Annotated in this window: 215 protein-coding genes, 10 tRNA genes, 3 rRNA genes, 3 pseudogenes and 1 other annotated feature (2 of these 232 only partly in view); of the genes and pseudogenes, 123 read left to right on the plus strand and 108 right to left on the minus strand. The window is 61.9% G+C overall.

Features of this window, described 5'->3' with window-relative positions; genetic code table 11:
- Nucleotides 1-174: the beginning of a DUF2125 domain-containing protein gene (locus tag ABEB22_RS08985; RefSeq protein WP_406870121.1), read on the minus strand. The gene continues 888 nt to the left of window position 1, outside the view; 174 of the gene's 1062 nt are visible here — the first part of the coding sequence; it begins with the start codon at nucleotides 172-174; its stop codon lies beyond the left edge, outside the window.
- 63 nt (nucleotides 175-237) lie between these two features.
- Between ABEB22_RS08985 and ABEB22_RS08990 the strand changes: the two genes are divergently transcribed.
- The 4 genes and pseudogenes from ABEB22_RS08990 to ABEB22_RS09005 form a co-directional block, all read left to right on the plus strand.
- Entirely contained in the window at nucleotides 238-777 is a 540-nt protein-coding gene (locus ABEB22_RS08990) for a gamma-glutamylcyclotransferase (RefSeq protein ID WP_339113231.1), read from the plus strand.
- Between the two features lie 79 nt (nucleotides 778-856).
- On the plus strand, nucleotides 857-2029 hold the full coding sequence (locus ABEB22_RS08995) for a biopolymer transporter ExbB (RefSeq protein WP_339113230.1): 1173 nt from the start codon (nucleotides 857-859) through the stop codon (nucleotides 2027-2029).
- A 1-nt stretch (nucleotide 2030) separates the two neighbouring features.
- Entirely contained in the window at nucleotides 2031-3413 is a 1383-nt protein-coding gene (locus ABEB22_RS09000) for a peptidoglycan -binding protein (protein WP_339113229.1), read from the plus strand.
- A 193-nt stretch (nucleotides 3414-3606) separates the two neighbouring features.
- Nucleotides 3607-4620: pseudogene (locus ABEB22_RS09005) on the plus strand (IS3 family transposase); the annotation flags it as partial.
- 383 nt (nucleotides 4621-5003) lie between these two features.
- On the opposite strand, the gene clpA reads toward ABEB22_RS09005, so the two are convergent.
- Nucleotides 5004-7337 (minus strand): ATP-dependent Clp protease ATP-binding subunit ClpA, encoded by a 2334-nt coding sequence (gene clpA / locus ABEB22_RS09010; RefSeq protein WP_339113228.1) that lies wholly within the window; start codon nucleotides 7335-7337, stop codon nucleotides 5004-5006.
- 487 nt (nucleotides 7338-7824) lie between these two features.
- On the opposite strand from clpA, the gene ABEB22_RS09015 reads away from it, so the two are divergent.
- Entirely contained in the window at nucleotides 7825-9189 is a 1365-nt protein-coding gene (locus ABEB22_RS09015) for a chloride channel protein (RefSeq protein ID WP_339113227.1), read from the plus strand.
- On the opposite strand, the gene gloB is transcribed toward ABEB22_RS09015, so the two are convergent.
- Nucleotides 9180-9950: a hydroxyacylglutathione hydrolase gene (gene gloB, locus ABEB22_RS09020; protein ID WP_406870122.1), complete on the minus strand. Its 771-nt coding sequence runs from the start codon at nucleotides 9948-9950 to the stop codon at nucleotides 9180-9182. The genes ABEB22_RS09015 and gloB overlap by 10 nt on opposite strands.
- Before the next feature lie 62 nt (nucleotides 9951-10012).
- Between gloB and ABEB22_RS09025 the strand changes: the two genes are divergently transcribed.
- The 7 genes from ABEB22_RS09025 to ABEB22_RS09055 all read left to right on the plus strand — a co-directional run bounded on the left by ABEB22_RS09025 (nucleotide 10013) and on the right by ABEB22_RS09055 (nucleotide 16424).
- Entirely contained in the window at nucleotides 10013-10828 is an 816-nt protein-coding gene (locus ABEB22_RS09025) for a methyltransferase domain-containing protein (protein ID WP_406870123.1), read from the plus strand.
- A gap of 309 nt (nucleotides 10829-11137) precedes the next feature.
- Nucleotides 11138-11698: a F0F1 ATP synthase subunit delta gene (locus ABEB22_RS09030; RefSeq protein WP_406871141.1), complete on the plus strand. Its 561-nt coding sequence runs from the start codon at nucleotides 11138-11140 to the stop codon at nucleotides 11696-11698.
- Complete coding sequence (gene atpA / locus ABEB22_RS09035; RefSeq protein WP_339113223.1) at nucleotides 11698-13227, plus strand: F0F1 ATP synthase subunit alpha; 1530 nt, start codon at nucleotides 11698-11700, stop codon at nucleotides 13225-13227. Before ABEB22_RS09030 ends, atpA begins: the two co-directional genes overlap by 1 nt.
- Nucleotides 13228-13248: 21 nt before the next feature.
- Nucleotides 13249-14127, plus strand: coding sequence for a F0F1 ATP synthase subunit gamma (locus ABEB22_RS09040; protein ID WP_350937077.1), 879 nt, complete (start codon nucleotides 13249-13251; stop codon nucleotides 14125-14127).
- 22 nt (nucleotides 14128-14149) lie between these two features.
- Nucleotides 14150-15568 (plus strand): F0F1 ATP synthase subunit beta, encoded by a 1419-nt coding sequence (gene atpD, locus ABEB22_RS09045; RefSeq protein WP_350937074.1) that lies wholly within the window; start codon nucleotides 14150-14152, stop codon nucleotides 15566-15568.
- A gap of 11 nt (nucleotides 15569-15579) precedes the next feature.
- Nucleotides 15580-15978 carry a F0F1 ATP synthase subunit epsilon gene (locus ABEB22_RS09050; protein WP_339113220.1) on the plus strand — a complete coding sequence of 133 codons (399 nt, stop codon included), beginning with the start codon at nucleotides 15580-15582 and terminating at the stop codon, nucleotides 15976-15978.
- A gap of 95 nt (nucleotides 15979-16073) precedes the next feature.
- Entirely contained in the window at nucleotides 16074-16424 is a 351-nt protein-coding gene (locus tag ABEB22_RS09055) for an H-type lectin domain-containing protein (protein ID WP_339113219.1), read from the plus strand.
- An 11-nt stretch (nucleotides 16425-16435) separates the two neighbouring features.
- On the opposite strand, the gene ABEB22_RS09060 is transcribed toward ABEB22_RS09055, so the two are convergent.
- The 3 genes from ABEB22_RS09060 to groES form a co-directional block, all read right to left on the minus strand.
- Nucleotides 16436-17668 carry an EAL domain-containing protein gene (locus ABEB22_RS09060; protein ID WP_406870124.1) on the minus strand — a complete coding sequence of 411 codons (1233 nt, stop codon included), beginning with the start codon at nucleotides 17666-17668 and terminating at the stop codon, nucleotides 16436-16438.
- A gap of 257 nt (nucleotides 17669-17925) precedes the next feature.
- Nucleotides 17926-19575, minus strand: coding sequence for a chaperonin GroEL (gene groL / locus ABEB22_RS09065; RefSeq protein ID WP_339113217.1), 1650 nt, complete (start codon nucleotides 19573-19575; stop codon nucleotides 17926-17928).
- A 56-nt stretch (nucleotides 19576-19631) separates the two neighbouring features.
- Nucleotides 19632-19919 carry a co-chaperone GroES gene (gene groES / locus ABEB22_RS09070; RefSeq protein ID WP_339109315.1) on the minus strand — a complete coding sequence of 96 codons (288 nt, stop codon included), beginning with the start codon at nucleotides 19917-19919 and terminating at the stop codon, nucleotides 19632-19634.
- A gap of 264 nt (nucleotides 19920-20183) precedes the next feature.
- On the opposite strand from groES, the gene ABEB22_RS09075 reads away from it, so the two are divergent.
- Both ABEB22_RS09075 and ABEB22_RS09080 read left to right on the plus strand, forming a co-directional pair.
- On the plus strand, nucleotides 20184-21206 hold the full coding sequence (locus tag ABEB22_RS09075; RefSeq protein ID WP_339113216.1) for a TraB/GumN family protein: 1023 nt from the start codon (nucleotides 20184-20186) through the stop codon (nucleotides 21204-21206).
- 75 nt (nucleotides 21207-21281) lie between these two features.
- Nucleotides 21282-22202 (plus strand): manganese-dependent inorganic pyrophosphatase, encoded by a 921-nt coding sequence (locus ABEB22_RS09080; protein WP_406870125.1) that lies wholly within the window; start codon nucleotides 21282-21284, stop codon nucleotides 22200-22202.
- Nucleotides 22203-22247: 45 nt separating this feature from the next.
- On the opposite strand, the gene ABEB22_RS09085 is transcribed toward ABEB22_RS09080, so the two are convergent.
- Nucleotides 22248-23366 (minus strand): alpha-D-ribose 1-methylphosphonate 5-triphosphate diphosphatase, encoded by a 1119-nt coding sequence (locus ABEB22_RS09085; RefSeq protein ID WP_406870126.1) that lies wholly within the window; start codon nucleotides 23364-23366, stop codon nucleotides 22248-22250.
- A 70-nt stretch (nucleotides 23367-23436) separates the two neighbouring features.
- Complete coding sequence (locus tag ABEB22_RS09090) at nucleotides 23437-24294, minus strand: LysR family transcriptional regulator ArgP (RefSeq protein WP_406870127.1); 858 nt, start codon at nucleotides 24292-24294, stop codon at nucleotides 23437-23439.
- Nucleotides 24295-24379: 85 nt separating this feature from the next.
- Here ABEB22_RS09090 and ABEB22_RS09095 point away from each other — a divergent pair, with 85 nt between their 5' ends.
- Both ABEB22_RS09095 and ABEB22_RS09100 read left to right on the plus strand, forming a co-directional pair.
- The gene (locus tag ABEB22_RS09095; protein ID WP_406870128.1) at nucleotides 24380-24985 is read left to right on the plus strand and encodes a LysE/ArgO family amino acid transporter; all 606 of its coding nucleotides are present in this window, start codon (nucleotides 24380-24382) and stop codon (nucleotides 24983-24985) included.
- Between the two features lie 51 nt (nucleotides 24986-25036).
- Complete coding sequence (locus ABEB22_RS09100; RefSeq protein ID WP_406870129.1) at nucleotides 25037-25951, plus strand: DMT family transporter; 915 nt, start codon at nucleotides 25037-25039, stop codon at nucleotides 25949-25951.
- A 45-nt stretch (nucleotides 25952-25996) separates the two neighbouring features.
- Here the strand turns inward: ABEB22_RS09100 and choV are convergent, their stop codons facing one another.
- From choV to choX, 3 genes are all read right to left on the minus strand, one after another.
- Nucleotides 25997-27016, minus strand: a complete 1020-nt coding sequence (choV, locus tag ABEB22_RS09105) for a choline ABC transporter ATP-binding protein (RefSeq protein WP_339113210.1) — start codon at nucleotides 27014-27016, stop codon at nucleotides 25997-25999.
- 1 nt (nucleotide 27017) lies between these two features.
- Nucleotides 27018-27860, minus strand: coding sequence for a choline ABC transporter permease subunit (gene choW, locus ABEB22_RS09110; RefSeq protein ID WP_339113209.1), 843 nt, complete (start codon nucleotides 27858-27860; stop codon nucleotides 27018-27020).
- Nucleotides 27861-27945: 85 nt separating this feature from the next.
- Entirely contained in the window at nucleotides 27946-28878 is a 933-nt protein-coding gene (choX, locus tag ABEB22_RS09115; RefSeq protein WP_406870130.1) for a choline ABC transporter substrate-binding protein, read from the minus strand.
- Between the two features lie 101 nt (nucleotides 28879-28979).
- Here choX and betI point away from each other — a divergent pair, with 101 nt between their 5' ends.
- From betI to ABEB22_RS09140, 5 genes are all read left to right on the plus strand, one after another.
- The gene (betI, locus tag ABEB22_RS09120; protein ID WP_339113207.1) at nucleotides 28980-29561 is read left to right on the plus strand and encodes a transcriptional regulator BetI; all 582 of its coding nucleotides are present in this window, start codon (nucleotides 28980-28982) and stop codon (nucleotides 29559-29561) included.
- Nucleotides 29558-31003, plus strand: a complete 1446-nt coding sequence (gene betB, locus ABEB22_RS09125) for a betaine-aldehyde dehydrogenase (RefSeq protein ID WP_406870131.1) — start codon at nucleotides 29558-29560, stop codon at nucleotides 31001-31003. Before betI ends, betB begins: the two co-directional genes overlap by 4 nt.
- A gap of 118 nt (nucleotides 31004-31121) precedes the next feature.
- Nucleotides 31122-32789: a choline dehydrogenase gene (betA, locus tag ABEB22_RS09130; RefSeq protein ID WP_339113205.1), complete on the plus strand. Its 1668-nt coding sequence runs from the start codon at nucleotides 31122-31124 to the stop codon at nucleotides 32787-32789.
- A 50-nt stretch (nucleotides 32790-32839) separates the two neighbouring features.
- On the plus strand, nucleotides 32840-33517 hold the full coding sequence (locus ABEB22_RS09135; protein ID WP_339113204.1) for a thermonuclease family protein: 678 nt from the start codon (nucleotides 32840-32842) through the stop codon (nucleotides 33515-33517).
- 81 nt (nucleotides 33518-33598) lie between these two features.
- Nucleotides 33599-33850, plus strand: a complete 252-nt coding sequence (locus ABEB22_RS09140) for a DUF465 domain-containing protein (RefSeq protein WP_339113203.1) — start codon at nucleotides 33599-33601, stop codon at nucleotides 33848-33850.
- A gap of 57 nt (nucleotides 33851-33907) precedes the next feature.
- Here the strand turns inward: ABEB22_RS09140 and ABEB22_RS09145 are convergent, their stop codons facing one another.
- Nucleotides 33908-35299 (minus strand): short-chain fatty acyl-CoA regulator family protein, encoded by a 1392-nt coding sequence (locus ABEB22_RS09145; RefSeq protein ID WP_339113202.1) that lies wholly within the window; start codon nucleotides 35297-35299, stop codon nucleotides 33908-33910.
- A gap of 105 nt (nucleotides 35300-35404) precedes the next feature.
- Here ABEB22_RS09145 and ABEB22_RS09150 point away from each other — a divergent pair, with 105 nt between their 5' ends.
- From ABEB22_RS09150 to ABEB22_RS09180, 7 genes are all read left to right on the plus strand, one after another.
- Complete coding sequence (locus tag ABEB22_RS09150) at nucleotides 35405-36001, plus strand: hypothetical protein (protein WP_406870132.1); 597 nt, start codon at nucleotides 35405-35407, stop codon at nucleotides 35999-36001.
- A gap of 270 nt (nucleotides 36002-36271) precedes the next feature.
- The gene (locus ABEB22_RS09155; RefSeq protein WP_339113200.1) at nucleotides 36272-37804 is read left to right on the plus strand and encodes an acyl-CoA carboxylase subunit beta; all 1533 of its coding nucleotides are present in this window, start codon (nucleotides 36272-36274) and stop codon (nucleotides 37802-37804) included.
- 63 nt (nucleotides 37805-37867) lie between these two features.
- A complete protein-coding gene (locus ABEB22_RS09160; protein WP_339113199.1) occupies nucleotides 37868-38245 on the plus strand; it encodes a DUF6497 family protein in 378 nt (125 codons plus the stop codon).
- 196 nt (nucleotides 38246-38441) lie between these two features.
- Nucleotides 38442-38570, plus strand: coding sequence for a hypothetical protein (locus ABEB22_RS09165; RefSeq protein WP_339113198.1), 129 nt, complete (start codon nucleotides 38442-38444; stop codon nucleotides 38568-38570).
- 231 nt (nucleotides 38571-38801) lie between these two features.
- Nucleotides 38802-39194, plus strand: coding sequence for a hypothetical protein (locus tag ABEB22_RS09170; protein WP_339113197.1), 393 nt, complete (start codon nucleotides 38802-38804; stop codon nucleotides 39192-39194).
- Between the two features lie 376 nt (nucleotides 39195-39570).
- Complete coding sequence (locus ABEB22_RS09175) at nucleotides 39571-39816, plus strand: hypothetical protein (RefSeq protein ID WP_339113196.1); 246 nt, start codon at nucleotides 39571-39573, stop codon at nucleotides 39814-39816.
- Nucleotides 39817-39997: 181 nt separating this feature from the next.
- A complete protein-coding gene (locus tag ABEB22_RS09180) occupies nucleotides 39998-42001 on the plus strand; it encodes an acetyl-CoA carboxylase biotin carboxylase subunit (protein WP_406870133.1) in 2004 nt (667 codons plus the stop codon).
- A gap of 13 nt (nucleotides 42002-42014) precedes the next feature.
- Here the strand turns inward: ABEB22_RS09180 and ABEB22_RS09185 are convergent, their stop codons facing one another.
- Nucleotides 42015-42386: a DUF4174 domain-containing protein gene (locus ABEB22_RS09185; protein ID WP_406870134.1), complete on the minus strand. Its 372-nt coding sequence runs from the start codon at nucleotides 42384-42386 to the stop codon at nucleotides 42015-42017.
- A gap of 385 nt (nucleotides 42387-42771) precedes the next feature.
- Between ABEB22_RS09185 and ABEB22_RS09190 the strand changes: the two genes are divergently transcribed.
- Nucleotides 42772-43617: a hypothetical protein gene (locus tag ABEB22_RS09190; protein WP_339113193.1), complete on the plus strand. Its 846-nt coding sequence runs from the start codon at nucleotides 42772-42774 to the stop codon at nucleotides 43615-43617.
- The gene (gene scpA, locus ABEB22_RS09195; protein ID WP_406870135.1) at nucleotides 43574-45718 is read left to right on the plus strand and encodes a methylmalonyl-CoA mutase; all 2145 of its coding nucleotides are present in this window, start codon (nucleotides 43574-43576) and stop codon (nucleotides 45716-45718) included. The genes ABEB22_RS09190 and scpA overlap by 44 nt, the downstream gene beginning before the upstream one ends.
- A 10-nt stretch (nucleotides 45719-45728) precedes the next feature.
- Here the strand turns inward: scpA and ABEB22_RS09200 are convergent, their stop codons facing one another.
- The 4 genes from ABEB22_RS09200 to gatC are packed head-to-tail and all read right to left on the minus strand — an operon-like array spanning nucleotide 45729 to nucleotide 48903.
- Nucleotides 45729-46418, minus strand: coding sequence for an N-acetylmuramoyl-L-alanine amidase (locus ABEB22_RS09200; protein ID WP_406870136.1), 690 nt, complete (start codon nucleotides 46416-46418; stop codon nucleotides 45729-45731).
- Entirely contained in the window at nucleotides 46418-47128 is a 711-nt protein-coding gene (locus ABEB22_RS09205; protein WP_406870137.1) for a hypothetical protein, read from the minus strand. The genes ABEB22_RS09200 and ABEB22_RS09205 overlap by 1 nt, the downstream gene beginning before the upstream one ends.
- Before the next feature lie 12 nt (nucleotides 47129-47140).
- On the minus strand, nucleotides 47141-48619 hold the full coding sequence (gene gatA / locus ABEB22_RS09210; protein WP_350937028.1) for an Asp-tRNA(Asn)/Glu-tRNA(Gln) amidotransferase subunit GatA: 1479 nt from the start codon (nucleotides 48617-48619) through the stop codon (nucleotides 47141-47143).
- Entirely contained in the window at nucleotides 48616-48903 is a 288-nt protein-coding gene (gatC, locus tag ABEB22_RS09215) for an Asp-tRNA(Asn)/Glu-tRNA(Gln) amidotransferase subunit GatC (RefSeq protein WP_339113188.1), read from the minus strand. Before gatC ends, gatA begins: the two co-directional genes overlap by 4 nt.
- A gap of 157 nt (nucleotides 48904-49060) precedes the next feature.
- On the opposite strand from gatC, the gene ABEB22_RS09220 reads away from it, so the two are divergent.
- Nucleotides 49061-49753 carry a metal-dependent hydrolase gene (locus tag ABEB22_RS09220; protein WP_339113187.1) on the plus strand — a complete coding sequence of 231 codons (693 nt, stop codon included), beginning with the start codon at nucleotides 49061-49063 and terminating at the stop codon, nucleotides 49751-49753.
- Between the two features lie 83 nt (nucleotides 49754-49836).
- Here ABEB22_RS09220 and rpoH read toward each other — a convergent pair whose 3' ends face one another.
- Nucleotides 49837-50733 carry an RNA polymerase sigma factor RpoH gene (gene rpoH / locus ABEB22_RS09225; RefSeq protein WP_339113186.1) on the minus strand — a complete coding sequence of 299 codons (897 nt, stop codon included), beginning with the start codon at nucleotides 50731-50733 and terminating at the stop codon, nucleotides 49837-49839.
- Nucleotides 50734-50931: 198 nt separating this feature from the next.
- Nucleotides 50932-51963, minus strand: a complete 1032-nt coding sequence (locus ABEB22_RS09230; RefSeq protein WP_406870138.1) for an RluA family pseudouridine synthase — start codon at nucleotides 51961-51963, stop codon at nucleotides 50932-50934.
- On the opposite strand from ABEB22_RS09230, the gene ABEB22_RS09235 reads away from it, so the two are divergent.
- Nucleotides 51962-52273: a DUF6476 family protein gene (locus tag ABEB22_RS09235; protein ID WP_350937022.1), complete on the plus strand. Its 312-nt coding sequence runs from the start codon at nucleotides 51962-51964 to the stop codon at nucleotides 52271-52273. The genes ABEB22_RS09230 and ABEB22_RS09235 overlap by 2 nt on opposite strands.
- On the plus strand, nucleotides 52270-52689 hold the full coding sequence (locus ABEB22_RS09240; RefSeq protein WP_406870139.1) for an NUDIX hydrolase: 420 nt from the start codon (nucleotides 52270-52272) through the stop codon (nucleotides 52687-52689). Before ABEB22_RS09235 ends, ABEB22_RS09240 begins: the two co-directional genes overlap by 4 nt.
- A 59-nt stretch (nucleotides 52690-52748) precedes the next feature.
- Here the strand turns inward: ABEB22_RS09240 and ABEB22_RS09245 are convergent, their stop codons facing one another.
- Nucleotides 52749-52991, minus strand: a complete 243-nt coding sequence (locus ABEB22_RS09245; RefSeq protein ID WP_339113182.1) for an accessory factor UbiK family protein — start codon at nucleotides 52989-52991, stop codon at nucleotides 52749-52751.
- Nucleotides 52992-53228: 237 nt separating this feature from the next.
- Here ABEB22_RS09245 and lgt point away from each other — a divergent pair, with 237 nt between their 5' ends.
- The 3 genes from lgt to pgeF all read left to right on the plus strand — a co-directional run bounded on the left by lgt (nucleotide 53229) and on the right by pgeF (nucleotide 56049).
- The gene (lgt, locus tag ABEB22_RS09250; protein WP_406870140.1) at nucleotides 53229-54131 is read left to right on the plus strand and encodes a prolipoprotein diacylglyceryl transferase; all 903 of its coding nucleotides are present in this window, start codon (nucleotides 53229-53231) and stop codon (nucleotides 54129-54131) included.
- Between the two features lie 50 nt (nucleotides 54132-54181).
- Nucleotides 54182-55207, plus strand: coding sequence for a class I SAM-dependent methyltransferase (locus ABEB22_RS09255; RefSeq protein WP_406871142.1), 1026 nt, complete (start codon nucleotides 54182-54184; stop codon nucleotides 55205-55207).
- Nucleotides 55208-55275: 68 nt separating this feature from the next.
- Nucleotides 55276-56049 (plus strand): peptidoglycan editing factor PgeF, encoded by a 774-nt coding sequence (gene pgeF / locus ABEB22_RS09260; protein ID WP_339113180.1) that lies wholly within the window; start codon nucleotides 55276-55278, stop codon nucleotides 56047-56049.
- A 50-nt stretch (nucleotides 56050-56099) separates the two neighbouring features.
- On the opposite strand, the gene ABEB22_RS09265 is transcribed toward pgeF, so the two are convergent.
- Complete coding sequence (locus ABEB22_RS09265) at nucleotides 56100-57926, minus strand: M3 family oligoendopeptidase (protein WP_339114529.1); 1827 nt, start codon at nucleotides 57924-57926, stop codon at nucleotides 56100-56102.
- A 390-nt stretch (nucleotides 57927-58316) separates the two neighbouring features.
- Between ABEB22_RS09265 and ABEB22_RS09270 the strand changes: the two genes are divergently transcribed.
- From ABEB22_RS09270 to ABEB22_RS09285, 4 genes are all read left to right on the plus strand, one after another.
- Nucleotides 58317-59729: a circularly permuted type 2 ATP-grasp protein gene (locus ABEB22_RS09270; protein ID WP_339113179.1), complete on the plus strand. Its 1413-nt coding sequence runs from the start codon at nucleotides 58317-58319 to the stop codon at nucleotides 59727-59729.
- Nucleotides 59730-59793: 64 nt separating this feature from the next.
- Complete coding sequence (locus ABEB22_RS09275) at nucleotides 59794-60750, plus strand: alpha-E domain-containing protein (protein ID WP_339113178.1); 957 nt, start codon at nucleotides 59794-59796, stop codon at nucleotides 60748-60750.
- On the plus strand, nucleotides 60747-61559 hold the full coding sequence (locus tag ABEB22_RS09280) for a transglutaminase domain-containing protein (protein WP_406870141.1): 813 nt from the start codon (nucleotides 60747-60749) through the stop codon (nucleotides 61557-61559). Before ABEB22_RS09275 ends, ABEB22_RS09280 begins: the two co-directional genes overlap by 4 nt.
- A 44-nt stretch (nucleotides 61560-61603) precedes the next feature.
- Nucleotides 61604-62329 (plus strand): peptidase, encoded by a 726-nt coding sequence (locus tag ABEB22_RS09285; RefSeq protein WP_339113176.1) that lies wholly within the window; start codon nucleotides 61604-61606, stop codon nucleotides 62327-62329.
- Here the strand turns inward: ABEB22_RS09285 and ABEB22_RS09290 are convergent.
- Nucleotides 62326-63264 (minus strand): alpha/beta fold hydrolase, encoded by a 939-nt coding sequence (locus ABEB22_RS09290; protein WP_406870142.1) that lies wholly within the window; start codon nucleotides 63262-63264, stop codon nucleotides 62326-62328. The genes ABEB22_RS09285 and ABEB22_RS09290 overlap by 4 nt on opposite strands.
- Nucleotides 63261-63557: an SCP2 sterol-binding domain-containing protein gene (locus ABEB22_RS09295; RefSeq protein WP_339113174.1), complete on the minus strand. Its 297-nt coding sequence runs from the start codon at nucleotides 63555-63557 to the stop codon at nucleotides 63261-63263. Before ABEB22_RS09295 ends, ABEB22_RS09290 begins: the two co-directional genes overlap by 4 nt.
- A gap of 64 nt (nucleotides 63558-63621) precedes the next feature.
- On the opposite strand from ABEB22_RS09295, the gene ABEB22_RS09300 reads away from it, so the two are divergent.
- The 5 genes from ABEB22_RS09300 to ABEB22_RS09320 all read left to right on the plus strand — a co-directional run bounded on the left by ABEB22_RS09300 (nucleotide 63622) and on the right by ABEB22_RS09320 (nucleotide 68642).
- Complete coding sequence (locus tag ABEB22_RS09300; RefSeq protein ID WP_406870143.1) at nucleotides 63622-64230, plus strand: tetratricopeptide repeat protein; 609 nt, start codon at nucleotides 63622-63624, stop codon at nucleotides 64228-64230.
- A 25-nt stretch (nucleotides 64231-64255) separates the two neighbouring features.
- Nucleotides 64256-67024: a helicase-related protein gene (locus ABEB22_RS09305; protein WP_406870144.1), complete on the plus strand. Its 2769-nt coding sequence runs from the start codon at nucleotides 64256-64258 to the stop codon at nucleotides 67022-67024.
- 5 nt (nucleotides 67025-67029) lie between these two features.
- Entirely contained in the window at nucleotides 67030-67341 is a 312-nt protein-coding gene (locus ABEB22_RS09310; protein ID WP_339113171.1) for an RNA-binding S4 domain-containing protein, read from the plus strand.
- Nucleotides 67342-67450: 109 nt separating this feature from the next.
- Entirely contained in the window at nucleotides 67451-67792 is a 342-nt protein-coding gene (gene fdxA / locus ABEB22_RS09315; protein ID WP_339113170.1) for a ferredoxin FdxA, read from the plus strand.
- Between the two features lie 340 nt (nucleotides 67793-68132).
- Nucleotides 68133-68642, plus strand: a complete 510-nt coding sequence (locus tag ABEB22_RS09320) for a CarD family transcriptional regulator (RefSeq protein WP_339113169.1) — start codon at nucleotides 68133-68135, stop codon at nucleotides 68640-68642.
- 67 nt (nucleotides 68643-68709) lie between these two features.
- Here the strand turns inward: ABEB22_RS09320 and ABEB22_RS09325 are convergent, their stop codons facing one another.
- The 4 genes from ABEB22_RS09325 to ABEB22_RS09340 all read right to left on the minus strand — a co-directional run bounded on the left by ABEB22_RS09325 (nucleotide 68710) and on the right by ABEB22_RS09340 (nucleotide 75330).
- A complete protein-coding gene (locus ABEB22_RS09325; protein WP_339113168.1) occupies nucleotides 68710-70608 on the minus strand; it encodes a monovalent cation:proton antiporter-2 (CPA2) family protein in 1899 nt (632 codons plus the stop codon).
- Between the two features lie 165 nt (nucleotides 70609-70773).
- Nucleotides 70774-73914, minus strand: coding sequence for a hypothetical protein (locus tag ABEB22_RS09330; protein ID WP_406870145.1), 3141 nt, complete (start codon nucleotides 73912-73914; stop codon nucleotides 70774-70776).
- 216 nt (nucleotides 73915-74130) lie between these two features.
- A complete protein-coding gene (locus tag ABEB22_RS09335; protein WP_339113166.1) occupies nucleotides 74131-75117 on the minus strand; it encodes a hypothetical protein in 987 nt (328 codons plus the stop codon).
- Nucleotides 75118-75246: 129 nt separating this feature from the next.
- Nucleotides 75247-75330: transfer RNA gene (locus ABEB22_RS09340), tRNA-Tyr, on the minus strand.
- 138 nt (nucleotides 75331-75468) lie between these two features.
- Here ABEB22_RS09340 and rlmB point away from each other — a divergent pair.
- From rlmB to ABEB22_RS09355, 3 genes are all read left to right on the plus strand, one after another.
- Nucleotides 75469-76266 (plus strand): 23S rRNA (guanosine(2251)-2'-O)-methyltransferase RlmB, encoded by a 798-nt coding sequence (gene rlmB, locus ABEB22_RS09345; protein ID WP_339113165.1) that lies wholly within the window; start codon nucleotides 75469-75471, stop codon nucleotides 76264-76266.
- Between the two features lie 234 nt (nucleotides 76267-76500).
- Nucleotides 76501-76923, plus strand: coding sequence for a CoA-binding protein (locus ABEB22_RS09350; RefSeq protein ID WP_339113164.1), 423 nt, complete (start codon nucleotides 76501-76503; stop codon nucleotides 76921-76923).
- 149 nt (nucleotides 76924-77072) lie between these two features.
- The gene (locus tag ABEB22_RS09355; RefSeq protein WP_406870146.1) at nucleotides 77073-77651 is read left to right on the plus strand and encodes a cupin domain-containing protein; all 579 of its coding nucleotides are present in this window, start codon (nucleotides 77073-77075) and stop codon (nucleotides 77649-77651) included.
- A gap of 72 nt (nucleotides 77652-77723) precedes the next feature.
- On the opposite strand, the gene ABEB22_RS09360 is transcribed toward ABEB22_RS09355, so the two are convergent.
- From ABEB22_RS09360 to ABEB22_RS09435, 16 genes are all read right to left on the minus strand, one after another.
- Complete coding sequence (locus ABEB22_RS09360; RefSeq protein WP_350936997.1) at nucleotides 77724-79028, minus strand: TRAP transporter large permease; 1305 nt, start codon at nucleotides 79026-79028, stop codon at nucleotides 77724-77726.
- Nucleotides 79025-79675, minus strand: a complete 651-nt coding sequence (locus ABEB22_RS09365; RefSeq protein WP_406870147.1) for a TRAP transporter small permease — start codon at nucleotides 79673-79675, stop codon at nucleotides 79025-79027. Before ABEB22_RS09365 ends, ABEB22_RS09360 begins: the two co-directional genes overlap by 4 nt.
- Before the next feature lie 69 nt (nucleotides 79676-79744).
- Nucleotides 79745-80743: a TRAP transporter substrate-binding protein DctP gene (dctP, locus tag ABEB22_RS09370; RefSeq protein ID WP_339113160.1), complete on the minus strand. Its 999-nt coding sequence runs from the start codon at nucleotides 80741-80743 to the stop codon at nucleotides 79745-79747.
- Nucleotides 80744-81033: 290 nt separating this feature from the next.
- Complete coding sequence (locus ABEB22_RS09375) at nucleotides 81034-81864, minus strand: ABC transporter permease subunit (protein ID WP_339113159.1); 831 nt, start codon at nucleotides 81862-81864, stop codon at nucleotides 81034-81036.
- The gene (locus tag ABEB22_RS09380) at nucleotides 81861-82742 is read right to left on the minus strand and encodes an ABC transporter permease subunit (protein WP_339113158.1); all 882 of its coding nucleotides are present in this window, start codon (nucleotides 82740-82742) and stop codon (nucleotides 81861-81863) included. The genes ABEB22_RS09375 and ABEB22_RS09380 overlap by 4 nt, the downstream gene beginning before the upstream one ends.
- Before the next feature lie 39 nt (nucleotides 82743-82781).
- The gene (locus ABEB22_RS09385) at nucleotides 82782-83501 is read right to left on the minus strand and encodes a transporter substrate-binding domain-containing protein (RefSeq protein WP_339113157.1); all 720 of its coding nucleotides are present in this window, start codon (nucleotides 83499-83501) and stop codon (nucleotides 82782-82784) included.
- A gap of 44 nt (nucleotides 83502-83545) precedes the next feature.
- The gene (locus tag ABEB22_RS09390; RefSeq protein WP_406870148.1) at nucleotides 83546-84340 is read right to left on the minus strand and encodes an ABC transporter ATP-binding protein; all 795 of its coding nucleotides are present in this window, start codon (nucleotides 84338-84340) and stop codon (nucleotides 83546-83548) included.
- A gap of 128 nt (nucleotides 84341-84468) precedes the next feature.
- Nucleotides 84469-84963, minus strand: a complete 495-nt coding sequence (locus ABEB22_RS09395) for a TerB family tellurite resistance protein (RefSeq protein WP_339113155.1) — start codon at nucleotides 84961-84963, stop codon at nucleotides 84469-84471.
- Between the two features lie 53 nt (nucleotides 84964-85016).
- A complete protein-coding gene (locus ABEB22_RS09400; protein ID WP_339113154.1) occupies nucleotides 85017-85331 on the minus strand; it encodes a phosphoribosyl-ATP diphosphatase in 315 nt (104 codons plus the stop codon).
- A complete protein-coding gene (gene hisF, locus ABEB22_RS09405; RefSeq protein ID WP_339113153.1) occupies nucleotides 85328-86089 on the minus strand; it encodes an imidazole glycerol phosphate synthase subunit HisF in 762 nt (253 codons plus the stop codon). Before hisF ends, ABEB22_RS09400 begins: the two co-directional genes overlap by 4 nt.
- 110 nt (nucleotides 86090-86199) lie before the next feature.
- Nucleotides 86200-86919 (minus strand): 1-(5-phosphoribosyl)-5-[(5-phosphoribosylamino)methylideneamino]imidazole-4-carboxamide isomerase, encoded by a 720-nt coding sequence (hisA, locus tag ABEB22_RS09410; protein ID WP_339113152.1) that lies wholly within the window; start codon nucleotides 86917-86919, stop codon nucleotides 86200-86202.
- A 15-nt stretch (nucleotides 86920-86934) separates the two neighbouring features.
- Nucleotides 86935-87573, minus strand: a complete 639-nt coding sequence (gene hisH, locus ABEB22_RS09415) for an imidazole glycerol phosphate synthase subunit HisH (protein ID WP_406870149.1) — start codon at nucleotides 87571-87573, stop codon at nucleotides 86935-86937.
- Nucleotides 87573-88160 (minus strand): imidazoleglycerol-phosphate dehydratase HisB, encoded by a 588-nt coding sequence (hisB, locus tag ABEB22_RS09420; RefSeq protein WP_339113150.1) that lies wholly within the window; start codon nucleotides 88158-88160, stop codon nucleotides 87573-87575. The genes hisH and hisB overlap by 1 nt, the downstream gene beginning before the upstream one ends.
- A gap of 129 nt (nucleotides 88161-88289) precedes the next feature.
- Nucleotides 88290-88364 (minus strand) — tRNA-Gly (locus ABEB22_RS09425).
- A gap of 20 nt (nucleotides 88365-88384) precedes the next feature.
- Nucleotides 88385-88459 (minus strand) — tRNA-Gly (locus ABEB22_RS09430).
- Nucleotides 88460-88502: 43 nt separating this feature from the next.
- Nucleotides 88503-88577: transfer RNA gene (locus ABEB22_RS09435), tRNA-Gly, on the minus strand.
- A 332-nt stretch (nucleotides 88578-88909) separates the two neighbouring features.
- On the opposite strand from ABEB22_RS09435, the gene ABEB22_RS09440 reads away from it, so the two are divergent.
- A complete protein-coding gene (locus ABEB22_RS09440) occupies nucleotides 88910-89107 on the plus strand; it encodes a CsbD family protein (RefSeq protein WP_339113149.1) in 198 nt (65 codons plus the stop codon).
- Between the two features lie 63 nt (nucleotides 89108-89170).
- On the opposite strand, the gene ABEB22_RS09445 is transcribed toward ABEB22_RS09440, so the two are convergent.
- Nucleotides 89171-92605 carry a pyruvate carboxylase gene (locus ABEB22_RS09445; RefSeq protein ID WP_406870150.1) on the minus strand — a complete coding sequence of 1145 codons (3435 nt, stop codon included), beginning with the start codon at nucleotides 92603-92605 and terminating at the stop codon, nucleotides 89171-89173.
- Between the two features lie 228 nt (nucleotides 92606-92833).
- Here ABEB22_RS09445 and ABEB22_RS09450 point away from each other — a divergent pair, with 228 nt between their 5' ends.
- Entirely contained in the window at nucleotides 92834-94282 is a 1449-nt protein-coding gene (locus ABEB22_RS09450) for a TrkH family potassium uptake protein (protein ID WP_339113147.1), read from the plus strand.
- Nucleotides 94283-94369: 87 nt separating this feature from the next.
- On the opposite strand, the gene ileS is transcribed toward ABEB22_RS09450, so the two are convergent.
- Nucleotides 94370-97273 carry an isoleucine--tRNA ligase gene (gene ileS / locus ABEB22_RS09455; protein WP_406870151.1) on the minus strand — a complete coding sequence of 968 codons (2904 nt, stop codon included), beginning with the start codon at nucleotides 97271-97273 and terminating at the stop codon, nucleotides 94370-94372.
- A gap of 343 nt (nucleotides 97274-97616) precedes the next feature.
- Nucleotides 97617-98639: a ketol-acid reductoisomerase gene (ilvC, locus tag ABEB22_RS09460; protein WP_339113145.1), complete on the minus strand. Its 1023-nt coding sequence runs from the start codon at nucleotides 98637-98639 to the stop codon at nucleotides 97617-97619.
- A 126-nt stretch (nucleotides 98640-98765) separates the two neighbouring features.
- Between ilvC and ABEB22_RS09465 the strand changes: the two genes are divergently transcribed.
- The 9 genes from ABEB22_RS09465 to ureC all read left to right on the plus strand — a co-directional run bounded on the left by ABEB22_RS09465 (nucleotide 98766) and on the right by ureC (nucleotide 104248).
- A complete protein-coding gene (locus ABEB22_RS09465; RefSeq protein ID WP_339113144.1) occupies nucleotides 98766-99224 on the plus strand; it encodes an Lrp/AsnC family transcriptional regulator in 459 nt (152 codons plus the stop codon).
- Complete coding sequence (locus tag ABEB22_RS09470) at nucleotides 99221-99679, plus strand: Lrp/AsnC family transcriptional regulator (RefSeq protein ID WP_350936973.1); 459 nt, start codon at nucleotides 99221-99223, stop codon at nucleotides 99677-99679. Before ABEB22_RS09465 ends, ABEB22_RS09470 begins: the two co-directional genes overlap by 4 nt.
- Before the next feature lie 131 nt (nucleotides 99680-99810).
- A complete protein-coding gene (locus tag ABEB22_RS09475) occupies nucleotides 99811-100614 on the plus strand; it encodes an urease accessory protein UreD (protein ID WP_406871143.1) in 804 nt (267 codons plus the stop codon).
- Between the two features lie 13 nt (nucleotides 100615-100627).
- Nucleotides 100628-100930 carry an urease subunit gamma gene (locus ABEB22_RS09480; protein ID WP_406870152.1) on the plus strand — a complete coding sequence of 101 codons (303 nt, stop codon included), beginning with the start codon at nucleotides 100628-100630 and terminating at the stop codon, nucleotides 100928-100930.
- A 15-nt stretch (nucleotides 100931-100945) separates the two neighbouring features.
- Nucleotides 100946-101506 carry a HupE/UreJ family protein gene (locus ABEB22_RS09485; RefSeq protein ID WP_339113142.1) on the plus strand — a complete coding sequence of 187 codons (561 nt, stop codon included), beginning with the start codon at nucleotides 100946-100948 and terminating at the stop codon, nucleotides 101504-101506.
- Nucleotides 101507-101510: 4 nt separating this feature from the next.
- Nucleotides 101511-101816: an urease subunit beta gene (locus tag ABEB22_RS09490; RefSeq protein ID WP_350936969.1), complete on the plus strand. Its 306-nt coding sequence runs from the start codon at nucleotides 101511-101513 to the stop codon at nucleotides 101814-101816.
- A 20-nt stretch (nucleotides 101817-101836) separates the two neighbouring features.
- Nucleotides 101837-102151: a hypothetical protein gene (locus ABEB22_RS09495; RefSeq protein ID WP_406870153.1), complete on the plus strand. Its 315-nt coding sequence runs from the start codon at nucleotides 101837-101839 to the stop codon at nucleotides 102149-102151.
- Nucleotides 102148-102528 (plus strand): lysozyme inhibitor LprI family protein, encoded by a 381-nt coding sequence (locus ABEB22_RS09500; protein WP_406870154.1) that lies wholly within the window; start codon nucleotides 102148-102150, stop codon nucleotides 102526-102528. The genes ABEB22_RS09495 and ABEB22_RS09500 overlap by 4 nt, the downstream gene beginning before the upstream one ends.
- A gap of 13 nt (nucleotides 102529-102541) precedes the next feature.
- Entirely contained in the window at nucleotides 102542-104248 is a 1707-nt protein-coding gene (gene ureC, locus ABEB22_RS09505; RefSeq protein WP_406870155.1) for an urease subunit alpha, read from the plus strand.
- 19 nt (nucleotides 104249-104267) lie between these two features.
- Here the strand turns inward: ureC and ABEB22_RS09510 are convergent, their stop codons facing one another.
- The gene (locus tag ABEB22_RS09510; protein ID WP_350936961.1) at nucleotides 104268-104630 is read right to left on the minus strand and encodes a hypothetical protein; all 363 of its coding nucleotides are present in this window, start codon (nucleotides 104628-104630) and stop codon (nucleotides 104268-104270) included.
- A 76-nt stretch (nucleotides 104631-104706) separates the two neighbouring features.
- Between ABEB22_RS09510 and ABEB22_RS09515 the strand changes: the two genes are divergently transcribed.
- Genes ABEB22_RS09515 through ureG form a run of 3 tightly spaced genes read left to right on the plus strand, consistent with a single transcriptional unit; the run spans nucleotide 104707 to nucleotide 106535 of the window.
- The gene (locus ABEB22_RS09515) at nucleotides 104707-105252 is read left to right on the plus strand and encodes an urease accessory protein UreE (protein WP_350936958.1); all 546 of its coding nucleotides are present in this window, start codon (nucleotides 104707-104709) and stop codon (nucleotides 105250-105252) included.
- A 6-nt stretch (nucleotides 105253-105258) separates the two neighbouring features.
- Complete coding sequence (locus ABEB22_RS09520) at nucleotides 105259-105897, plus strand: urease accessory UreF family protein (RefSeq protein ID WP_350936956.1); 639 nt, start codon at nucleotides 105259-105261, stop codon at nucleotides 105895-105897.
- A 14-nt stretch (nucleotides 105898-105911) separates the two neighbouring features.
- Nucleotides 105912-106535, plus strand: coding sequence for an urease accessory protein UreG (ureG, locus tag ABEB22_RS09525; RefSeq protein WP_339113134.1), 624 nt, complete (start codon nucleotides 105912-105914; stop codon nucleotides 106533-106535).
- On the opposite strand, the gene ABEB22_RS09530 is transcribed toward ureG, so the two are convergent.
- Complete coding sequence (locus tag ABEB22_RS09530; RefSeq protein WP_406870156.1) at nucleotides 106536-107741, minus strand: UbiH/UbiF family hydroxylase; 1206 nt, start codon at nucleotides 107739-107741, stop codon at nucleotides 106536-106538.
- Between the two features lie 52 nt (nucleotides 107742-107793).
- Nucleotides 107794-108489 (minus strand): pyrimidine 5'-nucleotidase, encoded by a 696-nt coding sequence (locus ABEB22_RS09535; protein ID WP_339113132.1) that lies wholly within the window; start codon nucleotides 108487-108489, stop codon nucleotides 107794-107796.
- Nucleotides 108490-108598: 109 nt separating this feature from the next.
- Here ABEB22_RS09535 and ABEB22_RS09540 point away from each other — a divergent pair, with 109 nt between their 5' ends.
- Nucleotides 108599-109237, plus strand: coding sequence for a GntR family transcriptional regulator (locus tag ABEB22_RS09540; RefSeq protein WP_339113131.1), 639 nt, complete (start codon nucleotides 108599-108601; stop codon nucleotides 109235-109237).
- Between the two features lie 6 nt (nucleotides 109238-109243).
- Here the strand turns inward: ABEB22_RS09540 and ABEB22_RS09545 are convergent, their stop codons facing one another.
- Both ABEB22_RS09545 and carA read right to left on the minus strand, forming a co-directional pair.
- Nucleotides 109244-111244: a glycosyltransferase family 2 protein gene (locus ABEB22_RS09545; protein WP_406870157.1), complete on the minus strand. Its 2001-nt coding sequence runs from the start codon at nucleotides 111242-111244 to the stop codon at nucleotides 109244-109246.
- A gap of 130 nt (nucleotides 111245-111374) precedes the next feature.
- Nucleotides 111375-112526 carry a glutamine-hydrolyzing carbamoyl-phosphate synthase small subunit gene (carA, locus tag ABEB22_RS09550; RefSeq protein WP_350936949.1) on the minus strand — a complete coding sequence of 384 codons (1152 nt, stop codon included), beginning with the start codon at nucleotides 112524-112526 and terminating at the stop codon, nucleotides 111375-111377.
- 168 nt (nucleotides 112527-112694) lie between these two features.
- Here carA and ABEB22_RS09555 point away from each other — a divergent pair, with 168 nt between their 5' ends.
- From ABEB22_RS09555 to ABEB22_RS09565, 3 genes are all read left to right on the plus strand, one after another.
- Entirely contained in the window at nucleotides 112695-113156 is a 462-nt protein-coding gene (locus ABEB22_RS09555) for a GatB/YqeY domain-containing protein (protein ID WP_339113128.1), read from the plus strand.
- Between the two features lie 166 nt (nucleotides 113157-113322).
- Nucleotides 113323-113496 (plus strand): DUF3008 family protein, encoded by a 174-nt coding sequence (locus ABEB22_RS09560; protein ID WP_339113127.1) that lies wholly within the window; start codon nucleotides 113323-113325, stop codon nucleotides 113494-113496.
- 98 nt (nucleotides 113497-113594) lie between these two features.
- On the plus strand, nucleotides 113595-113996 hold the full coding sequence (locus ABEB22_RS09565) for a hypothetical protein (protein WP_339113126.1): 402 nt from the start codon (nucleotides 113595-113597) through the stop codon (nucleotides 113994-113996).
- Between the two features lie 7 nt (nucleotides 113997-114003).
- Here ABEB22_RS09565 and ABEB22_RS09570 read toward each other — a convergent pair whose 3' ends face one another.
- The 3 genes from ABEB22_RS09570 to lipB form a co-directional block, all read right to left on the minus strand.
- Nucleotides 114004-115533: a cbb3-type cytochrome c oxidase subunit I gene (locus tag ABEB22_RS09570; RefSeq protein WP_406870158.1), complete on the minus strand. Its 1530-nt coding sequence runs from the start codon at nucleotides 115531-115533 to the stop codon at nucleotides 114004-114006.
- Nucleotides 115534-115639: 106 nt separating this feature from the next.
- The gene (locus ABEB22_RS09575; protein ID WP_406870159.1) at nucleotides 115640-116062 is read right to left on the minus strand and encodes a c-type cytochrome; all 423 of its coding nucleotides are present in this window, start codon (nucleotides 116060-116062) and stop codon (nucleotides 115640-115642) included.
- Between the two features lie 93 nt (nucleotides 116063-116155).
- Nucleotides 116156-116824 carry a lipoyl(octanoyl) transferase LipB gene (lipB, locus tag ABEB22_RS09580; protein ID WP_406870160.1) on the minus strand — a complete coding sequence of 223 codons (669 nt, stop codon included), beginning with the start codon at nucleotides 116822-116824 and terminating at the stop codon, nucleotides 116156-116158.
- A gap of 176 nt (nucleotides 116825-117000) precedes the next feature.
- Between lipB and ABEB22_RS09585 the strand changes: the two genes are divergently transcribed.
- Nucleotides 117001-117087, plus strand: a tRNA-Leu gene (locus ABEB22_RS09585).
- A gap of 141 nt (nucleotides 117088-117228) precedes the next feature.
- On the opposite strand, the gene ABEB22_RS09590 is transcribed toward ABEB22_RS09585, so the two are convergent.
- Complete coding sequence (locus ABEB22_RS09590) at nucleotides 117229-119034, minus strand: aminopeptidase P family protein (RefSeq protein ID WP_406870161.1); 1806 nt, start codon at nucleotides 119032-119034, stop codon at nucleotides 117229-117231.
- Entirely contained in the window at nucleotides 119034-120908 is a 1875-nt protein-coding gene (cobT, locus tag ABEB22_RS09595; protein ID WP_350936925.1) for a cobaltochelatase subunit CobT, read from the minus strand. Before cobT ends, ABEB22_RS09590 begins: the two co-directional genes overlap by 1 nt.
- Nucleotides 120909-121106: 198 nt before the next feature.
- Between cobT and ABEB22_RS09600 the strand changes: the two genes are divergently transcribed.
- The gene (locus ABEB22_RS09600) at nucleotides 121107-121685 is read left to right on the plus strand and encodes an NADPH-dependent FMN reductase (protein WP_406870162.1); all 579 of its coding nucleotides are present in this window, start codon (nucleotides 121107-121109) and stop codon (nucleotides 121683-121685) included.
- A gap of 61 nt (nucleotides 121686-121746) precedes the next feature.
- Here ABEB22_RS09600 and ABEB22_RS09605 read toward each other — a convergent pair whose 3' ends face one another.
- Both ABEB22_RS09605 and cobS read right to left on the minus strand, forming a co-directional pair.
- The gene (locus ABEB22_RS09605; RefSeq protein WP_339113119.1) at nucleotides 121747-122034 is read right to left on the minus strand and encodes a hypothetical protein; all 288 of its coding nucleotides are present in this window, start codon (nucleotides 122032-122034) and stop codon (nucleotides 121747-121749) included.
- Between the two features lie 104 nt (nucleotides 122035-122138).
- Nucleotides 122139-123110 (minus strand): cobaltochelatase subunit CobS, encoded by a 972-nt coding sequence (gene cobS, locus ABEB22_RS09610; RefSeq protein WP_339113118.1) that lies wholly within the window; start codon nucleotides 123108-123110, stop codon nucleotides 122139-122141.
- Nucleotides 123111-123319: 209 nt separating this feature from the next.
- Here cobS and ABEB22_RS09615 point away from each other — a divergent pair, with 209 nt between their 5' ends.
- The 3 genes from ABEB22_RS09615 (at nucleotide 123320) to ABEB22_RS09625 (ending at nucleotide 125242) form a co-directional block, all read left to right on the plus strand.
- Nucleotides 123320-124297, plus strand: coding sequence for a DUF808 domain-containing protein (locus tag ABEB22_RS09615; RefSeq protein WP_339113117.1), 978 nt, complete (start codon nucleotides 123320-123322; stop codon nucleotides 124295-124297).
- The gene (locus ABEB22_RS09620) at nucleotides 124294-124686 is read left to right on the plus strand and encodes a VOC family protein (RefSeq protein ID WP_406870163.1); all 393 of its coding nucleotides are present in this window, start codon (nucleotides 124294-124296) and stop codon (nucleotides 124684-124686) included. The genes ABEB22_RS09615 and ABEB22_RS09620 overlap by 4 nt, the downstream gene beginning before the upstream one ends.
- An 85-nt stretch (nucleotides 124687-124771) precedes the next feature.
- Nucleotides 124772-125242, plus strand: a complete 471-nt coding sequence (locus tag ABEB22_RS09625; RefSeq protein WP_406870164.1) for a DUF1203 domain-containing protein — start codon at nucleotides 124772-124774, stop codon at nucleotides 125240-125242.
- 69 nt (nucleotides 125243-125311) lie between these two features.
- Here the strand turns inward: ABEB22_RS09625 and ABEB22_RS09630 are convergent, their stop codons facing one another.
- From ABEB22_RS09630 to ABEB22_RS09655, 6 genes are all read right to left on the minus strand, one after another.
- Nucleotides 125312-126922: a glucan biosynthesis protein gene (locus tag ABEB22_RS09630; protein WP_406870165.1), complete on the minus strand. Its 1611-nt coding sequence runs from the start codon at nucleotides 126920-126922 to the stop codon at nucleotides 125312-125314.
- A gap of 106 nt (nucleotides 126923-127028) precedes the next feature.
- On the minus strand, nucleotides 127029-127919 hold the full coding sequence (locus tag ABEB22_RS09635) for a LysR substrate-binding domain-containing protein (protein WP_406870166.1): 891 nt from the start codon (nucleotides 127917-127919) through the stop codon (nucleotides 127029-127031).
- A gap of 16 nt (nucleotides 127920-127935) precedes the next feature.
- Entirely contained in the window at nucleotides 127936-128931 is a 996-nt protein-coding gene (locus ABEB22_RS09640) for a YeiH family protein (RefSeq protein ID WP_406870167.1), read from the minus strand.
- Between the two features lie 159 nt (nucleotides 128932-129090).
- Entirely contained in the window at nucleotides 129091-129426 is a 336-nt protein-coding gene (arsC, locus tag ABEB22_RS09645) for an arsenate reductase (glutaredoxin) (protein WP_339113111.1), read from the minus strand.
- Nucleotides 129417-130475, minus strand: coding sequence for a quinone-dependent dihydroorotate dehydrogenase (locus ABEB22_RS09650; protein ID WP_339113110.1), 1059 nt, complete (start codon nucleotides 130473-130475; stop codon nucleotides 129417-129419). The genes arsC and ABEB22_RS09650 overlap by 10 nt, the downstream gene beginning before the upstream one ends.
- Complete coding sequence (locus ABEB22_RS09655) at nucleotides 130476-130811, minus strand: DUF952 domain-containing protein (RefSeq protein WP_350936906.1); 336 nt, start codon at nucleotides 130809-130811, stop codon at nucleotides 130476-130478. It lies immediately after the preceding gene.
- A gap of 147 nt (nucleotides 130812-130958) precedes the next feature.
- On the opposite strand from ABEB22_RS09655, the gene ABEB22_RS09660 reads away from it, so the two are divergent.
- The 3 genes from ABEB22_RS09660 to ABEB22_RS09670 all read left to right on the plus strand — a co-directional run bounded on the left by ABEB22_RS09660 (nucleotide 130959) and on the right by ABEB22_RS09670 (nucleotide 134366).
- Nucleotides 130959-132551, plus strand: a complete 1593-nt coding sequence (locus ABEB22_RS09660) for a bifunctional metallophosphatase/5'-nucleotidase (RefSeq protein ID WP_339113108.1) — start codon at nucleotides 130959-130961, stop codon at nucleotides 132549-132551.
- A gap of 67 nt (nucleotides 132552-132618) precedes the next feature.
- Nucleotides 132619-133872, plus strand: a complete 1254-nt coding sequence (locus ABEB22_RS09665; protein WP_406870168.1) for a glycerate kinase — start codon at nucleotides 132619-132621, stop codon at nucleotides 133870-133872.
- 71 nt (nucleotides 133873-133943) lie between these two features.
- Nucleotides 133944-134366: an OsmC family peroxiredoxin gene (locus ABEB22_RS09670; RefSeq protein WP_406870169.1), complete on the plus strand. Its 423-nt coding sequence runs from the start codon at nucleotides 133944-133946 to the stop codon at nucleotides 134364-134366.
- 74 nt (nucleotides 134367-134440) lie between these two features.
- Here ABEB22_RS09670 and ABEB22_RS09675 read toward each other — a convergent pair whose 3' ends face one another.
- Nucleotides 134441-134935 carry a DUF6869 domain-containing protein gene (locus tag ABEB22_RS09675; protein WP_350936899.1) on the minus strand — a complete coding sequence of 165 codons (495 nt, stop codon included), beginning with the start codon at nucleotides 134933-134935 and terminating at the stop codon, nucleotides 134441-134443.
- A 115-nt stretch (nucleotides 134936-135050) separates the two neighbouring features.
- Entirely contained in the window at nucleotides 135051-136658 is a 1608-nt protein-coding gene (locus tag ABEB22_RS09680) for a peptide chain release factor 3 (protein ID WP_339113105.1), read from the minus strand.
- Between the two features lie 120 nt (nucleotides 136659-136778).
- Between ABEB22_RS09680 and ABEB22_RS09685 the strand changes: the two genes are divergently transcribed.
- A complete protein-coding gene (locus ABEB22_RS09685) occupies nucleotides 136779-137033 on the plus strand; it encodes a Rho termination factor N-terminal domain-containing protein (RefSeq protein WP_406870170.1) in 255 nt (84 codons plus the stop codon).
- 12 nt (nucleotides 137034-137045) lie between these two features.
- Here ABEB22_RS09685 and ABEB22_RS09690 read toward each other — a convergent pair whose 3' ends face one another.
- Nucleotides 137046-138041, minus strand: a complete 996-nt coding sequence (locus tag ABEB22_RS09690) for a Hint domain-containing protein (RefSeq protein WP_406870171.1) — start codon at nucleotides 138039-138041, stop codon at nucleotides 137046-137048.
- Nucleotides 138042-138187: 146 nt separating this feature from the next.
- Here ABEB22_RS09690 and ABEB22_RS09695 point away from each other — a divergent pair, with 146 nt between their 5' ends.
- Both ABEB22_RS09695 and ABEB22_RS09700 read left to right on the plus strand, forming a co-directional pair.
- Nucleotides 138188-138967 carry an SDR family oxidoreductase gene (locus ABEB22_RS09695; RefSeq protein WP_406870172.1) on the plus strand — a complete coding sequence of 260 codons (780 nt, stop codon included), beginning with the start codon at nucleotides 138188-138190 and terminating at the stop codon, nucleotides 138965-138967.
- Between the two features lie 103 nt (nucleotides 138968-139070).
- Entirely contained in the window at nucleotides 139071-140177 is a 1107-nt protein-coding gene (locus ABEB22_RS09700; protein WP_406870173.1) for an ABC transporter ATP-binding protein, read from the plus strand.
- Between the two features lie 10 nt (nucleotides 140178-140187).
- Here ABEB22_RS09700 and ABEB22_RS09705 read toward each other — a convergent pair whose 3' ends face one another.
- The 3 genes from ABEB22_RS09705 to ccmI are packed head-to-tail and all read right to left on the minus strand — an operon-like array spanning nucleotide 140188 to nucleotide 142359.
- Nucleotides 140188-140367 carry a DUF1289 domain-containing protein gene (locus ABEB22_RS09705; protein ID WP_339113100.1) on the minus strand — a complete coding sequence of 60 codons (180 nt, stop codon included), beginning with the start codon at nucleotides 140365-140367 and terminating at the stop codon, nucleotides 140188-140190.
- 1 nt (nucleotide 140368) lies between these two features.
- A complete protein-coding gene (ruvX, locus tag ABEB22_RS09710) occupies nucleotides 140369-140839 on the minus strand; it encodes a Holliday junction resolvase RuvX (RefSeq protein WP_339113099.1) in 471 nt (156 codons plus the stop codon).
- Nucleotides 140836-142359, minus strand: coding sequence for a c-type cytochrome biogenesis protein CcmI (gene ccmI, locus ABEB22_RS09715; RefSeq protein WP_406870174.1), 1524 nt, complete (start codon nucleotides 142357-142359; stop codon nucleotides 140836-140838). The genes ruvX and ccmI overlap by 4 nt, the downstream gene beginning before the upstream one ends.
- Nucleotides 142360-142659: 300 nt before the next feature.
- Here ccmI and ABEB22_RS09720 point away from each other — a divergent pair, with 300 nt between their 5' ends.
- The 6 genes from ABEB22_RS09720 (at nucleotide 142660) to ABEB22_RS09745 (ending at nucleotide 148705) form a co-directional block, all read left to right on the plus strand.
- Nucleotides 142660-143907, plus strand: a complete 1248-nt coding sequence (locus ABEB22_RS09720) for a sarcosine oxidase subunit beta family protein (protein WP_406870175.1) — start codon at nucleotides 142660-142662, stop codon at nucleotides 143905-143907.
- A gap of 124 nt (nucleotides 143908-144031) precedes the next feature.
- On the plus strand, nucleotides 144032-144193 hold the full coding sequence (locus ABEB22_RS09725; RefSeq protein ID WP_339106941.1) for a DUF1071 domain-containing protein: 162 nt from the start codon (nucleotides 144032-144034) through the stop codon (nucleotides 144191-144193).
- Nucleotides 144194-144238: 45 nt separating this feature from the next.
- Complete coding sequence (locus tag ABEB22_RS09730) at nucleotides 144239-144565, plus strand: sarcosine oxidase subunit delta (RefSeq protein WP_339113096.1); 327 nt, start codon at nucleotides 144239-144241, stop codon at nucleotides 144563-144565.
- On the plus strand, nucleotides 144562-147513 hold the full coding sequence (locus ABEB22_RS09735) for a sarcosine oxidase subunit alpha family protein (RefSeq protein WP_406870176.1): 2952 nt from the start codon (nucleotides 144562-144564) through the stop codon (nucleotides 147511-147513). The genes ABEB22_RS09730 and ABEB22_RS09735 overlap by 4 nt, the downstream gene beginning before the upstream one ends.
- 4 nt (nucleotides 147514-147517) lie before the next feature.
- Entirely contained in the window at nucleotides 147518-148066 is a 549-nt protein-coding gene (locus ABEB22_RS09740) for a sarcosine oxidase subunit gamma family protein (protein WP_339113094.1), read from the plus strand.
- A 153-nt stretch (nucleotides 148067-148219) separates the two neighbouring features.
- Complete coding sequence (locus tag ABEB22_RS09745) at nucleotides 148220-148705, plus strand: cytochrome b (protein WP_406870177.1); 486 nt, start codon at nucleotides 148220-148222, stop codon at nucleotides 148703-148705.
- Between the two features lie 161 nt (nucleotides 148706-148866).
- Here the strand turns inward: ABEB22_RS09745 and ABEB22_RS09750 are convergent, their stop codons facing one another.
- On the minus strand, nucleotides 148867-149418 hold the full coding sequence (locus ABEB22_RS09750) for an NAD(P)H-dependent oxidoreductase (protein ID WP_350936878.1): 552 nt from the start codon (nucleotides 149416-149418) through the stop codon (nucleotides 148867-148869).
- Between the two features lie 269 nt (nucleotides 149419-149687).
- Between ABEB22_RS09750 and ABEB22_RS09755 the strand changes: the two genes are divergently transcribed.
- The 3 genes from ABEB22_RS09755 to rarD all read left to right on the plus strand — a co-directional run bounded on the left by ABEB22_RS09755 (nucleotide 149688) and on the right by rarD (nucleotide 151969).
- Nucleotides 149688-150287: a superoxide dismutase gene (locus ABEB22_RS09755; protein ID WP_339113091.1), complete on the plus strand. Its 600-nt coding sequence runs from the start codon at nucleotides 149688-149690 to the stop codon at nucleotides 150285-150287.
- 151 nt (nucleotides 150288-150438) lie between these two features.
- Nucleotides 150439-150906: a host attachment protein gene (locus ABEB22_RS09760; RefSeq protein ID WP_406870178.1), complete on the plus strand. Its 468-nt coding sequence runs from the start codon at nucleotides 150439-150441 to the stop codon at nucleotides 150904-150906.
- A 157-nt stretch (nucleotides 150907-151063) separates the two neighbouring features.
- Nucleotides 151064-151969 carry an EamA family transporter RarD gene (rarD, locus tag ABEB22_RS09765; protein ID WP_406870179.1) on the plus strand — a complete coding sequence of 302 codons (906 nt, stop codon included), beginning with the start codon at nucleotides 151064-151066 and terminating at the stop codon, nucleotides 151967-151969.
- Nucleotides 151970-151978: 9 nt separating this feature from the next.
- Here the strand turns inward: rarD and ABEB22_RS09770 are convergent, their stop codons facing one another.
- The gene (locus ABEB22_RS09770; RefSeq protein ID WP_406870180.1) at nucleotides 151979-152539 is read right to left on the minus strand and encodes a TIGR00730 family Rossman fold protein; all 561 of its coding nucleotides are present in this window, start codon (nucleotides 152537-152539) and stop codon (nucleotides 151979-151981) included.
- A 142-nt stretch (nucleotides 152540-152681) separates the two neighbouring features.
- On the opposite strand from ABEB22_RS09770, the gene ABEB22_RS09775 reads away from it, so the two are divergent.
- The 6 genes from ABEB22_RS09775 (at nucleotide 152682) to ABEB22_RS09800 (ending at nucleotide 161316) form a co-directional block, all read left to right on the plus strand.
- A complete protein-coding gene (locus ABEB22_RS09775) occupies nucleotides 152682-153818 on the plus strand; it encodes a LysM peptidoglycan-binding domain-containing protein (protein WP_406870181.1) in 1137 nt (378 codons plus the stop codon).
- Nucleotides 153819-153914: 96 nt separating this feature from the next.
- Nucleotides 153915-155756 (plus strand): ABCB family ABC transporter ATP-binding protein/permease, encoded by a 1842-nt coding sequence (locus ABEB22_RS09780; protein WP_406870182.1) that lies wholly within the window; start codon nucleotides 153915-153917, stop codon nucleotides 155754-155756.
- A gap of 128 nt (nucleotides 155757-155884) precedes the next feature.
- Complete coding sequence (locus tag ABEB22_RS09785; RefSeq protein WP_339113085.1) at nucleotides 155885-156529, plus strand: tetratricopeptide repeat protein; 645 nt, start codon at nucleotides 155885-155887, stop codon at nucleotides 156527-156529.
- A gap of 63 nt (nucleotides 156530-156592) precedes the next feature.
- A complete protein-coding gene (locus ABEB22_RS09790) occupies nucleotides 156593-157903 on the plus strand; it encodes a PQQ-binding-like beta-propeller repeat protein (RefSeq protein WP_339113084.1) in 1311 nt (436 codons plus the stop codon).
- Nucleotides 157904-158052: 149 nt separating this feature from the next.
- The gene (gene der, locus ABEB22_RS09795) at nucleotides 158053-159567 is read left to right on the plus strand and encodes a ribosome biogenesis GTPase Der (protein WP_339113083.1); all 1515 of its coding nucleotides are present in this window, start codon (nucleotides 158053-158055) and stop codon (nucleotides 159565-159567) included.
- A gap of 177 nt (nucleotides 159568-159744) precedes the next feature.
- A complete protein-coding gene (locus ABEB22_RS09800) occupies nucleotides 159745-161316 on the plus strand; it encodes a hypothetical protein (RefSeq protein ID WP_406870183.1) in 1572 nt (523 codons plus the stop codon).
- Nucleotides 161317-161360: 44 nt separating this feature from the next.
- Here the strand turns inward: ABEB22_RS09800 and ABEB22_RS09805 are convergent, their stop codons facing one another.
- The 6 genes from ABEB22_RS09805 to ABEB22_RS09830 all read right to left on the minus strand — a co-directional run bounded on the left by ABEB22_RS09805 (nucleotide 161361) and on the right by ABEB22_RS09830 (nucleotide 165614).
- Complete coding sequence (locus ABEB22_RS09805; protein ID WP_406870184.1) at nucleotides 161361-162107, minus strand: hypothetical protein; 747 nt, start codon at nucleotides 162105-162107, stop codon at nucleotides 161361-161363.
- A 66-nt stretch (nucleotides 162108-162173) separates the two neighbouring features.
- Complete coding sequence (locus ABEB22_RS09810; protein ID WP_406870185.1) at nucleotides 162174-162368, minus strand: hypothetical protein; 195 nt, start codon at nucleotides 162366-162368, stop codon at nucleotides 162174-162176.
- 119 nt (nucleotides 162369-162487) lie between these two features.
- Nucleotides 162488-163777: a serine--tRNA ligase gene (gene serS / locus ABEB22_RS09815; RefSeq protein WP_339113079.1), complete on the minus strand. Its 1290-nt coding sequence runs from the start codon at nucleotides 163775-163777 to the stop codon at nucleotides 162488-162490.
- 111 nt (nucleotides 163778-163888) lie between these two features.
- Nucleotides 163889-164227 (minus strand): metalloregulator ArsR/SmtB family transcription factor, encoded by a 339-nt coding sequence (locus ABEB22_RS09820; protein ID WP_339113078.1) that lies wholly within the window; start codon nucleotides 164225-164227, stop codon nucleotides 163889-163891.
- Nucleotides 164228-164361: 134 nt separating this feature from the next.
- The gene (locus ABEB22_RS09825; protein WP_339113077.1) at nucleotides 164362-164940 is read right to left on the minus strand and encodes a TIGR02281 family clan AA aspartic protease; all 579 of its coding nucleotides are present in this window, start codon (nucleotides 164938-164940) and stop codon (nucleotides 164362-164364) included.
- A gap of 35 nt (nucleotides 164941-164975) precedes the next feature.
- The gene (locus ABEB22_RS09830; protein ID WP_406870186.1) at nucleotides 164976-165614 is read right to left on the minus strand and encodes a MarC family protein; all 639 of its coding nucleotides are present in this window, start codon (nucleotides 165612-165614) and stop codon (nucleotides 164976-164978) included.
- A 244-nt stretch (nucleotides 165615-165858) separates the two neighbouring features.
- Between ABEB22_RS09830 and tatA the strand changes: the two genes are divergently transcribed.
- From tatA to ABEB22_RS09850, 4 genes are all read left to right on the plus strand, one after another.
- A complete protein-coding gene (gene tatA, locus ABEB22_RS09835; protein WP_339113075.1) occupies nucleotides 165859-166086 on the plus strand; it encodes a twin-arginine translocase TatA/TatE family subunit in 228 nt (75 codons plus the stop codon).
- 28 nt (nucleotides 166087-166114) lie between these two features.
- A complete protein-coding gene (gene tatB / locus ABEB22_RS09840; RefSeq protein WP_339113074.1) occupies nucleotides 166115-166612 on the plus strand; it encodes a Sec-independent protein translocase protein TatB in 498 nt (165 codons plus the stop codon).
- Entirely contained in the window at nucleotides 166609-167472 is an 864-nt protein-coding gene (gene tatC / locus ABEB22_RS09845) for a twin-arginine translocase subunit TatC (protein ID WP_406870187.1), read from the plus strand. Before tatB ends, tatC begins: the two co-directional genes overlap by 4 nt.
- 299 nt (nucleotides 167473-167771) lie before the next feature.
- Nucleotides 167772-168569 carry an ATP-binding protein gene (locus tag ABEB22_RS09850; RefSeq protein ID WP_339114526.1) on the plus strand — a complete coding sequence of 266 codons (798 nt, stop codon included), beginning with the start codon at nucleotides 167772-167774 and terminating at the stop codon, nucleotides 168567-168569.
- A gap of 53 nt (nucleotides 168570-168622) precedes the next feature.
- Here the strand turns inward: ABEB22_RS09850 and ABEB22_RS09855 are convergent, their stop codons facing one another.
- Nucleotides 168623-168781: a hypothetical protein gene (locus ABEB22_RS09855; protein WP_406870188.1), complete on the minus strand. Its 159-nt coding sequence runs from the start codon at nucleotides 168779-168781 to the stop codon at nucleotides 168623-168625.
- Nucleotides 168782-168982: 201 nt separating this feature from the next.
- The gene (locus tag ABEB22_RS09860) at nucleotides 168983-171124 is read right to left on the minus strand and encodes a bifunctional lysylphosphatidylglycerol flippase/synthetase MprF (protein ID WP_406870189.1); all 2142 of its coding nucleotides are present in this window, start codon (nucleotides 171122-171124) and stop codon (nucleotides 168983-168985) included.
- 283 nt (nucleotides 171125-171407) lie between these two features.
- On the opposite strand from ABEB22_RS09860, the gene purC reads away from it, so the two are divergent.
- From purC to ABEB22_RS09885, 5 genes are all read left to right on the plus strand, one after another.
- Nucleotides 171408-172169, plus strand: coding sequence for a phosphoribosylaminoimidazolesuccinocarboxamide synthase (gene purC / locus ABEB22_RS09865; RefSeq protein WP_339113070.1), 762 nt, complete (start codon nucleotides 171408-171410; stop codon nucleotides 172167-172169).
- Nucleotides 172170-172290: 121 nt separating this feature from the next.
- The gene (gene purS, locus ABEB22_RS09870; RefSeq protein WP_339113069.1) at nucleotides 172291-172530 is read left to right on the plus strand and encodes a phosphoribosylformylglycinamidine synthase subunit PurS; all 240 of its coding nucleotides are present in this window, start codon (nucleotides 172291-172293) and stop codon (nucleotides 172528-172530) included.
- Nucleotides 172531-172600: 70 nt separating this feature from the next.
- Nucleotides 172601-173269, plus strand: a complete 669-nt coding sequence (purQ, locus tag ABEB22_RS09875; protein WP_339113068.1) for a phosphoribosylformylglycinamidine synthase subunit PurQ — start codon at nucleotides 172601-172603, stop codon at nucleotides 173267-173269.
- A 115-nt stretch (nucleotides 173270-173384) separates the two neighbouring features.
- Nucleotides 173385-175097 (plus strand): ATP-binding protein, encoded by a 1713-nt coding sequence (locus ABEB22_RS09880; RefSeq protein ID WP_406870190.1) that lies wholly within the window; start codon nucleotides 173385-173387, stop codon nucleotides 175095-175097.
- Nucleotides 175098-175121: 24 nt separating this feature from the next.
- Nucleotides 175122-176450, plus strand: a complete 1329-nt coding sequence (locus ABEB22_RS09885) for a sigma-54 dependent transcriptional regulator (RefSeq protein ID WP_350936848.1) — start codon at nucleotides 175122-175124, stop codon at nucleotides 176448-176450.
- Between the two features lie 144 nt (nucleotides 176451-176594).
- Here ABEB22_RS09885 and ABEB22_RS09890 read toward each other — a convergent pair whose 3' ends face one another.
- The 4 genes from ABEB22_RS09890 to ABEB22_RS09905 form a co-directional block, all read right to left on the minus strand.
- On the minus strand, nucleotides 176595-179222 hold the full coding sequence (locus ABEB22_RS09890; protein ID WP_339113065.1) for a ribonuclease E/G: 2628 nt from the start codon (nucleotides 179220-179222) through the stop codon (nucleotides 176595-176597).
- A gap of 556 nt (nucleotides 179223-179778) precedes the next feature.
- Nucleotides 179779-180273, minus strand: coding sequence for a 30S ribosomal protein S9 (gene rpsI / locus ABEB22_RS09895; RefSeq protein ID WP_406870191.1), 495 nt, complete (start codon nucleotides 180271-180273; stop codon nucleotides 179779-179781).
- 2 nt (nucleotides 180274-180275) lie between these two features.
- Entirely contained in the window at nucleotides 180276-180737 is a 462-nt protein-coding gene (rplM, locus tag ABEB22_RS09900) for a 50S ribosomal protein L13 (protein WP_339113063.1), read from the minus strand.
- Between the two features lie 187 nt (nucleotides 180738-180924).
- Nucleotides 180925-181683, minus strand: coding sequence for a cytochrome c biogenesis protein CcdA (locus tag ABEB22_RS09905; RefSeq protein WP_350936842.1), 759 nt, complete (start codon nucleotides 181681-181683; stop codon nucleotides 180925-180927).
- A gap of 121 nt (nucleotides 181684-181804) precedes the next feature.
- Between ABEB22_RS09905 and ABEB22_RS09910 the strand changes: the two genes are divergently transcribed.
- From ABEB22_RS09910 to ABEB22_RS09955, 10 genes are all read left to right on the plus strand, one after another.
- Entirely contained in the window at nucleotides 181805-182035 is a 231-nt protein-coding gene (locus ABEB22_RS09910) for a sulfurtransferase TusA family protein (protein ID WP_339113061.1), read from the plus strand.
- Between the two features lie 132 nt (nucleotides 182036-182167).
- Nucleotides 182168-183073 carry a methyltransferase domain-containing protein gene (locus ABEB22_RS09915; protein ID WP_339113060.1) on the plus strand — a complete coding sequence of 302 codons (906 nt, stop codon included), beginning with the start codon at nucleotides 182168-182170 and terminating at the stop codon, nucleotides 183071-183073.
- Between the two features lie 161 nt (nucleotides 183074-183234).
- Complete coding sequence (locus ABEB22_RS09920; RefSeq protein WP_339113059.1) at nucleotides 183235-183933, plus strand: phosphatidylserine decarboxylase; 699 nt, start codon at nucleotides 183235-183237, stop codon at nucleotides 183931-183933.
- Between the two features lie 10 nt (nucleotides 183934-183943).
- A complete protein-coding gene (gene pssA, locus ABEB22_RS09925; RefSeq protein ID WP_339113058.1) occupies nucleotides 183944-184666 on the plus strand; it encodes a CDP-diacylglycerol--serine O-phosphatidyltransferase in 723 nt (240 codons plus the stop codon).
- Between the two features lie 678 nt (nucleotides 184667-185344).
- Nucleotides 185345-186812: ribosomal RNA gene (locus tag ABEB22_RS09930) — 16S ribosomal RNA — on the plus strand.
- 143 nt (nucleotides 186813-186955) lie between these two features.
- Nucleotides 186956-187032, plus strand: a tRNA-Ile gene (locus ABEB22_RS09935).
- Nucleotides 187033-187047: 15 nt separating this feature from the next.
- Nucleotides 187048-187123, plus strand: a tRNA-Ala gene (locus tag ABEB22_RS09940).
- Between the two features lie 290 nt (nucleotides 187124-187413).
- Nucleotides 187414-190244, plus strand: a 23S ribosomal RNA gene (locus tag ABEB22_RS09945).
- Between the two features lie 78 nt (nucleotides 190245-190322).
- A 5S ribosomal RNA gene (gene rrf, locus ABEB22_RS09950) occupies nucleotides 190323-190437 on the plus strand.
- Together the 16S, 23S and 5S rRNA genes with 3 tRNA genes alongside form the textbook arrangement of a ribosomal RNA operon.
- 58 nt (nucleotides 190438-190495) lie before the next feature.
- Nucleotides 190496-190572 (plus strand) — tRNA-Met (locus ABEB22_RS09955).
- A gap of 71 nt (nucleotides 190573-190643) precedes the next feature.
- Here ABEB22_RS09955 and ABEB22_RS09960 read toward each other — a convergent pair.
- The 3 genes and pseudogenes from ABEB22_RS09960 to ABEB22_RS09970 all read right to left on the minus strand — a co-directional run.
- Nucleotides 190644-191144: pseudogene (locus tag ABEB22_RS09960) on the minus strand (tetraacyldisaccharide 4'-kinase); the annotation flags it as partial.
- Nucleotides 191145-192080: pseudogene (locus ABEB22_RS09965) on the minus strand (IS3 family transposase); the annotation flags it as partial.
- Nucleotides 191656-191772, minus strand: a sequence feature (AL1L pseudoknot). (Overlaps the previous pseudogene by 117 nt.)
- Nucleotides 192081-192158: 78 nt before the next feature.
- Nucleotides 192159-192234 (minus strand) — tRNA-Ile (locus tag ABEB22_RS09970).
- 137 nt (nucleotides 192235-192371) lie between these two features.
- Between ABEB22_RS09970 and purM the strand changes: the two genes are divergently transcribed.
- From purM to ABEB22_RS10000, 6 genes are all read left to right on the plus strand, one after another.
- Nucleotides 192372-193430, plus strand: coding sequence for a phosphoribosylformylglycinamidine cyclo-ligase (purM, locus tag ABEB22_RS09975; RefSeq protein ID WP_350937378.1), 1059 nt, complete (start codon nucleotides 192372-192374; stop codon nucleotides 193428-193430).
- The gene (gene purN / locus ABEB22_RS09980; RefSeq protein WP_350937380.1) at nucleotides 193427-194014 is read left to right on the plus strand and encodes a phosphoribosylglycinamide formyltransferase; all 588 of its coding nucleotides are present in this window, start codon (nucleotides 193427-193429) and stop codon (nucleotides 194012-194014) included. Before purM ends, purN begins: the two co-directional genes overlap by 4 nt.
- Nucleotides 194015-194211: 197 nt before the next feature.
- Nucleotides 194212-195321 (plus strand): NADH:flavin oxidoreductase, encoded by a 1110-nt coding sequence (locus ABEB22_RS09985; RefSeq protein WP_350937383.1) that lies wholly within the window; start codon nucleotides 194212-194214, stop codon nucleotides 195319-195321.
- 75 nt (nucleotides 195322-195396) lie between these two features.
- Nucleotides 195397-195470, plus strand: a tRNA-Gly gene (locus ABEB22_RS09990).
- Nucleotides 195471-195677: 207 nt separating this feature from the next.
- Nucleotides 195678-196394: a hypothetical protein gene (locus ABEB22_RS09995; RefSeq protein WP_339113054.1), complete on the plus strand. Its 717-nt coding sequence runs from the start codon at nucleotides 195678-195680 to the stop codon at nucleotides 196392-196394.
- A gap of 82 nt (nucleotides 196395-196476) precedes the next feature.
- Complete coding sequence (locus tag ABEB22_RS10000) at nucleotides 196477-196824, plus strand: RidA family protein (protein ID WP_339113053.1); 348 nt, start codon at nucleotides 196477-196479, stop codon at nucleotides 196822-196824.
- Nucleotides 196825-196846: 22 nt separating this feature from the next.
- On the opposite strand, the gene ABEB22_RS10005 is transcribed toward ABEB22_RS10000, so the two are convergent.
- Nucleotides 196847-197275: a SufE family protein gene (locus tag ABEB22_RS10005; protein ID WP_339113052.1), complete on the minus strand. Its 429-nt coding sequence runs from the start codon at nucleotides 197273-197275 to the stop codon at nucleotides 196847-196849.
- A gap of 123 nt (nucleotides 197276-197398) precedes the next feature.
- Between ABEB22_RS10005 and ABEB22_RS10010 the strand changes: the two genes are divergently transcribed.
- Both ABEB22_RS10010 and ABEB22_RS10015 read left to right on the plus strand, forming a co-directional pair.
- Nucleotides 197399-197893: a hypothetical protein gene (locus ABEB22_RS10010; RefSeq protein WP_339113051.1), complete on the plus strand. Its 495-nt coding sequence runs from the start codon at nucleotides 197399-197401 to the stop codon at nucleotides 197891-197893.
- Between the two features lie 57 nt (nucleotides 197894-197950).
- On the plus strand, nucleotides 197951-198556 hold the full coding sequence (locus ABEB22_RS10015) for a LysE family translocator (protein ID WP_339113050.1): 606 nt from the start codon (nucleotides 197951-197953) through the stop codon (nucleotides 198554-198556).
- Nucleotides 198557-198612: 56 nt separating this feature from the next.
- Here ABEB22_RS10015 and rnd read toward each other — a convergent pair whose 3' ends face one another.
- The 3 genes from rnd to dksA all read right to left on the minus strand — a co-directional run bounded on the left by rnd (nucleotide 198613) and on the right by dksA (nucleotide 201659).
- Complete coding sequence (gene rnd, locus ABEB22_RS10020) at nucleotides 198613-199776, minus strand: ribonuclease D (RefSeq protein ID WP_350937387.1); 1164 nt, start codon at nucleotides 199774-199776, stop codon at nucleotides 198613-198615.
- Between the two features lie 123 nt (nucleotides 199777-199899).
- The gene (locus ABEB22_RS10025; RefSeq protein WP_406870192.1) at nucleotides 199900-201078 is read right to left on the minus strand and encodes an FAD-dependent monooxygenase; all 1179 of its coding nucleotides are present in this window, start codon (nucleotides 201076-201078) and stop codon (nucleotides 199900-199902) included.
- Between the two features lie 158 nt (nucleotides 201079-201236).
- Entirely contained in the window at nucleotides 201237-201659 is a 423-nt protein-coding gene (gene dksA / locus ABEB22_RS10030) for an RNA polymerase-binding protein DksA (RefSeq protein WP_339113047.1), read from the minus strand.
- A 230-nt stretch (nucleotides 201660-201889) separates the two neighbouring features.
- Here dksA and ABEB22_RS10035 point away from each other — a divergent pair, with 230 nt between their 5' ends.
- The gene (locus ABEB22_RS10035; protein ID WP_350937391.1) at nucleotides 201890-202729 is read left to right on the plus strand and encodes a MoxR family ATPase; all 840 of its coding nucleotides are present in this window, start codon (nucleotides 201890-201892) and stop codon (nucleotides 202727-202729) included.
- 38 nt (nucleotides 202730-202767) lie between these two features.
- Here ABEB22_RS10035 and ABEB22_RS10040 read toward each other — a convergent pair whose 3' ends face one another.
- The 6 genes from ABEB22_RS10040 to gltX form a co-directional block, all read right to left on the minus strand.
- Complete coding sequence (locus ABEB22_RS10040) at nucleotides 202768-203967, minus strand: peptidoglycan DD-metalloendopeptidase family protein (RefSeq protein WP_406870193.1); 1200 nt, start codon at nucleotides 203965-203967, stop codon at nucleotides 202768-202770.
- Between the two features lie 89 nt (nucleotides 203968-204056).
- Nucleotides 204057-204707: a protein-L-isoaspartate(D-aspartate) O-methyltransferase gene (locus tag ABEB22_RS10045; protein WP_339113045.1), complete on the minus strand. Its 651-nt coding sequence runs from the start codon at nucleotides 204705-204707 to the stop codon at nucleotides 204057-204059.
- A complete protein-coding gene (gene surE, locus ABEB22_RS10050; RefSeq protein ID WP_406870194.1) occupies nucleotides 204704-205489 on the minus strand; it encodes a 5'/3'-nucleotidase SurE in 786 nt (261 codons plus the stop codon). The genes ABEB22_RS10045 and surE overlap by 4 nt, the downstream gene beginning before the upstream one ends.
- 222 nt (nucleotides 205490-205711) lie before the next feature.
- Complete coding sequence (locus ABEB22_RS10055; RefSeq protein ID WP_350937396.1) at nucleotides 205712-206374, minus strand: SDR family NAD(P)-dependent oxidoreductase; 663 nt, start codon at nucleotides 206372-206374, stop codon at nucleotides 205712-205714.
- A gap of 172 nt (nucleotides 206375-206546) precedes the next feature.
- Nucleotides 206547-207836: a citrate synthase gene (locus ABEB22_RS10060; protein ID WP_339113042.1), complete on the minus strand. Its 1290-nt coding sequence runs from the start codon at nucleotides 207834-207836 to the stop codon at nucleotides 206547-206549.
- A gap of 75 nt (nucleotides 207837-207911) precedes the next feature.
- On the minus strand, nucleotides 207912-209312 hold the full coding sequence (gene gltX / locus ABEB22_RS10065; RefSeq protein ID WP_406870195.1) for a glutamate--tRNA ligase: 1401 nt from the start codon (nucleotides 209310-209312) through the stop codon (nucleotides 207912-207914).
- A gap of 198 nt (nucleotides 209313-209510) precedes the next feature.
- Between gltX and ABEB22_RS10070 the strand changes: the two genes are divergently transcribed.
- Nucleotides 209511-211613: a ComEC/Rec2 family competence protein gene (locus ABEB22_RS10070; RefSeq protein ID WP_406870196.1), complete on the plus strand. Its 2103-nt coding sequence runs from the start codon at nucleotides 209511-209513 to the stop codon at nucleotides 211611-211613.
- On the opposite strand, the gene lexA is transcribed toward ABEB22_RS10070, so the two are convergent.
- From lexA to ABEB22_RS10100, 6 genes are all read right to left on the minus strand, one after another.
- Nucleotides 211607-212302: a transcriptional repressor LexA gene (gene lexA, locus ABEB22_RS10075; protein ID WP_339113039.1), complete on the minus strand. Its 696-nt coding sequence runs from the start codon at nucleotides 212300-212302 to the stop codon at nucleotides 211607-211609. The two genes, ABEB22_RS10070 and lexA, sit on opposite strands and share 7 nt — an antisense overlap.
- Nucleotides 212303-212400: 98 nt before the next feature.
- Nucleotides 212401-213585 (minus strand): gephyrin-like molybdotransferase Glp, encoded by a 1185-nt coding sequence (gene glp, locus ABEB22_RS10080; protein ID WP_406871144.1) that lies wholly within the window; start codon nucleotides 213583-213585, stop codon nucleotides 212401-212403.
- 2 nt (nucleotides 213586-213587) lie between these two features.
- On the minus strand, nucleotides 213588-214064 hold the full coding sequence (gene moaC, locus ABEB22_RS10085) for a cyclic pyranopterin monophosphate synthase MoaC (protein ID WP_350937405.1): 477 nt from the start codon (nucleotides 214062-214064) through the stop codon (nucleotides 213588-213590).
- Complete coding sequence (gene trpC / locus ABEB22_RS10090; RefSeq protein ID WP_406870197.1) at nucleotides 214061-214855, minus strand: indole-3-glycerol phosphate synthase TrpC; 795 nt, start codon at nucleotides 214853-214855, stop codon at nucleotides 214061-214063. Before trpC ends, moaC begins: the two co-directional genes overlap by 4 nt.
- Nucleotides 214852-215874: an anthranilate phosphoribosyltransferase gene (gene trpD, locus ABEB22_RS10095; RefSeq protein ID WP_339113036.1), complete on the minus strand. Its 1023-nt coding sequence runs from the start codon at nucleotides 215872-215874 to the stop codon at nucleotides 214852-214854. The genes trpC and trpD overlap by 4 nt, the downstream gene beginning before the upstream one ends.
- 3 nt (nucleotides 215875-215877) lie before the next feature.
- Nucleotides 215878-216477 carry an aminodeoxychorismate/anthranilate synthase component II gene (locus ABEB22_RS10100; RefSeq protein ID WP_339113035.1) on the minus strand — a complete coding sequence of 200 codons (600 nt, stop codon included), beginning with the start codon at nucleotides 216475-216477 and terminating at the stop codon, nucleotides 215878-215880.
- A gap of 101 nt (nucleotides 216478-216578) precedes the next feature.
- Between ABEB22_RS10100 and ABEB22_RS10105 the strand changes: the two genes are divergently transcribed.
- Nucleotides 216579-218198 (plus strand): divergent polysaccharide deacetylase family protein, encoded by a 1620-nt coding sequence (locus ABEB22_RS10105; RefSeq protein ID WP_406870198.1) that lies wholly within the window; start codon nucleotides 216579-216581, stop codon nucleotides 218196-218198.
- A 43-nt stretch (nucleotides 218199-218241) separates the two neighbouring features.
- Here ABEB22_RS10105 and trpE read toward each other — a convergent pair whose 3' ends face one another.
- From trpE to ABEB22_RS10120, 3 genes are all read right to left on the minus strand, one after another.
- A complete protein-coding gene (gene trpE, locus ABEB22_RS10110; RefSeq protein ID WP_350937413.1) occupies nucleotides 218242-219747 on the minus strand; it encodes an anthranilate synthase component I in 1506 nt (501 codons plus the stop codon).
- A 35-nt stretch (nucleotides 219748-219782) separates the two neighbouring features.
- A complete protein-coding gene (locus tag ABEB22_RS10115; protein WP_406870199.1) occupies nucleotides 219783-221639 on the minus strand; it encodes a SurA N-terminal domain-containing protein in 1857 nt (618 codons plus the stop codon).
- Nucleotides 221640-221762: 123 nt separating this feature from the next.
- Nucleotides 221763-222944, minus strand: coding sequence for an aminotransferase (locus ABEB22_RS10120; protein WP_406870200.1), 1182 nt, complete (start codon nucleotides 222942-222944; stop codon nucleotides 221763-221765).
- Nucleotides 222945-223209: 265 nt separating this feature from the next.
- Here ABEB22_RS10120 and ABEB22_RS10125 point away from each other — a divergent pair, with 265 nt between their 5' ends.
- Nucleotides 223210-223671: a DUF4174 domain-containing protein gene (locus ABEB22_RS10125; RefSeq protein ID WP_406870201.1), complete on the plus strand. Its 462-nt coding sequence runs from the start codon at nucleotides 223210-223212 to the stop codon at nucleotides 223669-223671.
- Between the two features lie 40 nt (nucleotides 223672-223711).
- Here the strand turns inward: ABEB22_RS10125 and gpt are convergent, their stop codons facing one another.
- Together gpt and ABEB22_RS10135 are read right to left on the minus strand one after the other, a co-directional pair.
- On the minus strand, nucleotides 223712-224218 hold the full coding sequence (gpt, locus tag ABEB22_RS10130) for a xanthine phosphoribosyltransferase (protein ID WP_339113029.1): 507 nt from the start codon (nucleotides 224216-224218) through the stop codon (nucleotides 223712-223714).
- A gap of 12 nt (nucleotides 224219-224230) precedes the next feature.
- Nucleotides 224231-224489, minus strand: partial view of a LysE family translocator gene (locus ABEB22_RS10135; protein WP_406870202.1) — the final stretch only. It continues 353 nt past the right edge of the window; only the last 259 of its 612 coding nucleotides appear in the window; the start codon falls outside the window, past its right edge — the gene reads right to left on this strand; the stop codon is at nucleotides 224231-224233.

The raw sequence follows: 224489 nt of genomic DNA on the forward strand, positions 1-224489 counted from the left end.
GGTGAAACGGGTCGGGAAACCACCTACGGCCACCGCCTGCGCAGAGCCCCATCCGGCCGCCTCGGCCGCGGCAATCAGCGCTTTGGCCCGTGTTTCGATCTCGCGCGATACCAGCATCCAGTAGGCACCGAAGACCACGCACAGAATGATGATGAGACCTACCAGTTTGCGCATTATACACCTCTTCACAGCTCGTCGTATTTTCTCTATTCGGCCAAAGACGAAAGGACCAGAGGCATGAACAAAACGTTATGGGTCTTCGGATATGGCTCGCTCATCTGGAAACCGGGATTCGAGGTGGCGGAACAGTCCCTTGGTCGGCTCAAGGGCTGGCACCGTTCGTTTTGCATGACCTCCATCCATTATCGCGGCACCGAGGAAAATCCGGGGCTGGTGCTGGCGCTTGATGCACAGGAAAACGCCGTCTGTGCCGGTGTGGCGTTGCGCGCGAAAGCCGGCGAGGAAGCGGACGTGCTGGCCTATCTGCGTGATCGGGAGCTGGTCTCGAGCGCCTATGAGGAGCGGATCCTGCCGGTGGCGCTCGCCGACGGGCGGGTGGTCGAGGCGGTGACCTATGTGGTGGACCCCGCCAATCCCCAATATTGCCACCATACGCTCGAGGAACAGGCGCGGATCATTGCCCGATCCTGTGGCCGGATGGGCCCGAATTGCGACTACCTCTACAATACGGCGCAGCATCTGGGCACACTCGGCATCGCCGATCCCGATCTCGACTGGTTGGCCGCAAGAGTGCGCCATCTGACGGGATGCGCCTGATCTCCTGATAGCCCTTGGACAAATGCGCGCGGGCGGCTAGGGTCAACGCCAAGTTAACAGGTAAATCGGGCCCCTCCCCATGTCCAAGCTGAAACTCGAAGCGCAATTCTCTCAACCGGTCCGGCAGATCTTCATGATGCTGGTGGTTCTGGGGCTGGTGGCCGCAGGGGCCGTCTTCGCCTATGCGCGGATCTTCCCGATCTTCCTGTCGAACCCGTGGCTGAACGGGGTGATCCTGATCACCTTCGTGCTCGGGGTTCTGGCCTGTTTCTGGCAGGTGGTGCAGCTGATCAAGGCGGTCAGCTGGCTCGAGAGCTTTGCCGCTGACCGTCCAGGGCGTCCCAATGTGCGTGCGCCGGTAATGCTGGCGCCGCTGGCGGCTCTTTTGGGAGCACGCCAGCGTGCCGATATCTCGACCTCTGCAGGCCGCTCGATCCTCGAATCGGTGGCCGAGCGGATCGATGAGGGCCGCGATATCACCCGCTATGTTACGGGGCTTCTGATTTTTCTCGGGCTCTTGGGTACGTTTTACGGGCTGGCCACGACGGTGCCCGCCGTGGTCGATACGATCCGCGCGCTGGCTCCGCAGGACGGTCAGTCGGGGCTGAGTGTCTTCGACAATCTGATGACCGGTCTCGAGGGGCAGCTGGGGGGGATGGGCACGGCGTTCTCGTCCTCGCTCCTCGGGCTTGCGGGCTCGCTGATTGTTGGACTTCTGGAGCTGTTCGTGACCCATGGCCAGAACCGGTTCTACCGCGAGCTGGAGGAATGGATCAGCTCGATCAGCCGCCTCAGCTTTGCCGGAGGCGACGGCGAGGAATCGGCCGTGATCGAGGTTCTCGATCATATGGCTGAGCAGATGAACCAGCTCAACGGGCTCTTTGCCTCGAGCGAGGGCTCGCGCCGTCAGGTGGATGTGCGTCTGGGCCAGCTCGCGCATGTGATGGAAGGGCTCTCCGAGCGCCTTGATACGGAGATCGCCGCGCGCGCCGCACAGGCCGAGAGCCTGCAGCGCATGGCCGATGGTCAGGACAGGCTGGTGATGGCGCTCGAGACGATGGCTGCCTATTATGCCTCTGATCTCTCTGCCGAAAATGACGCCGAGATGCGGATGCGTCTGCGCTCGATGGATGGGCAGATGGCGCGGATTCTCGAGGAGATGTCGGCGGGCCGCCAGGAGAGCATGGCCGAGCTGCGCCATGATTTCGCCGCGATGACGCGCGCGATTCTCGCCCGCCCGCGGGAGAGCTGAGATGGCTCTGGCGCGGCGCGGGCGGCAACGCTTTTCTACCAATATCTGGCCCGGTTTCGTAGATGCGATGACCGCGCTTCTTCTGGTCGTGATCTTTGTGCTCTCGATTTTCATGGTGGTGCAATCGGTGCTGCGCCAGCAGGTCGACACTCAGGAAAACGAGCTGGCCTCGCTTAATGATACGGTCGATGGTCTGGCTCAGGCGCTCTCGCTCTCGCGCCAGAAAGTTGGATCGCTCGAAACCCGCCTGACCGATGCCGAGACGGCGGCCCAGCGTCAGGCGACCCTGATCGCCAATCTGACGGGGCAGCTGAAGGAGCGGCAATCCGATCTGGATGCCGCAGGGGAGAAAATCACTGCCTTCGAGGCGCAGGTCGCCCAGCTTCTGGCCGCCCAGCAGGCGCAGGCCGACGCATCTGACGAGAAGCTTCGTGTCTCGCAGGCGACGATCGATGATCTGCGCGCCAAGCTGCAATCCTCGGGCGACGAGATCTCTGCCATGACGCTGGCTTTGGAAGAGGCCCGCAAACAAGCCGAGGACACGCTGACCAAGCTGGCGGCGGCACAGGCCGCGCGGGAGGATCTACAGGGCAGGCTCGACCAACAGCTGACCGAAGCCGAGCGTCAGGCAGCGCTAAAGGCTGTGGCGGATAAGGCTCTGGCAGATCAGAAGTCGATTTCGACAGAGGCCGCCCGCAAGGTCGAGTTATTGAACCAGCAGATCGCTGCGCTTCGCGGGCAGCTCGGCCAGTTGCAAGCAGTGCTCGATGACAGCCAGAGCCGGTCTGTCGCATCCAGAAGCCAGATCGAATCTCTGGGAACTCAACTGAACTCCGCGCTGGCCCAGCTTGCCGCAGAGCAGAAAAGGCGTGCCGCGCTGGAAGAGGCGGCCCGCAAGAAGGCCGAAGCTGAGGCACAAGATCTGGCAAGTTATCGCTCGGAATTCTTCGGGCGTCTGTCGAAGATTCTGCAAGGGCGCGAAGGCGTGAAGGTCGTCGGCGACCGCTTCGTCTTCTCCTCAGAGGTGTTGTTCCCGCAAGGCTCGGCCACGCTGTCGGATGCCGGCAAGGCGCAGATCAAGCAGGTCACCGCGCTTCTTGACGAGCTTGCGTCCGAAATCCCACCTCAGCTCGACTGGATTATCCGTGTGGATGGCCATACCGATGACGTGCCGCTCTCGGGCAACGGACAGTTCCGCGACAACTGGGAGCTCAGTCAGGCCCGCGCGCTCTCGGTGGTGCGCTACATGATCGACGATCTGAAATTCCCGCCCGAGCGGCTTGCAGCGACCGGTTTTGGCCAATACCGTCCGGTGGCAGAGGGCGATAGTGCCGAGGCCCGCGCTGCGAACCGCCGGATCGAGCTGAAACTGACCGAGCGCTAAGGGGGCGATGAGCCTGCCTGCCTGATCCGGCCTGTGGCGCCGATGCGTCTCTATAGGATCATCGCGAGTAGAACCCGTGAGGTAGACGGGTAACCGCTTGGCGCAGGGGGAAGTCGTTGAGGTGGCCCGCGAAACCCGGAGAGTCTGGCTCGAGCTTGCCGTCAACGACGACGAGGAGGAACGGCATGGCTGGATAACGGAAGAACTATGGGGGCTTGCGTTCAAGGTGAAAGTGGCACTCGGGGCGATCCGCGATGAGGCAACGATCTCCGATCTGGTGGCTAAGTACGGCGTGCATCAGACGGTAATCAACGCATGGAAGCGCCAAGCGCATATCGGGGATCTTCTCGGGAAAGGCCGCAGCGAGCGAGGGCGAGATCGAGAAGCTGCATGCGAAGATCGGCCAGCTCGTGGTAGAGCGGGATTTTTGAGCGCGAGGCGAGCCGTTGTGGCGCCACCGCTTCGAGCGCCGCTGGCGACGGCGAGGGTATAGTTGTGGCGGGACATGATCGCTCCCCGACATCCCGAGCTGTCGATCCTGCGGCAATGCGCCTTGCTCGGGCTCAGCCGCTTGGCGTTTTACAGCCCGAGCAGACCCGAGCCGCCGCTGAACCTAGCCTTGATGAAGCTTGCCGACGCGCAGTTCATGGAGAGGTCGTTTTATGGTAGCCGCCAGATGGGGCGGCATCTGCGTGGTGAAGGATATTGCGTTGGGCGCAAGCGAGTCCGAAGGCTCATGGCCAGGATGGATCTGCGGGCTGTTTATCAAAGGCCCAGGACCTCGCGGCCATCTCTGGAGATCCGTAAGTGTATGTATTTTATATGGATTTACCAGACACGCGGCCCGATCAGGTCTGGCAGGCTGACATCGCCTACATCGTGATGCAGCGCGGGTTCCGTTACCTGGTCGCCATTATGGATAGGGCGACGCGCCGGGTTCTGTCGTGGCGTCTGTCGAATACCATGGACGTGGAGTTCTGTATCCAGGCCTTGGAGGAAACCGCCACGGCATGGAAAGCCCGAGATATTCAACACGGACTAAAGCCGTCCGTTCACAAGCCCACGCTTCACGAAGATCCTCGCAGACGCAACTATGAAGATATCGGCGGACGGGCGAGGCAGATGGATGGATAACGTGATGATCGCGCGGCTTTTGCGGTCGCTGAACTACGAATGCGTCTATCTGAACGCGTTTGAGACCGGCACAGGAAAGTGGATGATATCCTAGAACACCAAGAGGCCATCAAGGTCTCGATTTGAAGGCTGCAGCATGACCTATAGGCAACCTCAGCGCCGCCGAAAAACGGTCCGGGAAATGGGGCGGCCCTTCCTTAAACCCGCAGATCAGGGAGGCAGATCGCCGATAGTTCCATGGGCGTAGAGCCTATGGATCGTTGAAACTGACTTTGGTCTGGCAGTCATCGGCTGTTTGCGGATGGGGCAATCAAGGCAGCTGGAGGACGGATCTCGAATTGGAATAGGGAAGGGCTTACGTACCGGTCGGTTCGTTCGCACCCATCAGGGTAGCCCTCAAAACGGTTTCGGCCCCGCAGCGCGGGGCCGAAACGAAAAGATACGCGAGGGCGCGGCTCACTCGGCCGTTAGAAGCGGCGGCTTGGAACCGGAGATGCGCGGCTTGCCGGGCTCTTCGGCTTCAATGACAATCTCGTCGTCCTTCACCGAGACCTTCGCAAGACCACCTTTGGTCAGCTTGCCGAAGAGCAGCTCTTCCGCCAGCGGTTTCTTGATGTGCTCTTGGATCACGCGACCCAGCGGGCGGGCGCCCATACGCTCGTCATAGCCTTTCTCGGCCAGCCAGTTGGCGGCTTCCGGCGTCAACTCGATATGGACGTTGCGGTCGATCAGCTGGGCCTCGAGTTGCAGCACGAACTTGTCGACCACCTGAATGATCGTCTCGCGCGGCAGAGGCGCGAAGCTGACCACGGCATCCAGACGGTTGCGGAATTCCGGCGTGAAGGTCCGCTCGATGGCGGCGGTATCTTCGCCCTCGCGCCGATCCCGACCGAAGCCGATGGCGGCTTTCGCCATATCCGATGCACCTGCGTTCGAGGTCATGATCAGGATAACATTGCGGAAATCGACCTGACGACCGTTATGATCGGTCAGCTTCCCGTTATCCATCACCTGCAGCAGGATGTTATAGACATCAGGGTGCGCTTTCTCGATCTCGTCCAGCAGCAAGACGCAATGCGGATGCTGGTCGACGCCATCGGTCAGAAGGCCACCCTGATCGAAGCCGACATAGCCCGGAGGTGCGCCGATCAGACGCGAGACTGCGTGTTTCTCCATATATTCCGACATGTCGAAACGCAGCATCTCGACGCCGAGCGAGCTGGCAAGCTGTTTGGCAACCTCGGTCTTACCTACACCGGTCGGACCGGCAAAGAGGTAGTTACCGATCGGCTTCTCGGGCTCGCGCAATCCGGCCCGCGCCAGCTTGATCGAAGCCGAAAGAACCTCGATTGCCTTGTCCTGACCGAAGACCACACGTTTGAGCGTTTTCTCCAGATCGCGCAGCACTTCGGCATCGTCTTTCGACACGCTTTTCGGGGGAATGCGCGCGATTTTGGCCACGACGCTCTCGATCTCTTTGGGAGAGATCGTTTTGCGGCGCTTGCTATCGGGCAGCAGGTGTTGCGCAGCCCCGGCCTCGTCGATCACGTCAATCGCCTTGTCGGGCAGTTTGCGGTCATGGATGTAACGGGCCGACAGTTCCACTGCAGTCTTGATGGCCTCGTTGGTGAAGCGGATGTCGTGGTGCTCCTCGAAATAGGGTTTTAGCCCCATGAGAATCTTGACCGCATCGGCGGTCGAGGGCTCATTTACATCGATTTTCTGGAACCGGCGCGACAGGGCGCGGTCCTTCTCGAAATGCTGGCGGAACTCCTTATAGGTGGTGGAGCCCATGCAGCGCAGCTTGCCGCCGGCCAGCGCCGGTTTCAGCAGGTTGGAGGCATCCATTGCACCGCCGGAAGTCGCACCCGCGCCAATGACCGTATGGATCTCGTCGATGAAGAGGATCGCATCGGGATGTTCTTCGAGTTCCTTCACGACCGCCTTCAAACGCTCTTCGAAATCACCGCGGTAGCGCGTGCCCGCCAGAAGGGCGCCCATATCGAGCGAGTAGATCGTCGAACCTTTCAGGATATCGGGCGTCTCGCCGCGGGTGATCTTCAGGGCAAGGCCTTCCGCGATCGCGGTTTTCCCCACACCGGGATCGCCCACCAGAAGCGGGTTGTTCTTGCGACGGCGGCAGAGGACCTGCACGCAGCGTTCGACTTCCTCATGACGACCGATCAGCGGATCGATGTCGCCTTTCTTGGATTTCTTGTTCAGGTCGACGCAATATTTTGCCAGAGCCGACTCCTTGCCCTCGCGCTCGGATTGATGCGCGGTGGTATCGGCTTTGGGCGTTTCTTCCTCCTCGGCACCGGTCACCGAGCGGTTCTCGCCGAATTCGGGGTCTTTCGCCACGCCATGCGCGATGAAGTTGACCGCGTCATACCGGGTCATCTCCTGCTCTTGCAGGAAGAAGGCCGCATTCGACTCGCGCTCGGCGAAAATCGCGACAAGCACATTGGCGCCGGTCACTTCGGAGCGGCCGGAGGATTGGACATGGATGGCCGCGCGCTGGATCACGCGCTGGAAAGCAGCAGTGGGCACCGCTTCGGAGCCTTCGACCTCTGTGATCAGGGTCGACAGGTCATCATCGATGAAGTCGGTTAGGGTTTGACGAAGTTCGTCCAGATCGACCGAGCAGGCTCGCATGACGCGGTTCGCGTCAGGTTCGTCGATCAGCGCCAGCAGCAGGTGCTCAAGCGTCGCCAGTTCGTGCCGGCGCGCGTTGGCCAGTGCCAGCGCACCATGGATTGCTTGTTCTAAAGTAGTCGAGAACGAAGGCATGTGGTGCTCCTTTCCTATGTTGGCGAGCGCGTCAGAACGACTCTCTCACCAACCTGGCCTCATACTATTAAACTTCGGTGGAAATTCGCGCTCTTCAAGACCCTTGATGCAAATTCCGGATAAGTTTCAGGCTCTGCTGGAAAAGTGAACAGAAGGTAACCAAAACGGCCTTTACCGAAGCTGGGCTGCCAAAATGGGGTATCGCGTCCATGAAATCAACAGGCTGTAAAAGATTTGACGTAAAATTTCGACAATTTTTGATTAAAAAACAGGCGGTGCGGGAGAGGGCTGATTCACCGCGTTCAGGGCTGGCCTCGGACAATGTCCGACGGTGGGGCAGGGCACCTTGCCAATAATAAGCATGATTGCGACAATTCGCCCGCATTTTTCATGACAAGAGGGTTGAAACATATGACCTCGGGGCACTAGGGAGGCATGTCAGCCCGAAGGTTTGGATATGCGCAGATATAAAATTTCCCGAAACGCTATGCTGCGTCGGTCCCGTGCGATGGTGTCATCGCGCAGACTGTGGAAATCGCGCCTCATCTTCTGGCTCGGTGCGATTGCGATCGGGGTGATTTCGGTCGGTTTCGCCACTGCCGCTGACTATGCGCAGGAATTGTTCCGCCATATCACGGTGGGCTCGGGGCGCAGTTGGCTACCCCTGATCATCACGCCTCTGGGGTTTCTGCTCTGCGCCTATCTGTCGCTCACCCTGTTCCCCGGAACCTCGGGTTCTGGTATTCCCCAGGCCATTGCCGCGCAATCGCTGACCGAGCCGGGAGAGCGCACGGCACTGTTGTCGCTCAAAATTGTCTTCGGGAAGATTTTCCTGACGGTGCTGGGGCTGTTCTCGGGAGGCTCGATCGGGCGCGAAGGGCCGACCGTGCAGATCGGCTCGGCGATCATGCTGCAATCGGCGAGCATCGGCGGGATGGCGCATTCGCGGGGGCTGATCCTCGCAGGCTCCGCCGCTGGAATTGCCGCAGCGTTCAACACTCCGCTGGCGGGGATCGTGTTCGCCATCGAGGAAATGAGCCGCAGCTACCAGTCGCGCACGAACGGGATCGTGCTCTCGGCGGTGATCATCGCGGGCGTCGCCTCGCTCAGCCTCCTTGGCAACTATACCTATTTCGGCATCTCGGACTCCATCGGCGAACTGCCGCGCGATCTGGGGCTCGTGGTCGTCTGCGGCGTCACGGGAGGGCTTTTTGGGGCGCTTTTCTCGCGGCTGGTAATCAATCTCACACGCCGGATCCGGCGCTGGAAAGCCAATGGCAACGGGTTCCGCCGCTCCCTCTGGCAAGCGCTCGCCTGCGGTATCATCACGGCCATCATCGGTTTCGCCTTTGCGGGGGCGACCTTTGGCACGGGGTATGGCGAGGCGCGCAGCGCCATCGAGGGCGAGGCGTTGCCGGTCACCTTCTTCTTCGGCAAACTGATCGTCACGGTCGCGGCCACTGTTTCGGGCATTCCGGGCGGGCTCTTTGCGCCATCATTGGCTGTAGGAGCTGGCCTTGGGTCCTCTATCGCATTGATTATGGGCACCAATATCGGCCTGTCGTCGATCCTCGGGATGGCCGGATATTTTGCGGGTGTGGTGCAATCACCGATGACCGCCTTTGTCATCATAATCGAGATGACGGGTAGCCACAGCAATATCGTGCCGGTCATGGCCGCCTCGATGATCGGCTACGGCACGGCCCGTTTTGTCTCGCCCGAGCCGCTTTACGGGACGCTGGCGCGGTTCTTTATTGCCGATGCGATCCGTCTGCGCCGTGCCAAGGCGCAAGCGGCGCGGGGGGATGATGCCGATCCCGCACCGGATGCGGCCGAAAGATCTCAGAACTGATCTTTCGCCTGACGCGCTTTGGTGAACACATCGAGTGCCGAGGCGGTCGAAGGCAGACCCAGAGCGGCACAGAGGTCGGGGTCGTCCGCCCGCAGGAACGGGTTCGTTGCCTTTTCCAGTGCCAAGGTCGAGGGCACTGTCGGTTCACCCCGTCCGCGCCGCGCCATCGTATCGCGCATCCGCGATTTCAGTGCCGGATTGGCGGGCTCGAGATTGAGCGCGAACCGGCCGTTGGACTCGGTATATTCATGGCCCGAGCAGACGATGATCCCCTCGGGCAGCGCCGCGATCCGGCGCAGGCTTTCGAGCATCTGGGCTGGCGAGCCCTCGAACAGGCGTCCACAGCCCCATGCCATCAGGCTGTCACCGGTAAAGACCATCCCCGATTGCGGAAAGTAGAAAGCCACATGGCCGACCGTATGGCCCGATACATCGATCACCTGCACGTCGTCCGACCCGATCCGGATCTGGTTGCCGGGCTCGACCACCACATCCAGCGGCGGCAGACGATGGCGATCGGCCGCCGCACCGATAACCTTGGCGCCGGTGCGGGCACGGATCTCGGCCACGCCCGCGATATGGTCGTCATGATGGTGGGTCAGCAGGATGCCGTCGAGTTTGAGATCCTGCGCCTTGAGCGCTTCCATGATCGGTCCCGCTTCCGGCGCATCGATCAGAGTTACGGCTCCGGTTGCGGTGTCCTCGGCGATATAGGCGTAATTGTCGCTCAGGCAGGGAACGACGGTAAGTTCGATGGTCATGGTGTTTTCGAGAACCTTCACTATGTTTAGGGCAGGCTAAGCCGAATGGGACCCGAGCTGCAATGCATGTAGATGTGCTTGATTTGCGAAATTTCTATTACCGCACACAGTTGGGGCGCGTCGCACAACGCGCGCTACGGGACCGTGTGCTGTCGCTCTGGCCTGCGGAAGGGGCGGGGGCCACAGGGCGGACGGTCGCGGGTTTCGGGTTTGCGGCGCCCCTGTTGCGACCCTATCTGGCCAACTCCCGCCGGGTGATCTCGCTCATGCCTGCACCGCAAGGCGTGATGCCATGGCCTGCGGGCGAGCCGAATGTCTCGGTGCTGACCGAAGAGGTGCAATGGCCGCTCGAGACGGGATTGGTGGACCGGCTGGTAGTGATGCATGCCATCGAGCAATCCGATAACGCGGGCGAATTGCTGGAGGAATGCTGGCGTGTGCTGGGACCGGGAGGACGGGCGCTTCTGATCGTGCCGAACCGCGCGGGGCTCTGGGCACCGCGCGAGACAACGCCGTTCGGTTTTGGGAAACCCTATACGCTGTCGCAACTTGATGCTCTGGCGCGCCGCAACGGGTTCGTCCCCGAACGTCATACCGCAACGCTCTATATTCCTCCCTCGCACCGGCGGTTCTGGTTGCGCTCGGCGCAGATGTGGGAAGGGGTCGGGCAGAAGATTTCGGGGCTGCTGGCGGCGGGGGTTGTCATGCTGGAAGTGTCGAAACAGGTGACACAGCCGCGCCGGCCGGGTCTTGGAGCACGGGTGCGCAAGCCACTGTCGATTCTGGAAGGGGCCACGAAGCCGGCAACCGAGCCGTCTTGGCGTGCAACGCATGGGCGCGACACAAATGTAACACCCAGAACCTTTCGGGAAATCTAGATGCTGGGGCATATTGCCGCAGATTCGTAACGCGCTACGCGCGGAATCCCCTGTTTTACGGGCAGCAGACAAGCCCATTGGCATAATCTGGAAGAAGATAGCGCGAGAAGCCTAAAAAACAGTCAAAAACTGTCGGCTATGTTCACGGGTTAGTGCGCAAGAAGGTTGCGGGGTGGGGATCGCTCTGTTACATCCTGACACCGAAACGAGGGCGAGCGTGGGCGCGCCCTGAGGAGATCTCCATATTTTCCTTCCGTTCCTTCAGGAGCGGGAGGCTGCATGTGGAGGATTAACATCGGAAGGGTGGCCGTGTCCGAACCAGCTTCAATTTCCGCAGGCATCGCCGACCGTTATGCAACGGCGGTTTTTGAAATTTCCAAAGACTCCGGTCAGCTCGATGCGCTGAAGGGCGAGATCGATGCTCTGGAGGTCGCGCTGTCTGAGAGCGCCGATCTGCAGGGGCTGATCAAGAGCCCGCTCTACTCGAGCGAAGAGCAGGAAGCCTCCATCGAGGCGATTGCAAAGGCCATGGGCCTGAGCGCAACGATGACCCACACGCTGGGCCTTCTGGCGCAAAAGCGCCGTCTGTATCTGCTGCCGATGCTCCTGAGTGCCTTGAGCGCGAAGATCGCGGAAGAAAAAGGCGAGGTCACCGCACACGTGACTTCCGCAACCGAACTGTCCCAAGAGCAGCAGGCCAAACTGGCCGATGCGCTTGCGGCAAAGACGGGTAAAACCGTTCAACTGAACATTGCAGTCGATGAGACCCTCATCGGTGGCATGATCGTCAAGCTGGGCTCGCGCATGGTCGATACCTCGATCCGCTCGAAGCTCGCTTCCCTCCAGACTAGCATGAAAGAGGTTGGATAATGGGTATCCAGGCATCTGAGATCTCTGCGATCCTCAAGGAGCAGATCAAGAATTTCGGGCAGGATGCCCAGGTCGCCGAAGTCGGCCGCGTGCTCTCCGTCGGTGACGGTATCGCGCGCGTCTACGGTCTGGACAATGTCCAGGCGGGCGAGATGGTCGAATTCCCGGGCGGCATCCGCGGCATGGCGCTCAACCTCGAAGCCGACAATGTCGGTATCGTTATCTTCGGCTCCGACCGGGACATCAAAGAAGGCGACACCGTCAAGCGCACCAACTCGATCGTTGACGTGCCCGCCGGTGACGCGCTCCTGGGTCGTGTGGTTGACGCACTTGGTAACCCGCTTGACGGCAAGGGCCCGATCGAGGCGACCGAGCGCCGTGTGGCCGACGTCAAGGCACCGGGCATCATTCCGCGTAAATCGGTGCACGAGCCGATGGCAACCGGCATCAAGTCGGTTGACGCGATGATCCCGATCGGCCGTGGCCAGCGCGAGCTGATCATTGGTGACCGTCAGACCGGCAAGACCGCAATCGCGCTCGACACCATCCTGAACCAGAAAGTCTACAATGACGCAGACCCGGCGAATGCGCTGCACTGCTTCTATGTGGCTATCGGTCAGAAACGTTCGACCGTTGCCCAGCTGGTGAAGAAGCTCGAAGAGTCGGGCGCTATGGCCTACACCACCGTGATCGCGGCAACCGCCTCCGATCCGGCACCGATGCAGTATCTGGCCCCCTATGCGGCAACCGCAATGGCCGAATACTACCGCGACAATGGTAAGCATGCGCTGATCATCTATGATGACCTCACCAAGCAGGCTGTAGCCTACCGTCAGATGTCGCTTCTTCTGCGTCGTCCGCCGGGGCGTGAAGCCTTCCCGGGCGACGTGTTCTATCTCCACTCGCGCCTGCTGGAACGTTCGGCCAAGCTGAACGAAGAGTTCGGCCTCGGTTCGCTGACCGCTCTGCCGGTTATCGAAACCCAAGGCGGTGACGTGGGTGCGTTCATCCCGACCAACGTGATCTCGATCACCGATGGTCAGATCTTCCTTGAAACCGACCTGTTCTACCAAGGCATCCGCCCTGCAGTGAACACCGGTCTGTCGGTTTCGCGTGTGGGTTCGTCGGCTCAGACCAACTCGATGAAATCGGTGGCTGGTGCCGTGAAGTTGGAACTCGCGCAATACCGCGAGATGGCCGCCTTCGCCCAGTTCGGCTCCGACCTCGACGCCGCGACCCAGAAGCTTCTGAACCGTGGTGCACGTCTGACCGAGCTGATGAAACAGCCGCAATATTCGCCGCTGACCAATGCCGAGATCGTTGCTGTGATCTTCGCAGGGACCCACGGGTTCCTCGACAAGGTCGACGTGAAGGAAGTGACCCGCTGGGAAGCCGGTCTGATCACCTTCCTGCGCTCGTCCAAGAAAGACGTGCTTGACTGGATCACCAACGAAGATCCCAAGATCAAGGGCGAAGCAGCTGACAAGCTGAAAGCAGCAATCGAAGCATACGCAAAGACGTTCGCGTAAGCGGCCCGGAAGGATAGGGATATGCCCAGCCTTAAGGACCTCAAAAACCGGATCGCGAGCGTCAAGAACACTCGTAAGATCACGAAGGCGATGCAGATGGTCGCGGCAGCAAAATTGCGCCGCGCCCAAGACGCAGCCGAAAACGCGCGGCCCTTCGCCGAGCGTATGAACGCTGTAATGTCATCGCTGGCCGCCTCGGTGGGCGGCTCTGATAGCGCGCCCCGGCTTCTGGCCGGGACGGGTTCCGAGCAGGTGCATCTTCTCGTGGTGATGACGGCGGAGCGCGGCCTTTGCGGCGGCTTCAACGTCAATATCGCGAAGAAGGCAAAGCAAGCTGCCGCAAAACTCAAGGCCGAAGGCAAGACGGTGAAAATCATCACCGTCGGCAAAAAAGGCCGCGATTCGATGCGCCGCGAGCTTGGTGACCTGTTCATCGATCACGTCGATCTGTCGGGGGTGAAGAACCTTCGTTATGTCGATGCGCAATCCATTGCGAAGAACGTTCTGGCCCGCTTCGATGCAGGCGAGTTCGATGTTGCGACGATTTTCTATTCGCGCTTCCAGTCGGTGATCAGCCAGATCCCGACCGCGCAGCAGATCATCCCTGCGACCTTCGACGCACCGGAAGAGGCAGCTGGTGCCTCGGCAGTCTATGACTACGAGCCCAGCGAAGAAGCGATCCTGCATGACCTGCTGCCGCGTGGTGTGGCAACGCAGATCTTCACGGCGCTTCTGGAAAACGCTGCCTCGGAGCAAGGCGCACGGATGTCCGCAATGGACAACGCAACGCGCAACGCCGGCGATATGATCGACGACCTGACCGTGGAATTCAACCGTTCCCGCCAGGCCGCAATCACCACCGAGCTTACGGAAATTATTTCGGGCGCCGAGGCGCTCTGACCGAACCGGAGAAAACACACAAATGGCAAAGCATGGCAAAGTGACGCAGGTCATCGGCGCCGTCGTGGACGTTCAGTTCGAAGACGGCCTGCCCGAGATCCTCAACGCACTCGAGACCACCAACAACGGCAACCGCCTCGTGCTGGAGGTTGCCCAGCACCTCGGTCAAGGCACCGTCCGCACCATTGCGATGGATTCGACCGAAGGTCTGGTCCGTGGCGCGGCCGTGACCGATATCGGCGCTCCGATCTCGGTGCCGGTCGGTCCGGCGACCCTCGGTCGCATCATGAACGTCATCGGCGAGCCCGTTGACGAACAGGGCCCCGTGGCCAAGGACGAAGTCCGCGCGATCCACCAGCCCGCGCCGGACTTCGCCGAGCAATCCACCGAAAGCTCGGTCCTCGTGACCGGCATCAAGGTGATCGACCTTCTCGCGCCCTATGCAAAAGGCGGTAAGATCGGTCTGTTCGGCGGCGCAGGTGTTGGTAAAACCGTTCTGATCATGGAACTGATCAACAACATCGCAAAAGTGCACTCGGGTTACTCCGTGTTCGCTGGTGTTGGTGAACGGACCCGTGAAGGGAACGACCTTTATCACGAAATGATCGAATCCGGCGTTATCATCCCCGATAACCTTGCGGAATCGAAAGTGGCACTGGTCTACGGCCAGATGAACGAGCCTCCGGGGGCCCGTGCACGTATCGCTCTGACCGGTCTGACGATCGCAGAGCAGTTCCGCGACACCTCGGGTTCGGACGTTCTGTTCTTCGTGGACAACATCTTCCGCTTCACCCAAGCAGGTTCGGAAGTGTCCGCACTTCTGGGTCGTATTCCTTCGGCAGTGGGCTACCAGCCGACGCTCGCCACGGATATGGGTGCGATGCAGGAACGCATCACCTCGACGAAGAAGGGCTCGATCACCTCGATCCAGGCCGTCTACGTTCCGGCGGACGACCTTACCGACCCGGCACCGGCGACCACCTTCGCCCACCTCGACGCAACCACCGTTCTGTCGCGTGCGATCTCCGAACTGGGTATCTACCCGGCCGTGGACCCGCTCGACAGCTCCTCGCGCATGATGGATCCGCAGATCCTCGGCGAAGAGCACTATAACGTGGCTCGCGAAGTCCAGAACATCCTGCAACGCTACAAATCGCTGCAGGACATCATCGCGATCCTCGGCATGGACGAACTGTCGGAAGAAGATAAGATCACCGTGCAACGCGCGCGTAAGATCCAGCGCTTCCTCTCGCAGCCGTTCGATGTGGCAAAAGTCTTCACCGGCTCCGACGGTGTTCAGGTTCCGCTGGAAGATACGATCGCGTCCTTCAAGGCCGTTGTCGCTGGCGAATATGACCACCTGCCGGAAGCAGCCTTCTACATGGTTGGCGGCATCGAGGAAGTGAAAGCCAAAGCCGAGAAACTCGCGGCTAACGCGTAAGGAGGCGGCTGATGGCCAATACGATGCAAGCCGATCTCGTGGCCCCCGAACGGAAGCTCGCTTCCGTTCAAGCCACGCAGGTTCTCGTCCCCGGTGCCGAGGGCGACATGACGGTGATGCCGGGCCATGCGCCTACCATCACCTCGTTGCGCCCCGGCAAGCTGACGATCGTGTCCGAGAAGGGCGAGGAAAGCTATGCCGTAACAGGCGGCTTTGCCGAGATCTCCGAAGAGGGGATCTCCGTTCTGGCCGAGCGCGCCCTTCCTGCCTCCGAGTTCACGGCAGAGATTGCCGCCGAACTGGTGGCGGAAGCGCGTAAGGCCAATGACGAAGCCAGCCCGTCGGTGGCCGAAATGACCGCGAAAATGCTCGCGGACATGGAGGCTCTCGGGTCGCATATGCTCGGCTGAGACAGCAACCTTTTCAGAAAAAGCCCCGCAATGTTGTGGGGCTTTTTTTTACTTAATGGGTCCAGAGTAGTAGTGTTTGCAGACGGAGCGCCTTGATGCTGAAGATAGATGCACAGATTGTTGGCATTAGCCAAGGAACACTCGTGCTCTTTTCCGATTATCAGGATGGTGGCCAGATGTGGACGGGCACCGGCCCGCGCGAGCTGCGCCGCATCGTCACGTTCGACGAGCCCTATGCAGCCGTGCCCAAGGTGCAGGTCACGCTATCCATGTGGGATATTGACCAGCAACATAATCCGCGGATGGATATCTCCGCCGATATGATTACCACGGAAGGCTTCGTCATCGTGTTCCGCACATGGGGAGATTCCAAGATCGCGCGCGTGCGTTCGGACTGGCTGGCTATCGGTCCTGTGCGCCATGACGACGACTGGGACGTGTATTAAAAGATTACGCCCTAATGCAGGAGGGGGAGGGGGGCCGGACGGCCCAGATGGAAGCCCTGACCCAGCTCGACACCCAGCTCCATCAGGATCGCGCGCTCGGTCTCTCGCTCGATGCCTTCGGCAATCAGTTCACAGCCGATATCCTTGGCAAACCGCAGAAGGGCGCGCACCATCGCGCGGTTCTCGCGATGCGCCTCGAGACCCGCAACCACGACACGGTCCAGCTTGATGAGATCGGGTTTGAGGGCGAGGATATGTGCTAGGCCCGCATTGCCCTGACCGACATCATCCAGCGCGATCTTGACGCCGATCTCGCGGAGCGCCGAGAGGCGATGCTCGAGCCTGCTGAAATCCTGTATGACAGCCTGTTCCGAAATCTCGATCGCAAGGCCACGCTGCCGATCACTCTTCAGGTAGCTCTCGAGCCGTGCCTGTAGGGAAGGGGCCAGAAGGCTGTCAGGGGAGTGGTTGAGGAAGACGAGCGAGCGGCACTGCATGCGCTCTGCCTCGTCAAGAATGCTGTTGGTGGCGTTCAGCTCCAGCTTGGGCCCCATTCCATATTGGGTAGCCAGCCTGAACATGTCCTGCGGGCTGTAGTGCGGCATATCTGTAAAGCGCGACAGCCCCTCGAAGCCATAGGTCCTGCCCGAGGCAAAATGGAGGATGGGTTGGAATACGGGCCGGATGCTCGGGGCGCTGAGCATGCGAGCAAGGTCTTCCCCGATCGGTTCGACAAAGCCCGATATCTTCGCCTGAAGCCGCAGGTTGGTCGAGATCATATCGGCCATCGTGCGGAATATGCGGATTTCCTGATCGCTGAGCGGCGCGCGCTCTTTCATCGAGAAGCAGCAGATCGTTCCGAAGGGTAGTCCTGGATGGATGGTGATCGGCACCGACATGTGCAGGCCGATCTGGAAATTCTCGTCCTCGCGGAGGCGACGGACGGTCTGCATGACCGGATCATTCCCCTGAATGACCTGAGGCAGGATGTCATTGCAGACCCAGTAGCACAATGTCCGGTCGAGCTTCATGCAGTTATCGGGGATCAGCGGCGTCAGAAAGGGCGACGCTTCATCGACGGCGAGGAACCAAAGCTGCCCGTCCTCTATTTCGGAAACGAAGATCGTTTCCATGCCAAGAAAGTCACGCAAGGCCGAGAGCGATTCCTTGAGGGATTCGATGACGGCATTCCGCAGATCGGCATGTTTGGGTCGGCTCAGGGCCGAAGAGAAATCAGCATTCATTTCAGACCCGCTTCCGAGGCCACCACAGACTATTTACGCACAAAACTTAGTTAATGATTCGTATTCGAGGAAGTTTCGGCGAGCAACCGCTGATTGTGAAAAATCAGGTTGTATTATCCGAAATTCTGATTGCGTTGCATAATAGTTCACCCCGTGGACATTTGTTCATCTTTCGTTGCTGTCCGGGGCATCGCGCAAAGAAAAAGGGTGCCTGAAGGCACCCTTTCCCGAAGCTTCCACAAATGGAAGGGGGCTGATTACATCATGCCGCCCATGCCACCCATGCCGCCCATGCCGCCCATATCCGGCGCGCCTGCGCCTTCTTTAGCGGGCTTGTCGGCAACCATCGCCTCGGTGGTGATCAGCAGGCCTGCGATCGAGGCTGCGTCTTCCAGCGCGGTGCGGGTCACTTTGGCGGGGTCGATGACGCCAAATGCGAACATGTCGCCATATTCTTCGGTCTGCGCGTTGAAGCCGAACTTCAGATCGGTCGATTCACGGATCTTGCCAGCGACAACCGCGCCGTCAACACCTGCGTTTTCCGCGATCTGGCGCAGCGGCGCTTCCAGCGCGCGGCGCACGATGGCGATACCTGCGTTCACGTCGCTATTGGCGCCAGTCAGGCCTTCAAGCGCTTTCGCACCCTGAACCAGAGCAACACCACCACCCACAACGATGCCCTCTTGGACAGCGGCGCGGGTTGCGTTCAGCGCGTCATCAACGCGGTCTTTACGCTCTTTCACTTCGACTTCGGTCAGGCCGCCCACGCGGATGACAGCAACACCGCCTGCCAGTTTGGCAACGCGCTCTTGCAGCTTCTCGCGGTCGTAATCCGAGGTGGTTTCCTCGATCTGGGTGCGGATCTGCGAAACGCGTGCTTCGATCTCGGCCTTGTCGCCAGCACCGTCCACGATGGTGGTGTTGTCTTTGGTGATCGAGACTTTTTTCGCGGTGCCCAGCATGTCCATGCCGACGCTTTCCAGCTTCATGCCCAGATCTTCCGAGATCACCTGACCGCCGGTCAGGATCGCGATGTCCTGCAGCATGGCCTTACGGCGATCGCCGAAGCCCGGTGCCTTGACCGCAGCAATTTTCAGGCCGCCGCGCAGTTTGTTGACAACGAGGGTCGCCAGCGCTTCGCCTTCAACGTCTTCCGCGATGATCAGCAGCGGCTTTTGCGACTGGATCACTTGCTCGAGAAGCGGGACCATCGGCTGCAGCGACGAGAGTTTTTTCTCGTGGAGCAGGATGAGGCAGTCTTCGAGCTCTGCGGTCATCTTGTCGTGGTTGGTGGCGAAGTAGGGCGAGAGGTAGCCGCGGTCGAACTGCATGCCTTCGACGACTTCGACTTCGGTCTCCATGCCTTTGTTTTCTTCGACAGTGATCACGCCGTCATTGCCGACGCGCTGCATCGCTTCCGCGATCTGCGTGCCGATCGAGGCTTCGCCGTTTGCCGAGATGGTGCCGACCTGAGCCACTTCGTTGGTGTCGTTGACCGGACGCGAAGCCGCTTTGATCGCTTCGACAACCTTGGTGGTGGCCAGATCGATGCCGCGCTTCAGGTCCATCGGGTTCATGCCCGCTGCGACCGATTTCATGCCTTCGCGAACGATGGCTTGAGCGAGAACGGTTGCGGTGGTGGTGCCGTCGCCGGCTTCGTCATTGGTGCGGGAAGCGACTTCCTTCACCATTTGCGCGCCCATGTTCTCGAACTTGTCTTCGAGTTCGATCTCTTTCGCGACCGAGACACCGTCTTTGGTGATGCGCGGTGCGCCGAAGGATTTGTCGAGAACGACGTTACGGCCTTTGGGGCCCAGCGTCACTTTGACTGCGTCTGCGAGGATGTTGACACCCTTGAGCATGCGGTTGCGTGCGTCGGTGCCGAATTTTACGTCCTTGGCTGCCATATCTTTGGCTCCTTGACTGGAATTTCTTGAAATCAGGGATCAGGTAAGCGGGTGGCTTACGCGATGATGCCCATGATGTCGGATTCTTTCATGATCAGATACTCGACGCCTTCCAGCGTGATCTCGGTGCCCGACCATTTGCCGAACAGAACGCGATCGCCTGCTTTGACGGAGGGTGCGATCAGCTCGCCCGAATCTTTACGTGCGCCTTCGCCCACCGAAACGATTTCGCCTTCTGCCGGCTTCTCTTTCGCGCTGTCGGGGATGATCAGGCCGCCCTTGGTCTTTTCTTCGCTCTCGACGCGCTTGACCAGAACACGGTCATGAAGCGGTTTGAATGCCATCTGGGTCACTCCCAAAACTGAGTTGTTGCTTTTAGCACTCGTTGTTGCTGAGTGCTAACGATGCCGGAGTTAGGCATTGCCCCCCCTTCGTGTCAACACCCCGCCCCAGATTTTTTGCGACAAATTTCATAACGCCTGACATGTGCCTCGACAGGGGCGGATTTTGCGATTTTCGCCGCGCTCGCCCAGATCGGTTCCTATTGGGGGGATGGCATTGAGGGGCGCGCGCGCTAGAGTGGGGAAGGTCATCACGGGAGGGGTCGGATGCTGCGCAAACACCTGAAGTCACGTCTGTTGCAGGCGGTGCTGGTTCTGGGCGGAGTTCTTGCGCCCATAGCCGCGGAGGCGGCCTGTACGGGGCGTAATCTCTTTGATGCGATGCCCCGCGCCACGCGGATGGCGCTCACCGAGAAGGCCCGTCAGACGGCTTACGGGCAGGGTGTTGTCTGGCGCGCGACCAAGGGCACGCAGTCCATCATTCTGGTCGGAACCAACCATGTGCCCGATCCGCGCCATCTGGCACTGCAACAGGCTCTTCTGCCCGAATTCGACAAGATCTCCGCGTTGCTGGTCGAAGCGGGGCCGGATGAGGAAGCCGCGCTTCAGAAGGCGATGGGTGAGCGGTCCGATCTGATGTTCATGGCGGACAAGACGCTGCCCGATATGATGTCGCAGCGTGATTGGCAGGCGTTGCGACAGCTTGGGGCCGATCGCGGTATTCCCGCGCCGCTGCTGGCCAAGATGCAGCCCTCCTTCGTGATGATTACCCTGTCGATGCCGCGCTGTATGCTTGGCAGTCTGCAGGCGGGGCAGGGCGGGGTGGACAAGCGTATGATGGCCGAGGCGCAGGCCCGCAACGTGCCAATCATGCCGCTCGAACCCTTTGACACGCTGTTCACCCTGATGGAGGGCGTCCCGCAAGAGGACGAGATCGCCATGCTGAAATCGGCGATGGAGGCGACGGAGGATGGCGATGCCACGATGGCGACCATGGCCGATCTCTATGCCCGCGGCGAGATCCAGCTGATCTGGGAGTTCGAACGTCAGCAGGCGCTTGATCGCGGGGAGGATCCGGCCGCGGTGACCCACCAGCTGGCGATCACCCATGATCTTCTGATCACCACCCGCAACCGCAACTGGATGCCCGTCATTGAGAAGGCGGCAGCCAAAGGGCCGATCATGGTGGCGGCAGGGGCGCTGCACATGGTGGGCGGGGACGGCCTTCTGACGCTGCTTGCGCAGGAAGGCTGGCAGATTTCGCCGGTGATGCGGAAGCTGACCTTCTGAGCGGCGGCGCTAGGTGACAATCCCGCGCGCAGCGTCTAAGACATTGTCCAAAGTCATTCAAATCCGAGGAATCCGATGACCACCAAGGTTTTTGGCCATAAATCGCCCGACACCGACTCGACCGGTTCGCCCATTATCTGGGCGTGGTATCTCAACGAAGTGAAGGGCATCGACGCCAAGCCCTGCCTTCTGGGCGAGCCCAACACCGAAGCCGCCTTCGTGCTCGAGCATTTCGGTCTGGACAAGCCCGAGATCATCTCGGGCGTCGAGGCCGGCGAGAAGGTCGTCATCGTCGACACCAACAACCCCGCCGAACTGCCCGCTGATATCAACGCCGCCGATATCACCGCGATCATCGATCACCACAAGCTGGTCGGCGGTCTGGAAACCAAAGGTCCGATCGATATCACGATCCGTCCGCTGGCCTGCACGGCAACCATCATGCATGATCTGATCGGCGAGGATCTGGCCAAGGCGCCTGCGGGGATCAAGGGCGCAATGCTGGCCTGCATCCTGTCGGATACGCTCGAATTCCGCTCGCCCACCACGACCGATCATGACCGCGCCGTCTGCGAGAAGCTGGCCGCCGATCTCGGTATCTCGATCAATGATCTGGCGACCAAGATGTTCGAGGCGAAATCCGATGTGTCGGAATTCTCCGAAGCCGAGCTGCTGCGTATGGATTCCAAGGAATATACCGTGGGCTCGACCGGTCTGCGCGTCTCGGTTCTGGAAACCACCGCACCGAAGGTTCTTCTGGACCGCAAGGATGCGCTGATGGCGACGATGCCCGCAGTGGCCAAGGAAGACGACGCCGATGAGGTTCTGCTGTTCATCATCGATATCCTCAACGAGGAAGCCACGCTCTTGGTGCCCAATGACACCGTAAAGCAGATCGCCGAAGCGTCCTTCGGGTGCTCGGTATCGGGCGATACCGTCGTGTTACCGGGCATCATGTCGCGCAAGAAACAGATCATCCCGAACCTCAAGGCCTGAGGCCCGCGGGAAACACTCAGAAGGTCGGGGATTTCCCCGACCTTTTCAGTTCAGCCGCTCCGCCAGCTCGCCCGACAGGAATACCGGACGTCCGGCCGCAAAACAGCCCATCACCCGCCGGCGCTCGGGGCACAGGATCACTACATCGCCGCGCAGGCCCATCTCCAGCCGGCCACGATCCTCGAGCCCCATCACCCGTGCAGGCCCTGCCGAGACCAATCGCCATGCCTGGGCCAGATCGCAGATGCCCCGCTCGATCAGCGCGAAGACCGCACCGATCATCGCCGGATAGTGGTAATCCGAGGCCAGCGCATCCACTAGACCTTCGGCTACCAGATCGGAGGCACTGACCGAGCCGCGGTTATGCGAGCCGCCCCGTAGCACATTGGGCGCGCCCATAATCACCGCCTGATCCTGCGCCTTGCTGGCTGCAGCATGCGACACGGGAAATTCCGAGATCCGGACTCCGCGACCCGCCCAGATGTCGCGCAGATCCGCGTCATCATCATGCGACCCGAAACGCAAGGTGGGTAGGGCGCGCAGGATGGCGCGCACGAAGCTGTCGACCTCTGGGTCGCGGGTTTTGAGGGCCAGCATCATCTCGTGATGTGCCTCGGGGGAGCGCCCCGCCTTGAGCGCCGAGCCATTCAGCCGTGGCGGCTTCCGTCCGGTTTCCAGCGCCTTATGCGGCAGATGGTCGTTGAACACGAGATAATCGATCCCCGTCTCGCGGATCAGGTCGCAAACGGGCCCGAGATCGTGGGTCATATGGGTCTCGAGCCTGAGCTGCATCCGCATATCGAGGCGCAGGTCGGCGGCCTGCAGGGCTCGTGCCAGACGGGTGGCAAATTCGGGGCCACGCATGCCGCCCTCCCAAGACCAGAATTGCGCAAGCCACGCCGTAGTGATGCCACAGGCGGCCAGCTCGCCTTCGACAAAGTCCAGATTGGCGCCCAGATCCGCCACCATGCCGCGACGCGGAGCCAGATGGCGCTCGAAGGCATCACCATGCAGATCGACAATGCCCGGCAGCACCCAGAAGCCCGTCGCATCCAGATGGCGGGCGCCGGGGCCCGTACCGATCACCCCGTGCTCGAGCGTCAATCTACCCTCTGCCAGCCCATCCTGCGTCAGAACCTCCCCACCGGTAATCTGCCAGCCCATTGCCTATCTCCTTCTCGCCCGCGATCTCCCGCGCGGGCTTTCCCTAACGCGCCCGGAGGGCCTGCACCAGCTAAACCATCGGGCTCAGCGCGCCCCGTGCCGCATGGCGCAGCGCCTGTGACAGCGGCGCCAGCGCGTCTTTGAGGTTACGCAGCGATTGCCAGTAAAGCGCGACCTCCATCGGTTTCTCGTCCAGCACGACAAGCGCGCCGGAGGCCAGATGGTCGCGCACCAATGCTTCGGGATGGAGCGCCCAGCCCATCCCCAGACATCCCGCCCGCACAAAATCATGCGTCGATCCGATGTGATGCGCGGGCAGGGGGCGGGTCGTCGCGTGACGCTCGCGCGCCCAGAGCGCCTGTAGCCCGTCCTTGGCCGAAAAGACCAGCGCGGGGGCCGTTTCCAGCGCCTGTGCCGTGACGCCCTGCGGGAAATGGCGGGCGATGAAACCGGGCGTTGCACAGGCGATATAGCGCATCCTGCCCAAGGGGCTCAGATCGCAGCCCGCCACCGCAACCGGATTGGTGGTGACCGCCGCCATCACCTCGCCGCGCCTAAGCCAGCCTTCGGATTGCGTTTCATCCTCGATCACCAGATCGAAAAGCGCGCCGAGGCCCGCCAGCGCCGGAAGCGCCCAGCTGGCAAGGCTGTCGGCATTGATGGCCACCCGCAGCCGCGCCACGCCTTGCCCGGTAAGCCCCTGTTCCAGCAGCCGGACCTGCGCCAGATGATGCGCCAGCCGCAGACCCTCGGCGGTGCCGGTGCAGGGCTGGCCGCGGATCACCAGAACCGCGCCCATCCGGTCCTCCAGCGATCTGATCCGCTGCGAGACCGCTGATGGCGTGACGCGCAGCGCCTGTGCCGCGGCCTCGAAACTGCCGGTCTCGATGACCATGGCCAGCGCCTGAAGGGCGGGATAGTCCAGCATTAGCCTGCCTTAATTAGATGTAATTCAATTCAGTATGTCTGAAGCACCGCCTATGCGATAGAGCGCAAAACGGAAAGGACGGACTATGGATGCGGCATTTGCAGGGTTCCGGATCGGGCTGGGGTTGATCGTGGCGATCGGGGCGCAGAACGCCTATGTGCTGCGGCAGGGGCTCAGGGGCGAGCATGTCTTTGCGGTGGCGCTGTTCTGTGCCGTCTCGGATGCGGCGCTGATCGCGCTTGGCGTGTCGGGCTTCGGGGCGCTGACCTCTGGGCTGCCATGGCTTGCGCCGCTCCTGCGCTGGGGGGGCGTGGTATTCCTGACCTATTATGCCCTGCGCGCTTTCGGGTCCGCATGGCGGGGCGGGGCGCATCTGAACCCGGCCTACGGTCCGGCCGAGCCCCTGCCAAAGGTTCTGGGGGTGATGGTGGTGCTCACATGGGCCAATCCGCATGTCTGGATCGATACGGTTCTGCTGCTGGGGGCAGTGTCGGCGCAGTTTCCCGCGCAGGGCCTGCAGTTCGGCTTCGGCGCGGTGGTGGCCTCGTTCAGCTTCTTCTTTGCGCTGGCCTATGGGGCGCGCCTGTTCGCGCCGGTTTTCGCCAAGCCGCGGGCGTGGCAGATCCTCGATCTTGGCGTCGGCTGTCTCTTGCTGTCGGTGGCATGGCGCTTGGCTGTGATGGAAATGTAAGCATACATGTGAACGCTTGTGTTCCCCAAGGGCTGTGCCAAAACTCGCGCCATGGAACACAAGACCCAAATCGCGGGCAATGCGCCCACAATCGCCATACTGTGGATGCTGGCCATGACGCTGTGCTTCACCATGGTCAATATCATCGTGCATTATCTGGGGGCCGAACTGCCTGCCGCGCAATCGGGGTTCATCCGCTATGCGTGGGGGATCGTGTTCATGGCGCCGGTGCTGTGGCGGATCCTGCGCAAGGGCTACCCGGCCAGGACATGGGGGCTTTTCGGGCTGCGCGGGGCTTTTAACGCGGCGGGGGTGCTGCTGTGGTTCTACGCGATGGCGCGGATCCCGATCGCCGATGTCACCGCCATCGGATATCTCAACCCGATCGTGGTCACGCTCGGCGCGGCGCTTCTGCTGGGCGAGGGGATCGCATGGCGGCGGATACTTGCGATCGTCGTGGCGCTGGTCGGCGCTCTGATCATCCTGCGTCCGGGTCTGCGCGAGATCACGCCGGGCCATTATTCGCAGCTGGCGGCGGCGGTGATGTTCGGCGGCTCCTACCTTTTGGCCAAGCGCCTGACGGGCATCGCCGCGCCGACCGAGATCGTCGGGATGCTGACGCTGGTTGTGGCGGTCTGCCTCGCGCCATTGGCGATTGCGCAATGGCAGCCGGTCACGCTCAAGGAAGCGGGGCTTCTGGGGCTGGTGGCGGTGCTGGCAACGTTGGCCCATTATGCCATGACACGGGCCTTTGCGGCGGCCCCCATCAGTGCGACCCAGCCGGTGGTCTTCCTGCAGCTGGTCTGGGCGTCGGCTGCGGGCTGGTTCATCTTCGGCGAGGCGGTCGACCCCTATGTGATCGCTGGCGGGGCGATCATCGTGTCGTCGGTCAGCTATATGGCGTGGCGCGAGGCGCGGCTGAAGCGGCGTGTGACGCCCTTGGCCGGTGCCACCAAGCAGATCTGAAAAACGCGCCCCTCGGGGCGCGTTCTCGTTTGTCGGTGCTATGGCTTATGCCGCTGATCCCTGTGGGTCGATCAGCTTGCCGATCACCCCTTCGCGGGTGATCTTGCGCCCGTCGTCAAGCGCGACGACAGGATGCGTGCGCAGGAGCTGCATCACGTCCTTGACCGGTGCATGCGCGGCCAGAACCGGTCCCTCGGCGGGGCCATCCTCGGCCAGATCCTCGGCGGTCAGCACGCCCATCGGGTTCATATGCGCGACGAAATCCTGCACATATTCGTCGATCGGGTTGGCGATGATCTCGCGGGCGGTGCCCACCTGAACGATACGCCCGCCTTCCATCAGCGCGATGCGGTTGCCGATCTTGAAGGCCTCGTCGAGATCGTGGCTCACGAAGATGATCGTGCGTTTCAGCTTGGCCTGCAGCTCCAGAAGCTCGTCCTGCAGCTTGGCGCGGATCAGCGGGTCGAGCGCGGAAAAGGGCTCGTCCATCAGCAGGATCGGTGCGTCAGTGGCAAAGGCACGCGCCAGACCCACACGCTGCTGCATGCCGCCCGACAGCTCGCCCACACGGACATCCGCCCATTGCGCAAGACCCACCAGCTCCAGCTGGTGCTCGACCTTCGCACGACGTTCCGCCTTGGACATGCCGCCAAGCTCCAGACCGAGGCCCACATTCTCGCGCACCGAGCGCCAGGGAAGCAGGCCGAATTGCTGGAAGACCATCGCGATATGGTGGCGGCGGACATTGAGAAGGTCCTTGCCCTTGGCATGGCTGACATCCACACGGCCTTTGGGCGTGTTCACCAGAACCGAGCCGCGGCAGACGGGGTTGAGCGCATTGACCGCGCGCAGGAGCGTCGATTTGCCCGAGCCCGAGAGCCCCATCAGCACGAGGATCTCGCCCTCGGCCACTTTGAGCGAGCAGTTATGCACACCCAGCACCTGGCCGGTGGCGTCCTTCACCTCGGCGCGGGTTTTTCCTTCGTCCATCAAGGGCAGGGCCGACAGGGGAGCTTCGCCGAAGACGATGGAAACATTGTCGAATTCGATTGCAGGTTTCGCCATCTTACTTCTCCTTACGCACTTCGAGCATCAGGCGAAGCACGGTCGCCAGCGCCACGATGACAAAGCCCGATTCAAAGCCCAGATCGGGTTTCATGCGGTTGAGCCCGTTCATCACCGGCGTGCCGAGGCCACCCGCGCCCACGAGCGTGGCGATCACCACCATCGACAGCGAGAGCATGATGGTCTGGTTGAGGCCCACCATGATCTGCGGGAAGGCGGCAGGAAGCTCGACCTTCCACAGCTTCTGGAACGAGGTCGCACCGAAGGCTTCGGCGGCTTCGGTCAGCGCGGTGGGGGTCGAGGAGATGCCCAGATAGGTGAGGCGGATGGAGGCGGGCAGCGAGAAGATCACTGTCGCGATCAGGCCGGGCACCATGCCGAGGCCGAAGAAGATCACGGCGGGGATCAGATAGACGAAGGTCGGCAGCGTCTGCATCAGATCGAGCACGGGCTCCATGCCGGAATAGATCCAGCGTTTGCGCGCGGCCAGAATGCCCAGAGGCACGCCGATGCCCATACAGACGATACAGCTGACAAGGATCAGCGACAGCGTCTCGGTCGTGTCTTTCCAGTAATCCTGATTGAGGATGAACAACATCCCCAGTGCAACGATCAGGCATTTCTTCCAGCTGCGCTGCAGGCCCCATGTCAGCGCCACGAAGACGAGGATCAGCACCAGCGGCGGAGGCGTCTGCAAGAGCCACAGCACCGCGTCGATCAGGTTTTCCATCACCATCGACAGCCAGTCGAAGAAGCCTGCCGCATTGTCCTTGAGCCAGTCGACCACCGTTTCGGCGGCGTCACCTACGGGGATCTTCCAGTCGATCCCTGAGAACCATTCCATAATGAGTGTACTCCGTCATTCCCTGGTTCTTGCTCCGGCCTCCCGGAGCAAGGTGGAGCGGCAGATATTCTACCGCTCTCTGTTATTACTTGTTCATCGCAGCCTGAAAGGCGGTGAAAGCGTCCTTGCCGTCACGGGTGGTCACGCCCTCGAGCCACGGCGCGACCGCGTCCTGATGCGCTTCCAGCCAGTTTGTGGCCGCGTCTTCGGGGTCCTCGCCCTCATCGAGAATGGCCCCCATCAGTGTATTTTCCGCATCGAGCGAGAATTCGAGGTTCTGCAGCAATTTCCCGACATTGGGGCAGGCATCGACATAGCCTGCGGTGGTATTGGTGCGCACTTCCGCGCCACCGTAATCCGGCCCGAACCAGTCATCGCCGCCCGAAAGATAGGTCAGCGTGTAATTGGCATTCATCGGATGCGGTGCCCAGCCCAGAAAAACGATGGGCTTATCACGGTTGGTTGCACGACCAACTTGCGCCAGCATCCCCTGTTCTGAACTTTCGACTACGTTAAAATCGGCAAGATTGAACGCGTTTGCGTCAATCATGTCTTCAATAAGCCGGTTTCCGTCATTGCCCGGCTCGATGCCATAGATCTGATTTCCCAGCTCGTCGGCATGTTTGGCGATATCGGAGAAATCCTTGATGCCGAGCGCGGCGCCGGCGGCATTGGTGGCCAGCGTATATTTCGCACCGGTGAGATTCGTGCGCACGGTATCGACGGTGCCTGCCTCCACATAGGGGGCGATATCGGCCTGCATGGTGGGCATCCAGTTGCCCAAGAATACATCAACATCGCCATTTGCAAGGGCGGTATAGGTGACGGGGACGGAAAGAACGCGGGTTTCGGTCCGGTAGCCCAGCGTTTCGAGTAGTTTGGTCGTTACAGCGGTTGTCGCGGTGATATCGGTCCAGCCGACATCGGAAAATACCACTTCGTCGCATCCTTTCGCCTGCGCCGAAACCGCAAAGGTCATCGAGGCAGCAGTCGCGATAAGAAGGGAACGATAGGTCATAAGCACTCCAGATTTTTTCTAAGATTTTTCTTGATTGACGAGTCAATAAACTATCTTGTAGCCAAGGAATGCAAGTAATTTCTGAGTCAGGAATAGAGCTAATGCCCAAAGTCGGCGCGCAACCGATTAGAAAAGCAGCGTTGATCGACGCCACCATCGCCTGTGTCGGCGAGGCCCGTTCGCTGGAGGTAACGGTGGCGCAGATCGCCAAACGTGCAGGGATGTCCTCGGCGCTGGCGCATCACTATTTCGGATCGAAAGACCAGATCTTTCTGGCCGCGATGCAGCATATCCTGAGCACCTACGGGCAGGAGGTGCGCGACGCGCTGCGCGGAAAAACCGATCCGGAAGAACGGCTTCGGGCGATCGTGCGGGGCAATTTTGCCGAAGGCAGCTTCCAGACTGAAGCGATCTCGGCATGGCTGAACTTCTATGTTCTGGCGCAGAAAAACGAGAATGCACGCAGGCTGCTGGCCATCTACCAGCGCCGTCTGCAATCGAATCTTCTCTACGCGTTGCGGCCTCTGGTGGGCCGCCACGCGATGGCTGTGGCCGAGGGGCTGGGGGCGTTGATCGACGGCGTCTATATTCGTGCCGCTCTGGTCGACGGGCCTGCCGACCCCAAACGCGCGGTCGGAATCATCATGGAATATCTGGATCGAGAGTTGGAGGGTCACCGGTGAAGGCACAACCCAAAGCAAGCCACTTTGTTGATGGCGACTATATCGAGGATACCGCAGGCGAGGTGATCGAGGTCACCTATGCCTATACGGGCGAGGTTATCGCGAAACTTCATGCCGCAACGTCTGCGGTCATGGAAAAGGTTATTACGTCTGCCGTGCGCGCGCAGAAGGAATGGGCCGCACTGGCACCGGCCGAGCGCGGGCGCATCCTCAACCGCGCCGTGGCAATCATCCGCGCGCGCAATGACGAGCTGGCCGCATTGGAGACGCTCGATACCGGCAAGCCGCTGCAGGAAACGCTGGTGGCGGACTGGCCGTCGGGGGCGGATTCGCTCGAGTATTTCGCGGGTCTTGCGGCGACGCTGACCGGCGAGACCATGCCGCTGGGCGGGGATTTCGCCTATACGCTGCGCGAGCCTCTGGGCGTTTGCGGCGGGATCGGTGCGTGGAACTACCCCAGCCAGATCGCCTGCTGGAAAGCCGCGCCCGCACTCTCGACCGGCAATGCGATGGTGTTCAAGCCCTCCGAGGTGACGCCGCTCGGCGCGCTGAAACTGGCCGAGATCTTCATCGAGGCGGGTGTGCCTGCGGGCGTCTATAACGTCGTGCAGGGCTTTGGTGCCGTGGGCGCACAGCTCGCCACCGATCCGCGCATCGCCAAGGTCTCGCTGACGGGCTCGGTGCCGACAGGGGCCAAGGTCTATGCCGCAGCCGCGCCGCATATGAAACATGTGACGATGGAACTGGGCGGTAAATCGCCCCTGATCGTGTTCGAGGATGCCTCGATCAAGGACGCGGTTGGCGCTGCGATGCTGGGGAATTTCTATTCCTCGGGGCAGATCTGCTCGAACGGCACCCGCGTTTTCGTGCATAAGTCGATCAAGGAGCAGTTCCTCAAGGAGCTGGCCGAGCGCACCGCCAAGATCCGTATGGGCGATCCGATGGATATGGCGACCGATTTCGGCCCGCTGATCACCAAGCGCCAATACGAGCAGGTGGCGGGCTATCTCGAGAAAGCCAAGGCCGAAGGCGCGCGGCTGGTCTGTGGCGGCACTGCGCTCGACGGCCAATTCGTCGAGCCGACCGTCTTTGCCGATGTGAAGGACGATATGTCCATCGCCTGCGAGGAGATCTTCGGCCCCGTCATGTCGGTGCTCGATTTCGAGACCGAGGACGAGGTCGTGGCACGGGCCAATGACACGCAATTCGGTCTGGCGGCGGGTGTCTTTACCCGTGATCTGGCGCGCGCCCATCGCGTGGTCGCCAATCTGGAAGCCGGCACCACATGGATCAATGCCTATAACCTGACGCCGGTGGAGATGCCCTTCGGTCCGGTGAAAGCTTCCGGTTTCGGGCGCGAGAATTCGCGCCATGCGATCGAGGCCTATACGCAGGTCAAAGGCGTCTATGTCGGCCTGAATCCTGTCGACAGCCCTTGGTAACAATTGAAGCGGGGGGCGTGCGCGCCCCCCTGAACCGGCGTCCTGTTTTCCCCCGTGCGTGACGGCCTGAAAGGCAATGGTCCCCGAGTGATGGCCCGAGTGATGGAGCGATTGGAATATGAGCGTAGAAGCTGATTATGTTGTGATTGGTGCAGGCTCCGGCGGCACGGCTTTGGCCTACCGTCTGGCCGAGGCCGGAAAGCGCGTGGTGATCATCGAGCATGGGGGGTCGGATGCCGGCCCCTTCATCCAGATGCCGGGCGCTCTGTCCTATCCGATGAATATGGGCATGTATGACTGGGGCTTCCAGTCCGAACCCGAGCCGGGTCTGGGCGGGCGCGTGCTGGCGACCCCGCGCGGCAAGGTGATCGGCGGGTCGTCCTCGATCAACGGGATGGTCTATGTGCGTGGCCATGCAGGGGATTACGAGCACTGGGCCGAGCAAGGCGCCGAGGGCTGGAGCTATGCCGATGTGCTGCCCTATTTCAAACGGCAGGAAACATGGCATGGCGCCGGAGATGGCGGTGACCGTGACTGGCGCGGCACGTCCGGTCCGTTGCATGTCAGCCGTGGCCCGCGCAAGAACCCTCTCTTCGATGCCTTCGTGCAGGCGGGGCAGGAGGCGGGCTATGCCTATACCGCCGATTACAACGGCGAGCGTCAGGAAGGCTTCGGCCCGATGGAGGCCACCATCTATAAAGGCCGTCGCTGGTCCGTGGCCAATGCCTATCTGCGCCCCGGCCAGAAGGCGTTCGGGGACCGTCTGGCTGTGGTCAAGGCGCTTGCGTTGCGGGTGGTCTTTGACGGCAAGCGTGCGATCGGTGTCGAGGTCGAGAAGGCGGGCAAGAAGCAGGTCATTTCTGCCCGCGCCGAGGTGATCGTGGCAGCAAGCTCGATCAATACGCCCAAGATCCTGATGCTCTCGGGCGTGGGGCCTGCGGCCCATCTGCGCGAGCATGGGATCGAGGTTCTGGCCGACCGTCCCGGTGTGGGCGGCAACCTGCAGGACCATCTCGAGGTCTATTTCCAATATGCCGCGAAGGAGCCGATCACGCTCTACAAATACTGGAATATCTTCGGCAAGGCTTGGGTGGGGGCGCAATGGCTCTTTACCAAGACCGGTCTGGGCGCGTCGAACCAGTTCGAGGCCTGCGGGTTTATCCGTTCGGACAAGGGCGTGCGCTATCCTGATATCCAGTATCACTTCCTGCCGCTGGCCGTGCGTTATGACGGCAAGGCTTCGGCCGAGGGGCATGGCTTCCAGGTCCATGTCGGGCCGATGCGGGCGGCCTCGCGCGGCCGTGTCTCGCTGCGTTCAGGCGATGTGCGCGACAAGCCAAGGATCTTCTTCAATTATATGAGCGAGGATCAGGACTGGGTGGATTGGCGCAAGACCCTGCGTCTGACGCGCGAGATCTTCGATCAGCCCTCGATGGCCCGCCATGTGGCGCGCGAGATCCAGCCGGGCTCGGATGTGACCTCGGATGAGGCGCTGGATGATTTCGTGCGCGAGCATGCCGAGAGCGCCTATCATCCCTGTGGCACTGCGCGTATGGGCCGTGCCGATGACATCAATGCGGTGGTCGATCCCGATGGCCGTGTGATCGGGGTCGAGGGGCTGCGCGTGGCCGATAGTTCGATCTTCCCGCGCGTGACCAACGGCAACCTGAACGGTCCGTCAATCATGGTGGGCGAGAAGATCGCCGACCATATCCTTGGCCGCCGTTTGCCTGCCGAGAATAGCGAGCCGTGGTTCCACCCCGACTGGGAGAACTCCCAGCGTTAATCCGCCGCTAGCCCCTTGGGTTAACTGCGATATCTCTGGACAATACCGGCATGCCCCGCGATATGTGGGGCATGTTTCGTTTTGTTTATGTTCTGCTGATCGCTTTGATCGCCTGCGCCCCGCCCGTGCTGGCCGAAACCGTGTCCGGCAAGGCGCGTGTCGTCGATGGCGATACGCTGGAGATCAACCATCGCAAGATCCGTATCTCCGGGATCGACGCGCCCGAAAGCAGCCAGAACTGCACCCGAGCGGATGGTCGTGGCTGGGCGTGTGGACGCGAGGCGACAGGTCTCATGCGTAAACTCGCCGCAGGCAAAGTGGCCTGCACGGGCGGCAGTTCGGATCGCTATGGCCGGTTGATTGCGGTCTGCAAGGCCAAAGGGCAGGATATCGGCGCGCAGATGGTCGTGCAGGGCTATGCGATGGCCTATCAGACCTATTCCAAAGCCTATGTCTCGCAGGAGAAATCCGCGATGATCGCCAAGCGCGGCCTCTGGGCTGGGACATTCCAGACCCCCGCCGAATACCGCGCGCATAAGAACGACGCCCCCGACAGCAGGGCCTCGGCAGGCTGCACGATCAAGGGCAATATCTCGAAAAACGGCAAGCTCTACCACATGCCGGGCTCGGCCTCCTATGCCGCCACCAAGATCAGCACGGCCAAGGGGGAGCGATGGTTCTGCAGCGAGGCCGAGGCCCGGAAGGCCGGTTGGGTCCGCGCGCATTGACACCGCCTTGATCCGTATCAAAGAGCGTCACCCGCGCCTTTGGTATCATGACCTCGCAAACCAGAAAGGCGGAGGTCCGGAATGACTGAACATCTTCATACCCTGAGTGTCGAATTCCCCGCATATCGTGTCCAGCTGCGCGAGTTGAAGGCGGCCGATCCGCATGCCGCGCGTCTGATGGAGGAATACGAGGCCATCAACGAGCAGGTCCAGCGCGCGATGGAGGGAGTGCAGCCAATAGAAGCGCTGGCCGAGGTGGATCTGCGCAAGAAACGCGCGATGCTCAAGGACCAGATCGCACGGGCTCTGGCGCAGGAAGTGACAGCGGCCTGAGGTGTCCACCATCGAGATCCTGAAGCCTCCGGTCCTCGGGCCGGAGGCTTCGTCATGTCAGGCGATATCGTAGGGCAGGAGGCCCCGCCGGTCGAGATCGACGGTCAGCTTGCGCTCGAGCGGCGGTACCGAGCGTTGGTGGCAATTGCGGCGCTCGCAGATGCGGCAGGAGATGCCGATCGGCTCATAGGCGCGGGGATTGCCCAGCTCCATATCATCGGCATAGACCACATCCTTGGCATGGCTGACCTCGCAGCCCAGACAGAGCGAATAGCGCCGCACGGGGGCATGGAAGCTGCCACCCTGCTTGGACACGTCCTTCGCGATACACAGATAACGCGCGCCGTCCGGCGTCTCCGCCAGCTGGCGCAGGAAGCGGGTGGGGGTTTCAAACGCCTGATGCGCGATCCAGAGCGGGCAGGAGCCCCCGAACCGCGCGAATTGCAGCCGTGTGGCCGAGTGGCGCTTGGTAATGGTGCCTGCCTGATCGAGGCGCATGAAGAAGAAGGGGAGCCCCTTGGCGCCGGGTCGCTGGAGCGTGGAAAGCCTATGGGCGACCTGCTCGATGGAGGCACCGAACAGCTCGGCGAGGATTTCCAGATCGTGGCGGTTGTCCTGCGCGGATTCCAGAAACTCGACATAGGGCATCACGGCCGCGCCCGCGAAATAGTTGGCCAGCCCGATCTTGGCGATGGAACGTGCGGTTTCCGACTGGAAGCGCGCCAGATCCAGAGTGGCCTCCAGAAGCTCGTTCTGGGTGATCAGCGCCACCTGATGCATCAGCTGGAAGGCCTGAGTGGATTTCTTGGCATGGCGGGCAATGGTGATGATGCGCCCGTCGCGCTCGCGCACGCCCGAGATATCGGCGAATTGCACGCGGATGCCACGGGCCTCCAGCGCCTCGATCGCCCGCGGGATCGGCTCGGCGCGTGTGCCATCGGGGCGAGCGAAATGTTCGGCTGCACGGTCGACCGCATCGATGTAATTGTCGCAGTAATGGAAGAAATCGCGCACCTCTTCCCAAGGGCTCTGCACGGTGCTGGCATCCTGACCGAGAGCGGCATTCAGCGAGGCGAGTTTCTCGTGGGTGCGGCGATAGGCGCTGTGGAGTTCGAGGAAGGATCGCGCCAGTGCCGGTGCATTGGAGGCCGCAAGCCGCAGATCGGCCATCGGTGTCGAGGCGTCGGCGAAGATCGGGTCGGCCAGAGCCTCGGTCATGTCCGAGACCAGACGTTCGGCATCGCCTGCAGAAAGCTCGGTCACATCCAGCCCGAATTCGGAGGCGAGCGCCAGCACCACCTGTGCCGAGACGGGGCGATGGTTGTTTTCCATCTGGTTGAGATAGGGCAGGGACACGCCCAGCCTGTCGGCAAAGACCTTCTGGGTCAGGCTCAGACGGGTGCGGGTCTCGCGCAGTTTGATGCCTGCATAGAGTTTGGGTGTCGCCATGCCTGATCTCCTTTGCAAACCCGCTGATACATATGCAAACCCCGTTTGGTCAATTGCCTTTGCGTGCGGTTTCGGTTTAGCTGCCGCCAGTTTTCGGGGGTGGATATGCGTCAATTCGGTCTGGTTGTGCTGATGGCCTGCGGGCTTGGGTCCGGTCTGGCAGGCTGTGCGCCCGAGCCTCTGACGCAGGCCGATCTGGCGCAGATGGCGCATCCTTCCGCACAGATCCGTGCGCAAGTGGAGGCGCTGACGCCCGCCGCGATGGCGGAGCTGGACCCGATGGAGGCGCGTATCCTCTCCGAGGGGCGTCCGCTGAACGCGGTCGAGACGGGTTATGCGCTAAAGGCCGGTGTGCATCACCCCGAGCGGGTGCGTGTTCTCGCATGGCAGGGGAGGTTCCCCGCGCCGAAGGATAAGGCCCTTGCCAGGGTCTATAAGCCCGGAAACGCGCTGGCGATCACCTTCGGCTACGGGATCGCGGCGCGTCAGGAGGACCCGTATCTGATCGCGCATGAGCTGGTACATGTGGCGCAATACGAGCGTCTTGGCGGGCGCGAGGCCTTCACGCGCGAATATCTGACGCAGGAGCTTGTGCTCGGGGGCTACGCGACCCCGCTGGAGCGCGAGGCTTTCAAACGCGGCCACCGGATCGCGCCGGTGCCGGCGGGGGCAACCCGCCGCTGGATCGAGTCACTGGATTAAGTATTTCGCATTTGCGGCGAAAGCGGTGTTGATTTTGGGCCGCTGACCTATTGCGCGCTTGACCCGCGCCGCGCTCCGCGTAAGGCTGGCCAGTAGAATGTGCCGGCGACCATCGGCTTGTTGCGTGACGAATAGCCTTATTTCCTTCGGTTTATTAGCAGATTATGCAATTAGCAACGCAGGCTTTGCCAATAGTTTGCAAATTTTCCGAATTCCGCTTTGATATTACCCTGCGCCTGCATACTGTCGGGGCAAGGAGAGGGGAGTTTCATGAGAGATATTCTGCAAGAGCTTGAGGACCGTCGTGCACAGGCCCGTCTGGGCGGAGGGGAGCGCCGCATTGCCGCGCAGCACAAGAAGGGCAAGCTGACGGCGCGCGAGCGGATCGAGCTGTTGCTCGATGAGGGCTCCTTTGAAGAATTCGACATGTTCAAGACCCATCGCTGCGTGGATTTCGACATGCAGGCCGACAAACCCTATGGCGATGGGGTGGTGACCGGCTGGGGCACGATCAATGGCCGTATGGTTTATGTGTTCTCGCAGGATTTCACCGTCTTCGGTGGCTCGCTTTCCGAGACTCATGCCGAGAAGATCTGCAAGATCATGGACATGGCGATGCAGAATGGCGCGCCGGTGATCGGGCTGAACGACTCGGGCGGGGCGCGGATCCAGGAGGGTGTGGCCTCGCTTGCGGGCTATGCCGATGTGTTCCAGCGCAATGTCGAGGCGTCTGGCGTGATCCCGCAGATCTCGGTGATCATGGGGCCCTGTGCGGGCGGCGCGGTCTACAGCCCCGCGATGACCGACTTCATCTTCATGGTGAAGGACAGCTCCTATATGTTCGTGACCGGCCCCGATGTGGTGAAGACGGTCACCAACGAGGTGGTGACCGCAGAAGAGCTGGGCGGCGCGCTGACACATACCAAGAAATCCTCGGTGGCGGATGGGGCCTTCGAGAATGATGTCGAAGCACTTTACGAGGTCCGCCGTCTGGTGGATTTCCTGCCGCTGTCAAACCGTGAGAAAGCGCCCGTGCGGCCCTTCTTCGATGACGTGGCGCGGGTTGAGGACAGCCTCGACACGCTGATCCCCGCCAATCCGAACATGCCCTATGATATGAAAGAGCTGATCACCAAGGTTGCGGATGAAGGCGATTTTTACGAGATCCAGCGCGATTTCGCGGGCAATATCATCACTGGTTTCATCCGGCTCGAAGGGCAGACCGTGGGGGTGGTGGCCAACCAGCCGACAGTGCTGGCAGGATGTCTCGATATCGACAGCTCGCGCAAGGCCGCGCGCTTCGTGCGCTTCTGCGACTGTTTCGAGATTCCGATCCTGACCTTTGTCGATGTGCCCGGCTTCCTGCCGGGGACGGCGCAGGAATATAACGGAGTTATCAAACACGGGGCAAAACTCCTGTTCGCCTATGGCGAGGCGACGGTGCCCAAGGTCACGGTGATTACCCGCAAGGCCTATGGCGGCGCCTATGACGTGATGAGCTCGAAACATCTGAAGGGCGATTTCAACTACGCATGGCCCACGGCAGAGATTGCGGTGATGGGCGCCAAAGGAGCGGTGGAAATCCTCTACCGGTCCGAGCTGGGCGAGCCCGAGAAGATCGCCGCGCGGGTGAAAAACTACGAGGACCGCTTCGCCAATCCATTCGTTGCGGCCGAGAAGGGGTTCATAGACGAGGTGATCCAGCCCCGCTCGACGCGCCGCCGTGTGGCGCGGGCCTTTGCGTCGCTGCGCTCCAAGAAACGCAGTATGCCGATGAAGAAGCACGATAATATTCCGCTGTAAGAGGTCAGGATGAGGGTTTGGGGGTGTCTGCCCATAACGCTGTGCCGGAGGGTGTTGGCTCTGGTGGCTGTTATTGGTGCGGGGCAGGTCGCGGCGGCGGATATGCCGGCGTCGGGGGTGGCGGTCGCTGTTCCCTCGGGGCGCCATGTCGAATGGCTGACCAGCCAGACCGATGCCAGCGGACCCGAGGGGCTGACGATCCGGCATTTCTTCCTCATGCGCGATCTGACCGAGGATGACGACACCGCGATGGGGGATATGCTGGCGCTGTGCGAGAGCTTCGCGCTTCCACATCTGTCCGCTGTCGGACCGCAGCCCCAACAGATTGTGATCTCGCTTGCCGACCGTCCCGTGGTGTTCGGCACATCCGACCCCGAAGCCACGCAACTTATTGCAGGATATGCGATTTCCGGCGAGCGCTGCGAAGAAGAGATGTTCTGATGCGCCATCGGCGGGAAAATGATAATGGGAATGTGATGGCTCTGTGCAAGCCTTTAGAATCTGCTAGGATCTGCGTGAGCCGTACCGGCTTGGGGTCGTTGGCCACAGGGGGTTTCACCTGTGTCTTAACGGCGTCCTTCCCAATCATGCTCACCCCGTTCGGGATGCGTTCCCAGGGTGTGAAAAGGAGAAGAACATGTCGACCAAACTCATTCTCGCGCTTGGCCTCGTTGGTTTCATGGCTGCCTGCGCGCCCAAGCCCGCTCCGGCGCCGATGCCGGCCGAGCCGGTCACCGCAGAGCCGGTTTACCACAGCAAGCTCTGACCTTATTCGCGGGCAGGGGGCATCCCCTGCCTGCACCCCCGAAAAACCTTTGATCCGCTCCCAACTTATGGCCGATTGCGCTAATCTGGGACGGACAGCGCCTTCAGAAGTGTTTATGAGGACTATGCCAGCGCAGACGCGTCTGGCCATGATCCCGCATCCGGCATGGGGCATCCCCTGCCGCGTGACGAACACTAGACCGGAGACCGCTCCGGAGAAGAGAGGCGCCAAATGCTGAAACACCGTGGTTTCCCCGGGCGTTTGCCCAGCACCGATTACCAATTCGTCATCCGCCGTGCCAACAAAAAGGGCGCGACGAAGATCATCCGCCGTGAGCGGTTCAAGGACCGTGCGGCGATGGACCGTAAGGCCGATGAAGGCTTCATGGCCGCTTTGTGGAATTATTTCGGCGAGGAGCCTTTCGAGCGCGGAAATCTGGATGCGGGCCGCATCAGCTGGCTGTTCGGCCGTGAGGTCGTGGCCGCGGAAGATCCGTTCGATCCCGAGTCCTATGAGGCGCTTCTGAAGATCGACCGGCGTCGGGCCGAAAGTTCCTTCCCCGAGGTCTTCGCCGATCCCGGCGCGTTCGACTGGGACGAGAATGACGAGGACGATTGGGACTGATGCGACACGGGTCTGATAGAAAACGGCAATTTCTTGCTGCTGCCTCCGCGTCGGGGGTTGCAAGAGACGCCCATCGCGCGCAGGTTGATTTCTATCAGCCCGGAGCTATCTGGACTGATGCCTCTCTCGAGAGGAAACTCCCTGTTGGAACTTGCCGACCTGACCTCATGGTGCATCCTGCCCATGTCAGGTCGGATTTTTTCCGCAGCGTCAGCGTGTCTTCCTCCGGTTTTTCTAAGCGGATTTTTTCTCAGCTTCGGCAAGGCTTTGCCGAGGGGCGCGCGCCTGCGCGCAGCTGTGCACGAATCCGCTTTTCTTCTTCGTATTCCGCACTAGGTTCACATCGGAACACAGTTTTTCACGGAGTAGAAATCCTATGCGTAAATCGGCAATTCTCGTCGCGATCCTCGGCGCAACCGCAGCACTCGCAGGCTGCCAGTCGGGTAACGGTTATGGCAATGGCGGCTTCCTCAACAGCGATGGTGGCCGCGCGCTCGTGGGCGCAGGTGCAGGCGCGCTCGTTGCCGACGCGACCGACAATAACGTTGTTGCAGGTGCCGCACTTGGCGCGGGCGCAGGTGCGCTCTGCGACGACGCGGGTGTCTGCTCGCGCAGCTACTGAGTTTCGCGACACGGACGCTCGCCGTCCGTGCCGTAGGACTATTCGGGAAACGCCATCGGTGCCATGCGCTCCGGTGGCGTTTTTCGTGCCGGATGACAGAAGGAACAGAGTGGGATGGAGGGAAGGCCGCGGCTGACCTTCGGGCCCGCGGGCTTGCCTTCCCCCCGAGGGAGGAAAGCCGATGTTCAAGAAGATCCTGATTGCCAACCGTGGCGAGATCGCCTGTCGCGTGATGAAGACCGCACGCGAGATGGGCATCCAGACGGTGGCCGTCTATTCGGATGCCGATGCGCAGGCGTTGCATGTGCAAATGGCCGATGAGGCGGTGCATATCGGCCCGCCACCCGCCAACCAGTCCTATATCGTGATCGACAGGATCATGGAGGCGATCGCCAAGACCGGCGCCGAGGCCGTGCATCCGGGCTATGGCTTCCTGTCGGAGAACTCCAAGTTTGCCGAGGCACTGGAGGCGGCTGGCGTGGCCTTTATCGGCCCGCCGGTGAAGGCGATCGAGGCGATGGGCGACAAGATTACCTCGAAAAAGATCGCGCAGGAGGCGGGGGTCAATACGGTTCCGGGCTATATGGGACTGATCGGGGATGCCGAGGAGGCGGTGAGGATCTCGGAAGAGATCGGCTATCCGGTGATGATCAAGGCCTCTGCCGGTGGCGGTGGCAAGGGGATGCGGATCGCGTGGAACGCGCAGGAGGCCCGAGAGGGGTTCCAGTCCTCCAAGAACGAGGCGGCCAGTTCTTTCGGCGATGACCGGATCTTTATCGAGAAATTCGTCACCCAGCCGCGCCATATCGAGATCCAGGTGCTCTGTGATGCGCATGGCAATGGTATCTGGCTGAACGAGCGCGAGTGCTCGATCCAGCGGCGGAACCAGAAGGTGATCGAGGAGGCGCCCTCGCCCTTCCTCGATGCCGAGACCCGCAGGGCTATGGGCGAGCAATCCGTCGCTCTGGCCAAGGCGGTGGGCTATACTTCGGCTGGGACGGTCGAGTTTATTGTCGATGGTGACAAGAACTTCTATTTCCTCGAGATGAATACCCGCCTGCAGGTCGAACATCCGGTGACCGAGCTGATCACCGGTATCGATCTGGTCGAGCAGATGATCCGCGTGGCCAATGGCGAGCCTTTGTCGATCCGCCAAGATGATATGAAGATCAATGGCTGGGCGATGGAGAGCCGGCTTTATGCCGAGGATCCTTATCGCAACTTCCTGCCCTCTATCGGCCGGTTGACGCGGTACCGTCCGCCGGTTCAGGGGCAGACCGCCTCTGGCGGGATCGTGCGCAACGATACCGGCGTCTACGAGGGTGGCGAGATCTCGATGTTCTACGACCCGATGATCGCCAAGCTTTGCACATGGGGCCCGACCCGCGCCGATGCGATCGAGGAGATGCGCGTGGCGCTCGACCGGTTCGAGGTGGAAGGCATCGGGCATAACCTGCCGTTCTGCGCCGCCGTGATGGACCATGAGCGATTCATCTCGGGCAATATCACCACCGCCTTCATTGCCGAGGAATATCCCGAAGGGTTCGAGGGGGTGACGCTCGGGGCGGATATGCTCAAGCAGGTGGCGGCCTCGGTTGCGGCGATGGAGCGGGTCGCCGAGATCCGGCGCACGCGGATTTCCGGAACGCTGGGCAATCACGAGCGCAAGGTGGGCGATGACTGGGTGGTGACGCTTCAGGGCGAGACCTATCGCGTGACGATCCATGCCGATCGTGCGGGGGCCGATGTCGGCTTCGACGATGGCACCACGCTGCGTGTCAGCTCGGACTGGACGCCCGGGGACCAGCTGGCCGAGCTGCTGGTGGACGGGGCGCCTCTGGTGCTGAAGGTCGGCAAGGTCTCGATGGGCTATCGTATCCGGCTGCGTGGCGCGGATCTGAAGGTTCTGGTGCAGACGCCCCGTCAGCACGAACTCTATCAGCTGATGCCCGAGAAGCTGCCGCCCGACACCTCGAAACTGCTTCTGTGCCCGATGCCGGGACTGGTCGTGAAGATCAATGTCGCGGCGGGCGAGGAAGTGCAGGAAGGTCAGGCGCTGGCCACCGTCGAGGCGATGAAGATGGAGAATATCCTGCGCGCGGAGCGCCGCGGCGTGGTGAAATCGGTCAATGCCGAAGCGGGTGCCTCGCTAAAGGTGGATGACGTGATCATGGAGTTCGAATGAGCGCCACGGTCGATCATAGAATGCCTGCGAGGCGCGGGGGGCTCTCCGCGCTGAGGGCGCCGCGGCGGATCTGCTCGCGGCGCAGCGGCATCTTGTCGATCGACCGGATCACCTCGCGCCCCGTCCATGGTAGCGGCTTGCGCAGCGCCACTGTGCCGTCTTTGGCGAGGATCACCAGCGCGAACCCCGTGGGGCGCAGCTTGCGGCGGATCTCGCTGGGCGTGGCGGGGTCGGTATCGGTGATCACCACCACATCTCGGGCCGCAAGTTCGGGCCAGCGGTCTTCCAGCTCGGCGATCTGGTCGGCAAACGCGGGGTCTGCGGGGCTGTCGGCAAAGACCACGACGGGGCGTTTCTGCCAGACGAAATCATTCAAATTCGCCATATCTGCGGGGATCGGAGCGAAAGGGGCTACTGGCTGGGCCTGCGCCAGACGTGGTTCATCCTTCGGTTGCGCCGGATCCTGCGCAAGAGCGCTGTGTATTGGAAAGGCAAGAAAAAATGCCGCTAACCAGAATGGTGCCATTGTCGTCATTCCGGCGACAGATTGTTTAGCGACCCGTCGGCCCCTGATTTCGTTATTAAAACTCAATTCAAATCCTCCCGTTAAGCAGTTTTCCAGAGATCGCGGCGCATACTCGGCCTCGGGGCCTGTCCCCGCGTGGAGTCGCGGCACATTGCCAGACGCGCTTTCTGGAAAGAGCTTTCTCTTGGACGTTATACTACATTTAGGGGTCCACCGCACGGCCACAACCTCGTTTCAGAACTGGATGCTTGCGAATTCGGGCATCCTGTCGCGTCAGGGGGTGGCTTTCTGGGGACCGGAGCGCACGCGGGCGGGGCTGTTCTCGGGCTTGATCAAGCGCGCCGATCTGGTCTCGGCGCAGGATATCCTCTCGGCGCGGCGCTCGGCCACGCGGATCCGGATGGAGATCGACAGGATCGAGGATCAGGGCTTCCACACCCTGATCATCAGCGAGGAGAACCTGATCGGGTCGATCCCGCATTGCCTGAGCCACGGGATGCTCTACCCCGATGCGCGCGGACGGCTGGAACGGGTGGCAATGGTGCTCGGCCCGCATCTGACGGGCGTCGCAATGGGGATCCGGCGCTATGATGCGTGGTGGGCCTCGATGCTGGCGGTCGAGCGGGTGCGTGGCGGCGAGGCGGCAACGCCCCAGCGGCTGCGGATGCTGGCGCAGAACGGGCGTGGCTGGCCCTGTGTGATCGATGCGGTCGAGGGCGCTTTCGGGGTGCGCCCTCAGGTCTGGACACATGAGGCGATGGCGGGCCGTCACGAGATTCTTCTGCGACGGTTGGCGCCGAAACTCAGTCTGACGCCGGGCCTCACAGTTGCGGTCGAGCGCGCGAATGCCGCCGCCGCCGTTCAGGGGCAATTGGGCCGGGGCTATATGCCGTTCAGCATTATGCAGCGGGGTCAGATGACCGCGCGTTATCAGGCAGAGCTGGAAACCCTGCGCCGTGGTCGTAGGGATCTGGCAATCATGGAAACGGGAGGTGCCGCGCCGGGAGGATATTCGGCCATGCCTCTCACGGAGGAAGGATGGGTCGATGACCAGCAAAACCGAGGCCGACAAGCAAGCGGAATGGGCTGAACTCGCGGCGAAGGAGCTGCGCGGCAAGCCTCTGGACAGTCTCGACTGGGAGACGCTGGAGGGCATCCGTGTGAAGCCGCTCTATACGGCGGCCGATACCGAAGGGCTGGACCATCTGGGCACGATGCCCGGGATCGCGCCCTATACCCGTGGCCCCAAGGCCACCATGTATGCGGGCCGCCCCTGGACAATCCGGCAATATGCGGGCTTCTCCACGGCCGAGGAATCGAATGCCTTCTATCGCCGTGCGCTGGCGGCGGGCCAGCAGGGGATCTCGGTCGCCTTCGATCTGGCGACCCATCGCGGCTATGACAGTGACCATCCCCGAGTGGTGGGCGATGTCGGCAAGGCCGGTGTGGCGATCGACTCGGTCGAGGATATGAAGATCCTGTTCGATGGCATTCCGCTGGATAAGGTCTCGGTCTCGATGACGATGAATGGCGCGGTCATCCCGATTCTGGCGAATTTCATCGTGGTGGGGCAGGAGCAGGGCCATGACAAGGCCGTGCTTTCGGGCACGATCCAGAACGATATTCTCAAGGAATTCATGGTGCGGAATACCTATATCTATCCGCCCGAACCCTCGATGCGGATCATCGCGGATATTATCGAGTATACCGCGAACGAGATGCCGAAGTTCAATTCGATATCGATTTCCGGCTATCATATGCAGGAGGCAGGCGCGAATCTCGTGCAGGAGTTGGCCTATACGCTGGCCGACGGACGCGAATATGTGCGCACGGCCATTGCCGCCGGTATGGATGTGGATAAATTCGCCGGTCGTTTGTCCTTCTTCTTCGCGATCGGGATGAATTTCTTCATGGAGGCGGCCAAGCTGCGCGCGGCCCGCACGCTCTGGTCGCGGATCATGGCGGAATTTTCGCCCCAGAACCCGCAATCGAGCATCCTGCGCACCCATTGCCAGACCTCGGGCGTGTCTTTGCAGGAGCAGGACCCCTATAACAACGTCATCCGCACCGCCTATGAGGCAATGGCGGCGGCCTTGGGGGGCACACAATCGCTCCATACCAATGCCCTCGACGAGGCGATCGCGCTGCCCACCGATTTCTCGGCGCGGATTGCGCGCAATACCCAGCTGATCTTGCAGGAAGAAACCGGCATCACCAATGTGATCGATCCGCTTGCGGGCAGCTATTATGTCGAGAGCCTGACGGCCAACCTGATCGAGGAGGCATGGAAGCTGATCGAGGAGGTCGAGGCGATGGGCGGCATGACCAAGGCCGTGGCCTCGGGCATGCCCAAGCTGCGGATCGAGGAGACGGCGGCCAGACGTCAGGCGCTGATCGACCGTGGTCAGGATGTCATTGTGGGGGTCAACAAATACCGTCTGGCGCAGGAAGAGCCGATCGATATTCTCGATATCGACAACGTCAAGGTGCGCGAGAGCCAGATCGCGCGGCTGACGCAGATGCGGGCGAGCCGCGACGAGGCGGCCTGTCAAGCGGCGCTGGCCGAACTGTCCCGCCGCGCGAAAGAGGGTGGCAACCTGCTCGAGGCCGCGGTCGAGGCCGCGCGGGCGCGGGCCTCGGTGGGGGAGATCTCGATGGCGATGGAGAAGGAATTCGGGCGTCACCGCGCCGAGGTGAAGACCCTCGCGGGGGTTTATGGGTCGGCCTATGAGGGGGATGAGGGCTTTGCCCAGATCCAGCGTGACGTGGAGGCCTTTGCCGAGGCCGAGGGCCGCCGTCCGCGGATGCTGGTGGTGAAGATGGGGCAGGACGGCCACGACCGCGGTGCCAAGGTCATCGCCACGGCTTTCGCCGATATCGGCTTCGACGTGGATGTGGGGCCGCTGTTCCAGACGCCGGAAGAGGCGGCGCAGGATGCGGTGGATAATGATGTCCATGTGGTGGGGATCTCGTCGCAGGCAGCCGGTCACAAGACGCTTGCGCCCCAGCTGATCGAGGCGTTGAAAGCCAAGGATGCCGGGGACATCATCGTGATCTGCGGCGGCGTCATCCCGCAGCAGGATTATGACTTCTTGAAAAAGGCGGGGGTCAAGGCGATCTTCGGTCCGGGCACCAACATCCCGACCGCCGCCAAGGAGATCCTGCAGATCCTCGAGGCGCAGCGCGGCTAGGGGCGCCGCGCTAGCAGGCTCGCCACTGGTCGCCATCCTGCCCGTAATCGCGGGCGAGGGCGGCGATCAGGCCCATATCGGTGCTGTCGAGCGGTCCGTCATGGAAGGGGCGGAAACGCAGACGGACAGCAGGCAGGATACGATCGTGATCGGGCGAGGTATAGCCGAAGAGCTGCGCCAGCGTCAGGAATTGCGCCATATCCGGTGCCAGACCGTCTACCGGTTGCGAGGGCATGACCGCCAGCCCCTGTCGGGCCAGACGTGCCCAGTCAAATCGCGGACCGGGATCGAATTTGCGGGCGGGTGCCATGTCGGAATGGGCAATCACATTCTGCGGCGGGATCTGCCATTGGCGCAAGATACGGGCCAGCAGCCCTTCGAGCGCCGCCATCTGTGCATGGGCAAACGGCCGTGTACCGGGATTGTCGAGCTCGATCCCGATGGAGCGGGAGTTCAGATCGCTACACTCGCCCCAGTGTCCGACACCGGCATGCCATGCGCGGCGCGCCTCGTCGACCAGCTGCATCATCGTGCCATCATTGCCGATGAGCCAATGGGCGGAGACCTCGGCTGCCGGATCGCACAGGCGCTCCCGGGCCGTGTCCATGTCTTTCATGGCTGTGAAATGCAGGACGACATGGTCAGGCCGCGCACCTTCCCGTCGCTCTCCATGGTTGGGCGAGGGGAAGGGCTCTGTCATCAGTTACGGGCGGCCTGGAACGGGCGCGGATCCCAGCCACAGGCGAACCCGTCGCCATCGGGATCCAGATTGCCCGGATCCTTCTCGGGACCGCCATTAGCCAGGAAGGCGATCTGCGCCTTGTCGGGCGAGACATATTTCGCGCAGGCCTTTGTCGTGGAATTGAACTTGATCCCGCCGCGCGTATAGACCGACTGGCCCGGCTGGTTATTGACCGAGAGCGCATAGGCGGCAAGGTTGGGGCCGCCGGAGCCCGAGGCTGCACTATAGGTGTCGCCCGCGGTCTTCTGCGCGGGGGCAGGGGCGGTGAACGTGTCCTCTGCGCGCTCGGCCGCTGTTGCGGTGCTCGAATAGGGCGAGGAGGCAGGGGCGTAATCGGTGACCTGCTGCCCGCCCGATTGCGGGGCTGTCGCGTTGAGGGCCGCCAGCGTGTCGGCCCCCAGTTGTGCGTTGGGGTCATTGGCGGGGGCGGCCGCCGCAGCGGTCGTGCCCATGGCCGACATCGGCTGACCCGATGCCGCGGTGGTCGTGGAACCGGCGGTGCTGCCCTGAAGCTGCGACTCGCGCTGCGCCAGATAATCGCGATAGCTTTCATTGCCCCCCAAGGCGGGTGCGCCCACACCGGCGGCCGAATTCGGCACGCTCGGCTGGCAGGCGGCAAGCGCCAGCACGGAGAGGGTCAGTGAAAGTCCAAGAACTGGCGCGCGCATGCGGTTACTCCATTACCACCATTGGTTCGGCTTGGCATTGAAGCCTGCCGCACGTTCGAGCACAAGAGCATGGTTGAGCAGCTCGCCCTCTTCCCACGGACGGCCGATCAGCTGCAGGCCGAGCGGAAGCCCCTGTTTATCAAGGCCGACCGGCACCGAAACGCCCGGCAGACCGGCAAGGTTGAGTGTGACGGTGAACACGTCATTGAGATACATCTTGACCGGATCGGCATCCTTCATCTCGCCGATGGCGAAGGCCGAGGAGGGTGTGGTCGGCGCGAGGATGGCGTCGATCCCTGCGGCGAAGGCTTGCTCGAAATCGCGCTTGATCAGCGCGCGCACCTTGCGGGCGCGGTTGTAATAGGCGTCATAGAAGCCAGCCGAGAGCACATAGGTGCCGATCATGATGCGGCGCTGCACCTCGGGGCCGAAGCCCTCGGCGCGGGTCTTGGCATACATGTCGTCGATGCCGTCGCCCTTGCCCAATGTCGCGCGGTGGCCATAGCGCACCCCGTCATAGCGCGCGAGGTTGGACGAGGCTTCCGCCGGCGCGATGACGTAATAGGCGGGCAGGGCGTATTTGGAATGCGGCAGCGAGATATCCACGATCTCGGCGCCGGCATCGCGCAGCATCGCCATACCGTTATCCCAGAGCGCCGCGATCTCTTCGGGCATACCATCTAGACGGTATTCGCGCGGGATGCCGATTTTCTTGCCACGGATATCGCCAGTCAGGGCTGCTTCGAAATCCGGCACCGCGATTTCGGTCGAGGTCGAATCCTTCGGGTCATGCGAGCACATCGCCTGCAGCATGATCGCCGCATCGCGCACGTCCTTGGTCATCGGGCCCGCCTGATCGAGCGAAGAGGCATAGGCCACAACACCCCAGCGCGAGCAGCGGCCATAGGTCGGCTTGATGCCGGTGATGCCGGTGAAGGCCGCAGGCTGGCGGATCGAGCCGCCGGTATCGGTGCCGGTCGCCGCCAGGCAGAGGTCTGCCGCCACGGCCGCCGCCGAGCCACCCGAGGAGCCACCCGGCGTGCGGGCTTTGTCATCGACCTTCCAGGGGTTGATCGCGGGGCCGTAGCAGGCGGTTTCGTTGGACGAGCCCATCGCGAATTCATCCATCGAGAGCTTGCCCAGCATGACTGCGCCCGCATCCCAGAGGTTCTGGGTGACGGTGGATTCGTATTCGGGCTTGAAGCCTTTGAGGATGTTCGAGCCTGCCTGCGTGGGCACGCCCTTGACCGCGAAGAGATCCTTGATCCCCAGCGGGATGCCGCACATGGCAGGCGCATCGCCTGACTTGAGGCGGGCATCGGCGGCCTTGGCCATATCCAGCGCCATCTCGGGGGTCTTGGCCGACCATGCGTTGAGCGCATCCGCGCCCTCGATAGCCTTCAGGCAGCTTTCGGTCAGTTCGACAGAGGTCGTCTCGCCCTTGCGCAGCGCGTCACGGGCTTCGGAGATTTTCAGCGTATTGAGGGTCATTCCACCACCTTCGGCACGGCAAAGAAGCCCTCGCGGGCATCGGGGGCGTTCTTGAGGATCTTGTCCTGATAATTGCCATCGGTCACCTCGTCGACGCGGCGCTTGAGGCGCTGCGGGCTGACGGAGGTCATGGGCTCGACGCCCTCGACGTCCACCTCGGTGAGCTGCTCCATGAGGTTGAGCATGTTGGAAAGATCCGAGGCCAGCTCGGGCAGATTGTCTTCGGCCACTTTGATGCGGGCCAGATGCGCCACCTTGCGGGCGGTATCGATGTCGATGGACATATGTTTCTCCGCTGGATTTGGCACGGGTTTAGCGGCAAGACCCCGCGCGTTCAAGGAGAAGCGGTCACGATCGGGCGCTTGCTCTTCCCTTTCTCGCCCTGCCGCCTACAGTCTGGGAGGAAATCTTCCTGATGACCCATGAAAAGGAGAGAAAACCATGAAACTCACATGGCTCGGCCATTCCGGCTTCCGTCTCGAGATCGAGGGCGCGACCCTGCTGATCGACCCTTGGCTTGCGGGCAATCCGACCTTCCCCGAAAGCAGTCGCGCCGAGGCCATCTCGGGGGCGACCCATATCCTTCTGAGCCACGGCCATGGGGACCATTCCGCCGATACCGTGGCCATCGCGCGCGAGCTGGGCATTCCGGTGGTGTGCATTGCCGATATTGCGAGCTACTGGGCCGAGGCCGAGGGGATCGAGACGATGGGCTTCAACAAGGGCGGCACCGTCGATCTGGGCGGCGCCAAGGTCACCATGGTCAATGCGTCGCATTCCTCGAGCATGGATGGCCCGAACGGCCCGATCTATACCGGCACCGAATCGGGCTTCATGATCAAGGGCGAGGGGCGCTGCATCTATTTCTCGGGCGACACCGACATCATGGCCGATATGGCCTGGATGGGCGAATACCACGCCCCCGATATCGGTATTCTCTGCGCGGGCGGCCATTTTACGATGGATATGAAAGCGGCCACTTGGGCGGCCAGGAAATACTTCGATTTCAAGACGGTGATCCCGTGCCATTACAAGACCTTCCCGCTTCTGGAGCAATCGGCGGAAGAAATGGTCAAGGGCCTGCCGGGGGTGGATGTGATCGAGCCCGAAGTGCTTAAGCCCATCGAACTCTAATACAAAAGCCGCGGCAGGGGACTGCCGCGGCTTAATGAAAGCCCCGTGCCGGATCAGGCCGGATCAGGCCGGATCAGGCCGGATCAGGCGGGAATGCTCATACCCTTTTCGGCGGCCAGTTCGCGCATGCGCTTTTGCAGCTTCTCGAAAGCGCGCACCTCGATCTGGCGGATACGTTCCCGCGAGACGTCGTATTTCGCGGAGAGATCCTCGAGCGTCACCGGATCCTCGCGCAGTCGGCGCTCCATGAGAATATCCTTCTCGCGGTCGTTGAGCACATCCATGGCGCCCATCAGCATCTCGCGGCGGGTATTCAGCTCGTCGCTTTCCGCATAGGCCTCGGCCTGATCGGCATCCTCGTCCTCGAGCCAGTCCTGCCATTGCGCGGCCCCCTCTTCCGAGGCGCCGACCTGTGCATTGAGCGAGGCATCCGAGCCCGATAGACGCCGGTTCATCGAGATAACCTCATCCTCGGTCACATTCAGGTCATGGGCGATCTGGGCCACATTCTCGGGCCGCATATCGCCATCCTCATAGGCACCAATACGGGACTTGGCCTTGCGCAGGTTGAAGAACAGCTTCTTCTGCGCCGAGGTCGTGCCCAGCTTCACCAGCGACCACGACCGCAGGATATATTCCTGAATGGCCGCACGGATCCACCACATTGCATAGGTGGCAAGGCGGAAGCCCTTCTCGGGATCGAAGCGCTTCACGGCCTGCATCAGGCCCACATTCGCCTCCGAGATCACCTCGGCCTGCGGCAGACCATAGCCGCGATAGCCCATAGCGATCTTGGCGGCCAGACGCAGGTGTGAAGTGACCATCCTGTGCGCGGATTCCGCGTCCTGATGATCGACCCAGCGTTTGGCCAGCATATATTCTTCTTCGGGCTCCAGCAGGGGGAATTTGCGGATTTCCTGAAGATAGCGGTTCAGCCCCTGTTCAGGGCTTGGGGCTGGAAGGTTGGTATAACTCGACATGTGAACCCCTTTCTTTCCGTCTTGACGGCCCGATATGGGAAGGCGGGCCATCTGTTACAAGATGTCGTTTCAGAAACCTTAACGCGTAAAGGCGGCGATGGGTCCGAAATGACCTTTGGCTGGGGAATAGAAAAGAACATGCGCCCGCCGCTTGCAAGCGAAAGGCGCATCATGTGACGTTTAAGTGAACTAATCGGTTCAGATTGAAACATTTCCGCGGAGCGCGGTCAGTAGCTGTTCCATGTCATCGGGCAGCGGCGAAGAAAATTCCAGCTCCTCGCCCGTCACCGGATGGACAAAGCCCAAGGTGGCGGCATGCAGCGCCTGACGCGGGAAATTCGCCGCCGCATCGATGGCTGCCTCGCCCAGCGATTTCGGCAGCTTGCGCCGCCCGCCATAGACCGGATCGCCGATTAGCCCGTGGCCCGCATGCGCCATATGCACACGGATCTGGTGGGTGCGCCCCGTCTCGAGCCAGCAATCGATCAGCGCGGCAACGCCCTGCAGGTCCTCGACCGTGCGTGCCCGCGTTACCGCATGGCGCCCGCCGTCAAAGCATACAGCCTGTTTCTGGCGGTCGGTTTTGTGCCGCGCGAGCTGGGAGGTGATCTTGAGCACGCCGCCCTGTTCGAAATTAACACCCTTGGTGCCGCGCAGGCGCGGATCGGCCGCCGAGGGCACCCCGTGACACACGGCCATATAGTGGCGGTGCACGGTATGCTTCTCGAACTGCTTGGCGAGCCCGTGATGGGCGGCATCCGATTTCGCCACCACGAGGAGGCCCGAGGTCTCCTTATCGATCCGGTGCACGATACCCGGACGCTTCTCGCCGCCGATCCCCGACAGATTGCCACCGAAATGGTGCAAAAGCGCATTGACCAGCGTGCCATCGGGCGTGCCGGGGGCGGGGTGGACCACCATGCCGGCGGGCTTGTTGATGACGATCAGATCGTCATCTTCCCACAAGATCTCCAGATCGATCTTCTGCGCCACGGTCTCGACGTCGCGCGAGGCCTCCACGGTGATCTCGTAGACCTCGCCTGCCGCGACCTTGGTCTTCTGTTCGGTCACCGCCACGCCCTCGCGGGTGACCGCGCCATCGGCGATCAGTTTCGCCAACCGCGAGCGCGAGAGGTTTTCTTCTTCTGGCACAAGTGCGCTCAAAGCCTTATCAAGACGGTCGGCAGGGGGCTCTTCCCCGATTTCGATGCGAAGGATACGCTGTTCCATGTCCGATCCGATCTCCGATCCCGACGCGCCCTTGCCAGAGCTGCGCTTTCTCAAATGGCTGGTGACAGCCCTTGCCGTCACCATGATTGCGGGCCTTCTAACCATCGTGACGCTGCTTGTCATCCGCTTCAATCAACCGAGCGAGAATAAGCTGACCCTGCCAGAGACGATTTCACTGCCCGAAGGGACCAAGGCGGCCTCGGTCACGATGCAGCCCGACCGGATCATCGTGGTGACCGAGGATGGTCGTGTGCTGGTCTATTCGGTATCGGGGCGCCTCACCGGCCAGACGCGGCTGAGCGCCCCATGACCGAGCCGCGGCTGGGCGTTCTCGCGGTCTGTCTCACCCAGACCCATGCGCTTCTGGTGCGCCGCCGTAACCCGCCCGATGCGGGGCTCTGGGGGTTTCCGGGCGGGAAGGTCGATTGGGGCGAGACGGTGGCTCAGGCAGCAACGCGCGAGCTTCGAGAGGAAACCGGCGTTGTGGCGCGGGCAGGGTCACAAATCGATGCGGGTGATTTCATCACGCGGGACGCGGCGGGCGCGGTGGCATGGCATTACTATCTGGTGGCGATCGCCTGCCATGCCGACGACCCGCAACCCGTGGCGGGCGATGATGCGATGGAGGCGCGGATGGTGCCTTTTGCCGAGATCGAGGCCGGTGCATTGGCGATGAGCGCGGGCGTGGCCACGCTTTTGCAAAAGGCGCGGGCCGCACGGGGATGAAACACGGCCATGAAAAAGGGGGCACATGGCCCCCCTTTTTGACTCATGCAGCGCGTGGCTCAGCCCTTGGTTTCGAGCGCGTCCAGACGGGCTTTGAGTGCCTCGTTCTCCTCACGGGCCTTGGTGGCCATCGCTTTGACAGCATCGAATTCCTCACGGGTCACGAAGTCGCGTTCGGCCAGCCAGCGGTCCATCCACGATTTCATCGCCGTCTCGGCCTCGGTGCGGGCGCCTTGAGCAACACCCATTGCATTGGTCATCAGCTTGGACATCTCGTCAAAGAGTTTGTTGGGCGCGGTCATGATCTCTTCCCATCCTCGGGCTAGGGCTTTCAGTTGCCTCATATATGAGGGTTTGCACCCCCGCTGACAAGTCCCGAGCGCGGCGCCGCAGTGCGGCCCGCTCCCTGACAAGCAAGTGTGGGCCGCCAGATTGCCGCCTCCACGGCTTGACTTCCGGTGGCGGGGAAGGCTTTCTCCGGCCATCGCGCGACAACGATTTCACGGCCCCGTTCGCGGCCCTTCCAAGGAGACAGCCCGATGCTGCCACTGGCGATTGCATTTCCGCAGATCGACCCGAATGCCTTTGTCATACCGGTACTGGATCTGCCTATCCGCTGGTATGCGCTGGCCTATATCGCGGGGCTGTTGGCGGGGTGGTTCATCATCATGCGTCTGATGAAGGCGCCAACCCTCTGGGGCGGTCAGGCGCCGATGCCCGCCAAACAGGTGGAAGACCTTCTGACATGGGTGATCGTGGGGGTCATTCTCGGTGGACGGCTGGGCTTTGTGCTGTTTTACGAACCCGCATGGTATCTGAGCCACCCGCTTGAAATCGTGATGGTGTGGAAGGGGGGCATGTCCTTCCACGGCGGGTTCCTCGGCACCGTGATCGCGGTCTGGTTCTATTGTCGCCGCCATAACCTGCCAGTCTGGTCGGTGGGGGATGCCGCCGCGGTGGTGGCACCGATTGGGCTTCTGTTGGGCCGGATCGCCAATTTCATCAAGCCCGAACTCTGGGGGCATCCGACCGATGTGCCATGGGGCGTGATCTTTCCGGGGGAGGCCGCGCAGACCTGTCTGGGGATCGCGGGACAGGTGGACGGCCTATGCGCCCGCCACCCCTCGCAACTGTATGAAGGCGGCCTTGAAGGGATCGTGTTGGGACTGCTTTTGTGGGTGCTGGTCTCGCGCGGGCTCTTGCGCCGGCCGGGGGCGGCTTTCGGGATCTTCCTGATGGGCTATGGCCTTTCGCGTGCCTTTGTCGAACTGTTTCGTCAGGCCGATCCGCAATTCGTGACCGCCACTAACCCGATGGGCTATGTGGTGCAACTGGGCTCGTTCGGTCTGTCGATGGGGCAGGTTCTGTCGCTGCCGATGATCGTGATCGGGCTCGCGATCCTGATACGGGCGCTGCGCAGGCCCAAGGTGGGGGCCGCGTGAGCGGGGATCTGAAATCGCGGCTGCTTGCGGCGATCCGTGCGGATGGTCCGATGCGGCTCGATCACTATATGGCGGCCTGTCTTCTGGACCCGCAGGCGGGCTATTACGGGACCCGTGATCCTTTCGGGCAGGCGGGCGATTTCATTACCGCTCCCGAGATCAGCCAGCTGTTCGGCGAGATGCTGGGCCTGTGTCTGGCGCAGGCCTGGATGGATCAGGGGGCGCCTGCGTGCTTCACGCTGGCCGAGGCGGGACCGGGACGCGGCACACTGATGGCCGATATCCTGCGGGTCGCGGCGCGTGTGCCCGGGATGCTGGAGGCGGCCGATATCCATCTGGTCGAGGCCTCACCCACCCTGCGCGAGGTGCAGGCGAAAACGCTCGGGCATCATCAGGTGACGTGGTGCGAGAGGGTCGAAGACCTTCCCGAAACGGCGCCTCTCTTTTTCGTGGCCAATGAATTCATCGATGCCCTGCCGATCCGGCAGTTTACGCGCACCGAGACGGGCTGGGCCGAGACGCAGGTCGGGGCCGAGGACGAGACCCTGCGCGCAGGGCTTTCGCCCCCGACCCGCCTTGCGCTGCTCGAGCCGCGTTTTGCCCTGACCCGTCCGGGCGATATCGTCGAGATCTGTCCGCAGGCCGTGCCCGTGGTCGAGGCGGTGGCCGCGCGGGTGCGGCATGGCGGCATGGCGATCTTTGTCGATTACGGCGGCTGGCGCAGTTTGGGCGATACATTCCAAGCGCTTGAGAAGCATGAGCCGGTTGATCCCTTCGCCTGTCCGGGTCAGGCGGATCTGACCGCGCATGTGGATTTCGAGCCTCTGGCACAGGCGGCGGTTGCGGCAGGTTTGGCGGTCAGCGAGATGACGGCGCAGGGCGTGCTGCTGGAACGGCTCGGCATCACCCAGCGGGCACAGGCCTTGGCGGGGAAGCTGAGTGACGCGGCGCTCGAGGTCCATATTGCCGCGCATCGCCGCTTGACCCACCCCTCTGAAATGGGTCAGCTGTTCAAGGCGCTTGCCTTTGTCCCGCAGGGCGCGCCGATGCCGCCGGGATTTGCGCCCGCCGGATGATCTGCCGGTAAAGCCTGCCGCCCGAGGGCGGGGTTTGTATGTCCGAGTTCCAATAGAAGCTGAAGAAGATGACAGATACGATGGCCACCACGCTCGAAATCCTGACGTCCCCATTGCTGCGCCCCGTCCGGCATGGCTTCTTTACCCGAAAGGGCGGGGCGTCCTCGGGGATTTTCTCGGGGCTCAATTGTGGTGTGGCCTCGAGCGATCTGAGTTCGGCGGTCGAGGTCAATCGTGCGCGTGTGGCCGAGGCAATGGAGGCCGAGCCCGCCCAGCTCGCTTCGATGCGGCAGGTCCATTCGGCACTGGCTGCCGTGGTTGAAGATCCCGCGCAGCCCGCACCGGAAGCTGACGGGCTGGTGACAAAAACGCCCGGTGTGGTGCTGTCGGTGTTGACGGCGGATTGCCAGCCTGTGCTGTTTTCCGACCCCGAGGCCGGCGTGATCGGCGCCGCCCATGCGGGTTGGAAAGGCGCTTTGGGCGGGGTGCTGGAGGCGACCGTAGAGGCGATGGAGACCCTTGGCGCCGAGCGCGGACGCATCTGCGCGGTGATCGGGCCCTGCATCAGCCAGGCGGCCTATGAGGTGGGCGAGGAGTTCATGGAGACCTTCCTGATGAAAGATCCTGCCTATAGCCGCTTCTTCGCCGGTGGTCCCAATGGCCGCCCGATGTTCGATCTGCCGTCCTTCGGGCTTCAGCGGCTGCGCGACGCGGGCGTGGGGCAGGCCGAATGGATCGGGCGCTGCACCTATGCCGAGCCGGACCGCTTCTATTCCTTCCGCCGCACCACCCATGCCAAAGAGGCCGATTACGGGCGGCTTATCTCGACGATCCGCCTGTAACCGTTTGCAGGCTCAAAGAAAAAGCCGCCCCTTGGGGCGGCTTTTGAGTTTCAGGCTTCTTCCATCGCTTCCAGCTCGTCGATGAAGCCCGCGATCATCGACAGGCCCTTGTCCCAGAAGGCAGGGTCCGAGGCGTCGAGGCCGAAGGGGGCCAGCAGCTCCTTGTGATGTTTCGAGCCGCCCGCCTTGAGCATGTCGAAATATTTCTCCTGGAAGCCGTCAAGCCCGCCCTCATAGGTGGCGTAAAGCGCGTTCACCAGCCCGTCGCCAAAGGCATAGGCATAGACATAGAAGGGCGAGTGGACGAAATGGGGGATATAGGTCCAGAAGGTCTCGTATCCGTCCATGAACTCGAAGGCCGGACCGAGCGACTCGCCCTGCACCGACATCCACAGCGCGTTGATCTGGTCGGGCGTCATCTCGCCCTCGCGCCGCGCGGCGTGGAGCTTGCACTCGAAATCATAGAAGGCGATCTGGCGCACGACCGTGTTGATCATGTCCTCGACCTTGCCAGCCAGCAGCACTTTGCGCTCGGCAGGCGTTTTGGCCTTTTCGAGCATCTTGCGGAAGGTCAGCATCTCGCCGAAGACCGAGGCCGTCTCGGCCAATGTGAGCGGCGTCGAAGCCAGCATCTCGCCCTGACCGGCGGCCAGACATTGGTGCACGCCATGGCCCAGCTCATGGGCCAGCGTCATCACATCGCGCGGTTTGCCGAGGTAGTTGAGCATCACATAGGGGTGGACGGTGGTCACCGTCGGATGCGCGAACGCCCCCGGAGCCTTGCCCGGTTTGACGCCGGCATCAATCCAGCCGCGCTCGAAGAAGGGCTTGGCGAGCTCGGCCATGCGCGGGTCGAAGGCGCCGTAGGCCTCATCGACAATCGCGCGGGCCTCGGACCATTGCACATCGCGCGGAGCCTCGATCGGCAAGGGCGCGTTACGGTCCCAGACCTGCAGTTTGTCGAGGCCCATCCATTTGGCCTTGAGCGCATAATAACGGTGCGAGAGCTTGGGATAGGCGGCCACAACCGCGTTACGCAGCGCCTCGACGACCTCGGGTTCGACATGGTTGGAGAGATGACGCGCGGCCTGGGCCGACGGCATCTTGCGCCAGCGGTCCTCGATCTCCTTCTCTTTGGCCAGCGTGTTGTGCACACGGGCGAAGAGCTTGATATTGGCACCGAACACACGCGCCAGCTCGCGCGCGGCCGCCTCGCGGGTGGCCCGATCATGATCGGCCAGAAGCGTGGTGGTCGATTCGAGGTTCAGCGCCTCACCATTCACCGTGAATTCCAGCGCGGCGGTGGTCTCGTCAAACAGGCGGTTCCACGCAGCCGATCCCACAACCGACTGGTCATGCAGGAATTTCTCCAGCTCGTCCGAGAGCTGATAGGGTTTCATCGCCCGCATACGGTCAAAAACCGGCTTATAGCGCGCGGCGCCGGCATCGGCGAATTGTGCCTTGTAGGTCTCGTCCTCGATGCGGTTGAACTCGAGGCTGAAGAACACCAGAGGCGTGGTGTAGGCAGTGATCTTGTCCTGCGCGTCCGACATCATCTTGGCGCGATCGGGATCGACCGTGTTCTGGTAATAGCGTAGGCCGACATAGGACATGATACGTCCGGCAGTGGTCTCGATCTCTTCGTAGCGGCGGATACACTCGGCCATTTCCGCGCCCGAAAGTGCGGCCAGTTTGCCCTCATAATCGGCGGCGAAACTCGCGCAGTCCTTTTCGACCTTGGCCATATCGGCGGCATATTCGGGGCTATCCGGTGCGGGATAGAGGTCGCTCAGGTCCCATTCGGGCAGGGCGCCGAACTTGCCGGTCCCTGCGGTGGCATTCGCATCCATGACGGGGGTTTTGAGATGAAGTGTCATCATGTCCTCTTTTCCGTGTCTCCCAAGAGATAGGCTGCATGGGCAGCGAGGGGAAGGGGCAGCGGCGGGACATCGGGGAATTGACCACAATGTCATACTTCCTACAATTTTTTATGCGCCGCGCTTGCCATTCTGCGGAAATGCCCAAATTATTATATTCATAACGATCAAAAAATAAGTGCAAGATGTCGAGTTTTGCGCTGGGGAGTGTGCGATGTTGCTTCGGCGATGGGCGTCGGGGGGAACCCGGAGGGATTGCTTAAATTATAAGCATAGGTCTAATTTTACGACATTTTTCAAAGCAGAAAGACGGCCGCAGGGACTGGTTCGCTTCCCCTTGGTGAATGCGTTGCCTAATCTTCCCTTAAGAGGTGAAGGAGTCGAGGCGCAATGATCCAACATTTCAATGAGATGTATGACGGAGGCTCGGTGCGAGAGCCCTATGCGCGGCTAGAGGGATGGACCAATTCCATGCCTGCCGAGTTGCGCCAGATGAAGCAGGCCGAAGCCGAGCAGCTCTTCCGCCGCATCGGCATTACCTTCGCCGTTTATGGTGAAGGCGGCGACCCCGACCGGCTGATCCCTTTCGATATGTTCCCGCGTGTCTTTACGCAGAAGGAATGGCGCAAGCTGGAGGCCGGCATCAAGCAGCGCGCCCGTGCGCTGAACGCCTTTCTCAAGGATGTCTATAACAAGGCCGAGATCGTGAAGGCGGGCAAGATCCCTGCCAAGCTTGTCTATCAGAACGAGGCCTTCGAGCGCGCGGTGATGGGCTTCACACCCGCCATGGGGATCTACAGCCATATCGTGGGCATCGATCTAGTGCGCACCGGCCCCGAGGATTTCTACGTTCTGGAGGATAACTGCCGCACGCCCTCGGGGGTCAGCTACATGCTGGAGAACCGCGAGATCATGATGCGGATGTTCCCCAAGCTGTTCCACGAGAACCGGATCGAGCCGGTCGATGGCTATGCCGAGGCGCTCAGGCGCACGCTGGCCTCCGTGGCGCCTGCCAAATGTGACAAGGACCCGACCATCGCGATCCTGACGCCCGGCCATTACAACTCGGCCTATTACGAGCATAGCTTCCTTGCCGATCTGATGGGGGTCGAACTGGTCGAGGGGCCCGATCTCTTCTGCGAGGGCGGGTTCGTGTGGATGCGCACGACCGAGGGCCCCAAGAAGGTGGATGTAATCTACCGCCGGATCGATGATGCTTTCCTTGATCCGCTCTGCTTCCGTCCCGATTCCATGCTGGGCGTGCCCGGCCTGATGGATTGCTACCGTTCGGGCGGTGTCAGTATCTGCTCGGCGCCCGGTGCAGGTGTGGCCGATGACAAGGCCGTCTATACATTCGTGCCCGAGATGATCCGCTTCTATCTGGGCGAGGAGCCGATCCTGCAGAACGTGCCCACATGGCAATGCGCCAAAACGGACGATCTGAAATATGTGCTCTCCAACCTGCCGGAACTGGTGGTCAAAGAGGTCCATGGCTCGGGCGGTTACGGCATGCTGGTCGGCCCGAAATCCACGAAGGAGCAGATCGAGATCTTCCGTCGCAAGATCGAGGAAGATCCCGAGAATTACATTGCCCAGCCGACGCTGGCGCTCTCGACGACGCCGACCTTTGTCAACGAGGGCGTGGCTCCGCGCCATGTGGATCTGCGGCCCTACTGTCTGGTGGGTGAGAAGATTGAACTTGTTCCCGGAGGTCTGACGCGCGTTGCGCTGACCGAAGGCTCTTTGGTGGTGAATTCCTCGCAAGGCGGGGGCGTTAAAGACACTTGGGTTCTGGCGGAATGAGGGGGAAGCCATGCCGAGAGACAATTACGCCGGAATTGCCACCCGTTTCGAGAGGAGAGGTGGCATGCTGAGCCGGACCGCCGAAAACCTGTTCTGGATTGCCCGCTATATCGAGCGGGCGGAGACCATGGCCCGCCTGTTGGAAGTGGGCGCGCGGATCACCATGATCCCGCAGGCCAATGGCGATGGCTATCGCAGCGAGTGGGAGAGCCTTTTACAGGCCTCGGGCACCGCTGACGGCTTTGCCGATAAATATGGCGATCCGGTGCAGCGCAATATCGAGAGCTATATGTTCTTCGATCGTGACAACCCGTCTTCCGTGATTTCCTGTATCGAGCGGGCCCGCGAAAATGCGCGGATCGTGCGCACCGCGATCTCGGGCCAGCTCTGGGACGTGCTGAACATGGCCTTTCAGGAGTTGCGCCAGCTTGAACGCCGACCGCGCTCCGAGCTGGAACTGACCGATCTGACCGAATGGGTCTCGCGCCAATCGACCATGGTGCGTGGGGCCATTGATTCGACGCTTCTGCATAATGACGGCTACCATTTCCTCAATATCGGTTTCGCGCTGGAGCGGGCCGATAACACCGCGCGGCTTCTGGATGTGAAATATTACGTTCTGCTGCCGTCGCTCGATTTTGTGGGATCTGAGCTCGATAGTTATCAGTGGCACACACTGCTGCGCACGCTGCAGGCGCATCGCGCCTTCCATTTCGCCTATGGCGGCGAGCTGACGGCGCGCAAGATCGCGCATTTCCTGATCCTCAACCCGCAGAGCCCGCGCTCGCTGATCACGGCCGCCGAGAAGGTGACCTACCATCTGGAATGCCTTGCCCGCGATTACCGCAAATCGGGGCTGCCGCAGATGCGGGCCCGCGCGCTTCTGGGCGAGTTGCAGAAAGCCGAGGTCGAGGATATTTTCGACGAGGGGCTGCACGAGTTCCTGACCCGCTTCATCGGCGAGGTCTCCGGCCTGACCTCGACCGTGTTCGAGACCTATCTATCGGGTGAGGCAAGATGATCCTGACCGTCAACCATGTAACGATTTACGATTACGATGCGCCCATGCGCAGCTCCGTTCAGTCGCTCAGGCTCTTTGCCTCGCGCCATGACGGGCAGCGGGTCATCGACTGGGATGTGGCCGTGCAGGGGGGCGTCCTTGGCGGCGCCTTCCGTGACGGCGCGGGTGACAGGATCGAGGGCTGGTCCGTGCGCGGGCCTCTCGAGCAGCTGCGCATCACCGTGCGGGGCCGTGTCGAGACGGCCGATACTGCGGGCATGCTGCGCGGCCATCGCGAAACGATCAACCCTCTGGCCTATCTGCGCGAGACCGCTCTGACCCATGACGACGGCACGCTCTCGGCGCTGGCCGCCAAGGGCGTGACGGGCAAGGAAGAGCCTCTGGAGCAGGCGCACCGCCTGTGCCGTCTGACGGCCGACGAGGTCGAATACCAGTCCGGCGAGACCGAAGCCAGAACCACCGCCTCCGAGGCGCTGCATCGCAAGAAGGGCGTATGTCAGGATCAGGCGCATGTGCTGATCACCATGGCGCGCGCGCTGGATGTGCCCGCGCGCTATGTGACGGGCTATCTCTTTGGCGAGGGTGAGGGCGAGCGCGACGAGGCCAGCCACGCATGGGCCGAGCTGTTTGTGGAGAATTACGGCTGGGTCGGGTTCGATCCGGCCAATCGCTGCTGTCCGGATGCGCGCTATATTCGTATCGGTTCGGGGCTTGACGCGCAGGATGCGGCACCGATCCGCGGGATTGCACAGGGTATGGGCGAGGAGCGCATGAAGGTTTCCGTTGCTCTGGAAAGCGTCCAGCAATAAATCGGCGATGTAATGAGTGCTCAACGAATCGCCCGAGGATAAGAATGACCTATTGCGTCGGACTGTTGCTGGATGCCGGAATGGTATTGTTGTCCGATACGCGGACCAATGCCGGACTGGATAACATCTCGACCTATAAGAAGATGTTCACCTTCGAGGCGAAGGGCGAACGGGTCATAACGGTCATGACGGCGGGCTCGCTGTCGGTCACCCAGACCACGATCGCCCAGCTGCGCGAAGCGATCGAAGACCCCGAGGCCACCGCCGAGACCTCGATCATGCTGGCGCCCACCATGCTGAAAGTTGCCGAGATCATCGGGGCGACGCTGGCGCGGGTGCGCAGCTCGATCAATGCCAAGATGGAAATGAGCCAGGTGTCGACCTCGGCGTCGATGATCGTGGCAGGGCAGCGTCAGAACGGCGCGATGCGGATGTTCCTCGTCTATCCCGAGGGCAATTTTATCGAGGCGACGGAGGACACGCCGTTCCTGCAGATCGGCGAGCATAAATATGGCAAGCCGATCCTCGACCGTGTGGTGCAGAAAACCACACCGCTGGAAGATGCCAAGAAGGCGGTTCTGCTGTCGATGGATTCGACCCTGCGCTCGAATCTGTCGGTGGGGATGCCGCTTGATCTTGCCGTTATCCGCGATGGCGATCTCGCGGTGAGCGAGACTACCCGTATCGAGGCACAGGACCCGCAGTTCATGGCCATGTCGCAGGCATGGTCGGATGTGCTGCGTGACGGGTTTTCCGAGATCAAGATCTAAAGGGCTTTCCCGAACGCCCCGACACAGCCGTCAAAGAACCGCTTGCGCCGCTCGGGCGTATCCATCATGACCTCGTGCTCGGCCCCGTCGATCCAGTCGAGCGTGCCCTTGCGCCAGCCACGCATGCGGTGATCGACCGCCGCGATATCGATGACGCGCTCGTCGGTGCCGACCGAACAGTAGCAATGCAGATCGGGCGAGGGGCGTTGGGCCAGACGGTCGCATTCCAGCACGCCTTCCGCCGCCCAGCCAAGGGTCGGTCCTCCGAGGGACAGTTCGGGCACGCGGGTGGCATGATCGACCAGAAACGCCCACATGTCGCGGTCCTTGGTCAGTAGGTTATCCTCGAATTCCGTGTTCAGCACATAGCAGGCAGGTCCCATTCCGGGAGGGAACAGGCCGGTGATCCTGAGCTGGCGGATCAGATTGGCCAGCGGTTTGCGGATCAGCGCCACGGGTGGCGGGAGTTTGATGCCGAACATCGGCCCCGAGAAGGCGCAGGCCGCGAAGGGGCTGCCATCGAGCAACCGGCGCAGCGCGATGGTGCCGCCCATCGAATGTCCGACCACGAACCAGGGGCGCGGCAGGTCCAGCGCATGCGCGGCCTCGAGAACCTCGTCGAGATCGGTCTGGAAGGCGTCGAAATGCGTCACATGGCCCTTCATCCGGTTGTCCAGTGCGCGGTCGGCCAGCCCCTGTCCGCGCCAGTCCACGGTCAGCATGGCAAAGCCGCGCGCCTCGAAATCACCTGCGGCAGGTCCGTATTTCTCGATATATTCGGTCCGGCCGGGCAACAGGAAAACGGTGCCGCGCGGATGCTGCGGGCCGCGCCACAGGCCGAGCCGGATGCGCACTCCGTCCGCCGTCTCCAGCCAGAAGGCCTGTCCGCCTTCGGGCCCGCGGGCCAGATCGGCATGGAAGGGGGCAGGGATCATTTCGCTAAGGCCTGCCCCAACTGCATCGCCAGCCCCATCGGTCCGTCGAGCTTCAGCTTGCCGGTCATATAGGCGCTCATCGGGTTCACGGTGCCGCCCAGCAGGCCTTCGAACGTGTCACGCGTGGCGCTCAGGGTCACCTCGGACGGCGTGTCGATCCCGCCTGCGCGCACGCCATTCGGGTCCACAATGATCGCGCCTTCGTCATGGATCACGAATTTCGCGACCTGTGGAAACCCTTCGGGAAGACGCTTTTCAAGGGCTTCGACGGCGGCGGCAATGACTTTGCTCATAGGGTGCTCCGAATTGTGATATTTTCAGGCTCGATTTCGAACGCGTTTCAGGTACTCTTTCACCATGAGCATGATCCAATGGACAGACAAATTTTTTGTTTCTTCGCGGCGGCTTTTTGGCGGCGCGGCGGCTATTTGCCTGATTTCGGGGAGTGTCTGGGCGCAATCGGCCAGCCAACCCGCCCAGCAGCATGCCGATTCGTCGGTGGATGGCGCTTTCAGCGAGCTGGCCGATCCTGACAATGCCGCATGGGCGCGTGCGCAATCCGATATAGAGCGGGCGTGGTCGCGTTCGGGATCGGCGGCGATGGATCTGCTGCTGAAGCGCGGCGAGGATGCGCTCGATCAGGGCGATACCGAGGCCGCGATCGAACATCTGACCGCGCTGACCGACCATGCGCCCGATTTCGCCGAGGGCTGGAATACGCGCGCGCAGGCCTATTACATGGCGGGGCTCTATGGTCCGGCAATCTCCGATCTGGCGCAGACATTGCGGCTCGAGCCGCGCCAATGGGTCGCTTTGGCGGGAATCGGCATGATCCTCGAGGAAACCGGTGATAATAAGCGTGCGCTGAAGGCCTATCAGGCCTCTTTCGGCTTGAATCCGCATCAGCAGGATGTGAAAGACGCAATCGACCGGCTTGAAAAAATGCTGGGTGGCACGCCTCTTTGAAGCTGCCCCCTGCGCGAAAGGAACTATGTCTGGGCGAGTGACCGCGGTCCTTGGGCCGACCAATACCGGCAAAACGCATTATGCCATCGAACGTATGCTGGGCCACCGCACCGGCATGATAGGTCTGCCTTTGCGCCTTCTGGCGCGCGAGGTCTATGACCGGATCGTGGCCATGCGCGGCCCCTCCGTTGTGGCGCTGGTGACAGGCGAGGAGCGCATCGTGCCCGAGCGCACCCAGTATTGGGTCTGCACGACTGAGGCCATGCCCGACAATATGGGCGTGGATTTTCTGGCGCTCGACGAGATCCAGCTTTGTGGCGATCCGGAGCGGGGGCATGTCTTTACCGACCGGCTGCTGAATGCGCGGGGTCTGCACGAGACGCTTCTGCTGGGCTCGGAGACCATGAAGGGCGCGATTGCCGCGCTGGTGGACCGGGTGCAGTTCACCCGCCGCGAGCGATTTTCGAACCTGACCTATTCGGGCTCCAAGAAGACCTCGCGGATGCCGCCGCGCTCGGCGATCGTGGGTTTTTCGGTAGATAACGTCTATGCCATCGCCGAACTGCTGCGTCGCCAGAAGGGCGGCTGTGCGGTGGTGATGGGGGCGCTGAGCCCGCGCACCCGTAACGCGCAGGTTGCCATGTATCAAAATGGCGATGTCGATTATCTGGTGGCGACCGATGCGATCGGCATGGGTCTGAACCTCGATATCGACCATGTGGCCTTTTCCTCGACGGTGAAATTCGATGGCCGCCGGATGCGCTCGCTCTTTCCCTACGAGATCGGCCAGATCGCAGGAAGGGCAGGGCGCTACAAGACCGATGGCACTTTCGGTGTGACCGGTGAGGCGCGGCCTTTCGAGGAGGGCGTGGTCGAGGCGGTGGAAAACCACCGTTTCGCGCCGCTCGACCGGCTGCAATGGCGCAATTCCAAGCTGGAATTCGGCACGACCGACTGGCTGATCGCCTCGCTCGAGATGCAGCCCCAGCACGAGCGCCTGACACGGGGCCGCGAGGCGGATGACCTGCGCGCGCTCAAAACGCTGACCGCGATGCCCGAGGTGATCGACCGCGTCACCAGCCCAAAAGATGTGCGGCTATTGTGGGATGTTTGCCGTATTCCGGATTTCCGCTCGATTTCCGAAATGGAACATGCAACGCTTCTGGCGCGGATTTTCGAGTTCTTGCAGACCGGAAAAGGTGTGCCCGGCGACTGGCTGGCACGTCAGGTCGAAAGGATTGATCGGGTGCATGGCGATATCGATGCCATATCGCGCCGATTGGCGTTTATCCGCACATGGACCTATGTCGCGCAGCGAAAAGGCTGGGTCGAAGACGAATTGCATTGGCGCGAGGAGACGCGCGCTGTAGAAGACCGATTGTCAGATGCGTTGCATAGCGCGCTGACCCAACGATTTGTGGACCGGCGCACCAGTGTGTTGCTGCGGCGGCTCAAGCAGAAGGAGACCCTCGTGGCCGAGGTGAACGACAAGGGTGAAGTGACGGTCGAAGGCGAATTCGCCGGCCGTCTGGATGGGTTCCGCTTCCAGCAGGATGGCACGTCCAGCCCCGACGAGGCGAAAATGCTGGCCCGCGCGGCCTATGAGGCACTCAAGCCGGAATTCAGCCTGCGGGCGGACCGGTTCTATAATGCCCCCGACACAGAAATGGATTTCACCGAACAGGGTGGCCTGATGTGGGGCACGACTGCGGTCGGCAAGCTGGTGAAAAGCGATGATCCCCTCAAGCCCTCCGTGCAGGCCTTCGTCGATGACGAGGCCGGTGCCGATGTGGCCGAGAAGGTCACGCGCCGCCTGCAGCATTTCATCGACCGCAAGGTGGCAGCGCTCTTCGAGCCGCTGCTGTCGATGTCGCGCGATGAGGGTGTGACCGGTCTTGCCCGTGGCTTCGCGTTCCGTCTGGTCGAGGGCATGGGCATCCTCCCGCGCGAGGATGTGGCCAACGAGGTCAAGGATCTGGATCAGGAGGCGCGTGGCCTCCTGCGCAAACATGGCGTGCGCTTCGGCCAATACACCATCTTCCAGACCCAACTGCTAAAGCCTGCGCCGACGCGTCTGCGTCTGGTTCTGGCCTCGCTCTTCGACGGTCTGGATGATTTCCCCGAAAGCCCGCCCCCGGGTCTGGTGACGATCCCCAATGTGGAGACGGTCGACCGCACCGCCTATATCCGCGCGGGCTATCGCCCCGCAGGGGCACGCGCGATCCGTATCGACATGCTGGAACGTCTGGCCGATCTTCTGCGCAGCCAGGATAGCCGTGGCGGTTTCGAGGCCAATCCCGACATGCTGTCGATCACCGGCATGACGCTCGAGCAGTTCTCGGACCTGATGCAGGGTCTGGGCTACGAGGCGGAGAAGGGCGAGCGCGAGAAAGCCAAGGCGGCACCCGCGCCGCAGGTCAAGCCCGAGGGCGAAGCCATCAACCCGATCCCCGAAGAACAGAGTGTTGTCGCCGAAGAGACCGAAGCCTCTGCCTCCGAAGGCCCCGAGATGGAGGTGTTCTATACCTTCAAATGGGTGCCGCGGGCCCGTAACCGTGCATCGCGCCGCGAGGCCGGTGAGGGTGAAGGACGTGGCAATCAAGGTGGCAAGCGCCGCTCCGAAGGCAATCGTCGCAACGATGGCGAGCAACGCCGTGGCGGCAAGCCAGGTAACAAGGGCAAAGGTGCCCCCAAAGGTGGCCAGAAATTCGAGGCACGCCCGCCGAAGAAAGAAAAGCCGATGGATCCCGATAGCCCCTTCGCGATTCTCGCAAGCCTCAAGGACAAGAAATAAGTCCGATGTCCGAGGGTCCGCAGATCCGCATCGACAAATGGCTCTGGCAGGCGCGGTTCGTAAAGACGCGCACGCTGGCCGCCGCTCTGGTGTCGGGGGGGAAACTGCGGATCAACGGTCAGAAAATCACCAAGCCCGGGCGGTCCATCGGCCCGGGCACTATTCTGACCCTGTCACTGGGGGGCGGGGTGCGGGTGCTCGAAGTGCTCGAATGCGGCGAACGCCGCGGCCCTGCGCCGGAAGCCCGTCTGCTCTACCGCGATCTGGATGGAACGGATGTTTCGTCGGGTCCGGATGGGGAAGAACAGCGCGCCTGATCTGTTTGCGTTTTCCACAAGTCCCGTCTTATGCGCCAGCGCCGTCTTGCATCACGGCTCTCATGGGGCTACCAAGCCTGAAACGTCCAATAATGTCCGGATTCGTGCCATGACCTATGTCGTTACCGACAACTGCATCAACTGCAAATACACGGATTGCGTCGAAGTCTGCCCGGTGGATTGCTTCTACGAGGGCGAGAACACGCTGGTGATCCATCCCGACGAATGTATCGATTGTGGTGTGTGTGAACCGGAATGCCCCGCGGACGCGATTCGTCCCGATACCGAGCCGGGAATGGAAGACTGGGTCGAGATGAACCGCAAATATTCCGAACTGTGGCCGGTTCTGACTCAGAAAAAAGATCCGATGCCCGATCACGAGAAATATGACGGCGAAACCGGCAAGATGGAGAAATATTTCTCCGAGGCGCCGGGCGAGGGCGATCAGTAAGCCTTTGCTGCCTCACTGGTTTTTTGAACGAAGCCGGGATGTGCAACGCGCCTTCCCGGCTTTGTCATGACTGTTGAGCGGGCAGTATCCGCCGCAACATGGTTTCCGGCGTAAAGGATTTGTTAATCTTGTCATGGCGCGGTATTGACGCCGTGCTTTTCTGATCGTCGTTTTTATGGTATGGTCAGGCCATAATAGATCCGGACCCCTCTGTTACGGCATGCTCACCGTCTCAGTGATCTCACAGATATATGGCACCCGCGCGGCGCTTCGGCAGCCGGAGGGTGTCTTTTTCGCTGTGGGAACGGGCCGAACGGATTGCCTGCAAGGAAGCGACTGAATGACCAAGAAGAAATCGGAATTCCGCCCTGACGATTACGTTGTGTATCCCGCTCATGGTGTCGGCAAGATCATGTCGATCGAAGAGCAAGAGATTGCGGGCCTGAAGCTCGAGCTTTTTGTTATCTCCTTCGAAAAAGATAAAATGACCCTCCGCGTGCCGACCGCCAAAGCGACCGAGGCCGGTCTGCGTGGTCTTGCCTCCGAAGACGAGGTGACCCGCGCGCTGAACACGCTCAAGGGTAAGGCCAAGGTGAAGCGCGCCATGTGGTCGCGTCGTGCGCAGGAATACGAACAGAAGATCAATTCCGGCGATCTGCTGTCCATTGCGGAAGTTGTGCGCGACCTGCACCGCGCCGATGACCAGCGCGAGCAGTCCTACTCGGAGCGTCAGCTCTATGAAGCCGCGCTCGAGCGTCTGACCCGCGAGATCGCGGCTGTCTCGGGCACTGACGAGGCCGGTGCGGCAAAGAAAGTCGACGAAGTGCTCGACAGCCGCGCCGCCGCCTGACCATATCGCTTTCCTGATAGAAAAGCGGGCCCCGAGTGGCCCGCTTTTTGTATTTCTGGTGTCGGGATCAGTCGTCCAGCTCACCCACGCTGGCAGGCCGGTCGGTATCCACCTTGGGGGGCGGGGCGTTGTCCCCACGCATCGCGAACCGCTGCGCGATGGCCGCCTGCAGGCCCGCATTCTTCTCCTTGGTTCTTGCGATATACTCGTGGTTCTGTTCGATCGGCACACCCGGTTTCCAGACCTCCGCAAGATCGCGCACCATGGCACGGTCCATCTTGAAGAAGATTTTCTCCAGTTCTGCAGCCTCGTAATCCGACAGCCCCACATTCTCCAGCACATAGCGCCCGACGCGCAACGAGCTGTCATACATCTCGCGCACGATGTCATTCGCACCGGCTTTATACAGCTCGTAGACATGCACGCGGTCGCGGGCACGAGCGATGATATGCAGATCGGGGCGGAGTTTTCGGGCGTAGGTCACAAGCCGCGTCACCGCATCCTTGTCATCCAGCACGGCCACCAGCACCTGCGCTTTCATGATGCCTGCGGCGGCCAGCAGTTCGGGTCGAGTCGGGTCGCCGAAATAGCCCTTATAGCCGAAAGTGCGCATCAACTGGATCATCTTGAGGTCGTTATCGAGCATGGTGGTGCGGAAGCCCGACATGGTGACCAGCTGGTTCACCACCTGCCCGAAGCGGCCGATGCCGGCGATGATGATCGGTTGCTGCTCGTCGATCTCGTCGGGCTTTGGTGTCTCCTCGCGCAGTCGCGAAGCCAAGGCGCCTTGCAGGATGAACAGGAGCGGTGTGATCAGCATGGAGAGCGCGATAACCAGCAGGATCTTCTCGGCCAGATCATTGGGAAAGATCCGCTGGCTGACCGCGAAGGACACGAGCACAAAGCCGAATTCCCCCGCCTGTGCCAGCCCGAGTGTGAATAGCGACCTGTCGCGCCCCTGCATCTTGAAGAGGCGCGCGAGGCCGTAGAGGACAGCGATCTTCAACGCGACCACCCCGATGACGATCCCGGTGATTTCGAACGGGGCCGCAAAGAAGACGGCGAAATTGATGCCAGCGCCCACGGTGATGAAGAAGAGCCCCATCAGCAGGCCCTTGAATGGCTCGATGGAGGCTTCCAGTTCGTGGCGGAATTCGCTATCGGCCAGAACTACGCCCGCAAGGAACGTGCCGAGTGCGGGCGAGAGCCCCACCATATTCATCAGCGTGGCGATCCCCACCACGATCAGCAGGGCGGTGGCGGTGTTCATTTCAGGCAGGCGGGTGCTTTGCACGAAGCGGAACATCGGGCGCACAAGATAATGGCCCGCCAGCACGACCAGCGCCACGGCGGCCAGCGTCAATAGTGTTACGCCCCAGCCGGGCAGGGTCGCGATAAAGGCCGAGACCGGATTATGCGCCTGCGCCTCGGCCTTGGCCAGCGCCCGCGCGCCGGGTTGTGCCAGCAGGGGCAGGATCGCGAGCATCGGGATCACTGCGATATCTTGCGTCAGCAGCACGGCAAAGGTGGATCGCCCGCCCGGGGTCTGCATCAGTTTGCGCTCGTTCAGGGTCTGCAGAACGATGGCGGTCGAGCTGAGCGAGAAGATCATGCCCAGTGCAAGCGCCACCGAGAGTGGCTGCCCGAAGGCCATGGCAAAGGCCGTGACCGCCACCAGCGTGATTACCACCTGCAGCCCGCCCAAGCCCACCAGCTTGTCGCGCATCGCCCAGAGCGCGCGGGGTTCCAGTTCGAGCCCGATCAGGAACAGCATCATCACCACACCGAATTCGGCAAAATGCTGGAGATCGTCCATTTCCGAACCGGTCAGGCCCAGCACCGGCCCGATCATCAACCCCGCGATCAGATAGCCCAGAACCGACCCGAGCTTGGCCCGTGTCGCCAGCGGCACCGCAATGATCATGGCGAACAGATACAGGGTGGCCTGAAGCAGAAAAGCTTCCATTTGTGCGATCGTCTTTCAATTCGGCGCGGGAGACGCGCGAGGGGTCATGCGCGGATGACCAAGCAGGATGTGCTGCAAGGCTAGTCCAGATACTGGCGCGAAAAAACTCGAATTTTCGTGTGGGGCAAGTGCAATTGCCGCAGGCCGGATCGGGAGTGGCGAAGATCAGCCGTCGATCAGGTTGATGCGGTAGGCGCGCGAGCCCTTCTGGTAGGTCAGGGAATTGTCATTGATCGCCGTGATGCGTCCGCCATCGAACTTGTCGCCGATCTGCACCTTGACGAAACGGCCATTGGGCATGCGCAAGAGGGCGCGCCGGCTGGTCGTGCCGCCATAGACGCCGATCAGATTAACCTGATTGAGCTTGATGGCGTTATCGCTGGTGGCGGCTTTGGCCACCGAGGCCGAGGTCGGCAGAGTGGGCGCGGAACTGGCCTCCGGCTCGTCATCGGCTTCGGCTTCAGGTTGCGACTGTCGCTGCGGTTGCGGTGCAGGAGTCGCGGTGCGGGCGGTTTGCCGTGGAGCGGGAGCAGGGGCTGCCGCTACAGGTGTGCTGGCCATCGCCGCCGCAAGAGCCGATTGCACCGCGTTCGAGAAATTCTGTGGCCGGCCGAGGGGGCGGCGCGATACGGTCACCGCCTGGTCGGTGGCCGTGGCTTGCGCGGCTGCGGCCTGCGCGGCTGCCTCTTGCTCGGCGGCGCGCCGCTCCGCTTCCGCCTGTGCCGCTGAGGCAACCGTTGCCGGACGGGCGCGCAGGGGAGAGGCGCTCGAGAGACGCGGATCGCTGGTCTGCGGGGCCGCTTCTGTGACGTTATCTGTCTGGGCGCTCTGCGTTGCGGCCTGCGGCTCCTCGGGTTTCGCGGCAGGCTTGGCGGCGGGGCCCTGCGTCTCGGGCAGGGCGGCTGCCACGGGGATGGGGGCATTAGCGGCGGCCTCAGCCGCCTTAACCACGCTCTCGGGCCGTAGCCGCGGTGTTTTGCCCTTCAGCGATGGCGCCTGATAGGGCATCGGCTTGCCGGTCGCTTCGGTATAGGCAAAGGCCACATCCTGCGGACGCGCGCGCGGGGTCTTGGGCGGTTCGCCCGCCACCAGCATGTAATTGCCAGGCATCAACACGCCTTCGGTGGTGGGGGTCACCGTGCCGTCAGGCTGGATGCGGGCCAGCTGGTTATAGGGTGGGGGGGCGTCAGGCACTGTCGGTTCGGGGTCGCGCTTTGCAGGGGTGTCGAGCATATCGACACTGCCGGTTGCAGCGACGGGCTGCGCTTCGGCGGTTGCCGAGGCCGTATCGCTGGCGGTCGCCTCGGCAGTGGCCGGTTCTGTAGCGGTAGGGCTTTCGGTCTGTGTGGTATCTGTTTGCGCAGTGTCGGCCTGACCAGCGTCGGCCTGACCAGCGTCGGCCTGAGCACTGTCAGTCTGTGCGCTTTCCGTCCGGGCAGCGTCCGGCGAGAGTGCGGATTGCTCCTGAGCCGCGGGCAGGTCCTCGCTCTCGGAGCCGTTGCCCATGAGCATCGCCAGAATGGCCAGGACGAGGATCAGCACGCCAGTCAGCATCAGCCCGAGATATTTCGGCTTGCCACCGATACGCTCCGACAGATCCCCTGCGGGGGCATCATCTTCCTCGTCTGCCGCGCGGCTGACGCGGGCAGTGATCGAGACACGTCCCTGCGGGTTGGTTGCATCCTCTGCCGCGACCGGTTTGCGCGACAGGGGGGGGCCCTCCGTGACAGGGGCGATCACCGGTTTGCGAAGCTCGCCTGCCTTGCGTTCGGGCGTGGATCTGGCCGTAGCCTCTTTTTCGTTCCCACGTTCGGCATGCAGGGCAGGGCCCTTGCCGATGGCGGGCAGGTCGCGGCGCGCCCCGCTCAATTTGGGCGTTGCCGCAGCCTGTTCGGCATCGGCTTTCTGCGCGGCGAGCGAGGCGTTCTTGCCGGGCATATCTTCGGGCCGTTCGACGCCGAATTCGGCACGCAGCCGGTCGAGATCGCTCTCGGGGATCGAGATCCGGTCCGAGCCGCCATTCTGCCAGCTCTGTGCCTGGGCGCTGGCGCGGTCGGCAGCCCCGATCGTCGCGGAGGCGGCCTGCGGGCTTTCAGCGAACTCGTCCTCGGTATAGGGGCCGCTTTCGGCGCCGAAATCGCTGCCATATTCGGCTTCACGGCGCTCTTCCTCACTCGGCTCCTGACCATAGACCGCCAGTTCCTCGGCCAGCGAGCTGCGCGGCGTCCGGGCATGCAGGGTGTCGTGCATATCCTCGGGCATGTCGTCAATTTCGTCCTGCCATTGCGGCGGGTCCATAACATATCTGCCGGTGTCATAAGCGGCAGGAGCGCCATAGGATTGAGCGGGCTCCGCTTCGGCAGGCTCGTAGTCCTGCGCGGAACGGGCATATGTCGCCCGCGCGGCCTCTTGCTCGGCCTCCTCGCGCTCCAGCCGTTCCTGTTCGAGCCGTTCGGCTTCGAGGCGCTCGCGCTCCAGCCGTTCCTGTTCGAGCCGCTCGGCTTCGAGGCGCTCGTGTTCCAGCCGTTCCTGTTCGAGCCGTTCGGCTTCGAGGCGCTCGTGTTCCAGCCGTTCCTGTTCGAGCCGCTCGGCTTCGAGGCGCTCGTGTTCCAGCCGTTCCTGTTCGAGCCGTTCAGCTTCGAGGCGCTCATATTCCAGCCGTTCTTCCTCAACGCGGGCCGCTTCGGCGGCGCGCGCCTCGGCTTCCGCGGCCTCGGAGGCGGCTTGGGCTGCGGCGATGGCCGCGGCACCTTCCTCGGGGGTGCAGATCACGATGGCCTTGTGGTCGGGTTGCACATAATCGCCCTGCGCCAGATATTCGGGCGCATAGGTGGTCAGGCCAAACCACGGCTCGCCCATGAACTCCTCGCCCTGCGGCAGTGCAACGAAGGAGACAGGCCGCATTCCGTGGCTTTCGGCAAAATCCTCGGCCTCGCGCAGCGTGTCGCGTGCGATCACCGCCACATGCACCGTCTTTCCGGGACCGGACCAGTCGAAGACCAGATCTTCCACCGGATAGGGTGTCATGCCAACCAGAGCGGCCTCGATCTGGCGGCGGCGCTCGGCGATGGTCGGGCCGGGGGCATGCACTGCGGTATAGAGGATTTGCGAGGCGGGAATGACGAGCTTGGTGGCAAACTCCGCCCCGCCCAGCTCGATCACCTTGGCGCGCAGCGCGGCCATCCCTGCCTCGAGCCCCGCCTCGTCATCGAGCCGGACCTGCCCATGCGCCATCCAGCCATAGCTGTGGCGTGCAAGGAGGCTGACGGTTTCGTCCGCGAAATTCAGGGCGAATTGAGGTTTCATGGTTTGGCTCGGTGCGTCTCATCGGGGCCTAAAGGCACCGTTTTGGTGTTTTGTTACTGGTAGCCGAGAACGGCTTTCAAGGAAAGCGGCGAACCACCCTGATGGGTGATTTTACCGGAGACTTCGGCAAAGCGCTGCCCATATCGGCAGGAGCTTGCACGGGGTGCCCGAGCCGGAGCGCTCCTGCCGGAAGGGCCGGTTGTAGGGCGCGCAAAGCTATCGTAGCCAGAGCCCTTCGCGCTTGATCCGGTTGCGCATGACCTTCTCGCGGCGCGGCAGGTCGTTCTGGTCGAAGAGCGCGCGGATCTTCTTGCCTTTCCCTTGTAGCACGAGTTTGCGGATCGGCTCATAGGCCTTGATCACTTTTTTGATCCGGTTGGGCGTGCAGACCTCTTCGACCATCGCGATGGCGCTTTCGCTCTCTCGGGCATAGAGAAGGGGAAGCGTGCGGTAATGGCAGCTTGACGCCCCATCGAGCGCGTCGAGGCTTGCGGGCGGACGGCCGCCGCCGAGCGAGGCGATGACCAGCGGCAGCGCGATCTGATCGAGCCAGGGGTCGAGCGACTGGCAGGCCAGCTCATCGGGCGTCTCGTCACGGATGGAAAGCGCAAAGCGCAGGAAGCGCGCGCCGAATTCCTGCGCATCAGCGCCCATGAACCAGCCCGCGTTGAAATAGAGAAAGCGTTTCCAGAATTCCTCGGGCTGGCTCAGATCGAGCGTCGGCTCGAAGGCGATGCCGAACCGGTCATAGAGGCATTTCCAGATTTCGTGATAGCCCGGTCCATAAAGCGGCGGTTCGGGCCATGTGCCCTCGCGGCGCATGGAGGCGGTCGGGTAGCTGAAATCGAGCGGAGGCAGGGGCGCGGTGAAAACGGTATCGGTATCGAAGAAGATGAAAGGTTGGGCCGGAAGGGCGGCCAGCGCCTCGATCTTGTTGCCATAGGGATAGTCTTCGCCGAAATGGCGATTCTCGAAGGGCAGGATCTCGGCGCCGTCCTCTTCGAGAATGGCCCGGATCTCCGGCGTGAGGGTGGTGGGCTCGCGCCAGCGCGCACCTGTGGGTTCGGCCACGATAAGCCGTCCCTTGAACTCGGGGTTTGTCGCGCGGAAAGAGCGTGTAAAGACCACGGCCTCATGCTCGAGACGCCCCCGCTGGGCGATGCAGAGCACGATGAAGTTTTCTTCTGACGATTGTTGCGACATGAAGGGCTCCGGATCGAATGTTGCGAGTATACTAAGCGCAACGCTGCCAGAAAAGACAGAGCTATGTCTTTTCCTAATCACATATTTTTCAGGAGCTTACAGCGTATCACCAGAACCCCTGAGGGGTAGTGGTGGGTGACCCTGGAATCGAACCAGGCGTGGGTCTCCCCGGCGGAGTTACAGTCCGCTGCCGCACCTTGCAGCACGTCACCCGACGCTGTGTGGCGGCTTTTACGGAGAGTGGCGGGGACCGTCAAGCACCTTTTTCGATTTTTCTTGCAACTCTTTCTCGGGCTTGCCAATTGGCGCGCAAATGCGCAGGAAGAAGATCAAGTATATAAGGGGAATCCGATGAAGAAGCCGTCTTGGGTCATCGACAAAGAACGTTCGAAACGCGCAGCGGCGGCGGAAACCGTATGGCTGTTCGGTATTCATGCGGTGCGTGATGCGCTGCTTAATCCCAACCGCACGCGACTGCGTCTGGTCCTGTCCAAGAATGCCGCCGACAAACTGGCCGAGGCCATCGCACAATCGGGCATGGAACCGGAGATCGTCGATGTGCGCCGCTTTACCAAGGACGTGCCGATCTCCGAGGATTCGGTCCATCAGGGGGCGGCACTCGAGGTGAAGCCTCTCGACTGGGGCAAGCTGGTGGATGTCTGCGAACCGGGGCAGGGCTCTCCGGTGGTGGTGCTTCTCGACCGCGTGACCGATCCCCATAACGTGGGTGCGATCCTGCGCTCGGCGGAGGTGTTCGGCGCGCGGGCCGTTGTGGCACCGCATCGCCATTCGGCGCCCGAGACCGGCGCCTTGGCGAAAACCGCCTCCGGCGCGCTGGAGCGGCAGCCCTATCTGCGCATCCAGAACCTTGGCGATGCCATCGAGCAGCTCCAGAAGATCGGCTATGTGGTCTATGGTCTCGCGGGTGAGGCGGAGATGACGCTGGCCGAGGGTCTGTCGAACTCCTCCGATCTGCCGATCGCGCTGGTGATGGGCGCCGAGGGGCCGGGGCTACGCGAGCGCACCCGCGAGCTGTGTGATCATCTGGTGAAAATCCCCTTCGCAGCGGATTTCGGATCGCTCAATGTCTCGAATGCCGCGGCGATTTCGCTTTATGCGGCTGTCAGTCGCCTCCCTGCGCAATCGTGACAGAACTGCCACGGCGCGCGAAAAAATCGATCTTACGGATCACATAGTCGAGAGAATAGCGACGGGGCCTTTAAATGGCCGCCGTCGTTTCTAACTTGATAGGCAGGAGGCGCAGACTCGGAACCGCTGCGCCTTGTTCACTGTCCCTCGTTCCGCACTCGCGCCCGGGCCTTATGGTCGGGGCGCTTTTTTTTGAAGGATTCCCGCAAGGGAGTGAAAAAGGGAGTAAAGCCGATGACGACCGACACCACCCTGCGCGAAATATTTACAGCCACCAAGGTGATTGCCGTGGTCGGCTATTCTGCCAACACGGACCGGCCGTCGCATATGGTCGCGAAATTCCTGCAAGGCAAAGGCTATCGGGTGATTCCCGTCAATCCGGGGCTGGCGGGGCAGAGCGAGTTGGGCGAGACCGTCTATGCCGATCTCGCTTCGATCCCCGACGGGATCGCGGTGGATATGGTGGATATCTTCCGCCGCTCCGACGCGGTGCCCGAGATCACCCGCGAGGCGCTGGAGCATCTGCCGTCGCTGCGCACGGTCTGGATGCAGATCGGGGTGGCGAATGCCGAGGCCGCGGAGCTTGCGGAGCAGGCAGGAAAGACCGTGGTGCAGGACCGCTGCCCGAAGATCGAGATGCCCCGTCTCGGGCTGTAAACCGGGGTGATCGTGCAGGGTTGCTTAATATTTTTGCATATCCCGAATAAAACTACGGTAAATGCTCGGATTTGCGTGATTTTCTCGTCATTAATCCGTTGCCCTGCTAAGAAAATGTTCCGGACGTAAGGATACAAACGGGACAGGCGATGGAATTTGATGTGGGTGCACGGCTCAAGGCCGTGCGCAAGGCGCGCAAGATGTCACAGCGGGAAATGGCCGCGAAATCAGGCATCACCAACGGGATGATCTCGCTGATCGAGGGCAACAAAACGAGCCCGTCGATTTCGTCGCTCAAGAAAATCCTCGAAGCGCTCGATCTAACCCTGTCCGAGTTTTTCGAAAGCGATGCGGCGGTTGTGGATAAGTTCGTGTTCCGACATGACGAACTGGAGCGCATCACCCCCGAACAGGTGGATGGCTCGGGCATCAACCCGCTGTCTCCTGCGGCCAAGTTGCAGCGTCTGGGCTATTCCCAAGGCAGCTCGCTTCTGATGCTCTACGAAACCTACGAGCCGGGCGCTGATACCGGCGAGCCCTATACCCATGAGGGCGAGGAGGCGGGGTTCGTAATCGAGGGCGAGCTGCTTTTGGAGGTCGATGGCGAGGTCGAGGTGCTGCAAGTGGGGGATGGCTATAAATTCGCGTCGACCAAACCGCACCGTTTCCGCAATATCGGCTCTGTGCGCTGTGTTGTGATCAGTGCCTGCACACCGCCAACCTTCTGAGACCTACGCATTCTGAGACGTTGTCCCCAAGCGGATAGAAAAAGGCCCGAGGTGATCCCTCGGGCCTTTCTTTTACTGGATGCCCATCAACAGGCGCGGCAGCCAGAGCGACAGATCGGGACAGAAGGTCACGATCATCGTCATCGGCAAATGCCCGAAGATCAGGAATTTCAGCGTTGGTTTGAGATATTTGTCGAGCGTCAGCTTGGAGACGCCGCCAGCCATGTAGAGCATCGGTGCACAGGGTGGGGAGACGTTGCCAAGGCCCAGATTGGTGCCCACGATGGCCGCGAAATGGATCGGGTGGATGCCCAGTTCGTTGATGACCGGCAGGAAGATGATCGCGGCCAGAACCGAGCCCGAGATGTCATCCACGATCATGCCGATGAAAAGAAGCACGATATTGATGAGGATCAGGATGACATATTTGTTGTCCGACAGCGACAGCATCGCCTCGGCCACCTCTTTGGGGATCTGCTGCAGGATCATCGCGCGGCTCATCATGAAGAGGAAGAACAGCACCGAGATGATCGAGCCGGTGGTGATGGCCGAACGCACGAAGGAGGTCGCAAAGCTGCGCAGTGTCAGGCCCTTGTAGATGAAGAAGCCCACGGGGATCGCATAGACCAGCGCGATGGCCGCGGCCTCGGTAGGGGTGGCGATGCCCGAATAGATCACGCCGAGGATGAGGACCGGCATCAGGAGCGCCCAGAACGCCTTTACCCCCGAGCGGCCGATAGTCTTTACCGACTGGTCGAAGGTCAGCTTCTCCTCGACCTTGATGGTGTCGACATTGCGCAGGAAGATGAAGTTCAGCACGACATAGATGACGGCCAGCAGGATGCCGGGGATCAGGGTCGACAGGAACGCCGCGCCCACCGAGATGCCGCCGGTGATGGCGAAGACGATCATTGGGATCGAGGGCGGGATCATCAGCGCCAGAACCGACGAGCAGGCCACAAGCGCCGTCGCATGTCCTGCGGGGTAGCCCTCACGGATCATGCGCGGGATCATGATCTGGCCGATGGCTGCAATCGCTGCCGAGGACGAGCCCGAGATCGCGCCAAACAGCGCACAGGTGATGACGGTCACGGCCCCCAGACCGCCCTTCACGCGGCCAACCAGCGAGTTGACGAAGTTGAGAAGGCGTTCGGAAATCCCGCCTTCGGCCATCAATGTGCCTGCCAGAACGAAGAGCGGCAGCGCCAGCAGCGCGAAGCTGGAGGTGGTCTGGTAGGCATAGGGCAGAAGGAACGAGACATCCGAGCCGCTCGCCAGCCCGAAGACCAGCGCCCCCGAGCCGAAGGCCAGTGCAATCGGCATCTCGGCCAGCAGCAGCACCACGATCAGGGCCATGGAGAGGAAGAAGATCGTCATTGATCACCCCCTTTCGCCGCGAGGGCGGGGTTGCGGAACACGCAGAACTGATTGATGAATTGCAGCACCAGATACAGCACCATGCCACCAAAGCCCGCGATCAGCGACGAGGACCATAGCCAGCGCGGCCAGCGCATGTAGGAACTCATGCGGTTCTTGTCGATCTCGAACATCGCATAGCGGATGGCGTAATAGGCAAAGACGCTCGCCGCGATCAGCGAGAGCACGGTCATCAACATCCGGACGGCCTGAATGGTGCGCGGCGTCTTGACCACCAGTGTGAGAATGCCGCCATGGATATGCTCGCCATTGCGCGTCACATAGGCCATGCCGAGGAAATAGATCCAGACGCCGAAGAGAAGGGCGATCTCCTCGATGCCTACGAAGGGCGAGTGGAAGACATAGCGCAGCAGCACCTGCGCGAACATCAGCCCGGCCAGTGCGAGGCCGAAGACAAAGAGGAGCGTGAAGATCAGCCCCGCCAGCAACGTCTCGGCCCGCATCACGGCGCCATAGAAGCCCGTGGGCTGCCATTCGGGGATGGCGGTCAGCTGGTCGGGAATGTCGGTCGCGTCGACTTCTGCGACATAGATATAGCTATCCGCACCGACCGGTTCGTGCGGATGCTGCTTGGATGATCGGGTCATGAAAGCCTAGCGGGGAAAGAGGAAAGGAAAGGCCCGGCACCGGGGTTGCGGTGCCGGGCAGGGGCGGGGTTACTCGATCCCTGCCGCTTTGCGCAGCTTGCCCATGATTTCAGGACCCACGATCTTTTCCATCTCGGGCCATTCGGTCGCGTAGACGATCTCCTTGGCCGCGGCCATCTGGTCATCGTTCAGGTGGACGATCTCGACCCCCGCATCTGCGGATTTCTGGAGGAAGTCCTCGCTCTTGGACTGGGCATCGGCCCATGCGTGATCGATGACCTTGTCGGCATTGGCCTGGATCTCGTTGCGCTCGTCCTCGGGGAGGTTGTCCCACCAGTCCTTGTTCACCAGCCAGAAGGCGGTTTCGAAATAGTCATTGGTCAGGATATTGGCATCGAGCACGTCGCGCATGTCATAGGTCTCGACGGCGGTCGAGAAGGCGCGCGCATCGACGGTGCCCAGCTGCAGTGCAGTATAGACTTCGGCCAGCGGGATCGGCACGGCCGAGAAGCCCAGATTGCTGAAGCGGTCGACGGCAATCGCCACCCCGGGCACGCGGATCTTCACGCCGGCACCATCGGCGGGGAAGTTCACGGGGCGGGCTTTGACGCCCTTGCGGATGACGACCGAGCCGAAATCGGTCGGGATCAGGCCGATCGCGTGCAGGTCCATGTCATGCAGGATGTCGTTATAGACCTCCAGCATCTCCGAACCCGGACCATAGACGCGCTTTGCATCGTCCCAGTTGTCGACGACGTAGCCCAGCCAGCTGAGATCAAGACGCTGGTCGAATTCGGACGCGCCCCAGGTCAGGGTCATCGGCACCACGCCCTGCATGGTCTGCTCGAAGAGCGAGGTCCAGTCGCCGAGATCGCCTGCAGGGTGGTAATCGATGCTCACATCATCGCCCATATCGGCAATGAATTCCTCGGAGATCGAATGGAAGACATGCTCGGTGTTCATCGCATGCGCGAGCATGAAGCTGTCTTTGGCATGGGCGGGCGCGAAACCTGCCACAGCGCAGAAAGCGGCGGCAGTGGTTGCGCGAAGAATGGTCTTGATCGACATATTGTTTTCCCCTGTTGAGGGCCCTCGGGCCGTGAACAGGGATTGGCTAACATGCACGCTTTTGTGACACAAATATATTAAACACTACACAGCATATATCCGCATATATTCTGTCTTATTTGAGCCTGCTTAAATTATTTTGTTTTCTTTTGGCGTATATATTAATCGAATCCCACCGTTTCCTGGTTGCTATTTAATCAGATGCCACGAATTCGAAACCGCAGCCGCCATGGGCTACGGTCCTGTTTAATGCAGCGCAAAAGCCGCAGGTTGTGTTTTATATATTGTGATTACCGGATGAGATTCGGACGAATCTTCAATTTGCCCACCGCACCCGGCATATGGCGGTTCAGCCGGCGATTGATCAGTCCGAAGACCGAGATCACGATCAGGGTCAGGCAGACGAAATAGAACGCCGCAATCGGATAGGCCACGAAGGGATTGAAAGTCTTGTCGGCAATGTAGCTTGCATAATAGAGCGCATCACCTTCCTGACGGAAGGCCGGGAAGCCCGAGAAGAACACCAGCGCCGTCGAATGGAACAGGAAGATCGCCTCGTTGGTATAGGAGGGCCATGCAAGCCGCAGCATCGTAGGCCATGTGATCTTGCGGAATTTCTTCCAGCCCGAGAACCCATAGGCATCGGCCGCCTCCATATCGCCCTTGGGCACCGAGCGGAGCGCGCCGTAGAAGATCTCGGCGGCATAGGCGGAGGTGTTGAGAAACAGCACCAAGGTCGCCCCTGCCCAGGCGCGCGTCACCCACGAGGTCTCGATGGTGATCCCCAGCACGTCGAACCCGCTGCGGGGCAGGGCGCTGAGCAGCTCATAGGCCAGAAAGAACTGGATGAACAAGGGCGAGCCGCGAAACAGGAAGACGAACCAGTCTGCCGGTTTGCGCAGCCACAGTGTTTCCGAATTCTTGCCAAGCGCGAGGGCTGTGGAAAACAGGAAACCGAAAGCCAGCGCCAACACCCCGAAATAGATATTCCAGATCATGCCGGAGCCGATCAGGGTGAATTCGTGGCACAGGGTGAAATCGGTGCGGGGCAGGGCACGCTCGCCCAGCCCGATGGAACGCAGCCCGTAATCCTGGATGATCTGAATGCAGCTGTCGCTCATGCTGCGGCCTTTCGCATTTTTTCGCCTGCCAGTGTGGCCTGACCGCGCGAAAGCCGCGCATTGATGCGGGCGAATGCCCATTCGGAGATTTTCGTCATCAGCAGGTAGAAGACCAGAAGGGCGAGGAAATACCAGATGCGCCAGTCGGGATGGGGATAGTCATAGATACCGGATTTGGTGGCGCCCAGCTCGCGCGCCCAATAGACGATATCCTCGACACCCAGCAGGAACAGGAGGGGCGTCGCCTTGATCAGGATCATCCACAGGTTTGACAGGCCCGGCATCGCATAGACCCACATCTGCGGGATCAGGATACGCCGCGTGATCTGGCGCGGGCTCATACCATAGGCCTCACCGGTTTCAAGCTGCGCGCGCGGCACGGCCTTCATCGCGCCAAAGAGCACATTCGAGGCAAAGGCCCCGAACACCACCGCGAAGGCCACCACGGCAAGGATGAAGCCGTAGATCTCGTGCCAGATCTGAGGCGCGGAATTGGGCGGCAGTTTGGCGGCGGGACAGACGAGGAAGTTCATGTTCTGCCGCACGGGCTCTGTCCAGTCAGGGCAGAGCGTGACGTGGCGGATATATTCCAGCCCCTGATCGAGGGCGATCGGAACGAAGAGGAAGAAGATGATATCGGGCACACCGCGCACCATCGCGGTATAGGCCTTGCCAAAGATCCTCAGCGGCAAGATGTTCGAGCGCGCCGCCAGCGCACCGCCGAAGCCGAAGGCAAGGGCGAGGGGAGCGGTAATGACCAGCAATGCCAGAACCGTGCCGAACGAGGCATAGAACATCAGGTGTTTGCCGGTGGTCAGATAGCACAGAAGCCAGCCAAGGCCGGAAAGTGCGGAAGGGTCGGTGCAGCTGTCGAACATCGGGAATAAGAGGGGCGGGATAGACCCGCCCGCTGCTCCTTAGTAGTGTTGGGCGTCTTCGCCGAAATATTTGGTGATCAGGTCATTCAGCGTGCCATCGGCTTTCATCGATTCAATGGCCTTGTTGAACTTGTCTTTCAGCTCGGTATCGGACTGGCGCAGCCCCATGCCGACGCCATCACCCAGCTGCACGTCATCACCGACCCATTTCAGATCGCCTTCCTCGGCAAAGGGCTTGAGCGCATCATAATCGGCAAACACCGCATCGGCTTCGCCATTGCGCACGGCAGCAACCGCATCGTCGAGGGTGGCGTATTCGGCCAGCGTCTCGCCTGCACCGGCCACATATTCCGATTGCAGCGTGTTCACCTGCGCAGCCACGATCGCGCCTTTCAGATCCACGCCCTCATCGAGCGCCATATATTTGGAGGCCGCCGGCGGGGTGTAGTTCTCGGTGAAAGCGATGGTCTCGGCACGTTCTTTGGTGATGTTCATGCCGGCCATGATGGTGTCATAGTTGCCCGACAGAAGGTTCGGGATGATCGAATCCCAGTCATTGGTGACCCATTCGCAGGTCAGCTCGGCGCGTGCGCACAGTTCGTCGCCCAGCTCGCGCTCGTAGCCCGCAACCTGACCGTTATCGTCGATATAGTTATAGGGAGGGTAGGCGCCCTCGGTCCCCATACGCACGACATCCTGTGCCAGAGCAGCCGTGGCACAAAGCGTCATTGCGCTGGCAGCCATAAGCAGTTTTTTCATGAGAATTCCCCTGTGAGTTCTGTTTGTTGATCTGTTTTGGGTGGTTATGCCGGCGCGGTGGCCGACAGGAACTGTTGCAGCCGCTCGGATCTGGGCGCGCCGAAGATCTCCTCGGGCGGTCCTTCCTCCAGCAATTTGCCCTGATGCAGGAACACGACATGGTCGGACACATCGCGGGCCAGCCGCATATCATGGGTCACCAGAATCATCGTGCGGTGCTCGGAGGCCAGTTCCTTGATGACCTTCACCACTTCCTGCTGCAATTCGGGGTCGAGCGCGGAGGTCGGCTCGTCGAGCAGAAGCGCCTCGGGCTGCATGCACAGCGCCCGCGCGATCGCCGCGCGTTGCTGCTGGCCCCCCGACAGCTGGGCGGGCCATGCGTCGCATTTATCGCCAATGCCGACCTTGGCCAGATAGTCCCGCGCCAGCGGCTCGACCTCCTTGGGGTCGCGCCCGAGCACGGTGACCGGCGCTTCCATGACATTCTGCAGGACGCTCATATGGGACCACAGATTAAACTGCTGAAACACCATCGAGAGATTCGTGCGCAGCCGCGTGACCTGGGCGCGGTCCGATGGACGCCGCGCAAGGCCCGTGCCGCGCCACCCTACGCTTTCACCCTTGAACAGGATTTCGCCCTTCTGGCTGTCTTCCAGAAGGTTGCAGCACCGCAGGAGAGTGGATTTGCCCGAGCCCGAGGATCCGATCAGGGAGACGACATCGCCCTGGTGTGCCTTGATTGAAACGCCCTTGAGAACTTCCAGCTCGCCGTAACTCTTGTAGAGATCACGGATTTCGATCACGGGTTCGGCACTGGAGGAACGGGTAGGAACTGTCACGGAGACCTTCTTTGGGTAGCATCTTTGCCCTAAAATGTAGCAAAGAGGCCCCATGAGGCAATCCCGTATCGACCGATTGGTCGAATTTTACCGGCCGGTCAGCCAAGCGCTCAAGATTTACGCGCCAATCACGCGCCCCAGGGGCCTTTGGTTTGGCCTGTAGAGGGGGCGTTCTCCGACAGGGCCGCGTGCCGCTCTTCCACCCGCTGACGGGCGAGGGCGGAATCAACATCGGTGATGCCCAGAAGTTTGGACGTCAGGCGGATCAGCGCGTCCTCATCGGCGTCGCGTTCTCCATCAGCCAGCGCAACCTCCCACAGTGCCTCGAGAATCGAAGCACGGTCGCCATAGGGAACTTTTTCCTTGAGCGCGCGGGTGAAGCGCACGGTATCGGGCGCCTGCGCCTCCAGCTCCTCGGCATCCTTGCGCAAAGCCCGGGCGTCTTCCGCCGAGAACCCGCGCCCGACGAGCACACGCCCGATCCGTTCGCGCTCTTCCTCGGTATAGGCCTCATCTGCACGGGCGAGCCGCACCAGAAGCGCGGCCAGCGCCAGCTCGCAATCATCGGTATTCAGCGGATCGGGTTCGGGGGCGGACAGGGCCGCGAGAAGCGATTTGAACATGGGTCTGATCCTATACCGGTTGCGCCAAGGGGCAAATCACGCCCCCGTCAGGCTCATTTGGGGCGCGCGGCCTTTTCGGCAATGCCAGAGGTGCCTTCGCGGCGCTCCAGCTCGGCAAACACATCGGCCAGCGTTACATCGCGCGCGGCCAGCATCACCATCAGATGGTAGAGCGTATCGGCCGCCTCCGAGGTCAGCCGCGCCTTGTCGCCCTTTACCGCCTCGATGATTGCCTCTACGGCTTCCTCGCCGAATTTCTCGGCGCATTTCTCGGGACCTTTGGCAAACAGTTTTGCCGTCCAGGAGGTTTCCGGATCGGCGCCCTTGCGTGAGGCAACGGTGTCGTAAAGTTTCTCGAGCGTGTTCATGCAAGCCTCATCGGAATACCGGCGCGCGCCATATGCTCTTTGGCCTCGCCAATCGTATAATCGCCAAAATGGAAGATCGAGGCCGCCAGCACCGCACTCGCGCCGCCCTTGGTCACCCCTTCCACCAGATGGTCCAGAGTGCCCACCCCGCCCGAGGCGATCACCGGCACATCCACCGCATCGGAAATGGCCTTCGTAAGCGGTAGATTGAACCCCGCCCGCGTGCCGTCCCGATCCATCGAGGTCAGGAGAATCTCGCCCGCGCCCTTGGCCGCCACCGTGCGGGCAAATTCCACCGCATCGATACCGGTGGGCTTGCGCCCTCCATGGGTGAAAATTTCCCAGCGGCCGGGCTCTACCGTCTTGGCGTCAATGGCGCAGACGATGCACTGGCTGCCGAAGCGGTCGGCCGAGGCCGCGATAACATCCGGATCATTGACGGCGGCCGAGTTGAACGAGACCTTATCGGCCCCTGCGAGCAGCAGCTTACGCACATCCTCATGGCTGCGCACGCCGCCGCCCACGGTCAGCGGCATGAAACACTGCTCGGCGGTGCGACGCACCAGATCATACATCGTGCCACGGTTCTCGTGGGTGGCATGGATATCCAGAAAGCACAGCTCGTCCGCGCCCGCCGCATCATAGGCTTTGGCCGCCTCCACAGGGTCGCCCGCATCCACCAGATTGACGAAATTGACGCCCTTCACCACGCGCCCGTCGGCCACGTCCAAACAGGGAATAATCCGCGTCTTCAGCATGTCTCGCGCTCCTTTCGCGCCATCTTGCAGCCCCTCGGATTTCCAGCGTCCGGAAATATCCCGGGGGTGAATTGGGCCCCTTTCCGGGGCCCAAGAGGGGGCAGAGCCCCTTAGCCTTTCAGGGCCGAAAGCGCACTCGAGAGATCCAGCGCACCATCATAGATCGCCCGCCCCGAGATCGCACCCGAGATCACGCCGGTATCGCGCAGCGCGACAAGATCCGCCAGCGACGAGACGCCGCCGGATGCGATCACGGGGATCGACACAGCGCGCGCCAGCGCCTCGGTCGCCTCGATATTCGGGCCGCCCATCGCGCCATCGCGCATGATATCGGTATAGATGATCGCGGCCACCCCCGCATCCTCGAAGCTCTTCGCCAGATCGGTGACCATCACATCGGTCTCCTCGGCCCAGCCCTTTGTCGCCACGCGGCCATTGCGCGCATCGATCCCCACAGCCACCTGGCCGGGGAAGGCTTTTGCCGCCTCGCGCACCAGATCGGGGTTTTCCACCGCCACGGTGCCGAGGATCACGCGCGAGAGGCCCTTCGACAGCCAGCGCTCGATGGTGGCCATATCGCGGATACCCCCACCCAGCTGGGCGGGGACCTTGATACGCGCAAGGATCGCCTCGACGGCTGCAGCATTCACCGGCTCGCCGGCAAAGGCGCCGTTGAGGTCCACCAGATGCACCCATTCGCAGCCTGCGGCCTCGAATTTCGCGGCCTGTGCGGCCGGGTCATCGCCAAAGACGGTGGCCTTGTCCATGTCACCATGAAGAAGGCGCACGCATTGGCCGTCTTTGAGGTCGATGGCGGGATAGAGGATCATGGTCGTCTCCGGTAGTTACGGCTTCCAGCCGAGGAAATTGGCAATGATACGCAGGCCGGTGGCCTGGCTTTTCTCGGGATGGAACTGGGTGCCGATGATATTGTCGCGCCCAACGATCGCCGTCACATCGCCCGCATAATCCACATGTGCCAGCCGGTGTGCCGGATCCTCGACGCGGAAATGGTAGCTATGGACGAAATAGGCGTGATCGCCGGTCTTCACGCCGTCGAAGACAGGATGCGCATGATCGATCACCAGATCGTTCCAGCCCATATGCGGCACCTTCAGCGCGGTATCTGCAGGGGTGATCTTCACCACCTCGCCCGGGATCCAGCCAAAGCCTTGGGTCTCGCTGAATTCCAGCCCGCGGGTCGCCAGCATCTGCATGCCGATACAGATCCCCATGAAGGGTTTGCCAGCGGTAACGCCCTCCGAGATCACCTCGTAAAGCCCCGTGAAATGGCTCAGCGCCGCGCGGCAGGACGGAAACGCCCCGTCACCCGGCAGCACGATACGGTCGGCTTTGGCCACCACATCGGGGTCCGAAGTCACGACGATCGTGCCCGCATCGGTCTCGCGCGCCATCCGCTCGAAGGCTTTCTGCGCCGAATGCAGGTTGCCGCTATCGTAATCGACAAGTGCGGTCAGGGTCATCACAGCGCCCCTTTGGTCGAGGGCAGAGAGCTTGCCATGCGCGGGTCGGTTTCGACCGCCATGCGCAGGGCGCGCGCGACCGATTTGAAGGCGGCTTCGGCGATATGGTGGCTGTTGATACCATGCACCAGATCGACATGCAGCGTGACCCCGCCATGGGTCGAGAGCCCTTGGAAGAACTCGCGCACCAACTCGGTGTCGAATGTGCCGATCTTGGCGGTCGGGAAGGGCAGGTTCCACACCAGATAGGGGCGGGCCGAGAGATCGAGCGCCGCACGCACCTGCGTGTCATCCATTGCCAGCGCGAAATGGCCGTAGCGGTTGATGCCCTTCTTGTCGCCCAGAGCCTGCGTCAGCGCCTGACCCAATGCTATCCCCACATCCTCGACCGTGTGGTGATCATCGATGTGATAATCGCCCTTGGCGCGGATCGTCATGTCGATCAGCGAGTGCCGCGAAAGCTGGTCCAGCATATGGTCGAAGAAGCCGACGCCGGTCTGGTTGTCATAGACACCGGTGCCGTCCAGATCGACGGTGACCTCGATCGCGGTCTCATGGGTCTTGCGGGTGATGGTCGCCTTGCGCATGGGCCTGTCCCTTGTTGTCTTGGGGGCCTTATAGGGCGGGGGATCGGTCCTTGCCAAGGGGCGAGCGGAACCATGGCGGATAGGAATGGCGCAAAAACAAAAAACCTCCCGCGAGGGAGGTCTTTTGATTGGAGCGGGCGAGGCGATTCGAACGCCCGACCCTAACCTTGGCAAGGTTATGCTCTACCCCTGAGCTACGCCCGCACCGAGCTATGTTGTTGTCGTGGAGCGGGCGAGGCGATTCGAACGCCCGACCCTAACCTTGGCAAGGTTATGCTCTACCCCTGAGCTACGCCCGCACTTCACGACAAAACCTCTTACGAGGCTGGGTATTCACCGAATTGGAGCGGGCGAGGCGATTCGAACGCCCGACCCTAACCTTGGCAAGGTTATGCTCTACCCCTGAGCTACGCCCGCACCGTTTCGGTGAGGGGCGATTTAAGGGATAGAGCTGGACCCTGCAAGAGGAAAAAACCGGAATTATGATTTTTCTTTCCGATGCCTATCGCTCGGGTGAAGCCAGACAGGGAAATACACCAGAAGGCCGGGGGGGTTACATCGTGCAGCCACCGCTGCCCGCCGGATCGGGCGGGGAAATTCGTGTTTGCGCGCCGAATCGTGCGGTGATCCCGCAGCGCCCTGATCAGGGTGGCGCATCAGAAGTGGGCAGGCCCCGGCGGAACCGTATCACGGCTTCGACGTTATCCCAGTGAACCGCGCAAGATGCGCGAGATTACGGAGGTACTGCTATGAATACCGATATGATCCAAGGCAAATGGAAAGAGCTTTCCGGATCGGTCAAGGCCCAGTGGGGCAAGCTGACCGACGACGAGATCACGCAGGCCGAAGGCGACCGTGAGAAGCTCGAAGGGCTGATCCAGCAGAAATACGGCAAGACCAAAGAGGAAGCGAAAACCGAAGTCGACAAGTTCTTCGACAAGCTCTGAGTATCGCTTCCCCGCTGTTTTGCGAGAGAAAATGAAGAAGGGCGCCTTGCGGCGCCCTTTTTGTTATTCCAGCTCGATCAGCAGGTCCTTGGCGTCAATCTGCGCGCCGGGTGTGACATGCACGGCCTTCACCGTGGCCGCACGATCGGCCGATAGACCTGTCTCCATCTTCATCGCCTCGATGGTCAGCAGCTGGTCACCCGGATTGACCTTCTGGCCCGCGCTGACCGCAATGGAGGCGACAACCCCCGGCATGGGTGCGCCGATATGGTTCGGATTACCCGCATCGGCCTTGGGCGCGGCCTTGGTGGCCGCTTTCACGGCACGGTTGGGCACGCGCACCGCACGCGGCTGGCCGTTGAGTTCGAAGAAGACCTTTACATCGCCTTTCTCGTCGGTTTCGCTGGCCGTCTGATAGCGGATCTCCATCGTCTTGCCCGCGCCGATCTCGACCGAGATCTCGTCGGCGGGTTCCATCCCGTAGAAGAAGACGGGCGTGGGCAGCGCGCGCACGGGACCATAGGTCTCGTGGCGGCGGGCATAATCGGTGAAGACCTTGGGATACATCAGATAGGCGGCGAGATCCTCGTCATCAATCTCCTTGCCATCCAGCTCCTCGGAAACCTTGGCGCGGGTGTCCTCGAGATCGACCGCGGGCAGATGCGCACCGGGACGCTCCGTCGAGGCGCGCTCGTCCTTGAGCACTTTTTTCGAGATCGCTTCCGGCCAGCCTCCGGGCGGCTGGCCCAGATTGCCGCGCAGCATGTCCACCACAGAATCGGGGAAGGACATCTCGCGCTTGGGATCGAGCACATCGGACTTGGTCAGCCCCTGCGCCACCATCATCAGCGCCATATCGCCCACGACCTTGGAGGAGGGGGTCACCTTCACGATATCGCCGAAGATCTGGTTGGCATCGGCATAGGCCTGCGCCACCTCGTGCCAGCGTTCCTCGAGGCCGAGCGAACGGGCCTGCGCCTTGAGGTTGGTGAACTGGCCGCCGGGCATCTCGTGCAGATAGACCTCCGATGCGGGGGCCTGCATGCCTGATTCAAAAGCCGCATACTGGGTGCGCACGGCTTCCCAATAGTTCGACATCCGGCGGATGGTCTCGATATCCAGGCCCGTGTCGCGCGGGGTATGGCGCAGAGCCTCCACGATCGAGCCCAGACAGGGCTGCGATGTGCCGCCCGAGAAGGCATCCATCGCCGCATCGACCGCATCCACTCCGGCCTCTGCCGCCGCCAGAATGGTCGCACCGGCAACGCCCGAGGTGTCATGGGTGTGGAAGTGGATCGGCAGGCCGACCTCTTCCTTCAGTGCCTTCACCAGCATTCCGGCCTGTGTGGGCTTGAGAAGCCCCGCCATATCCTTGAGCCCCAGAACATGGGCACCAGCGGCCTCAAGCTGTTTGGCCATGCCGACATAGTATTTCAGGTCATATTTCGAGCGCGCCGGATCCAGCAGATCGCCGGTATAGCAGATCGTGCCTTCGCAGACCTTGTTCGCCTCGATCACCGCATCCATCGCGACGCGCATATTCTCGACCCAGTTGAGGCTGTCGAAGACGCGGAAGACATCCACGCCCGAGGTGGCGGCCTGTTTCACGAAGAACTGCACGACATTATCGGGGTAGTTGGTATAGCCCACACCGTTAGAGGCGCGCAGCAGCATCTGCGTCATCACGTTGGGCATGGCGGCACGGATGTCGCGCAGGCGTTGCCACGGGCATTCCTGCAAGAACCGATAGGCCACGTCAAACGTCGCACCGCCCCAGCATTCGACCGAGAAGAGGTCGCCCAGATTGGCCGCATAGACGGGGGCCGCCTTGATCATATCGATCGAGCGCATGCGCGTCGCCAGCAGCGACTGGTGGCCATCGCGCATGGTGGTATCGGTCAGCAGCAGCTTCGTCTGCGCCTTCATCCAGTCCGCCACGGCCTGCGGGCCTTGGTCCTCCAGCAGATTACGGGTGCCGGGCTTTACCGTGCCGTCAAGCTGCGGCACGACAGGGGGCTTGGCATCGGCTGGCGGCTTGGCGCGGCCTGCCGTCTCGGGATGGCCGTTGACGGTGATATCGGCAATGTAGTTCAGGATCTTGGTGCCACGGTCGGCGCGGGATTTGAAATCGAACAGGTCCGGCGTCGTATCGATGAATTTCGTCGTGTAGCTCATATCCAGGAAGGTCGGATGTTTGAGCAGGTTGATGACGAAATCGATATTGGTGGACACACCGCGCACGCGGAATTCGCGCAGGGCACGGTCCATCCGCGCGATTGCCTGTTCGGGCGTCGCGGCGCGTGCGGTGACCTTCACCAGAAGGCTGTCATAATAGCGGGTGATCACGCCACCCGCATAGGCCGTGCCGCCATCCAGACGGATGCCGTTACCGGTGGCCGAACGATAGGCCTGAATGCGGCCATAATCGGGGATGAAGTTGTTCTGCGGATCCTCGGTGGTCACGCGGCACTGCATCGCATGGCCCAGAAGGTGCACGCCCTCCTGCGCCGCCACGCCGGTCGCTTCCGCCAGCGTCGCGCCTTCGGCGATGCGGATCTGGCTCTGCACGATATCGATGCCGGTCACCTCCTCGGTGACGGTATGTTCCACCTGCACGCGCGGATTGACCTCGATAAAGTAGAACTCCTGGCTGTCCATATCCATCAGGAACTCGACCGTGCCCGCATTCTGGTAGCCCACCGCCTGACCGATCTTCAGGGCCAGCTGGCAGACCTCCTCGCGCTGGGCGTCCGAGAGATAGGGGGCAGGGGCGCGCTCGACGACCTTCTGGTTGCGGCGCTGCACGGTGCAGTCGCGTTCATAGAGGTGATAGAGCCCGCCATGGGTATCGCCCAGAAGCTGCACCTCGACATGGCGCGCGCGCAGGATCATCTTCTCGAGATATCCCTCGCCATTACCGAAGGCGGCCTCGGCCTCACGACGGCCCTCGCGGACCTTCTCGACCAGTTCCTCGGGGCCATTGATCGGACGCATGCCGCGCCCGCCACCGCCCCACGAGGCTTTGAGCATCAACGGATAGCCGATTTCGGCGGCCTCTGCCTTGATCGCATCGAAATCATCGCCCAGCACCTCGGTCGCGGGGATGACCGGCACACCGGCCTTGATCGCCACGCGGCGTGCGGAGGCCTTGTCGCCCAGCGCACGCATCGTCTCGGCCTTGGGGCCGATGAAGGTGATGCCGTTCTTCGCACAGGCCTCGACGAAATCGGGATTCTCGGAGAGAAGGCCGTAGCCCGGATGGATCGCATCCGCCCCCGACAGCTTTGCCACACGGATGATCTCGTCGATGGCGAGATAGGCACCCACAGGGCTGAGGCCGCGGCCGATCTGATAGGCCTCATCGGCTTTGAACCGGTGCAGGCCCAGCTTGTCCTCCTCGGCATAGACGGCGACCGTCTTCTTGCCGAGCTCATTGGCTGCACGCATAACACGAATGGCAATCTCGCCACGGTTGGCGACAAGGATCTTCTCGAACATAGCGCCTTACTCCTCCTACTCTTCCTTATGGCTAGCCTAGCGGTGCCGCGCTGCGGCGCAAGTGTGGAGGCTTTGAGAATATGCAAAACCGGAGAGTTTTATTTACCAAAACGACCAGTTTTTGCAGGCCTGGCGTGAACTGCCGAAATTTGCATCCAAAACACCGCGTCTCATGGCGGGAGCGGCCAGCCTATTGACAGCACGCGCGCTTCGGGCAAAGCAGAGGCCATGACGGATTTGCGCCCGGTGGGCTATATCATTGGTCTTCTGATTACCGCGCTGGGCATCTTCATGCTGATTCCGGCTGCGCTGGATCTGTATCGCGGCGACCCCAACTGGCAGGCCTTCACCGAGAGCGCGATGATCTGTGTGATCGTCGGCGGGCTACTGGCGCTGGCGGCCCATGACAGTCTGGGGCAGGTGCTGGATCTGCGGCAGAGCTTCGTGCTGACCAGCGGTGTCTGGGTGGCGCTGCCGGCAATGGGGGCGCTGCCTTTCATGATCGGGGCGCCGCATCTCTCGTTCACAGATGCCTATTTCGAGGCGATGTCGGGGATGACGACGACAGGCACCACGGTTATCCCAAAGCTCGACGATCTGCCCCATTCGGCCAATCTCTGGCGGGCGATCCTACAATGGCTCGGGGGGCTCGGGATCATCATCGTCGCGATGATCTTCTTGCCGGTGATGAAGGTCGGGGGCATGCAGTTCTTCCGCTCCGAGGGTTTCGATACGCTGGGAAAGGTGCTGCCGCGCGCCCGCGAGATTTCCCGCGCGCTGATCCGTATCTATCTGGGGCTGTCGGTGCTCTGCTGCGGGGCGTTCATGCTGTCGGGGATGAGCTTCTATGATGCCATCCTGCATTCGCTGACCACCATCTCCACAGGCGGTTTTTCCAGCGAGGACAAGAGCTTCGGTGCGTTCCTCGGGGCACCCGAATATGTGGCCTCGGTCTTCATGCTACTGGCGGCGATGCCGTTCATCCGTTTCGTGCAGCTGGTGAAAGGCGATGCCGGTCCGATCTGGCGTGATCCTCAGGTGCGCGCCTTCCTTCGCTGGCATCTCTACGCGATCCTGATCATCGTCATCTACCGCCTGTTCCGCCACGAGGATCCGTTCTGGCCGACGCTGCGCGAGACGATTTTCAACGTCGTCTCGACCTTCACCGGCACGGGCTATTCCTCGGTCGATGTTACCCAATGGGGGCATCTGGCTTTTGTCATCCTGATCGTTGTCGGGCTGATTGGGGGCTGCACCGCCTCGACGGGCTGTTCGGTCAAGGTCTTCCGCTATCTGATCCTGATCGAGTCGATCAAGGCACAGGTGCGCCGCCTCTATAGTCCGCATCGGGTGACGCTGATCCGCTATGACGGGCATCCCGTGACGGAAGATGTGGTCAACTCGGTGATGGCGTTCTTCTCCTTCTTCATTCTCAGCTTCGGCCTGCTGATCGTTGCACTGGCACTGACCGGGCTCGAAACACGCACGGCGGTTACCGCTGCATGGACGGCGATCGCCAATGTCGGGCCATGTTGGGGGCCGGAGGTGTCGGCCAACGGTTCAATCGTAAGCTTCCCCGAAACTGCCAAATGGCTGATGTCCTTTGGCATGTTTCTCGGTCGGCTGGAGCTTCTGTCGGTGCTGGTGCTGTTCCTGCCGCGATTCTGGCGGGCGTGAGCCGGAGCTGATCGGGCCTGTTCCAAGGCAGCAACGAAAAACGGCGCCCCGATCGGGGCGCCGTTTTGTTTTGCCATACAGCCCGATTTAGCCGAGCGCATCGTTGCAGCGTTTGCAGGTATGGGCGTGCTGGTGCGTGCCGACATCCGGCAGGATGCGCCAGCAACGTTCGCATTTCTCGCCCTCGGCCATCTCGAAGACCACGGCCACACCCGCCACATCGGGCAGGCGGAAGGCCTCGGCAGGGGCCGCATCCGCCGTCAGCGTGATGCCGGAGGTGATGCACAGATCCTCGAAGGGCACTGTTTTCAGCACGTCCAAAAGCTCCGCATCCTCCACATGCACAACGGGTGCCGCCTCGAGCGAGGCACCGATCACCTTGTCGCGGCGCTGCACCTCGAGGGCTGCGGTCACGGCACGGCGGGCACGGCGGATCGCCTCCCATTTCTGGGCCAGTGCGGCATTGCGCCACTCGGCAGGCGTCTCGGGGAAGTCCTCGAGATGGACCGAGGCCTCCGCACCCTCAAAGCGCGACAGCCAGACATCTTCCATCGTAAATGGCAGGATCGGCGCGAGCCATGTGGTCAGGCGATGGAACAGGATATCCATCACCGTGCGGGCGGCACGGCGGCGGGTGCTGTCTGCCGGGTCGCAATAGAGCGCGTCCTTGCGGATGTCGAAATGGAAGGCCGACAGCTCGATCGTGCAGAAGGTGAAGAGCTTCTGGAACACGGACTGGAAGTTGAAGGCGCGGTAATCTGCCTGGATTTCCGTGTCGAGCTCCGCCAGACGGTGCAGGATGAAGCGCTCGAGCTCGGGCATTTCCGAAACATCCAGACGCTCGCTCTCGTCGAAATCCTTCAGCGCGCCGAGCATATAGCGCAGCGTGTTGCGCAGGCGGCGATAGCTATCAGCCACGCCCTTGAGGATTTTCGGACCGATCCGCTGGTCGGCGGTGTAATCGGCCTGTGCCACCCACAGACGCAGGATATCGGCGCCATATTCCGAGATTACCTCTTGCGGCGCGACGGTGTTGCCGATGGATTTGGACATTTTCATGCCCTTCTCATCCAGCGTGAACCCATGGGTGACCACATTGCGATAGGGCGCACGGCCCTTGGTGGCCGAGGCCTGCAGGAGCGAGGAATGGAACCAGCCACGGTGCTGGTCGGTGCCTTCCAGATAGACATCCGCGATGCCATCGGGGGTGCCATCCTCGCGGTCGCGCAGCACGAAGGCATGGGTGGACCCAGAGTCGAACCATACATCCAGCACGTCGAAGACCTGATTGTAGTCCTCGGGGTTCACGATGCCATCGAGCACGCGGGCTTTGAAGCCCTCTTCATACCAGACATCGGCGCCTTTTTCCTCGAAGGCTGCGGTGATGCGGGCATTCACTTCCGCATTGCGCAGCAGGAAGTCCTCGGCATCGGGTTTGGCGCCGACCTTGGTGAAGCAGGTGAGCGGCACGCCCCAGGCGCGCTGACGCGACAGAACCCAGTCGGGGCGCGTCTCGATCATCGAATGCAGGCGGTTTTTGCCGCGCTCGGGGGTGAAGGTCACCAGTTCCTCGATGGATTTCAGCGCGCGCTGACGGATGGTGTCACCATAGGTGCCCATGCCGTCCTCCATCTTCGCATCGATCGCGGCAAACCATTGCGGCGTGTTGCGATAGATCAGCGGCGCTTTCGAGCGCCAGCTATGCGGATAGCTGTGCTTCAGCTTGCCCTTGGACAGCAGCGCACCAGCATAGGCCAGCTGCTTGATGTTTTCCACATTGGCGGGCCCGTCCTTGCCATCATCGGCCACGATCTTCATGCCGGCAAAGAGCGGCAGATCAGAGCGATAGGAGCCATCGGCCTCGATGTTATAGGTCATCTTGAGGCCGAATTTCAGGCCCAGCTGATAGTCGTCATCACCATGCGACGGCGCGGTATGGACAAAGCCCGTGCCCGCATCATCGGTCACATGATCGCCCGGCAGCATGGGGACATCGTAATCCCACTCGCCATTGGCGCCTTCGACACCCGCATAGGGGTGGTTGAGGATTACGCCCTCGAATTCCGAAGTCGCCACATCGCGGATGCGCGAATAGCCCTCGACCTTGGCGGAATTCATCACATCATCGGCCAGCTTGTCGGCCAGCACGATCAGCTCGCCCGCTTCCGCCGTGGATTTTTCGGCGGGAATATCCACACGGTAGAGGCCGTAGGACATGGACGGGCCATAGGCCACTGCGCGGTTTTGCGGGATGGTCCAGGGCGTGGTGGTCCAGATCACGACCGAAGCGCCGTCCAGCACATCGGCCTTGGGCTTGAAGCGGACCCAGATCATGTGGCTCGTGTGGTCGTGATATTCGACCTCTGCCTCGGCCAGCGCGGTCTTCTCGACCGGCGACCACATCACGGGTTTCGAGCCCTGATAGAGCGTGCCATTCATCAGGAAGGTCATGAACTCTTCCGCGATCACGCGCTCGGCGTGGAAATTCATGGTCAGGTAGGGGTCGTCCCAATTCCCGTAAACGCCAAGGCGCTTGAATTCCTCGCGCTGGATATCGACCCAGCCTTCGGCAAACTTGCGGCATTCCTGACGGAAGTCGATGACCGGAACCTCGTCCTTGTCCTTGCCGGCCTTGCGGTATTGCTCCTCGATCTTCCATTCGATCGGCAGGCCGTGGCAATCCCAGCCCGGAACATAGCGCGCGTCATGGCCCATCATCTGGTGCGAACGGGTGATGATGTCCTTGATCACCTTGTTCAGCGCGTGGCCGATATGGAGATGCCCGTTGGCATAGGGAGGGCCGTCATGCAGCGTGAAGGGGGTGCGGCCCCGGGCTTTTTCGCGCAGCCGGTCATAGATGCCGATCTTCGCCCAACGCTCGAGCCATTCGGGCTCGCGCAGGGGTAGGCCCGCGCGCATCGGGAAATCGGTTTCGGGCAGGAAGACGGTATCGTGGTAATCGACGGATTTGTCGGTCGTGTCGGCACACATAGGGAGCATATCCTTGGAAGGGGATCGGTCGGGCGGCGCAGTGCCTGCCCGTCATCTGGCACACATCACCCGGCTACCCTGACGCGTCAGAGCGCCGGGCCGGTAATTCGCAGGATGTGGTCACAAAATGTCATGGGGGCCTTATAGGCGGGCCGGAGGGGCTGGGCAAGCGAATGCTTGCGGAGCGCGTCCCGATAGGGGGCTTATTTGTGGCGCGGTCGCAGGGGCGCTGCCCCTCTTGGCGCTTCGCGCCAATTCACCCCGGGATATTTGGAGACGCTGGAAGGCGGAAAGGAAAAAGGCACCCCGGAGGGTGCCTTCCTTCAGGTCGGGTCGGACGCGATCAGTTGCGCGCTTTGTCGACCAGCTTGCCTTTGCCGATCCAGGGCATCATCTCGCGCAGTTTCGCACCGGTCTGTTCGATCGGGTGCTCGTCATTGGCGCGGCGCGACGCTTTGAGGGTCGGTTGACCGACCGAGTTTTCGAGCATGAAGTCACGCACGAATTTGCCGGTCTGGATGTCCGTGAGGACGGCTTTCATGCGGGCTTTGGTTTCCTCGTAGGGGAGGATGCGCGGGCCCGAGACATATTGGCCGTATTCGGCGGTGTTCGAGATCGAGTAATCCATGGTGGCGATACCGCCCTCATAGATCAGGTCGACGATCAGTTTCACTTCGTGCAGGCACTCGAAATAGGCCATTTCCGGCTCGTAGCCTGCCTCGACGAGGGTCTCGAAGCCGCAACGGATCAGTTCGACCAGACCGCCGCAGAGAACGGCTTGCTCGCCGAAGAGGTCGGTTTCGCATTCCTGACGGAAATTGGTCTCGATGATGCCCGAGCGGCCGCCACCGATGGCCGAGCAATAGGACAGCGCGATGTCTTGCGCGCGGCCGGTTGCGTCGGTTTCGACTGCGAAGAGGCAGGGCACGCCGCCGCCTTTGACGTATTCGCCACGCACGGTGTGGCCCGGACCTTTGGGCGCCATCATGATGACATCGACGCCGGCTTTCGGCTCGATCAGGCCGAAATGCACGTTCAGGCCGTGGGCAAAGGCAATCGCTGCACCTTCGCGCAGGTTGTCATGCACATATTTCTTGTAGGTTTCGGCCTGCAGTTCGTCGGGCATGGCGAACATGATAACATCGGCCCAAGCAGCGGCTTCGGCGATGCCCATGACGGCCAGACCTTCTGCTTCGGCTTTCTTGGCCGAGGGCGAGCCTTCGCGCAGCGCGATGGCAAGGTTTTTTGCGCCCGAGTCGCGCAGGTTCAGCGCATGGGCGTGGCCCTGGCTGCCATAGCCGAGAATAGCAACTTTGAGATCCTTGATCAGGTTCACATCGCAGTCGCGATCATAGAATACACGCATGTTCTTTCCTCCACTTGCGGTTAGGGCCACAATACAGGCTCAGACAAAAATTCCCATGACGATCGGAATAAAATATGCGCAATATCGAAATTGTAATTCGTAATTTTCGATCTGGATGAAATATTCATGCAACTTGATGATGTGGATCGGCGGATCTTGCGCCATCTGATGGCCGATCCGGCGCAGAGCAATGCCGATCTGGCCGAGCGGGCGGGGCTGACCACGGCCACCTGTTGGCGCCGGATCGAGAAGATGCAGGCCGAGGGGGTGTTGCAGGGGCGGCAGGCGATCATCAACTGGCGGGCCTTGGGGTGGGAGGTCGAAGTGTCCTTGCGCTTCACGCTCGACAAGACAAATCCGCGGGCTTTCGACCAGTTTCTGGAGGCCGCCCGTAAGGTGCCCGAGGTGATCGAGATCCAGACCTTTCTTGGCCAGACCGATGTGCGGCTCAATGTGATTGCCCGTGACATGGCGCATTACCAGCAGATCTACCGCTCCCAGATCCTGTCCCTGCCGCATATCCAGGAGACCGACGCGCTGATGCTGATTTCCAAGGTGAAGGATAGCACGGAGTTGCCGCTATGATCGCGCTCGACGATATCGATCGTCAGATCCTGCGCGCGCTGGCCGAGGATGGAACGTTGAATGCAGGTGCTCTGGGGCGGCGGCTCGGGATGTCGCAGCCCTCCGCATGGCGGCGGGTGAAGCGGTTGCAGGATGCCGGCGTGCTGGCGGGCACGCGGGCGGTGATCGACCGTGCGGCGGTGGGCTTTGGCGTGACGGTGTTTCTGGGAATCAAGCTCGCCACGCGAGGCCGCGTTAGCCTCGAGGATTTCGAGCGCGCGGCAGGGGCGATTCCGGAGGTGCAGGTGATCCAGCACGTTCTGGGCCAGTTCGATTACCGGTTGCAGGTGACCGCCCGTGACATTCCCGATTTCGAGCGGGTGCTCCGGCGGCGGATCATGACGCTTCCGGCGGTTGGTCATGTCGAAGCGAATGTGATGCTCTCCGAGGAGCGCCGTCTCGGACCGCTCGGGTAGTGCCCAAAAATACGCCGTTTGGTTACTTTATGAACATTCCGCCTCAATGATAGGGAAAATCAGGCTCTTGGCTTGGGGGCAGCATGGACCTCGGGCATAAATACCGAGAAGAGGCGGGGAAAGGACGCATGATGTTTGATCACAAGAATTCCCCGCAGATGCAGCGCAGCCATGGCGATGCCGCCGTGCGCTTTGAGGCCGGTCGGCTGAAAGGGCTGCGCCAGCGCGGCTCGGCCAAGGCGCAGCTGCCGCGTGTGGGGGCGGTGCCGGAGGTGGTGTTTCTCAATACCTCGGGTGGTCTGACCTCGGGCGATACCTTATCCTATGCGCTTGATATCGAAGGAGGCCGCGTGGTGGCCACCACCCAGGCGGCCGAGCGCGCCTACCGTGCCGATGACGGTGCGGCCACCGTGCGGGTAACGCACAGGGTGGGGGCGGGCAGCTGGCTTGATTGGGTGCCGCAGGAGACAATCCTGTTCGACCGCTCCCATATCGACCGGCACACGGTGATCGATCTGGCGCCTGATGCGGGCTGCCTGATGCTGGAGGCCGTGGTGCTGGGGCGCCATGCGATGGGCGAGATCGTCGGCACGTTGGGCCTACGCGACCGGCGCGAGATCCGCCGTGCGGGAAGGCCTGTGATGATCGAGCCCTTTGTGATGGGCACCGCCGAGCTCGGACACCGTGGCGCGTTACTGGGCGATGCCCGTGCCTTTGCCACGATGGTGATGTGCTGTCAGGGCGCCGAGGATGCGGTTAGCCGCGTGCGGGATGTGCTTGACGAGGAGGGCGTCGAAGCGGCAGCCTCCGGTTTTGATGGCAAGGTGATCATGCGGTGTATCGCCAGAGATGGCTGGCCGCTACGCAAACAATTGCTGCGGGTGATGGCGGTATTGCGGGGCAATGTGCCCGCACCGCGCGTCTGGCAGATTTAGGAAGAGGGATAAGATGAACCTGACCCCGAGGGAAAAGGAAAAGCTGATGGTCAGCCTTGCCGCCATGGTGGCGCGCGGGCGGCTGGAGCGTGGTGTGAAGCTCAACCATCCCGAGGCGATCGCGATCATTTCGGATTTCGTGATCGAGGGCGCGCGCGCGGGCCGGTCGGTGGCCGAGCTGATGGAAACCGGCGCCGAGGTGATCACCCGTGAACAATGTATGGAGGGCATCCCCGAGATGATCCATTCCATTCAGGTCGAGGCAACATTCCCCGATGGCACGAAACTCGTGACCGTCCACCACCCTATTCGCTGATACCGAGGAACTCCCATGAAACATCTCAAGAAAACCATCGCCGCCGCCGCCCTTCTGCCGAGCGTTGCCATGGCGCATCCGGGCCATGAGGCCGGCACCGTTATGGCTGGTATCGCGCACCCGCTGAGCGGGGCTGACCATATTCTGGCGATGGTGGCCATTGGTCTGATGGCCGTGCAACTGGGTGGCCGTGCGCTCTGGGCTGTGCCTGCGGGCTTTGTGGGCTCCATGCTGGTCGGTGCCACCATGGGCGCGCATGGCGTGCCGTTCTTCTCGGTCGAGCCGCTGATCCTTGCCTCGATCATCGTTCTGGGCGCGATCGTGGCGCTCTCGGCACGTCTGCCGGTGGCCGCACTGGTGCCGATGGTGGCGCTCTTTGGCATGGCGCATGGCTGGGCACATGGGGCGGAAGGTCCGGCGCATGGGATGGCGGCCTATTTCGCGGGCTTTACGCTCGCCACTGCCGGTCTGCATGTGGCGGGGATGGTCTTCGGCCGTGTGATCCACCGCTTCGCGCTGCGCGGTCTGGGAGTGGCGACGGCTGCGGCCGGTCTCGCGCTGGCTTTCGCGGGGTAAGCACATGATCCCCGGTGAAATCCTTCCCGCCGCTGGCGAGATCACGCTGAATGAGGGGCTGACCCCTGTCACCCTCCTGGTGGCCAATACCGGCGACCGTCCGATCCAGGTCGGTAGCCATTACCATTTTGCCGAGACCAATCCGGGTCTGCAATTCGACCGCGAGGCTGCGCGCGGCTACCGGCTGGATATCGCGGCGGGCACCGCCGTGCGCTTCGAGCCGGGCCAGTCGCGCGAGGTCACGCTGGTGCCCTATCGCGGTGCGCGCGAGGTCTGGGGCTTCAACCAGAAGGTCATGGGCAAACTGTAACCCCCCCGAAGGAGGACGCCATGTCGCCAGTTACCGCCTATCGTTTGTGGTTCGAATATGCCCGTATGGTGGGCGAGGCGCAGATGGTGATCGCCATGCGCGTGGCCGGAATGGCCGGTTTCTGGTCGATGGCGCCCTCCGAGATGACCCGCATGGTGGCCGAGAAACAGAAGGCTGCCGTGGAAAGCCTGACCAAGGCCACGCAGGCCGCGGCATCGGGCAAGCCGCCCGAGACCGTCGTCCATGCCGCCTTGCGCCCTGTGGCGCGGCGCACACGGGCCAATGTGAAACGTCTGGCCAAGCGTGGCCCCTCTGTTCCGGGGAAGAAAAGATGAAACTTGTTCTTCCGGTGGTTCTCGGCCTTTCGCTTGCGGGCTTCGGGGGAGCGCCGGTCTGGGCGCTCGACTGCGATGCCCCCGGGACGCAGGCCGAGATGACCGCTTGCGCAGGGCAGGACTACGCGGCCGCCGATGCGGAGCTGAACGCCGCCTATGCCGAGGCTCGCACGCGCGCGCACGAGCGTGGCGCGGCTCAGGCCGAGGCGCTGTTACAGGCGCAGCGGGCATGGATCGCCTATCGCGATGCCGCCTGCATGGCCGAGGGGCTGGAATATGACGGTGGCTCGATGCAGCCGATGGCCGTGGCCATGTGCAAGACAGAACTGACCAAGCGTCGCAGCGAGGACCTGCGCCGCCTTTACAACGCTATGTGAGGGGAGGCCCGAGATGCCCGCCAAGATTTCCCGCGCGACCTATGCCGATATGTTCGGCCCGACCACCGGCGACCGCGTGCGCCTTGCCGATACCGATCTGATCATCGAGGTCGAACGCGACCTGACCACCTATGGCGAGGAGGTCAAATTCGGTGGCGGCAAGGTGATCCGCGACGGTATGGGCCAGAGCCAGATCACCCGCGCAGGCGGGGCAGTCGATACCGTGATCACCAATGCGCTGATCGTTGACCATTCCGGCATCTACAAGGCCGATGTCGCGCTGCGCGATGGCCGTATCCATGCGATTGGCAAGGCCGGGAACCCCGACACCCAGCCGGGCGTGGATATCATCATCGGTCCGGGCACCGAGGTGATCGCGGGCGAGGGGCGTATCCTGACCGCAGGCGGCATGGATGCGCATATCCATTTCATCTGTCCCCAGCAGATCGAGGATGCGCTGGCCTCGGGCATCACCACCATGCTGGGCGGCGGCACTGGCCCCGCACATGGGACGCTGGCCACCACCTGCACGCCCGGCCCGTGGCATATCTCGCGGATGCTGCAGTCCTTTGACGCCTTCCCGATGAATCTCGCGCTCTCGGGTAAGGGCAATGCCTCGCGCCCCGAGGCGCTGGTCGAGATGGTCAATGCCGGTGCTTCGGCCATGAAGCTGCATGAGGATTGGGGCACAACGCCCGCCGCCATCGACTGCTGCCTTTCGGTGGCCGACGATATGGATGTGCAGGTGATGATCCATACCGATACGCTCAACGAGTCAGGCTTTGTCGAGAACACCTTGGCCGCGATCAATGGCCGCACGATCCACGCCTTCCATACCGAGGGCGCGGGCGGTGGCCACGCGCCCGATATCCTGCGCGTGGTGGGCGAGGAGAACGTGATCCCGTCCTCCACCAACCCGACGCGGCCCTATACCGGCAATACGGTGGAAGAGCATCTGGATATGCTGATGGTCTGCCACCACCTCGATAACAAGGTGCCCGAGGATGTGGCCTTTGCCGAAAGCCGTATCCGCAAGGAGACGATCGCGGCGGAAGATATCCTGCATGACATGGGCGCGATGTCGATCATCAGCTCGGACAGTCAGGCGATGGGCCGTGTGGGCGAGGTCATCATCCGCTGCTGGCAGACCGCCGACAAGATGAAGAAACAGCGCGGCCGTCTGGCCGAGGAAACCGGCGATAACGACAATGCCCGCGTCAAACGCTTCATTGCGAAATACACGATCAACCCTGCGATCTGCCACGGGATCTCGCAACATATCGGCTCGATCGAGGTCGGCAAACGCGCCGATCTTGTGCTGTGGAACCCCGCCTTCTTCGGGGCGAAACCCGAGATGGTGCTGATGGGCGGCATGATCGTTTCGGCGCAGATGGGCGACCCGAACGGCTCGATCCCCGCGCAGCCCTTCTACACCCGCAACATGTTCGGCGCCTATGGCGGCGCGCTCGGGGCGTCGGCTGTGACGTTTGTCTCTCAGGCGGCCGAGGCCAATGGTGTGGCGGCCAAGCTGGGGCTGCAGAAGCAGGTTCTGGCGGTAAAAGGCACGCGCGGGATCGGCAAGGCGGATATGATCCACAATGCCGCACGTCCCAAGATCGAGGTGCATCCCGAAACCTACGAGGTGCGGGCGGATGGCGAGTTGCTGACCTGCGAGCCGGCCTCCGAGCTGCCGCTGGCACAGCGCTACTTCCTGTATTGAGATGATCCGCCCGCGGCCCTCAACTGGCGTTATGGCGCCGGAACAGGATCTTCTGGGGTGCGGGCGGCTCTATCTTGGCGAGTTCGGGCAGATGGCTGAGCGCATCCACCTTGGATTTGCGACGCAGGCGGATCGAGCGGGTAATCTTCTCGCGGGTATAGGACGGGTTCTTGCGGATCTCGTCGGGCAGAAGCCGCGGATCGAAGATCCGCTCGCGGCAGGTGAACAGCTCGACCTTGTGCCATTGGCCGATGCGCGGCATATCGGCCTGCGCCAGCCATGCCTCGCGCAACTCGGCCTCGCGCTGGCGCAGCCGCTGGATCTGGATCCGGATCTGCGCAAGCTCGTCTGCAGGCGACATCGGGGCGCGGGGGTCGGGCATGATGGCTCTCTCTGTTTCATCCTTAAGGCGAGCATCTCCCGATAATGGTAAAGACCTATCTAATAACGAGGCGAATATGAGCGAAAAAATCATCTCTTCCACCATCGAGCCCGCAGGCCACTGGGACAAAGCCGATGGACAGGTGGCGCTCGATTACGAGGGCCGCTTCCTGCGCCGCAAGAAACTGGTGACGGTGACGGGCGAGGGCTTTCTGGTCGATCTGCCCGAGGTCACCAATCTGCGCGGTGGCGAGGCATTTGTCCTCTCGGATGGTCGCCGGATCGAGGTGACCTGCGCCGAGGAGCCGGTGCTGGTGGTCACCGGCGATCTCGCGCGGCTGGCATGGCATATCGGTAACCGTCACACGCCCTGCCAGATCGAGGCAGACCGTCTGGTGATCCGGCAGGATCATGTGCTCGAGGCGATGCTGAAACAACTCGGGGCGGATGTCGTGCAGGCCGTTGCTCCCTTTGCCCCCGAAAGTGGTGCCTATGGTATGGGCCGGACGATGGGGCACGAGCATGGCCATAGCCACGACCATGGGCATTCCCATGACCACGATCACGGCCACGATCACGGGCATAGTCATGGTCACCACCATCACGACCACAGCCACGGGTAGGCCTGTATGACCGCCTCCGCTCTTCTGTCGCTCGTCCAGTGGATGTCTCCGGCCTTTCCGACCGGTGCCTTCGCCTATAGCCACGGGCTCGAGCAGGCGATTTCTGCAGGTGAGGTCCGTGACGAGGTGGGGCTGCGCCTGTGGCTTTCCGATATCCTCTCACATGGGGCGGGGTGGAATGATGCCGTCCTGCTGGCCCGCGGGCTGGCGGGGCAGGACGCGGACGATCTGGATGCCACGGCGCGCGCGCTTGCGGCCAGTGCCGAACGCCTGCGCGAGACGCTCGATCAGGGCACGGCCTTTGCCCGTGCGCAGGCGCAGATGATGGGTGGGGAGGATCCGGAGGAGATCGCGCTGCCGGTTGCGGTGGCGCAGGCGGCGCGCGCATTGGATCTGCCGCGCGAGGAGATTATCGCGGTTTTCCTGCATGGCTTCGCCTCGAATCTTGTGTCCTGCGCGGTTCGCTTCGTGCCGCTCGGGCAGGCGCAGGGGCAGCGGGTGCTTGCGGCCCTGCATGACGATATTTCACGGATCAGTGCCCGCGCGGCCCATGCCGGTCTGGATGATCTGGCAGGAGCCGCGTTCCGCGCCGATCTGGGATCGATGCTGCACGAAACGCTGGATGTGCGCATCTTCAAGACCTGAAAAAGGAGAGAACCATGGCAAACGGACCTTTGCGCGTCGGCATTGGCGGCCCAGTGGGCGTGGGCAAGACGACCCTGACCGAACAGCTCTGCCGCGCGCTGGCGGGGCGCTGCTCGATGGCGGTGGTGACCAATGACATCTATACCCGCGAGGATGCCGAGGCGCTGATGCGGGCGCAGGTTCTGCCCGCCGAGCGTATCCGCGGCGTCGAGACGGGGGGCTGCCCGCACACGGCGATCCGTGAGGATGCCTCGATCAATCTGGCCGCGATCGCCGATCTCAACAAGGCCTTCCCCGATCTGGATCTGGTGCTGATCGAATCGGGCGGGGACAATCTGGCCGCGACCTTCAGCCCCGAGCTGGCCGATCTGACGATCTATGTGATCGACACGGCGGCGGGGCAGGATATTCCGCGCAAGCGGGGGCCGGGGGTGACGCGTTCGGATATGCTGGTGGTCAACAAGACCGACCTCGCGCCCTATGTGAGTGTCGATCCGGTGCTTCTGGAAAGCGACACGCAAAAGGCCCGCGGCGCGCGGCCCTATGTGATGGCGCAGCTGAAGGCGGGTAAGGGCGTGCCCGAGATCGTGGCGTTTCTCGAAGAGGAAGGGGGGCTCGCGCTCAGCGAACCCGCCTGATCATTTCAGGCCCAGACCCGCGCGCATCATCAGACGGCGCACGGGTTTGAGCCCGTAAATCGCGCCGAGCGCGCCCGCCCGCAGATCGCGCAGCGGGCGCGGGGCCAGCATGGAGGCGCGGTTCAGCAGGTCGATCCCCGCAATCCGCGCCCGGATTTCGGGCCAGCGGGCGCGGTGATAGGCGGTCAGCATCTCGGTGCTGCCCAGATCGGCCTCGTATTTGCGGCACAGATCCAGCAGGCAGCGGATATCGGCGAGGCTCATATTCAGCCCCTGCGCACCGATGGGCGGCATAACATGGGCGGCTTCGGCAATCAGCGCCACGCGCTCGCCAGCCAGCCGCTCGGCATGCTGCATCCGCATCGGCCAGACCGCACGGCGGGTGACCAGCGTCAGCGGGCCGAGGATACCGGTCGAACGCTCGAACATCTCCGCCTCGAACGCGTCTTTCTCGAGCGTGGCCAGGCGGTCGGCCTCCGCACCACGTTCCATCCAGACGATTGCCGAGCAGTGCTGCCCGTCGCGGTCGGGGAGCGGCACCAGCGTGAACGGCCCGCCCGAGCGGTGGACTTCGGTCGAGACATTCTCATGCGGGATGGGATGGGTTACGGCAAAGGCCAGTGCCTTCTGACCATAGCGGTGGATCTTGGCCGGAATGCCCGCCGCCTGCCGGATGAAGCTGTCACGCCCGTCAGCGCCGATCACCAGCTTCGCCTGAACATGGGTGCCATCCGACAGGGTGACGCGCGCCTCGTTGCGGCGGGTCACGAGGCCGGTGGTGGCCACGCCCGCGCGGAAATCGACATTGGGCAGCTCTTCGAGACGGGCGACCATCTCGCGGCGCAAGAGCCAGTTGGGCAGGTTCCAGCCGAAGGGCTGATCCGAGATGTCGGCGGCATCGAAATCACGCGTAAGCCGCGCCACGGGGGTGTCGCCACCGGCATCGACAATGCGCATGATCTGCAATGCGGCGGCATGGGGGGCAAGCCGCGCCCAGAGCCCCGCCTCCTCGAGCACCTCGACGGCGGGCTGGAGGAAGGCGGTCGAACGCATATCGGCCCCTGCCGCCGCACCATCGGTCACGGGCGGCGCAGGATCGACGCAGATGACATGCAAGCCCGCCGAACCGAACGCGCAGGCGGCGGTCAGGCCCGCCACGCCACCACCCGAAATCAGGATGTCGGTCTGGGTCGGTTCTGCGGTCATGGCAAGGATCTTTCTGTGAAGCGGTCTTGGCGCAATTATAGCGCGGCGGTCGTCAAAGGCCAGATCCGCCGGCCTTTGCAAGCGCCGTCAGGAAGCCGCTTAGGTCATTTGTGTGATGGCCGATATGATCTGCCTCAAGCGCCTCGGGAGCGACATGGACCGTCTGCATTCCCAGACCATGCGGCACCTCGAGATTGCGGGCATCATCCTCGAACATCGCGCCTTTCGCGGGGGTGATGCCGGCCTTGGCAAAGACCATCTCGAAGGCCTCGGCGCGGGGTTTGGGATGGAAATCGGCATGTTCGACGCCGTAGATCCCGTCAAACAGCCCGCTCAACCCGCGTGCGGCCAGCACCTGTTCGGCATAGGGGGCCGAGCCGTTGGTATAGATGATCTTGCGTCCGGGCAGGGCGCGGATGCCTGCGGCCAGCGCCGGATCGGGCAGAAGCGCGTCGAAGGAGATATCATGGACCTCGTGCAGGAAAGGCACCGGATCGATACCATGCTCGTGCATCAGCCCCGCAAGCGTGGTGCCGTAAAGGGCCCAGTAATGGCTGCGCAGATGATTGGCGCGGGCCGCATCGACCTTCAGGGTGCGCATCACATAATCCGCCATCTTCACCTCGATCTGCGCGAAGAGCGCAGCTTCGGGCGGGTAAAGCGTGTTGTCGAGATCGAAGACCCAGTCGGTGACATGGCCGAAGGCACTGGTGTCGATGGCGGCGGGGAGGGGGGATGCGTGGCTCATAGCCGATGCTTAGCGCGGTTCGGGACGGAGTGTAAATGTCGCACTTCTTGTGCTTGTCACAGCGGGCGCTGGCTCCTAAGGTCTCCCGACCAGATATGCGAGCCAGATAATGCAAAAAGACGCCTACACGCTGATCCTCGAAGCGATCGACGCCGGAACCTACAAGCCGGGCGACCGGCTGGTGGAATCGGAACTCGCCGAGCGGCTGGGCGTATCGCGCACGCCGGTGCGCGAGGCGCTGCAGCGGCTCGAGACGCAATCCATGTTGGCGCGCGACGGGCGCTCGCTGATCGTGGCCTCGCTCGATCACAACCAGTTGGCCGAGCTCTATACTGTGCGCGCCGAGCTGGAGGCACTGGCCGCCCGTCTGGCCGCCCGCCATGCCGCGCCCGAAGAAGTGCGGGTGATGCAGTCGATGATCGAGGAAGATCATCAGAAGCTGGGCGATCCGATCGCGCTGAGCCGTGCCAACAAGCGGTTCCACCGGCAGATCCATCTGGCCTCGCATAACCGCTATCTGGTGCAGCAGCTCGATCTCGTGCACCGGTCCATGGCGCTTCTGGCGACCACGTCGCTGGCGGCGGAGGGCCGTGGCGAGGTCGCTCTGGCCGAGCATCAGCGAATCGTCGATGCGATAGCGGCAGGCGACGAGGACGAGGCGGGGGCCGCATTGCGGGCCCATATCTCGGAGGCCTTCGTCACCCGGCTCCAGAGCGATGCCCGCGCTCACGGTGGTCAACCCTCCTGATCGCACTCAGTTGATCCACGGCGCGCGTTTCGGACGTGGAGGGCTGGCCTGCATGGCCGGAGCCTGCTCGTTGGTGGTGCCCGGAAGCGTGATATGGAGATCGAAAATCCCGTGGGTCGTCTTGTCCCAGTAGAACGGCTTCTCGATGAGTTCGTAGATCGCCTTCCATGCCGCAAGCGCGCCGAGCGGAAAATAGAGCTGCATCGTCGGCACCCATGGGATCAGAAACCGGTGGCTTTCGCCGCGGACCGCCCAGACCGCGAGGCATATATTGACCAGCTCGGCGGTGATGAACCCCGCCACCAGTAGTTTGATCTGGAACGGGCTCAGCAACATCTCGATCGGATGCGGCAGCCCGAAGACCATCAGCCAGAAACTCCACAGAAACGGCGCCAGCACATATTGCGAGAGTGATCCCAGAAACATCACCTGAAACGCCCAGAACCGACGGGGCCCGAGATCGCGCATCAGGCGCTTGGGGTCGCGCATATGCACGGCCCATGTGATGGCATAGCCTTTGAGCCAGCGTGAGCGCTGCTTGATCCATGGCAGCATCCGGCAATTGGCCTCTTCCTGTGTAACCGTTGACACCAGTTCGGTGCGATAGCCCTTGCGGGCCAGCCGGACTCCCAGATCGGCATCCTCGGTCACGTTATGCGCATCCCAGCAGCCCAGATCCTCCAGCACCTTACGGCGGAAAAACAGTGTCGTGCCGCCCAGCGGCACCACGAATCCGGCTTTTGCCACACCGGGCAGGATCATCCGGAACCATGTCGCATATTCGATAGTGAAACAGCGCGAGAGCCAGTTCGTCGAGGGATTGTAATAATCGAGCACGCCCTGCAGGCAGGCGACATCGGCGGGTGCATGGGCAAAGCGCCGCGCGATGGTGTGCAGCTGGTCGGGATGGGGGGCGTCCTCGGCATCATAGACGCCGATGATGCTCCCGCGGCAGAAATTGAGTGCATAGTTCAGCGCACGCGGTTTGGTCCTGATCGGCCCGTCGGGCACCGGAAGGACGCGCATCCAGCGCGGTAGATCGGCGCGGGCCAGCGCATCGCGTGTCATATGGTCGTCCTCCTCGACGACCAGCACCAGATCAAGGAGCTCGCGCGGATAATGCAGGCGCGACATCCGTGCCACCAGCCGCGGCGCGATATCGGGCTCGCGGAACATCGGCACCATGATGGAGATCACCGGCAAGCGGTCGGGGGCTGCCACTCCCGTCGTGGGCAGGCTGTCCTTGTGGCGGATCTGGGTGATGCCGGCCCAGAGTTTGAGCCCCGTGGTCAGGAGAAGGGTAAGGATCGCCCAGGCGGTGATGATGGAAAACACCACCAGCGGCATCGCGATCAGCCCCAATGCCGTGCTGAACAGGAGGCCGAAGAGGAAAACCGCGGCGCGGCGCTCGTCGCGCAGGCGGCAGCTCATTTCCGAGGCGACGCGCGATTCGGCGCGGCGGATCATATGGGTCTGTCTGCGCGCCAGCAGACTGTCGGTGATGGCGCGCTCGGTCGAGATCACCATCCGGTAGGGACCATAGGCTTCGGGCAGTTCCTTGCGGATCTCGTCAAAGAGATCGGGATGGGCGGAGGCCACGAGCGTCACGCCACCCACCCGTTTGACCGGCGCGATGACCTTGGTGCAGCACAGCTCGGCCCCGATTGCGTCGATCAGCCGTGGATCGGGCGGATCCTGCGCCAGATCATAGGGGCTGGCGTTCCATTGCTGGGCCAAGGCGTCCATCAGCTGGGTCTCGGTGATCCAGCCATGGGCGATCAGGATATCGCCGAGCCGCGCCTCCTCGCGCCCGCGCAGCGATACCGCTTTCAGTAGATCCCCCGGGCTGAGATAGCCCATATCGACAAGGATCTGGCCAAGTGGCGTGCGGCCGATCTGTGCCCGCCTCGGCGGTGGCACGCGCCGCTTGGGCTTGGCCAGCCGCGCGGTCAGGTCGGACAGATTGTCCGAGGATACGGCCTTCTGACCGTAGAGAGTCGTTTTCATGCGTTCGCCCCCAGGCTAAAACTGAGGACAAGATTTCGCCTAAAAGTTGAATCAATCGTTAACTACAAATGAAAAGGGCGTTTTCCATCACGGGAAAACGCCCTCCAAGCTGTGGATAACTCTGTGGGGATTATTTCATCGCGGCGATGAAACGGTCGAACAGATAGTAGCTGTCCATCGGGCCCGGGCTGGCTTCGGGGTGGTATTGCACGGAGAAGACCGGACGGCCTTCCATAGCGATCCCGCAGTTCGAGCCATCAAACAGCGACACATGGGTTTCGGTCACACCTTCAGGCAGCGTCTGGCTGTCCACGGCGAAACCGTGGTTCATCGAGGTGATCTCCACCTTGTTGGTGGTGAGATCCTTCACGGGGTGGTTCGCGCCGTGATGGCCGTGGTTCATCTTGATGGTCTTGGCACCCAGAGCCAGCGCAAGCATCTGGTGTCCAAGGCAAATCCCGAAGACCGGTAGGTCGGTCTTAAGGATGTCCTTGATCATCGGCACGGCATATTCACCGGTCGCGGCAGGGTCGCCCGGACCGTTCGACAGGAAGACCCCATCGGGGTTAAGCGCGAGGATCTCCTCGGCGGTCGCGGTCGCGGGAAGCACGGTCACATCGGCGCCGGCGGAGGCCAGGCAGCGCAGGATGTTGCGCTTGGCACCGAAATCGATGGCGACGACCTTCTTGCCTTCCTCGGTGCGCGGCGCGTAGCCATCCGGCCATGCCCAACGCATCTCGTTCCAGCGGTAGGATTGTGCACAAGTCACGTCCTTGGCGAGGTCGAGGCCGACCAGACCGGACCAGTCACGGGCCTTCTTGACCAGCGCCTCGATGTCGAAAACACCGTCGGGATTATGGGCAATGGCCACATTCGGGGCGCCCAGCTGGCGAATCGCGCGGGTCAGGCGGCGGGTATCGATGCCACCCACACCGATCCGGTTACGCTTCTCGAGCCAGTCCACGAGGTTCGAGGTCGCACGCCAGCTTGACGGCTCCGTCGGGTCCCATTTCACGACCATGCCGGCGGCAACCGGATCCTGGGTCTCGTCATCTTCCGCGTTCACACCGACATTGCCGATATGCGGGAAGGTGAAGGTAACGACCTGACCTGCATAGGACGGATCGGTCATGATCTCCTGATAACCCGTCATGGCGGTGTTGAACACGAGTTCCGCGACGGTTTCACCGGTGGCACCGAAGCCTTTCCCGTAGAACAATTGTCCGTCCGCCAGCGCGATCAGCGCGGTGGGTTTTTCGGATGACTGGTGGTTTGCAGACATGGCGCGACTCCCCGGGGCAAAATCTGCCGGAACCTACGAGCGTAGGCCCCAATGGTCAAGACCTCAAAGAGAAAACATGATATGCATTAAATACAATGGCTTAGCTGTATTGTGCCTTTGTGACGATCGGAGTATCCTGCCCTCTTGAACATGAAGAGGGGTTTTGCCGTGGACATGCGCGCAAAAATTAACGCCGCCTTGAAAGAGGCGATGCGCGACAAGGATCAGGCGCGTCTGTCGACGCTCCGTCTGGTGAATGCGGCCATCAAGGATCGCGAGATCGCGATGCGCGGCACCAGTGAGGAACACGAGATCACCGATGCCGACGTGATGCAGATTCTGGGCAAGATGGTGAAGCAGCGCCATGAAAGCGCGCGGGCCTATGAAGAGGGCGGGCGGCTGGAGCTGGCGGAGCAAGAGCTTTCCGAGATCAAGATCCTCGAGACCTTCCTGCCGCGCCAGCTCAATGATGACGAGGTCAAGGCGGCCATCGATGCGGCAATCGCCGAGATCGAGGCCAGCTCGATCCGTGATATGGGCCGTGTCATGGGCGTGCTGAAGGGCAAATATACCGGCCAGATGGATTTCGCGTCTGTCGGTCCGCGCGTGAAGGACCGGCTCTCGGCCTGACAGGCGTATGGGGCGGATGGAGATGGCGGCTTTTGCCGCCATTTTTTATGCGTATCACGCCGTATCCGGCACAAATCTGCCTAATCTTCAGGTTGTGTCGGAACCCATCTTTAATCCCTTCATTGGCATTCTTTAGTGACGTGTAAGAAAGGGTTGAAGGATGGATATGATTTCGGTTTTAAATGCCCGCGCAGCGCAGGTGGCTCTGGCGGCCCGCAAGGGCCTGCGTAAAGAACGCGACCTGCGGGGCATGTCGCGCGATATGTTTGACCAGTTGACGATTGGCGAACTGGAAGAGCTCGCGCATTCCGTGCTCCCGCATATGCTCGGCGGACATTGAGCGGCAGGCCGATCCCCGCCACCTTGCGAAGCCGTGACTTGCATTTGAAGCCCATGATCTTCACACCCCTTCCCCGTTAACTCAGCGGAAGGGGTCGTATGTCTGGCATGATACAGTGGAAGCCGATTGTGGGGGTTATGATGCTTGGCGCAGTGGCAGCCTGCACCAATCCGACGGGGCAGGTGCAGTCGGCCATGCCGGATCGCGAGATCCTGTCCTTCTCGAGCCAGAGCGGTGGCAAACTTGCCTATGCCTGCAGCAAGGGAGCGGACGAGCGGGAGACACGTGCCCGTGCACAGAAGGCCCATCAGGCCTATGAACACGAGATCGCTTCCTATGGTCCGGTCTTTGCCAAGACGCTGATCTCAGTGCTCAAGGCAGGTGTATCGAGCGGTGGATCGCTCGAAGCCAGCGTGAACCGCAAATCCGACGAATGGGCACGCTCTGCGGCGCTGACAGTCGAGCGCCAATACCGCTGTCTGCCAATTGGCCCTGCCTGAGTGGAGGCTAGAGCCGCGTCTCGAAACAATCCGCAGGCGGCGGTGAGGGCAGCGTCCATTCAGGGCTCATCTGCGCGTGAACCCAGACGGGCATCGCCTCCCTGCGGCCTGCCAGAAGGGTCCAGAGGATCGTTGCGATGAACAGCAGGAAAGACGCGAAGGACAGGAAGGTGCCTAGAGAGGAAAGCTGGTTGAGCAGAGCGAATTGCTGCGGATAGTCCAGTATCCGGCGCGGCATGCCTTCCTGCCCGAGAATCTGCTGCGGGAAGAAGGTCAGGTTGGTGCCAAGGAACATCAGCCAGAAATGCAGCTGTCCCATCCATTCGGGATAGGCGCGCCCCGTCATCTTGCCGATCCAGAAATAGATCCCCGCAAAGAGGGCGAAGATCGCACCGAGGCTCATGACATAATGCGAATGTGCCACCACGAAATAGGTGCTGGCATGGTCGATATCGAGCGGCGCGCCGCTTAGCAGCAACCCGCTCAGCCCGCCCACGACAAAGAGGAAGATGAAACCGAGAGCCCATAGCAACGGCGTGCGCCACAGGGGCCGCGCCTGCACCAGTGTCATCACCCAGGAGAACAGGATCACCAGCGTGGGAAGCCCCACGATCGTGGCCGCCAGCGTGAAGCCGCTTTCGGATCCCGCCATCAGCCCGCGGGTGAACATGTAATGCGCCCATGTGGCAAAGCCCAGAAGGCCGATCGCCAGCATCGCATAGATCACCGCTTTCTGGGCAAACAGGGGGCGCCCTGCGCAGGTGGTGACGATCTGCGAGACGATCCCGAAGCCCGGCAGGATGATGATATAGATTTGCGGATGGCTGAAGAACCACAGGATCTGGCGGTAAAGTTCGGGGTCGTCACTATGGATGATCCGGCGGTAGGCTGGGTCGAGCATCATGGTGATCGCACCCGCCAGCACCGGTAGCGCGCAGAGCACCATTGCCCCCGTCACAAGGATCGACCATGCGAAGGGCGAGGCGTTGTGCAAGGTGATGCCCGCGCCGCGCATGTTCAGCACGCTCGTGACCATATTGATCGCGGTCAGAATCGTCGAAAGTCCCATGACGAAGAGGGCCGCAATGGCGATAGGAGCAGTATGGGCCGAGAAGAGCGCGCCCACGCCCATCAGGCAGGCCAGCACATAGAGCTGGTAGGCGCTGCGGTTCATCCGCGGGAAGGCCAGCTCGGGTGCGCGCAGATGAAGTGGCAGGATATAGGAGCCGAAGCCCGCAAAAAGTCCGGGGATCGCCACGAAAAACATCATCAGCACCCCGTGCGAGGCGGCCAGCATTTCCCACAAGGCGGTATTGGGCGAACAGGGCGCCGTGCCGGGCCAGAGCCGTGTGCCTTCCGAGCACAGATACTGCACCCCCGGTTCCATCAGCTCGAGCCGCATATAGACCGTGAACAGCACCGAGATCAGCCCGACCACCAGCGCCGTCAGGAGATACAGGATGCCGAGCGTCTTGTGGTCGGAAAACCGCGCCGAGCCGATGGTCGCGGGCTGTGGGCTGGCGGTCTCTTGCGGCATGTCGGGTCTCCTGAAGGGCGGAATCGAGCCCGCAATACAGTCAAACCGCTCGAAAGGAAATGCCCGCCGGACGGGGCGGGCATCGGAAGGCGGGTTCGGGTCGCGCTTATTTCGCGACCGATTCCAGATAGACGGCGATATCGGCCTGACCGCTTTTGGCTTTGTAGGTCATTCCCGAGCGCGCCGAGCTGTCGCCGGTTTTCTCGCGCAGCCAGCCGGTCGGGTCGGTGATATAGGCTTCAAGCTCGGCCTTGGTCCAGACCAGACCCTGATCACCCAGAGATTTCAGCCCGTCCTTGTAGCGGAACCCTGCGAGGCTGCCGACCTTGCGCCCGATCACGCCATAGAGATTGGGGCCGACCTTTCCGCCTTTGACGATCGCCGATCCGTCGGGGGCGGTGATCGCATGGCAGGAGCGGCAGGTGCGGAAATCACTCTCGCCCTTCGCGGCATCCTGCGCGAAAACGGGGGTGGCGCAGGCCAGAGTTGTACCGATGGCGGCGAGTGTGGCATAACGGCTGATCTTCATCGCAAGGGTCCTTAGGTCAGTCCTCTGGCCGGTAGGCGGGCCACCGGACATGGTCGGTATGATAACACAATCAGTCCCGATATAGGTATTCACTTAGCGGGCATCAATTTCGCTAGGGTCGAAGATCTCGGGGAAATGCTCCATAAGGGCGGCGTCGATATCGCCAAGTTCCACCGGCAGGCCCAGATCGACAAGGCTGGTGACCCCGTGATCCTTGATCCCGCAGGGCACGATTCCCGTGAAATGCTCCAGATCCGGTTCGACATTGATCGAGATGCCGTGGAAGCTGACCCATTTGCGCAGCTTCACCCCGATCGCGGCGATCTTGTCCTCGGCCAGCGACCCGTCGATGCCGCGCGGACGGTCGGGGCGCTCGACCCAGACCCCCACACGGCCCTCGCGGATCTCGCCCTTCACGTTGAAATCGGCAAGCGCCGCGATGACCCAGTTCTCGAGCTTCTGCACGAAGCCGCGCACATCGCGGCCACGGCGGTTGAGATCGAGCATCACATAGGCGATGCGCTGGCCCGGCCCGTGATAGGTGTATTGCCCGCCCCGACCGGCCTCATAGACGGGGAAGCGGTCGGGATCGACCAGATCCTCGCGCTGTGCCGAGGTGCCCGCCGTATAGAGGGGCGGATGTTCGAGAAGCCAGATGGCTTCCTCGGCCTCGCCGGCATGAATCGCGGCCACACGGGCTTCCATGAAGGCCAAGGCCTCCTCATAAGCGACGGGCCTGTCTGAATGTATCCACTCTACCATGGCATCCTCCGGAATTTCCCCTGATGTCGCGCTTTCGGGGCAAGGATGCAAGCCCGCAAACCCTTATAAAAAAGGGGGAACGGGCGGAGATCAAAGAAAAAATCATCAAAGTGCATTTTTCCTCTTTTCAACGCCCGCGCCACCCGCTAGATAGCCCTCACCAAGCCAGAGACAGTGCGGTCGTGGCGGAATTGGTAGACGCGCAGCGTTGAGGTCGCTGTGGGGTAACTCCCGTGGAAGTTCGAGTCTTCTCGACCGCACCATTCTCCGGATGGAGAAGCAAAAGCCCCTTCGTGGGGCTTTTTGCTTTTCCGGGTTTCGGTATGTCCAGTCCCGATAGGCGGCCTCGCAACGTAAAAAACGGGGCAAAGAAAAACGCGGCCCGAAGGCCGCGTGATATAGGGTCAGATCGGCGCGCAGGCCTTCTCCATCCAATCCCGCGTCGCGGGCGAGACATGCGGCCCGATCCTCTCCAGACAGTCCGCGTGATAGGCATTGAGCCAGTCGCGCTCGGGCGGGTCCAGCAGATCGACCAGCACGGGACGGGTGTCGATCGGCACCCATGTGAGGGTCTCGAAGGCCAGCATCCGGCGGCTCTCGTCGGCCTCGGGGGATTTTGCGGCCTGAGTGGCCAGAACCAGATTCTCGATCCGGATGCCGAACGCGCCATCGCGGTAATAGCCCGGCTCGTTTGAAAGAATCATGCCCGTTTCAATGGGCAGGGTCGAGGCGCGCGAAATCCGCACCGGCCCCTCATGCACACACAGCGCCGCGCCCACACCATGGCCGGTGCCGTGGTCATAATCCTGACCGGCCTGCCAGAGCGGCATCCGCGCCAGCGCATCCAGATGGCTGCCGGCCACGCCCTCGGGCCATTGCGCCATCGAGAGCGCAATCATGCCTTTGAGCACGCGTGTATAGGGTGCGCGGGCCTCCTCGGGGACCGGACCCACGGCAATGGTGCGTGTGATATCGGTGGTGCCATCCACATATTGCCCGCCCGAATCCACCAGAAGCAACTCGCCCGTATTCACGGGACGGTCCGTCTTTTCGGTCACACGGTAATGGACGATGGCCCCGTCGGGTCCCGCGCCGCAGATCGTATCGAAACTGATCTCGGTCAGGGCATTGGTGGCGCGGCGGGAGTTTTCCAGCGCGGTCACCACGTCGATCTCGGTCAGATTGCCCTTGGGGGCCTCCGCATCGAGCCATGCCAGAAACTCGGCCATTGCACAGGCATCGCGGTGATGGGCGGCTTTCATGCCCGCGATCTCGGCGGCATTCTTGCGCGCTTTGGGCAGAACGCAGGGATCGGAAGCATAATGCGGCGTGGCGCCGGCTTCCGACAGGATCGGTCCGACCGCATAGGGCGCGGTGGCCGGATCAACCAGCACCGATCCCGATTGCGCGCAAAGCGCCGCGCCGAATTGATCGGGTGGGCAGAGCGTTACATCCCGGCCCAGTCCGGCCAGCAGCTCGGGCGAGAATTTGGCAGGCTCGGCAAAGAGATCCACCCTGCCATCCGCTTGCAGGATTGCAAGGCATTGCACCAGCGGATTGCGGGCAATGTCATCACCGCGGATATTGAGGAGCCAGCAGATGGAATCGGGTTGAGTCAGAACGGCCGCCGTGTCGCCGGCATCCTCCAGAGCCGCACCCAAGCGCGCGCGCTTGTCGGCCGAAGATTCGCCCGCAAATTCCGGCGGATGCTGGCGGGCAGGGGCCTGCGGCGGGGCAGGGCGGTCCGTCCAGATCTCGTCGATAGGGTTATCCACAGGCACCAGCGTCACGCGCGTCTTGGCCAGCGCCTTACGGATCGCCTCGATCTCGCTATGGGTATGCAGCCACGGATCAAAGCCGATCTGGCCCTCGGCCAGATGCTCGGCAATCCACGCGCCTGCCTGTGTCTGTGGCCAGTTGACCGGCGTATAAACGGCCAGATCCACCTCGGAACGCACCTGGACACGGTAGCGCCCGTCGATAAACACGCCCGCAATCTCGGGCAGCACCACACAGAAGCCCGCCGAGCCGGTAAAGCCTGTCAGCCAGCCAAGCCGTGCATCGCGATCAGCCACATATTCGCCCTGATGGATATCGGCGCGCGGCACGATGAAGCCCGCAAGTCCGCGTGAGGCCAGCACATCGCGCAGGGCCGCCAGACGGGGTGCCCCTGTTTCGGGGTTCGTCTTGACCGTGAAATCCTGAAACATCAGCCGACCTTCCGCATGCCCAGAACACGCGCGCGCTTGCGCGGATCGGCGTCAAAGAGGCCCGCCAGCTGTTCGGTCATGGCGCCGGCCAGTTCCTCGGCATCTGAGATCTTGACGGCGCGGTTGTAATATTTGGTCACGTCATGGCCGATCCCGATGGCCAGCAGCTCGACCGCGCGGCGTTTCTCGATCATGGCGATCACATCATGCAGATGCTTGTCGAGAAAATTGGCAGGGTTCACCGAGAGCGTGGAATCATCCACTGGCGCCCCATCCGAAATCACCATCAGGATCTTGCGCGCCTCGGAGCGTTTGGCGATGCGCTTATGCGCCCATTCGAGCGCCTCGCCATCGATATTCTCCTTCAGCAGACCCTCTTTCATCATCAGACCCAGATTGGGCCGCGCACGGCGCCACGGCGTGTCGGCGCGTTTGTAGATGATATGGCGCAGGTCGTTCAGACGGCCCGGTTGCTGCGGACGGCCCGCATTGAGCCACTCCTCGCGGCTCTGGCCGCCTTTCCACGCCCGCGTGGTAAAGCCTAAGATCTCCACCTTCACATTGCAGCGCTCCAGCGTGCGCGCCAGAACATCGGCACAGATCGCGGCAATCGAGATCGGGCGCCCGCGCATGGAGCCCGAATTATCCAGCAGGAGCGTCACCACCGTGTCGCGGAATTCGGTGTCATGCTCGATCTTGAAGGACAAAGGCGTGGTCGGGTTGGCCACGACGCGCGCAAGACGGCCCGCATCGAGCATGCCTTCCTCGCGGTCGAATTCCCACGAGCGGTTCTGCTGGGCCTGCAGACGGCGCTGCAGCTTGTTGGCCAGCCGCGAGACGGCACCTTTGAGCGGTTCCAGCTGCTGGTCCAGATAGGCGCGCAGGCGTTCCAATTCGGCCACTTCTGCCAGATCCTCGGCCATGATCTCTTCGTCGAACTCGGTGCGGAAGACCGTATAATTCGGGTCAGCATCGGAGGCGGCAGGGGGTGGTGGAGGCTCAAGGGCGGCGTCGGGGTCGGGCATTTCGACCTCTTCGCCATCGGCAGGGTCGGCCAGTTCCTCGGTCGACGTTGCGGCCTGCTGCTGGTCCTGCGTTTCTTCCTGCGCACGCTCGGGAGAGGCGTCAGCATCTTCCTGATCCTGCTGCTCCTGTTCTTCCATCTCGCCGCGATCATTCTCGGGGGCGGCCTCCTCGGCATCATCCCCGTCATCGCCCATCTCGTCATCCGGGTCATCGCCCAGCTGGTCGCCATAGCCCAGATCCGAGATCAGCTGACGCGAGAATTTAGCGAATGCCGTCTGGTCGGCCAGCACATCCTGCAGCTTGTCGAGATTGATCCCCTGTTGCTCCATGAAGGGTTTCCACAGGTCGAGGATATTCGAGGCGCCGGGGGGAAGGGGGCGTCCCGTGGCCATCTCGCGGATCATATAGCCCGCGGCCACATGCAAGGGCGCTTCGGACTGGTTGCGAATCTGGTTATAGCCCTTGCGCAGCGCCTCATGCGAGATCTTGACGTCGATATTGGAGAGCGTGCCCGGCATGTCGCGCGCGCCCAAGGCCTCGCAGCGGGCAAATTCCATCTCTTCATACAGCGCCGCGGCCATATCGCCCGAGGGGCGGTAGCGCCCGTGGGTGCCCGCATCGTGATGGCGCAGACGCAGCGCCAGCTGGTCGGCGGTGCCGCGGGCCAGCAGGACCTCGTCGCGCGTCATCCTGCGCGAGACCTGCGGCAGGCGCATCGTATCGCCCGTCGAGCCGGAAGGGTCGACCGTGTAGCTGACCGTCAACTCAGGGCGGTCGGCCATGGTTTTGGTCGCCTCGGCGAGGGCTTTCTTGAACGGATCGGCGGGGTTGTCGATTGGCTTGCTCATGCCCAAGATAAAGCACCACGTCTGGCCCTTCGCAAGAGGAGAAGCGCGGCCTGTGTGCCGCAGGTCGGATGGGCAGGTGCCAGGCCTGCGCAAGCTTCGTGCGGCTCTGCACCGAACTGGGGGTTGCCGCCACATTTCTGCACGTTAACTTGGCCAGCAACGGGGGCGGATATGCCCCGGCATATATAGGAGATACCAATGGCAGATCCGTTGAAAATCGGCGTTATCGTCGGCACCACCCGCGAAGGCCGCTTTGCAGATGTCGTGACCGAATGGTTCATGGACAAAACCGCCAACCGCCAGGCGTTCCAGTTTGAGCTGATCGATCTGCGCGATCATGTGCTGCCGCATTTCGAGGAATCGATGGCGCCGGCCTATTCCGAGCCCGAAGGGGGCGCGAAGGGTAAATGGAACGATCTTCTGAAGGGCTATGACGGGTTCATCGTGGTCACGCCCGAATATAACCACTCGATCCCGGGTGTTCTGAAAAACGCCTTCGATTACGCCTATACCGGCTGGCGCCGCAAGCCGCTGGGGATCGTGGGCTACGGTCCGTCGGGGGCGATGCGCGCCGCCGAGCATCTGCGTGTGATCGCGATCAATTTCGGCATGGTGCCGGTGCGCGGCGCGGTCCATATCGCGGGGGCGGATTTCTTTGCCAATATGACCGAGCGGGACGCCAAAGCCTTCCCCGATCATATCGACCCCACGCTGGACGAGCTGCTGGGCGATATGGAGTTCTGGGGCAACCTGACGAAGCCCGCGCTTCAGGGCTGAGGCCGAGCGCCGCAGTCAACGGGAAAGGGTCCGGTGCTTCCGGACCCTTTTTCAATGCGCGTTAGCGTCCGGGCAGGCGACGTTCCAGCACAAGGATCTCGTCACATTGCTCGACCTTGCGGGGCTTGTAGCTTTTCTGCGGGATCAGCATCGCATGCATCGAGGGCACATGCGGACCGCGATAGCCATTCATGGCTTCGGAGGCCAGATTGGCATCGGTAAACCGATCGTTTTCGAGATAGAGTGTCTGGCATTCGCGCAGAACATCGCGGGCCGCATATTGTGGCTCGCAGGCGGCCAGAAGACCGGCGATAGAGAGACTGAGGGCAAGGCGCATGTAAATCATCATGCGCAGAGCTTCGCCGGTTTTGCTTTCCAAACCGTAAAAAAAGCCGGAGCAGAGGCTCCGGCTTTCCAGATTTTCAGGCCCTGTGAGGGCCGCGCTCAAGGCGATCAGATCGCGATCGAGGCCGCGCTCTCGGGCAGTTCCTCATCGAACAGGCGCTGGTAGAACTCGGCCACGGTCTGGCGCTCGAGTTCGTCGCATTTATTGAGGAAGGTCAGGCGGAACGCATAGCCCACGTCGTTGAAGATGCGCGCATTCTGCGCCCATGCGATGACGGTCCGCGGGCTCATGACGGTGGACAGGTCGCCATTCATGAAGGCCGTGCGGGTGAGGTCGGCCACATGCACCATCTGGCTGATGGTCTTGCGGCCTGCCTCGTTGTTGTAATTGGGGTTCTTCGACAGAACGATCGCGGCCTCGGCATCGTGGCTGAGATAGTTCAGCGTGGCCACCAGCGACCAGCGGTCCATCTGGCCCTGGTTGATCTGCTGGGTGCCGTGATAGAGGCCGGTCGTGTCGCCCAGACCCACGGTATTCGCGGTGGCGAAGAGGCGGAAATAGGGATTCGGCGTGATTACCTCGTTCTGGTCCAGCAGGGTCAGCTTGCCCTCTGCTTCCAGAATACGCTGGATCACGAACATCACATCGGCGCGGCCTGCATCATATTCGTCGAAAATGATCGCGGTCGGATTGCGCAGCGACCACGGCAGGATGCCCTCGTGGAACACGGTAACCTGCTTGCCATCCACCAGCTTGATCGCATCTTTCCCGATCAGGTCGATCCGGCTGACATGGCTGTCGAGGTTGACCCGCACACAGGGCCAGTTCAGCCGCGCGGCGATCTGCTCGATATGGGTGGATTTTCCCGTGCCGTGATAGCCTTGAATCATGACGCGGCGGTTATAGGCAAAGCCTGCCAACACGGCCAGCGTGGTATCGCGGTCGAATTTGTAGGTCGGGTCGATTTCCGGCACGCGGTCGGTGCGCTCGGCAAATCCCTTGACCTTCATATCGCTGTCAATTCCGAAGACCTCGCGGACATCGATCTCTTCGGTGGGTTTTGCATTCATATCGAGCATTTCGGGCACCTTTCTTTTGGTCGCCGCTGTCTTGCTGCTTTGCGGCGCACAGCATGTCAGATCGAGTTGTGGAACATATCGCGGGGCGCTGCAAGGGCAAGGATGAATTGTGGACCCGCATACGGGTTTAGCGCGTTGCGCCTGCGCGGGTGAGACCATACTCTGATGGTTTGAGGCCCGCATGGCGGATAATGAGAGTGGAGAGACATATGAGCGGCCTTCTGGCGCTTCTGGATGATGTGGCGGGTATCGCCAAGGTGGCGGCGGCCTCCGTCGATGACGTGGCCGCTCAGGCAACCAAGGCGGGTGCGAAAGCCGCAGGCGCGCTGATCGATGATGCGGCGGTGACGCCGAAATATGTCCATGGCTTCGCGCCTGCGCGGGAATTGCCGATCGTGGGCAAGATCGCGCTCGGGTCGATCCGCAACAAGCTTCTGATCCTGCTGCCTCTGGCGCTGATCCTGTCGAGCTTCGCGCCTTGGGCGATCACGCCGCTTCTGATGCTGGGGGGGGCCTATCTGTGCTTCGAGGGTGCGGAAAAGATCTGGCATCTGTTCCACCCCTCCGAGGATCACGGCTCCGAGGAGACAGCAGGTGGCAAACAGAACAGCGCCCATCTCGAGGAGAAAAAGGTGAAAGGCGCGGTGAAAACCGATTTCATCCTCTCCGCCGAGATTATGACCATCGCGCTTTCGGCGCTGCCTGAGGGCGATCCGATCTGGATGGAGGCGATCACGCTGGCGCTTGTGGCGGTGGGGATCACGGCGCTTGTCTATGGCGGCGTCGCGATCATCGTGAAGGCCGATGATGTGGGGCTCTGGCTTGCCGAAAACGCGAAACTCTCGGGCACCCGTGCCTTTGGCCGCGGTATCCTTCATTTCATGCCGGTGTTCATGAAGGCATTGCTGATCGTGGGCACGGCGGCGATGATCTGGGTTGGCGGCAATATCCTGTTGCACGGGATCGCCGAGCTGGGCTTCCCGGCCCCCTATGACTGGATCCACCATCAGGCCGAGACGGTGTCCGAACATGTGGGCGAGAGCCTGAAAGGCCTGGTGTCCTGGGCGGTGACCGCCTTCTTCGACGGTATCTTCGGTCTGGTCTTCGGGCTGGTGCTGATGATCCCGCTGGCGACCTTCGTCATCAAGCCGGTCTTTGGCCTCTTCTCGAAGAAGGGCGCCGCATGAGCGACCGGCTGCGTCCGCACCATGTGGCGGTGATCGCCTCGGACTATCCGCGTTCCAAGCACTTCTATACGGAAGTGCTTGGAATGTCCGTCATCGCCGAGACCTATCGCGAGGCGCGCCAAAGCTGGAAGCTTGATCTTGCTATGGAAGGGGGCGTGCAGATCGAGCTGTTTACCTTCCCGAATGCTCCTGCGCGTCCCACGCGCCCCGAGGCGCAGGGTCTGCGCCATCTGGCCTTTGCCGTCGATGATCTGGATGCGTGGTGTGCCCGCCTTCAGGAGCACGGGGTCGAGGTCGAACCCGTCCGTGTAGACGAGTTCACCAATGCGCGCTTCACCTTCTTCCAGGACCCCGACGGGCTGCCATTGGAGCTTTACGAGAGCTCTTGACGCATGAGGTCTTTGCACAGGTTTCGGGTCGGCCAGCTGCGGGCATAGGGGCTAGGATCTTCGTGTCATATCCACGGAGACCCCGATGCCTTTCCAGATCCATGCCCTTCCCGTCGAACCCTTTGTCGAACTGTTCCAGCTGACCGATGAGGCGCTTGCCGCGCGCCGGATCTGCCGGATGCGGGTGACCGAGCGCGACGCCCTCCCGTGCCGTGTCAGCCTTGAGGATGCGCGGGCAGGCGAGACGGTCCTTTTGCTCAATTACGAACATCAACCGGCCCAGACCCCTTATCGCGCTTCTCACGCGATCTTCGTGCGTGAGGGCGTGGCGCGTGCCCAGCCGCAGGTGGGGGAGGTGCCACAGGCGCTGCGCCACCGGCTGATTTCCATCCGGCCCTTCGATCATGGTGATATGATGCTGGAGCCCGATCTGGTTTCAGGCGCTGATCTTCATACGGCTCTTGCAGGGATCTTTGCGGGCAATGATGCTGTCGCCTATGTCCATCTGCATTACGCCAAGGCGGGGTGTTTTGCGGCGCAGGCCCGCCCCGTCTGACATGTCGGGCATAGAAAAAGGAAGGCCTTCGCCTCCCTTTATGTGGTGGTGTGTCCTGATCGGCGTGGCTCAGCCGTGGCTGGCCAGCAATTCGCGCAGCTGCGAGGGGAAGAGCTGCAAAATCAGCGTCTCGGTCATCGCCTCGCCTTTGTTGTCCACATAGACGCGCAGGTCGATCGGATCGTTATTATCCGCCGCGATAGCCGAGAAATCGAGATCGAAGATCGCGCGCCAATAATCGGCACCCACCACGGGGAAGGCGGTCTGCATCGAGATCTCGCCCGCCGAGGTGGTGACATTGGGTTCCAGCCCGTCGGCGCGGCTCAGCCCCTGCAGGCCGGTGCTGTCCAGATCGCAGACGATCTTCACCGTGTTGGCGGGGCGGTCCTGTCCGGGCACACCACCAGTGCCGATCCGGATCGCAGTGAACTGCGCCTTCTCGCGCGGCACCGGCACATCCTTCACCCAGCTCAGCGTGTAATTCACGTTGAACTCGGTGCCGGTGGTGGCTGCGTCCGAGGGGGTCCAGAAGGCCACGATATTATCCATGGTCTCGTCATCGGTCGGGATCTCGATGAGGGTCACAGCCCCTTCGCCCCAACCCTCTTTCGGCTCGATCCATGCGGTGGCCCGTTTCTCGTAGAAAACACCATCATCCTGATATTGCGCGAAATCGCGTTCGCGCTGTGCAAGGCCGAAGCCTTTGACATTGGGCGAATGGAAGCTGTTGGCCATCACGCGCGGCGGGTTGTTCAGCGGTCGCCAGATCTTCTCGCCGCTGCCGGTATGGATTTCCAGCCCGTCGCTGTCATGCACCTCGGGGCGCCAGTCGGGGGACACCTGACGGTCATGTTTGCCAAACCAGTACATCGAGGTCAGCGGCGCGATCCCGAGCCGGTTCACATCGCCGCGCAGGAAGATATCGGCCGAGACATCCTGCACGACCCCGCCGCCCAGACGCGAGACGATCCGGTAGGCACCGGTCGCACGCAGGCTTTCGAGAAGCGCATAGGTGACAAAGCTGCCATCTTCCGGCTCTTCGAGCCAGAACCGGGTGAAACGGGGGAATTCCTCGGGGCCCTGGGCCACCGCCGTATCGAGCGCAAGGCCCCGCACGGACAGGCCGAACTGTCCCGAGTAGCCCGCCGTGCGCCAGTAGGAGGCCCCAAGGAAGGCCATCCAGTCGGCATTATGTTTGCGGTCCTGCACCGAGAAGCCCGCAAAGCCTTCGGTGTTATGCAGGTTCTGCGCAGGGCTGTCTTGGGGAATGGTGAAGTAGTCTTTGGAGAACGGCACCTCGCGTGCCATGTTGCCGTTCACCGAATAGATGTGGACCGGATCGGGGAAATACTTGCCGGGGAAGAAGAAATGCACGGGGTAATCATCGCCATTGCCCCAGAGCGCATGATCCTTGCGGAACTTGATCTTGCCATGCGCGTCATAATCGATGGCTTGGATGATCTCGGGGTCGGCCACCTTCATCGCGTTATAGGGCCCTTTGGAGAGGTCGCGGGCCATGTCGCGCAGCATGTCATAGGAGAAGGGCTCGGCTTGACCGAGCGCCATGCCGTGGGCAATTTCGTCGCTCTGGGCGCGCGCCAGCTCGGGCAGAAGGAAAAAGGCGCCGGTCCCGAGGGCGGAGGCGAGGACCTGACGGCGGGAGGGGTGAGAATATGTCATCAAATGCTCCGGATATCGTGCTCAGCCCGATAAGTGCGGCGATTTCGGCAAAGCGCAACAGAAGATCCTGTGAATGGGCAGGAACATGCTGGATTTCACGGGGATTCTAGCTCCGCGTTGCTGTTCCACCACCTGTTTTGCCGCGCAGAATGGCAGCAAGGGCGGCCTCGGCGCGGGTAAAGGGACGTTCGCGGTGACGCAGGAGCGAAAAGGGGCGTGGGGCCAGATCGAGCGCCACGCAGTCAAGCCGTCCTGCCGCCACCGAAGAGGCTACCACCATCTCGGAGAGGATACTCGCGCCAGCATCCGCCTCGACCGCTGCCCGCACGGCCTCGTTGGAGGGCAGCTCCAGCGAGGGGCTCAGATCGGCGGGGGCGATGTTCTGGCTCTCGAGCCAGCGGTCGAAGATGGCGCGTGTGCCGGAGCCGTGCTCGCGCAGCACCCAGTCCTGCGTCCGCGGGTCCAGAGGTTGGCCCGCTTGCGCCTTGGCGCGCACCAGCATCATCCGGTCGCGCACCAGCGGCTCGACGAGAAGCAGATCGTCATGGCACGCGTCCTCGATCACCGCCAGATCCGCCTCGAGATCGCGCACGGCCCGCGCCGCGGTCTCGGAATTGCTCAGCCGGATATCGAGCGTGATCCCCGGATAGGCCTGCCGGTAGCGTGCCAGCAGCGGCGGCAGCCAGTATGTGCCCGCTGTCTGGCTGGCGATGAGCCGCAGATGGCCTTGCGCAAGCCCCGCCAGATCCTCCAGCACCCGCTCGGTCCGGGCGGCATGAGCCAGCAGCCTGCGGGCCTCGGGCAGGAAATGGCGTCCGGCATCGCTGAGCACAATGCGCCGCCCAATCCTGTCGAAGAGCCTCACCGCATGGCGGGTTTCGAGCGCCGAGATCGCCGAACTGGTGGCGCTCGGGGTCAAGTTGAGCGCCTCTGCCGCACGGGTGATATGCTCGCGTTCGGCCACCGCCAGAAAGATCCGAAGCTGGTCGAGGGTCATGGCGCATGCCTTTCTGTCACTGGATGAGCGTTATCAATAACAGGCTGACGCCCGAGATGAAGAGCCATGCGGCGCCCCCCAGCAGCGCGGGGCGGGGACCGGCTGCCGCCAGTTTGCGCAGATCGGTCGAAAGTCCCATTCCTGCTAGGGCGATGGTCAGCAGGATCTGGTCGATCGTTTTGCTGGCTTCGACGGCGGGCAGGGGCAGCCAGCCAGTGGAAGAAATGGCGACCATCGCTACAAAGCCCATAACGAACCACGGCACCGGAGCGCCTGCGGGGGTGGTTGTCTGCCCGGTATTTCTGTTTCTCGTGCCGATCCCGAGGAGAAGCACCATCGGCGCCAGCATCATGACGCGGGTCAGCTTGGAAATAGTCCCGAAATGCCCTGCTGTATCGCCCCCCTGAAAGCTTGCCGCCACGACCTGCGCGACCTCATGGATGGAGGCGCCTGTCCACATGCCGAAGGCTTTGGGTCCGAGGGGTGTAAGCGGGGCGAGCAGCGGCATGAGCAGCATCGAGGCCGAGCCGAAGACCGTCACGCAGGCGATGGCATAGGCCACATCCTCCTCGCGCGCGCGGGTGACAGTATTGACGGCAATCACCGCCGAAGCCCCGCAGATCGACGTGCCAGCTGCGATAAGATCGGTGAGCCCGCGCGGGACGCCCATCACTCGCCCGAGCCAGCGTGTGAAGAAAAAGGTCGCAAGCAATGTGAGGAGGATGGTTGCGAGCCCGCCGGCCCCTATCTCGGCCACCTGTCCGAAGGTCAGCTGCAGGCCCAGAAGCACGATGCCCGCGCGCAGGATATAGCGTAGGCTGAACCCGATGCCTTCCGCGCAGGAGGGAGAGAGCGGGCGCAGCGTATTGAAGGCCATGCCCAGCATGATGGCAAGGATCAGGGGCGAGAAGGCCGAGAGGGCGGGCAGCGTGTGGAGCCCGAACGCCACTGCGGCAACAGCGACACAGAGGGCAAGGCCCGGTATAAGGGTGGGGCGGTTCTGCGCGATCATGGGGCATCCTCCGTCTGGGATGCCCTGATCATGGGGGAGACTGGCTTATCGGTCCAATTGAATGATCCGGATGTTTTGTTCGATCGGGTCGAACAGGGGCGCTGCCCCTCTGGCCCGTTCCGGGCCATTCACCCCGGGATATTTAGGGACGCTGGAAGATCAGAGGATTTCCAGCACCTGTTCGGGCGGGCGGCCGAGGCGCGCGGATTGACCGGTGATCAGGATCGGGCGCTCGATGAGTTTCGGGTTTTCGGCAAGCGTGGCGAGGATCGTGTCGTGATCCGCGTCGCGTTCGATCAGGCCCTTCGCGTCTTTCCAGCGGACAAGGGTGTCTGCGCTCTGGCCGAGCTTGGAGATGACGGCCTCCAATTCGGTGCGGCTGGGAGCATCTGTCAGGTAGAGACGGATCTCGGGGCTATGGCCCCGCGCCTGCAGCAGCGCGAGGGTCTCGCGGGATTTGGAGCAGCGCGGATTGTGCCAGAGTGTCAGAGCCATGCGTCGCGCCCCTTGCCGGTGGCGTCCGCGATATTGGCATAGCCGTCGCGTTCGAGAAGTGTGTCGAGACCGCGGGCGATCCGGTCCGCGAGCGAGAGCCCGTGATAGACGAGCGCCGAGTAGAGCTGCACCGCGGAGGCACCTGCGAGGATCTTCTGATAGGCGTCCTCGGCGGAGGAAATGCCGCCCACGCCGATCAGCGGGATCTGCCCATCGGTCGCCTGCGAGAGTTTCGCCAGCACGCGGGTGGATGTCTCGAAGAGAGGCGCACCGGACATGCCGCCCTTTTCCGGTGCATAGGGGCTTTGCAGCCCCTCACGCGAGAGGGTGGTGTTGGTGGCGATGATCGCGTCGATACCGGTGGTTCTGGCGACCTGTGCGATATCGTCAATCTCGGCATCCGTCAGATCGGGGGCGATCTTGAGGAAGACGGGGATCGGGCGGGTCAGCGTGTTGCGGGTCGCGATCACCCCCGAAAGGAGCGCCGTCAGGGCCTCGGCGCCCTGCAGGTCGCGCAGCTTCTCAGTATTGGGCGAGGAGACATTGACGGTGGCGAAATCGAGCCAGGGGCCTGCATGGGCCAGCACCTTGGCGAAATCGGCGGCGCGGTCCTCGCTATCCTTGTTGGCGCCCAGATTGAGGCCCACCGGAATGCCCGTGGGGCGGGCGGCAAGGCGGTGCGAGATGGGTTCCATGCCTTCGTTGTTGAAGCCGAAACGGTTGATGACCGCGCGGTCCTCGGTCAGGCGGAAGAGGCGGGGCTTGGGGTTTCCGGGCTGGGCGCGGGGCGTGGCAGCGCCCACCTCGATGAAGCCGAAGCCCGCCCGCATGAGGGGGGCCACGGCCTCGGCATTCTTGTCGAAACCTGCGGCAAGCCCCACCGGATTGGGAAGATCGAGACCCGCCACCTGCGTGGCAACGCGCGGACTGGTCCAGACGCCTTTCATCGGCACGAGGCCGGCGGCGAGGGCCTTGATCGAGAGGCCATGGGCGGTTTCGGGGTTCAACTGGTGCAGCGCGCGCAGGCCGAGGCTCTCGATCAAGGGCATTTACAGGGTCTCCGGAAAGATATGGCCCTCGGGGCCTTGGGGCAGGGGCATATGGGCGATCACATCCGCCATGGTCATATCGCGGTAAAGATGCGGGAAGAGCGCCCCGCCACGCGAGACCTCCCATCGGAGGGCGTTACCGAGAGTGTCGGCCTCAAGGCTGACCAGCACCAGATCACCGGCTTGGGCGAAATGCTTGGCAGCGGTCTCGCGCACCTGCTCGGCGGTCGAGATATGGATATAGCCGTCGGCGAGATCGATGGGCGCGCCCGAGGTCGATCCCTGCGATTGGAGAGCCTGCCATTCGGCGGGGCGGAAGATCTTGTATATAAGCATGGGTTTCACATGCCCAATGGCGCGGAAATAATCAATCTCTTTCACGAAAGCGGCGAAAATCGGCTTCACCTCGGGGCAATGTCACACAGAGTTTTGACAGTCCGGTCAAATTTGCGAGACTGGCGATGACCTGAGTGGAGGATTTTGATGTCTACAGGATTTCTGAAAACGCGCGTGGCGGGAATTGCGCTGATGGCGGGGCTTACGGCCGCAGGTGCTGCCCATGCCGATTATACGCTGACCATTCTGCACACGAATGATTTCCATGCACGCTTCGAACCGATCAACAAATATGATTCGACCTGTTCCACCGAGGATAATGACGCGGGGGAGTGCTTTGGCGGCACCGCGCGTCAGGTGACGGCGATCAGGGAGGCGCGTGCCAAGGCCGAGAACTCGATCCTCGTGGATGCGGGCGACCAGTTCCAGGGCACGCTGTTCTATACCTATTACAAGGGCAAGGCGTCGGCCGAGTTCATGGATATGATGGGCTATCAGGCGATGGTCGTGGGCAATCACGAGTTCGATGACGGGCCGGAGGTGCTGGGCAAATATATCGACGCGCTCGATTTTCCGATGCTGATGGCCAATGGCGATGTGTCGAAAGAGCCCGCGCTCGATGGCAAGATCAAGAAATCGGTGGTGCTTGAGGTGGGCGGGCAGAAGATCGGCCTGATCGGGACTACCGCGCAGGATAACGCGATCCTGTCGAGCCCGGGCAAGAACATCACCTTCTCGGAGCCGGTGCCTGTCATCAAGGAAGAGGTGGAAAAGCTCAAGGCCGAAGGCGTGGACAAGATCATCCTGCTGTCGCATTCGGGCTATTATGTGGATCAGGAAACCGCCAAGGCGGTGCCGGATTTGGATGTGATCGTGGGCGGCCATACCCATACGCTTCTGGGCGATATGGAGGGGGCAGAGGGGCCCTATCCGACCATGGTTGGCAAGACGGCGATTGTCACGGCCTCGGCGCATAGCAAATATCTGGGCGATCTTACGGTCACCTTCGATGATGCCGGTGTGGTCAAATCGACCGAAGGTCAGCCGATCCTGCTCGATGCCTCGGTCGCCGAAGACCCTGAGGCCAAGGCGCGTCTGACCGAGCTTGCCAAACCGCTCGAGGAGATCCGCCAGAAGGTGGTGGCGCAATCCACCGATGCCATTGACGGCTCGCGCGATGTCTGCCGCCTGAAGGAATGCCCGATGGGCGATCTGATGACCGATGCGATGATTGACCGTGTGAAGGATCAGGGCATCACCATCGCGATCACCAATGGGGGGGGGCTCCGGGCCTCGTTGCCGGCGGGGGATGTAACGATGGGCGATGTGCTGACGGTATTGCCGTTCCAGAATACGCTTGCCACATTTGACGCGAAAGGCTCGGTCATCGTGGCCGCGCTGGAAAATGGCGCGAGCCAGATGGAGGAGGTCGCAGGGCGCTTCTCGCAGGTGGGCGGGCTGAAATATACCGTGACGCCGTCGGCCGAGGCCGGATCGCGTATCTCGGATGTGATGGTCATGAAGGATGGAGACTGGGCGCCGATCGACCCCGAGGCCACCTATGGCGTAGTGACCAACAACTATGTCCGCGCGGGCGGTGATGGCTATGCCATGTTCGGGACCGATGCGACCAATGTCTACGACTATGGCCCCGATCTGGCAGATGTGCTGGCCGAATACATGGCTGCAAACGGGCCGGTGAAACCCTATACCGATGGCCGTATCACGGTTGCCGAGTGACATAACGGGGGGCAGGTGACTGCCCCCTTTTATATTGCAGGAGGTTTCCTTGGTTCCGAAAATACCGATGCCCGAACCCGTCGCCCTGTTGCACAGACTGTTCAACGCCGCCGTCGCCGCCGCCGATCCGATGATCTGCGTGCCCGAAGCGCTGGGCCCCAAACCCGACGGCCGCGTGGTGATCGTGGGGGCGGGGAAGGCCTCGGCGCGGATGGCCGAAGCGGTGGAATCGGTCTGGGGGCCCTGTGAGGGGCTGGTGATCACCCGTTACGGCTATGGCCGCCCGACCAAGGGGATCGAGATCGTCGAGGCTGCGCATCCGGTTCCCGATCAGGCGGGCGTCGAGGCCACGCGCCGGATGCTGGATCTGCTGGAGGGGCTGGGCGAGGATGATACGGTCATCGCGCTCATCTCGGGCGGTGGGTCGGCGCTTTTATGTGCGCCTGCGGGGGAGATTACTCTGGCCGAGAAACAGGCCGTGAACCGGGCCTTGCTGGAATCGGGTGCCACGATCGACCGGATGAATGTGCTGCGCAAACACCTGAGCCGCGTGAAGGGCGGGCAGCTGGCGGCTGCGGCCTATCCGGCCCGGATGCGCACGCTGATGATCTCGGATGTGCCCGGAGATGATCCGGCCTTCATCGCCTCGGGGCCGACCGTGGGCGATGCCACGACCTCCGCCGATGCACGCGCGATTGCCGATATGTTCAAGCTGGATCTGCCCGCATCTGTGCGGGCGGTGCTGGACGGGCCCACCGGTGTGGTGGCTCCGGGCGATCCGCGCCTTTCGCGTGCCACGACCGAGATTATCGCCGCGCCTAGCGTTTCGCTCGAGGCCGCGGCCGAGCTTGCGCAAGCCGAAGGGATCGGTGTCGAGATCCTGGGCGATGCGCTCGAAGGCGAGGCCCGCGATCTGGCCGCGAAACAGGCCCGTCTGGCGATGGATCTCTCGGCCAAGGGCACCAAGCCGCTTCTGTTGCTGTCGGGCGGCGAATGCACCGTGACCCAGAGAGGCAAATCGGCCACGGCCAGTGGCGGGCCGAATGCCGAATATATGCTGGGGCTGGCGCTGACGCTTGCGGGCGCACCGCGGATCTGGGCGATGGCCTGCGATACCGATGGGGTGGATGGCTCGGCGGAGGTGGCGGGCGCATGGGTGGGCCCCGGCACGCTGACCCTTGCCCATAGGCTGGGTGTGAGCGCCCCGGAGGCGATGGCCGTGCATGACAGCCACGGGTTCTTCGCCGCTCTTGGGCAGCAGGTCGTGCCGGGCCCGACGCTGACCAATGTAAATGACTTCAGGGCAATCCTTATCCTTTAGCCGGGGATGGAACAGGAGGGCAGGCGGCGGCGTTATCCATGCAAGTTACACAAGTTCTGAAGGAGACAGATATGATCGTCAAACGCGGCTCCGCCCATTGGGAAGGCACCATCAAAGAGGGCAAAGGCACCGTTTCGACGCAGTCGAAAGCCCTCGATGCCCAGCCCTACGGCTTCAACACCCGTTTCGAGGACAAGCCCGGCACCAATCCCGAAGAGCTGATCGGTGCGGCCCATGCGGCCTGTTTCTCGATGGCGCTTTCTGGCCAGCTGACCGGTGCGGAGATTACCGATGCGGTGATCGAGACCACCTCGAAAATCTCGATGGATAAGGAAGGTGACGGCTTTGCCGTGAAATCCTCGGAGCTGACCTGCAAGGTCACCTCGGCGGGCGATGCCGAAAAGATCCGCGCGGCGGCAGAGGCGGCAAAGGCCGGTTGCCCGATTTCGAAACTTTTCAATTGCGAGATCTCTCTGGATCTGACGGTCAACTGATCCGTCCCGCCCGAGAGATGCAGAACGCCCGCCGGATTGGCGGGCGTTTTTCTATGTGTGGATCAGATGGGGGATCAGGCGGGGCGCGGATCCGGCGGTGGCAACGGCCCGCCTCTGGTCAGACCCTGCGCCATCGCCTCGGCCCGCAGGCTGGCGATCCGCTCGATCACATGGCTCTGGGCGGCATCCGCTGTCTCGGCAAACTCGACTCCCGTCAGCACGAAACGCAAGCGCGGGGACTGCGCGGCCAGTGCCTCGAGCCGCTCGATCACCAAAAGGCCATGGGCGTTGATCACATCCTCCAACGGCCCTGCAGCCAGCATCACTGCCTCGGCAGGGGCCGACAGGCGGGGCAGGGCCAGCTCGATGAACTGCAGGATATGCTCGGGGTAATCGGTCAGCTCGAAGACACACAGTTCGGCCCAGCTGGCCTCCTCGGTCTCCGCCAGAGGCTTGCGCAGATCCTCGAGCCAGCAGGCCAGCAGCGCCTCGAGTGTCACGATATCGTCCGGCGCGGTTGCGGCATCGCAGAGGCGAGTGACCAGATCGGGGGGGAGAGGCGTCGTCATTCGCGGTTCTTTCTTTCGGGAACGGCCATTGGCGCGGTGGAGCGCCATATTCGGGCCGACCGTCGGGGGAGGGGCAAGATAACGCAAACGCCCCCGCTGAACGGGGGCGGGCGCGTTATTGCATCAGCTCTTTGGTCGCCGAAAGCGTGACATCGGGATAGTCGCGCACAACGCGGTCGATGTCCCATTGCAGGCGGGTCAGGAAGACCGGATCGCCGTCATTATCGGTGGCCATATGCTGCTTGTTGGCATTGACCAGCTTCTCTGTCGCCTCTTCCTTGCCCAAGACCCAGCGGGCCGAGGTGAATTGCGAGGGCTCGAACCGCACCGGAATGCCGTATTCCAGCTCGATCCGGCTTGCCAGAACCTCGAATTGCAGCGCGCCCACGACGCCCACGATGAAGCCCGAGCCGATCATCGGCTTGAAGACCTTGGCGGCGCCTTCCTCGGCAAACTGCATCAGTGCTTTTTCCAGATGCTTGCCCTTCATCGGGTCGGTCGCCCGCACCGATTGCAGGAGTTCCGGCGCAAAGGAGGGGATGCCGGTGATATGCAGCATCTCGCCCTCGGTCAGCGCATCGCCGATGCGCAGCTGGCCGTGGTTGGGGATGCCGATGATATCGCCACCCCAGGCCTCCTCGGCCAGTTCGCGGTCGGCGGCGAGGAAGAGCACGGGGTTCGAGATCGCCATCGGCTTTTTCGAGCGTACATGGGTCAGTTTCATGCCGCGTTCGAAATGCCCCGAGATCAGCCGCACGAAGGCCACGCGGTCGCGGTGCTTGGGGTCCATATTAGCCTGCACCTTGAACACGAAGCCCTGCACCTTCTTCTCGTCGGGCGCGATCTGGCGTTCGGCGGCATTGGCGAATTGCGGCTCGGGGCCGTAATTGCCGATCCCGTCCATCAGTTCCTTCACGCCGAAGCTGTTGATGGCCGAGCCGAACCAGATCGGGGTCATATGGCCCTCGAGGAAGGACTGGCGGTCGAAGGCCGGCAGCAGCTCGCGCGCCATCTCGATCTCCTCACGCAGCTTGGCCAGCAGATCTGTGGGAATATGGTCGGCCAGTTTCGGGTCGTCGAGCCCGTCCAGCTTGATGGATTCCGCCACCTTGTTCCGGTCCGCTCGGTCCATCAGCTCGAGACGGTCATTGAGCATATCGTAGGCGCCAAGGAAATCGCGGCCAACACCGATCGGCCAGGAGGCCGGTGCCACATCGATGGCGAGGTTTTCCTGGATCTCGTCGATGATCTCGAAGACCTCGCGGGATTCGCGGTCCATCTTGTTACAGAAGGTCAGGATCGGCAGGTCGCGCAACCGGCAGACCTCGAAGAGCTTCTGGGTCTGGCTCTCCACGCCTTTGGCCCCGTCGATCACCATGATCGCCGCATCCACCGCCGTCAGGGTCCGGTAGGTGTCTTCCGAGAAATCCGAGTGGCCGGGAGTATCGACCAGATTATAACGGAAGTTCTTGTAATCGAAGGACATTGCCGATGCCGAGACCGAGATGCCGCGATCTTTTTCCATCTGCATGAAGTCCGAGCGCGTCCGGCGTGCCTCGCCCTTGGCGCGGACCTGTCCGGCCATCTGGATGGCGCCGCCGAAAAGCAGGAACTTTTCGGTGAGTGTGGTCTTACCAGCGTCGGGGTGCGAGATGATCGCGAAGGTCCGGCGGCGGGCGATTTCGGGCGGGAGTGCGGGACGGTTGCTCATGATGCGCCTCATACAATGGCGCGGCACCTATGGCAATTGTGAAGCGCAGGGTCGGGGCAGGGTATGAGGGCCCTCATCCGCAGCGGGAACCGGAGGGGCCCGATGACGGTTTTGTCCCCAAAGGAGGACATCATGGCCAATCCCAGTCTGAAGGACGAAGATCTCTACCAGACCCTGCGCGAGGAGGGAATGTCGAAGGAAAAGGCGGCGCGTATCTCGAATGCGAAGGCCAACCCGGACATGCACCCGTCGCAAAAAGGTGGCAAAGCCCCGCCCTATGAGGACTGGACCAAAGCCGACCTCTACGCCCGTGCGCAGGAGATCGGCATCGATGGCCGCTCGAAAATGTCGAAACCGGAGCTGATCGACGCGCTGCGCACCCATTAGGGGCGCCACATCTCAGCTCTTCTTGCGGCTGAACAGCTTGTCGCGCCCGACCTTCTCAAGGAGATCGCGCCCCGCCTCCGTGCCGAAATGCGGCTTATGCGCCAGATCGGGCAGGCGCGCGCGGATATCGGCGGTCAGCTGGTCGGGCATCTGCGAGAGGCTTGCCTTGGTCACCATCAGGCTCTCGATCGGAATTCCTTCGGCATAGATGATCTCGTGCCGGTCGAAAATCAGCGCGTAGTAATCGACATAACCGCCCTCGCGCCGCCAGACATGCTCGTCATCGACGAGGTGTTTGGCCTGCACCAGTAGTTCGGCGGTCGTGCCGATGCGGGCTTGGCCACGGCGATAGAGAAACAGCCGATGATGCGGACTGACCACCAGATCGCCTTCGTTGCCCAGCGTCCCGCGCGAGATCACGACGGGGGCGAAGCTGCCAAAGGCACGCATGGTGGATTTGGTCACAAGGCGCAGGGGCTGCGGGCCGTTGTCGCGGGTCAGGATGCGATCACCGGTTTTCAGCGCCTCGATCGGACGCTGCGCGCCGCCCGCGATGGTAATCATGGTGCCTGCGGTAAAGGCCACGCAGATCAGATCGGTCAGCCGCGCCGAGCCGGCATCCTCATGTGCCTCCAGCAGCGTATAATCGACCCGCGCGGCAATCGGCGACATGGGCAGCGCGTAAAGCGTATTATCCGCGCGATTGATCAGAAGCAGGATATCGACGCTATCGCCTTCGGGGGCCATCAGCACATGGCGCGAGACCAGTTCGAGCGCGTCGCCTTCTTGCCCGACCTCGGAGCCCGAGGCGATCAGTTGCGCGTCACCCTCGATCTCGACCATCAGTTTCATCGGCACGGCCTCGCGGTCGAGTTGGTAGATATCGCCCGGCACACAATATTCGGCCAGATCCAGCCCGTCGCCCTGATTGGCACCGGCTGTCACCCAGAAAAGGCTGGCATCGAAGACGTGAACGGTTTGGGTCGTTTGCAATGTCGCTTGGCTCATGGAATGGCAGTATCTTGGCTTTGGGCCTTGATGTTAACCTATATTCCCTGACGATGACTTAAGAAAGGCGTGACTGTGTCAATCCTGGGCTTGCGGCGGGGACTGCAGGTGATAGCTGTTGGAGGATTTGATGACAGGAGGGGCCGATGGATCTGGGAATTCGGGATAAAAAGGCAATCGTATGTGCAGGCTCCAAGGGGCTCGGGCGCGGCTGTGCCGAGGCGCTGGCGGAGGCGGGCGTCGAGATCGTGCTGAATGCGCGATCAGCGGATGTGCTCGAGGCGACGGCGCGGGAGATCGCCGGAAAATATGGCGTGAAGGTCACTCCGGTTGCGGCCGATATCACGACCGAAGATGGCCGCAAAGCGGTTCTGGCGGCCGGCGAGGGGGCCGATATCCTTGTCAATAACGCGGGCGGCCCGCCCCCCGGCCTCTGGTCGGACTGGAACCGCGACGATTTCATCAAGGCGCTCGATGCCAATATGCTGGCGCCGATCGCGATGATGCAGGCGGTTCTGCCGACCATGATCGATCGCGGCTGGGGCCGGATCGTGAACATCACCTCGCAATCGGTTAAGGCGCCCATCGCGCAGCTGGGCCTGTCGAATTCGGCGCGTTCGGGGCTGACGGGTTTTGTGGCGGGAACCTCGCGGCAGGTGGCAGGCTATGGCGTCACGATCAACAACATGCTGCCCGGTATCCACGCGACCGACCGCGCGATCTCGCTCGATAGCGGCGTGATGAAGGCCGAGGGCATCAGCATGGAGGAGGCACAGGCGCGCCGTGCCAGGACCATTCCGGCAGGGCGCTACGGCACCTCGACCGAGTTCGGTTCGATGTGCGCGTTCCTGTGCTCGCAGCATGCGGGCTTCATCGTGGGCCAGAATATCTCGCTCGATGGCGGGGCGGCCAATATCTCGGTGTGATCGCGTCGGGGCAGGGCGGTCGCCTTGCCCCGTTCGCAATATTGGCAAAGCTTGAGCTTTTCTCTATGGATTGCCTCACGATGTGCCACGCGACAGGACCGAGATGACTGCAACCGCCCCGACCCCGCGCCTCGACGTGACCCCGCGCCTCGAAGTGCAGGGGCTTTTCCGTTCGTTCGAAGGGCGGGAGGTGGTGCGCGATGTGTCCTTCTCCATTCAGGCGGGGCAGGTGACCTGCCTGCTGGGTCCGTCAGGCTGTGGCAAATCCACGACGCTGCGGATGATCGCCGGCGTTGATATGCAAGATCGCGGCAAGATCTTTGTCGATGGCCAGCTGATCTGCGATACCGTGTTCCGCGTGCCGCCGGAGCGCCGCGCCATCGGGTTGATGTTTCAGGATTTCGCGCTGTTCCCGCATCTGTCGGTGGCCGATAACGTGGCCTTCGGGCTCTCCGGCCCTGCGCGCGAGAAACGGGCACGGGTCGAGGATCTTCTGGCGCGCGTCCATCTGGCCCATCATATCGACCATTTTCCGCACGAGCTGTCGGGGGGCGAGCAGCAGCGTGTGGCACTGGCCCGTGCGCTTGCGCCGCGTCCGCGTATCCTGTTGATGGACGAGCCTTTCTCGGGGCTCGACGAACGGCTGCGCGACGATATCCGCGACGAGACGCTCTCGCTTCTGAAGGAGGAAGGCACCGCCGTTCTGCTGGTCACCCACGAGCCGCAGGAGGCCATGCGCATGGCCGACGAGATCCTTCTGATGCGCGGCGGGCGGATCGTGCAGGGCGGGGCGCCCTATAACCTTTATAATGCGCCGGTGGATCGGGCGGCGGCGGCGTTCTTCTCGGATATCAATGTGATCCGCGCCCGTGTGCAGGGCGCGCTGACCCGCACCGCCTTTGGCGAGTTTCTGGCCCCCGGTCGGGCCGACGGGTCCGAGGTGGACATCGTGATCCGCCCGCAGCATCTGAAGATCGATTTCGACCGTGCCGGCCACGGGCCACTGCCCACGCCGCAGGATGGCACGGCCGCGCGCGGCGTGGTGGAGCGTGCCCGGTTCATGGGGCGCGAGAGCCTTGTGGAGTTCCGGATGGATTATGACGGCTCGGTGCTCAAGGCCACCGTGCCCAATGTCTTCCTGCCCAAAGCGGGCACGCCGATGTGGCTGATGATCCGCCGCGACCGCTGTTTCGTCTATCCGGTCGGTTGATCGCGGAGCCCTAGTTACGGGCCGCTTCCTTGCGGCGGCGCGGCAGGTCCTTGAGGATCTTCTGGCGTTCCATATGCGACATGGTTCCCCAGCGCGCGATCTCGTCGATCTTGCGGTGACAGTCGAGGCAGGTCTGGCTCGGCTGGTCGAAGCTGCAGATATTGCGGCAGGGGCTCTTGATGCGCGCCATATCAGCCCCGCAGATTGGCCAGCCGGTCGAGCGCGCCCTGCAGGATGAAACTCGCCGCCACATTGTCGATCCGCTCGGCGCGTTTGGCGCGCGAGAGATCTGCCTCCAGCATGGCGCGTTCGGCGGCCACGGTAGACAGGCGTTCGTCCCAATAGCCGATGGGCAGTTCGCACATGCGGGCGATATTGCGGGCAAAGGCGCGCGTCGATTGCGCGCGCGGGCCTTCGGAGCCGTCCATATTGCGCGGCAGGCCGAGGATGATGGCGCAGGTCTCGCGCTCGGCCACGATCTTGAACAGCGCCTCGGCATCGGCGGTGAACTTGGTGCGCTTGATCGTCAGGATCGGGCTTGCGACCGAGCGCAGCATATCGGAGCCCGCGACCCCGATGGTCTTGGTGCCCAGATCGAGCCCGAGGATCGACCCCATACGGGGGAGGGCTGCTGCGAATTCGGCGATATCTTCGTGGATCATTGGTCGAGCCCGAGCTCCTTGGCGGTGGCGGTCACCTCCTCTAGCGCGGATTGATCCGCGGCCAAAGCGGTTTGTGCCTTGGCCAGAAGATCGTGCGCACGGTCTTTCTGGTTGAGGGTCATCAGGGCGCGCAGGGCGCGGGTCCATTCGGCGGCCGAGCCGCCATCGATTTCCAGCCGCGAGACCAGCCCGTCGACCATGCCCTGAATCATCTGCTGGCGATCCTGCGCCGACAGGCTCTCGGCGTTTTTCACATCCTCTGCCGAGGGACCGGGCAGATCGGCGGTGACATCTGCTGGCCATGTGCCCTTGGCGGCCTGATCCAGGAGCTTTAGCGCCTCGGGGGCCTTGGCGAAGGTGCCACGCGCCTCCGAGAGGATCGCGGTGACCTGATCATCGCGCCCCAGAAGCCGCAGCCCCGCCAGCAGCGTCGCCCAATCCTCGGCGCTACCGCCCTGATTGGCCATGCGGGCCTGAAGCGCATCCACCTTGTCGCCAATCGCGCCCGCGCGTTGGGCCTGCGGCAGTTTCTGGGCGGCGACCAGATCGCTCAGGCTCGGGCCGTCGCGGCCTAATTCGGGCGGCTGGTAATCGGGCTGGCCTGCGAGCCACGCGATGGTAGGCATATTGGCGAGCATCGGTTTCACCCAGTCATCCGAGGCCTTGCTATCGGTCAGAAGCGCATCCCAGATGCGGAAGGTCCGGTCGGGGCGGCCGTTCTGGGCCATCATCAGCCCGATATAATACCGCGCCCGCCCGTTGGTCTTGTCAAGCTGCACGGCCTGACCGAAGGCGGCCTCGGCCTCGGGGGTCACCAGACCACCCGCCGCGATCACCATATACTCGCCCAGATCGGCCTGATCATCGGCTGTGACCTTGTCGCCCAGCACCTTGATCAGCTGTTGCTGAGCCGCGACACCATCGGCGAAATTGCCCATCGTGATCTCGTTGCGCGCCAGAAGACGCAGGCCCTGCGGATCATCGGGGCGGTCCTTCACGGCCTGACGCAGCTTGTCCATAAGGGCTGCGAATTGCGCATCGACCTGAGGCTTCTTGAAGGTCTTGGCAAAATCGGCCTCGGCCTGATCCTGATGGGGGCGGCCCAGATAGCTCTCGTCGGCCAGTGCCAGACGGGTGCCGATAGGCTGGTCGGCATAACCGTCGTCGCCCAGATAGGCATAAAGCGCCACGGCCCCGCCCAGACAGCCCAGAATCACCACGCTCGCCGCGATCCGCGCCGTTTTCGGGGAGCGCGGCGGTGCGGCGGCTGCGCGGGCTGCGCGATCGGCCTCGAGGAGCTTGCGCGAGATCTCGATCCGCGCGCGTTCGGCATCGTCTTCGGAGAGGGTGCCACGGGCGCGGTCACGATCGACCTCGCTCAGCTGATCGCGATAGACGCGCATATCCGCGCTCTCGGTGATGTCGTTTTCATCCCCTTCCATGCGCAGGCGCCAGAGCGCCGACAGAAAGACCAACGCCACGAGCAGCAAGACAATTGCGACAACAATCCAGAACAGCATAACCCAATCCCCTTCATTCCTGTCTCCCTTAGGGAAAATCACGGAGTGAAGGAAGCCTTATAGCGCTGATGGCGGGAACGAGACCGTGATCCGCAGCCCTTCCGGAGCGGGTCTGCGACTGCGGTATTCGCACGGCGAATGCCTGCCATGTGTCGCGAAATCGCGTCATTTTAAACGCGTGTCGCATTTAGACGAAAAATGCCGCGACTGGCGGGGTTTCCTCGGGCGCTCGGGTCCATCAAAAAGGAGAAGGCGGGCGGTGACCCGTGTTGGACGATTTCAGGACAGGAGAGCCGGGGCATGCGGAAATATTCCATCTTTGCCGTTGCGCGCGAGGCGATGCGCTATCACGCCGGATGGGAAAAAGCCTGGCGCAGCCCAGAGCCCAAGCGCAAATACAAGGTCATCGTGATCGGCGCGGGCGGACATGGTCTGGCGACCGCCTATTACCTGGGCAAGGTCCATGGCATCAAGGATGTCGCGATCATCGAGAAAGGCTGGCTCGGCGGCGGCAACACGGGCCGTAACACCACGATCATCCGCTCGAACTACCTGCAGGACCCTTCGGCCGGCATCTTCGACAAGGCGCTCCAGCTCTACGAGGGCCTGAGCCAGGACCTCAACTACAATATCATGTTCTCGCCGCGCGGCCTTCTGATGCTGGCGCAATCCGAGCACGAGATGCGCGGCTACAAGCGCACCGTCTATGCCAACCAGCTGCAGGGCATCGAGACCAAGTGGATCGGGCGCGAAGAGGTCAAGAGCCTCGTGCCGATTCTCAATATCGACGGGCCGCGCTATCCGGTGCTGGGCGCGCTCTATCAGGAGCGCGGCGGCACCGCGCGCCACGATGCGGTCGCATGGGGTCTGGCACGGGCCTGCTCGAATATGGGCATGGATATCATCCAGAAATGCGAAGTCACCGGCATCCGCACCGAAAATGGCGAGGTGCGCGGCATCGACACCACCAAGGGCGCGATTGACTGCGAGAAGCTGTCGATTGTCACCGCAGGGCATGCGGGCACCGTGGCCAATATGGCGGGCTTCCGTCTGCCGCTCGAATCGGTGGCGCTGCAGGCTTGGGTGTCTGAACCGATCAAACCCTGTATCGACGTTGTCGTGATGGCGAACCTCGTGCACTGCTATATCAGCCAGTCCGACAAGGGCGAGCTGGTTCTGGGCGGTGGCATCGATCACCCCAACAACTATTCGCAGCGCGGCTCGTGGTATACCATCGAGGAAACCGTGCGCTCGCTTGTCGAGACCTATCCGATCATCTCGCGCCTCAAGATGCTGCGCCAATGGGGCGGGATCGTGGATATTACGGGTGACCACTCGCCGATCTTGTCGAAAACGCCGGTCAAGAACATCTTCGTCAATTGCGGCTGGGGCACGGGTGGCTTCAAGGCCATTCCGGGGTCGGGCTGGGCGATGGCCGAGCTGATCGCCAAGGGCGAGCCGGGACCGCTGGCCAAGGGCTTCGGCCTCGACCGCTTCACCGAAGGCCGTTTCGTGGACGAATCCGTGGCCGCAGGGGTGGCACACTGATGGGCACGGTGTCGGTCTGGGCAGGGCATCTGCCCGCCACGGCAGAAAAAGATATTTGCGGGCGGAACCATTCCGCTCACGGCTCTGTTACGCCTCTGAACATGCTTCAGAAGGAATACGACACATGTCCGAAGGTAACGGTAGCGGCAACACCAAGAGCTTCCTCATCGGGGCGCTCATCGTCATCGTCGCGGGCCTTGGCTGGTATATCTGGTCGGGCGGCGATGTCCCGCAAAAGGATGAGCCCGAGATCCAGATCGATCTGCCGGGTGACAACAACAACTAACGGGCGCAGCACCCAGGCGCGCCCCCGTCTTCAGGGAGCGCGCATATGCTGATCCTTCAATGCCCCTGCTGTGGCATCAAAGCCGAGGAAACCGAACTGCATTATGGCGGCGAGGCGCATCTGACGCGCTTCGGGCCGGGCTCCAGCGATGCCGAGTTCGAGAACTATCTCTTCACGCGCAAGAACCCCAAGGGCGTCCATTTCGAACGCTGGCGCCATTCCGCAGGCTGCGGCAAGTGGTTTTTGGCGGCGCGCTGCACCGTGACGCTGGAAGTCTTTGCGACCTATTCGGCCCAGACCAAAGAGCCGCCGCAAGACGTCATCGACGCCATCCGCGCCAAACGCCCCGACTTCGAAGGTTACAGCAAATGAGCACCCGTCTGTCCAAAGGCGGTCGCCTGATCGACCGCGCGAAATCCCTGACCTTCACCTTCAACGGCCGTCCGATGCGCGGCTATGCGGGCGATACGCTGGCCTCGGCCATTCTCGGTAATGGCCAGACGCTGCTCGGCCGCTCGTTCAAATATCACCGTCCCCGCGGCCTCGTGGGCTCCGGTGCCGAAGAGCCCAACGCGCTTGTGGGTCTGGGCCGCAATGCCCGTTTCGAGCCCGACCAGCGCACCACCACCACGCTCCTCTTCGATCAGGCCGAGGTGAAGACCCAGAACCACTGGCCGAGCCTCGAGATCGATGTGGGCATCATCAACGACAAGCTCTACAAGTTCTTCCCCGCAGGCTTCTACTACAAGACCTTCATGGGTCCGAAAGCCGCATGGAAGCATCTCTACGAGCCGATCATCCGCCGTGCGGCGGGTCTGGGCGATGCGCCCAAAGAGGCCGATGTCGACCGCTACGAACAGATCTATGCCTATTGCGACGTGCTGGTTGCGGGCGGTGGCGTGGCCGGTATCGCGGCGGCGCTGAAGGCTGCGGGCGAGGGCAAGCGCGTCTGGCTGGTCGAACAGACCGCCGCCTGGGGCGGTCGTGCGCCGGTCGATGGCGGCCTGATCGAGGGCATGGAGCCGCAGGCCTGGATCGATGCCTCCATCGCCAAGCTGGAAGCGATGGACAATGTCACCCTGCGCACCCGCTTCATGATTTCGGGGCTCTATAACCACGGTTACGCTCTGGGCTATGATACCGCGGGCGATAGCGAGCCGGGCTCCGGCAAGCCGCGTCACCGGTTGTGGCGGATGCGCGTGGGCAAGGTCGTGACCGCGACCGGCGCGATCGAGCGCCCGCTGTCCTTTGCCTGCAACGATGTGCCGGGCGTGATGCTGGCCTCCGCGGTGCGCGACTATGTCGTGAACTGGGCCGTAAGCCCGGGCGACCGCACCGTTGTGGTCACCAATAACGACGATGCCTACCGCACCGCCAAGGTGCTTCTGGATGCGGGCCTTTCGGTGCCTGCGATCGTGGATGCCCGCCCTGCGGCAACCGGCGCATTGGCGGCGGAGCTGAAGGCGCGCGGCGTGCGTATCCTCGAGGGCCGTGGCATCACCAAGGTGCTCGGCTCGAAAGCCGTGACCGGCGTCGAGATCTGCGCCCAGAACGGCGAGGGTGGCGTTATCGAGACCATCGCCTGTGACTGTGTCGCCATGTCAGGCGGCTGGTCGCCGGTCGTACACCTGTGGTCGCATGTGGGGGGCAAGCTGAACTGGGACGAGGCGCAGGCGATGTTCGTGCCGAACCTCGCGGCGCCGCCGCTCAGCCATGATGGCGCGGCGCTCTGCGAGCCGGTCGGTGCGGCCAATGGCAAGCTGTCGCTCGCGGATATCGGCACCGAGGCGGGCGTTGATATGCAATGCGAACCCGAGGCACCGATGATGGCGGTCTGGCAGATGCCTGCGGGGGCGCCCGAGGCACTCAAATTCAAGTCCTTCCTCGATTTCCAGAATGATGTGAAGGTCTCGGACGTGCAGCTGGCCGCGCGTGAGGGCTATGAATCGGTCGAACATACCAAGCGCTATACCACGCTCGGCATGGCCACCGATCAGGGCAAACTCTCCAATATCAACGGTCTGGCGGTTCTGTCGGATGCGCTGGGTCAGGCGATCCCTGCCACCGGCACCACCACTTTCCGTCCGCCCTATACACCGATCTCCTTCGGTGTGGTGACGGCAGAAGCCCGCGGCGATCTGTTCCAGCCGCTGCGCCGCACGCCCATTCAGGACTGGCACGAGAAGATGGGGGCGCATTGGGAACCGGTCGGCCAGTGGCGCCGCCCCTATACCTATGCCAAAGCGGGCGAGACTCACCGCCAGTCGGTCAACCGCGAGATCCTGAATACCCGCGAGAATGTGGGGATGCTCGATGCCTCGACGCTGGGCAAGATCTTGGTCAAAGGGCCGGATGCGGGGAAATTCCTCGATATGCTCTACACCAACATGATGTCCACGCTGAAGGTCGGCAAATGCCGCTATGGCCTGATGTGTAACGAGAACGGCTTCCTGATGGATGACGGTGTGGTGGCGCGCCTGTCGGAGGACACCTTCCTCGTGCACACTACCTCGGGCGGTGTGGCGCATATCCACGACTGGATGGAAGACTGGCTGCAATGCGAGTGGTGGGACTGGAAGGTCTATACCGCCAACGTGACCGAGAACTACGCCCAGATCGCCGTGGTCGGGCCCAAAGCCCGCAAGCTTCTGGAGAAACTCGGCGGCATGGATGTGTCCAAAGAGACGCTGCCCTTCATGGAATGGAAAGAGGGCGAGCTGGGCGGTATTCCGGTGCGCATCTTCCGTATCTCCTTCTCGGGCGAGTTGTCCTACGAGATCGCTGCCCCTGCCAATATGGGTCTGGCGCTTTGGGAGAAGCTCTATGAAGCCGGTCAGGAATTCGGCGTGATGCCCTATGGCACCGAGGCGCTGCACGTCATGCGCGCCGAGAAGGGCTTCATCATGATCGGCGACGAGACTGATGGCACCGTGATCCCGCAGGATCTGGGTCTGCATTGGGCGATCTCCAAGAAGAAGGACGATTTCCTCGGCAAACGCGCCCATGCCCGTAAGGCCATGGCCAGCCCCGATCGCTGGCGTCTGGTGGGGCTCGAGACGCTGGACGGCTCGGTTCTGCCTGATGGCGTCTATGCACCCGCGCCCGGCAATAACGATATGGGCCAGCGCAACACCCAAGGCCGCGTGACCTCGACCTATTACTCGCCGACCCTCAAGAAGGGCATCGCGATGGCGCTTGTCCATCGTGGTCCCGAGCGGATGGGCGAGGAGATCGAGTTCCAGAACGAAACCGGTCTCGTGAAATGTCGGATCGTCGATCCGGTGTTCTTCGACAAAGAAGGAGCAAAACAGGATGTCTGAGGCAATGACCGCTGTAAGTGCGCTGAATGGCAAGACGGTGTCCGGTTTCTGCACCGTGGCGGAAGGGGGCCTGCAGGGGATGATCACCCTGCGCGCCGATTTCGGGTCAAAAGCACTTGCCGATGCGCTGGAGTGGCTGGGTCTGTCGCTGCCCGAGCCGCGCAAGGTGATCTCGAAGGGCGCGAAATCGGTGCTGTGGATGAGCCCCGACGAGCTTCTGATCCTCGTGCCCTACGCCGATGCCGTCTCTGTGGCGCAGGCGATGGAGACCGCGCTCAAGGGCGAGCATTTCCTCGTGGCCAATGTCTCCGAGGCGCGCTCGATCTTTACCGTCACGGGGCCGCTGGCCGCTCAGGTGGTGATGAAGATCTCGCCCATCGATTTCGCGATGATGGCAAAGGACGAGGTGCGCCGCACCCGCACTGCCCAGACGGCGGCGGCGGTCTGGTGGTCGGGCGAGGAGCAGCTCTCGCTCGTCTGCTTCCGCTCCTACGCCACCTATCTGATGGGCTTGCTGGAAGTCAGCGCGCGCAAGGGTGGCGAACTTTTCTGAAATCCGTTCCGATGACGGAAGAAAACGCGCCGGGGGGCCTTCCCGGCGCGTTTTGCGTTTCCGGTTCTACCGTAAGCCTCCTGTAAGCCTCGGGTTGCAGTCTGCGATGGTTGCGGAAGATCGCTCCGCGTCTGTCGAAGGGAAAAGGCTGTGATGGCACGAAGAACGGGATATTCAGGGATCCAGATCCTGCTGCATTGGGCTGTGGCGGTGTTGGTGGTGTTCAACTGGTTCTATAGCGAGGGCATGGGACGTGCGGTCGATAACCGCCTTGACGGCAGCACGGGCCCGCTCGAGCTCAACCCGCAGATCCATGTCTGGGTGGGCGTCGCCGTTCTGGTGCTGGTCGTGGTGCGTTTTGGTCTGCGCAAGGCCCGCGGGGTTCCTGACGTTCCGGGGCAGGGGCTTTTGCATGTGGCGGGCGTCTGGGGGCATCGCCTTCTGTATGTCCTGCTCTTTGCCGTGCCGCTTCTTGGGATGGCCATGTGGTTTGCGGGGATCGATGCGGCGGGCGATATCCACAAGCTCTGCGCCGACGCTCTGCTGATCCTTGCGGGGGCGCATGCCGCGATGGGGCTTTTCCACCACTATGTCCTGAAGGACGGTCTCATGGCGCGGATGATGCGGCCCGAGAGCTGAGCCACCACACGCAAACAGGAAGGGCGCCCCGCGGGGCGCCCTTTTTCTGTCTTGCCAACGCGATCGGGCCAACGCGATCGGGCCAACGCGATCGGGCCAACGCGATCGGGCCAACGCGATCGGGCCAACGCGATCGGGCCAACGCGATCGGGCCAACGCGATCAGGCCAGCTTTTTGATCCAGGCATCGAAGGCTTTCATGATCGTCCCCATGAAGTCTTTCGTGCCGTCATTGGTCATGTTCCCCGCCTCGTCGAACAGCGTATGGATGCCGCCGATATAGGCTTCGGGCTGTTGCAGCACCGGCATATCGAGGAAGACGAGCGACTGGCGCAGATGGTGGTTGGCGCCGAATCCCGCGATGCCGCCCATCGAGCCCGAGACCACAAGCGCCGGTTTGCCGGCCCAGACGCTCTCGCCATAGGGGCGCGAGCCCACATCGAGCGCGTTCTTGATCGAGGCCGGAACCGAGCGGTTATATTCGGGCGTCACGAACATCACGGCATCGGCGGATTTGATGTCGCCGCGCAGGCGGGTCCATGCGGCGGGCACATCGCCCTCGTCCAGATCGGGGTTGTAGAGCGGCAGATCGCCGAGTTCGACAAAGGCGAACTCGTAGCCTTCGGGGGCCTGCTCCACCAGCGTCTGCGCGATCATCCGGTTGAAAGAGCCTTTGCGCAAAGACCCGACAAGAATAGCAATTTTCTTAGACATCTCGATCTCCAGTTGTCGGGCATCAGGCCCGTTTGATCCAAAGCTAGGCCTGGGCCCATCTTCCGGCAATCTTCCATTTCGGGACAGAAACTGTGCAGGGTTGCACCACGGTAGGCAAACCTTTCAAACTGATGCGCAATGCCCTGAAATAGTTGAGGGAAACACTGCAATAAGCCCCTGATCGCCGGATGACCCCCCTTGACCTCCTCGGTTAGCGGGCTTCTATTGAGCGCGAAGACATTCACTATCTGTCAAGAAGGGGTTTACCCATGGCTTTCGAACTTCCCGCACTTCCCTATGCTCATGACGCACTTGCCGATCTGGGCATGTCGAAGGAGACGATGGAATATCACCATGATATCCACCACAAAGCTTATGTCGATAACGGCAACAAGCTGATCGCTGGCACCGAATGGGAAGGCAAATCGGTCGAAGAGATCATCAAGGGCACCTATAACGCGTCGGCTGTCGCGCAAAACGGTATCTTCAACAACGCCTCGCAGCACTGGAACCACACCCAGTTCTGGGAAATGATGGGCCCGACCGGCAAATCCATGCCTTCCGAGCTGGAAAAAGCGATCACCGAGTCCTTCGGGTCGGTCGACAAGTTCAAGGAAGAGTTCGCAGCCGCTGGCGCAGGCCAGTTCGGTTCGGGCTGGGCGTGGCTCGTGAAAGACACCGATGGCGCGCTGAAGGTGACCAAGACCGAGAATGGCGTCAACCCGCTCTGCTTCGGCCAGACCGCACTTCTAGGCTGCGACGTGTGGGAACATTCCTACTACATCGATTTCCGCAACAAGCGTCCGGCCTATCTGTCGAACTTCCTCGACAAGCTGGTCAACTGGGAAAACGTTGCCTCGCGCCTGTAATCGCGAGCGGCAGGTTTTCGGGAAAGGCGTCCTTCGGGGCGCCTTTTCTTTTGCGGCACGGGTTCCCACTCAGCCGTGAACGCGCGTGTCGGAACGGCCCGCCACTGCGCGCGTTTTCCTCTCACCGAATATGGAGAGAAGGAGGCCCCTCATGGCCAAGTTTGACACCAAGAAACTCGAGACCGGAACATGGGTGGTGATCGCCGATGGCGAGAAGGCGCTGTTTCTGGAGAACATCACCGATTCCAAAGACCCCAATCTCGAGGTCCGAGAGGTAAAGACGCAGGACAACCCGCCCGACAGTGCACAAGGCACCGACCGACCGGGGCGGATGGCAGATAACGGGCCGGGCCAGAAATCCGCCTTTGACGAGACCGACTGGCACCAGCTTGCCAAGGACCGTTTCGCCGAGGATCTGGCCGAGCAACTCTACAAGCTCGCCCATAAAGGCGCCTTCAAGCGCCTCGTGATCGCCGCCAGCCCCAAGGTGCTGGGTGTATTGAGGCCTGCGCTGCATAAGGAGGTCACCGACAAGCTGGTGGCCGAGATCCCCAAAACCTATACCAACGCTCCGCGCGACCAGATCGAACGCTGGCTTTGCGCCGATCTCGCGGCCTGAGCGCGGCCTATCCACTGGTTGACCTGACGCCGTCCCTCGAGGGGCGGCGTTGTTTATTGGCGTCCGGTATCAAGCAGGCTTATCATCATGGGTTGTCAATGACGGGCGAAAAGCGCAAGAGCCGGTCCTAGGAACGCGAGTGATAGTGGAGCGGGAAATGATGAGCGAGGCAGGAAAAGGTGTGATCGCGATGGTCGTCTGCTGCACGATGTGGGGCCTGTCGGGGCTCTTTTTTGCCGTGCTGCGCGAGGTGCCGGTGATCGAGGTTCTGGCGCATCGCACGCTCTGGTCGGCGATCCTGTTCCTGATTATCCTCGCCCTGACGGGACGGCTGGCGGCGCTGCGCGAGGCGCTGCGTCCGCGCTCTTTGATGATTATCGCCCTGGCCGCGATCTTTATCAGCGGCAACTGGTTCACCTATGTCTGGGCGATCCAGCATAATCACGCGGTAGAGGCCAGCTTCGGCTATTATATCTTCCCGCTCCTGTCCGTGCTTCTGGGGGTGCTCGTATTGCGCGAGAGGCTAGGGCGGTTGCAGCTGGCCGCGATCGCGCTGGTCACGCTGGCGGTGCTCTATATGGGCATTGCCGAGGGACATGCGCCGGTGATCCCGCTGGTGATCGCGGTGACATTCGGGCTTTACGGGCTGATAAAGAAGCAACTTCGCACCGAGCCTCTGGTCACCGTGACGGTCGAGGTGCTGGTGCTGGCGCCCATTTCAGCAGTCTATCTGCTGGGGCTGGAACTGGGCTGGTGCGGACCCGCCCATTCGGGCCATTTCGGGCGCGATGCGACCGAGACGGCGTTTTTGCTCCTGTCTGCGGGCATGACCGCCGTGCCGCTGATGCTGTTTTCCTACGCCGCCCAACGCCTGCGGCTGGCGACGGTCGGGCTGATGCAATATCTCAACCCCAGTCTGCAGCTTTTCGTTGCGGTGCTGGTGCTACAGGACCCGCTCTCGCAGGTGCAGATGGTGGTGCTGCCTCTGATCTGGGTGGCGCTGGCGCTCTATTCGGTGGCAGGGTTCAGGGCAGGGGCGCGCAAATCCGCGCCCGCGCCCTGAGGGCCGGGATCAGGCGTCGAATGTTCCGGCCAGTGCGGCTTCCAGCTCGGGCACGGTATCGGCCCAGATCAGGAACTCGCCAATGCTCGGATCGGCAAACCCCTCGTTGATGAACTGATCAATCAGGGCGCGCAGGGGCTCCCAGTAGCCGTCGGTATTGAGGATCAGGATCGGCTTGCCATGCAGCCCGATCTGGCGCCAAGTGAGCACCTCGAAGATCTCGTCGAGCGACCCAGCCCCCCCCGGCAGGAGCACGATCGCATCCGAGTTCATGAACATGACCTTTTTGCGCTCGTGCATGGTCTCGGTGACGATATAGGTGGTCAGATCGCGCTTTCCGACCTCGCGCGAGAAGAGATGCTCGGGGATCACGCCGAAGGTGGCACCGCCTACCTCTTGGGCCGCGCGCGCCACCGTGCCCATCAACCCCACATCACCCGCGCCATAGACCAGTCGCCAGCCGCGCTTGGCCAGCATCTCGCCTGTCTTGGTGGCCGCCTCCGCATAGCTTTCCTTCGCGCCAAGACGCGATCCACAGAAGACGCAGACGGAGATTTGGGGCTGGGTCATGGGGTCTCTTTCCTTTTTTCACGGAATATCAGCGTCTTTGAGCGTAAATTGCCCGTAATAACGTGTTGTATGGTCATACGCGCGCCGCTAGGCTCTCGCAAGGGAAGAGCGCGGGGTGCGGGTCCCGAGGAGTTCGCATGCCATGAGTAACATTTCCACGACACGGACCGTTATCGGCGCAGGCGTTGCCGCTGTGGCCGTTCTTCTGGTGCTGCTGGGGACGCAGCGTTCCGTCGATCCGGTGCAGGAGAGCGGAGCGAGCCCCGAGCCCGCCAAAGAGGTCCGGGCGGTGGATGGGGTGACACAGGCGGCCTCTTCGCAGGATATGCCCGCACCGCAGACCCCCGAAATGTCGGAGGACCCCGATATGGGCCGGTTCGACAATCTCCATGTCGCCTCTGACGGGGCAGTGACGCTGGCCGGTCGGGCCGCCCCCGATGCGAGGGTCGAGATTCTGGTCGATGGCGAGGTCATGGCCGAAGCCCGGAGCGATGCCGATGGAGCCTTTGCCACCCAGTTCGATGTGGTGCCCTCCGGCGAGCCACAATCGGTGGGCCTGCGGATAACGCCGGCAGGACAGGCGCCGGTGGAGAGCCCCGAGAGTCTGCAGATCGCGCCCTTGGAACCGCAGGCGCTTGCGTCAGCGACATCCGATGCCACGATGCCTGCGAACATCGCCCAGCCCGCATCCTCCGTGGCATCCGCTCCGGAGGCGGATATGGCCGCCGCGCCGGTAAGCGCGGTCACCGAGCCGCCGCGCTCCATCGTGACCGACGCGACCAGTGCCCGCGTGCTGGGTCCGGCGCTCGACCATCTGGCAATCGATACGCTCTCCTATGATCCACAGGGCGAGGTGGTGATCGCGGGGCGAGGTCTGGCCGAGGATGCCCAGCTCGTCATCTATCTCGATAACAAACAGGTGGCGCTCTCGACGCCTGCCGCGCGTGACAAGACGGGCTGGCAACTGAGCCTGCCCGATATCGCGCCCGGCACCTATCAGCTGCGCGTCGATGCGGTGGATGCGGATGGCAAGGTCGTCTCGCGCGCCGAGACCCCCTTCCTGCGCGAGACGCCCGAAAGCCTCGCCAATGCGGTGGCAGACAGATCGGGAGAGGGCACCAGGATCCTGACCGTCCAGCCCGGCAATACGCTCTGGGCGATTGCGCGCGAGACCTATGGCGACGGGTTCCTCTATGTGCGGGTGTTCGACGCCAATCGCGACCAGATCCGCAATCCCGATCTGATCTATCCCGGACAGGTCTTCAACCTGCCGCGCTGAGCGGGCGATAGCGGGGTGTCTGACGCGGGGGTGCTTGGCAATGTGCGTGGCGTTCTTTAGGGTCGCGCTTCGCCATCCAGCCGAAAGACGCCAGATATGCCGCCCGATACCTCCCTGCCTTCCGATGCCGCCAGAGCCGACCGCAAGCGTGGGATGAAGCTGATCCGCTTCATCCTGCCCTATCTCTGGCCCTCGGATGCGGCATGGGTGAAGCGCACTGTGGTCTGGGCGATGCTTTTGCTGGTGGGGGCCAAGGCGGTGACGCTGGGTACGCCCTATCTTTACAAGCTAGCGGTTGATGCCCTGTCCGGCGATGCCCGCGATCCGGCACTTCTGCTGCCTCTGGGAGCGGTATCGCTGACCGTGGCCTATGGCGTGGCGCGGTTTCTCTCCTCGGGGGTGAACGAGCTGCGCAATGCCATCTTCGCGCCGGTCAGGATGCGCGCGCTGCAGGGGATGGCGATCCAGACCTTCCGCCATATGCATGCGATGTCGCTGCGCTTCCATATCGGGCGGCGCACAGGGGCGCTCTCGCGCATTATCGAGCGCGGGGTGAAGGCCATCGAGTTCGTGCTCTCGTTCCTTTTGTTCAACATCGTGCCGCTGATCATCGAGCTGGTCTTCGTGCTGGTGATTTTCGCGCTGGCCTTCGACTGGCGCTATGCGCTGGTGCTGTTGGTCACGATCGCCGCCTATGTGAGCTTCACGCTGAAAATCACCGAATGGCGGGTGCAGGTGCGCCGCGAGATGAATGCCGCCGATCAGGAGGCCAACCAGAAGGCCATCGACAGCCTGCTGAATTTCGAGACGGTGAAATATTTCAATGCCGACCGTTGGGAAACCGACCGCTATGACGTCTCGATGGATCAGTATGCGAAGGCCGCGATCCGCACCGACCGCTCGCTGGCCTTCCTCAATGCCGGTCAGGCGCTGATCATCTCGGCGGGGCTCTGCGCGGTGATGGTGATGGCGGCGATTGAAACCATGCGCGGCACCCTCAGCGTGGGGGATTTTGTGATGGTGCAGGCCTACATGATCCAGATCACCACACCGCTGAATTTCCTTGGATCCGTCTATCGCAATATCCGGCAGGGCCTGACCGATATGGGCGAGATGCATGATCTCCTGGAGCAGAAACCCGAGGTGCAGGACAAGGCAGGGGCCACGGATCTGCAGGGGCAAGGCGGGCGGATCTCCTTCCACGATGTGCACTTCCACTATAGCCCCGAACGCCCCATTCTGAAGGGGATTAGCCTTGATATCGCCGCAGGGCAGACTGTGGCGCTGGTCGGGCCGTCGGGGTCTGGAAAATCCACCATCGGGCGGTTGATGTTCCGGTTCTACGATGTGACGGGCGGGGCGATCACCATCGACGGGCAGGATCTGCGCGATGTGACGCAGGGATCGGTCCATGATGCGATCGGGGTCGTTCCGCAGGATACGGTGCTGTTCAACGACACGGTGGGTTACAACATTGCCTATGCGCGCCCGCAGGCCACGCGCGAGGAGGTCATTGCCGCCGCCAAGGCCGCCCGCATCCATGACTTCATCGAAAGCCTGCCCGAGGGCTATGACACGCAGGTGGGCGAGCGCGGGCTCAAACTCTCGGGCGGCGAGAAGCAGCGCGTGGGGATCGCCCGCACCATCCTGAAGAACCCGCCGATCCTGCTTCTCGACGAGGCGACCTCGGCGCTCGACACCCAGACCGAGCGCGATATTCAGGCCTCGCTGGCCGAGGCGGGGCAGGGGCGCACGGTGATCACCATCGCCCACCGCCTGTCGACTATCGTCGATGCGGATCAGATTGTCGTGATGGAGGCGGGACGCATCGTCGAGCAGGGCCGTCACGAGGCGCTGCTTGCCCAAGGGGGGCGCTATGCCCAGATGTGGGCGCGACAATCGGCGGAAATCGATCACGAAGACGGCCCGCAGGCCTGAGCGCGTGAGCAGCTGCCCTTGCCGCGACCTCCGGCTTGCGTATAAGTAGTGCCGGACAGATGCGGGCAGCGATGCCCGAGCGGCGGGAATCTTGCATTTCCGCAGACAAAGACGAAGGAGGCCCGCCTGTGAGCGAGACCGACAGCTTTATCGACGAAGTCACCGAAGAGGTGCGTCGCGACCGTCTTTACCGCGTGCTCAAGCGCTGGGGCTGGCTGGGCGTGGTTGCCGTGATCGCCATCGTAGGCGGGGCGGCATGGAACGAGATCCAGACCAGCAAGCATGATGCCGCAGCCGAGAGCTTTGGCGATAGCGTGATGGCCGCCGTGCAGGGCAAGGAGCCGCTGGCGGCGCTCAAGGGGATCGAAGCCGATGGCGCGCGCGCCGGCGTGCTGGATCTGATGGCAGGCTCGCAGGCTATCGATGACGGCAAGCGCGACGCGGCCGTGACCCATTTTCAGGCAGCCGCCGACAATCAGGCATTGCCTGCAAGCCTGCGCGATATGGCGCGGCTCAAGCTGATCCTTGCGCAGGGGGCAGACATGCCCGCTTCCGAGCGCGATGCGATGCTGGCCGATCTGGCCAAGCCCGGCGCGCCCTATTCGGAACTGGCACAGGAACAGCAGGTTCTGGTGCTGGTCGAGGCCGGCAAGACCGACGAGGCGATCAAGCGCGCGCAGGAGATGCTGCAGGAGGCCGGTCTGACCTCTGGCGTGCAACAGCGCCTGACACAGCTGATTACCGCCCTAGGTGGTGAGACGAAGCAGGGGTAAACCCCTCGCGCGGGCAGGTTGCCCGCGCCATTGCGATGTAACATTGACGGCAGGAGTAGCGCGGTGAAGCTTATTCACAAAATGGCGGCCCTTGGCATGATGCTGGCGGTATCCGCCTGCGAAAAGGAAGTGATCCTGCAGGGTGACAGGCTCGATCCGCGGGATGTGCTTTCCGATAGCGCGTCGGGCCCCGCGCCCGTAACCTCGACCGCGCTCAACCTGCCTGCCGTGACCTCCAATGCCGACTGGGCCCAGCGGGCGGGCAATGCTTCGCATCATGCACCCAATGCGGCGATCGGGCAGGGCACCACGCTTCTGTGGCAGGCCGGTATCGGTCAGGGCGATGCGAAACGCTACCGCATCACCGCCGATCCGGTGGTCTCGGGCGGACGGATCTTTACTCTTGACAGCCATACCGATGTAACAGCGACCTCGACCTCCGGCCAGACCCTCTGGCGCGCCAATCTGCTCCCCGCCAACGAGACCGCAGGCTCGGCCTCGGGCGGCGGTCTGGCGGCTGATGGCAATACGCTGTTTGTCACCACGGGCTATGGCGAACTGGTGGCCGTGGATGCGGCCTCGGGCACTATCCGCTGGCGGCAGGATTTCGGCGTCTCCCTTGGCGGCGCACCGACCGTTTCGGGCGGTCTCGTCTATGTCGTGGCGCGTGACGGCTCCGCCTGGGCCATTCGCGAGAGCGACGGCAAGGTCGAATGGCAGATGCAGGGGGGCGCCTCGCCCTCGGCGATGACCGGAGTCTCGGCCCCCGCAGTGGGCGGTAACACGGTCGTCTTCCCGTTCCCCTCGGGCGATCTGATGGCCACGCTGCCCAAAGGTGGCTTCGATATGTGGCAGGCGCGTGTGCCGGGCCGTCGTTTGGGCCGCGCTTTCGGATCGGTCGTCGACCTGACGGGCGATCCGGTCATCGCGGGCGATGTGGTTTATGCCGGCACCTCGGCTGGCCGGTCCGCAGCCTTCGATCTGGCGTCGGGCAAGCAGAAATGGGTCGCCAAGACGGGGGCGAACTCGCCGCTGGTCGTGGCCGGCGGTTCGGTCTTCCTCGTGTCCGACGAGGCCAAGCTCACGCGGCTCGATGCCGCCACGGGCGCCGAGATCTATTCGGTGCCGATGCCCTATTACATCAAGGAAAAAGCCAAGAAGCAGCAGGCGATCTATGTCCATTACGGGCCGGTTCTGGCGGGCAACAAGTTGTTTGTGGCGTCCTCGGACGAGCGTCTGCGGGTTTTCGATCCGGCAACGGGCAAGCTGATCTCGGAAGCACCACTTCCGGGGGGCGCGGCCTCGGCGCCGGTGGTGGCGGGCGGCACGCTCTATGTCGTCTCCCGCGACGGCAAGCTTCTGGCCTATCGCTAAGTCAAAAGGAAAGCCGGGCAAATGCCCGGTTTTCTTTTCCCCGCCGCAGTTTTCCTGTATGAGGATTTGACCCGCGCCCGCGTCCCGTGTAGGAGACGCGTTCGAATCTGCGTATCCCGCCCGGGGCTGCGCCGCCCAAGGAGGGCCTTATGAGCTTTACCCTCGCGATCGTCGGTCGCCCCAATGTCGGCAAGTCGACCCTGTTCAACCGTCTGGTCGGCAAGCGTCTGGCGCTTGTCGATGACACACCCGGCGTGACCCGTGACCTGCGCGAGGGCGATGCGCGCCTTGGCGACCTGCGGTTCATCGTGATCGACAGCGCCGGTCTGGAACTGGCCGAGGATGACAGCCTTCAGGGACGTATGCGCCGCCTGACTGAACGCGCCGTCGAGGAGGCCGATATCTGCCTCTTCGTCGTGGATGCGCGTGTAGGGGTGACCCCTGCCGACGAGATCTTTGCCGATATTCTGCGCCGCAAGAATGCCAATGTGATTCTGGCGGCCAACAAGGCCGAAGGCTCGGCGGGTGAGGCCGGTGCGCTCGAGGCTTGGAGCCTCGGTCTGGGCGAGCCCATGCAGATCTCTGCCGAACACGGTCTGGGCATGGACGAGCTCTATCACGTTCTGCGTCCGATGGCCGACGAGTTCGCCGCGCGCAACGTGGCTGCGATCCCCGAGACCGATGTGGTGATCGACGAGGAACTCGGTGAGGATGATATTCCCGCCTATATCCCGCCCTCTGCCGCCAAGCCCCTGCAGCTGGCCGTGATCGGCCGTCCGAATGCCGGTAAATCGACGCTGATCAACAAGATCCTCAACGAGGACCGCCTGCTGACCGGCCCCGAGGCGGGCATTACCCGCGATGCGATCTCGGTGAAGACCGATTATATGGGCACGCCCATGCGCATCTGGGACACGGCAGGTATGCGCAAGAAGGCGCGTGTGAACGAGAAGCTCGAGAAGCTCTCGGTTGCCGATGGCCTGCGCGCCGTGCGCTTTGCCGAGGTCGTGGTTGTTCTGCTGGATGTGAATATCCCCTTCGAGACGCAGGATCTGCGCATCGCGGATTTCGCGGAAACCGAAGGCCGTGCTGTTGTGGTCGCAGCGAACAAGTGGGACCTCGAGGATGACAAGCCCGCCAAGCTTCTGGAGCTCCGCGAGGCCTTCGAGCGCCTGCTGCCGCAGCTGAAAGGCGCGCCGCTGGTGACCGTCTCGGCCAAGACCGGCAAGGGGCTCGACCGTCTGCACGCCGCGATCCTGAAGGCGCATGAGGTCTGGAACCGCCGTGTGCCGACCGCCAAGCTGAACAACTGGCTCTCGGCCATGACCGAAGCGCACCCGCCACCCGCTCCGGGCGGTCGCCGTATCAAGCTGCGCTACATGACCCAGGCCAAGACCCGTCCGCCGGGATTTGTGGTAAAGGCAACCCATACCGACAAGATCCCCGAAGCCTATGGCCGGTATCTGGTCAACGGCCTGCGCGAGACCTTTGATATGGGCGGCACGCCGATCCGGATCTATTTCCGCGATCAGGGCAAGGAAAACCCCTATAAGGACAGAAAGAAGTCCATTCCCTCGCGGCTCAAGAAGCACGTGGACGCCAAGAAAAAGGCTACCCACAAAGCCAATGCTGCCGCAAAACGCGCCAGCAAATCGGAAGACTGATAGCAAACCCCGCGAAAGCGGGGTTTTGTTTATGCCTAACGCTGCGTCAATCGTGCCTAATCCATAGCCACACATAACGTAGCGTCAATTTATTACACGAATTTGGAACAACCTGTGCGCGATATAGAATGATCAGGGATACACCCAAGGAAGTAGATTTTCTTATTGGGGGACCCCATGATCAGACTATTTCTACCTGTCGGCGCCGCAATTCTGGTCGCGCCAAGTTTCGCCCAAGCGGCAACATGCAGTTTCATTTACGGCACGAACACCTCCGCCTATTGCGGGAGCGGTGTCTTTTCGGGTTTCGATCTGAGCGGCTATAGCGACACGTCGGTGCTGGTATCCGCAGCCGCGACGACGGGGGCGATTGACGCGGGCGAGGACGCCATCGTGGTCGTGAATGGCACGGTGGATGGCGGCCTGACGACAGAGGGGTATAGCTACGTCTTCACGCGCGACGGAAGCGAGATTGCGGGCGATACCGCCGTGACAATGGCGCGCGGCATCATGCACAGCTACGGCACGATTTCCGGCGGCATCTACGCATTCGATCTTGGCGGCGGAAATAGCTATGGCGGGGAAGTGTATAGCTATGGCGATGTCTCTGCGGATGTTGCAGTAACCGGTTCCGGCTATGCCGACTTTTACGGTCCGGTAACCGTCTCCGATCATCTCGCCGTAGCAGAGGAGGGAGACAGCCTTTCCGCCGTGTTTACCGATTTCACGGCATCTTCAAACCAGTCGCTCGGTGTTGTCGAGACAGGGGGGTATCTTTCGCTTTACCTCGCAAATATGGGTGGATCGAGCTATTCGGCGCCGCTGCTCACGGGGGGAGGAAACGGTAGTCTTACGATTAGCCGGAGCACGGATGTCTCCGTAACCTCGGGAGATGTCATCGACACCAATAGTTACGCAACTCTGACGCTTTATAACTCCGGTGTGAGTGCCACCAATGGCGGGATCGTCGACACGGATGGCACAGCCTATGTCTATGGCTATGATTCAAGCATGGAGAGTTCCGGCGATGCGGTCGTCGGTAATGCGGTCGCTGTGCGTGGCGACAATCTGGATATTTCCAGCGCCAATGGCACAGCGATTAAGGCGACATCTACCAGCACCGGCGCGGTCACGGTTGATGACAGTTACTATAATTCCGCAGGTTTCTCGGGAAGTATCACTGGTCAGGTTGCGATTTCGGGCGGGGCCTCCGGCATGGACAGCCTCAACTTCACGAGCGATGTGTCTATTACTGGCCTGTCCGGCACGGCTGTCGAACTGTTCGGTGGTGATGATGAGGTGACGATTGGGGCGGGCGCGACGCTTGTCGGGGATTTTTACCTCGGTGACGGGGCCGATACGCTAACGATCACCGGCACCAGTGCGACAGGGTGGCTCGATAGCATCTTCTACGGTGGCGATAGCGCCGATGATACCGATACACTCTGGTTCGAAGGCTATGCCGATGACGCCTTCACTTCGACATTCGATACCGTGAGCCTCATCATGACCTATGTCTTCGAGGACGGGTTCTCGATCATGTTCTCGGGTTTCGAGAGTATCTTGTTCGGCGTTACGACCACCGAGACCGCAGCGGGCGACAGCTATGCCATGGACCCGCTGACAGGCGCGACGACCAACCTCTCGGCCGTGCCGGTTCCTGCCGCGATGTGGCTCTTCGGCTCGGCTCTGGCGCTTCTGGGGCTTGCGCGACGCCGGCGCAGTGGTCCCGCGATGGCCGCCGCCTGACGCAGACATGGAAGGGGCTGCCTCGCGTCGGGTCGCGGCCCCCTCTACCGCCCGACGGCTTGGGCTTTGGGCAGCAGGTCGCGCCAAGCCACCGCTGCGAGTGCCAGCGCGAAGATCGATGCCGGCAGCATGACCACGCCATCGCCCCAGTTTGCCGCGATCACACCGATCAAGGCCCAGATTACGGCGACCGCGAATGTGCGCGGAGGGCGGGCAAGCAGCACGATGGCAAGGCTGATTGCGGCAACAACGCAAAGCATCAGCAGCGTCACCGTAATCTCGGAGCCGATATTATAGCCGATCAGCACAACGCCGGTGCCCACGGCGGAGGCGGCGGTGAGCCAGCCCGTATAGAGCCCGATGGGTCCAGCACAGAGGGCGGGTTGGCCGGCATCGCGTGCGCGCATCATTGCCCAGAGCGCGAGCGCCCACATAAGCCAGATCTGCAGCGTTGCCAGCCACGGCATGGATGTCGCAACGACCAGCCAGCTGGCACCTAATCCGGTGGAGAGCAGGAGCGGAAGCCGCGTACGGTCCCACCCCGCATCATCTTTATGGCGCAAAAGCCCCCAAAGGGCATGGGCCACGAGCCAGAGATAGATCAGCGACCAGATGGAGAAAGCCCATCCGGCGGGCTGGATCGCGGGAGCGTCGACCGGATTGGGGAATTGTGTCGGGTCATACCCTTTGAACGAGGGCGACCAGATCGGAGAGACGACAAAGGCCACAACCGCCACGAGAACCAGAACGGCTTTCAGACGGAATGACGGCGGGGAGGAGGGGCGGACCATGTGCGGTTGTCCTAAACGGCTTCTAACAGGGCTTAACGCGCCCGATCCGCGACGGGTTCCCGCTCCTCAGACGAAACCGAGATGATCGAGCGCCGCGCGGGCGTCTGGGCGGCTTTCGTAAGCGGCCTCGTTCAGCGCATGCACCAGTGTCGTCAGCTTGCGGTCCTGCCGCAGCTGCCAGATGAATTCGGCCACCGCCTGGTTGTCGAGCGCGCAAATCTTGCGCGCGGTGGCTTGGATGTCGAGAAACGTCCGGTCCATCAGGGCACTCCCTTGGCTTTGACTGGCCCCGAGATTAACACAAAATGCAGAACGCTCCCATGATCCATGTCATGGGAGCGCAGAGATTTCATATAACTGTCATGCGGATGTCGTGACGCTTAAACGAGACGCCCGTCGACAAGCATCGTTTTGCCACCCAGATAGGGATGCAAGACCTCGGGGAGAACCACCGAGCCATCCTCGCGCTGGCCGTTTTCCAGCACGGCAATCAGGCACCGGCCCACCGCCAGACCCGATCCGTTCAGCGTGGCCATGAATTCCGGCTTGCCGCCATCTGCGGGCTTGAAGCGGCCATTCATCCGGCGGGCCTGGAACTGGCCGCAGGTGGAAACAGAGGAGATCTCTCGATAGGTGTCCTGACCGGGCAGCCAGACCTCGAGGTCATAGGTCTTCTGCGCACCAAAGCCGATATCGCCGGTGCACAGGATGATGCGGCGGTAGGGCAGGTTCAGCCCTTCGAGCACGGCCTCGGCACATTTCACCATACGCTCGTGTTCTTCGATGGCTTTTTCGGGATGGCATATGGTCACCATCTCGACCTTCTCGAACTGGTGCTGGCGCAGCATGCCCGAGGTGTCCTTACCAGCCGAGCCTGCCTCGGAGCGGAAGCAGTTGGTATGGGCCACATAGCGGCGCGGCAGGGTGGATTCGTCCCAGACCTCACCGCTGGCGAAATTGGTCAGCGTGACCTCTGCGGTGGGGATCAGCCACCAGCCATTGGTCGTCTGGTAGCTGTCTTCCGAGAATTTCGGCAGCTGGCCGGTGCCCAGCATCGCCTCGTCACGCACCAGAACGGGGGTGATGTTTTCGACAAGATCATGGCTGTCGACATGCAGGTCGAGCATATATTGCGCCAAGGCGCGGTGCACACGGGCCACACCGCCACGCAGCGCCACAAAGCGCGAGCCGGAGAGTTTGGCCGCGGTTTCAAAGTCCATATTGGTGCCAACGCCCGCCAGCTCGAAATGCTCTTTCGGCTTGAAGCTGAAGCTCGGAACCTCGCCCCACTTATGGATCTCGACGTTATCATCCTCATCCGCGCCTTCAGGCACCTCGTCAAGCACGAGATTGGGGATGGTCAGCAGCAGATCGCGCAGCTCGGCATCTTTTGCACCGGCTTCGGTCTGCATGGCGGCCACTTCGGCCTTTTTCTCGGCCACAAGCCCGCGCAGACGCTCGAATTCTGCGTCATCACCAGCGGCTTTGGCGGCACCGACCTTCTTGGAGGCGGCGTTCTGCTCGGCTTTGGCTTCCTCGGCGGTCTGGATTGCACGGCGGCGGGCTTCATCGATCGAGAGGATCGTGGCCGACATCGGCTCCAGCCCGCGGCGTGCCAGAGCGGCATCGAAGGTTTCGGGGTTTTCACGGATCGCGCGAATATCGTGCATGACGGTCCTCTAAATCGCTGTGATTGCGTCACAGGCTTTATCCCTATTTGGTCATAGGGAAAAGATCACGATCGTGCTCAATGCAGGTGCGTGACCGGAAAACACGCCCCGTCAGACGCAGAACAACTCGTACATGGTGGTCAGCAGACGTTTTACCCGTTCGTCGCGGATCGAATAATAGACGGTCTTGCCATCGCGGCGGGTCGAGACCAGCCCGTCCTGACGCAGACGCGCCAGTTGCTGGCTAACGGCGGCCTGACGGGCATTCAATAGCACCTCCAGGTCGCTGACCGAGCGTTCGCCTGCGGTCAGGTGGCACAGGATCATCAGGCGCCCCTCATGGGACAGCGCCTTGAGAAGACATGCAGCCTCGCGCGCGCGATGGGTCATCTCCTCGGGCGACAGGGTTGTCACTTCATCATTTTGCGCCACATCCGAGGCCGGAACCATTGTAGCGATCCTTTCGTGTTTGGTGGCTGGCATCCTGCCAGATCGGGCCGCTGCACAAATACATGGCCGGAAGAAGATTCATCAGATAATATGTTTTAATATAATGTTTATTTCGTTTGATCGCAAATAAAGCCTTAGCGCTCAAGGATAAGCTTATCACGATTGAACTCGATGCGCGCGAATTTGCTCAAATAGGTCATTCCGAGCAACGATCCGTCCATTTCGCCCCCATTAATGCTGGCTGGGACGTCGGTGTCATGGATCGGCCCCACTTCGATGCTGTCGAGCCGGACGGAAGCGGTTCGAATCACTCCATTGGCAGTGCTGGCACGGCCGATGAAGGCAAGCCGGTCGGGGTCGATGCCGACCTTGCGGGCATCCGCGAGCGACAGCACGATATTGGTGGCCCCCGTATCCACGACGAAGCGCACCGGCGTGCCGTTGATTTTGGCGACGAGGTAGAAATGGCCGTCAGCGGATTTGGGGACCTCGATCCGGTTCTCGCCCACGATCTCCTGTGCGGGAAGTACCGTTTTGCGGATGTCGCTCCACAGTCCCATCGCGGCAAGAAGCCCCAGCAGGAGCAGGGCCCAGACCGCCAGTTGCTGGAGCCTGCGCGAGAGGTTGCGGCGGAAATCGAACATGACATAGCCGCCAACCACCGTCAGCAGAAGGATCAGATAGACAAATTGACCGATATCGTCGCCTGTCATCGTATGTCCGCTATCCAGAAATCGGAAACAATGCGCTAGAGCACGCCGGTGACGCCTGCACGGTGCAGGCCGTCGAGGATGAACTGGATGGCAAGCGCGGCAAGCAGCATGCCCAGAAGCCGCGTGACCACCATCACGCCCGTCCGGCCAAGAAGCCGCTCCACCGGCGCGGCGATGGCGAAAAGCGCCATTACACAGGCCAGCACGGCCAGCATCACGCCCAGAATGGCGAGGATATGCAACGTGCTGCCATCGCCTTGCCCCATCAGCAGGATCATCGACGCCATAGCGCCGGGTCCGGCGATTAGCGGTGTGGCAAGCGGGAAGACCGAGGGGTCATCATGATCGGGGTCCTGCACATGCTCCTCGCCCTGTCCCTCGCGGCGTTTGGTGCGGCGTTCAAACAGCATGTCGAGCGCGGTCAGGAACAGCAAGACACCGCCCGCAATGCGAAAAGCGGGCATGGAAATGCCGATTCCATCGAGAATATTCTGTCCGAACAGGCCGAATAGGGTCAGCAACCCCGCGCCGATGGTTACGGCCCGAAACCCGATGCTCCGGCGCTTGGCCGCGGGCACGCCGCTGGTCAATGCGATGAAGACGGGCGCCAGACCGATCGGGTCGATCACGACGAAAAGCGTCACGAAAGCGGTAAGATAGTCGGTGGCTGGCATCTGATCCCCGAAAATTCAACTTACACTGTTTGTGCCATAGCCGGTCTTTTGGGGCCAGTGTCGATTCCGTCGGAGCGAAAAATGGTTGCCTAGATATTGGGCGAATCCGGAGCTGTTGCTTAAAATTCATGTCAACTGGCACGATTGGGGGGTTGATTGCGGGGCCCGAGGCCATAAACGTTGTCTCCGATTTGGTCTGAGCCGCAAAGCCTTGTGTGCTCCGGCCGCGCGTGTGGAGTAGACTATGCTGAACAATATCGGCCTTCCGGGCCTTCTTCTGATCGCTGTTGTGGTTCTCGTCCTGTTCGGACGCGGCAAGATCTCGTCGCTGATGGGCGAAGTCGGCAAGGGGATCACGGCCTTCAAGAAAGGCGTGAAGGACAGCTCGAACGAGATCGAGGATGCCAGCAACGAGCCCTCGAAAACTGACGCTCGTGACGTGACCCCCGAGGACAAGAAAGACAAGGTCTGAGCTGCGAGCCAGCGGCTGGAGGCCCTGAATGTTTGATATCGGTTGGAGCGAACTTCTGGTCATCGGCGTGGTCGCATTGATCGTCGTCGGGCCGAAGGATTTGCCTGTAATGTTTCGGACCCTTGGCCGTTTGACGGGTAAGGCCAAAGCCATGGCGCGCGAATTTTCGCGGGCGATGGAGGATGCGGCCGATCAGGCCGGCATCGCCGAGACAACAAAAGAGCTCAAGGGGATGACCTCGAAAAAGGCGCTTGGCCTTGATGCTCTGGAACGTGCCACGGACAAGTTCGAAAAGTGGCAGCCTTCGATGCCCAAAAAGGCCGAGAAGGTCGAAAAGACCAGCGCCCCTGTTGCCCAGCCCGATCCCAATCTCGAGAGCCCCGATCCCGCAAGCACGGCAAGTGATGTCGCGCCCCACGAGATCGAGGACGAGCCGGATCTGCCGGTCACCGTCTCCGAGGCCGAGGCTCCGGAGCCCGTCACCAGGGCGGCAAGCGCTGACGAGAAAAGAAAAGAGACGCCATGAGCGCCGAGGATGATATTGAAGATAGCGCCGCGCCGCTGATCGAGCATCTTGCCGAGCTGCGCACCCGTATCCTGTATTCACTGGCCGCTTTCATCGTTGCGATGGTGGCCTGCTACACGGTCTGGAACCCGATTTTCAACTTCCTGACCCACCCGATCTGCGGCGCGCTTGCCGATCGCGGGCAGGAATGCGGGCTGTATCTCATCAAGCTGCAGGAAGGTTTCTTTGTTGCGGTGACGATCTCCTTCATGGGCGGTTTCGCACTGTCCTTCCCGGTGATCGCCTATCAGATGTGGCGGTTTGTTGCGCCTGGCCTCTACAAGACCGAAAAGAATGCCTTTTTGCCCTTCCTGATCGCTTCGCCGGTGATGTTCTTCCTCGGTGCGGCCTTTGCCTATTACGTCATTCTTCCGCTGGCCTTCCAGTTCTTCCTGGGGTTCCAGCAGGGCAACTTCACGCCGGAGGGCAAGGCGGCCAATGACATGGCGGCCATCGGTTTCCAGGGTTCGGTGCAGGAATATCTCTCGCTGACCGTGAAATTCGTCATGGCCTTCGGAATCTGTTTCCAGCTGCCTGTGCTTTTGTCGCTGATGGGAAAGGCGGGGCTGGTTTCGGCTGCAGGGCTTGCCAGTGTGCGCAAATATGCGGTGGTCGCGATCCTGATCGTTGCCGCCATTGCCACACCGCCGGATGTGATCTCGCAGGTGATCCTTTTCGTGGTAGTCTATGGGCTCTATGAGGTGTCGATCTTCCTAGTGCGGCGGATCGAACGGAACCGCGAAGCGCGGATGCGGGCCGATGGCACATGGGTCGAGGAAGACGAGGAAGACGATGGGGACGACGAGACCAGATCGTCCTGACCGTCCGACACGATGAATGACGAGGCCCCGGAGATGCTCTGCATGTCCGGGGCCGATTTCGAAGGAGGAGCCCGATGCATCGCCAAGATCTGAAACACGAGCTGGCACGGCGCAATCTGACCAATCAGGATCTGGGGACGGCCACGGGGCTGCGCGAGGATGTCCTTGTGCAGTTTCTTGATGGTCAGCGGCCACTCGGCGACGCGGAGGAGGGCCGGATTCTGGACTATCTTGCCACTGTCTCGCCCCGCGTCAGTCGCACTGACGCACTGGGGCGGATCGCCGATGCGCTGGAGCGGATGTCGCCCGCGCCGATGCCCGCGCCCGATTTTACCGCGGCCACCGCCTTTGCATGGCGCACGGCGCCGGACCGGCTGGATCCGGTGGCCCAGGTGAATGGCGTGGCCTTCGAGCTGTTGCAGGGGATCGAACGCTCGCGCGACACGCTTCTGGCCAATACGCTGCAATTTGCCCGCGGTGGGGCCGCCAATAACGCGCTGCTCTGGGGCGCGCGGGGGATGGGGAAATCCTCGCTCGTGAAGGCGGCGCATGCGCAGGCTGTGGCGCAGGGGCTGCCGCTGAAGCTGGTGGAACTGTCGCGCGATGATCTGCCATCTGTCGGGCGGCTGCTGGCGCATCTCCGCGCGGCGCCGGATGTCCGCTTCATCCTGTTCTGCGATGATCTGTCCTTCGATCACGATGACCGCCATTACAAATCGCTGAAGGCCATTCTCGATGGCGGGATCGAAGGGCGGCCTGCCAATGTCATCCTCTACGCCACATCGAACCGTCGCCATCTGATGCCGCGCGATATGATCGAGAACGAGCGCTCGACAGCGATCAATCCGGGTGAGGCGGTGGAGGAAAAGGTTTCGCTTTCTGACCGGTTCGGCCTCTGGCTGGGCTTCCATCCCTGTTCGCAGGATGATTATCTCAAGATGATCCGTGCCTACTGCGATACCTACGGGATCGAGATTTCCGACGAGATGCTCCGTGCCGAAGCGATCGAATGGCAGGCCACGCGCGGGTCGCGCTCGGGGCGCGTTGCATGGCAGTTCGTCACCGATCTTGCCGGTCGTCAGGGTCTAGCGATCTGAGGATTACGCGGGGTCCGGTCCTTGCGGCCCCGCGGAAGCCGATATGCCGATGTCTACTCGACCCGCTCCATCATGCGCGCAACCCCCACACAGCATAAAAGCGCGAGCGCAAGGGCGGGCGCCGGCACCCCGAGCGAGACTGCCAGACAAAGCGCGACCCCTGCTGCAGTAATGACAGCGACGAGGAATAAGAGAAAGGTCGGCAACGGCATGATAATCTCCTTACTTTCCTATTATGGGGCGGCGAAGAATTAAGAAAAGATCTTCCCTCTTCCGGAAACCGTGAAAACCATCACATCCTTGCGACATCTGCCTGTTGATTATGCAGGCCTGTGAAAGCGCGGGCAGTTTGGCGGTTGCGATACGTCCGGCCCTGTCAGAGCCGAAGACTCGCAGGAGGCCCTACCGCGAGTCTAATGTTCTCCGCCGCGATCGGTGATCTCATGTGTCCACACGCCCGATCCATCCGGATCGCGCGCCGGTCGGAGGGCGGGCGGTTTGCGGATGATACGGGCGATATCCGCACAGGCCAGCGCAAGTGCCGAAGCCGAGGGGGCTGCGACATAGAGCGTGGTGAGATGCGGAGCAAAACCCATCTTGAACTGGCGTAGCCCCGCCGCGCCATGACCCCTCTCGGCGCGCCGCCAGATCATGGCGGCGGGTCCCTCGATCTGGTCGGGACGGGGAGGAAGAGCCGCAAGCGAGAGCCGTGGACAACCCGTCTCACGGGCGGCCGCGATGGCGGTGACGATGAGCTGGTGCATCGTGCCATCGGGGGCGTCATCACTGGTGCGCATCAGATCCAGCGCCCATTCATGATCATTGGCATGGAAACTGGCAAATCCCACGAGCCGTCCATCGAACCATGCCAGAACAACCTCGTGCTCGCTGACATAATCGGGGGTGAAACGGCCCATGGAAAAGCCTCTCTCGCCGCCGCGTGCGGTGGTCCATTCGGCGGCGACCTCGGACATCTGCGCCATCGGCATCTGGGTCATGCAATGCTCGCAGGTGAGGCCCGCCTTGGCCGCCTTGCGCAGCTTGCGCCGCAGTCCCGACATGGCGGGGGCGTCAAGCGTGAACCGGTCGGGCCGGATCCAGCATTCCTGTGCCACCGGCACCACCGACCAGCCAAGCCTGCGCGCCTCGAGTGCGGTGCGTGCATGGACCTTGTAGAGGCAGGCCAGACGGCCCTGCGCGCGTGCCTCGATCCGCAGCGCGCGAAGCATCTCGCGCAGGTCCGTCTCCCCCACCGGGTCGCGCATTCCCACAAGCGCCTGCTGCGTCTGTCCGACCATCCAGCCCGAGCGCATATTCTCGCCCAGCAGCACGAAATGCTCACCCTGGCGCAAGATACCGAATTCGGCATGGGGGCTCAGGCGGGCGAGCTCCGCGATTCGGGGAGTATATTCAGGCGCGGCAGGCACGAGACGGCCACGCGGCGGAATGTGCCGCACAGGCGCCCCCAGTGCCAGTACCGCCAGCGCCAGCGCGGCAGGCGCGCCGTAATAGACGGCCCGCCATGCAACGATCGCGGCCAGAAGCGGAGCCTGTTCGGCGCCCGGCAGAAGCATGAGCAGCGTGACCTCGAACGGCCCGACGCCGCCCGGTGTGCCGGAAATGAACCCTGCACCCAGCGCCAGCAGGAAGGCAGGATAGAGCGCGATCAGCGGGTGGACGGTATCGGGAGGCATCAGCACCCAAAGCGCTAGCGCAGCGAAGGCGGTATCGGCGATGGTAAGCCACAGGATGCGTCCCATGACCGGCAAGCTTGGCAGGCGCGGCTGCCATTTGCCGATTTTGACCACCGGATTCCATAGAGCGAGGGCCGCGACCGCGCCGCCTAAGAGAAGCCCCAAAAGGGCGAAACCCTGAAGTGCGAAGATCGGCAGGCCCGGCAGCTGCACGGGGGTGACGATCACGACCATCGCCGTGACGACGGCCCACCCCGCCAGAAAGGTCGCGGCTACCATGGCGGTCAGTTTGGAGGCCTCGATCATCGAGAAACCGGGTAACATGCGCCAGCGCACGAGCGCGCCCGAAATCAGGCCGAAGCCCACGGTCTGCGAGATGGCGATGGACACCCAGCCTGCGCGTTTGCTCTGGCCCTCGTTCTGGCCCGTATCCATGATCTTGTGGATCAGGGCATCGTAATTGGCCAGTGCGGCAAACGAGGCCAGCGTCGCCAGTGCGGCGCCCAGCCATTGCCATGCCGAGACCTGCCCGAGAGAGGCGAGAATCGCGGCATAATCGAGCCCCGTGACACGGTCGCGCAGGATCCACGCAAAGCAGGCCAGCATGACGATAGCCGCAATCTGGCGCCGGATCGCCTTGCCCCATGCCAACGACTGGGTTCTGGGCGCGATCTGTTGCGGGTCATCGGCAAGGTGCTCCGCCCCTTCGTAATCCAGAAGGCGCGCCGTTTCGGCTATGATCTCGGCTTTCGGGGGGCTCTGTGCAGGCAGAACCGCCTCGCGCGCCGTGGTCGCGGGCCGCTCCGGCCAGGCCTTTGCTCGGGCTGCATCGTCTCCGGTAACCTTGCCGTAATGCCGCATCACATTCTCCGTCCATGTCTTGCCGGCAAGATTAGGCACAATGCCCTTACACGAGCTTAATAATCCTGAGCAGAGCATTCGACAGGCAGGCGGAGGTTGTGCCGGTTTGCCGTGCGACAGACCGCAAACCCTGCGAAATGCCTTGTCGGGAACCTTTGGACTGCGTTGCAGGCTTGCGGGGAAAGAGGGCTTGGCCTATAGGGGCGGGAAAGGGCATGATTGGCCCGACTGTCCGATCGGCGCGCATGGGGCGTGCCCGGGTCATCATCCGAGTGGAGAGCACATGGCACCCCGGCGCAAGAAGATTTACGAAGGTAAAGCGAAGATCCTGTTCGAAGGCCCGGAGCCGGGTACCTTGGTGCAGTATTTCAAGGACGATGCCACGGCATTCAACGCGCAGAAGAAGGACGTGATCGACGGTAAGGGCGTGCTCAACAACCGCCTGTCCGAATTCTTCATGAACGGTCTGACCAATGTCGGTATCCCGAACCACTTCATTCGCCGTCTGAACATGCGCGAGCAGCTGATCCGTCAGGTCGAGGTTGTGCCGCTTGAAGTCATCGTGCGCAACTTCGCCGCAGGCTCCATCGCGAAGCGTCTGGGTCTGGAAGAGGGCACGCCGCTGCCGCGTCCGATCGTGGAATACAGCTACAAGAACGACGCGCTCGGCGATCCGCTGGTTCCGGAAGAATACATCGTGGCCTTCGGCTGGGCGAGTCAGCAGGATCTCGACGACATCGTGGCGCTGGCGCTGCGCGTGAACGACTTCCTGTCGGGCATTTTCTTTGGCGTGGGCATCAAGCTGGTCGACTTCAAGATCGAGATCGGCCGCATCTGGGAAGGCGATTTCATGCGCCTTATCGTGGCTGACGAGATCAGCCCCGACAGCTGCCGCCTTTGGGATGTGAAAACCGGCCAGAAGCTCGACAAGGACGTGTTCCGCCGCGATCTGGGCAGCCTGACAGACGCCTATAGCGAAGTGGCCAAACGTCTTGGCGTGCTGCCCGAGCAGGGCAATGGCGCAGCGCCGACGCTGATCAATTGACCAAACCGCGGTCTTGTCCTTGTGGGCGGGACCGACACAAATTGAACAGGGACCGGCAGGCCCGGTCCCGACAGACCAAAAGGCAGCGCGCTGCCCTCAAGACTTGCAGAGGATGACACCGATGAAAGCCCGCGTTCACGTGATGCTCAAGGATGGGGTTCTGGACCCGCAAGGTGAAGCTGTTCGCCACGCGCTTGGCGCGCTCGGTTTTGCGGGCGTCGAAGGCGTCCGTCAGGGCAAGGTGATCGAGCTTGATCTGAACGCCGCCGACAAGGCCGCTGCCGAAGCCGAAGTGCAGGCCATGTGCGAGAAGCTTCTGGCCAATACCGTGATCGAGCAATACACGGTCGAAATCGTCTGAGACGAGATCGGGGAGAGCGCAGCGCTCTCCTCCGCAATGTTTAGCGCAGCTGGAAGACAGGAGCCCCGCCATGAAGGCAGCCGTCATCACCTTTCCCGGGTCGAATTGCGACCGTGATCTGATCGTCGGTTTCGAGAAAGCCGGTGCCGAGGTCATTCGTGTCTGGCACAAAGAAACCGAATTGCCGGCAGGGGTGGACGTCGTGGGCGTCCCCGGCGGGTTCTCCTATGGCGATTATCTGCGCTGTGGCGCGATCGCCGCTCAATCGCCGATCGGGCGTGCGCTGGTGGAGTATGCGGGCAAGGGCGGCTATGTCATCGGCATCTGCAACGGTTTCCAGGTCTTGACCGAGATGCGCCTTCTGCCGGGTGCTTTGATGCGCAATGGCGGGCTGAAATACATCTCGAAGCCGGTGCCGCTGGTGGTCTCCACCCAGGAGAGCGCCTTTACGGCGGGCTATTCCAAAGGTCAGGAGATCCTGATTCCGATCGCCCATCATGACGGCAATTACCAGATCGACGCCGAAGGGCTGAAGGCGCTGCAGGGCGAGGACCGTGTGGCCTTCCGCTATGGCGCCAATCCCAATGGATCGGTTGATGATATTGCCGGTGTCCTGTCCGAAAACCGCCGCGTGCTGGGGATGATGCCGCACCCCGAGCGGGCCGTGGATGCCAATCATGGCGGAACCGACGGGGCGGCGCTTTTCCGCTCTCTGCTGGACGGCCTCGTCACCGCGTGAAGCTTTGACACTTGTTGCGCCTTGGGCCATCGCCTAAATTTGGCCCATGGCGAGCACCTTGACCCTCGAGACAAGACCTGCGCCCCGCGATCGGACACGACGCGGGCGTATTCTTGTGCGCTTGGCAGTTCTGGGCATTCTGTGCCTTGCTGCCGGGGCCATGTGGTTCACCAATGCGTGGCTTACCCAGCGTTTTACCGAGACGACCCGCGTGCGCACAGAGCTGCGCCTGGCGCTCTATTCAGGGAACCTGATCTCGGAATTGCAGCGTATGTCGATCGTGCCGCTGCTGCTGGCGCGCGATCCGGCGCTGACGCGCTCGCTCTCGAGCGGTGATTTCTCGGAGACCTCGGCGGCTCTGATCTCCGCTCGCGATGACGTCTCGGCCGCCTCGGTGCGGCTTCTGGATCTGTCGGGGCGGGTGGTCGCGGCCACCAACCGAAACCTGATCGGCACGAGCTATGCCTCGGCGCCCTTCTTCGTGGAGGCGCAACGCTCGCGCGATACGGTCTTCACCACCGATTCCATGGAGAGCACCGGCACCGAGTTCAACTATTCGCGGCTCCTTACTGCCAATGGCACCCCCTTGGGCGTGATCGTGGTCGAGGCGGATCTCGCGAAATTCGAGCGGGCCTGGGCCGGGATTTCGGATGCGGTGGCCGTCACCAATAATGATAACAAGATTATCCTGACGACCGAACCCCGTTGGCGCGGATTGACGATGGCCGAGGCGCTGGAGGCGCGGGATGCGCCCACCGCCATCCAGCGCGCGCTGCAGGCCACCGCCGATTTTGCCAATGAACCGCCAGATGCCTATCTGGGCGGTGCGGGGGTGATGCAGACCGATACCCGCATCCCGTTCCGCGGCTGGAAGATGATCGCTTTCACCTCTTATGATTCGGTCCGCGAGCGGGTGAATGCTGTGCTGGCGCTCGAGATCATGGGCTTTGCCATTTTCCTCGCGCTGGCTTTTTACTGGCTCTCGCGCAGGGCGCGGATGCAGTCTCTGGCGCTGCGACAGGAATCGAAGGAACTGCGCGCGCTCAATGCTCGCCTGACACGCGAGATCGCCGAACGCGAGAAGGCGCAGAAGGAACTCGCCGTGGCCGAGCAGACACTGGCACAGAGCTCCAAACTGGCGGCTCTGGGCGAGATGTCGGCCTCGGTCAGTCACGAGTTGAACCAGCCGCTGGCCGCGATGAAGACCTATCTGGCGGGCGCGCGGCTCCTGCTGCAGCGCAAGCGTGGCGAGGAGGCGATGACCAGCTTCCAGCGGATCGACGATCTGATCGACCGGATGGGCGCGATCACCCGCCAGCTGAAATCCTATGCCCGCAAGGGCGGGACGGCCTTCGAGCCGGTGGATCTGCGCGACGCGGTCTCGTCGGCGCTTTCGATGATGGAGCCGCAGCTGAAATCACGCACGGTGCAGATTACGCGCACGCTACCGCGCAATGCAGTCATGGTCACCGCCGACCGGATACGGCTGGAGCAGGTGATCATCAACCTCCTGCGCAACGCATTGGATGCCACGAAGTCAACTCCCGAACCGCAGATCGAGATCCTGCTCTCCGACGGGGCGCAGGCGGTTCTCACGGTGCGTGATAACGGGCCGGGGATCGCGGATCTCGAGAAACTCTTCGAGCCTTTCTGGACGACGAAGAAGCCTGGAGAGGGAACCGGATTGGGGCTGGCGATTTCGTCTTCGATCGCCAGCGACCTTGGCGGCCGTCTAACGGCCCGGAATGCCGAAGCGGGGGGCGCCGTATTCGAATTGCGCCTGCCTTTGCTTTCGGATGAAACAATAACAGATGAAGAGCGTGCTTGACCTGAACGCGCCACGGAGAACGATATGTCACGAATGATGAAGATTGCGATTGTCGATGATGAAGAAGACATGCGCCAATCCGTCAGCCAATGGCTCGCGCTGTCCGGCTTTGACACGGTCAGCTATGACTGCGCCGAGGCCGCGCTGAAGGAAATCGGGGCAGATTGGCCCGGTGTGGTGATCTCCGATATCCGGATGCCGGGAATGGACGGCATGGAATTCCTCAAGCGTCTGATGGGCGTGGATAGCGGTCTGCCGGTGATCATGATCACCGGCCACGGCGATGTGCCGATGGCCGTGGAGGCGATGCGCTTGGGCGCGATGGACTTCCTCGAGAAACCCTTCGATCCGGACCGGATGAACGAACTGGCCAAGCGCGCGACCCAAGCACGCCGCCAGACGCTCGAGAACCGTGCGATCCGCAAGGATCTGGCCAATGGCGAGCAGATGATCGGCAAGCTGATCGGCACGTCCGAGCCGATGGAGCGTCTGCGCGAGGATATTCTGGATCTGAGCCAAGCCGATGGCCATGTGCTGATCGATGGCGAGACCGGCACCGGCAAGACGCTGGTGGCCCATGCGCTCCATGCCACGGGCTCGCGCGCGGGCAAGGCGATGGTGACGGTCTCCTGCGCGGCCTATTCCGAGGAAGATCTTGCGTCGATGCTATTCGGCCCCGTCGAAAGCGGCCTGCCGCTGGTGGAGAAGGCCCGTGGTGGCACGCTCTGCCTCGAGGATATCGAGGCGCTGTCACAATCACTGCAAGCGCGCCTTCTGACCTTCATCTCCGATCAGGGGGTGCCTGCCGAGACACGGATCGTGGCGATCTGTAACCAGCATGGCGAGGGGATGACGCTTGAGGATGTGCTGCGTCCCGATCTCTATTTCCGTCTGGCCGCGCTGAAGATCACGTTGCCGCCGCTGCGCAACCGTGGCGAGGATGTGCTGACCATCTTCGCGCGTCTGGCCGAGCAGTTCGCCGATGAATATGGCTGCGACACGCCCGAGCTGACGGCACAGGAAGCTGCCCAGCTTCTGCAGGCGCCGTGGCCGGGCAATGTGCGCCAGCTGATCAATGTGGCCGAGCGTGCCGTGCTGCAGTCTCGTAGGGGGTCGGGCTCGATCGCCTCGCTTCTGATGACCGATGACAATGACAGCTCGATTCCGGCCATCACCACCGAGGGCAAGCCGCTCAAGGAATATGTCGAGAATTTCGAGAAGATGCTCATCGATAATACGATGCGCCGCCATAAGGGCTCGATTGCCAGCGTGATGGACGAGCTGTGCCTACCGCGCCGGACGCTGAACGAGAAGATGGCCAAATACGGGTTGGCCCGTCAGGACTACCTCTGACCCCGTTCGGGCAAGGACTTTTCGACTGGCAAAAAGGCGGGGGCTACCCCGCCTTTTTTAATATCGGGTGGTTGCAGGCGCGGGACCCGAATGATGCACGCACCGGATAGGAAAGAGGCCGGGACTGAGCCCGGCCTCCGTAAGTTAATTTCCTGCGTTCCACCAGCCGCGACGCTTGGGAGCGGTGGGCGCGTCGGGCTGATCTTCCGCCATTGCCGGTTCGGGTGCAGGCTCCGGCGTGGTCTCGGCTTGCGCGACCGGCGCGGCAGGCGCGGCGATCTCGGCCAGCCCCTCATCAGCTGAAGCCTCGGCAACGGGCTCGGCGGCAGGTTGCTCGGCGGGCGCGGGCGCGGCCTCTGCGACGGGCGCCTCTTCTGCCTGAACAGGCGCGTTCTCCACCGTATTCGCCGATGCCTCTGATGCGGCCTCGGTCTCGTCTTTGCGCGAGCGGCTCCGGCTCCGCGAGCGAGTGCGCTTCGGCTTGGGTGAATCTTCCGGTGCAGTCTCTTCAGCCGGTTGCTCCGCTGCCTCTTCCGCCTTTTGAGGCTCGGCATCCGCTTCGGCATCGGTGTCCGCATCCGATTTCGAGCGGCGGCGCGAGCGGGAACGCGAACGTTTCGGTTTGGAGGCCTCTTCGGTGTCTACCGTCTCGTCTTCCGCGCTCTCTTCGGAGAGGTCGTCCGCATCCTCGGCGCTCTCGTCATCCGACTCACCCTCGATACCGTTCTGCTCACCGTTGGACTTCCGGCGGCGACGACGGCGGCGTTTCTTTTTCTTCGGGCCTTCTTCGCTGGTCGTATCGCTCGGAGTGTCTGTCAGGGTCTCCGGTGCGTCCTCGTCTTCCGCATCCGCCGTTTCCGCGTCGATGGCGGCGTCGAACTCCTCGAGCTCGGTCATGAATTCGGCACTGGCATGGACCACATTCGAGGTCACTTCCGCCACCACACGCGTGGCCGTCTTGAACTTCTCGAGCGTGTAATCGGGCGAGACAAGCGCCGGATCCGCCTCGATACGCACAGACAGACCATAGCGGCTCTCAATCAGCGCGATATGCTCTCGCTTCTGGTTGATCAAGAAGTTGGCCACGGCGACCGGCACACGCACCAGCACCTCGCGGGCGCGTTTGCGGGTGGCTTCTTCCTCGATTGCGCGCAGGACCTGCAGCGCCATACTGTCATCCGAGCGGATGAGGCCCGTGCCGTGGCAATGCGAGCAGGGCTGCGTCGTGGATTCGATCATCCCCGGGCGCAGACGCTGGCGCGACATTTCCATCAGGCCAAAGCCCGAGATACGGCCCACCTGGATGCGGGCGCGGTCGGTCTTGAGCTTGTCTTTCATCCGCTTTTCGACGGCGGTGTTGTTCTTGCGCTCGTCCATATCGATGAAGTCGATGACGATCAGACCGGCAAGGTCGCGCAGGCGCACCTGACGGGCGACCTCTTCCGCGGCCTCGAGATTGGTCTTGAGCGCAGTCTCCTCGATCGAGCCTTCTTTGGTGGCACGGCCAGAGTTGACGTCGATGGCCACGAGGGCCTCGGTCACGCCGATCACCAGATAACCGCCGGATTTCAGCTGCACTACGGGGTTGAACATCGAGGCCAGATAGCCCTCGACCTGATAGCGCGCGAAAAGCGGCAGCGCCTCGGCATAGTGCTTCACGTTCTTCGCATGCGAGGGCATGATCATCCGCATGAAGTCTTTGGCCGCACGGTAGCCGCGCTCGCCCTCGACCAGAACCTCGTCGATATCCTTGGAGTAGAGATCGCGGATCGAGCGTTTGATCAGATCGCCTTCCTCATAGATGGGGGCAGGGGCGACCGATTTCATCGTCAGTTCGCGGATCTGCTGCCACATGCGGATAAGGTATTCGTAATCGCGGCGGATCTCGGTCTTGGTGCGCTGAGCGCCGGCCGTGCGGATGATGAGGCCCGCGCCCTGCGGAACTGACAGTTCCGAGGCGATTTCCTTGAGTTTCTTGCGGTCGGGTGCATTAGTGATCTTGCGCGAGATGCCGCCACCACGCGCGGTGTTGGGCATCAGAACGCAGTAACGGCCTGCAAGCGAGAGATAGGTGGTCAGGGCCGCGCCTTTGTTTCCGCGCTCTTCCTTGACGACCTGGACCAGCATGATCTGGCGGACCTTGATGACTTCCTGAATCTTGAAGCGGCGTGCGCGGGGCTTGCGCGGACGGCGGATCTCTTCGGTTACATCTTCTTCGGCAACCGACTCGATATCGTCATCGCTCTCGGAGGCGTTATCGTCATCCTGATCATCCGAGAGATCGTCAAGCGAGCCCTGATCCTCGTGCTGGTCGTCCTCGTCGGTCGGATCGGCAACACCCATGCCCGGAATGTCTTCCGAACGCAGAGTTTCATCTGCGGCAGCGGCTTCGGCCTGAGCTGCGGGGCTGTCATCCTTGCGGGAAGAGCGGCGACGGCGGCGCGAACGCTGTGGTTTGTCCTCTTCCTCGTCATCGGATTGCGCCATGGCCTGTTCTTCGGCCAGGAGCGCCTCGCGGTCAGCGGAGGGAATCTGGTAGTAATCGGGGTGGATCTCGGCGAATGCGAGGAATCCGTGGCGGTTTCCGCCGTAATCAACGAACGCTGCCTGAAGCGAGGGCTCGACCCGCGTCACTTTCGCGAGGTAGATATTTCCCGCGAGTTGGCGCTTGTTTATCGTCTCGAAATCGAATTCCTCGACTTTATTCCCGTCCACAACCACCACGCGGGTTTCTTCCGCGTGCGTGGCATCGATCAGCATCTTCTTTGCCATTTATCCTGCTTTCCCACAGAGGCACCCGCACGCGGCATAAGCCGGGCGGGCGGGGTCTGTGGTCTGTTTTTGGGGCGTGAGCGCGAGGTGCCAGAGGGAAGGCGGCGGCGTTTGGCCTGCCCGACATCTTCCTTGGTCTATCCACTCGCGTCATCGCGTTTCATCCTAAAAGCGGGGTAGGACCCTAAGATCTGCCCCCAAACTGTTGCCGTTCTTCCCATGAGCGGGTTGCCCGGCGTGGCTACGGCCTTGCGGCCAATCGGTTGATCCTGGACGGGGCCGCGCGAGTGCCGCGCAGACCTTCCGACCGGAAGTCAGCGAAATCCGTGGGTGTGGGTCACATCGCGTGACGATACACCAACATAATTACGACAATAGACGTTGCCTTGTGGAAAACACAATCTGTTTTTCGTCAACGAATGGTTAACAAAGGTTTATCGGAAGGTCAGGCGGCCTAAAATTACGCTCTTTGTGAGAAATATGACCGTGTGGGTCCGGACATAAGAAAAGGGCCTGCGCGGCGGCAGGCCCTTTCCGGAAAGTATTGTCGCGAAGATTAGCGCTTCGAGAACTGGAACGAACGGCGTGCTTTGCGCTTACCGAACTTCTTACGTTCAACAACGCGCGAGTCGCGGGTCAGGAAGCCTGCGGCTTTCAGCGCCGGGCGCAGAGCGGGTTCGTATACCTGAAGGGCTTTCGAGATACCGTGCTTCACGGCACCTGCTTGACCCGACAGACCGCCGCCAACAACAGTCGCGTAGACGTCGAATTCGCCTTCCACGCCTGCGATGCCGAAAGGCTGGTTCACGATCAGCTGCAGAACGGGGCGAGCGAAGTATTCCTTCATCTCTTTGCCGTTCACGGTGACCTTGCCGGTGCCCGGCTTGACCCACACGCGTGCAACTGCGTCTTTACGCTTACCGGTCGCGTAGGAGCGGCCTTGCGCATCACGGACGGGCTCGCGGTGGATCGAAACAGTGGTTTCGCCAGCATTTTCAACGCCCGATACGGCCGACTTCAGATCGTCGAGGGATTTGAGTTCTTCAGCCATGATCAGCTCCGGGTGTTCTTTTTGTTCAGCGACTTGACGTCGAGAACTTCGGGCGACTGTGCTTCATGCGGGTGCGCGGCACCGGCATAGACGCGCAGGTTCGACATCTGGGCGCGGCCCAGACGGTTACGCGAGATCATACGCTCGACGGCTTTGATCACGACGCGCTCGGGGTGGTTGCCCTCGAGGATCTGGCGCGCGGTGCGCGACTTGATCCCGCCCGGGTGGTTGGTGTGCCAGTAGTAGGTCTTGTCTTCGCGCTTCTTGCCAGTCATCTGCACCTTGTCGGCGTTGATGATGATGACATTGTCGCCCATGTCCATGTGCGGCGTGAAGGTGGCTTTGTGCTTGCCACGCAGACGCATTGCGACGATCGACGCGAGGCGGCCCAGAACGACGCCTTCAGCGTCGATCAGGATCCACTTCTTTTCGATCTCCGCCGGTTTTGCGGTATAGGTGTTCATAAGATCGTCCCTTGACGGGTTGTGAATTCAGATTGGGGGCTTTTCCACGATCTTCAGATTAAAAGCAAGCCCATTGATTGCTATAAAAGCCAGATAAAACAAAGTCTTACAATTTAGGTATTAAAATACCCCAATATTTGACGGGTTATTCGGGGGCAGGCCGTAGAATCCATATGATCGGGGGAGGTCAGCCGATCACCGCGAGGAAGGGGAAGGTGTCGAGCAGCCAGAAGCTGAAATCGGTGAACTGGCCGGTCAGCATCATCAGACCGACGGTCCATAGAAGAAGCCCCGAGATCTTCTCGATCCGGCCCATATGCCGTTTCATCCAGCGCATCACTCCCTGAAGCTTGGGAAAGAAGGCGGCGACCAGCAGGAAGGGAATGCCCAGACCCACCGCATAGGCAGCCAGCAACCCGGCCCCGCGTGTTACATCGCTGCCGGAGGCTGCCACGCTGAGGATCGCCCCGAGGATCGGGCCGAGGCAGGGGGTCCACCCGAACGCAAAGGCAAGCCCCAGCACATAGGCCCCCAGTGCCGAGCCACCCGTATCGCCGGTGTTGAAACGTGCCTCGCGATCCATGAACCCGATGCGGAATACGCCGATAAAATGCGCGCCAAAGACCATCACGATGATGGCTGCGCCTTTCGTGAGCCATTCCTGGTAGGGACCAAGCGCGCGACCGACCGCAGAGGCCGAAATACCCATGAGCAGGAATACCGTCGACAATCCCAGAACAAAGAACACCGCCGCCAGCAGCACCTTGCCGCGCGCGCTCGATTGGCCGCCCTGCATATCCGAGACCGATACTCCGCCCATGAAGGCCAGATAAGGTGGGACGATCGGCAGCACGCAGGGGCTGAGGAAGGACAAAACTCCTGCCAGCACCGCAACAAGCAGGGCAGGGAGGAAGGCGGCATCAAGGACAAGCTGTGCATCTAACATGCAAGACCGCATACATTAGATTTCTGTGTCGGTCACTTCTCTTATCGGCGACGGTCACGAAGATGTTCACGCGGATAAAAGAGCGGTAGACAACCCTCGCCTACATCCCCATCTTCGCGGCATGGATGATGATACGACATGGATCGATGCCAAGGGGCTTTTGTGCCCGCTGCCGGTGCTGCGGTTGCGTAAGGTTCTCGAGGGGCTACCCTCGGGGGCCGTGGCGCTTCTGGAAGCAACCGATGGCGCCTCATGGGTGGATGTTCCACATTTCTGCGCGCAAACGGGCCATGAGATGATCCGCGCAGAGGAGAGGGGCGAGGTGCTCACCTATCTCGTGCGGCGCAAGTAAGCGCGTCTCTCTGGTGGCACATATTTTCTTGACTTGTCCTACGGGTCGAATAAAGCGCGCTGACGGAGAATTGGCTCCGTCTCAAGGCGTTTTACCGACATGATTCCCTTTGCGATGACGTCAGGCGATCTCTTGGCAGATCGCCGTGCCGATTATGCCGAATCCTATCTTCCCGATGATCCTCAAGCGGCAGCCGAGCTTTACGAGCAGGCGCTTGAGCGAGCGCCCGGCTGGGTGGCGGGATGGTTCCGGTTGGGCGAGATCCGTGCCGATGCGGGGCTGCCACAGGCGCAGCAGGCATTCGAGCAGGTTCTGGAACTCGATCCGGCGGATACGCTTGGCGCCAGTCTGAAGCTCGACCTGCTGATGCCACGCTCGCTCTCCAACGCGATGCCGGTCGCTTTTGTCGAGGCACTGTTCGACCAATATGCGGCGGGTTTCGAGGAATCGCTTGTCGAGAAGCTCGAATACCGCGCGCCGGAGCTGATCGCGGCAGGTCTTGCGGGCACTTATAGCCGTGGGCTCGATCTGGGCTGCGGCACGGGGCTTATGGGGCTGGCGCTTGCGGATCGTGTCGAGTGGCTGGAAGGCTGGGATATCTCGTCAGAGATGCTGCGCGAGGCCGAAGCCAAAGGGTGCTATCAGGTGCTTGAAAAGCGCGATCTGGGGACACTCGCGCCGGTGCGGGATGCGTGGGATCTGGTCACGGCAGCCGATGTCTTTGCCTATCTTGGCGCGCTCGAGCAGATCATCGGTTGGTGTTCGGGGGCGATTCGCGAGGATGGGCGGCTGGCGTTTACCGTCGAGTGCCATGATGGCGCCGAAGCCTATCTGCTGCGCCCATCGCGCCGCTATGCCCATTCCGAGGCGCATCTGGCAGAGCTGTTGGAACTTGCGGGATTTGATGCGGTGATCGAAAAGGACTGGCTGCGTCTTGATCGCGGCATGCCGATCGAGGGGCTGGTGGTGCAGGCGCGGCGCCGTGCCAAGGCCGCCGAACGCTACGTGACCGAGGAAGACCGGCCCGCGCTCGCCTGATATCCGGCCACGAGCGCCGCTCCCGCGCCCGGCTGAAGCGGTGGGCAGAGCAACGGGCAGAGCAACCGGCAGAGCTCTGGGCGCGGCGACAAAGGCATGATACGGTTTGCATATCCGCCCGGATTTTCCTAGCTGTCGGAAAAACACCAGAAAGGGCCACTATGTCCGTCTCAATGCTTTCTACCTTCATCAAGCCGATGCACCGCGAGGGGCGCAAGTTCGTCGCGATCTTCGCCGCTGTGACGGTGGTCCTGTTCCTGATCTGCGAGCCTCTGGGCTGGATCGGTGTCGGCCTCACCGTGTGGTGCTATTATTTCTTCCGCGATCCCGAGCGGGTCACGCCGCTGCGGGACGGCCTGATGGTTTCGCCCGCCGACGGGATCGTCTCTCTGCTGGAGCCCGCAGTGCCGCCGGTCGAACTGGGGCTGGGGGATCAGCCGCTGACCCGCATCTCGGTTTTCATGAGCGTGTTCAACTGCCATGTGAACCGTCTTCCCTATGAGGGCAAGATCACCCGCGTCGCCTACCATCCGGGCAAGTTCCTGAATGCGTCGCTCGACAAGGCAAGCTCCGAGAACGAGCGCAACGGTCTGGCCGTGCAGATGCAGGACGGACGGTCCTATGGTGTGGTGCAGATCGCGGGTCTCGTGGCGCGCCGCATCCTGTGCGAGGCCAAGGAGGGGCAGAGCCTGCTGACCGGCGAGCGTTTCGGTCTGATCCGCTTCGGCTCGCGCCTCGATATCTATCTCCCCGAAGGCGTCTCGCCGCAGGTTGTGATCGGTCAGACGATGATTGCGGGGGAAACCGTGCTAGCTGATCTCACATCGACAGAAGAGCCGCGACTGGGCGGCCAGCGTTAAGGAGGGCAAGATGGCCGAGCGCGAAGACAGGCTACCATTCCTGCAGTTGATCCCCAATTTGGTCACAATCTCGGGCATGTGCCTTGGGCTGACCTCGATCCGGTTCACAATGACGGGCAAATTCGAGACGGCGGTAGTCCTGATCGTGCTGGCGGCGGTGATCGATGGCATGGACGGGCTGCTGGCCCGCCGTTTACGGGCAACCTCCGAATTCGGGGCCGAGCTGGACAGCCTGTCCGATTTTCTCTGCTTCGGGGTCGCGCCGGCGCTGCTGGTCTATCAGTTTGCGCTAGGCGAGACCAATTCTCTCGGTTGGGTCTTTGTGCTGGCCTTCGCGGGGGCAGGGTGCCTGCGCCTCGCGCGCTTCAACGTGATGCGCTCCGAGCCGGAATCGATGCGCCATTTCACCGGAGTTCCCGCTCCGGCTGGTGCGGGGCTCTGCCTCATGCCGGTTTTCCTGACACTTTCGGGGATCGCCGATGCGCGCCAGATGCCGGTGGCGGTCGCGATCTGGGTCGGGATCGTGGGGCTTCTGATGATTTCGCGGATCAAGACGATCTCGCCCAAGGCCATCCGTATCCCGAAAGGGCTCACCATCTTCCTCTTTATGGCGATGGTCGTGATGATGGGGATGATTTTCACCCGTTTCTGGCTACTGACGGTTATCTGTGGCTGTATCTATATCGTGCTGCTTGTGCCGCCGATATTCCGGGCAAAGGGGCGTCTCTTCTGACTTGCCGCCAGAACGGGAGAATTCGAAAAGCCTGCCAGATAGTGGCAGGCTTTTTCCATATCCGGCCTTATGCCGGAGGGTGCAAAAGGTGTGAATGAATGCGATTCTGCCGCCTTATTAGGGAAAAGCACGCCCTGAACTCCTCTTTCTGGAGCGGTGGTTAAAATATGGGCAGTATTGGTCTGGAAAATAACTATATACATATCAGTATGTTATTTGAATTTTTGTATGAATTTATGATTTTCGTTGAAAAAGGGGTTGCGGTGTTTGGGTGTTGTCCGTAAATACCGCTTCACCGCAGCGGCAGACGACGCAGCGGGGCGCGGAGGCCGCGGCAGACGGGATCGAGAGAGACGGTTTGGGGCGGTTGAAGCGATAGACATTCGGAAGATGAGGTTTGCGGTTCGCACCTGAGGGATTGGGTGCTGCTGTTGATTTTTGTCTTCGGCTCTTTGACATTGATGGTTTTACTGAAGAGATATGCGGGCGGTTTGGTCTATGATCGACTAAATGAACGTCTGTATATCGGCTCACTAGGGTTTAGGCCCGATGATGTGAGTGTCAGCTTCACTGTTTGTCGGTATCACGCAAGTGGAACGATAAGCAGAAGCGTTTATTCTTTATGGATAGACGATGTGCAGTGGTTCATACGTCAAGGTTAGCGATGCAAATCGCTTTCAACTTGAGAGTTTGATCCTGGCTCAGAACGAACGCTGGCGGCAGGCCTAACACATGCAAGTCGAGCGAGATCTTCGGATCTAGCGGCGGACGGGTTAGTAACGCGTGGGAACGTACCCTTTGCTACGGAATAGTCCCGGGAAACTGGGTTTAATACCGTATACGCCCTTCGGGGGAAAGATTTATCGGCAAAGGATCGGCCCGCGTTAGATTAGATAGTTGGTGGGGTAATGGCCTACCAAGTCTACGATCTATAGCTGGTTTGAGAGGATGATCAGCAACACTGGGACTGAGACACGGCCCAGACTCCTACGGGAGGCAGCAGTGGGGAATCTTAGACAATGGGCGCAAGCCTGATCTAGCCATGCCGCGTGAGCGATGAAGGCCTTAGGGTTGTAAAGCTCTTTCAGTCGTGAAGATAATGACGGTAGCGACAGAAGAAGCCCCGGCTAACTCCGTGCCAGCAGCCGCGGTAATACGGAGGGGGCTAGCGTTGTTCGGAATTACTGGGCGTAAAGCGCACGTAGGCGGACTATTAAGTCAGGGGTGAAATCCCGGGGCTCAACCCCGGAACGGCCTCTGATACTGGTAGTCTTGAGTTCGAGAGAGGTAAGTGGAATTCCGAGTGTAGAGGTGAAATTCGTAGATATTCGGAGGAACACCAGTGGCGAAGGCGGCTTACTGGCTCGATACTGACGCTGAGGTGCGAAAGTGTGGGGAGCAAACAGGATTAGATACCCTGGTAGTCCACACCGTAAACGATGAATGCCAGTCGTCGGCAAGCATGCTTGTCGGTGACACACCTAACGGATTAAGCATTCCGCCTGGGGAGTACGGTCGCAAGATTAAAACTCAAAGGAATTGACGGGGGCCCGCACAAGCGGTGGAGCATGTGGTTTAATTCGAAGCAACGCGCAGAACCTTACCAACCCTTGACATCCTGATCGCGGTTAGTGGAGACACTTTCCTTCAGTTCGGCTGGATCAGTGACAGGTGCTGCATGGCTGTCGTCAGCTCGTGTCGTGAGATGTTCGGTTAAGTCCGGCAACGAGCGCAACCCACGTCCTTAGTTGCCATCAGTTCGGCTGGGCACTCTAGGGAAACTGCCGATGATAAGTCGGAGGAAGGTGTGGATGACGTCAAGTCCTCATGGCCCTTACGGGTTGGGCTACACACGTGCTACAATGGCGATGACAATGGGCTAATCCCAAAAAGTCGTCTCAGTTCGGATTGGGGTCTGCAACTCGACCCCATGAAGTCGGAATCGCTAGTAATCGCGTAACAGCATGACGCGGTGAATACGTTCCCGGGCCTTGTACACACCGCCCGTCACACCATGGGAGTTGGGTCTACCCGACGGCCGTGCGCCAACCAGCAATGGAGGCAGCGGACCACGGTAGGCTCAGCGACTGGGGTGAAGTCGTAACAAGGTAGCCGTAGGGGAACCTGCGGCTGGATCACCTCCTTTCTAAGGATGTTTCTAGTAGCTTGGCTTGCCTTGCTCGTGAAACACTTAGCATGAGGCTCAGTCAGAGCCTCGCAAAATACGGCCAGGCCGTCCTCATATCTCTTCAGTAGTCGGAAAAATGCCAAGGGCTTCGGTCCAGGAATGGGTCGGTAGCTCAGGTGGTTAGAGCGCACGCCTGATAAGCGTGAGGTCGGAGGTTCAAGTCCTCCTCGACCCACCACTTTCCACAGTTTATGGGGCCTTAGCTCAGCTGGGAGAGCGCCTGATTTGCATTCAGGAGGTCAGGAGTTCGATCCTCCTAGGCTCCACCATAACTTCCGACGCAAGAAACCAGAAAATGGCCTAGATCCAATCAGATCAGCAAGACGTTCAGTTTGAACGGTTTGCTCGTCCGATTGGACGGTTTGATATCGTATATAGAGATGAAATTAAACATCAGCATCGTGGGTCGCCCAAGTACGGGTGACAGCAGTTTGATCTGCAAGCAACGATGTTGTTCAAGTCAAGTACACTAACCAATGTTGATGATCTTTCGGGATCGTCAGCGGGATATAGTATGCATGCTTTTGATACAGGAAGAAGTCTATCTTCTTCTGGATCAAATCAAGCGCGAGAAGGGCGTTTGGTGGATGCCTTGGCAGTAAGAGGCGATGAAGGACGTGATACTCTGCGATAAGCCATGGGGAGCTGAGAATAAGCTTTGATCCATGGATCTCCGAATGGGGAAACCCACCTGAATGTTCGTTGTAATTACTTCGGTAGCTTACAACTTGCATAACCAGGGACTTATTACCTGAATACATAGGGTTTTAAGAGCGAACCCGGGGAACTGAAACATCTAAGTACCCGGAGGAAAGGAAATCAATATGATACTCCGCTAGTAGTGGCGAGCGAACGCGGATCAGCCGAGCCTTGAGAGTGAGTAGAATGGTCTGGAATGTCCAGCAATATGGGTGATAGCCCCGTATACGAAGCTCAACGGGACGAATTAAGTAGGGCGGGACACGTGAAATCCTGTCTGAAGATCGGAGGACCACCTTCGAAGGCTAAGTACTCCTTACTGACCGATAGCGAACCAGTACCGTGAGGGAAAGGTGAAAAGCACCCCGACGAGGGGAGTGAAACAGTTTCTGAAACCGGACGCCTACAAGCAGTCGGAGGAGCCTCGAGCTCTGACGGCGTACCTTTTGTATAATGGGTCAACGACTTGGTCTTACGAGCAAGCTTAAGCCGATAGGTGTAGGCGCAGCGAAAGCGAGTCTTAACAGGGCGTCGAGTTCGTGGGATCAGACCCGAAACCGAGTGATCTAGCCATGTGCAGGATGAAGGTTGGGTAACACCAACTGGAGGTCCGAACCGACACCCGTTGAAAAGGGTCCGGATGACGTGTGGCTAGGGGTGAAAGGCCAATCAAACTCGGAGATAGCTGGTTCTCCGCGAAAGCTATTTAGGTAGCGCGTCGATTGTATTCTCCCGGGGGTAGAGCACTGCATGGATGATGGGGGCCCACAGCCTTACTGAGTCTAAGCAAACTCCGAATACCGGGAAGAACTGATCGGCAGACACACGGCGGGTGCTAACGTCCGTCGTGGAGAGGGAAACAACCCTGACCAACAGCTAAGGCCCCCAATTCGTGGCTAAGTGGGAAAGCATGTGGGACTTCCAAAACAACCAGGAGGTTGGCTTAGAAGCAGCCATCCTTTAAAGATAGCGTAACAGCTCACTGGTCTAGTTAAGAGGTCCTGCGGCGAAGATGTAACGGGGCTCAAGCCACGAGCCGAAGCTTTGGATGCACTGTGAAGTGCGTGGTAGCGGAGCGTTCTGTGATATAGAACGCTGCCTCCTTATCTCCTTCGGGAGTATTGGAGGCAATGTTCTGACTGTGAAGCCGGGCTGTAAGGCATCCGGTGGAGTGATCAGAAGTGAGAATGTTGACATGAGTAGCGACAAACAGGGTGAGAGACCCTGTCGCCGAAAGTCCAAGGGTTCCTGCTTAAAGCTAATCTGAGCAGGGTAAGCCGGCCCCTAAGGCGAGGCCGAAAGGCGTAGTCGATGGGAACCAGGTTAATATTCCTGGGCCGTGAGATGGTGACGGATCTGAACCGTTGTTCGACCTTATCGGATTGGTCGGGCAGCCTACAGGTCCCTGGAAATAGCCTCTCTATAAGACCGTACCCGAAACCGACACAGGTGGACTGGTAGAGAATACCAAGGCGCTTGAGAGAACCACGTTTAAGGAACTCGGCAAAATGCCTCCGTAAGTTCGCGAGAAGGAGGCCCCATCTGTAGGCAACTATAGGTGGGGGGCACAAACTAGGGGGTGGCGACTGTTTACTTAAAACACAGGGCTGTGCGAAGCCGTAAGGCGACGTATACAGTCTGACGCCTGCCCGGTGCCGGAAGGTTAAAAGGAGGGGTGCAAGCTCTGAATTGAAGCCCCGGTAAACGGCGGCCGTAACTATAACGGTCCTAAGGTAGCGAAATTCCTTGTCGGGTAAGTTCCGACCTGCACGAATGGCGTAACGATCTCCCCGCTGTCTCAAACGTGGACTCAGCGAAATTGAACTGTGTGTCAAGATGCACACTACCCGCGGTTAGACGGAAAGACCCCATGAACCTTTACTACAGCTTCACACTGGCATCAGGATTGTGATGTGCAGGATAGGTGGTAGCCTTTGAAGCCGGAACGCTAGTTCCGGTGGAGGCATCCTTGAGATACCACCCTTCGCACTCTTGATGTCTAACCGCGGTCCGTTATCCGGATCCGGGACCCTGTGTGGCGGGTAGTTTGACTGGGGCGGTCGCCTCCCAAAGAGTAACGGAGGCGCGCGAAGGTGGGCTCAGACCGGTCGGAAATCGGTCGTTGAGTGCAATGGCAAAAGCCTGCCTGACTGCGAGACTGACAAGTCGAGCAGAGACGAAAGTCGGCCATAGTGATCCGGTGGTCCCAAGTGGGAGGGCCATCGCTCAACGGATAAAAGGTACTCTGGGGATAACAGGCTGATGGTGCCCAAGAGTCCATATCGACGGCACCGTTTGGCACCTCGATGTCGGCTCATCTCATCCTGGGGCTGGAGCAGGTCCCAAGGGTACGGCTGTTCGCCGTTTAAAGAGGTACGTGAGCTGGGTTTAGAACGTCGTGAGACAGTTCGGTCCCTATCTGCCGTGGGTGTAGGATACTTGAGAAGAGTTGCCCCTAGTACGAGAGGACCGGGGTGAACGGACCACTGGTGGACCAGTTATCGTGCCAACGGTAGTGCTGGGTAGCTATGTCCGGACAGGATAACCGCTGAAAGCATCTAAGCGGGAAGCCCCCTTCAAAACTAGGTATCCCTTGAGGGCCGTGGAAGACCACCACGTCGATAGGCTGGAGATGTAAGTGCAGTAATGCATTCAGTTGACCAGTACTAATTGCCCGATTGGCTTGATTTGATCCAGTAGTAGACAGACACTCCTACAGATCAAAATCATGCATACGAACACAACTTGACTTGGACGCTCTTTATTCGGTTTGGTGGTCATAGCGCTGGCTATACACCCGGTCCCATTCCGAACCCGGCCGTTAAGGGCCAACACGCCAATGGTACTGCGTCTCAAGACGTGGGAGAGTAGGTCACCGCCAAACCTAATAAAGAGCGTCAATCATCTCTATAACGATACCCCCCCAATCAGACACATCCTTACGCGGGATGGAGCAGCCCGGTAGCTCGTCAGGCTCATAACCTGAAGGTCGTAGGTTCAAATCCTACTCCCGCAACCAAATAAAAAGCCGTCTCATCAGAGGCGGCTTCGCGCATTCTTGACACAGCAAAAATAGAACGGAAAATCCGCTCAGAAGAGCGAATGAAGACGGGCATCAAGAGCCTCCGCCTGCAAAATCTCCAGACGCACAGGCAATGTCAGCACCTCACCACGCAAGGATGAAGGCAAACGCGCAGCGTCCTTCTCCGTCGTCACAAGCTGTAAACCATCCGCCTGCGCATCATGCAAAAGACGCGACAACAGCGCAGCCGTGAAAGGCTGGTGGTCACCAAGTGACTCCGTCCGAACAACCGACGCACCCAAGCCTCGTAGCGTATCGAAAAACTTCTCTGGATAACCAATCCCCGCAAACGCCAAACACCGCAATCCACGCCAGTCCATACCCGTCGGCAACGGGGCCAGATGGCCAGTAAAATGAGGGCAGGGAAGATAAGCGCCCCAACGCGACGCAAAACGCTCTTGCGCCGCAGCCTCCCCGATCGAAACAACAAGATCAGCCCGCGAAAGACCCGCAGATACAGGCTCCCGCAACGGACCCGCTGGAAGGCAAAGCCCGTTCCCAAAACCTCGATGGACCGGCCCCATGGCCTTTGTCGGCCTTCGATCATGGACGGCCTGCTCCAGTGCATCTAGGACAAAACCAGTCTACGCCGAGGTGCTGGCGCGCCAGCCGACGATCTTGCGCGCATAGGCTTCGATGACGAAGGCCACATAGACGAACCCTTTCCAAGTCGGGACGTAAGTAAAATCGCTCACCCAGAGCATGTTGGGCGCCGGAACCCGAAACTCGCGTTTTACCTTGTCCAACGGGTATGTGGCCTTTTTGTCCGGGATCGTTGTCCGATGCGGTTTGCCGCGGATGATACCCTGGATGTCCATGTCCCGCATGAGCCGTGCTACCGTGCAACGCGCGATAGCGAAGCCTTCCCGGAAAAGCTGCCGCCAGACCTTACGGACGCCGTAGACCTTGTAATTCTCCTCCCAGACGCGTTCGATCGGGCCGCAGGGCGGCATCACGACGGGCACGGTCCCACAACCGGGCTGGATTGGCCCGCTTGGCAAGATGATCTTGGAATGTGGAAGGGGCAATCGGCAGCACCGTGCAGATTGGCTCGACCTCATGCGCATCACGATGCGCCTCGATCAAATCCGCCATAACTTCGACCGGCGGTCGAGCTCCGCCATCGCAAAATATGCGTTCGCCAATGTCTCGCGGACCATTGGCTCACCCTTGCGCGAGATCTCATTGGCCTGGCGCAGTTCGCGGTTCTCCCGCTCCGGCGCCTTCATGCGCTCGGTCATCTCGCTGGGGACGCCTGCACGCTTGCCGCTATCAAGCTCGGCCTTCTTAACTCACTCGTGCAACGTATTTGTCGATCAGCCGATCTCCGCGGCAATCGAGACAACGGACTGCCAGCGAGATCCATGCTGACCCGCATTGTCGAGAACCATCCGAACCGCTCGTTCGCGGAGTTCAGGAGAATATTTGTTCGTTGTTTTGCTCATAGTGCGCCATCCCACTCAAGAGTTGGAGCCCCCGGTAAACCCGGCGCGGTTCAGGTCTTCCGCGTCCTAACATCAAACTGGTAGGCCCGGAGGGATTTGAACCCCCAACCAAGGCGTTATGAGCGCCCTGCTCTAACCGTTGAGCTACAGGCCCACCATTGAGAATGGTCAGTAGCATAAATAAGGGCGGGGTCAAGAAATCTTGGGGCAAATCCTCAGCCGCCGATTGCCCGTACGCCCCGCATGCGCTAATGGCAACACAACTTTATTTCCCAAGGAGCGCGTGGGCCCATGAGCGAAAAGACGAGCGACAAAACGAATGGTCTGACCTATGCCGATGCAGGCGTCGATATCGATGCCGGCAATGAGCTGGTCGAACGCATCAAACCTGCGGCCAAGCGGACCGCGCGTTCGGGCACCGTATCGGGGCTTGGTGGGTTCGGCGCGCTGTTCGATCTGAAGGCCGCGGGATATAATGATCCGGTGCTGGTGGCCGCGACCGATGGTGTGGGCACGAAGCTGCGCATTGCGATCGACACCGGAAATGTCGATACGATCGGCATCGACCTCGTCGCGATGTGCGTGAATGACCTCGTGTGCCAAGGCGCCGAGCCGCTGTTCTTCCTTGATTATTTCGCGACGGGCAAACTCGAGCTGGACTCTGCGACCCGCATCATCAACGGCATTGCCGAGGGCTGTTCGCAGTCGGGCTGTGCGCTGATCGGGGGCGAGACCGCCGAGATGCCGGGCATGTATCACAAGGGTGATTTCGACCTTGCGGGCTTTGCCGTGGGCGCGATGGAGCGTGGCACGCTTCTGCCCGAGGGTGTTGAAGAGGGGGATGTGCTTCTGGGCCTCGGCTCCAATGGCGTGCATTCCAACGGCTATTCCTTCGTGCGTAAGGTTGTCGAGATGTCGGGTCTTGGCTGGGATGCTGGTTGCCCTTGGGGCGAGGGCTCGCTCGGCGAGGCGCTGCTTGCGCCGACTCGCCTCTATGTCACGCAATGTCTCAAGGCCTTCCGTGCAGGCGGCGTTCATGCACTGGCCCATATCACCGGTGGTGGCCTGACCGAGAATCTGCCGCGCGTCCTGCCCGAGGGGCTGGGGGCCGAGATCGATCTCGACACCTGGGAGTTGCCGGGTGTGTTCCGCTGGCTGGCAGAGACCGCCAAGATGGAAGAGCCGGAACTCCTGAAGACCTTCAACTCCGGTATCGGCATGATCGTCGTGGTGGCCAAAGACCGTGCCGAAGCCCTGACCGAGCTTCTGCGCGCCGAGGGCGAAACCGTGACGCAGATCGGCACGATCACCGCAGGCGAGGGGGTTGCCTATAAGGGCAAGCTCCTGTGAAACGTGTTGCAATCCTGATTTCGGGGGGCGGATCCAATATGGTCCGCCTCGTCGAGGCCATGCAGGCCAGAGGCTTTGCCGAACCCGTTCTGGTCGCGTCGAATGACGCGCAGGCGGGGGGGCTGCTGAAGGCTGCGGCGATGGGCGTGCCCACGGCCGCGATAGACCACCGTCCGTTCGGCCGTGACCGTGCGGCCTTCGAGGCGGAGCTTCTCAAGCCGATCCTGGCGTCCAAGCCCGATATCCTCTGTCTTGCGGGCTTCATGCGCGTGCTGACGCCGGAATTTGTCGAGCGTTTCGCAGGACGGATGCTGAATATCCATCCCTCGCTCCTGCCGAACTATCCGGGATTGCACACGCATCAGCGCGCGCTGGATGCGGGCGATACGGAAGCCGGCTGCACCGTGCATGAGGTGACGCCCGTTCTCGATGATGGCCCTATCCTCGGTCAGGCCAGTGTCCCTGTGCTCGCGGGGGATACGGCCGATACGCTTGCGGCGCGGGTTCTGGTGCAGGAACACAAGCTCTATCCGGCAGTGCTCGAACGCTATGTCGCAGAGGATCGCAGCTTCCTCCAGCTTTGAGAAAAACCCGGCCTCTGGTCGGGTTTTTGCGTTCCGGACGGTATTGCATGGCTGTGCCGGCCCGCCGTGCAGGCCCGCGCAGGCGGATGCGCGATTGTGCAAGCGGGCAGGGGTTGTCTGGGCGACGTTCCTGCATATCTGCTCTGGCGAAGGTCGGGTCTGTGAAGGCCCTTCCAACCTCAAACAGGAAAGACATCATGACGAGCACCGAAACCCTTTTCCGTCCGTTCTCCTATAAGGGCCTGACGCTCAAGAACCGTATCGTGATGGCACCGATGACGCGCAATATGGCCCCCGCGGGTGTGCCCAATGGCGACAACGCGGCCTATTATGCCCGCCGCGCGGCACAGGATGTAGGGCTGATTCTGACCGAAGGCACGGTCATCGACCGTCCCGCCTCGCGTAACCTGCCCAATATCCCCTTCTTCCATGGCAAAGAGGCATTGGCAGGCTGGAAGGCCGTGGCCGAGGCCGTGCACGAGCAGGGAGGCAAGATCGCGCCCCAGATCTGGCATACCGGCTCGACCCGTGGTGGCGACTGGGAACCGGAGACGCCCGTCGAGAGCCCCTCGGCGCTCGTTGGCCCCGATGACCCGCGCGGTGTGGAAATGTCCGAGGCTGATATCGAGGCGACCATCAAGGCCTTCGGTCAGGCCGCGGCCGATGCCAAGGCGAACGGGTTCGACACGGTCGAGATCCATGGTGCACATGGCTATCTGATTGACCAGTTCTTCTGGGAGGGCACCAATAAACGCACCGATGGTTGGGGAGGTGCGACCCTGCCCGAGCGGTCCCGCTTTGCCGTCGAGGTGGTGAAGGCCGTGCGCGCGGCGGTTGGCCCCGATTTTCCGGTGATCATGCGCCTGAGCCAGTGGAAGCAGCAGGATTACACCGCCAAACTGGCAAAGACCCCTGCCGAGATGGAGGCATGGCTGATGCCGCTCAAGGAGGCGGGGGTCGATATCTTCCACTGCTCGCAGCGTCGTTTCTGGGAGCCGGAATTTCCCGAAATCGATGGCGAGGGCGGCCTCAACTTCGCAGGCTGGGCCAAGAAAATCACCGGTGCGCCAACGATTTCGGTGGGCTCGGTCGGGCTTTCGGGAGAGTTTCTGGCGGCCTTTGGTGGCGAAGGGTCGAAAGTGACTCCTCTCGATAATCTCGTCGAGCGTATGTCGAAAGACGAGTTCGACCTGATCGCTGTGGGTCGTGCGCTTCTGTCGGATGCGCAATGGGTGACCAAGGTCAAAGAGGGCCGCAGCGACGAGCTGACCGGTTTCGACGCCAAGGATCTTGCGACGCTCTCGTGATAAAATGCAGCGCGTCAGGTGCTTTGGGCGCTTGACGTGCTCGGGCGGAGTGGCTATTTCTCCGCCCACACCTTCGCGGGTGTAGTTCAATGGTAGAACGGCAGCTTCCCAAGCTGCATACGAGGGTTCGATTCCCTTCACCCGCTCCATTACCCCCCATCCCTATCGATATACGCCAAGTGCCGCTTGCGGTCCGGCTTGCGCCCTATGCCTGCAGAACAGGCCCGCGAAGCCATGGTAGACAAGCCCTTTATGTCTTTCCGGCGAAAAAGAAGATCGTTTACGATAATTACACCCCATGGCTGCTAGCTTCGCTGCAGATGCGGAACGCATTTGCGCCAAGCGGGGAGAGCCGAATGGAAATGGGATTTATTTCGCGGATCGGGGCGGTGACGCTCAATCCCGCAAACCTAACCGATCTTGCAGACAGGTTCGGGTCGGATAAGGGCACGATAAAGCATCGCTATAGCGAACTCTACCACATGCTCTTCCACCCCTATCGCGACCGGCCGATCAATTTCCTCGAGATGGGCTTGCAGATCGGTGGGCCGGAACATGGCAAGAGCGCGGACCGGACGACCACCGATCTCCCGTCGATCCGGATGTGGCTCGAGTTCTTCTCGATGGCGCAGATCCACGGGCTGGATGTGTCGGATTTCGGCTGGTTCGAGGATCCGCGCTTCCATTTCCATCGCTGTGATATGGATTTGCGCGAGAACATCCGTAGGGCTGGAGATCTCTTGCCGGAACTCGACATCATCATCGACGATGCGAGCCACGCGTCCCATCACCAGCAGAACGCCTTTCTGGAGCTCTTTCCCAAATTGGCCTCCGGTGGGCTCTATATCATCGAGGATCTACGCTGGCAGCCGCCACCCTATGAAAAGGACGGGATCACCAAGACGGCGGCTCTGTTCCGTGGCTTCTCCGAGGGCCGCAAATTCGAGCATAACGATCCGCAGATCGAGGCAGAATTCACCCGTCTCGCACCGCAGATTTCCGGCTGCTTCATGTTTACCGCACGCTATCACAAAAAACGCGCCGATCAGGTGGCGGTGATCCATAAACGCTAGACGGGCGCGCCAATCCCACTCATAGAGCGTGCGAGGGCAGGGCCGCACCCTGCCTCGTGACAACAGTGGAAGAGGCTTCCCCATGACTATCAAACGTATCGGCACCGGCGCGCGTATGAGCGAAGCCGTGGTGCATAACGGCACCGTCTATCTGGCGGGGCAGGTCGGCACGCCGGGCAAATCCGTCGCAGACCAGACGCGCGATGCGCTGGCCGAGGTGGACCGCCTTCTGGCCGAAGCGGGCTCGGATAAGGAACATATCCTCTCGACGCAGATCTGGCTGGCCGATATGGCCGATTTCGCCGAGATGAATAGCGTTTGGGATGCCTGGGTTGCCCAGGGCCATACACCCGCGCGTGCAACCGGCGAATCGAAACTGGCCGCGCCGGAATATCTGGTCGAGGTGATCGTGGTGGCGGCGGTCAAGTAACCGCCTGTGCCTTGCGGCGGCCTTATGCGGCCGCCGCTTCTGCCGCCAGCAGGCGGATACGTTCGACCATCGCCCGCAGTCCGTTCGAGCGTTGCGCCGAGAGGTGGTCGTTCAGGCCCAGCCGCGCCAGTTCGGCCTCGGCATCGGTTGCCGTGACTTCGGTCACGGTCAGACCGGAATAGAGCGCATGCAGGATTGCGATCAGGCCCTGCACGATCATCGCATCCGACTCGCCATCAAAAGCAAAGCGCGCCTGCGGGCCGGTCCCCTCGATCCGCGGCAGGAGCCACACCTGGCTGGCACAGCCCTCGACCTTGGTGGCAGGCACCTTCACGGCATCGTCAAGTGGCGGCAATTCCTTGCCCAATTCGATCACATGGCGGTAGCGATCTTCCCAATCGTCCAGAAATTCGAATGTATCGGCGATTTCCTCGAATGCTTCGCTGGCCATTTTTCCACTCCGCGGCTTGTTTCTTGGCCAATACCTAGACCCAAGCCTGCCAAGGGTCCAGAGCCGCCTTTTCAAAGCCGGTGCAATAGGCTAGGGAAAAGAAGATCAAGTGCCGGAGAGACCATGAGAAAACCGTTCCTTGCTTCGCTTGCCATTGTGCTGGCGCTTTCTGCCTGTGGCAGCCTCCGCGAAAGCCGCATGAATCCGTGGAACTGGTTCGGGTCTTCGACCGAAGAGAAAACCACGCCTACGCTCGCGCCCAAGGGGGGCTATGAGGCCGCTCTTGCGGATAATCGTAGTGTGATTGCGGAAGTCACCGCATTGTCCATCCGGAAAACCTCCGGTGGAGCCATTGTTGAAGTAACGGCCCTGCCGCCGACCCAAGGCTGGTGGAATATCGGTCTGATCGCCGAGAATGACGGACGCCCTGTAAACGGAGAGGTGCGTTATACGCTGGTGGGCTTCCCGCCGGCCGCTGGCAGCCCCGAGGCGACCCGCGCAGGCACGGTCAGCTCGCGTCAGGTGACCGCCGCCGCCTATATCGACAATTTCAAACTGGCCGATGTGCGCAAGGTGACCGTGGTGGCCGCCACCAATAGCCGCAGCGCCAGCCGATAACCTTTGCCAGACGCAACGGTTGCGATTAGCCTCCTGTAATCCGCAGGAGGCTTTTTCATGTCGCATCTCTTGATCGCCTATCTCGCCTATTTTCTGGCCGTCGCCAGCCCCGGTCCCAGCACGCTTGCCATCTTGGGCACCGCAATGGCTTCGGGGCGCAGACCCGCGCTGGCCCTGGCGTCAGGGGTGGTCAGTGGCAGCCTGATCTGGGCGGGGCTGACCGCGCTCGGGATGGGGGCGCTGCTTTTGTCTCTCGTCCAGCTCATCTGGCTGCTCAAACTCGCAGGCGGGCTCTATCTGATGTATCTGGCATGGAAATCTCTGCGCTCGGCCTCGTGTCCGCCGCCAGCAGCGGGTCGCGGACAGTCCCCCGCGGCCGCCTATCGGCGCGGGCTGTTGCTGCATCTGACCAATCCCAAAGCGATCCTCGGCTGGGCCGCGACTTTTGCCCTCGGGCTGCCCGAAGGGGCAGGCGGGGCCGAGATGGCCGCGCTGTTTGCAGGCTGCGCGGCCATCGGTATCTGCGTGAATTTCGGCTATGCTTGGGGCTTCTCGCAGGGGGCCGTCGCGCGGACCTATCTGCGCGCGCGGCGCTGGATCGAGCGCAGCCTCGCGGCCGTATTTGCTGCCGCCGGCCTGCATCTGATCCTATCGCGCGGCTAACCGCATGAAAAAGGCGCAGCCAGTGGCCGCGCCCGTCTGTATCACAATGTGACGCGTTACAGCGTGATCAGCTTGATATCGCCATTCTCTGCCGAGAGCGCGATCTTGCCCTCGGACAAACGGATCGCGTCCTCGCCAAAGACCTCGCGACGCCAGCCCGAGAGGGCGGGCACATCACGCTTGCCGGCGGCGATCGCATCCAGATCATGCGAGGAGGCGATCAGCTTGGGCGCGACGCCCGTCTGATTGGATTTCGCCTTCAAAAGCACGCGCAACAGATCGGCCAGCGCCGAGTCGACCTGCAGATGGTCGCTGTCGCTCTGCACCTTGGGCATTTTGTCGGCGGGCACGGCCAGCCCTTCCTTCACGGCGGTGATGATCCCCTCGGCGATCTCGCCCTTGCGGGCCTCGCGCAGCAGGAGCCGCGATTTGCCCAGATCGTCGAGGCTCACGGGCTTGGTGGAGGCCAGCTCCAGCAAGGCGTCGTCCTTGAAGATACGCGAGCGCGGAATATTGCGGTTCTGCGCGAACCCTTCCCGGAAACGTGCCAGCTCGCGTACGACCGAGAGGAATTTACCAGAATGGGTGCGGGTCTTCACGCGCAGCCAGGCTTCCTCGGGGCGGGTGATATAGGTCTCGGGGTTAAGGAGAATGCCCACCTCTTCCTCGACCCAAGGGGCGCGTCCCGATTTCTTCAGCTGCTTGGCCAGATATTCGTAGATCACGCGCAGATGGGTAACATCGGCAATCGCGTATTTCTGCTGTGCGGGAGTGAGCGGGCGGCGCGACCAGTCGGTGAAGCGCGAGGTCTTGTCGAGCGATTGCTTGGCGATCTTGCGCACCAGCGTCTCGTAACCCACCTGTTCGCCAAAGCCGCAGACCATTGCCGCAACCTGCGTATCGAAGAGCGGATCGGGGAAGACCTGCGCATCGGTGAAGAAGATCTCCAGATCCTGACGCGCAGCATGGAAGACCTTCACGGTTTCCTTGTGGCGGAAGAGGTCATAGAGCGGCTCGAGCGAGATGCCCTTGGCCAATGGATCGATCAGGACCGCCTCGCCCTCGACACCGTCATGACTTGGCAACGCCATCTGGACAAGGCAGAGCTTCGACCAATAGGTGCGCTCGCGCAGAAATTCGGTATCCAGCGTCACATAGGGTTCCGCCTTCGCCTTCTCGCAGATGACCGCAAGCGCTTCGGTGGTCGTAATCATATCCATAGCAGGCCTTGTCAAGTTGCGCGGGGTCATCCCGCTGTCACTTTGTCTTTAGCTCCGCAGATCGGCTTTGGAAAGAGCGCGCGGGTGCATGGCCGCCAAAGTGGGCCTGCAACGCCGCGCTTTTCAATCGGTCTGCAGGATGGTGCGGGCATCGTAATTGTAGATCCAGTCATATTTTCCGATCAGCAGATCGGGCGCGAATTTCGAGAGCGCGCGCATCCCCAGATGGCCCACCACACGCGGCAGACCCGAGAGATGGTAGTTGCGCGCGTTCTTGTTGGCGGCCTCCACGATCTCGCTGCTGCGCTCGCGGCGGGCGGTCTGGTAGGCGGCAAAGCCCACCTCGTCCTCGCCATGCAGCGCCAGCGCCTGTGCCAGGATCCACGCATCCTCCAGCGCCATATTCGCGCCCTGGGCCAGGAAGGGCAGGGTCGGATGGGCGGCATCGCCAAGGATCGCGCAATTCGGGCCGAACCAGCGGCGGGCCACGGGATGGCGGAACAGTCCCCAGAGATAGGGGTCCTCGACCTGTTCGAGCCAGCCGCGCACCTCGGGGCAGAACTCCTCGAAAGCAACACGTAGCGTCATCGCATCATCGCGGATATGCCAGCCTTCCTCGGCCCAGCGACTGCGCTCCTCGACAGCCACGATATTGCGCATGCCATTCGAGAGTGGGTAGCTGACGATATGTTTTTTGGCCCCCATGAACACGCGGGCCACGGGTGGCTCGGCACGGGGCATCGGGACCATGGCGCGCCATGCGACCTGATTGGTGAAGAAGGGTTTGACCTCGCCATTGAGCGCCCCGCGCAGCTTGGAATGCAGCCCATCCGCGCCCAGCACCGTGCCGGGGCGGGAGGTGGCGCCACCTTCAAAGGTCAGGACCGGACCATCATCGGTGATCTCGACGGCCTCGATCCTTTGGTCCAGCCGGATCTCGACCCCTGCATCGCGCGCGCCTCCGGCCAAAAGCGCAATCAGCTCGGGACGACGGACGAAATAATAGGGCGCATTGGGGCGGCGCATGGCCATATCGAGCCGCGTCACCGGCTCGCCGGTTTCGCCATTCAGCAGCTCGACCGCCTTCAGACGGGGGCTCGTGGCCGCCAGCTCCGTTCCGAGCCCCAGCGCGTCCAGCACCTTCATTCCGTTGGGAGAGATCTGGATGCCCGCACCGACCTCACCCAGCTCGGGCGATTGTTCGAGCACGGTGACCCGCGCACCATGCATGGCAAGCGCGCGTGCAAGCGCCAAGCCGGAGATACCCGCCCCGAGAATGGTGAACTCTCTGCCGACCAGCATGGAAACCTCGCCCGTAAAAATGCGACCACCGGCATGGAGGATCCATGCCGGGGTGCATATACTCAGACAACATTAACCAAAGACCCGCAATGCCAAAAACCACAGCCAGTGGCATGCGAATGAAAAACACAAAAAAACGCAGGCAGAGCCTACGTCAATCAGTCGTCGCGATGAACCCGCTCACGGCGCTCGTGGCGCTCCTGCGCTTCCAGCGTCATGGTGGCGATCGGTCGCGCATCCAGACGACGCAGCGAGATCGGCTCGCCGGTTTTCTCGCAATAGCCGAATTCACCTTCATCGATACGGCGCAGCGCCGCGTCGATCTTCACCACCAGCTTGCGCTGACGGTCACGGGTGCGCAGCTCAAGGGCGCGGTCGGTTTCTTCCGAGGCGCGGTCCGCGACATCGGGAACGGATCTTGCGGATTCCGAGAGACCTTCAAGCGTTTCGGCGGATTGTGCCAAAAGCTCGTGCTTCCAATCGTTGAGTTTGCGACGGAAATATTCCAGTTGACGATCGTTCATGAACGGCTCGTCTTCAGCCGGGCGGTAATCATCCGGAAGAAAGATTTCGGGTTTCATGACTGGCCTTTCTATGGTGCCTGACCCTTTGGGTAGTTGTGTGTTCGTGCCCTGCTGGATGCACGATTCCACGCCGCCCGAATACCCGACCCGAGACAGTTTGTCACGTTCTAGCGGGGTTCGATGCTTAGTTTAGGGGCGGTGCCTGATTTTTATGCAACGGCTCTTTTCGCTATGGCGTAAAGGTAGCCGTTTGAGGCTTAATGGGCGCAGGCAAAGGGAGATTTGTCATGCAATTCCAATCGACCGACAGCTATATCGCGCCGACCGACCTGACGGTGGCGGTCAATGCGGCGGTGGCGCTGGAGCGGCCATTGCTGGTCAAGGGCGAGCCCGGCACCGGCAAGACCGAACTGGCGCGACAGGTGGCGCAGGCGCTGGGGATGGAGATGATCGAGTGGGGGATCAAATCCACGACCCGGGCGCAGCAGGGGCTTTATGAATACGATGCGGTCTCGCGGTTGCGTGATAGCCAGCTGGGCGATCCCAAGGTCAGCGAGATCGGCCATTACATCCGCCGCGGCAAGATCTGGCAGGCTTTCACCGCGTCCGAGCGCTGCGTGCTGCTGATCGACGAGATCGACAAGGCTGATATCGAGTTCCCGAACGACCTCCTGCAGGAGCTCGACCGGATGGAGTTCCATGTCTACGAGACGGGCGAGACCATTCGCGCGACCCACCGCCCCGTGGTCATCATTACCTCCAATAACGAGAAGGAGCTGCCCGACGCTTTCCTGAGGCGCTGTTTCTTCCACTATATCCGCTTTCCCGAGCCCGAAGTGCTGGCCAGAATCGTCGAGGTGCATTTCCCGCAGATCAAGCCCAAGCTTCTGGCCGAGGCGCTGACGCGGTTCTACGAGATCCGCGAGACGCCCGGTCTGAAGAAGAAGCCCTCCACCTCGGAGGTGCTCGACTGGATCAAGCTCCTGCTGATCGAGGATCTTGCGCCGGAGGATCTGAAATCGGACGGGGTAAACCTGCTGCCCAAACTGCATGGGGCGCTTCTGAAGAACGAACAGGATGTGCATCTCTTCGAGCGGCTGGCCTTTGCCGCAAGGGGTAGGCGGTAGCGGGTGAATATGGAAAAGGGGCCTCTTGGCCCCTTTTCTTATTGCAGATACGGCATCGGATCGACGCTCTCATAGCCTTGCCTGACCTCGAAATGCACAAAGCCCGGATTGCTGTTGCGGACTTTAGCGATGGTCTGGCCGCGCTTGACGGTGCCATCTTTCTGGACGGAGATATTGTCGATATTGGCATAGACGGTCAGCAGGCCGTCCGCATGGCGCAGCACAAGGATCGGCACCTGATCGGTATCTTTGGTGATTGCGGCCACCGTGCCATCGGCTGCGGCTTTCACGGGGGTGCCGGCTGCCGCCGAGATATCGACCCCGTCGTTCTTCTTCTTCACATAGGGGCGGATGATCGAGCCGCTGACCGGCATCAGCAGTTTCGCCGAATTGGAGGCGCTGACCTGCTTGCTCAGATTGGGCACGGAGGAGGTATCTACCGGCGCCGATGCCGGTTTTGTGCTCTGCTGCGGCAGCGGCTCTGCCGCCGAAGGCGGCGTGGGCGTGGCGCTGCCCTGACCGGGCTGGCTGGTCGTGACCTTGCCCGACGAGGGAAGGGCGGTCGGGATCAGCAGATACTGGCCCTCATGCACGCTCATATCCGAGGGCAACCCGTTCCAGTCGGCCAATGATTTGACAGGGATGTCGTAATAGCGCGCGATGGAATAGGCGGTCTCGCCACGGGCCACGCGGTGACGGACGGGTTCGGGGCCTGCGGGTTTGCCTGCAACCGGTTTGCTGGCTGCGGGGGCGGCCGCCGGAGTGGTCGCGCCAGACGCTTGCGAGCGATCGATGGCATTGGAGGCCAACGATGTGATGTCGATATTCTCGGCACCGCTTGCGGTGGTGGCACCGGTGTAGGAGCCGGTCCCGACCGGTTCCTGCACGCGGCTCGGTAGCACGAGAACCGCGCCCTGATTGAGCGTGGTGGAGGTGCCGATGGCGTTGTAGCGGGCCAGATCATTGGCGTTCACACCCACGCGGGCGGCCACGCTTGCCACGGTATCACCGCGGCTGGCGACGGCCACCTGATAGGTCGGATAGGAGATGATACCGCGATTGTCCGATTGCGGGCGCGGTGCCGTGGCCCGTTGGGCCGCATCGGTGGTGTCGAAGCCGATCTGGGAATATTTACGCAGGTCGGGATCGAAGCCCGATGGCATACAGGCAGACAGCGCGGCCGCAGCACAGCCCATCATCAGGAAGGTTGCAAGACGGGGGCGTCTGTAAGAAGTCATCGGCGCTCTTTCCTCTTTGGTTCCTGCCCCTGTCGGGCCCTTTTTAGCTGTTGTAGACACTGGGGCGGGAACCGCAACCCGTTCCGGCATCACTCGTTTGCCAGCCCTTCGACCAGCGGCACGAAGCGGACCGAGCGTAGCTCCTCGTAATCGAAGCCGGTTTCGAGGCGGCGCACACGGATCAGGCTCTGCACGGTGTCGGACTGGCCCACGGGTAACACCATGATACCGCCCGGTTTCAGCTGCGACAAGAGCGGACCCGGAGGGTCTTCAGCGGCGGCCGTCACGATGATGCGGTCGAACGGGGCCTGATCGGGCAGACCGAAGCTGCCATCACCCGCCAAGGCCACGATATTGGACAGATCGAGCGCGCGGAACACATCCTCGGCATCGCGGATCAGCTGTTTGTAGCGGTCGACCGTATAGACGCGGCGCGCCAGACCCGAGAGGATCGCGGCCTGATAGCCCGAGCCTGTGCCGACCTCCAGTACCGTGTCGCGCGGCCCGATCTCGAGCGCCTGTGTCATCAACCCGACGATGGAGGGCTGGCTGATGGTCTGGCCGCAGCTGATCGGCAGCGGCATGTCCTCATAGGCGCGTCCCGCAAAGATGCCGCGAACGAACTTCCCGCGGTCGATCCGTTCCATCACCTTGAGCACGGCAGCATCGGTCACACCGCGCGAGCGGATCTGGAACAGGAAGCGCATCTTGCGCTCGGCATCGTCGTCGGGCGTGCTCATTCAAGGACCGTTTTCAGTTTGCCCAGCACATCGTGGGCGGTCAGATCGGCGCGCATCGGCGTGACCGAGATATAGCCATCGAGATTGAGAGCGGCATCGGTGCCTGGCGCTGTGGCTGTGTGTTGCGGGCCGCCCTTTACCCAGAGGAATTTCTTGCCCGAGGGCGAGAAGGTGGCCTCGGTGGTGAAGAAACTATCGGTGCGGTAGCCCAGAGGTGCGGCCTTGCTGCCTTTGACATCGGCGCCCGGGACAGGCGGGAAATTGATGCTGTAGAAGACGCGATAGGGGCCATCATCCCAGATGCCGTTTTCCCAAAGCTTGCGGACAAGTGCCGGGCCATGCTGGCGCGCGGCTTCAAAGGGGTCATCAAGCACAGAGGTGCGCGGGCCCATGAACTGGCTCAAACCGATGGCGGGGATGCCCTGCAAAGCGCCTTCCATAGCGCCGCCCAACGTGCCGGAATAAAGTGCGTTCTCGGCGGAATTATTGCCGCGATTGACGCCCGAGAGGATCAGATCGGGGCGGGCGTCCGACAGGATGTCGTAGATGCCGGCCAGCACGCAATCGGCAGGGCTGCCCTCGACGGCAAACCGGCGCGGTCCCAGCTCGGCGGTCAGCATCGGACGCGAATAGCTGATGCAATGGCCGACGCCCGATTGCTCGAAGGCGGGGGCGACGGTCCAGACCTCTCCTGCGGGTCCGGCAAGACTTTTGGCGATCTCTTCAAGGACGCTCAGGCCCGGTGCATTGATCCCGTCGTCATTGGTGATGAGAATGCGCATATCTGCCCCGAACCTCTTAGCTGAAGATGATGGGGCGATGCGGCTACGCACGCGCCCCTTTGTGCTTGAGCTAGGTGATAACGCGGCCTCCGCGAGCGGTAAAGCGCCGAAGCCCCCGCGCTGCGGCAGGACGCTGCACAAAGGTCACAGGGCGTGTCCTTCGCGCCGCATTGCGGCAGACTGCCTCAGGCTTGGGCATTCAAGGGCCGGAACGCTGCTGGATCAGGCAGGCTGGGGCAGCAGGCAGTCGATCAGACGCTGTGCCTCGTCACGCGGTCGGGTGAGGGGGGCGCGGTCCTCGCCGGGGAAGAAGCGCGCCCGCAGACCCGTCGGCATGGGGCGCGGCGAGAGGATGCTGACCTTCGGGCCGATCGTGGCGGTTTCGGCCGCCCAAGAGCGGGCGAGGGCGATCTGGGCGGCCTTGGTGGCGCCGTAACTCCCGAAGAATTTCTCCCCGCCATGGGTGTCGTCGAAAAAGACGGCCTGTCCGGTGCGGGCGCGCAGAAGGGGCTCCATCATCGGGATCAGCATGGCCGGCAGTGTCAGATTGATGGCGATGGCCGCCTCCATATCTTTCTGGGCGATATGCGCGGCGGGCGAGAGCGGGGTGCCGTGGATCGCCGTATGGCACCACAGATCCACACCGCCCCAGCGGGTGGCGATGGCCTGCCCCATATGCTGGACCTGCGCGGGATCTTTGAGGTCAAGCGGCGCGAGCGTCGCACGGCCCCCCTTGGCCTGGATGCGGTCATCGAGTTCCTCCAGCGCGCCCACGGTGCGGGCGACGGCCATGATGTGATAGCCACGCGCGGCCAGCGCTTCGGCAAGACCTGCGCCCAAGCCGCGGGAGGCACCGGTGATGAGGGCGAGTCTGTCATGCGGCATCGGGTCGTCCTTATGTTGTGCTCCGCGCCGGAGCCGGTTTCTCTCGGGCCATCGAGGCCCTCGCGAAACCGGTCGGGGCCGCTGGCCCCTCCGGCGTCATCCATCTGTCAGCTACGAGAAAAGGCCGGGAATCTCCCGGCCTTTCCATGATCTGTATCAAATGCAGCTTTGATCAGCGGTCTTCGACGGGCACATAATCGCGTGCGGTCGCGCCGGTATAGAGCTGGCGCGGACGGCCGATCTTGCCGGTCGGATCCTCGATCATCTCTTTCCACTGCGAGATCCAGCCGATGGTGCGCGACAGCGCGAAGATCGGGGTGAACATCGAGGTGGGGAAGCCCATCGCTTCGAGGATGATGCCCGAGTAGAAGTCCACGTTGGGGTAGAGTTTCTTCTCGACGAAATAGGGGTCCTCGAGGGCGATTTTCTCGAGTTCTTTGGCCACCTGCAGGAGCGGGTTATCCTCGATACCCAGCAACGCCAGCACCTCGTCCGCCGATTCTTTCATGACCTTCGCCCGCGGGTCGAAGTTCTTGTAGACGCGGTGACCGAAGCCCATGAGGCGGAAGGGATCGTTCTTGTCTTTCGCCTTCGCGACATATTCCGGAATGCGGTCGACGGTGCCGATTTCACGCAGCATCTCGAGGCAGGCTTGGTTGGCGCCACCATGTGCCGGACCCCAGAGGCAGGCGATGCCGGCAGCGATACAGGCGAACGGGTTGGCGCCCGAGGAGCCCGCGAGGCGCACGGTCGAGGTCGAGGCGTTCTGCTCGTGATCGGCATGGAGCATCATGATGCGGTCCATGGCTTTGGCAAGCGCGGGCTCCACATGATAGGGCTCAGCCGGAACCGCGAAGCACATATGCAGGAAGTTCGACGCGTAATCGAGATCGTTGCGCGGATAGACGATCGGCTGGCCGACCGAATACTTATACGCCATCGCGGCGATGGTCGGCAGCTTCGCGATCATGCGGATCGCGGCGACCTCACGCTGCCACGGATCGTTGATGTCGAGGCTGTCGTGATAGAAGGCAGACAGGCCACCCACGACACCGACCATGGTCGCCATCGGGTGTGCATCGCGACGGAAACCACGGAAGAAGTTGTTGATCTGCTCGTGCAGCATCGTGTGACGGGTCACACGATATTCGAAATCTTCCATCTGCGCCTTGTCCGGCAGTTCCCCGTAGAGAAGCAGATAGCAGGTCTCGAGGAAATGCGAGTTCTGCGCGAGCTGGTCGATGGGGTAGCCGCGATGCAGAAGCTCGCCCTTTTCCCCATCGATGAAGGTAATTGCGGATTCACAAGACGCGGTCGAGGTAAAGCCCGGATCATAGGTAAAGACGTCAGCCTGTGCATAGAGCTTGCGGATGTCGATGACATCCGGGCCTGCAGCCGGAGAAAGCACGGGGAGATCGTAGGACTTCCCGTCCAGGGTGAGCGTCGCCGTTCTATCAGCCATTGGGTTCCCTTTCGTAATGCCGGCTGGGCCGCGCCGGTCTGTAATTATCCGGTCGAGCCGGAAGGTGGCCCGGCCTCAGGCCACCTGATCATTCAGCCTCGCCACGGTCTCGTCGCGACCGAGGATCAGCATCATATCGAAAACACTAGGGCTTACTGAACGCCCTGCCAGAGCCGAGCGCAAGGGGGCAGCAAGCTTGCCAAGCCCCAGTCCATGCGCCTCTGCGACAGTTTGTACAATTGCCTCCAATTCCTCTCGCGTCCAGCTAGCATTTTGCAACTGCGGCGTCAATTCTTTCAGGATACCACGGTATACCGCATCCAAAGCCTTTTCCGATTTCTCGTCTAGTTCCAGCGGACGCTGGTTGAGGACAAATGCCGCTTTTTCAAGGAGTTCTGGGAAAGTCTTCGCGCGGTCTTTCAGGCAATACATTGCCCGCTCCAGGTCGGCTTTTTGTGCGTCAGAAAGCAGGGCCTGTTCAGCAGCTGCAAGATAGCCGTCAATTTGAGCAACAATATCGGCGTCATCCATCACGGCGATATGCTGACCGCAGATATTGGCGAGTTTCTTGAAATCGAGCCGCGCGGGAGATTTGCCGATTCCGCCCAGATCGAACCATTCGCGCGCCTGCTCGTCGCTGAAAAATTCATCATCGCCATGGCTCCAGCCAAGGCGCGTCAGATAGTTGCGCATGCCGGCCGCCGGATAGCCCATGGCCTGATATTCCTCGAGGCCGACCGCGCCGTGGCGTTTGGAAAGCTTTTTGCCATCGGGGCCGTGGATCAGCGGAATATGCGCGAAGGTGGGCACATCCCAGCCCATCGCATTATAGACCAGCATCTGACGGGCGGTATTCGTCAGGTGGTCATCGCCACGGATCACATGCGTGACGCCCATATCATGATCATCCACAACCACAGCAAGCATATAGGTAGGCGTACCATCAGAACGTAAACAGATCATGTCGTCGATCTGGTCATTGCGGATGGTTACATCGCCTTGCACGGCATCCTTGATCACTGTCTTGCCCTCGAGCGGCGCTTTCACGCGGATCACGAAAGGCGCGTCGGGATGGGTCGAGGGGTCCGCATCGCGCCACGGGCTGCGGAAGAGGGTGGATTTGCCCTCGGCCTTGGCGGTGTCGCGGAAGGCTTGGATCTCGTCCTGGGTCGAGAAGCACTTATAGGCCTCGCCACGCGCCAGCATTTCGTTGGCCACTTCGGCATGGCGGGGCGCGCGCTCGAACTGGCTGATCGGGTCGCTGTCGAAATCGAGGCCCAGCCAGTCGAGCCCTTTCATGATCGCCGCCGTGGCCGCATCGGTCGAGCGCTCGCGGTCGGTATCCTCGATCCGCAACAGCACCTTGCCCCCCATATGGCGGGCATAGAGCCAGTTGAAGAGTGCGGTGCGCGCGCCCCCGATATGCAGGTAGCCGGTCGGCGAGGGGGCAAAGCGGGTGACGATCTGGTCGGACATCGTGAGGGCCTTTCGAGGCGCCATTTAGCGCGCATTAAGCATTTGGAAACCATGTTGCCTGACCGTGGTCGGCGTAGGGTTCCGGTTTCTTTGCGTCGATGAATAAGAGGCACAGCCCGGAAGGACAAGGGTTCGAGCCATCACGCAGGGGCAGCCCGGCCAAATCTTTCGGGGTATTCTACGGGGCATGGAGGCGTGATGAGCGAGGTTTTCTCGCAAGATCATATGGCTGAACGGGAGAGCCGCTGGTATGCGAGGGCACTGACGGTCCTCGGGCATGCCTCGATGCAGGCCTATCTGCAACTCATGCTCTGGCTGCCGCTGGGGTTGGGGACGGGAATCGGGCTCTGGTTCGGGCTGAAAACCGAGCCGGACGCGCCGGTTTATCTCATGGCAGGGGGCATCGTCGCGCTTGCAGGGGTCGGGCGCGGACGATTGCCAGTAGCACTATGGTTTCCCTGTGCGATGATCGGGGTGATGGCGCTCGGTTTCTGTCTTGCGGGGCTCAGGGCGCATCTGGTGGCCGCCCCCGTGCTGGACTTCCGCTATTACGGCACAATCGAGGGTCGGGTGCTCTCGCTGGATCGCAGCGCCTCGGACAGGCCGCGCCTGCTGCTGGACCGGCTGCGCCTCGACAGGGTCGCGCCGGAGCGCCTTCCTGCGAAGGTGCGGGTCTCGCTGCACGGAACACAGGACCATCTGGCGCTGCGCCCCGGCCAGCGGGTGATGCTGACAGGCTACCTGATGCCGCCGCCGCCCCCTGCTGCCCCCGATGCCTTCGACTTCCGCCGGATCGCCTTTTTCCAGCAGATCGGCGCGGTGGGTTATTCCCGCACCCCGGTGATGCTGATCGATCCGCCGCAAGGGGCCGCATTGCTGGCCAACCGTCTACGCGAGCGGCTGTCACGTCTGATCCTCGCCCATCTGCCGGGACAGAACGGGGCCATCGCCAGCGCCATCCTCACCGGTGACCGGTCCGCGTTATCGGAGAGCACGAACGAGGTGATGCGCGCGGCCAATATCTATCACGTCGTGGCCATCTCGGGTCTGCATGTCGGCTTGTTGACGGGGCTCGTCTTTGCCTTTGTGCGGCTTTGCCTTGCGGGGCTCGGGCGGCCCGCGCTGCTATGGCCGAGCCGCAAGATCGCCGCCGTTGTCGCGATCCTTGCGGCCAGCGCCTATCTCTGGCTGTCGGGCGGGCAGGTTTCCACCCAGAGGGCATGGGTGATGGCGGCGGTGATGCTGGGCGCCGTGATCTTCGACCGGCGCGCGCTCAGCCTGCGCAATGTGGCTCTGGCGGCGATCGTCATCCTGATGGCCACGCCTGAGGCACTCCTCAATCCGGGGTTCCAGTTGTCCTTTGCGGCGACCGTCGCGTTGATTTCGGGCCTTGCGCTATGGGTTAGGCTCGCACCGCGCCTGCCGCATGTCCTGCGCGTGCCGATCGGGTTCGGCTCCAGCTCGCTGATCGCAGGGCTGGCAACAGCGCCACTGACCGCAGCCACCTTCCATCGCATGGCCGATTACGGGCTCGTCGCCAATCTTCTGGCAGTGCCTGCTATGGGGATGGTGATCATGCCGGCGGGGCTTCTGGCGCTGGCGCTGGCGCCACTGGGTCTGGGCGGACCGGCCTTCTGGCTGCTGGGGCTCGGAACCGGCTGGCTGCTGGGCGTGGCGCGGATGGTGGCGGGGTGGCCCGGTTCTGTCACCGCCGTCAAGGCGCCGCCCGAACTGGTTGTGGCGCTCCTTGGAGCGGGGGCGGTGGTCTTTATCCTCTCGCGCGGGATCGGGCGGGGGGGCGGGGCGCTCGCTCTGTGTCTCGCGGCGCTTATATGGTGGCAGGCCCCGCGTCCGGCCCTGATCGTTGCGCCCGAAGCCGAGCAGGTCGGATTGATGACCCCTGCGGGGCGGGCGCTCTCACGCGACGGGGCGGGGTTCGTGGCAGGGATATGGCTCGAGGCCGATGGGGATATGGCGGGGATCTCGGAGGCGGCGTCCCGTCCGGCATGGGCGGGAGACAAAGGCATCCGGCACAGCCATTGGCGTAGTGTGGATCTGGTCCACCTGACCGGTAAGGCCGCGCCCGATCACCTATCCGAGTATTGCCGGGACGGAGCACTGGTGATTATTGCGGCGGAGCTGCCACCTGATCTGCCGCGCGATACCGTGCAATGCCGGATCTGGGACAGGGCGCGGCTGGCGCAAACGGGGGCGGTGTCATGGGGCGAGGATGGGTCGCTGACCTCGGTCCGCGAAAGGGTCGGGCGCAGGCTCTGGACCACGCCCGAGCTTTATCAGTAGTTGCGGATCAGCCCGACAAGCCGCCCCTGCACACGCACCTGATCACCACGCAACATCCGGGTCTCATAGGCGGGATTGGCCGCCTCCAGTGCGATCATGCCACTGCGGCGATAGAAGCGCTTGAGCGTTGCCTCCGCCTCATCTACCAGCGCGACAACGATCTCGCCATTCTCGGCGGTGGATTGCTCGCGGATCACGACGATATCGCCATCATTGATCCCAGCCTCGATCATGGAATCACCCCGCACCTCCAGCGCGTAATGACGACCCGCTCCGGCCAGCATGCTTCCCGGCACCGCGACATTATGCGAGACCTCGGAGATCGCCTCGATCGGCACACCCGCCGCTATCCTGCCCATCACCGGCAGCTCCAGCGCATGCACCGCCTCGAGATCCATCGCCTTGGCGGGACGTTCGGGGCGGCCACCGTCTATCACCGCGGGCGTAAAGCCGCTATCACGCTGTTTTTCTTGCGTCTCCGGCATCTTGAGCACTTCGATGGCCCGCGCCCGGTGCGGCAGACGGCGGATGAAACCACGTTCTTCCAGCGCTGTGATCAGCCGGTGGATCCCCGATTTCGAGCGCAGTTCCAGCGCGTCTTTCATCTCGTCGAAAGAGGGCGGAACGCCGTCCTGCTGCAGACGCAGATTAATGAAATTGAGCAATTCCAGTTGTTTGCGAGTCAGCATCTGGGTCTCCGACGAAAATCTAAGCGCGTGTCAAGTCATGTTCGTTTAAAGTTCTACCTGTGTTCCTGTTCCGTGTCAATTCCGGAACGGGATTTTGCTTAGATCAAAGGGAGATAGGAGACTTCATCGCCTTGTTTGAAAGGCCCTTCACCACGTTCACAAATAAGTAAGGCGTCTGCCTGCGCCAGAAGGGACAGCATCGCGCTGTCCTGATTGGTGAAGGGGGTGATGCGGGGCAAGCCGTCCGCTTCCTCCAGCGTCGCGCGCATGTAATGGGTGCGCGGACCGGTCGGGCCGAGGTCGCAGCCCAGAATGGCGCGCAGCGGTTCTTGCCGATGTGCACGGCCCTGCATCTTGGCCAACATCGGTTTCAGGAACAACTCGGCGCAGACCGTGGCCGAGACCGGATTGCCGGGCAGCCCCAGGAGGACCGCATCACGCATGCGTCCCGCCATCAGCGGCTTGCCCGGACGCATGGCGATTTTCCAGAAGCTACGCTCGAGGCCCAACTCTGCGGCCACCTCGCCCACCAGATCATGATCTCCCACCGAGGCCCCGCCCGAGGTGACGATCAGATCGGCACCCTTGGCCAGATCGAAGACCAAGCGTAGGCTCTCGCGGTCATCCGCAGCGATCGGCAGCATGCGCGCGATGCCCCCCATCGCCTCGACCTGGGCTGCCACGATGAAGCTATTGGAGGAAATGATCTGGTCTGGGCCCGGAGGATTGCCGGGCATCACCAGCTCGTCGCCTGTCGCGATGATCGCGACCACCGGTTTGCGATGCACCGTGACATTGGCCACATTCATCGCCGCCAGAAGTCCCAGATCGCGGGGCGTCAGCGGGCGTTCGGGATGGAAGAGGGTGCCCTGCGCGAAATCCTGACCTTTGGGCCGGATATTGGCATTGGTGGACAGCTCTGCGGCAAGCGTGAGCCCGCTTCCCTCACGGGTGGTGTTTTCCTGCAGGACCACCACGCCGCCCTCGCGCGGCACGGGCGCGCCGGTGAAGATGCGGATCGCCTCACCCTGTGCGATCTCGCCCTGATAGCTGCGACCGGCGGCGGATTCGCCTACCACGTCAAGCTGTGCCGAGGGCAGATGGTCGGCGGCGTCCAGCCAGTAGCCGTCCATCGCCGAGGCCGAGAACGGCGGTTGGGTCAGGCCCGCATTGGCCGGCACGCCCATCACGCGGCCAGCGGCGGCGCGCAGGGGCACGGTCTCGAGGGGCAGGGGCGAGGCCAGCGCGAGCACCCGCTCGAGCGCCTCCTCGACGGGGAGCAGGCTCATGCGCCCACCTCGTAGCGGCCCGATTTGCCGCCATCCTTCAGCACGACCTCGATCCCCTCGATCCGCATGGATTTCTCGACCGCTTTGAGCATGTCATAGACGGTCAGGCAGGCTGCCGAAACGGCGGTCAGCGCCTCCATCTCGACACCGGTCTGGCCCGTGGTTTTGACGGTGGCTTCGACCCGCACACCGGGCAATGTGTCATCGGGCACCAGATCCACCGCGACCTTGGTGATCGGCAGCGGATGGCACAGCGGGATCAGATCGGCGGTGCGTTTGGTGGCCTGAATGCCCGCAATCCGCGCGATCCCCAGAACATCCCCCTTTTTGGCTGTGCCCTGGATCACATAGGCCAGAGTCTCGGGCGCCATCACCACATGGCCACGCGCCACAGCCACGCGGGCAGTGACGGGCTTGTCCGAAACATCGACCATATGGGCCTGACCGGCGGCGTCGAAATGCGACAGGCTCATGCGCGGGCCAGCAGGGCTTTGGTGGCAGCCACCACATCGTCCTGACGCATCAGGCTTTCGCCGATCAGGAACCGGCGCGCCCCCACACCCGCCATATCGGCCATGTCTTCGGTGGTGAAGATGCCGCTCTCGCAGACCAGATCGCGGCCTTCGGCAAGGATCACGGGCGCCAGCTCGCGGGTCACATCCAGCGTGACATCGAAGGTTTTGAGGTTGCGATTATTCACCCCCATCAGGGGCGATTTCAGCTTCAGCGCGCGGTCCAGTTCCTCGCGGTTATGCACCTCGAGGAGCACATCCATGCCATAGTCAAACGCCGCAGCCTCCAGCTCGGCGGCCTGACCGTCCTCGACGGAGGCCAGAATGATCAGGATGCAATCGGCCCCCCAGGCGCGGGCCTCGGTCACCTGATAGGTGTCATACATGAAATCCTTGCGCAAAGCGGGCAGCGAGCACGCCCCCCGCGCCTGCATCAGGAACTCGGGCGCACCCTGGAAAGAGGGCGTATCGGTCAGCACCGACAGACAGGCAGCCCCACCGTCCTCATAGGCTTTGGCAAGGCTCGGCGGGTCGAAATCGGGGCGGATGAGGCCCTTGGAGGGCGAGGCCTTCTTGATCTCGGCGATCAGGCCATAGCCTGCCTCGGATTTCGCAGCCAGCGCCTTGGCAAAGCCACGGGTGGGTGATTGCGCACGCGCCTCGGCCTCGATCCCCCCCAGCGGGCGGGCCTGTTTGGCGGCGGCTATTTCTTCAAGCTTGTAGGCCTTGATCTTGTCCAGAATGGTGCTCATGCCGTGGCCTCCTGCGTGATCTTGGCAAGCGTATCAAGGGCGCGCAGGGCGGCCCCGCTATCGATGGAATGGGCGGCAAGTTCGGCGCCCTCTTTCAGGGTCGTGGCGCGATCCGCCACCACGAGCGCTGCGGCCGCATTCAGCACAACCGCATCGCGATAGGCGCATTTCTCGCCATTGAAGATCGCGCGGAGGGCTGCGGCGTTCTCTGCCGCCGTGCCGCCCACGATATCGCGGAACCGGTGCACCGGCAGGCCCGCATCCTCGGGATGGATCTCGAACTCGCGGATCTTGTCGTTTTCGAGCGCGGCCACGGTGGTCACACCGGTGATGGTAATCTCGTCTGTGCCATCCGAGCCATAGACGAGCCATGCTTTCTCGGAGCCCAGAAGTTGCAGGGTCTCGGCCATCGGCCAGATCAGATCGGGAGCAAAAACACCTGTCAGCTGGCGTTTGACACCTGCGGGATTGGTCAGCGGCCCGAGGATGTTGAAGATGGTCTTGCAGCCCAGCTCGGAGCGGACGGGCCCCACATGGCGCATGGCAGGGTGGTGGACCTGCGCCATCAGGAAGCCGATGCCCGCCTCATTCAGCGAGCGCTGCGCCGCCTCCACGCCGGCCATCACATTGATGCCCAGCTCGCCCTGCACATCCGCCGTGCCCGATTTGGACGAGGCCGCGCGGTTGCCATGTTTGGCCACCGGCACGCCGGCTCCCGCCACCACAAAGGCCGTCGCGGTCGAGATATTGAGCGTGTGTTTGCCATCGCCACCGGTGCCCACGATATCCATCGCGCCCTCGGGCGCATGGATCGGCACACAGGCCGCGCGCATGGCGGCCGCGGCCGCGGCATATTCGCTCACGCTCTCGCCGCGCGCGCGCATCGCCATCAGGAGCCCCGCGATCTGGGCGGGCGTGGCCTTGCCCTCGAACAGGAGCGTGAAGGCATGTTCGGCCTGCGCACGGCTAAGCGGCCCCTCGGAGGCCGCAAAGATCAGCGGTTTCATCGCATCGCTCATCGCTCAGGCCTCTTTCATGTCTTTCAGCGTGACACCGGCATCCTCGAGGAAGTTGCGGATCATCTGGTGGCCATGTTCGGAGGCAATGGATTCGGGGTGGAACTGCACCCCCTCGATCAGCTTCTCCTTATGGCGCAGCCCCATGATGGTGCCATCTTCCAGCCATGCGGTGACCTCGAGACAGTCGGGCAGGGTAGCACGGTCCACCACCAGTGAATGGTAGCGCGTGGCCTGAAGCGGCGAGGGCAGCCCGCGGAACACGCCTTTGCCGTTGTGATGGATGGTGCCCATCTTGCCATGCACGATCTCGGTATGGCGCACGACATCGCCGCCGAAAGCCTCGCCGATGGTCTGCTGGCCGAGGCAGACGCCAAAGAGCGGCAGGTCCGCCTCATAGGCTGCCAGCGTCACAGGCACACAAATCCCCGATTGTGCGGGCGTGCCCGGACCGGGCGAGAGCACCAGTGCCTCGGCTCCCATGCCCATCGCGTCTTGCGTGTTCAGCGCGTCATTGCGCACGACCTTCACATCCGCGCCCACCTCGCCGAAATAATGCACCAGATTATAGGTGAAGCTGTCGTAGTTATCGATGAGAAGTAGCATATGCTCGCCTAACGCCTTCGGGCCGGAACCGGGGAAGCTTTTGGGTCACGTCCGCGCAGGCTTTGCACGTCCGAGCCGATTTCCGGGGTGATCCGGGATGGATGTCGCGCTATAGATGCCCGCAGCGTGGCGCGATGGTCAAGGGCAGGACCCATGATTTCCTGCATCCCGCCCGCGAGATTGGCAAGAACGAGGGAGTTTGCCTTATGGTGCGAGGCCTTTTGTCCGGTGTAGCAGTTGGCGCGATCGTGTCGGTGCTGGGTTTGGGCCTTGTGTCGCTCATTCTGCCGCTGGACGGGCTACAGGCCGACGATGCCCCTGCCAGACAGGCCGCACAAGCACCCGTGGCGGATACGCCCGTTCAGGGCCATGCCCTGCAGGACAAGGAGAACGCCGCACCTGAAGAGGAAATGGCGCCCGATACCGCGCCCGTATCGCCGCTGGCCGCGCTCGATGATTCGACCGATGCGCCCGCCGGTTTTACCGCCGGACTTGCCGCTGCCCTGCCGGATGCCGCCCCCGATATAGCGCCTGACTTGGCACCGGAGCGCGCGCCCGATCCCCGCCCCGCGCCGCAGGCCACACGATTGGCACAGGTCGTCGGTCCCGATGCGGGGGAGGTGGAGGATTTCACCGATCCGGGCGCGCGTCCCGAGGCGGGCCTGAGCGCGCCCGATACCGCTGGCACTCCCGCGACCGGCGATGAGGCCGCCAATATGCCCGGGAGCATCGAGCAGATCCCCGTTCCGCCACCCGGCGAGGCCGTGGCCCCCGATCTGCCGATGGCCGAGAAACCGGTCGATCCGGCGATCACCCCCGAGGGCGATGACGGCACCAGCGCGCCCCCGTCCGGAACCGCCTCCGAGATCGTGCTGCTGCCCGATGGCTCGCAGGTCCTGCCGGATGGGCGGGTCGAAAAACCGCGGGTCTTTGCCGCAGGCGAGGGGGCGGGGCTCCGCGCCGATCCCGATGTGGCGACGGACCGCCTGCCGCAGATCGGTGCGGGGGCCGCGCCGTCTGCTGCCGCCCCGACCCCCGACGCCAGCGCATGGAAAACCAATCGTGCGGCGTTCGAGCGGCCCGAGGGCGCCGCGCTCTTCTCGGTGGTGCTGATCGATAGGGGCATCGCCATAGGTGGTCTGGATCAGGACACGCTTCTCAGCCTCGGCTATCCGCTGACCATCGCGATCGACCCCGCGCGGTCGGATGCGCGGGCGGTGGCGCAGGCGTATCGGAGCGCGGGCTACGAGGTCGCTATCCTGATGACGGGGCTGCCTGCCTCACCCGTGGCGCAGGATCTCGACACCGCGATGGAGGCATGGCGGCAGGCCGTGCCGGGTGCGGTGGCGCTGGTCGAACCTGCGGCACCTGTGGTGCAGAACGACCGCCAACTCTCGCAGCATCTGCTGGAGCTGGCCGAGCGCGACGGTCTGGCCCTGATCACGCAGGACCGCGGTAGCAATTCGGCTTCCCAGCTGGCGCATAATGCCGATTGGCCCGAGGCGAAGATCTGGCGGGTGCTCGATGACGGGCGCGAGCGGGCAAGCCATATCGCCCGCGAGCTGACCCGCGCCGAATTCGAGGCGAAGCGCGACGGGAAGACGGTGGTCATGCTAAGCGCATGGCCGGAATCGGTGGCGGGCCTGCGCGACTGGGCCTCGGGCGCGCATGATGACGTGGCACTGGCGCCGGTCTCGGCGCAATTCGATACGCAGGACTAAGCCAGACAGCAAAAAGGCCCGCGCGCTGCGGGCCTTTCGTTGTTCAATTGCCGCGATGGGCGAAGAGACCGGCATCCTCGGCCGCCTTGCGCAGGGCCTTGGATTTATTGACGGTTTCCTCGTATTCCGCCGCCGGATCGCTGTCATAGACGACACCGCCCCCGGCCTGGATATAGAGCGTCTGGTCCTTCACCACCGCCGTGCGTAGCGCGATGCACATATCCATCTCGCCATTGGCCGCGAAATAGCCCACGCCGCCGCCATAAATCCCGCGCTTCTCGGGTTCCAGCTCGTCGATGATCTGCATCGCGCGGACCTTGGGCGCGCCCGACACGGTGCCCGCAGGCAGCCCTGCCAGCAGCGCCGAGAGCGCGTCATGCTCGTCCGAGATCTCGCCTACCACATTGGACACGATATGCATCACATGGCTGTAACGCTCGATGATGAATTTCTCGGTCGGATGGACAGTGCCGATTTTCGACACACGCCCCACATCGTTGCGGCCCAGATCCAGCAGCATCAGATGCTCGGCCAGTTCCTTCTTGTCTGACAAGAGATCGGCTTCCAGCGCACGATCGGCCTCGGGCGTCGCACCCCGCGGACGGGTGCCCGCGATGGGACGGATCGTCACCTCGCCATCGCGCACCCGCACGAGGATCTCGGGCGAGGCGCCCACGATCTGGAACCCGCCGAAATTCAGATAGAACATGAAGGGCGAGGGGTTGGTGCGGCGCAGCGAGCGATAGAGCGAGAAGGGCGGCAGCGGGAAATCGGCCGACCACCGCTGAGCGGGGACGCATTGGAAGATATCGCCTGCGCGGATATAGTCTTTCGCCTTCTCGACCGCGGCCATGTAGCCCTCGCGGGTGAAGTTCGAGCGCAGCTCGCCCACGGCAAAGTTCTCGCCCATTTCACGGGGCTGGTTGGGCGTGCGGTCCAGATCGCGCAGCGCGTCCATCACCCGTTCGGCGGCCTGCGCATAGGCGGCCTTGGCCGAAAGGCCCGAGCCGGTCCATGCGGGCGCACAGAGGATGACCTCGCCCTTCACGCCATCAAGGACGGCAATCACCGACGGGCGCATCAGCACCGCATCCGGCACGCCCAGCGGATCGGGGTTCACATCGGGCAGTTTCTCGACCAGACGGATCATGTCGTAGCCAAGATAGCCGTAAAGGCCGGCGGCCCCTGCAGGCAGGTCTTTGGGCATGTCGATGCGGCTTTCCGCAATCAGCGCGCGCAGGCTGTCGAGCGGGTGACCGTCGAGCGTCTCGAAGGTCTCCTCGAAACGCGCCGAACGGTTGATCCGCGCGGTCTCGCCACGACATTCCCAGATCACATCGGGTTTCATACCGACAAAGGAATAGCGCCCGCGCACCTCGCCACCGGTGACCGATTCCAGCATGAAGCTGTTTTTCGACGCATCGGTGAGTTTGAGCATCAGCGAGACGGGCGTATCGAGATCTGCCGCCAGACGCGCATAGACCAGTTGGTTCTTACCGTCTTGCCAGCCGGAGTCGAACGCCTCGAAAGACGGGAATAGGGCAACCATGTCGAACCTCCTCAGGCTTTGGGTAATGGGTTGGCTCAGCGCATCTGCGCGTTGACGCCGTTGATGGCGGTGGAATTCATCTGCATGCCATCCTCGTTCTGGATCGCGGTGGCATAGAGATCGACCATGTCACCGGCCAGCGATTGCGAGACCTGATTGCGCAGGTTCTCCACCATCTTGGCGGTCGCATCGTCTTTCAGATCGGGTTTGGTGATCTTGACGGGGCGCACAACGAAGACCTTCTCGCCATCGGTGACCTTAGCGGCCGCGTTCAGATCGAGCGTGAAGGCCTGTTGCAAGGCGGCAGGCGAGAGGCCTTTGACATAGGCGCCCCGCGCCAGATTGCCGCTTTCGGTGCTCAGGAGGCCAGTGGCCGAAAGCTGGGTGTCGGGATGGTCGGTGATGGCTTTCACGGCCTCGTCGGCACGGGCCTGTTTGGCCTCGAGAAGCTTCTCTGCTTCCCATGCCGCCTGCACCTGATCGCGGGATTTTTCGAAGGGGATCACGGCGGCGGGCGTCGTGCCATCAAGGCGCATCGCGAAGAGGCCACCATCATCAAGCTCGGTCAGTTCGGCGAAATCGTCGGATTTGATCTGCGCTGCGGCCGTGCGGAAGGCATCATAGCCCGCGATCCCTTCGGAGCTATCCTCGCTATACTCGATCGTGCCAAGCTCCATATTGGTATCCTTGGCGATATCCTCGAGCGTAGCACCGCCTGCAACCTCATCCTCGAGCTTGCTGCGCTCGTCCTCGATCATCTTGCGGGCAGCGGCGTCGCGGGCGCTCTCGCCCAGCTCGCTCTTCACCTCGTCGAAGCTGCGGTTATTGGCGGGCAGAACCCCGTTCACACGGTAAAGGGCAGGGCCCAGATCGGTCTCGACGGGGCCGATGACCGCGCCCTTATCGGCGGCAAAGATCTCCTTGCCCGCATCGCCCAGATCCTCCTCGGCCATATCGCCCATATCGGTATCCTGCAGCGTCAGGCCACGATCCTTGGCCAGCGCCTCGAAATCCTTGGAGCCATCATCAAAGGCCGCACGGGCGGCTTTGGCGGCATCCATATCGGGATAGACCAGACGGTCGAGCAGACGGCGCTCGGGCTGCTGGAATTCCTCGATGCGGGAATTGTATTCGGCTTTCAGGTCGTCGTCAGACAGTTTGACCTTGTCGGCCAGCATGTCGGGCGAGATCCAGACATAGGTGATCTTCTTGGTCTCGGGCGACATGAAGTCATCCGAATGATCGTCGTGATATGTCTTCAGCGCGTCCTCGGTGGGGGCGGGCACAGGCTGGGTCAGATCGGATTTGGTGACCTCGGCCCAAGCCACGCTGCGGGTCTGGCCCATATATTCGGCATAGGCATTCACCTCGGCATCCGGTGCATGGACGCCCGACACAACGGCGCTTTGCAGGATCGAGCGCGAGACCTCGGCGCGCAGTTTCTGTTCGAATTCGCGCTCCTTCATGCCCTGATTGCGCAGCGCCATCTGGTAGGTGTTGCGGTCGAAATCACCGGCGGCATTCTGGAAGCCCTGGATCTGCTGGATCTGTTTGGCCAGCACGTCATCGCTGATCGAGATGCCGATCTTGTCGGCGGCGTTCTCGAAGGCGGCCTGACCGAACAGTTGGCCCTGCACGCGGCGGTCCAGACCATACATCTGGAACTGTTGGAAGCTCATCGCCTGGCCGGTCTGTTGCTGCATCTGGTTCTGTTCGCGCTGCAGCGCGCGGGCATAATCATTGGTCGAGATCTTGGTGTCGCCCACCGAGCCGATCGAGCCGGTGCTCGTGCCGAAATTGCTAGCAGAGAAGCCGATCAGGCCAATCACGATCAGTCCGAGCAGAATCCAGACCACGGTATTCTTGCCATGGGTGCGCAGCTTGTTTGCCATCAGTTCCTCCGCCCGGGGGGCATGCCTGTCAGTGTGTTGGGTGGTGTTTAGGCGCAACTCATCAAGCCCGCAAGCATTCCGGCCCTGCAAGGCCGTCTGCTCGCGGGGAATTCAGAGTTTTCCTTAGAGCGAGACGGTGCTCAGCCGGTCCATCAGGGTCGAAATACCTTGTGCATCGACATTGGCAAAGGCGATGCGGAACTGGCGTTTGCCCGAGGCATCGGTTTCGGGCATGAACATCGTTCCGGGCAGCAGGAGGACGCCGGCCTGTCTGACCAGCTCGCGGGCCGCATCGGGCGCATCGAGCGTGAACGGATGTTCGACATAGGCGAAATAGGCGCCACAGCCCATCAGCCGCCAGCCGTTGAGCCGTTTGAACCCCTCGACCATCGCCTGACGGCGGGCAAGGATCTCGGCGCGTTCGCCCGCGACCCAATCGCCCAGATTGCGCATCCCCCAGAGCGCGCCGATCTGGCCCAGCTGGCCTGCGCAGATGGCGACGGTGTCGAGGAATTTCTCGACCTCGGCCAGACGCGCCTCGGAGGCCACCATCGCGCCGACGCGGTGGCCGGTCAGGCGGTAGGCCTTGGAGAAGGAATAGAGATGGATCAGCGTGTCGCCCCAATCGGGATCGGTGAACAGCTCATGCGGGCGGGTCTCGCGGCTGTCGAAATCGCGATAGGTCTCGTCGAGGATCAGCGCAATCCGGTGGTCACGCGCCAGATCCATGAAGGCCTGCACGAGGGCCGGCGGATATTCCACCCCGCCCGGATTATTGGGCGTGATCAGAATAATGGCACGGGTGCGCGGGGTGATCAGGGCGCGGGCTTTCTCGGGGTCGGGCAACAGATCCGCACCGGTGGCCAGGGGCACGCCTGTGACCGAAGCCATATCGCACCACATCTTATGATTGAAATACCAGGGCGTCGGCAGGATCACCTCGTCTCCCGGTGCCGCAAGCGTCGACATTGCGGCGGCAAAGGCCTGATTGCAGCCCTGGGTGATGGCGACATTGCTGTCCCTGATCGTGCCGCCATAGGCTTTGGACCATTGGGCGGCCAGCTCGGTGCGCAGCTCGGGCATCCCCAGCACGGGGCCGTAGAGATGCGCCTCGGTCTGCGTCATCGCCGCATCGGCAATCGCGAGGCGCAGCCCTTCGGGGGGCGCGGCCACAGGCGCTGCCTGCGAGACATTGATCAAAGGGCGATCTGCGGGGAAGGTTACACCCTCGAGCCAGCGCCGCGCCTCCATCACCGGCGGAGCGAAAGTGGCGGCCATGGGCGGAGCAAGGGGCGTGAGTGTCATCTTATCCTCGTAAACTTGCGCATACCTGAGCAGCTTGCCCCCGTAAGCACAAGGCCAAGTGCCACCCGTTCTGCGCATTTTTTGCCCATGTCGGTAGCGCCCTCGCGTTTTTCCGAGAAAACTCAAATTGAAAATGAACAATTCGGGCTTTTGTCACGTTGTGATGACAGACTTACCAGACGTGAGTGGCCATGATGTGAGTCGCCGCTGCTTGCTGGTCAGAGCCTCGACGGAAGATAATTTGGAGCCAATTCGGAGATTGCCCATGCCTCATCTACCCAATGCCGCACGCCCGATTGCCTATGCTGCCGCCGTCGCCGCATCGACTTGGGGGATCATGTCCGCTGTCGGTGGGGCAGACGCGCAGCAGGCAAGCAATTTTGTAACCCTGACCAGCACCAATGACAGCCTTGACGGGTTGCGCTGGAAGGCCCGTCCGGTGATCGTGCTGGCGGATGATCCTGCCGATCCGGCCTACAGGATCCAGATGACCAATCTGAAATCCGCAGCCTCAGAACTTAAGGATCGGGACGTCGTGGTTCTGTCCGAGGCCGATGGATCAGCCTCCGCGCTGAGGGACGCGCTCGGCAACCCCGAGGGATTCCGCGTTGTGCTGGTCGGCAAGGATGGCGGGATCAAGGCCAATCAGAACAGCCCGCTGGGCGTCAGCGAGCTGTTTTCGACGATCGATGCCATGCCAATGCGCCAGCGTGAGATGAAGGGCTGATTTCCTGACTGCAGTCAGGAAGTAATCTCAGTCGAGCGTCTCAGGCATCCGTGCCGCGATAGGGCTCGACATATTGCAGCGCCATATCCCACGGGAAGAAGATCCATGTATCCTGGCTGACCTCGGTCACATAGCTGTCGACCATCGGCACACCCATCGGTTTTGCGTAGATCGTGGCGAAATGCGCCTTGGGATAGAGCGTGCGCACCAGCTCCAGCGTGCGGCCCGTATCGACGAGATCATCCACGATCAGAACGCCTTCACCATCCGCGCCCATGATATCGGCCTGCGGCGGCTTGATCACATGCGGTTCGGTCCGGGCCTGATGGTTGTAGCTTTTGACAGAGATCGTATCGACGGTGCGGATGTCCAGCTCGCGCGCCATGATCATCGCGGGCACGAGCCCCCCGCGGGTGATGCCTACAACTGCCTTCCAGTTGCCCTCGATCGGGCCCTTGCCATCCAGACGCCATGCCAGCGCGCGGGCATCGCGGTGGATCTGGTCCCAGCTGATATGGAAGCCTTTTTCATGGGGCAGGCGGGTCATGAGGGTATCCTCTCAGCTAATGGCGAGTTTGAGGCCGAGAAGGCCAAGGAGACCGCCAAAGACGCGGTCGATTGTGGTTTTGAGACCCAGATAGGCGCGGCGCGTGCGTTCGAGCGAGAAGATCCGCGAGACGATCACATTCCAGCCCGCATCATTGAAAAACACGATGCCGATGATCGCGACATAGACCCAAGGCGGGGCCTGCGGCGGCACGAAGGTCAGGAATATGGTCCCGAAGAACACCGCGGGTTTGGGATTGGCAAGTTGTGTG

Source organism: Thioclava sp. 'Guangxiensis' (assembly GCF_045348365.1).
GTDB lineage: Bacteria > Pseudomonadota > Alphaproteobacteria > Rhodobacterales > Rhodobacteraceae > Thioclava > Thioclava kandeliae.

Bases quoted from the DNA above. Each gene is read 5' to 3' on its own strand.
- choW (WP_339113209.1), bottom strand. From the start codon at position 27,860: ATGGAATGGTTCTCAGGGATCGACTGGAAGATCCCCGTAGGTGACGCC.
- ABEB22_RS09295 (WP_339113174.1), bottom strand. From the start codon at position 63,557: ATGAGCAAAGTCATTGCCGCCGCCGTCGAAGCCCTTGAAAAGCGTCTT.
- ABEB22_RS09565 (WP_339113126.1), top strand. From the start codon at position 113,595: ATGTCTGGCATGATACAGTGGAAGCCGATTGTGGGGGTTATGATGCTT.
- ABEB22_RS09805 (WP_406870184.1), bottom strand. From the start codon at position 162,107: ATGGTCCGCCCCTCCTCCCCGCCGTCATTCCGTCTGAAAGCCGTTCTG.
- ABEB22_RS09530 (WP_406870156.1), bottom strand. From the start codon at position 107,741: ATGACCGCAGAACCGACCCAGACCGACATCCTGATTTCGGGTGGTGGC.
- atpA (WP_339113223.1), top strand. From the start codon at position 11,698: ATGGGTATCCAGGCATCTGAGATCTCTGCGATCCTCAAGGAGCAGATC.
- dksA (WP_339113047.1), bottom strand. From the start codon at position 201,659: ATGAAACCCGAAATCTTTCTTCCGGATGATTACCGCCCGGCTGAAGAC.
- ABEB22_RS09625 (WP_406870164.1), top strand. From the start codon at position 124,772: ATGCCTTTCCAGATCCATGCCCTTCCCGTCGAACCCTTTGTCGAACTG.
- cobT (WP_350936925.1), bottom strand. From the start codon at position 120,908: ATGAGCAAGCCAATCGACAACCCCGCCGATCCGTTCAAGAAAGCCCTC.
- ABEB22_RS09470 (WP_350936973.1), top strand. From the start codon at position 99,221: ATGATCGCGCTCGACGATATCGATCGTCAGATCCTGCGCGCGCTGGCC.
- ABEB22_RS09745 (WP_406870177.1), top strand. From the start codon at position 148,220: ATGGCACGAAGAACGGGATATTCAGGGATCCAGATCCTGCTGCATTGG.
- der (WP_339113083.1), top strand. From the start codon at position 158,053: ATGAGCTTTACCCTCGCGATCGTCGGTCGCCCCAATGTCGGCAAGTCG.
- ABEB22_RS09520 (WP_350936956.1), top strand. From the start codon at position 105,259: ATGACCGCCTCCGCTCTTCTGTCGCTCGTCCAGTGGATGTCTCCGGCC.
- ruvX (WP_339113099.1), bottom strand. From the start codon at position 140,839: ATGATCCACGAAGATATCGCCGAATTCGCAGCAGCCCTCCCCCGTATG.
- choX (WP_406870130.1), bottom strand. From the start codon at position 28,878: ATGACCTATCGTTCCCTTCTTATCGCGACTGCTGCCTCGATGACCTTT.
- ABEB22_RS09380 (WP_339113158.1), bottom strand. From the start codon at position 82,742: ATGTTCGACAGCTGCACCGACCCTTCCGCACTTTCCGGCCTTGGCTGG.
- ABEB22_RS09575 (WP_406870159.1), bottom strand. From the start codon at position 116,062: ATGAAGATCAGCCGTTATGCCACACTCGCCGCCATCGGTACAACTCTG.
- ABEB22_RS09310 (WP_339113171.1), top strand. From the start codon at position 67,030: ATGTCCGAGGGTCCGCAGATCCGCATCGACAAATGGCTCTGGCAGGCG.
- ABEB22_RS09780 (WP_406870182.1), top strand. From the start codon at position 153,915: ATGCCGCCCGATACCTCCCTGCCTTCCGATGCCGCCAGAGCCGACCGC.
- hisF (WP_339113153.1), bottom strand. From the start codon at position 86,089: ATGCTGAAGACGCGGATTATTCCCTGTTTGGACGTGGCCGACGGGCGC.
- ABEB22_RS10060 (WP_339113042.1), bottom strand. From the start codon at position 207,836: ATGGCTGATAGAACGGCGACGCTCACCCTGGACGGGAAGTCCTACGAT.
- ABEB22_RS09770 (WP_406870180.1), bottom strand. From the start codon at position 152,539: ATGACCCAGCCCCAAATCTCCGTCTGCGTCTTCTGTGGATCGCGTCTT.
- ABEB22_RS09155 (WP_339113200.1), top strand. From the start codon at position 36,272: ATGAGAGATATTCTGCAAGAGCTTGAGGACCGTCGTGCACAGGCCCGT.
- ureC (WP_406870155.1), top strand. From the start codon at position 102,542: ATGCCCGCCAAGATTTCCCGCGCGACCTATGCCGATATGTTCGGCCCG.
- ABEB22_RS09235 (WP_350937022.1), top strand. From the start codon at position 51,962: ATGTCCGATCCGATCTCCGATCCCGACGCGCCCTTGCCAGAGCTGCGC.
- cobS (WP_339113118.1), bottom strand. From the start codon at position 123,110: ATGCTCGATATGAATGCAAAACCCACCGAAGAGATCGATGTCCGCGAG.
- purS (WP_339113069.1), top strand. From the start codon at position 172,291: ATGAAAGCCCGCGTTCACGTGATGCTCAAGGATGGGGTTCTGGACCCG.
- betI (WP_339113207.1), top strand. From the start codon at position 28,980: ATGCCCAAAGTCGGCGCGCAACCGATTAGAAAAGCAGCGTTGATCGAC.
- ABEB22_RS09265 (WP_339114529.1), bottom strand. From the start codon at position 57,926: ATGACACTTCATCTCAAAACCCCCGTCATGGATGCGAATGCCACCGCA.
- ABEB22_RS10035 (WP_350937391.1), top strand. From the start codon at position 201,890: ATGCAATTCCAATCGACCGACAGCTATATCGCGCCGACCGACCTGACG.
- ABEB22_RS09640 (WP_406870167.1), bottom strand. From the start codon at position 128,931: ATGATCGCGCAGAACCGCCCCACCCTTATACCGGGCCTTGCCCTCTGT.
- rnd (WP_350937387.1), bottom strand. From the start codon at position 199,776: ATGGATATGATTACGACCACCGAAGCGCTTGCGGTCATCTGCGAGAAG.
- ABEB22_RS09500 (WP_406870154.1), top strand. From the start codon at position 102,148: ATGAAACTTGTTCTTCCGGTGGTTCTCGGCCTTTCGCTTGCGGGCTTC.
- ABEB22_RS09385 (WP_339113157.1), bottom strand. From the start codon at position 83,501: ATGAAAAAACTGCTTATGGCTGCCAGCGCAATGACGCTTTGTGCCACG.
- ABEB22_RS10015 (WP_339113050.1), top strand. From the start codon at position 197,951: ATGTCGCATCTCTTGATCGCCTATCTCGCCTATTTTCTGGCCGTCGCC.
- ABEB22_RS09480 (WP_406870152.1), top strand. From the start codon at position 100,628: ATGAACCTGACCCCGAGGGAAAAGGAAAAGCTGATGGTCAGCCTTGCC.
- ABEB22_RS09495 (WP_406870153.1), top strand. From the start codon at position 101,837: ATGTCGCCAGTTACCGCCTATCGTTTGTGGTTCGAATATGCCCGTATG.
- tatB (WP_339113074.1), top strand. From the start codon at position 166,115: ATGTTTGATATCGGTTGGAGCGAACTTCTGGTCATCGGCGTGGTCGCA.
- ABEB22_RS08995 (WP_339113230.1), top strand. From the start codon at position 857: ATGTCCAAGCTGAAACTCGAAGCGCAATTCTCTCAACCGGTCCGGCAG.
- betA (WP_339113205.1), top strand. From the start codon at position 31,122: ATGAGCGTAGAAGCTGATTATGTTGTGATTGGTGCAGGCTCCGGCGGC.
- ABEB22_RS09200 (WP_406870136.1), bottom strand. From the start codon at position 46,418: ATGACAGAGCCCTTCCCCTCGCCCAACCATGGAGAGCGACGGGAAGGT.
- ABEB22_RS09670 (WP_406870169.1), top strand. From the start codon at position 133,944: ATGATCGTCAAACGCGGCTCCGCCCATTGGGAAGGCACCATCAAAGAG.
- ABEB22_RS09015 (WP_339113227.1), top strand. From the start codon at position 7,825: ATGCTGCGTCGGTCCCGTGCGATGGTGTCATCGCGCAGACTGTGGAAA.
- ABEB22_RS09535 (WP_339113132.1), bottom strand. From the start codon at position 108,489: ATGAGCCACGCATCCCCCCTCCCCGCCGCCATCGACACCAGTGCCTTC.
- ABEB22_RS09450 (WP_339113147.1), top strand. From the start codon at position 92,834: ATGACGGATTTGCGCCCGGTGGGCTATATCATTGGTCTTCTGATTACC.
- ABEB22_RS09605 (WP_339113119.1), bottom strand. From the start codon at position 122,034: ATGATGATTTACATGCGCCTTGCCCTCAGTCTCTCTATCGCCGGTCTT.
- ABEB22_RS09275 (WP_339113178.1), top strand. From the start codon at position 59,794: ATGCTGAGCCGGACCGCCGAAAACCTGTTCTGGATTGCCCGCTATATC.
- ABEB22_RS10040 (WP_406870193.1), bottom strand. From the start codon at position 203,967: ATGACTTCTTACAGACGCCCCCGTCTTGCAACCTTCCTGATGATGGGC.
- trpD (WP_339113036.1), bottom strand. From the start codon at position 215,874: ATGAGCGATGCGATGAAACCGCTGATCTTTGCGGCCTCCGAGGGGCCG.
- hisA (WP_339113152.1), bottom strand. From the start codon at position 86,919: ATGATCCTCTATCCCGCCATCGACCTCAAAGACGGCCAATGCGTGCGC.
- ABEB22_RS09040 (WP_350937077.1), top strand. From the start codon at position 13,249: ATGCCCAGCCTTAAGGACCTCAAAAACCGGATCGCGAGCGTCAAGAAC.
- ABEB22_RS09830 (WP_406870186.1), bottom strand. From the start codon at position 165,614: ATGCCAGCCACCGACTATCTTACCGCTTTCGTGACGCTTTTCGTCGTG.
- ABEB22_RS09075 (WP_339113216.1), top strand. From the start codon at position 20,184: ATGCTGCGCAAACACCTGAAGTCACGTCTGTTGCAGGCGGTGCTGGTT.
- carA (WP_350936949.1), bottom strand. From the start codon at position 112,526: ATGTCTGCAAACCACCAGTCATCCGAAAAACCCACCGCGCTGATCGCG.
- ABEB22_RS09740 (WP_339113094.1), top strand. From the start codon at position 147,518: ATGACCGCTGTAAGTGCGCTGAATGGCAAGACGGTGTCCGGTTTCTGC.
- gatC (WP_339113188.1), bottom strand. From the start codon at position 48,903: ATGTCCATCGACATCGATACCGCCCGCAAGGTGGCGCATCTGGCCCGC.
- ABEB22_RS09150 (WP_406870132.1), top strand. From the start codon at position 35,405: ATGCGTCAATTCGGTCTGGTTGTGCTGATGGCCTGCGGGCTTGGGTCC.
- ABEB22_RS09145 (WP_339113202.1), bottom strand. From the start codon at position 35,299: ATGGCGACACCCAAACTCTATGCAGGCATCAAACTGCGCGAGACCCGC.
- ABEB22_RS09850 (WP_339114526.1), top strand. From the start codon at position 167,772: ATGTCGCCCGCGCCGATGCCCGCGCCCGATTTTACCGCGGCCACCGCC.
- ABEB22_RS10055 (WP_350937396.1), bottom strand. From the start codon at position 206,374: ATGCCGCATGACAGACTCGCCCTCATCACCGGTGCCTCCCGCGGCTTG.
- ABEB22_RS09375 (WP_339113159.1), bottom strand. From the start codon at position 81,864: ATGAGCGACAGCTGCATTCAGATCATCCAGGATTACGGGCTGCGTTCC.
- ABEB22_RS09685 (WP_406870170.1), top strand. From the start codon at position 136,779: ATGGCCAATCCCAGTCTGAAGGACGAAGATCTCTACCAGACCCTGCGC.
- arsC (WP_339113111.1), bottom strand. From the start codon at position 129,426: ATGGCTCTGACACTCTGGCACAATCCGCGCTGCTCCAAATCCCGCGAG.
- ABEB22_RS09905 (WP_350936842.1), bottom strand. From the start codon at position 181,683: ATGTTAGATGCACAGCTTGTCCTTGATGCCGCCTTCCTCCCTGCCCTG.
- ccmI (WP_406870174.1), bottom strand. From the start codon at position 142,359: ATGCTGTTCTGGATTGTTGTCGCAATTGTCTTGCTGCTCGTGGCGTTG.
- moaC (WP_350937405.1), bottom strand. From the start codon at position 214,064: ATGAGCCTGTCGCATTTCGACGCCGCCGGTCAGGCCCATATGGTCGAT.
- ABEB22_RS10070 (WP_406870196.1), top strand. From the start codon at position 209,511: ATGAGCGAGGTTTTCTCGCAAGATCATATGGCTGAACGGGAGAGCCGC.
- ABEB22_RS09485 (WP_339113142.1), top strand. From the start codon at position 100,946: ATGAAACATCTCAAGAAAACCATCGCCGCCGCCGCCCTTCTGCCGAGC.
- ABEB22_RS10125 (WP_406870201.1), top strand. From the start codon at position 223,210: ATGCCTCATCTACCCAATGCCGCACGCCCGATTGCCTATGCTGCCGCC.
- atpD (WP_350937074.1), top strand. From the start codon at position 14,150: ATGGCAAAGCATGGCAAAGTGACGCAGGTCATCGGCGCCGTCGTGGAC.
- ABEB22_RS09440 (WP_339113149.1), top strand. From the start codon at position 88,910: ATGAATACCGATATGATCCAAGGCAAATGGAAAGAGCTTTCCGGATCG.
- ABEB22_RS10045 (WP_339113045.1), bottom strand. From the start codon at position 204,707: ATGAGCACGCCCGACGACGATGCCGAGCGCAAGATGCGCTTCCTGTTC.
- ABEB22_RS09515 (WP_350936958.1), top strand. From the start codon at position 104,707: ATGAGCGAAAAAATCATCTCTTCCACCATCGAGCCCGCAGGCCACTGG.
- ABEB22_RS09890 (WP_339113065.1), bottom strand. From the start codon at position 179,222: ATGGCAAAGAAGATGCTGATCGATGCCACGCACGCGGAAGAAACCCGC.
- ABEB22_RS09800 (WP_406870183.1), top strand. From the start codon at position 159,745: ATGATCAGACTATTTCTACCTGTCGGCGCCGCAATTCTGGTCGCGCCA.
- ABEB22_RS09885 (WP_350936848.1), top strand. From the start codon at position 175,122: ATGTCACGAATGATGAAGATTGCGATTGTCGATGATGAAGAAGACATG.
- hisH (WP_406870149.1), bottom strand. From the start codon at position 87,573: ATGACCCTGACCGCACTTGTCGATTACGATAGCGGCAACCTGCATTCG.
- ABEB22_RS09540 (WP_339113131.1), top strand. From the start codon at position 108,599: ATGCAAAAAGACGCCTACACGCTGATCCTCGAAGCGATCGACGCCGGA.
- ABEB22_RS09510 (WP_350936961.1), bottom strand. From the start codon at position 104,630: ATGCCCGACCCCCGCGCCCCGATGTCGCCTGCAGACGAGCTTGCGCAG.
- ABEB22_RS09355 (WP_406870146.1), top strand. From the start codon at position 77,073: ATGGAATTTGATGTGGGTGCACGGCTCAAGGCCGTGCGCAAGGCGCGC.
- ABEB22_RS09665 (WP_406870168.1), top strand. From the start codon at position 132,619: ATGCCCGAACCCGTCGCCCTGTTGCACAGACTGTTCAACGCCGCCGTC.
- purM (WP_350937378.1), top strand. From the start codon at position 192,372: ATGAGCGAAAAGACGAGCGACAAAACGAATGGTCTGACCTATGCCGAT.
- ABEB22_RS09300 (WP_406870143.1), top strand. From the start codon at position 63,622: ATGAGCATGATCCAATGGACAGACAAATTTTTTGTTTCTTCGCGGCGG.
- ABEB22_RS09860 (WP_406870189.1), bottom strand. From the start codon at position 171,124: ATGCGGCATTACGGCAAGGTTACCGGAGACGATGCAGCCCGAGCAAAG.
- ABEB22_RS09095 (WP_406870128.1), top strand. From the start codon at position 24,380: ATGGATGCGGCATTTGCAGGGTTCCGGATCGGGCTGGGGTTGATCGTG.
- choV (WP_339113210.1), bottom strand. From the start codon at position 27,016: ATGGCGAAACCTGCAATCGAATTCGACAATGTTTCCATCGTCTTCGGC.
- ABEB22_RS09820 (WP_339113078.1), bottom strand. From the start codon at position 164,227: ATGGTTCCGGCCTCGGATGTGGCGCAAAATGATGAAGTGACAACCCTG.
- ABEB22_RS09475 (WP_406871143.1), top strand. From the start codon at position 99,811: ATGTTTGATCACAAGAATTCCCCGCAGATGCAGCGCAGCCATGGCGAT.
- ABEB22_RS09320 (WP_339113169.1), top strand. From the start codon at position 68,133: ATGACCAAGAAGAAATCGGAATTCCGCCCTGACGATTACGTTGTGTAT.
- ABEB22_RS09570 (WP_406870158.1), bottom strand. From the start codon at position 115,533: ATGCCGCAAGAGACCGCCAGCCCACAGCCCGCGACCATCGGCTCGGCG.
- clpA (WP_339113228.1), bottom strand. From the start codon at position 7,337: ATGCCTTCGTTCTCGACTACTTTAGAACAAGCAATCCATGGTGCGCTG.
- groES (WP_339109315.1), bottom strand. From the start codon at position 19,919: ATGGCATTCAAACCGCTTCATGACCGTGTTCTGGTCAAGCGCGTCGAG.
- ABEB22_RS09305 (WP_406870144.1), top strand. From the start codon at position 64,256: ATGTCTGGGCGAGTGACCGCGGTCCTTGGGCCGACCAATACCGGCAAA.
- ABEB22_RS09280 (WP_406870141.1), top strand. From the start codon at position 60,747: ATGATCCTGACCGTCAACCATGTAACGATTTACGATTACGATGCGCCC.
- lgt (WP_406870140.1), top strand. From the start codon at position 53,229: ATGCTGCCACTGGCGATTGCATTTCCGCAGATCGACCCGAATGCCTTT.
- ABEB22_RS10120 (WP_406870200.1), bottom strand. From the start codon at position 222,944: ATGACACTCACGCCCCTTGCTCCGCCCATGGCCGCCACTTTCGCTCCG.
- rarD (WP_406870179.1), top strand. From the start codon at position 151,064: ATGATGAGCGAGGCAGGAAAAGGTGTGATCGCGATGGTCGTCTGCTGC.
- rlmB (WP_339113165.1), top strand. From the start codon at position 75,469: ATGAAGAAGCCGTCTTGGGTCATCGACAAAGAACGTTCGAAACGCGCA.
- ABEB22_RS10100 (WP_339113035.1), bottom strand. From the start codon at position 216,477: ATGCTACTTCTCATCGATAACTACGACAGCTTCACCTATAATCTGGTG.
- hisB (WP_339113150.1), bottom strand. From the start codon at position 88,160: ATGCGCAAGGCGACCATCACCCGCAAGACCCATGAGACCGCGATCGAG.
- ABEB22_RS09615 (WP_339113117.1), top strand. From the start codon at position 123,320: ATGAGCGGCCTTCTGGCGCTTCTGGATGATGTGGCGGGTATCGCCAAG.
- serS (WP_339113079.1), bottom strand. From the start codon at position 163,777: ATGCACGATATTCGCGCGATCCGTGAAAACCCCGAAACCTTCGATGCC.
- rpoH (WP_339113186.1), bottom strand. From the start codon at position 50,733: ATGTCGAGTTATACCAACCTTCCAGCCCCAAGCCCTGAACAGGGGCTG.
- ABEB22_RS09190 (WP_339113193.1), top strand. From the start codon at position 42,772: ATGCTTGCGAATTCGGGCATCCTGTCGCGTCAGGGGGTGGCTTTCTGG.
- ABEB22_RS09205 (WP_406870137.1), bottom strand. From the start codon at position 47,128: ATGCGCGCGCCAGTTCTTGGACTTTCACTGACCCTCTCCGTGCTGGCG.
- ABEB22_RS09255 (WP_406871142.1), top strand. From the start codon at position 54,182: ATGCGGCTCGATCACTATATGGCGGCCTGTCTTCTGGACCCGCAGGCG.
- ABEB22_RS09090 (WP_406870127.1), bottom strand. From the start codon at position 24,294: ATGCTGGACTATCCCGCCCTTCAGGCGCTGGCCATGGTCATCGAGACC.
- ABEB22_RS09365 (WP_406870147.1), bottom strand. From the start codon at position 79,675: ATGACCCGATCATCCAAGCAGCATCCGCACGAACCGGTCGGTGCGGAT.
- ABEB22_RS09730 (WP_339113096.1), top strand. From the start codon at position 144,239: ATGCTGATCCTTCAATGCCCCTGCTGTGGCATCAAAGCCGAGGAAACC.
- ABEB22_RS09750 (WP_350936878.1), bottom strand. From the start codon at position 149,418: ATGTCTAAGAAAATTGCTATTCTTGTCGGGTCTTTGCGCAAAGGCTCT.
- ABEB22_RS09735 (WP_406870176.1), top strand. From the start codon at position 144,562: ATGAGCACCCGTCTGTCCAAAGGCGGTCGCCTGATCGACCGCGCGAAA.
- lexA (WP_339113039.1), bottom strand. From the start codon at position 212,302: ATGCTGACTCGCAAACAACTGGAATTGCTCAATTTCATTAATCTGCGT.
- ABEB22_RS09140 (WP_339113203.1), top strand. From the start codon at position 33,599: ATGACTGAACATCTTCATACCCTGAGTGTCGAATTCCCCGCATATCGT.
- surE (WP_406870194.1), bottom strand. From the start codon at position 205,489: ATGCGCATTCTCATCACCAATGACGACGGGATCAATGCACCGGGCCTG.
- ABEB22_RS09705 (WP_339113100.1), bottom strand. From the start codon at position 140,367: ATGGCGCGCATCAAGAGCCCCTGCCGCAATATCTGCAGCTTCGACCAG.
- ABEB22_RS09000 (WP_339113229.1), top strand. From the start codon at position 2,031: ATGGCTCTGGCGCGGCGCGGGCGGCAACGCTTTTCTACCAATATCTGG.
- ABEB22_RS09650 (WP_339113110.1), bottom strand. From the start codon at position 130,475: ATGCCCTTGATCGAGAGCCTCGGCCTGCGCGCGCTGCACCAGTTGAAC.
- ABEB22_RS10115 (WP_406870199.1), bottom strand. From the start codon at position 221,639: ATGGCAAACAAGCTGCGCACCCATGGCAAGAATACCGTGGTCTGGATT.
- ABEB22_RS09400 (WP_339113154.1), bottom strand. From the start codon at position 85,331: ATGAACACGCTCGAGAAACTTTACGACACCGTTGCCTCACGCAAGGGC.
- ABEB22_RS09025 (WP_406870123.1), top strand. From the start codon at position 10,013: ATGCATGTAGATGTGCTTGATTTGCGAAATTTCTATTACCGCACACAG.
- ABEB22_RS09180 (WP_406870133.1), top strand. From the start codon at position 39,998: ATGTTCAAGAAGATCCTGATTGCCAACCGTGGCGAGATCGCCTGTCGC.
- ABEB22_RS09655 (WP_350936906.1), bottom strand. From the start codon at position 130,811: ATGCTTATATACAAGATCTTCCGCCCCGCCGAATGGCAGGCTCTCCAA.
- pgeF (WP_339113180.1), top strand. From the start codon at position 55,276: ATGACAGATACGATGGCCACCACGCTCGAAATCCTGACGTCCCCATTG.
- dctP (WP_339113160.1), bottom strand. From the start codon at position 80,743: ATGTCGATCAAGACCATTCTTCGCGCAACCACTGCCGCCGCTTTCTGC.
- ABEB22_RS09825 (WP_339113077.1), bottom strand. From the start codon at position 164,940: ATGACAGGCGACGATATCGGTCAATTTGTCTATCTGATCCTTCTGCTG.
- tatC (WP_406870187.1), top strand. From the start codon at position 166,609: ATGAGCGCCGAGGATGATATTGAAGATAGCGCCGCGCCGCTGATCGAG.
- ABEB22_RS09985 (WP_350937383.1), top strand. From the start codon at position 194,212: ATGACGAGCACCGAAACCCTTTTCCGTCCGTTCTCCTATAAGGGCCTG.
- ABEB22_RS09465 (WP_339113144.1), top strand. From the start codon at position 98,766: ATGCAACTTGATGATGTGGATCGGCGGATCTTGCGCCATCTGATGGCC.
- ABEB22_RS09240 (WP_406870139.1), top strand. From the start codon at position 52,270: ATGACCGAGCCGCGGCTGGGCGTTCTCGCGGTCTGTCTCACCCAGACC.
- ABEB22_RS09230 (WP_406870138.1), bottom strand. From the start codon at position 51,963: ATGGAACAGCGTATCCTTCGCATCGAAATCGGGGAAGAGCCCCCTGCC.
- gltX (WP_406870195.1), bottom strand. From the start codon at position 209,312: ATGTCCGACCAGATCGTCACCCGCTTTGCCCCCTCGCCGACCGGCTAC.
- ABEB22_RS09220 (WP_339113187.1), top strand. From the start codon at position 49,061: ATGAAACTCACATGGCTCGGCCATTCCGGCTTCCGTCTCGAGATCGAG.
- ABEB22_RS10010 (WP_339113051.1), top strand. From the start codon at position 197,399: ATGAGAAAACCGTTCCTTGCTTCGCTTGCCATTGTGCTGGCGCTTTCT.
- ilvC (WP_339113145.1), bottom strand. From the start codon at position 98,639: ATGCGTGTATTCTATGATCGCGACTGCGATGTGAACCTGATCAAGGAT.
- lipB (WP_406870160.1), bottom strand. From the start codon at position 116,824: ATGGTAGAGTGGATACATTCAGACAGGCCCGTCGCTTATGAGGAGGCC.
- ABEB22_RS09620 (WP_406870163.1), top strand. From the start codon at position 124,294: ATGAGCGACCGGCTGCGTCCGCACCATGTGGCGGTGATCGCCTCGGAC.
- tatA (WP_339113075.1), top strand. From the start codon at position 165,859: ATGCTGAACAATATCGGCCTTCCGGGCCTTCTTCTGATCGCTGTTGTG.
- ABEB22_RS09395 (WP_339113155.1), bottom strand. From the start codon at position 84,963: ATGTTCAAATCGCTTCTCGCGGCCCTGTCCGCCCCCGAACCCGATCCG.
- ABEB22_RS09290 (WP_406870142.1), bottom strand. From the start codon at position 63,264: ATGATCCCTGCCCCCTTCCATGCCGATCTGGCCCGCGGGCCCGAAGGC.
- ABEB22_RS09080 (WP_406870125.1), top strand. From the start codon at position 21,282: ATGACCACCAAGGTTTTTGGCCATAAATCGCCCGACACCGACTCGACC.
- ABEB22_RS09175 (WP_339113196.1), top strand. From the start codon at position 39,571: ATGCGTAAATCGGCAATTCTCGTCGCGATCCTCGGCGCAACCGCAGCA.
- ileS (WP_406870151.1), bottom strand. From the start codon at position 97,273: ATGTGTGCCGACACGACCGACAAATCCGTCGATTACCACGATACCGTC.
- scpA (WP_406870135.1), top strand. From the start codon at position 43,574: ATGACCAGCAAAACCGAGGCCGACAAGCAAGCGGAATGGGCTGAACTC.
- ABEB22_RS09775 (WP_406870181.1), top strand. From the start codon at position 152,682: ATGAGTAACATTTCCACGACACGGACCGTTATCGGCGCAGGCGTTGCC.
- ABEB22_RS09630 (WP_406870165.1), bottom strand. From the start codon at position 126,922: ATGACATATTCTCACCCCTCCCGCCGTCAGGTCCTCGCCTCCGCCCTC.
- ABEB22_RS09325 (WP_339113168.1), bottom strand. From the start codon at position 70,608: ATGGAAGCTTTTCTGCTTCAGGCCACCCTGTATCTGTTCGCCATGATC.
- ABEB22_RS09330 (WP_406870145.1), bottom strand. From the start codon at position 73,914: ATGAAACCTCAATTCGCCCTGAATTTCGCGGACGAAACCGTCAGCCTC.
- purQ (WP_339113068.1), top strand. From the start codon at position 172,601: ATGAAGGCAGCCGTCATCACCTTTCCCGGGTCGAATTGCGACCGTGAT.
- ABEB22_RS09285 (WP_339113176.1), top strand. From the start codon at position 61,604: ATGACCTATTGCGTCGGACTGTTGCTGGATGCCGGAATGGTATTGTTG.
- ABEB22_RS09135 (WP_339113204.1), top strand. From the start codon at position 32,840: ATGCCCCGCGATATGTGGGGCATGTTTCGTTTTGTTTATGTTCTGCTG.
- groL (WP_339113217.1), bottom strand. From the start codon at position 19,575: ATGGCAGCCAAGGACGTAAAATTCGGCACCGACGCACGCAACCGCATG.
- ABEB22_RS09360 (WP_350936997.1), bottom strand. From the start codon at position 79,028: ATGACGATCTTCTTCCTCTCCATGGCCCTGATCGTGGTGCTGCTGCTG.
- ABEB22_RS09810 (WP_406870185.1), bottom strand. From the start codon at position 162,368: ATGGACCGGACGTTTCTCGACATCCAAGCCACCGCGCGCAAGATTTGC.
- ABEB22_RS09350 (WP_339113164.1), top strand. From the start codon at position 76,501: ATGACGACCGACACCACCCTGCGCGAAATATTTACAGCCACCAAGGTG.
- ABEB22_RS10025 (WP_406870192.1), bottom strand. From the start codon at position 201,078: ATGCTGGTCGGCAGAGAGTTCACCATTCTCGGGGCGGGTATCTCCGGC.
- rpsI (WP_406870191.1), bottom strand. From the start codon at position 180,273: ATGGCTGAAGAACTCAAATCCCTCGACGATCTGAAGTCGGCCGTATCG.
- ABEB22_RS09755 (WP_339113091.1), top strand. From the start codon at position 149,688: ATGGCTTTCGAACTTCCCGCACTTCCCTATGCTCATGACGCACTTGCC.
- trpE (WP_350937413.1), bottom strand. From the start codon at position 219,747: ATGGTTGCCCTATTCCCGTCTTTCGAGGCGTTCGACTCCGGCTGGCAA.
- gpt (WP_339113029.1), bottom strand. From the start codon at position 224,218: ATGACCCGCCTGCCCCATGAAAAAGGCTTCCATATCAGCTGGGACCAG.
- gatA (WP_350937028.1), bottom strand. From the start codon at position 48,619: ATGACCCTCAATACGCTGAAAATCTCCGAAGCCCGTGACGCGCTGCGC.
- ABEB22_RS09995 (WP_339113054.1), top strand. From the start codon at position 195,678: ATGGAAATGGGATTTATTTCGCGGATCGGGGCGGTGACGCTCAATCCC.
- ureG (WP_339113134.1), top strand. From the start codon at position 105,912: ATGGCAAACGGACCTTTGCGCGTCGGCATTGGCGGCCCAGTGGGCGTG.
- ABEB22_RS09165 (WP_339113198.1), top strand. From the start codon at position 38,442: ATGTCGACCAAACTCATTCTCGCGCTTGGCCTCGTTGGTTTCATGGCT.
- pssA (WP_339113058.1), top strand. From the start codon at position 183,944: ATGGCCGAGCGCGAAGACAGGCTACCATTCCTGCAGTTGATCCCCAAT.
- ABEB22_RS09445 (WP_406870150.1), bottom strand. From the start codon at position 92,605: ATGTTCGAGAAGATCCTTGTCGCCAACCGTGGCGAGATTGCCATTCGT.
- ABEB22_RS09060 (WP_406870124.1), bottom strand. From the start codon at position 17,668: ATGAATGCTGATTTCTCTTCGGCCCTGAGCCGACCCAAACATGCCGAT.
- ABEB22_RS09545 (WP_406870157.1), bottom strand. From the start codon at position 111,244: ATGAAAACGACTCTCTACGGTCAGAAGGCCGTATCCTCGGACAATCTG.
- ABEB22_RS09055 (WP_339113219.1), top strand. From the start codon at position 16,074: ATGCTGAAGATAGATGCACAGATTGTTGGCATTAGCCAAGGAACACTC.
- ABEB22_RS09170 (WP_339113197.1), top strand. From the start codon at position 38,802: ATGCTGAAACACCGTGGTTTCCCCGGGCGTTTGCCCAGCACCGATTAC.
- ABEB22_RS10105 (WP_406870198.1), top strand. From the start codon at position 216,579: ATGTCGCGCTATAGATGCCCGCAGCGTGGCGCGATGGTCAAGGGCAGG.
- ABEB22_RS09335 (WP_339113166.1), bottom strand. From the start codon at position 75,117: ATGTCGCAACAATCGTCAGAAGAAAACTTCATCGTGCTCTGCATCGCC.
- ABEB22_RS09700 (WP_406870173.1), top strand. From the start codon at position 139,071: ATGACTGCAACCGCCCCGACCCCGCGCCTCGACGTGACCCCGCGCCTC.
- rplM (WP_339113063.1), bottom strand. From the start codon at position 180,737: ATGAACACCTATACCGCAAAACCGGCGGAGATCGAAAAGAAGTGGATC.
- purC (WP_339113070.1), top strand. From the start codon at position 171,408: ATGGCACCCCGGCGCAAGAAGATTTACGAAGGTAAAGCGAAGATCCTG.
- ABEB22_RS09560 (WP_339113127.1), top strand. From the start codon at position 113,323: ATGATTTCGGTTTTAAATGCCCGCGCAGCGCAGGTGGCTCTGGCGGCC.
- ABEB22_RS10000 (WP_339113053.1), top strand. From the start codon at position 196,477: ATGACTATCAAACGTATCGGCACCGGCGCGCGTATGAGCGAAGCCGTG.
- ABEB22_RS09910 (WP_339113061.1), top strand. From the start codon at position 181,805: ATGGATGATGATACGACATGGATCGATGCCAAGGGGCTTTTGTGCCCG.
- ABEB22_RS09100 (WP_406870129.1), top strand. From the start codon at position 25,037: ATGGAACACAAGACCCAAATCGCGGGCAATGCGCCCACAATCGCCATA.
- ABEB22_RS09680 (WP_339113105.1), bottom strand. From the start codon at position 136,658: ATGAGGCGCATCATGAGCAACCGTCCCGCACTCCCGCCCGAAATCGCC.
- ABEB22_RS09245 (WP_339113182.1), bottom strand. From the start codon at position 52,991: ATGACCGCGCCCAACAAACTCTTTGACGAGATGTCCAAGCTGATGACC.
- ABEB22_RS09085 (WP_406870126.1), bottom strand. From the start codon at position 23,366: ATGGGCTGGCAGATTACCGGTGGGGAGGTTCTGACGCAGGATGGGCTG.
- ABEB22_RS09635 (WP_406870166.1), bottom strand. From the start codon at position 127,919: ATGACCCTCGACCAGCTTCGGATCTTTCTGGCGGTGGCCGAACGCGAG.
- ABEB22_RS09050 (WP_339113220.1), top strand. From the start codon at position 15,580: ATGGCCAATACGATGCAAGCCGATCTCGTGGCCCCCGAACGGAAGCTC.
- ABEB22_RS09695 (WP_406870172.1), top strand. From the start codon at position 138,188: ATGGATCTGGGAATTCGGGATAAAAAGGCAATCGTATGTGCAGGCTCC.
- ABEB22_RS09855 (WP_406870188.1), bottom strand. From the start codon at position 168,781: ATGCCGTTGCCGACCTTTCTCTTATTCCTCGTCGCTGTCATTACTGCA.
- trpC (WP_406870197.1), bottom strand. From the start codon at position 214,855: ATGAGCACCATTCTGGACAAGATCAAGGCCTACAAGCTTGAAGAAATA.
- fdxA (WP_339113170.1), top strand. From the start codon at position 67,451: ATGACCTATGTCGTTACCGACAACTGCATCAACTGCAAATACACGGAT.
- ABEB22_RS10005 (WP_339113052.1), bottom strand. From the start codon at position 197,275: ATGGCCAGCGAAGCATTCGAGGAAATCGCCGATACATTCGAATTTCTG.
- ABEB22_RS09490 (WP_350936969.1), top strand. From the start codon at position 101,511: ATGATCCCCGGTGAAATCCTTCCCGCCGCTGGCGAGATCACGCTGAAT.
- ABEB22_RS09675 (WP_350936899.1), bottom strand. From the start codon at position 134,935: ATGACGACGCCTCTCCCCCCCGATCTGGTCACTCGCCTCTGCGATGCC.
- ABEB22_RS09760 (WP_406870178.1), top strand. From the start codon at position 150,439: ATGGCCAAGTTTGACACCAAGAAACTCGAGACCGGAACATGGGTGGTG.
- ABEB22_RS08990 (WP_339113231.1), top strand. From the start codon at position 238: ATGAACAAAACGTTATGGGTCTTCGGATATGGCTCGCTCATCTGGAAA.
- ABEB22_RS09725 (WP_339106941.1), top strand. From the start codon at position 144,032: ATGTCCGAAGGTAACGGTAGCGGCAACACCAAGAGCTTCCTCATCGGG.
- gloB (WP_406870122.1), bottom strand. From the start codon at position 9,950: ATGACCATCGAACTTACCGTCGTTCCCTGCCTGAGCGACAATTACGCC.
- ABEB22_RS09600 (WP_406870162.1), top strand. From the start codon at position 121,107: ATGGCAGATCCGTTGAAAATCGGCGTTATCGTCGGCACCACCCGCGAA.
- ABEB22_RS09185 (WP_406870134.1), bottom strand. From the start codon at position 42,386: ATGGCGAATTTGAATGATTTCGTCTGGCAGAAACGCCCCGTCGTGGTC.
- ABEB22_RS09690 (WP_406870171.1), bottom strand. From the start codon at position 138,041: ATGAGCCAAGCGACATTGCAAACGACCCAAACCGTTCACGTCTTCGAT.
- ABEB22_RS09720 (WP_406870175.1), top strand. From the start codon at position 142,660: ATGCGGAAATATTCCATCTTTGCCGTTGCGCGCGAGGCGATGCGCTAT.
- ABEB22_RS09660 (WP_339113108.1), top strand. From the start codon at position 130,959: ATGTCTACAGGATTTCTGAAAACGCGCGTGGCGGGAATTGCGCTGATG.
- ABEB22_RS09920 (WP_339113059.1), top strand. From the start codon at position 183,235: ATGTCCGTCTCAATGCTTTCTACCTTCATCAAGCCGATGCACCGCGAG.
- ABEB22_RS09270 (WP_339113179.1), top strand. From the start codon at position 58,317: ATGATCCAACATTTCAATGAGATGTATGACGGAGGCTCGGTGCGAGAG.
- ABEB22_RS09590 (WP_406870161.1), bottom strand. From the start codon at position 119,034: ATGTTTCAGGATTTCACGGTCAAGACGAACCCCGAAACAGGGGCACCC.